We start from the raw sequence: 199,812 nt of genomic DNA on the forward strand, positions 1-199,812 counted from the left end.
GCGGGTAAAGCAAGCTCCGGCCGATGACCAGGCCGCGGACGGTGGGCAGCGCGAGCGCCTTCTGCCAGCCGGCCAGCGCGGCGTCCGGATCGTCGGGCACCTCGCCGCCGAGCAGGAGGGCGGGCAGCGTCGAGGCCGCCATGACCTCCTCCATCCGGTCCACGACCGGGACCTTCAGCCAGGTGCGCGCGCGATCTAGTGATGTAGTACTAGGCCGTGACGGCCGCGATCGCCACCACGAAGGTGAGGTCGAACAACAGTTCCAGCTGGCTCGCGGTGCGGTGCGGCTCATCGATCTCGCGCGCGGGCATCCGGGCCCGGATGCCCGCGACCTGGTAGCTGCTGGCGGCACAGTGCGGCCCCGTCATTCCATGACTCCGTCGCCCTGACGACCGGGCACCGCTTCTGTTTGTGACGCCGAACGCCCGATCCGGCCGGTCTCAGGAATCCGCAGCCGGAACTGTCACAGGCCGGTTCGGTGGCCGGTCGTAATTGGTGACCGGGAAGCGACCGTTACCCGGGTGAACAGGAGGCCTGTCATGAGGATCGTGGTAGTCGGTGGCACCGGGCTGATCGGGTCGAAGGTCGTGAGGAGGCTCGGCGAGCATGGCCTTGAGGGGGTGGTGGCCTCCCTGGACACCGGCGTCAACACCCTCACCGGCGAAGGGCTCGCCGATGCCGTGGCCAGGGCGGCAGTGGTGGACGAAGCGGAACTCGCCCAGCGCAAGCACCTCCGAGTTTCCCGGAATTCCTGATCACCATGAATCACTCAGCACGGCTGCGGCCTGCCGCAGATTCTGTCACGTCCGCGCGGATCACCGCCCTCGACGATCTGCGTGAGCACCTGCAGTGGGCGATCGAGCTGGAACACGCGACGTTGCCGCCGTACCTGTGCGCGCTGTACTCGCTTGACCCGGAACGCAACCCCGACGCCGTCGAGGCGGTGACCGGCGTGTTCATCGAAGAGATGCTCCACCTGACGCTGGCCGCGAACCTGCTCAACGCCGTCGGTGGACGTCCGCGGCTGGACACGCCGCGGATGCTGCCATCGCATCCCCGGCGGCTGCCGCACGCCGACGCTTCCCTCCACCTGTCGCTGCTGCCGTTCGGCGACGAGGCGCTCGAGATGTTCCTCCGACTCGAACGGCCCGCACCACCCGGTGCCCCTCCGGAGGGCGATGGCTACGAGACGATCGGTCAGTTCTACGACGCGATCGCGGACGGGCTGCGGCGTCTGTGCGACCAGTTCGGCGAGCGCGAGATCTTTCGAGGCGATCCGGCTCGCCAGATCCACACCGGGCACTTCCGGAACACCACCGGACAGATGATCGCGGTCACCGACCTGAGCTCGGCGCTGGCAGCCCTGGAGGAGATCGTCGAGGAGGGTGAGGGTACCTCCCGCGGCGTGGTCTGGGACGGCGACCGGAGCGTCCACCATCCCGATCGGGAACAGGTCGCCCACTACTACCGCTTTCAGGAGCTCAGAGCCGGCCGGCGCTACCGGCGCGGCGACACCCCGCAATCCGGGCCCACCGGCGAGGCGATCGGGGTGGATCCCGCCGGTGTCCTCCCGATGCGGCCCAACCCCCGCCTCGCCGATCACGCCGAGGGGGACGCGATCCGCGCGGCCCAGGAAAAGTTCAACCACACCTACTGCATCATCCTGCACCTGCTGGAACACGTGTTCAACGGCAGCCCGAAGCTGCTCCCGGTCGCCATCGCCACCATGTACCAGCTCAAGGCGAGGGCCCAAGCCCTGATGCGGATGCCCGACGGGGAGGGCGCGACGGCCGGCCCCACCTTCGAGTACGTGCCGCCTGAGCACCGCCGGTGGACCGCCGGCGATCGGCAGCGGATCATCGTACTTCCCGACGGCCCCTACGTCGTACACGGCGGCGTTCCACTCAATCGCAAACGCAAGATCGTCGACGCCGCGAACAACGCCGCGCTGACCTGGCAGACCGGCGACATCCTGGAGACCGAGGCCACCTACGCCCTGTGCCGCTGCGGCCGCTCGTCCCACAAACCGTTCTGCGACGGTACGCACGCCGTGGTCGGGTTCGACGGCACCGAGTCCGCCGACCTCCGGCCGTACAAGGAACTGCAGCACGTGCACGACGGGGTGGGCATCTCGGCGCAGCGGGTCGGCGAACTGTGCATCCACGCGGCCTTCTGCATCGGACGCACCAGACCGATCGCCGACATGCTCGCCGACACCGGCGACAGCGACGTGCGCTCCAACGTCATGGGCCGGATCGACCACTGCCCCTCCGGGTCGTACAGCTACGCCCTGGAGCGCGGCGGCGAATCGATCGAGCCCGACCTCCCGCAGGCCATCTCGATCCTCGAGGAAGAGGACGGCCTGGCCAGCGCACTGTGGGTCACCGGCGGCGTGCCCGTCGAGCGCGCGGACGGACGCCCGCTGGAGACCCGCAACCGGATGACGCTGTGCCGCTGTGGCCACTCGGCAGGCAAGCCCCTGTGCGACGGAACCCATCGAGAGATCGACTTCCGCGAGGAAGAGCCGGGCACTGCGACCGGCACAACCGATGACACGAACAGCACGGAACACGGAAGGACATCATGAGCTCGCACATCCTGGAGCTGGCGGCACAGCCCTCGACGACCTGGCCAGCCTTCCGCCGGCCTTCCTCATCGTCGGCGAGAACGACGTGCTGCGCGACGTGGGCGAAGCCTACGCCCGCCGCCTCATCGAGGCCGGAGTCCCGACCACCGGCGTCCGCTACAACAACACCCTCCACGACTTCATGATGCTCAACCCCGTCCGCGACGCCCACGCGGCACGAGCCGCCACCGCCCAGGCCATCGCGGTCCTCAAGACCGCGCTCCACACCGGAAAGGCACGCACATGAACACCGTCGAACAGCCCGTCGTCGTCCTGGTCCACGGCGCCTTCGCCGAATCGGCGAGCTGGAACCGCGTCATCCAGCGCCTGCACAGTCACGAGCTCACCGCCGTCGCCGTCGCCAACCCCCTACGCGACCTGGCAGGCGACGCCACCTACGTGCGCGACGTGATCAACGGTATTGGTCGGCCGGTCATCCTCGTCGGCCACTCCTACGCCGGCATGGTGATCAGCCAGGCGGCGGCCGGCAATCCGGCCGTCCGCTCCCTCGTCTACGCCGGCGCCTTCGCCCCCGAATCCGGCGAGAGCGCCCTGCTGCTGGCCGGCAAGTTCGAGGGCAGCACCTTGGCCAACGCGCTGATCGCCTATCCGGTCGCCTCCGGCGGCAACGAGTTCCGGATCGCCGACGACAAGTACCACCACCAGTTCTGCGCCGACCTGGACGCCGACGAGGCCGCCCTGATGGCGGCGACCCAGCGACCAGTGACCGAGCGGGCGCTGAGCGACGTGCTGACCGTGAGCGAGCCGGCCTGGCACGGCAAGCCGTCCTGGTTCGTCTTCGGTGAAAGCGATCGCAACATTCCGGCCGCGGCGCTGCGGTTCATGGCCGAACGCGCCTCCTCACGAGGAACCCGCGAAATCAGCGGCGCCTCCCACGCGATCGCCTCCTCCCAGCCCGACGCCATGACCGCCGCCATCCTCGACGCCGTCGCCCACGGCCAGGGCTGAACGAAGCCCAGCCCTCTGGACCCGGTGAGGCCCCCGGTGAGCCCTTCACCGGAGGCCTCACCGCGTCCAGCCCATAGATCCGCCGATCCTCAGTTCAACTCGAAACGCCCTAGACGAAAGGCCGGTGAACGGGATGGACGTCCCAAAGCAGCATGTAGTTCGACTACTCCAGGAAGTGGGAATGCCGGGCGTGGCCGACGAGGCCGACAAGGCGCTGCCCGACCCGGTCGAATACGACCGGGCGGAGAACTTTCTGGCCCAGTACGGCATTACCAAGGACCAGCTGATCAGCTGGCGGGGAGGCAGTCCCTAACGGTTGACGCCCACCATTGCCGGCTGGTGGCTTCGGTGGACCGGACGGTCAACCGTGCACAACGCACATCGAACGGAACCCTGCCCGGCGGATGGAGTGGCCATAGCGGCAAACGCGCCTCCCGTGCGGGCGAGAAGGCGCTCTGCGTCTGGCTGAGGCTCACCAGGATGAGGGCGACCGCGGAGAGGATCGCCGCAGTCTGATTCGGAGTCGAGCGCGTGATGCCGACTCATATGTATCGACCGGATTCAAACCCGTCCTGTGACACCTATCGCGCGGCGATATCCGAGTCCGTCCGTCACAGGAAAATATGCTCCGAAGGTGTCACACCTTTGCCCACCATCCGGTCGTCCCGTATGTAGGCCTTCACATAAGGCGAATGGAGGAACCATTGTGAGCGGGCAGTCCGACTCTCCACATGCTCTCCGGAAGTCCAATGCGCATGAACGGCAGAACGTTGAGAATTGGGCGGCGGCGCCGAGAATCGGGACAGATCTGGTCCGCCAGGTCCGTGACGCCATGGCCGATCTTCCGCGGATCCTCGTCGCGCCGCTGTTGCGGCACTGGCACCTGACCTGGGGGGCCACCCCGGAAGAGGCGGCCGCGGCGATGCCCGGCGACCACCTGCTCCCCCGGGCTCAGTACCGCGCCACTCGTGCGATCACCATCGACGCCACCCCAGACGAGGTGTGGCCCTGGCTGGTCCAGGTCGGGTACCGGCGGGCCGGCTGGTATGCCGGTGACCTTCTCGGCAACTTCGCCCGTCCCAGTGTTCGGCGGATCGTCCCCGAGCTGCAGGACCTTCGAGTCGGTCAATGGCTGCCCACGACCCCGAAGCCCACTGAACGGACGTCGTTCGTCGTCGACGGCTTCGACGAACCATCATGGCTGCTGTGGCGCATGCCGAACCGCAGCTGGGCTTGGCGCCTGATCCCGTTGGCCGACGGGCGCACCCGGTTGATCACCAGGATGAAGGCGGTCTACGAGTGGCCGCGACCGTGGGCCCTGGTGACGGCGGTGCTGATGGAGTGCGCCGACTTCGCGATGATGCGCCGAATGCTGCGCGGAATCCGGGACCGGGCCGACGGCCGTCCGGCAGCCCTGACCGTCGATTACAAGGAAGTAGACAATGGATCCCTTTGAGCAACGCGCGGCGAGACCTGTCCTGGTGAACGGTACCGGTGGGAAGGCGCCGCAGGCCAAGGTCGAACTCGCCGACGGCGTGCGATGCCACACCGCGCTGTTGCGGCTGGACGGCACCTTCGAACCTCCGCATCTGGTCGTCGATGGGGAGGTCGACCTCACCACGCTCGCAAACTTCACCGCCGCGCTGGCCCGCATGCTCGAACACAGTCCCGGTGACGTGTGGGTCGACGTGGAGAAGCTGAGCTTCATCGACGTCGGTGGACTCCGTGCCCTGGCCGCTGCCGCGACTCGGCTGGGAGTCCGGGACCGGCGGCTGGTGTTGCGGTCGGTCGCGCCCCATCTGGCCAAGCTGATGGACGTGGTGGGGTGGAGCCAGATTTCCGGCCTGGTCATGCTCGTTCGGGGGGACGGCCGCCCCGGGAGTGCCTACGGGCGCGGTCGACGCGAGGGTAACGACGAACGCCAGGCCAAGCTCGCATGACGGGCGTCCACGCGCCCGTGTCGCCGCCGTACCAGCGACCCGCCGACCAGGTGGCCGGCGAACTCGGGACCGATACCGAACGAGGGCTGTCCCATGAGGACGCCGCGGAACGGCTCGCGCGGGAGGGGCCGAATGTGCTGCCCGCCGCCCGCGGGCGTGGCCCGGTAGCCCGGTTCGTGCTTCAGTTCAACAGCCCCCTGATCTACGTCCTGCTGGCGTCCGCGGTCGTGACCGCCCTGCTCGGCGAGCACATGGACGCACCGGTGATTTCCACGGTAGTGATCGTGAACGCAATCGTCGGGTTCGCGCAGGAATCCCGGGCGGAGCGGGCACTCACGGCCCTGGCAGTACTCGCGCAGACGACCGCGGCGGTCGTCCGAGACGGCGTGCGGCGCCGGGTTCCGGCCGCCGGACTGGTCGTCGGAGACCTCGTCGAGCTGGAGGCCGGCGACAAGGTCCCCGCCGATCTGCGGCTGCTGACGACCAGTGAGCTCGTGGTGGACGAGTCGGCGCTGACCGGGGAATCGGCGCCGGTTTCCAAAGACCCGGCGCCGCTGCCGGGAGCGGCGTCCCTGGCCGACCACACCGCGATGGCCTTCTCCGGCACCTTGGTCATCGGCGGCCGGAGCGCGGGGGTCGTCGTGGCCGCCGTGGAGACGCTCGGCGGCACCACCGTCATCTGCACGGACAAGACCGGTACCCTCACCAAGAACCAGATGACGGTACCGCCGTCACCGCCGGCGGATACGACTACACCGTCACCGGCACCGGCTACTCCCCCACCGGGACCGTTGAGCGGGACGGCGCCGCGGTGAATCTCATCGAGCACCCGGCCCTGCGCGGGACGCTGCTGGCGGGCCTCGGCTGTAACGACGCGCGACTCCTCCACGACGACGGATGGCGCATTGTGGGCGACCCGACCGAGGGTGCCCTGCTGACCCCTGCTGACCAGCGCCGCCAAGGCGGGCCTTGACCGTGTTCCACCCGGACGGCCGTCGGCGAGCCGCAGAGCCGCCTGATGCGCGGTGTGCTGTGGCGCCCGCCTCGCTGAGACGAGGCGGGCGCCATTGACTTCATCCGGCAGGGTGGCCAACGCCAGGTGACAGCAGGTCCTGGTACTCGGGATGCTGAGCGATCCAGGCGGCGTAGAACGGGCACACCGCGCGCACGGTCAAGCCCTGTGCACGAGCCGCGTCCAATGAAGTCCGTGCCAGGGCCGTGGCGACACCGTGCCCCGCATAAGCAGGATTCACCTCCGTGTGCACGAAGGTGATCCGGGTGGGTTTACGGGAGTATCGGGCGAACCCGGCCAGGCCGGTGTTCACCCACGCCTCGTATCGGTTCTTCTTCGGGTTGTCGATGACTTCCACGTCGGCAGTGAGTGCCTTGTCGCTCATGCTCCAGCCTTTGGTTCGGGATTGGACGATGCAGTGATCACTGATGAGGTCATGGACGGCTCCTTAGGAGTTTCGAGTTCGGCGGCATCAGCGGAGGGCGCGCAGCGCCGCTTCCACCGTCCGGTGGAAGGTCGGATAGCTGTAGATCATGTGCTTCAGGCGATCGGTCGGAGCCTCGGTATGGACGGCGACGTTCAGCCCGTACAAGACTTCGCCTCCCGTGGGGCCGACCGAGGTCGCTCCTATCAGGACACCGCGGTCGGAGTCCTCGACGAGCTTGATGAATCCCTCGTTGCCCGGCCCGTGGATCAGGCCGCGTGCGGACGAGGCGATCTGCGCCGAGCCAGTGCGCACACGCACGCCCTGGTCGCGTGCCTGCCGTTCCGTGAGCCCCACGGCCCCGATCTCGGGGTCGGTGAAAGTGACGCGAGGCAGCGCCCGATAATCGGCATCAGGACCGGGACTTCCCAGGATGTCGCGGACGGCGATCTGCGCCTGGTACATCGAGATGTGGGTGAAATCGCCGTGGCCGGTGATGTCGCCGACCGCCCAGAGCCCTTCGCCGGCCCTCATCTGCCCGTCGGTGCGCAGTGTCGGCGCGGCCGGGTCGATTCCCACGGTGTCGACCGCCAGAGCGGCCAGGTCTGCGCGGCGGCCTGTCGCGACGAGAAGACGCTCGGCTCGGATCGGTTCCAGCCCCCCTTCCAGCAGGGCCTCGAAGGTCGCGCCGTCATGTTCGAAATCAACGGCCCGGGCGCCGGTGCGGACGGTGACGCCGTCCGCCCGCAGCGCCTTCGCTGCCAGCTCCCCGGCTTCCGGTTCCTCCTGAGTCAGCAGCCGGTCCTGGCCTTCCAGGACGGTGACGGTGCTTCCGAAGCGGGCGAAGACCTGGGCGAGTTCCACGCCGATCGCACCGCCGCCGAGCACGAGCATCGAGGCGGGAACCTCTTCGGCCGCGATGGCGTCCCGGTTGCTCCAGTACGGCGTCCCCTCCAAACCCGGGATCGGGGGGACGCGGGGAGAGGAGCCGGTGGCCAGGACGATGCCGCGCCTGGCCTGGAACGTGTGGTCGCCCACGGTCACTCGGCCTGGGCCTGCGAGCCTTCCCTTTTCACGAACCAGTCGCACGCCCTTGGCCACCAGGCGGTCGGCGGCAGCCTGGTCGTTCCAGCCGTCGGTGGCCTCGGCGCGGATGCGGGCGGCGACCCTGCTCCAGTCGGGAACCGTCTTTCCCTCGCCGGCCAGATCGGGGACGCGGGCGGCTTCGGCGAGCGCGTTTCCGGCGCGGATCATCATTTTGCTGGGGATGCATCCCCAGTTCGGGCACTCGCCTCCGACGAGTTCCGCCTCGATCCCGACAACGTCCAATCCGGCTTCGGCCAGCGCACCCGCGGCGAACTCACCGCCCGGCCCCAACCCCATCACCACCACGTCAACCTGATCATTCATGCTGTTCTCCCTTCTCTTTGGCGGTGCCATGCACCTTGGAGTTCGGTCACCGGGCCTCGATGCGGGTGCCTGCGGCTCCGGACAGGAGTGCGGGTGCGTCCGTGAGCGCGCCGATCACCGAGACGGCCCCGTGGCGGTGCTCGGCGAAGCGGCAGGCCGCCTCAGCTTTGGGACCCATGGATCCGAGCGGCAGCGGCAGGCGCCGTAGCAGGCCAGGAGCGATGTGGCGGATGGGCCGGGCGTGCGCGGTGCCGTGGTCACGCATGATCGCGGGGACGTCGGTGAGGAGCAGCAGCGTGTCGGCCTTGAGCCGTGTTGCGAGCAGCGCGGCGGCCAGGTCCTTGTCGACCACGGCTTCGATGCCCCGATGGTCACCGACGGTGGGGACACCGCCTCCGCCAGCGGCGATGACCAGGCACCCCTCATCGGTGAGGCGGGCGATGGTCGGGAGTTCGACGATGTCGCGCGGCTCTGGAGACGGGACGACACGGCGCCACGTAGTGCCGTCCTGACGCATGGTCCAACCGTGATCGGCGCGCATCCGTTCGGCTTCCGAGGCGCTGTAGGTGCGGCCGACGAATTTGGCCGGGGCGTCGAACGCGGGGTCATGGGGGTCGACCACGGTCTCGGTGAGGACGGCGACGATCTCGAGGCCCGGAAGGGCGCGGCGCAGCTCGCGGGCCAGCCAGTAGCCGATCATGCCTTGCGTCTCGGCGCCGAGCACGTCGAGCGGGTACGGAGCCGAGAGTGCCGGGTCGGCGGCGCTCTCGACGGCCAGCAGCCCGACCTGCGGGCCGTTGCCGTGCGTGATGATCAGCTCGTTGTCGGCCGCCAGCGCGGCCAGCCCGCCGACGGCCTTGCGCACGTGGGCGATCTGCACGGCTGCGTCGAGCGGCTCGCCGCGGCGCAGGAGCGCGTTGCCGCCGAGGGCGGCGACGATCCTCATCGCCGCCCCACCAGCCGCTCGGTGAGCAGCGCGTACAGCACCGCCTGCGTGGCGGGCAGCCGGTTGGCGGCCTGCCGGAAGGCCAGCGAACGTGCGCCGTCGATGACGTCGGCGGTGGCCTCCTGGCCGCGGTGCGCGGGCAGGCAGTGCATGAAGACGGCGTCGTGCCGGGCTTGGAGCATCAGCTGCTCGTTCACCTGGTAGGGCGCGAGCGCCTTGGTACGGCGTTCCCGCTGATCTTCGGGGTCGCCCATGGACAGCCAGACATCGGTGTAGACGACGCTCGCGTTCTTGACCGCTTCGACGGGATCATGAGTGAGCGTGACGGTCCCGCCACCGTGTTCGGCCTCGGCGGTCGCGAACGCGACGGCCTCGTCCGGCGGCGCGTAGCCGGGCGGAGTCGCGACGGCGACGTCCATCCCGGCGAGGGCCGCGGCCTCCATCAGGCTGCGGGCGACGTTGCCGCCGTCGCCGAGGTAGGCGATGCGGTGGCCGTGCAGGTGGCCGAAGTGCTCCTGGACGGTGAGCAGGTCGGCCACGGACTGCAGCGGGTGGTGGCCGTCGGTCAGCGCGTTGATCACCGGGACGGGTGCCGCGGCGGCCAGGTCGGCGACGTCGGCGTCGGCGAAGGTGCGGATCACGATCGCGGCGGCGTAGGAGCCCATCACCCGGGCGGTGTCGGCGATGGTCTCGCCGCGGCGGAGCTGGAGCTCGTCGGGCCCGAGGGCGACGGGCGTTCCGCCGAGCCGGACCACCGCCGCCGCGGTCGACAGCCGCGTCCGGGTGGACGGCTTGGCGAAGTACATCGCCACGATCCGATGGGTGAGCAGGTCGTGCGCCGACTCTGGAGCGTTCTGAACGTCGGTCGCCAGCCGCAGCAGGAGGGTCAAGTCGTCGCCGGTCAGGTCGGCGACGCGCAGCAGATCTTTCACGGTGTCACCTCGTTCGTGGGCAGCGCCTCATCGCGCTGGAGCGGGCAGCTCATGCAGCGTGGGCCACCGCGTCCGCGGCCCAGTTCGCCGCCGGGGATGGTGATGACCTCGATTCCGTTGCGGCGGAGCATGGTGTTGGTGGTGACGTTGCGCTCGTAGGCGACGACCAAGCCGGGCTCGAGGGCCAGCACGTTGTTGCCGTCGTCCCATTGCTCGCGTTCGGCGGCGCTGACGTCCTGCTCGGCGCTCAGGATGCGCACGCGGGGCAGACCGAGCGCGCGGGCGATCGTGGGGAACAGCGATTCGTTCTCGTCCACAACGACCTCGTCGCCGTGGCCCGGTGTGATGCTGTAGGAGCGCAGCGCCGGCAGTTCGGGGTAGACGGTGAAGGCGTCCCGGTCGACCATCGTCACGACGGTGTCCAGGTGCATGAAGGCGCGGCGCCGCGGCAGTTGGGCGGCGATCACCTCCCGGGCGGCCCCGGCGGTGAACAGTCGCCGGGCGAGCAGTTCGACCGCCTGCGGCGTGGTGCGCTCGCTCATCCCGATCAAGACCAGGCCGTCACCGAGGACGTGAACGTCGCCGCCTTCGAGGGTGGGCAGTGCGGAGTCGGTGCCGTGATACCAGACCGGGAAACCGCCGGTGAACATCGGGTGGTGCCGGTAGATGGCGTCAAGGTGGACCGCCTCGCGGCGTCGGGCGGCCTTGGCCATCGGGTGCAGCGTCACTCCGCCGTAGATCCACGCGGACGGGTCGCGGGTGAACAAGTGGTTGGGCAGGGGCGGCAGGACGAAGTCGCCGTCGTCCATGGCCGACAGCAGCAGGCTGTGCACGGCAAGCCCCAGTTCGGCCTTGGTGAGCCCGCCGATCAGATGGCGGGTCAGGGTCTGGGCGTCCATGTCGTCCAGCACGGCCCGCACCGGCCCGGCGAGTGTCGCTCCCAGCGTCGCCTCGGACGCGGTGTGGGCGAGGACCTGGGCACGGGCATCGTCGATCTTGAGGGTCTCGGCGAGCAGGTCGGCGAGGTAGTGCACCTGGACGTCGTGTTCACGGAGTGCGTCGGCGAACACGTCGTGCTCCTGGCGGGCGCGGGTGGCCCACAGCACCTCGTCGAAGAGCAGGTCGTCCTTGTTGGCCGGTGTCAGGCGGAGGAGTTCCAGGTCAGGACGGTGCAGCAGTACCTGCCGCAGCCGCCCGACCTCGGAAGTAACGGTGGACACGGCGATCGGTCCCTTCATGCTGCCTGGATGGGTGGTTCGGGCTTGTCGGGTTGGTCAGGTGTCGGGCCGTAGAGTTCCGCGTCGTCCACCGCGGCCTCGACTTCGGCCTCCACCACTTGGGACTGGGTGAGCTGGGCGCGGTATTTCAGCCAGGCGTAGACCGGCATCCCGGCGAAGATCAGCAGCGTGCCCTTGTAGACGACCTCGTAGCCGGCGCCGCCGATCGCCCAGACCGAGTACCCGAACGCCAGCACCGCGATCACCGCGTCCCGGGCGAGACGGCCGCCGGAGAACGCGGCGCGGTCGGTGGCCAGCAGCACCAGCTCGGCGACGGCGGCGTAGGCGTAGGGGATGACGGTGGTGAGGGTGGCCAGCAGGATGATGAAGGTGAACTGGTCGACCAGGCTGGCGTTGTAGTTCATCAGCATCAGCCCGGAGGCCAGGACGCTGGAGACGACCAGTCCGACGATCGGGGTGCCGCCGCGTCCGGTGCGGGCGAATCCGCGGGGGAACAACCCGTCGCGCGCGGCGGCGAACGGGACCTGGCCCTGCAGCAGGATCCAGCCGTTCAGGGCCCCGAATGCGCTGATCGCGGCTCCGGCGGCGACCAGGTCGGCGGCCCACCCGCCGAACGCGGCGTCGGCGGCGTCGGCGAACGGAGCGGTGGAGGCGGCCAGCGCGGCCGCCGGCACCAGGCCGAGGACCGCCACGGTGCCGAGGATGTAGATCAGCGCGGTGACCGCGGTCCCCGCGACGGTGGCGCGCGGAATGGTCTTCTCCGGGTCCTGGACGTCCTCGGCGGGGACAGTCGCCGATTCCAGGCCGATGAACGACCACAGGGTGAGCGCCGCAGCGGCGGTCACCGCGCCGAACGCGCTGTCGCCGCTGGCGTTGAAGTCGCCGAAGTTGCCGGACTTGACGAAGAACAGCCCGCCCACCGCGATCAGCAGCAGCGGCACCAGCTTGATCACCGTCGTGACGACCTGGACGGCGCCGCTCTCGCGGACGCCGTAGGCGTTGACTCCGGTCAGCAGCCAGATCGCCGCCAGCCCCACACCGGCGGCCAGGATCTTGTCGTCGCCGAGCGCCGGCCAGAAGTGGGCAAGGTAACCGACGAACGCGACCGCGATCGCCGCGTTGCCGGCCCACACCGCGATCCAGTAGCCCCAGGCCGTCTGGAACCCGACGAAGTCCCCGAACGCCCGCCGCGCGTAGGCGTACGGGCCACCGGTGCGCGGATAGGCCCGCGCCATGCGGGCGAACACCAAGGCCAGCAGAATCGCGCCGGCCGCGGTGAACCCCCAGGCGACCAGGCTGATCGGCCCGTACGCGGCGAGCGAGCTCGGTAGCAGGAAAACGCCCGACCCGATCATGTTCCCCACCACCAAGGCCGTGGCCATCCACAACCCCAGCTTCCGGCGGGCGGGTTTCGCGCTCATGAATACCTCCTTCAGTGCGGCGGAGCGCCGCGGTTCCAGCTGATCAACCGGCCGAGCGCGTTCCGGCCGTGGCCGGACGGCTTGCCCCCAGGTTTCTGCGGCCCCGGACGGCCTTGGCTGCGGCGTCGACCAGAAGGACGGCCGGGATGACGGTGAAGGCGACCAGCCAGCCGAACGGGGACGGAGGCCCGCCGCCGAGCAGGTCTGCCACCGGCGGAATCGCGAGGAAGACGGACATCAGCACGAGATCGGTCGCGACCGCCCACAGCAGCAAGGGAGGAAGGGCGCCGCCGCCGCGCGTCAAGGGATAGCGGCGCCGCTCGTGCTCGTCGGACAGATCCGCCCCGGCGCGTAGGGCAAGCATGTGCAGGGCCGCTTCCATCGGATCGCCGACCGCACGCCAATGGCCGTTCTGGCGCCGTGCCCGCCCGGTGGAGCAGCGGTAGGCGGTGACGGCGAGCCTCCGGACCGCCTCCACCGCGTCCGGCCCGCCGACGAGACGTGCGTCCGGGGAGTACCCCTCGCCCTCGACCAGCACCGTCCCGGACGGCGTCCAGACGTGAACGGCCGTGATCTCGTTGCACGTCAGCGTGCCGGTCTTGTCGGTGCAGATGAACGTGGTGGAGCCGAGGGTCTCCACCGCCTCCAGCCGCCTCACAAGAGCCTTGCGCCTTGCCATCCGCTGAGCGGCGCAGGCCAGTGAAAGCGTGACGGTCGGCAGCAGCACCTCCGGCACCAGCGCGACGGTGACGCCCACGGCCAGCAGGAACCCCTGGCCAGGCTCCAGTCCGAGCAGCACGGCGACGGTGAAGAACGCCGCGCCGACGGCGACCGCGAGGACCGCGACGGCCCGCACCACCCGGTGCAGCTGCGACGCCAGCGGGCTCGGGCGTCGCCGGGCGTCCCGGGTCAACGCTGCGATGCCCGCCAGCCGGGTACGCATTCCCGTCGCTGTGACCCCGGCCTCGGCCTCACCCTCGGTCACGAACGTCCCCGCGTGCACGTGTGCGCCCGCCTCGGGCCGCGCCGGGACGCTCTCGCCGGTAAGCATCGACTCATCGGCCGCCAGGGCATGCGCGAGCGGAGAAGGCGGCCGCTCTGCCGGGAGCGTGTTCGGCCCGTCCACCCGCAGCCTCGCGGCGGCCTCATCTGAGGTCAGTCCTCGCCGGGCGGGGGGCAGTGTCGTCTTCGTGATCATGGCCAGTGGCTCCTGTACATAACGTGCATCGCTTCGAGGGCGCGGCGTGATTTCGGTCAGCGACGTGATCAGGCGTGTGCCGGCTCAGGTCGGCGCTCGGCGAAAGGACCACACGTACGCCGGGACGAGCCACGCCACCGATTGATGTCGACCAGGGGGAGCCGCGCAGCCGTGCAGGTGCCCTTGCCATCGGAGGAGCTGACCACGTCCGCGGCGAAGAGGTCTTCCAGGGCCGCGACGTTCCCCTCTTGGGCCGCGCGGAAGGTCGACACGAGGATCCGGTGCTCGCCGGTGTCGATCGACCCGCACCGGTTGGTCTTCAGGTGCCTGCGGGCGCGGCTCACCAATTGGCGGACGTTGGCCGGGGTGAGCTGAATGATCTCGGCGATCTGCCCGTAGGGGTAGAGGAAGGCTTCACGGAGGACATAGGCGGCCAACTGGGCCGGGGTGAGCTTCTCGAGCAGCAGCAACAGGGCGAGTTCGAGCGCCTCGCCCCGTTCGGCTCCGTCGGCAGGATCAGCGCTGAGGTCGATGGGCTCGGGCACCCAGGGGCCGATGGAGGTCTCGCGGCGGATCCGGGCGGACTGCAGGGCGTTGATGGACAGTCGTGTCGTAATCAGGGTCAGGAACGCCGCCGGATTGTCGATGGTCGAGCGTTCGGTGTTCTGCCAGCGCATCCAGGCCTCCTGGACGATGTCCTCGGCTTCCACCGTGCTGAGGAGCATCCTGTGGGCGATGCCGAAAAGGCGCGGGCGCATTTCGACGAAGATTGCGGCGGCCTGCTCGAGGGGACTCGTCTGGTCTTGTCCTGCACGATGCATGTTCACTGACGCCTTCAACATTCCGTCTCCCATGGCCGGGCGTTTCATTGGACAAACCGGATCTACGCCCTCACGATCTCTACTCGGCCAAGAAAAGGCATGACACGAACACATGAGATCGGAAACGGCAGTTCTTTACACTTCTTCGCCAGTTCGTAGAATGATTCTGACGCGAGCTATTTCAGGCACACCAAAGTCGGTGCCGTTGAGAGAAATGGTTCCGATTTGCTCTTCCCGTGATGCTTTCGGCCTGGTGAGGCGCCTGATGGCGGCGTCGCGGTCGAACTTCAGGAGCAACCTCCCGGCGTCCTCCAAGGCTGAGGCGAGCGGCAGAGGACAGGGGATCCGGTGAAGGATCTCGACGGCCCGCTGCGCGGAGTGGAAGATCGCGGACCGTACTGGACGGCAGTGCCGGGGCGCGGCAAGTGCCGCCGCGCTGCCTCTGTTTCATCTCCTCGACGGCCATGGGCTCCTCCCATCGGCCTGCAGGCAGACGCCTTTCGCCGACAATGCACACTGTGGCCGGTCATGTACCGCAGTCGCATCAGGGACAGCCTGGCCAGGGTCCCTAGGCAGCAGTCGCTAGGCACTAGGGGGCACGGCCCGGGGCCACGGCCCAGGGCACGCGCCGGGGCACGCGCCGCTTCCCGAGGCTCCGAGTCAGAGGAGATCTTCGAGCTGATGACGCGAGGTGATGCCGAGTTTCGTGAAGACCTTACGCAGGTGGTACTCGACGGTGCGGGGGCTGACGAACAGGCGTGTAGCGATCTCCTTGTTGGTCAGGCCGGTGCGGGCCAGCTTGGCGATCTGCGCCTCCTGCGGGGTGAGCGGCCCGGCGGCCTCGACGGCGAGCTTCCGGGCGGTTTCCCCGGTGGCCTGGAGTTCGCGTGCGGCCCGGTCGGCGAACGCCGTCATACCGATCTCGGTGAACAGGTCGAAGGCAGTGCGGAGATTCTCGCGAGCCTGGGCGCGGCGGCGTTCGCGGCGCAGCCATTCGCCGTAGAGCAGGTGGGCACGGGCGAGGTCCGGGCGTATCCGGGTCCGGCCGAGGCGCGTGATCGACTCTTGGTAGAGGGGCTCGGCGACTTCCTCGTCCGCAAGCAGCGCGCGCGAGCGGGCCTCGACCCCGAGCGCCCAGTCGGTTCCGCTGACGGCGGCGACCTCGGATATCCGGTGCAGGGCACCGGCCGCCGCCTCGTTCTTCCCACTGCGGGTGGCCGCCTCGATGAACTCGACCGCGGCCCAGTTCGCCAAGCCCGGGTCCCGTTCATGCGAGGCACCCCGCCGGGCGGCGATCATCGCCTCGCGGTACCGGCCGAGGCCGTTGCCGAGCACCGCGGTCGCCAGCTCGGCCGCAGTGATCCCGATGCCTTCCCCGCGCCTGGTCACGTCCTTGGTGGTGGTCTCGATCAGCGCGGAGGCCTCGGCTTCACGGCCGCGCAGCGCGGCGAGCGTCATGGCGCCGTAGCCCGCGAGGCTGCTGCCCGTCACCTCGATGACCGCCTGTGCCTCGTCGATCAGTGCTCCCGCGGCGGCCAGGTCGCCGGTGTACAGGAGCAGGTGGGCACGCATGGTGAGGGCGAGCGGAAGCTCGCTGAGCGCGCCGACGCCGCGAGCCAGCTCGACGAAGCGGCCGGAGAGCGCCTCCCAGAGATCGTCGTCCCAGGTATGCACGGCGGCGATGCAGGCCGGCCACATCCAGCGCAGTTCCTCGTCCGCAGATGTGCCGTCAGGGAAGGCGGCCAAGGCCCGCCGCAGGATCGGCGCCGCCGCCATGTACCCTTCGTTGAACAGCGCCACGAAGCCGTCCAGCAGGAGGTCGGGCGCACGCGGGGGGTGCGGTAGCCGTGGCGCCGCACCCGCGGCCTTCGCCACCTCCAGCGTGCCGCCGCCGGGACGGGCCAGACGGCCGGTGAACACCGCGGCGGACATCGCATCCAGATAGGTCGCCCGGGAAAGACGAACGTCGACCGGCTCGAATCCTTGTGCGGCTTTGACGAGGATGGGCGGAGCATCACGGCCGCGGTCGGTGACGTACGCGAGACGGGCTCGCAGAAGATCGGCGTTTGCCTGCTGGAGCTCGCTGAGCGGTCCGGACTCGGCCGCCGCCAGTAGTTTCAGTGCGGAGTCGGGCGCGCCGGCCAGAAGCTTGACCCGGGCGGCGTCGAGTGCACGTTCGGCCTGGCGTCCGGCATCGGGGGTGAGCGCGGCCGCCCGTTCCAGAAAAGCCGCGGCGGCGGCCAGGCCACCGCGGGCCTGGGCGCGTCCGGCCGAGCGTTCGAGCTCGGCGGCGATGCCTTCGTCGGGGTGCGCGGCGCCGTGGGCGCGATGCCAGGCCCGCCGGTCCGAGTCGGTGACGGCGTCCGTCGCCTCCGCCAGTGCCCGGTGCGCCCGTCGGCGCTCCCTCGGAGCGGCCGAGTCGTACACCGCGGAGCGCACCAGCGGATGCCGGAAACGCACCCGGTCGCTGAAGTCGATCAGCTCGTCGGCCTCGTCGGCCGCCGTGACATCCACGCCCAGGACGTCGGCGGCGCGCCGCAGCAGGCTCGGATCGCCGAGGGGTTCGGCGGCGGCCAGCAGCAGCACCATGAGGCTGTCGGAGGGCAGGTCGTTGAGCCGACGCTGGAAGCCGTCCTCGAGGCGGTCCGGCAGCGACCACCGGGGTGCCGCCACGAATCCGCCCTCGGGCACGGTGCGGGGCAGTTCGAGCAGGGCGAGCGGGTTCCCCCGCGCCTCGAACAGGATCCGGTCGCGCACCTCCTCGTCCAGTGGCCCGGCGACCACCCGGCTGAGGAGCGTTCGTGCGTCGGTGTCCCGCAGCCCACCGACCTCCAGCACTGGCAGGCCCGACAGCACGTCGGTCTCGCCGGTATCGCGGACGGCGAAGACACAGGCCACGGATTCGGCCTTGAGGCGGCGGGCCACGAAGGTGAGGATCTGCGCCGAGGCGCTGTCGAGCCACTGCGCGTCGTCGATCACGCACACGAGCGGACGCTCGTCGGCGGCCTGAGCCAGGAGGTTGAGCACGGCGAGGCTGATGAGGAGCTGGTCGGGAGCGGGACCGGCGCGCATCCCGAATGCCGTGCCGAGCGCCTCATGCTGCGGTTCGGGCAGGGAATCCAGGAGGTCCAGCATCGGCACGCACAGCTGGTGGACGGCCGCGAAGGCCAGTTCCATCTCAGACCGGACCCCTGTGGCGGCCACGACCCGGCACCCGGAGGACTTCGCGACAAGGTGGTCCAGCAGCGCCGACTTGCCGGCTCCTGCCTCGCCGCGCAGCACCAGTACCTGGCTCTCACCGCCGCGGACGTCCGCGAGCAGCTGGTCGAGTGTCTCGCACTCAACGTCTCTGCCCACCAGCGAGCCCGGCCGCAAGGCTCCGGCCGCCGACCATCCAACCGCAGGCTCAGTCTCTTCAAGCATTTCAACCATGTCTTCCGCGCCCGCGCGTCGCCGGTGATACCAGGACGGCCGTCATTCAATGCAAGATCTCGTTGTCTAATGCAATATCTCATTAGAACGGCCCACTCAACGAGCCGGTCCGGAAGGCGTCGAGCCAGAGACCGAAGGCACGAGGGATTCATCGGTCTGGGCGGTCGGGAAGCATCGGACCGGCGCATGCGAGGGCGGCGCCACCACGCCTCCCGGCGGGCGGGACGCCGACGACCTGTGGGTGCGCACGACGTCGCCGCGGATGAACGGACGTTCGATCACGGGTCACTACGCGTGGAGCCCATGCCACCGCGTAGGCCTATGGGAACGGTCTCCTGCCGGGCGCCGGGTGCCGGGCCTCGCCGGAGACTGCCCGTGCGCTGCCGTGACCCTTTGGGTCAGGCGGCCTCATGGGCCAGTACGAGGCGGGCCAGGTCCAGCCGGGAGCTGATGTCCCATTTGGTGAAGATGTTCCGCATGTGATTGTTGACCGTGTGGGACGACAGGAACAGCTGCTCAGCGACCTGCCGGTTGGTGGCCCCCTGCGCCACCAGCCGGGCCACCTTGACCTCCGCCGCCGTCAGTCCCCACCGGCCTTCCTCCGCGTTGCCACGGGGCCGCACCCGGCGCACGCCGAGCAGGCGCAGCCGCCTCCGCACACGGGCCGCATCACGTGCGGCGCCCGCCTCCTCGTACACATCGAGTGCGGTGTTCAGGAGTCCCCGCGCAGCGGGATCGCCGTGCGCGCTGAGAGCGCTGAGAGCGCCGCCCGCGTCCTCGGTCGCTGATGCGTGGGCCAGCGGCCGCTCGCCGTCCTTGAGAAGTTCGGCGGCCTGCAACAGGAGATCGGGGTCGTCGTCGACGAGTCCGCGCGCCTGCGCGGCAACACCCCGCAGAAGAGTGAATCCGGGATCGAGGCTCGCGGCACGGTCTGCGGCGGCGGCTGCGAGGCCAGGCCGACTGGCGCCCAGAGCGAGGCGAGCGAGCAGGACGTAATCGGCAGGGTCGGGCGGAGCTCAAGGCGCCGGTCCCAGAGCGTCGGCGTCCTCCCAGGCGAGCTCGATCAGCTCGGTTACACGAGCGTCATCGCTTACATCATCTCTGTCAGTTGCGGACAAAGGGTTTTTCGAGGCCGTTGGCGGAATGGGCGAGGGGTTCGCCGCGGAGGTAGCGGCCCACTTCTTCGGCGATGATGCGGGCGGCGTTGGCGGCGGTCTGCTTGCTCGCGCCCGCCAGGTGCGGGGTGAGGGTGATGTTGGGGGTTGAGAGGAGACGCGAGTCCGGCGGGATCGGCTCCTCGGGGAAGACGTCGAAGGCGGCGCCGAAGAGGTGTCCCGTGTCGACGGCGTCGCAGACCGCGTCGTAGTCGAGAAGGGCGCCACGGGCGCAGTTCACGATGATGGCGCCTGGGGGCATCGCCGCGATCTGGGTGGCCCCGATCATGCCGGTGGTCTCGGGGGTTACGCGGGCGTGGAGCGTCACTATCTGCGCGCGGGCCAGGAGTTCTTCGAGGCTGACTGATTCGGCTAGGTCGCCCAGGTCGGTGTACGGGTCGTGGACGAGGACGTGCGCCCCTAGGGCGGTCAGCATGCGGGCCACGCGGCGGCCCACCGCGCCGCAGCCGACCAAGCCGACCGTGCTGCCGTCCAGTTCCGGTCCGACGGCCTCGTAGCGGTAGTAGTCGCTGCGCCACTGGCCGGTATGGAGGTCGGTGTGCGTCTGGGGGATGCGGCGGGCGGCGGCCATGATCATGCCCAGGGTGTGCTCGGCGGTGGCGCCGGCGTTGCGGCCGGGGGCGTTGCAGACCGCGACGCCGTGCTCGGCGGCGGCCTCCAGGTTGGCGTTGATCGGGCCGCCTCGGCTGACACCGAAGAGACGGAGGTCCGGGGACGCCTTCAGAATCCGGCGGGTGAGCGGGGCCATCTGAGTCACGCAGATCTCGGCGCCCTGGAGGGCCTCGATGAGCTGGTCCTCGGTGCCGGACGCCTCGTCCACCTCGGCGACCCTGCCGAACGGCTCCACCGGCCAGGGGAGCGTCAGCTCGGTGAAGGCCAGGTCGGCGGAGGGGGCCTCGGCGCGGATGGCCTTGATGAGCAGTTCGTTCAGGACGAAGTGGTCGCCGGCGGCCAGGACGCGGACGGTCATTGCGGCTCCAGGGCTTCGATCGGGGTGTTGAACGCGAGCAGGGCGACCTCGCCGTCTTCGACGCGGACCTCGGTGAGGGCGCAGTTGCGCACGGCCGGGAACAGCCGCCGGTAGTCCGGCAGGGGCAGCCCCAGGAGGGTGCAGAGGGCCAGGCGGATCGCCGTGGTGTGGGCGATCACGAGCACCCGGTCGCCGGGGTGCCGGCTGACGATGTCGTTCAGGCAAGCGGTGAAGCGCGTCGCGGCGGCGGCGGGGTCCTCTCCCCCGGGCAGGTGGTCGTTCACCGGATCGGCGTGGAACGCCTGGAGCGCGTCGGGGAACCGCTGGCTCATCTCCGCCCGCGTGAGGCCTTCCGCGCGTCCGAAGTTCAGCTCGCGGAGCCGCTGGTCGATCTGGAGCGGGAGCCCTGCGGCCTCGGCGCACGGGGCCGCGGTCAGCCGTGCCCGTGTCAGGTCCGACGACCAGATGGCGGCGACCTCGGCCGTCCTCGCCCAGTCGGCGAGCTGGCGTGCCTGGTCGAGACCGCGCGGGGTGAGCGGAACGTCCGTGACCCCCGCGTAGCGGTTCTCCGCATGCCACGTGGTCTCTCCGTGCCGCACCAGAACCAGTCGGGTCATCGGATACCTCCGAGGAAACCCCCGGCTTTGGCCGTGGGGAGGAATCGAACTTCTGCGGAGCAGGACAGGGAAAGCCGGATCGCCGTCAGGGCGATTCGGCGTCCACCAACCACAACCCGACACTCGCTCACATTGAATCTGATAGAACGTGAGGCGTGGCGCAGCAGGTCAAGCGGGCGTTCAAGTACCGCTTCTACCCCACCGGCGAGCAGGCGGCGGAGCTGTCGCGCACGTTCGGCTGTGTCCGCCTGGTGTACAACAAGGCGCTGGAGGAACGCACCCGCGCCTGGTACGACGAGCAGCGCCGGATCTCCTACGTGCAGTCGTCGGCAGCGCTGACGCAGTGGAAGAAGACCGAGGAGCTCGCCTTCTTGGCGGAGGTGTCCTGCGTGCCACTTCAACAGGCGCTGCGGCACCTTCAGGCGGCGTTCACCAGCTTCTTCGCCAAGCGGGCCAAGTACCCGCGGTACAAATCGCGCAAGAAGTCCCGGGTGTCGGCCGAGTACACCCGCAGCGCGTTCACCTGGCACGACGGGACCCTGACCTTGGCAAAGATGGCCGAGCCGCTGAACATTCGCTGGTCGCGTCCCCTTCCTGAGGGGACCGAGCCCACGACGGTGACGGTGTCGCGTGACAGCGCCGGGCGCTGGTTCGTCTCGATGCTCGTCGAGGACACCATCACCCCGGCCCCCGCCACCACGAACGCGGTCGGCGTGGACGCCGGGATCACGTCTCTGGTGACGCTGTCGACCGGGGAGAAGATCACCAACCCGAAGCATGAGCGCCGCGACCGGGAACGCCTCGCAAAGGCGCAGCGGGAGCTGGCCCGTAAGGAGAAGGGATCGAAGAACCGGGCCAAGGCGCGGGTGAAGGTGGCGCGCGTGCACGCGCGGATCGCTGACCGGCGCCGGGACTTCCTGCACAAACTGTCGACTCGGCTCGTCCGTGAGAACCAAACGGTCGTGATCGAGGACCTGTCGGTCCAGAACTTGGTGAAGAACCACTCGCTCGCGCGTGCCATCTCCGATGCGGCGTGGACGGATCTGCGGATGATGCTGGAGTACAAGTGCGCCTGGTACGGGCGCGAACTCGTGACGGTCGACCGCTGGTTCCCCAGCTCGAAGCTGTGCGGGGCCTGCGGCACGGTCGGCGAGAAACTGCCGCTGAACGTCCGCGAGTGGACGTGCGACTGCGGGACCGTGCATGACCGCGACGTCAACGCCGCGCGTAACATTCTGGCCGCCGGGCTGGCGGTGTCTGCCTGTGGAGGCGGTGTAAGACCTCAACGGGAGTCCTCCCGGACGGGGCAGTCGTCGATGAAGCAGGAAACCCAGCGGGCGACCGCTGGAATCCCCCGCCTTTAGGCGTGGGGAGGAAGTCAACGTGACGTCCTTTCCCGTGCGTGTGCGGCGGCGGCCGGCGGCAGCCAGCCGCGCCGTTCGAGCTCGGCGACGAGCCTGAGGTAGCCCTCGTCGAAGCGGGCGGTGTGGGTCGGGCGAGGATCGATGGTCTCCCGGAGGCGGACCATGGACGCGGCGGTTTCGGCGACCCGCCTCCCGGTCGACGCGGCGGCGGCCAGCACGGCCGCGCCCAGGGCGGGTTCGGCCTGCTCGGGCAGGAGCACCGGGCGCCCGAGGATGTCGGCCCGCAACCGGCACCAGTACGTGCTCTTCGTCGATCCCCCGGTCAACGTCAGGTCACCCCCGATCGGCGCGCCCAGCATGTCCAGGTAGTCGAAACAGAGCCGTTCGACGTAGCCGATGCCTTGGAGCACCGACGCGAAGCGGTCGCCCTCGTCCGCATCCTTGTCGAGGACGAAGCCGCGCGCCTCCGGTGCGACGAAAGGGAATCGTTCTCCGGAGGAGGCGAGCGGATACGTGAGCGTCCGTGCCGGTTCATGGCCCCGCGCCGCGCGGGTCAGCTCGTCAAGGTCGCGGTCCGGGAAGTCACGGCTGATGATCCCCGCTCCGGTGCTGGACGCGCCGCCGGGGAGCCATCCCCCGTCCGGTGCCTTGTGCGAGTAGACGACGCCGAGCGGATCCTGGATCAGTTCGGTGGTGACGCCCTTGAGCACCAGGGTCGTGCCGAGCACGGAGTTCCAGGAGCCGACGGTGAGCCGTCCGGTGCCGAGCTGGGCGGCGCAGCCGTCGGTGCATCCGGCGACGATGGGGATGCCGATGGGCAGGCCGGTCGCTTCGGCGGCTTCGGCGCAGACGTTGCCGAGGACGGAGCCGGAACGTTCCAAGGGCGGGAGCAGCCCGGCGGGCACCCCCAGCTTCTCGAACACCTCCTCCGGCCAGGTCTCCTTGATCAGATCGGCACCCGTCTTGAGCGCGTTGCTCAGGTCCGTGGCGACGGCATGCCCGGCGAGCCGCCAGTTGACGAAGTCGACCTGATGCGCAAGCCGCGCCTCCGGAGCGGCGCCGGGCAGTTCGTCCAGCAGCCACAGCAGCTTGGGCAGCGCCCATGCGGGCTGCATGCGCTGGTATCCGAGCCGCCGCCACACCTCTCCCCCGGCAGCGTCCACACGCTGCACCTGATCGGCGGCGCGGATGTCGTCGTACATCAAGGCAGAGGTAAGCGGACGGCAACCGGGATCGGTAAGAAGGATCGTCCCGGACGTGCCGTCTACGGCCACGGCGCGGACAGCCTCTCCGGGGATGTCGCGCAAGGCCGCACGGCACGCCTCGCCCACGGCCCGCCACCATTCCTCCGGGTCCTGTTCGTGGCGGGGGCCGTCCCGCAGGCTCGTGAGCCTCCGGCTGCCGGATCCGGCGACCTCGCCGGTGGCGGTCACGGCCAGGGCGCGAACGCTCTGGGTCCCGAGGTCCACCCCCACCCAGACGTCGTCGGCCCGGTGCTGTCGCCGGGTCACGGATTCCCCCCGTCGGATCGGTTCCGGTCCCGCATCGCCGCGAGGATCGGCCACGTGGCCGCCGCGGCCGTTCGGATGTCGAGAAAGTCCTGGTAGAGACGGCTGTACGCGGCGGCACGGGACGGGTCGGGCTCGTAGGCGTCACCGACACGGACATGCGCGTCGGCGGCCTCCCGCGCACTCGCCGCCTGCCCCGTGGCGAGCAGCCCGATGAGGAACGCGCCGCGCGCACCCGGCTCGGCGTCGGCCGTACGAACGACCGGGACGCCCGTGACGTCGGCCATCAGCTGGAGCCACACCGGACTGGCCGAGCCGCCGCCGCTCACCCGCAGCTCGGTCGGCCGGGTCCCGGCGGCGGTCAGGCAGTCGCGCACCACCAGGCTCAGCCCTTCGAGCACGGCACGGGCCATGTCCTCCCGTTCATGATCGACGGTGAGCCCGTGGAACGCACCGCGCGCCTGTGGGTCGAGGAACGGCGCCCGTTCACCGGCGGGCGACAGATACGGCAGGAACACCAGGCCGTTCGCACCGGCCGGAGCCCGCGCGGCCAGCTCTGAGAGACCGGCGGGGTCGTCCGCCAGCCCGAGCAGCCGGCACGCCCAGTCGATCACCTGACCCCCCGCGAGAGTCGGGAACGCCCTCAGATAGCGGCCCGGAAGGCCCATCGCCACCGTGAGGCCCGACGGCTCGCCGTCGAGGCGCGGTGCGTCGATGACCATCTCGGTGCACAGCGTGGTCCCCAGGATGACGCACGACTGGCCGACGTCCACCGCGCCCACGCCGATGGCGGTCGTGGCGATGTCGTACGGCGCCAGCACGACAGGGGTGCCGGGCGGCAAGCCCAGCTCCTCCGCCGCAGGTGCGGTCAGCCCGGCGACGCGATCGTCGTCGGCGAGCAGCTTCGGAAGCAGCGGCCGGGCCCACTCCATGCCGTACGTGCGGAACAGTTCGGCCGAGTAGTCGCGTGCCCGGATGTCCATGAACGGGACGGAGGCGTCCGAGCCGTCCACGGCCACCGACCCGGTGAGGCGGGAGAAGATCCAGCCCCCGCAGGTCAGCGACGCCGCCGACCGGTCGAGCCGCTCCGGGTCGTGCTCGCGCAGCCAGGTGAGGATCCCGCTCGGCAGGCCCGCGAACGCCAGCGACCCGTTCACGCGGAACGCCTCGCGCAGCACGCCCGACTCCACCCACCGTTCGACGATCGAGCCCGCCCGGCCGTCGTTCCAGAGGATCGCCGGGCCGGTCGGCTCGCCGTCCGCGTCGACCAGCCAGCTCCCGTCGCCCTGCGCGGTCAGCGCCACATATGTCACGTTCGGGGCTGTCACGCCGGTGCCGGTCACGTCCAGGACCTCGCGGATGCCGCGGACCACGGCCTGCCAGACCGACGGCATGTCCTGCTCGGCCCAGGCCGGCTCGGGGCTCCGGACCTCGGTGGGCTGCCGGACGACGGCGAGCTCCGCGCCCGCGTCGTCGTAGCCGACCACCTTGATCATCGTGGTGCCGGCGTCGACACAGATGACGGCCATCACGCCCGCCCGCTGGAGGCACGGGAACGGCGGGCGACGGAGTCCAGCGCCACGGCTAGCAGCAGCACGGCTCCGGTGACCATGAACCGGTACGAGGAATCCAGGTTGAGCAGCGTGAGGCCGCTGGAGATCGACTGGATGACGACGATGCCGAGCAGCGCCGCGAACGCGCTGCCCCGGCCGCCGAACAGGCTCGTTCCGCCGATGACCGCGGCCGCGATCGCGTTGAGGTTGACGTCGCCGCCCCCGCTGCTCTGGTTGGCCGCCGCCAGCCGCGCCGCAGCGAGCACGCCGCCGATCGCGGCGAGCGTGGTGCACAGCATGAAGGCCGACGCGTAGATCGCCTTGACGTTGATGCCCGCCCGCCGGGCCGCCTCGACGTTGCCGCCCACCGCGTACAGCGACTTGCCGTACTTCGTCCGGGAGAGGACGTAGTGCGTCACCAGCACGAGGCCGAGGAAGAGCACGAACATCCAGCCCACGCCGCGGTCCCGATTGAGATACCAGACCGCCGCGCCGAGACCGGCCAGCAGCACGGCGCTCCGCAGCAGCAGTGCCTGAGTCGACGTCGCCGGAAGCCCAGCGCCGCGGCGGGCCGAGGCGCGTGCGTACCCGCTGGCGAAGAGCGCGACCGCACCCGCCGCGACCAGGATGTACGAGAGCCACGGCGGCACGAACTGCAGCTGGGCGAACGTGACGAGACCCGAGTCGAACGGCAGGTTGATCGAGCCCTTGGCCCCCAGCATCCACAGCTGCACGCCGAGGAATCCGAGCAGGCCCGCCAGCGTGATGACGAAGCTCGGCACGCCCAAGCGGTTGAACACCTGCGCGTACAACCAGCCGATCAGGCACGCCAGCACCACCGCGCCCGCCACCGCCAGCCACGGCGACATGCCCTGGTCGACGAACAACACCGCGGTGACCGCCGCGCTCAGGCCGCTGATCGAGCCGACGGACAGATCGATCTGGCCGACCAGCAGCATGAACATCACGCCGAGCGCGATGATTCCGACCGGCACGCACTCGATCGCGAGGTTCACCAGGTTGGTGCTCGACAGGAAGATCGGGTTGAGGCTCTGCATCACCGTCCAGATCACGATCAACCCGGCGACCACCGGCGCCACGCCGAGGTCGCCGCCGCGGAAACGTTCGGCGAGCACCGTCAGCGTGCCCCGGAAGCCGCGTGGCCGGTCGGGGTCGAACTCGGCCGCGGCCGGCGGGGCCGCCGCCTCCACCGTGTCGATGTCACTCATCGTCCGTCCCCTCCTTCGTGACTCCGGCCGGCGCGCCCGCCGCCCCGCTGCGGCGCCGCGCCGAGCGCCGGGTGACCGCGTTGTCGGACGCGCCGGTGATGGCGGTGACCAGCTCCTCGGCGGTCACGGTCTCGGCGTCGAACACGCCGTTGTTGCGGCCGAGCCGGAGCACCACGACCCGGTCGGCCACGGCCGTCACGTCGGCCATGTTGTGACTGATCATGATGACGCCGTGGCCGCGTTCGCGGAGCCGGTCGATGAGGTTGAGCACCTCGGCCGTCTGGGCCACGCCGAGCGCGGCCGTGGGCTCGTCCAGGATGATGACCTTCGGGTCGCCCAGCAGCGACCGGGCGATCGCCACGGTCTGCCGCTGGCCGCCCGACAGCGCCGCGATCGGGGCACGGACCGAGGGGATCTTGGCCGAGAGCTGCTGGAGCAGCTCCCGCGACCGGACCTCCATCCGCACGTCGTCGAGGCGGTGCCCGCGCAGCTCGCGGCCGAGGAACAGGTTCTCGATCACGTTGAGGTTCTCGCAGAGCGCCAGGTCCTGGAAGACGGTGGCGATGCCGAGGTGCTGAGCGGCTGCCGGGCTGGGGATGCTCACCTCCTGGGACTCGAAGGTGATGGTCCCCGAGTCCGGGGCGTGCACGCCCGAGAGCACCTTGACCAGGGTGGACTTCCCGGCGCCGTTGTCGCCCACCAGGGCGACGACCTCACCGGCGGCCACGTCCAGGTCCACGTCGGTCAGCGCGGCGACCGCGCCGAACGACTTGGTGATCCCGCGCAGCGACAACAGCGGTGCCGTCATGGTGGCCGCGGGAGAAACGGAAGAAGCGGTCATCATTGAGCTCACTTGAGGCCGAGCTTGTCGCACGCGGCCTTGTAGTTCGCGGTGCACACGTCGGAGATCTTGAGCGCGCCGCCCGGGCCGAGCAGGACCTCGGCGATGTTGTCCTTGGTGACGACGGTCGGCGTGAAGAGCTCCGACGGGGTGTTGAAGAGCGTGGTGTTGCCCTTCGGCGTCTTGCCCTCGACGAACTGGTACGCGGCGTTGGCGGCCGCCTCGGCCACGATCTTGATCGGCTTGGAGATGGTGTTGTACTGGTCGCCGGCGATGATCCGCTGCGCGGCGGCGAGCTCGGCGTCGTTGCCGGTGACCGGCGGGACCTTCTGGCCGGCCGCCTTGAACGCGGCGATGCTGCCGCCGCCGGTGCCGTCGTTGGCGGCGACCACGCCCGCGATCTGGCCGCGGAACTTGCTGATCTGGCCGCTCACCCAGTCCTGGGCCTTGCTCGGCTCCCAGCCCGGCGTGTCGTACTCGGCGAGCAGCTTGAAGCCGCTGGGGTCGACCGAGCTGTGGACACCCTTCTTGATGAGCCCGGCGGCGGCGTCCGTCGGCGAGCCGTTGACCTGGAGGACGCCGCCCTGCGCCTTGGTCTTCTTGAGCTGGTCGACCAGCGACTGGGCGATCATCGAGCCGATCTTCTCGTTGTCGAACGAGATGTAGTAGTCGGCCTTCGCCGCCGGGATCGGCCGGTCGTAGGCGATGATCGGCACCTTGCGCGACTGCGCCATCCGCACGGTGGAGGCCGCCGCGGCGGAGTCGACCGGGTCGATGACGATCGCCTTCACGCCCTGCGCGAGCACCGAGTTGGCCTGTTGCTGCTGCTTGGCGGCGTCGGCGTTGGCGTTCTGGTAGAGCACCTCGCAGTCACCGCACAGCTGCTTGATCTTGGCCTTGAACAGCGGCGCGTCGTACAGCTCGTACCGGGTGGAGGCGATGTCCGGCATCAGGAAGGCGATCTTGGCGCCCTTGGCGCCGCCGGAGCCGCCAGAGCCGCCGGACGAGCAGGCCGCCACGGGGGCGAGCACGACCAGGGCGGCGGCGGTCGCGGCGAACGCTTTGAAGTGAGGCATCTTCACTGGTTCTCCTCGGGGTCCCGCCCGGGCAGACGGGCGGCGTCTGAGCTGCGGTGATGAACACAACACGATTCCCGGTAGAAGTGTCAATGATCCACGAGAACTTAACACCCAGAAGCGTGATAAGGCGTGATGGCGAGTTGATGGACCGTGCCAGCCTGGGCAGGAGCAGGCCGTGCACCATGGGCAGGATGTGTTATCTTCACATCTACTTCACACCAGCGTGATCGAGCCGAGCGAGGGGGCGCAGCCCGGTGACAGACGACGAATCCACCGCCAGGACGCCCAGCACGAACGATGGGATGGGCGCACGGGACCGCCGCGAAGGCATCCGGCGGCGCGTGGCGGACGAGGGGTTCGTCCAGGCCAAGGACCTGGCCGAGGCCTACGGCGTCAGCCTCATGACCATCCACCGTGATCTCGACGAGCTGCAGAGCCGCGGCTGGCTCCGCAAGGTCCGGGGCGGCGCCACCGCCGAACCCTCCGCCGTGCACCACGGCGACGTTCACCACCGCCTCCAGGCGATGTCGGACGCCAAGCAGCAGCTGGCCCGGGCCGCGGAGAGCCTCGTGGAGAAGGGCGCCTCAGTCATGATCGACGAGAGCACCACCGGGCTGGCGCTCGCCGGGCTGCTACCCGCCCGCGGCCCGCTCACGGTGATCACCAATTTCCTCACCGCGGTCAACCTCCTGGCGGGCGAGCCCGGCGTCGACCTGATCGCCTTGGGCGGCGCGTACTATCCCGCCTACGACGCCTTCCTCGGCCTCCGCACGAGCGAGGCCATCCGGTCACTGCACGCGGACATCCTGTTCATGTCCACGACCGCGATCACGAACGGCCACTGCTACCACCAGTCTCAGGAGACCGTCGCGGTCAAGCGCGCGCTGATGGAGTCGGCCGACCGCCGCGTGCTGCTCGTCGACCACAGCAAGTTCGCCAAGAACGGCCTCTACCAGCTCGCGCCCCTCACCGCGTTCGACCTGGTCATCGTGGACGCCGAGACGCCGAAGCCAACGGTGGAGGGATTGCGCGCCCGCGGCGTGCCCCTCCATGTCGCGGGAACGGACGGCACCCCACAATGGACGGCGTGATCTCTTCCCTCCTCCCGCAGAGCAGCACGGCCGACGAACGCGACCGGCAGGCCCGGGTCGCGGTGCTGCCCATCGGCAGTTTCGAGCAGCACGGCCCGTACCTCCCGCTGGCGACCGACACCGTGGTCGCCTGCACGATCGCCCGGGAGATCGCCGCGGCGTATCCCGTCCTCCGGCTCCCGCCCGTGACGATCTCGTGTTCGCACGAGCACGCGGCCTGGCCGGGGACCGTGAGCATCTCGGCGAGCACGCTGCACGCGGTGATCCGGGACATCGCGAGGTCGCTCCGCCGCTCAGGCGTGACCCGGCTCGTCCTGGTCAACGGCCATGGCGGCAACTACGTGCTCGGCAACATCGTCCAGGAGGCGCGCGGCGAGATGGCCCTCTTCCCGGGTATTCAGGACTGGGAGGAGGCGCGGGCGGCTGCCGGGGTCCAGACCTCCCTCGACAGTGACATGCACGCGGGAGAGATCGAGACCTCCATCCTCCTGCACGCCCATCCGGAGCTCGTCCGGCCCGGCTACGAGTCCGGCGACCACCTGGCGGACGACCGGAAACACCTGCTCACCCTCGGCATGGCCGCCTACACCGAATCGGGCGTGGTCGGGCGGCCGTCACTGGCCTCCGCCGACAAGGGCCGGGACCTTCTCGCGAGCCTGGTGGCGGCGTTCGGCGAATACCTCGAGCTCCTGGACCGGGACGCTGTCCTCGACCGGGACGTCGTCCCCAACCCGGACGCCGTCCCCGACCGCGACTCGGTCCCCGACCGGGACGCTGCCCTGGGCCGGGACGCTGCGGCGCCCGAGCAGTAGGACCGCGGCTCCCGGCAGGCTCGCGATGAGCGCTAGGACGCCGTAGACCACGGCGACCGTGAGGCCCTGCGTGGCGCCGAGCCCGGCGGCGCCGAACGCCACGGTCGAGGCGGCCTCGCGCGGTCCCCAGCCGCCCACGTTCACCGGCAGCGCCATCACGACCAGGGCCACGAGCGCCAGCGGCACGAGGTCGATGATCGGAGCGGTCACGCCCGCGAGCCGTCCCGCCACGACGAAGAGACCGACATACCCGGCCAGGGTGGCTGCCGAAAGGAGCAGCACGCCCGGCCAGATGCTCCGCGAGCCCACGGCCAGTGCGGCGAGCACGGCGAGCATGCCCAGCAGCCCTGCCCCGACGGTCCAGCCCGGCACCAGGCCGCCCGCCGACAACATGACGGCGAGGCCGACCACGATGAGCACGGCCTGGCCGGCGGCCCGTTCCACGAACACCGCCCGGGCGCTCCGGCGGACGTCGCCTTCGAGCTTGCCATGGCTCACCGCGCGGTGGACGTCGCCGAGCACGCCCGCCGGGAGCACCGCGTTCAGGAACAACGCCCGGTAGTAGTCCGCGACGGCCCTCGCCATCGGCAGCCGCAACCCGAGGCTCCGGGCCACCAGGTTCCACCGCGCGGCGCTGAGCACGGTGGTCAGCGCGCCGATGGCGAGCGCGGCCACCACCGACCGGGCGTCGATCACGCGGATCGCGTCGACGAAGGCGTCCGTGCTCTGCCACCACACGAGGACGCTCAGGATGACCACTCCGCACAAGGTCTGCTTCACATTGGCTCCACGAGCAAGTCGGTGTGGTGGACCGCGACGCGCAATTCGCCTTGCGCACAGGCGTCGAGGCGGCGGCGAAGGTAGTAGCCGGCCTGGGGTTTCAGGTCGGGCCGCTGCTCACAGGCGGCCCCGACCCAGCCGCGGAGCCACTCGGCGGTCAGCGCGGCCTGGTCGGGCTGTTCGAGCAGCCACGGGCTGGGATAGGAGCGCACCTTGGCGCCACGGAGCTCGAACGCCTCGGTGGCGGCGGCTGCGGCGGCCGGGCCGAGAAGCCCGGACCGCCGCTGATGGTCGTTGAACGCGGCCTCGATCACGCGGTCGAGGGGATCCGCGGGGGACAGCTCGACCATGCCGATGACCGAGAGCGTGAGCAGGGCCGGGCACCGGGCCGTCACGATCGCCTCGACCAGCGCGGTCATCCCGGCGGGCGTGAGCACGTCGAGCAGTGCGGAGGCGGTCACCAGCGACGTCCCCGCCAGATCGGCGGCACGGAGATCGGAAAGGTCGCCTTGCTGCGTCTCGACGGTCACGGCGCTGCCGTCGGCCGCCTTGTCCGGCATGGTCCGGCCCGCGTGCCGGAGCAGCTCTGGATCAAGGTCGTGCAGGATCCAGTGTTGCGGGCCGGGCAGCCGCCCGGCGAGCCAGCGCCCCATCGAACCCGTGCCGCAGCCGAGATCGCGGATGACCCACGGCGACTCGTTCACCGGCAGCTCGTCGAGCGGCTGGGGGGCACGGGCAGCGGCATCGGCGGGCTCGCGCAAGGCCAGCCACTCGGGGCTGAAGCCTGGAGCGAGCCGGTCCAGGACGGCGGCCATGCGGCGTGCGGTCTCCTCCCACCCCGCGAGGGTCCGCCGCCGTTCCTGCGCGGCGGCCCTGAGCCGCCGCCGCAATTCGCCGTCTCGCAGCCACTGCCGCACGGCGCCGGCGAGCGGCGTCACGTCGTCCGGTGGCACGAGGAGCCCAGGCGTCCCGCCGTCCGGAGCGTGCCCGAGCGCCTCCGGCACGCCGCCGACCTCCGTCGCCAGCACGGGGATGCCCCGCGCCAGCGCCTCGGTCACCACCATGCCGTACGTCTCGGCGCGGGACGGCAGGACCAGCAGGTCGGCGTCGGCGTACGCGGCGTCCAGCGACTCCCCGGAGCGCGGGCCCACCAGCTGTATCCGGCCAGTGAGATCGTTGTCCTCGATCGACCGCCGCAGGCCGTCGGCATGGCGAGGGTCGCGGCTCGACGGACCGGCGAACACGCAGCTCCACCGCAGGTGAGCGACCGCCGCAAGGGCTTCGACAAGCACGTCGTGTCCCTTACGCGGAGTCAGCGAGCCGACGCAGAGCAGCCGCGTCCCGTCCTCCGTGCCCGTGGCCGGGGCGGCCGGGTCGACGCCCGGCGGCACGACATGAACCCGTTCCGCCGGGAGCTGATGGTGGTCGACCAGGCGCCGCGCCGCCCAGAAGCTGGTGGCCACGACGGCGTCCACCGCGTGCAGGGTCTCGCGCTCCAGCACGTTCAGCTCGGCGGCCACCTCGGCTGGAAGCCCGGTCTCGTCGGTGAGCGGCAGGTGCACCAGGATCGCGAGCCGGAGCCGGTGTGCCTGCGGCACCACGATGTCCGGGACCCCACACGCGACGAGCCCGTCGAGGAGCACGACCGTACCGTCGGGCAGGGCCGACAGCACCCGCGTCAGCTCGGCCTTCGCCGCCTCGTCGGGCCGTGGCCACGCTCCCGGCACCGGGATCTCGCCCGCCGTGGCCAGGTGCTCGCACAGGCGACGGTCGTAGACGTTTCCGCCACTGGGGACGGACGTGTCGTCGACATCGCCCGGCAGGACGACGTAGGGAAGGTTCATAGGGTGCGCTCGTAACTCGCCCATGCGATGTGCGACTCGTGCAGCGTGACGGTGATCCCCGCCAGGCCGCGTGCCCCCTCGCCCAGGAGTCCCTCGTCCACTCGCTCCGCGAGACGGTCGGCGATGACCTTGGCCAGGAACTCGGTCGAGGTGTTGACCCCGGCGAACGCCGGCTCGTCGTCGAGATTGCGGTAGTTGAGGTCGCCGAGCAGAGCGCCCAGCTCCCGGGTGGCGAGCCCGATGTCGACGACGATGTTGTCCGCGTCGAGCTCGGCCCGCCGGAACGTCGCGTCCACGACGAAGGTCGCGCCGTGCAGCCGCTGCGCGGGCCCGAAGACCTCGCCGCGGAAACTGTGGGCGATCATTACGTGGTCGCGGACGGTGATGCTGAACAACAGGTGTTCCTCTCAGCTGTAAGCGATGCGGTGACACAGGGCGGGCAGCGCGCCGGAGGCCAGCCGGGAGAGCACGTCCGGCAGGTCCTCGAAGTCGCTTTCGCCGGTGATGAGCGCGTCGTACGCGGGGTCGGTGAGCAGGTCGAGCGCCAGCGCCCGGCGGTCGGCGTGGGTCCGCCGGGCGCGTCGCGCCGGGGAGACCGAACCCACCTGGCTGCTGCGGACGGAGAGACGGCGGGAGTGGAAGTCCTCCCCCAGCGGCACGGCCACCCGCTGGTCGCCGTACCAGCTGAGGTCGATGACCTCGCCTTCCCGGGCGAGCAGCTCCAGGGAACGGACGAGCCCGGCCTCGGTGGCGCTGGCGTGCAGCACCAGGTCGCATTCCCCCTCCGCCTGCTCGGGCGAGGTGAACGGGACGCCGAACTGCTTGGCGACGGCCTCGCGTTCCGGATCGATGTCCACCAGCTGGACCCGCGCGCCGGGAAGACCGGCGAGCAGCCTGGCGACGGCGCAGCCGACCATGCCGGCCCCGACGACGGCGATCCGGTCCCCCACCAGCGGCGCCGCGTCCCACAACGCGTTCACGGCGGTCTCCACGGTCCCGGTCAGCACCGCCCTTTCGGGTGGCACCGCGTCGGGAACGATCGTCACGGCGTTCGCGGGGACGACGAAGCGGGTCTGGTGCGGGTAGAGGCTGAACACGGTCCGGCCGAGGAGTCCGGGCGGTCCCTCCTCGACCACGCCGACGTTGAGATAGCCGTACTTGACGGGCGCGGGGAAGGCGCCGTCCTGGAAGGGGGCCCGCATCACCTCGTACTGGCTCTCGGGCACACGGCCCTGGAAGACCAGCGTCTCCGTGCCCCGGCTCACTCCCGAATACAGCGTCCGGACCAGAACCTCGTCCGGACCTGTCTCGGGGAGCCCGGTCGCCCGGATCTCGCCCTGCTCAGGAGACCGCAGCCAGAATGCGCGTGCGACGCGTTCCATCCTCACCCTCCGGAGTCAGGGACGCACGCCGCAGCCAGGCGACGTCGCGTCCGAACGACCACACGAGAGCCATCAGCGCCAGCCCGGCAAGGGCGCTCGCGGCCAACACGGGAAGCACTCCGGCACCTGCCACGACGAGCGCGACCCCCTGCAGCGCGGCGACGGCCTTGCGGGCGAGGCTCGGTGGCAGCTCCGCACGCAGCCACGGCATGATCCACGCGGCCACGACGAACACGTACCGCATGGCTCCGATCGCCAGCACCCAGGGCCCCGCGACGAACGCCACGTGGACGCTCAGCACCAGGATGAGGAAGGCGTCGACCTCCATGTCGAACCGCGCGCCGAGCGGGGAGACCGTTCCGGTCCGCCGGGCGACCTGCCCGTCGACCCCGTCCAGGACGAGCGCCACGGAGGCGAGCACCACGAGGATCGCGAGTGCCGCGCCCTCCACCGCGCCGTGGACGGCACCGTCCACGACGAGCGCGGTGACGCCGCCGACGAGAACCGCACGAGCGAAAGTGACGCGATCGGCCGGTCCCAGCCGGCGGCGTCCCGCTCGCCGCCGCGCGAGGGTGAGCAGGGTGGGCAGGCTCACGGCATAGGCGGTTCCGGCCAGCCACGCCGCCGGGCTCAGGCCGAAGCCCGCCCACAGGAACCCCAGGAGGGCCGGCTGCGCGCCGCTACCCGCGAGCTGCCAGGCATCATGCGGCCGCATAGGAACTCCCGAGGCTCGCCATGAGTTCGGCCTGCAGCCCGGGCGTCATGGCGATCGTTGCCGCCGACCCGGCCGTGTGGTCGGTGCCGTCGCGATCAAGGACGATCCCACCCGCCTCGCGGACGAGGAGCACGCCCGCCATCGTGTCCCAGGGCTGGTTCGACAGGATGACCGTCGCGTCGAGGCGGCCCTGCGCCACCCACGCCAGGTCGATCGCCGCCGTTCCGATCATCCGGATCCGCTGGGCACGCGCGCCCATGCTGCTCAGCAACGCGAGGCGGATCCGGTTCTTCGCCTCGGCCTCCGGGCTCCCGCCCAGCGCGAAGTCACCTATGGAGATCATGGCGTCGGGCAGGTCGGTGACGCCCGAGACGTGGATGCGTTGGTCTCCCGCATAGGCGCCCTGGCCCTCGGCCGCGCTGTAACCCACGTCCAGGAACGGCAGCTCGATCGCCGCGAGCACTCCCCGCAGCCCGTCGACGAGCGCGAGAGAGACCGCGCACAGCGGGATGCCTCGCGCGAGGTTCGCGGTCCCGTCCACCGGGTCCAAGGCCCACCACAACGAGCCTTCGGCGGCGCCGGAGTGGCCGTGTTCCTCGCCCAGGATCCCGATCTCCGGGGTCTCCCTCGTCAGGAACGCCCGGACCGCGTCTTCGACTGCCAGATCGACATCGGTCACCATGTCGCGGTCGCCCTTCGGCGTCACCGACAGCGGCGCGCGCGTCCGGACGATGTCGCGTCCCAGCGCCACGGCCGCGCGGGCGACGGGCAGCAGGTGCCCCTGGCCGTTCTGCTCAGCCACACGCACCTCCCACGTTGTCGCGGGCGATCTGCGGCAGGTCGTGCCCGAGCCGGTCGCGCTTGGCCGTGAGGTAGGCGATGTTGCCGGCGTGCGCGGGCGCCAGGATCGGGACGCGCGCCGCCACCGTGATCCCGTACGACTCGAGGGCGCTCACCTTTTCCGGGTTGTTGGACATCAGGCGCACCGAGGGGATGCCCAGGTAGTCCAGCACGCGGGCCGCCGGGCCGTAGTCGCGCACGTCCACGGGCAGCCCGAGCGTTGTCGCGGAGTCGATCGTGTCGAGTCCCTGCTCGTCCTGGAGGATGTGGGTGCGGACCTTCGCGACCAGGCCGATGCCGCGGCCCTCGTGCCCCCGCAGGTACACCAGGACGCCGGCGCCCTCGCTGACGATCGCGTCCAGCGCCGCGTTGAGCTGTTCCCCGCACTCGCAGCGCATCGCGCCGAAGATGTCTCCCGTCATGCACTCGGAATGCATCCGGACCAGGACGTCCTGGTGCTGGCTCGTCTCGCCGAAGACCAGGGCCATGTGCTCGTGCCGGTCGATCGGGTCCTGGAACGCGACTGCGCGGAACATGCCCCGGCGGGTGGTCAGGCCCGATTCGGCCACTTCTGTCAGCTTCATGTCTTGATCACGCATCGTCTCCCCTGTCAGTTCACCGAAGCACCGGCTCATCCCCTGTACGGACGTCACCCCGCCTGGAGGTTCACCTCCAGGCGGGACTACCGGGATCTCTTCTTCAGAACCTGATCAGGAGGGGTCAGCGGATCGGTCAGGACTCAGCCGCTCGGCCGGGGCTCAGGCGCCCTCCGCGCTCACCTCGGTCACCCGGCTACGCCGGATGCGGGGGCTGCTGATCGGGCGGGACACCACCGCCCTCGCCGCCGCCCTTGTCGCCCTTGTCGGTGCCGTGGGCATGCCCCTTGCCGCCCGTCTTCTTCGGATCGGCGGCCTCGGGAACGGCGTCCTCGGTCACCGCCGTCTGTTCCGACCGCCGCATCTCAGGCTGCTGGGGATCAGGCATGATCATCATCCCTTTTTCTGCTGGGTGGATTTCTCCTCGCCTACCCGGCCATCTGGCCCTTATGCAGGGCAAATGGTGTGCGAGAACACGTTTGACGGCCGTAATCGGGGTAGGGCGACTGCGGAATCAGCAGCGACCACGAGGGGATGTCATGGGCGGACCTCCCGGCCAGAGCCAGCCGTATCCAGGCGTGACCGGCGAGATGGAGCCGGAGCCGCACGACGAGATGCGCGGCTACGAAGGGCGCGGGCTCCTCGCGGGCAGGCGGGCGCTGATCACCGGCGGCGATTCGGGGATCGGCCGGGCGGTCGCGGCGGCGTTCGCCAAGGAGGGCGCCGACGTGGCGATCACCTACCTCGAAGAGGACGCCGACGCCCGGCACACGGCCGGCCTGGTCGAGGCCGAGGGGCGCCGGTGCCTCACGCTGGGCGGGGACATGGCCGACGAGGGGCACTGCCGGGACGCCGTCACGCGAACGGTCCAGGAGCTGGGCGGCGTCGATGTGCTCGTGCTCCACCACGGCACCCAGGAACCCGTCAAGGACGTGCGGGAGATCGACACCCGTGACCTCGACCGCACGTTCCGCGTCAACGTCTACAGCCTCTTCTGGACCGTGCAGGCCGCGCTGGACCACCTGCCCGACGGCGGGTCGATCGTCATCACCGGGTCGATCAACGGGCTGCGCGGCAACAAGAGCCTCATCGACTACTCGGCGAGCAAGGCCGCGGCCATGACGTTCGGCCAGTCGATGGCGCAGTCCCTGCTGGAACGCGGCATCCGGGTCAACTGCGTGTCGCCGGGCCCGGTCTGGACCCCGCTGATCCCGGCCACGTTCGACTCGGACCGGGTGGAGGGCTTCGGGGAGCAGGCACCCATGGGACGGCCTGCCCAGCCCGACGAGATCGCGCCGTCCTACGTCTTCTTCGCCAGCAACAGGTTGTCGTCGTACTACACCGGCCAGAACCTCGTCCCGGCCGGAGGCGAGATCCATCCTGGATAGCGGGCACCTCTTCACCCATTTGTGGGACGGCGTCGCTCAGTGTGACCGACACTGGCTGAGGAGGTCAGTCATGGCGGTCGACTACCGAGCCCCGAACATCAACGCCCGCAGGCTGGGGCGGCACTTCCGGCAGATCCGGGAGGCGCTCCGGCTCTCCTACGACGAGGCAGCCGAGGTGGTGGGCTGCGAGGTCACCTGGCTCATCCGCCTCGAGACCGGATTCGAGCAGGTCACTCCCGAGCAGGTGCGGCTGACGCTCGACCGGTACGAGGTACCCCAGCACCGGATCCGGACCGTGCTCCTCGACCTGGCGACCCGCCAGGCCGGCCCGCCCTGGCTCGCCGGGCACGCCGGGCGGATCAAGGCGCTGGTCCGCGACCTCCTCACGCTGGAGTCCGAGTCGCCGGTCATCCACACGTACGGCATCCTCGTCCTGCCTGAGCTGGTCCGGACCGAGGCGTACGCGCGGATGTGCCTCGAATACCAGGTCCCCGGCGTCGACGTGGACCGCGAGTGGGACCTGCTGGACAACCGGCAGCGGCACCGGCCCGGCGGACGGCAGCGGGTCCTCGACGTCATCGTGGACGAGACCGCGATCACGCGGCCGGCGCCGCGGCCGGTGGTCATGCGGGACCAGCTCGGCCACCTGATCGCGCTGTCCGAGGACGCCCGGGCGACCGTGCGCGTCATCCCGATGAGCGTGGGCGCCCACGCCGGGCTGGAGGGCGCGTTCGACGTGATGGAGTTCCCCCATCTCGATGACCGGGTGTCGATGGTCCATGGCGCGCTCGGCATCGACCTCGCCTACGGCGATCTCACCGGCACCTGGCGCCTCCTTGAGAAGGTCGCCCTGCCTCCCCCGGCGAGCCGCGCCATGATCCGCGAGGCCATGGAGGGACTGGAGGGACTCCCCGGCACCTCCGCCGACGCCTAGCCGGGCACGGGAGGATCATCCGCATCGCCCTGGCCCGGGCACGGTGGGAAGATCAACCGCTTATCCTCCGCACGCCCTCCGGAGGGGCGGTGCCGAGGACCTTCGCGATCGCCTGGGTACGGTCGGCGACCTCCAGCTTGAGGAAGATGGCGTGGAGGTGGTTCTTCACGGTCGGCTCGGAGATGCGGAGGGCCCGCGCTATGAGCCGGTTCGAGAGGCCCTGGACGAGCAGATCCACCACGTCCCTCTCGCGCACGGTGAGCTTGTCGACCGCTTCCGAGCGCGCCGCCACCGCGGCCTCGTCCTCGTGCTCGTGCTCGCATTTGCCGGCGCCCGGGCGCTGGAACGGCACGGTGACCTCCGGCCCGGCGTCGGGGCCGACGAGGCGCTCCAGCCTCTCGATGACGTTGTTGAGGCTCCGCACATGACCGGCGGCCTCCCGGATGAGCGCGCGGGCGGACATTCGAATGATCAGCATCTCGGCGGTTTCGCGATCTCCGCCATCCTCGTTCGTAAGTGGCAGGAGGTTTTCGCCCACGTTCCACTCCGTGATCATTATGGCGCATATTCTGGCACCCGGCCATCGGATGATGAGTGTATGTTCAAGATGGGCCGAAATTAACCTGCCGACATGCAAAGATATGGTCGATCGTACGGTCTTGTGCGCATTGGACCTGTCGTCTCGTTCGCCCGAGCAGCCCGTTTCCGGACCCTTCCGCGCAGGCCTCGCCTTTTCTGGTCCCTTCCGCCTAAGCCTTTCTTACCGTTCCGCCATGTCGGCCTCCGCCGATAGCCTCGGAAATGGCAATTCAGAAGGGAAGGCTCATGATCCCGCTCTCGCAGGTGGACTCGCGACGGTTCTCAGACGTCAATATGGCGGCCTCTCGCGCCGGGGTCTCCTGGGTGGTGTGAACGCGCCCTCCTCGGGCAGGCGAGGGGCCCACCTGCTCCGCTCGAGCGGGACCGGCCACGCAGGGGGCCGCCCGGATCCGGTCAGCTGAGAGATACCGGGATCTGGTGGTGGACTTGTGGCTGAATGTCGTATTGGTTCGGTGCATGGAGAAACGTGACGCTCACGGGCGCACAGGCTCCAGCCGCCGTGCGTTCCTTTCCGCCTCCGCCGTCACCGCCGCCTCGACTCCCCTCTTCGCGGACCACGCGTCCGCGGATGCCGGCCAGGCACCCGCTCCCGGGCCCGGCCGGCCCATCGCCCCCCAGCGGCCTGGCAAGGACCTGCGAGACCTGCTGCGGGAGATAGACCGGAACCGGATCACCGCCACCGTCAAGCGGCTGGTCGGCTTCGGCACCAGGCACACCTTGTCCAGCCAGGACGATCCCGCACGCGGCATCGGCGCGGCCACCGAATGGGTGTACGCGCGGATGCAGGAGTCCGCTGCGGCCTCAGGCGGCCGCATGACCGTGCAGAAACAGTCGTTCGTGCAGCCCGTCTCGCCGCGTATACCGGCGCCGACCACCATCACCAACGTCATCGCCACGCTCCGCGGTGACGCCTCGCCCGAGCGGGTGTACGTGATCACCGGGCATCTCGACTCCCGCGTCACGGACGTCATGAACGCCACCGGCGACGCGCCGGGCGCCGATGACGACGCGTCGGGGGTCGCCGTCGTGATGGAGCTCGCCCGCCTGTTCGCGACCCGCCGCACGCGGGGCACGCTGGTGTTCGCCGCGGTCTCCGGCGAGGAACAGGGTCTCTACGGCTCAGCCCACATGGCCGCCCGGATGAAGGAGTCCGGTGCGGACGTGCAGGGCATGTTCAGCAACGACATCGTCGGCGCGAGCCGGGCCTGGGACGGCACGCGGCCCGATCCCCACACCGTGCGGCTTTTCGTGGAGGGTGTGCCGACCACCGAGACGCCGGCCGAGGCGTCGGTCCGGCAGTCGATCGGCGGTGAGAACGACGGGCCGTCCCGCCAGCTCGCGCGCTTCGTGCAGAACGTCGCGCAGAACGAGCAGACCGGCATGAGAGTACGGGTGATCTGGCGTCGCGACCGTTACCTGCGCGGCAGCGACCACATTTCGTTCCTGAGGCAGAGCTACCCGGCGGCGAGGTTCACCGAGCCGAGGGAGAACTACAACCACGAGCACCAGGACGTCCGGATCGAGAACGGAGTCCAGTTCGGCGACCTCGTCCAGTTCGTCGACTTCGACTACATGGTGCGCGTCGCCAAGGTGAACGGCGCCGCCCTGTGGTCGCTGGCCCAGGGCCCCGGCACCCCCAAGAACGTGCAGATCGTCTCGGCGCTCCTGACCAACAGCACCACGCTCACCTGGGATCGCGGCACCGACCCCGGTCTCACCGGATACGAGGTCGTCTGGCGGGAGACCACGGCGGCGGACTGGACCCACCGCATCGACGTCGGCGACGCCACCACGGCCACCATCGATCTCGCCAAGGACAACGTCCAGTTCGGCCTGCGCGCCGTCGACCGCCAGGGGCTTCGCAGCCCCGTCGCCTTTCCGCGGCTCGCGAGCTGAGTCCGAGCAACCATGACACCTGAGGAACCATGACACCTCATGACCCTCATGACCCCGAGCCCGATGAGGTCTCCTGGGATCTCGGCCATCTGATCGCGGGCGCCGGCGACCCGGCGTCCGCGGTCGATGCCCTCCTCGGCGAGGCCCGGCGCCGCGCCGACGCGTTCGCCGCCCAGTACGCCGGCACGGTCGGTGAGCTGGACGGGCCGGGACTGGTCGGCGCCGCCACGGAGCTGGGCGAGATCAAGGAGCTCGTCGCGCGTGCCGGAACGTACGCGCACCTCTCGTTCTCGATCGACACGGCCGACCCCGCACGCGGCGCGCTGCTGCAACGGGTCGAGGAGAAGCGCACGGGGATCGAGACGGCGCTGGTGTTCTTCCAGCTCGAATGGGCGGCGCTGCCCGATGCGAAGGCCGAGGAACTGCTGGCGGCCGACGGTCTCGGCTTCGTCCGCCATCACCTCGTCACCGCACGGCGCCATCGCCCGCATCTGCTGAACGAGGCGGAGGAGAAGATCCTCGCTGAGAAGGCGGTGTCCGGGCGCAGCGCGTGGGTGCGGCTGTTCGATGAGCAGCGGGCGGCGATCCAGGTCGAGCTGGAGGAGGGGCCGGTCGCACTCGAAACCGCGTTCGCGGGCCTCTACTCCCCCGACCGTGACGTAAGGCGCGACACCGCCGGACGGGTGAGCGCCGCGCTCCAGCCCGGTCTGCGCACCCGCGCCTACGCGTTCAACATGCTGCTCGCCGACAAGGCGACCGACGACCGCCTGCGCTCCTACCCGCACTGGCTCGCCTCCCGCAACCTCGCGAACGAGGCGACAGACGAATCGGTGCGAGCGCTCATCGAGGCCGTGCGCGGCCGCTACGAGCTGCCACGCCGCTGGTACCGGCTCAAGGCGCGGCTGCTCGGCCTCGGCAGGCTCGCCGACTACGACCGCATGGCCGCGGTCACCCGGGACGAGGAGCGGGTGCCATGGCACGAGGCCCGCGAGCTCGTCAACGAGACCTACGCGGACTTCTCACCCGAGCTCGGCGCCATCGTCAGGCGTTTCCACGACGAACGCTGGATCGACGCACCCGTCCGGCCTGGCAAGCGCGGCGGCGCGTTCTGCTCGTACGGCTCGCCGCGCGTCCATCCCTACGTGCTCCTCAACTACACGCACCTCCGCCGCGACGTGCTCACTCTCGCGCACGAGCTCGGGCATGGGGTCCACGCGGCGTTGGGCGCGGAGCAGGGCATCTTTCACATGGCGACGCCGCTGACGCTGGCCGAGACCGCGTCGGTCTTCGGCGAGACGCTGGTCTTCGGGCGCCTGCTGGAACGCGCACCCACACCGGAGTCGCGGCTCGCGCTCCTGGCGGAGTCGGTCGAGGGCTCCATCCTGACCGTCTTCCGCCAGGTCGCGATGAACCGCTTCGAACACCTCGTGCACACGTACCGGCGCGAGGAGGGGGAGCTGTCGGTCGAGCGCTTCGGCGAGCTGTGGGCGGCGTCGCAGCAGGAGATGCTCGGCGACGCCGTCGAGGTCACCGAGGGCTACCGGACGTGGTGGTCGTACGTGCCCCACTTCATCGCCACGCCCGGGTACGTGTACGCCTACGCGTACGGGCAGCTGCTCGCGCTGGCGGTGTACGGGCGGTACGAGGCGGAGGGGGAGGCGTTCGCGCCCAGGTACCTCGACCTGCTCCGGGCGGGCGGGTCGCGCAGCCCTGAGGAGCTCGGCCGGATCGTCGGCATCGACCTCGCCGATCCCGGCTTCTGGGATCGCGGCCTCGACCTCGTGGAACGCAAGCTCGACGCCGCCGAGAAGGCGGCCCGCGAAGCCGGCCACGCCTGCTGAGCCGTACGAAGGGACCCCCCATGTCTCGGGCCTTGCTCAGCTCGGTCACCGCTGTCAGCGCGGTGACCGCTGTGACGGTTTCCCTGTCCCCCGTCGCCGCGATCGCGGAGGGACCGCGGGCCCGGCATGTGGTGCTCATCGACTGGGACGGGATCGATCCGTCGTACCTGCGCCGCGCTTCGATGCCCCACCTTGACGCACTGCGCAAGCGGGGCAGCCTGTCCTTCGCGACCGGCACCTACCGCGCGATCTCGAACCCCAACCGCGCCTCGCTCGCCACGGGTGCCTTTCCGTCGACCCACCACAACTCGGCCTATGTTTACGACCCCGTGAGCAATGTCATCACCGGTCAGAACCGCACGATCGACGCGGAGAACATCGCCGAGAGCCTCACCCGCCAGGGCCGCACGATCGCGTCGGCGGGCTGGTACATCGTCGAGAACAAGGGCGCCTACTACGGCGACCCGGCACGGCTTTACACCCAGGAGTCGTCGTGTGAGGGCAACTCCGAGAACGCCGCGCGGATCATCCGGCGGCAACCGGTGCGTTCCGGCAACACCCTGGTGACCGTCCCTGAGGTGCCCGCCTTCCTAGCCGTCTATTGCTCCGAGGCCGACACGCTCGGCCATGCCGAGGGCCCCCGGTCGCCACGGCTCCCGGCGCTGCTGGAGAGGTTCGACACCTACCTCGGCGGGATCGTCCAGGCGACCCGCGACGCCGGGACCTTCGGCGACACCGCGTTCGTGGTCACGTCTGACCACGGCATGACCGCGTTCAGCAAGACGATGCACGACCGGCTGCTGGCCAGGCTCGCGTCGGCGGGCTTCCGAGCCGAGATCGTCTTCCGGGGCCAGTCGCCCCGGCCGGAGACCGAGGTCATCCTCGCCGAGAACGAACGGGCCGCCGCCGTCCACCTGCGCGGCTCCGCGACCGGCCGGCGCGGCGAGCTCCGCCGCCTGTTCGCCCGTACGCGGCAGATCGCACGCGTCCACGACCGTGCGGACCTGCGACGGCTGCACGCGGCACCGAGCGAGGGCGACTTCGTCCTCGAAGCGCGCCGTCCGTGGTCCTTCGTGCCGCCCTCGGCCATGCCACCGGCCGGCACGGAGAAGGGCGCGCACGCCACGCTCGCTGAAATGCGGGTGCCGCTCGTCATCGCGGGCTCCGGTGTGCCCCTGCGGGCGCCCTTCGCCCCGCGCACGATCGACGTGATCCCCACGATCAGCGCGCTGCTGGGCGCCGAGCCACCCGCTCAAGCCGACGGCCGCGAGCTGTGGAGGCGGCCCATCCAGGGCACGAACCTGCCGACGTCGGCGCCATAGCGCGCGTAGGCGTCGCCATGGACGCGTGCCAGGTAGGGCTCCTCCACGACCCGGACCTGGAGTTCGATCGCGACGACCGTGAGGGCGAGGGCGACCAGGGCGATCAGGTTGGGCACCATGGCGGCCAGCCCGGCGCTGGTGGCGATCATGGCGGTGAAGATGGGGTTCCGGGCCAGGGTGAACGCGCCGGTCGTGACCAGCTCGGTTCGCTCGCGTTCGTCGACGCCGATCCGCCAGGACGCACCCATGGACCACTGGGCCGCCACCGTCGCGGCCACACCCGCGACGGCCACGACCAGTCCCCCGCCGCGCACCGCCGGGTGGTCGAGCACGCCGACGGCTGCCAGCCCGGCGAGTTCGGCGACCGGACCGGCGAAGCCGGTGAGCACGGCACCGGCGAACAACGCACGGACCCGCCACTGTGCCGTGCGCGGGTCCAGGCCTGTGCCGCGGAATCCCGCGTCGCCGGTGCGGCGCCGCTGCACCCAGCTCCGCAGGCCGAACGCCAGGAGCGCCCAGACCAGATAGATCACCAATGCGGACACGGCCACGACGACCTCCAAGGCGGGAATCGGGTTCGGCGGTTACGCTTGCCTCGCCACGATTGTGAGCAATTACTCGGCTTGTCCGCTACTCGCTTTCACGGAGGTCACGACCGTGCCGGACAAACGGCTGCGGCCCAGGAAGGAGCCGGGCCAGCAGCGCGCCGTCGAGACCCGGGAACGGCTGCTGGCGGCGGCTGCTCGCGTTTTCTCCGAGCACGGGTACGCCGCCGGCACCACCAACCGCATCGCCGAGGCGGCGGGACACTCGATCGGCTCGCTGTATCAGTACTTCCCGAACAAGGACGCCATGCTCGTCGAGCTGGCCACCGCGCACGCCCGCGACGGGATCGCGACCATCGAACGGCACCTGGCGGGCGGCCCGCTGCCGGACACGCTCGAGGACAAGATCCGGCTCTTCGTCCGCGCGGCCATCGACAACCACCGCGACGACCCCGCCCTTCACCGGGTGCTGTTCGAGCAGGCGCCCCGCCCGCCAGAGCTCCTGGAGTTCCTCCACGCGGCCGAGGAGAAGGCCGTCGCCGCGGCATGCGAGCTGCTCACCGCCGATCCGCGGGTGACCGTCGCCGATGTCCCGATGGCCGCGCGCCTGGTGGTGAGCGCCATCGAGTCGCTGGTCCACCGTTTCGTCGCCCACAGCCATCCGGGCGGCCGTCTCCAGGACGCCGAGCGGTTCGAGAACGAGCTGGTCGACATGCTCACGCGCTACCTGACGGGTCCGGCAGGTCCTCGGTGACACGCGGATCCTCGGTGACAGACAGGTCCTCGGTGACATAGCGGTGCAGGCGGGCGGCGCCCTCCAGCATGGCCGCCGACGTTCTGTCCAGTGCCGCGTGGCGTTCGGCGATGGCGGCGCGCAGCTCTGCCGTGCTGCCGGTGCGGCGCAGGCCGTCGAGGACGGCTCTGATCTGGGGCAGCGGATAGCGGCCCTGCCGGAGCATGTTGACCATGCGGGCGTCCCGAACGTCGGCGGCGCCGTAGCGGCGGTAGCCCGTGCCCGCCTCACGCTGGGGCATCAGCAATCCTGCGGACTCCCACACCCGCAGAGCCGACGTGCGCACGCCGAGGTATGCGGCTACCTCTCCGATGCGCATGGCGGAACTCGGCGGACCTGGCATCTCCGATGTCTGCCCTGCGACCGCTTCGAGTGCCTCGGCCGCGGCGTGCAGGGACAACCGCTGCTCATGGAGGCCGGCATGGCGGGCGTCGACGATCGTGAGGGCCGCCGGAAGGCCGTCCGCGTGCAGGGCCTGCATGATCGAACGGGCGGCGTCCCATCCGAATCCCTTCGCCATCACCCGGTAGGTGAGCATGGCCTCGCGGTGCCGGGTCTCGAATCTGCGGTAGCCGGCGGCCGTCCGCTCGGTCGGCGGCAGGATGCCCGCGTCGGCGTAGTTGCGGATCTGCTGGGTGGAGACGCCCACGATCCGCGCCAGGTCCACGGGGCGCAGCCGCACCTGTCCGCCCGCTTCCCTGGACCTCACACCGCTATTTGAGGGTTTGGCAGCCATCTGCCCATGCTATGTGGACGAGAATCGCTCAAACTCTCAAATGCGTTGTTCAATGACAAACTTGAAGGTATGAATGCAGGTGAAAACGGTACGCCCGCCATCGCGACCCGAGGCCTGCGGATGCGCTACGGAACCGTCGATGTGCTGCATGGAGTGGACCTCCATGTCGGTCAAGGCGAAGTGGTGGCGCTCCTGGGGCCGAATGGCGCGGGCAAAACGACAACGATCGAGATCCTGGAAGGTTTCCGGCGGCGTTCGTCCGGTGACGTGCGCGTGCTGGGCGTCGACCCGGACGACGGCGACGAGGCGTGGCGCGCACGCCTGGGCATCGTGCTGCAGTCGTGGCGCGACCACGGCAGGTGGCGGGTCCGCGAGCTCCTCGACCACCTCGGCCGCTACTACGCCCCGTACACCACGCCGCAACGCCCCCGCCCGTACGGTGCCGGCGAGCTGCTGGAACTCGTCGGGCTGTCCGACCGGGCGGACGCGGTCATCGCGACCCTCTCCGGCGGGCAGCGCCGCAGGCTCGACGTGGCCATCGGCCTCGCCGGCCGGCCGGACGTGCTGTTCCTCGACGAGCCGACCGTCGGCTTCGACCCGCAGGCCAGGCGCGAGTTCCATGAGCTGGTGCGGCGCCTGGCCGGTCTGGAGGCCACCTCGATCCTGCTCACCACCCACGACCTGGACGAGGCGGAACGGCTCGCCGACCGGATCCTGATCCTCGCGGGCGGGCTCATCGTGGCCGACGGCAGCGCGGCGGCGTTGACGGAACAGCTCTCGGGCAAGGCCGAGGTCCGCTACAGCAAGGGCGGCGAGCACCATGTCGACGTGGTCGAGGACGCGACAGGCCACGTGCGCGAGCTGTTCGCCAAGGACGGCGAGGACATCCGCGATCTGGAGATCCGAAGGAGCAACTTGGAGGACGTCTACATGACGCTGGTGCAGGAGTTCGAGTCCGGGCGGCGCACCGAGGCGCCGCGCGAGCTGACGGAGGTGGCCCGATGAGCCCGCACGCCGCCGCGCTCCGCGCGGGCCTGCAGCGCGGCCGGATCGAGTTCCGGCAGATCACGACCAGCCCGCAGGACCTCTGGTCGGTGATGTTCTTCCCCGTCATCGCGCTGGTCGTCATGTACGTGCTGCGGGACAACGCGGTGCCGGGCACCGGGTTCTCGCTCGGCACCCAGTCCACACCCGGCATCCTGGGGGCGAACGTCGTCTTCGCCGGGATGATGATGCTGGCCATCTCCCTGACCATGGACCGTGAGGACGGCACCCTCCTGCGAGCCAAGGCGACGCCGAACGGCATGGTCGGCTACCTCACCGGCAAGGTCCTCAGCCGTGCGGGGACGGCAGTCGTCGGGCTGCTCGTCCCTCTCGTCCCTGTCGCGTTCCTCTTCGACGGCCTGCGGCTGGGCGAGGCATCGTCATGGTTGACGCTCATCTGGGTTCTCGCACTCGGCCTCGTCGCGGTATTGCCGATCGGCGCGATCCTCGGCTCTCTCTTCGACACCGCGCAGGGGGCCGGCTTCGTGGGGTTGCCCATCATGGGTCTGATGAGCATCTCGGGCGTGTTCTATCCGGTCAGCTCGTTCCCCGAATGGCTGCAGTGGGTCGCCCAGGCGTTCCCGCTCTACTGGCTGGGCCTCGGCCTGCGCTCGGCGATGTTGCCGGACGCGATGGCCGCCGCCGAGATCGGCGACTCCTGGCGGCACCTGGAGACGGCGGCCATGCTGGGTGTGTGGGCGCTCGCCGGCCTCCTGCTGGCGCCGATCGTGCTCCGGCGCATGGCGCGGCGTGAGTCGGGTTCCGCTGTCGCCGCCCGCCGCCACAAGGCACAGCAACGGACGATGTAACGGACCGGACGGCCTGTCTCTTGTGCCAGGAGCCGCGAGGGCATCGCTTGTAGGACTGATCACCCGTGGGTAAGGCTCGAAGCGACCCCCCACAGGAGGCAGCGATGTCCTTCTCCGAATACCTCGCTGATCGCTGGCCGACGATCGCCCAGATGACCGCCGAACACGCCCAGGTCGTCCTGCTCGCGGTCGCCATCGCGGCCGCGATCGGGATCGGCCTCGGGATCGCGGTCGAGGGGCGGCCCCGGGCCAGCAGGCTGGCACTCGGGCTCACCGGCACGATGCTCACCGTTCCCTCGCTCGCGTTGTTCGGCCTCCTCATCCCGCTCTTCGGGCTGGGTCTGGCCCCGACCATCACCGCCCTGGTCCTCTACGCCGTCTTCCCGATTCTGCGCAACACCATCACCGGCCTCGAGTCGGTGCCGGGCGCCGTGGAGGAGGCGGCCCGCGGCATGGGCCTGGGCCGTGCCCGGGTCATGCTGCGGGTCCGCCTCCCTCTGGCGTGGCCGGTCGTGCTCACCGGCGTGCGCGTCTCCACGATCATGACCGTCGCCATCGCGGCCATCGCCGCCGCGGTCGCCGGGCCTGGCCTCGGCGAGCTCATCTTCGGCGGCCTGGCCCGCATCGGAGGGGCCAACGCGCTGAACGACACGCTCGCCGGCACGCTGGGCGTCGCCCTGCTGGCGCTGGCCCTGGACCTGCTGTTCGTCGTCCTGTTCCGGCTCACCACCTCCAGGGGCATCCGATGACCGAACCGAAGGAGATGATCCGGCTCGACGGGGTGAGCAAGCGTTACCCCGGGCAGGCCGCGCCCGCGGTCGCCGACCTGTCGCTCAGCGTCCGGGACGGCGAGATCGTCGTTCTGCTGGGCCCGTCGGGCTGCGGGAAGACGACCACGCTCCGCCTCATCAACCGCCTGATCGAACCGTCCGCAGGCCGGATCTTCCTCAACGGCGAGGACGTCACCCGGGTCGACCCCGACCAGCTGCGCCGCCGGATCGGGTACGTCATCCAGCAGGTCGGGCTGTTCCCCCACATGACGATCGCCGACAACATCGGGCTCGTTCCCCGGGCGCTCGGCTGGGACAAGAAACGGATCCGGTCCCGTGTCGACGAGCTGCTCGACCTGGTAGGGCTCGAACCCGGGACGTTCCGCCGCCGCCATCCCAAGGAGCTGTCGGGTGGGCAGCAGCAGCGCGTCGGGGTCGCCCGCGCGCTGGCCGCCGACCCGCCCGCGATGTTGATGGACGAGCCGTTCGGGGCCATCGACCCGATCACGCGGGAACGGCTGCAGGACGCGTTCCTGGAGTTGCAGGCCCAGATCGGCAAGACCATCGTGCTCGTGACGCACGACCTCACCGAGGCGCTCAAGCTCGGCGACCGCATCGCGATGCTGGGCCAGCAGGCGCAGCTCGTCCAGTACGACACCCCCGCCGCGATCCTTGGCGAGCCCGCCGACGAGTTCGTGGCCTCGTTCGTCGGATCGGGCGCCGCGATGCGCCGGTTGCGGCTCGTGCCGGTCGGCTCCATCGACCTCGAACCGGCGGCCGGCGACCCTGCTTCCGGCACAGCTCCCGGCACGGCGACGGTACGGGTGGACCAGAGCCTGTACGAGGCGCTGGACGTCATGCTCCGCGCCGGCGACGACGCCGCGATCGTCACAGGCCAGGACGGCACGCCCGTCGGCCGGCTCTCCTGGTCGACGATCGTGCAGGAGTCGCCTCACCCGGCGGGCCCGGCGGACGTGACCGGCGGCCGCCGATGACCGTCACGTCCATGCTCGACCAGCGCGACGAGGACCGGAGCGGCGGCCGTTCCGCGCTCGGCATGCTGGTGACGCCGCTCTTCCTGGTCGTGGCGTGCGCGGCGCTCGCGGTCTACCTGCAGAGCCAAGACCTCGACGACATCGAGCGCCGTGCCATCAACCAGGACATCATCGTCCAGCGGTTCATCGAGCACATCCAGCTGGTGGCGGTGTCCACCGTGCTGGTCCTCGCGCTGGCGATCCCGCTCGGCATCGTGCTGACCCGGCCACGGCTGCGCTGGCTGGCCACGCCGTTCTTGGCACTGGCCAACGTCGGGCAGGCCGTGCCGTCGGTGGGGGTGCTCGTGCTCCTCGCCGTGACGGTCGGCATAGGTTTCCGGCCCGCGGTGGTCGCGCTCGTCCTCGTGTCCGCGCTCCCGGTGCTCCGCAACACCATGGTCGGCCTCCAGGGCGTCGACCGGTCCCTCATCGACGCGGGACGGGGCATCGGGCTGACCAAGACCGCTGTGCTGTTCCGCGTCGAACTGCCGCTGGCCGTCCCGGTGATCCTCGCCAGCGTCCGCGTCGCGGTGATCTTGAACGTGGGCACCGCGACGCTGGCCGCGTTCACCAACGCGGGCGGCCTGGGCGACCTGATCAACACCGGGATCGCGCTGAACCGGACCCCGATCCTTCTCACCGGCAGTGTCCTGACCGCCGTGCTCGCCGTGGCCGCCGACTGGCTGGTCGGCATCGTCGAGCACTACCTGCGCCCTCGCGGCGTCTGACCGGCTCAAGCTGAGGAGAGACACCATGCGCCTGCTCCCGATCGCCGCCTGCTCCCTCGTTCTCGCCACCACGGGTTGTTTCAGCTCGTCGACCACCGACGCCAAGGAAGGCAGCCTCGCCAAGGGAAACTCGTTGAAGGGCGCCTCGTTCACCGTCGGGTCCAAGGAGTTCACAGAACAGCTCATCCTCTGCCAGATCACCGCCCTCGCGCTCCGCTCTGCCGGCGCGACCGTACGGGAGAAGTGCGGGCTCCAGGGCAGCAACACGACCCGGGCCGCCCTGACGTCGGGCAGCATCGATATGTACTGGGAGTACACAGGAACGGCCTGGATCAACTACCTCAAGAACACCAAGCCAATCGACGACCCTGCCAGGCAGTATCAGGAGGCCGCGCAGCAGGACCTGAGCAAGAACCGGGTCAAGTGGCTGGCCCCGGCGCCGGCCAACAACACCTACGCCATCGGGGTGAAGACCACCGTCGCGCAGGAGCTCGGCATCAAGAACCTTTCCGACTACGCACGCCTCGCGAAGAGCGACCCGGGGAAGGCCTCCATGTGCGTGGCCAGTGAGTTCGCGGGCCGCGACGACGGCTGGCCCGGCCTCCAGAAGTCGTACGGCTTCACCCTCCCGAAGAGCGCCCTCGCCACCCTGGCCGAGGGCGCCATCTACAACGCGATCGCCAAGCGTGATCCCTGCACTTTCGGCGAGGTCACGACCACAGACGGGCGCATCAAGGCGCTGAATCTCACGCCCATCACCGATGACAAGAAGTTCTTCCCGGTCTACAACCCCGCGCTGACCGTGCGGGAGTCGGTCCACCGCGACCACGCCGCGCTCGAGAAGATCATCAACCCGCTCGCGGCGGCCATCACCGACCCCATGCTCCAGGAGCTCAACGGCGAGGTCGACGTCAAGGGCAAGGAGGCCGCCAAGGTCGCCGAGACCTGGCTCCAGGCGAAGGGCTTCATCGGCAAGTGAAGAGCAGGCCTAAGCCCCGCCGTGGCCTCTCCCCCAAGGCCACGGCGAGGCCGGTCACCAAGTCACCCTGGAACGAGCCGTCACCCGGGTCGTCTGCGACCGCGTCAGCTGAAGATGCTGACGCCGCCGGGGCCGACCAGCAGCCCGACGACGATGAGGACGGCGCCCCACAGAATGTCCCTGCGGGCGACCAGCACGTAAATACCGGAAATCACCAGTACGACCGCGATGATCCACAACAAGGTAGCCATGACCGTCCCGTACCCCCACCCCTCCGAATAAACAAACCCCCGGCCTCAAAACGCCAGGTGAGGGCGCCGCTTTCAGCCGTTACGGCCGGGGGTGTGGCCGAACGTGCGGCGGAAGACGTCGATGAACGCGCTCGCCGAGGCCCAGCCGCAGCGGTGCGCGACGGTGGTGACCGGGATGTGGTCGGCCAGCAGGATCAGCGCGTGGTGCAGGCGCAGCTGGGTGCGCCATTGGGGGAACGTCATGTGCAGCTCGGCTCGGAAGAGCCGGGACAGGGTGCGCTCACTGGCACCGACCTGGGCACCGAGTTCCGACAGCGTCCGGCTGTCGGCGGGGTCGTCATTCAGCAGTGCGCACACGGCGGCGAGCCTCGTGTCGCTGGGGGTGGGCAGGTGCACGGGGTGCCGCGGGGAATGCCGGAGCTGGTCGAGCAGGACGGCCCGGAGCCGGGCGCGTTCGCCGGGATCCCCGGCATCGCCGGTGTACTCGATGATCAGCTCGCGGAGCAGCGGCCCGACCGCGAGCACGGCGGGGGCCTCCAATCCCAGCGGATTGGTGGTGATCGGAAGGCCCACCAGGTGCACGTCGGTCCGGCCGTACGCGCGGTGCGCGTGAACGGTGCCGGCGGGCACCCAGATCGCCTGGGTCGCCGGGGCGATCCAGCGGCCCCGGCCGGTGGTGACAGACAGCACACCCCGTGCTGCATACACGATCTGGTGCTCATCGTGGTGATGCGCGTCGATCCCGGCCCCTGGGTCGAGGCGGCGCAGCCCGGTGGGCGCGACGGGAGTGTGGCGGGGAATCGACATTACTCGGCAGTTTATCGGAAGCCAGCAGACCTCTTGGCGCCCGACGCTGAGGGCATGGGAGCGAACAAACGGCTGCTGCTGCCTGTCGGGCATGCGAGCGTCGACTTCTATCAGGGCATCGTGCCGGTGCTGGTCCCGTTCTTGGTCGCGGAACGGCACTACGGCTACCTCGGCGTGTCCGGGTTCGTGCTGGCCGCCTCGCTGCTGTCGTCGGTGGTCCAGCCGCTGTTCGGGGTGCTGACCGATCGGTGGGCGATGCCGTGGCTCGTTCCGGTCAGTACGCTGGCGGCCGGGCTGGGCGTGGCCTTGGTCGGGCTGACCGAGTCCTATCCGCTCGCGCTCGCCGCCATCGCGCTGACCGGCTTCGGGGTCGCCGCGTACCATCCGGAGGCCGCCCGGCTGGCCCGCGCGGTGACCGGCGGCGATCACGTGGGGATGAGCTGGTTCTCACTCGGCGGCAACGTCGGCTTCGCGCTCGCTCCGGTGCTCGCGACGCCGGTGCTGGCCGCCGGCGGGCTCGCCGCCGCGCCGTTCCTGCTCCTGCCGGCGGTGCTCGGCACGCTGATCACATTGCCGCTGCTCGGGCGGCGCACGGGCGGCACGACGAGGGCACGTGGCCGCGACGACTGGCCGGCCTTCCGCGTGCTGTCAGCGGTCGTCATACTGCGCTCGATCTCCTACATCGGGCTCAGCTCGTTCCTGGGGCTCTTCGTGCAGCAGCGGGTCCATCCCGGGGAGGCGGCGGGCGGCGCCGCGCTGTTCGTGCTGTTCGCCGGCGGTGCCTTGGGCACGGTGCTCGGCGGGCGCCTGGCCAGGCGGTGGGGACGGGTCCGCACGATGCGGCGTGCCTACGGCGTGGCTGTGCTTGCGATCGCCGGGGTCGCGCTCGTTCCGGGGCCGGCGTTGTACGGGTTCGTCGCCATCGCGGGAATCGCACTGTACGTGCCGTTCTCGCTGCACATCACGCTCGGGCAGGACTACCTGCCCAACCGGGTGGGCACGGCGAGCGGGGTGACCCTCGGCCTGGCGGTGAGCGTCGGCGGCGTCCTCGCTCCTGCTTTTGGCGCGCTGGCGGATGCGACGTCCCTGCGCACGATGCTGGCGGTGCTGACCGTGTTCCCGGTCCTGGCATTGATCTTCGCCTGCCGCCTCCGCGAGCCGGCTCGCCTTGAGGATCCCGTCGTCCAGGCAGAAGAGCTCCGGATCACCTGAGCACGGCACGGCCGCTGGCCGCCGCGGCCGGGGGCGTGCGTGCCGACAACGGGCCAGCGGTCGTGTCTCCAACCTCGCTGCGTGGCCAGGCCAACCCCTCCTCTCTGGGTTAGGGCGGGCGAAATGCCAGGTCACAGCGCGATTAATTTGAAAATAACTCCGCCAGTGGCCCGGTGGGAAGTGACTGTGTGATGACAGTTGTTCACCCCATTCGTCAGCGGCGCCTCGTGATTTTCTTTTGCCGCTTGTGCACTAACATACGTACATGCATGTAGGTCAAGGTGAAGCTCGCCCTCGCAGTACGCAGGCTGATCGTAGGGCGCGCTCGCGCGAGGCGTTGCTGGAGTCTGCCGCTCGGGGGCTGTCCCGCTTCGGCTACGGCAATCTCGTTCTCGAACAGGTGGCCAAGGACGCCGGGTACACGCGCGGCGCGCTCTATCACCAGTTCAAGGACAAGCAGGACCTGACCCTGGCCGCCATAGAGTGGGTCTACGCCACCTGGTGGCAGGAGGTCGGCCTGCACGTCGAGCGGGAGCCGGACCCGGTCGCCGCGCTGCTCACTCTGGCGCGCGGTCACGCCGTCTTCTGCCGGCGCGCCATCGCCCGCGTGGCGATCGCCCTGCGGCTCGAGTTCTCCGAACAGGACCATCCGGTCGGGCGGGAGATCGAGCAGGGCTACGAGGAGCTCACCGCGCGTTGCGTCGCCCTCATCGAAGCCGCCCGGAATGCGGGATCGATCCCTGACGGCCCACCTGCCAGAACGGTGGCGCTCGCCTTCGTCGGAGCGATCGAGGGAACGGTCATCGCGCTCGCGGGCCACGCTCCCCACGACGAGGCCCTCGTGGCCGCCGCCGTCGCAGGCGTGCTCGGCCTCGACCCCCGCGCCATGTGAAGGCGACCATGGCGGCCAGCCATGACCCGTCCCTCCCCCGCGAGATCATCGGTCTCGTGGCGGCCTGGCCGTCAGAGCCCGGGTGGCGGTGGCCAGGGCCTGTACGCCTTCGACGATCCGCGCCTCGTTCAGGTCGGAGTAACCCAGGATCAGGCCCTGGCGTCCCTCGCCCGCGATCCGGTACGGCGCCACGCCCGCGACCTTCACGCCCTCGCGGGCAGCCGCCGCGATGAGGTCGTCCTCCCGCAGGCCCTCGGGGAGCCACGCGACCAGGTGCAGCCCGGCGGCGACGCCGGTGGGCTCGAAGCCGGGCAGGTGCTCGCCCAGCGCGCCGAGCAGCGCGTCCCGGCGGCGCCGGTAGAGCGGGCGCATCCGCCGCAAATGCCGGTCGAACTCGCCGCGCAGCAGGAAGTCCGCGAGGGCGAGCTGTTCGATCGCGGGCGACCCGCGGTCGGCCAGGAGCTTCGCCTCGGCAACGGCCTCGGTGAGGTGCGGCGGCGGCACCAGCCACCCGAGGCGCAGCCCCGGCGCGAGCGTCTTGCTCACCGAGCCCGCATGAACGACCACGTCGGGCGCCAACCCCTGGATCGCGCCGACCGGCGCCCGGTCATAGCGGAATTCGGCGTCGTAGTCGTCCTCCAGGACCACCGCGCCCCGGTCCCGCGCCCACCGGACCACCGACGCGCGGGCCTCGGCGGGCAGCACCCCGCCGAGCGGCCATTGGTGGGACGGGGTCAGGACGACGAGACGCCGTCCTCGGAGACCGGCAGGCCCACGACTTCGAGCCCCCGCACCTCCGCGAGCGGGCGGATGTCATCGTCGGCTGAGGGATCCTCGACGGCGATCCGCCGCGCGCCGCGCCGAGCGAGGACGTCGACGATGAGGCCCACCGCCTGGCCGAACCCGCTGGTGATCACGACGTGCGACGCGGACGCCGAGGCTCCGCGAGCCCGGTTGAGATAGTCGGCCAGCGCCTCTCTCAACTCCGGCATGCCGTACCCGTCGAGGTAGTTGAGCTTGTCGTGCGGCGCGTGGGTCACCACCCTCTTGAGGGAGCGCAGCCATGCGGCACGGGGGAAGGCGGTCGCGTCCATGCGTCCGTACCCGAAGTCGATGCGCGGCGGGGCTGCGGGCGCCGGCGCGCGGTGCGGGGCGGCCTGCCCGGGGCCGGCGGCCACGCGGGTGTACGAGCCGGGCGTGCTGGTGAGGTACCCCTCGGCCACCAGCTGGTCGTAGGCCTCGACCACGACACCCCGCGAGACCCCCAGCTCAGCGGCGAGCCGCCGGGACGGCGGGACGGACGTGCCAAGCGGAAGCCGCCCCGCACGGATTCCCGCGCGCAGGGCGGCCTCGATCTGCCGATGGAGCGGGACCGGCATCGTCCGGTCGAGCTCCACGAGAAGCTCGTGCACCACCCCGGAGTTCACTGTCGTCCTGCCCACGGTCGCAGGCTAGTCCCCGCCCGCCCACGGCGCTCATCCCACCGGGGCCCATCCCATGGCGCTCATCCCACAGCGCTCATCCCACGACGAACGCCCCGACCGACACTCCGCAGAGAGCCAGCCCGGCGCCGTGCGTCAGGGTCGTCCGCTCCCGCAGCACCAGCGTCGCGAGGGCGACGGTGAACGCGGGGTAGAGCGAGGTGATGACGGCGGCGATCGCCATCGCTCCCTCGCGGGCGGCGAAGAAGTAGAGGATCGTCGCGGAGGCGCCGAGGATCCCGGGCCACACCGCCGTCCAGGAAGCCGCACGCCTCGGCACACCGCGACCGCTGCTGATCGCGATGACGCCGAGCACCACGGCGGCGGTCACCTGACCGGCGGCCACCGGCCAGAGTCCTGCGCCGTCGCCGGCCCGGTCGAGGCAGACGAACAGCACCGCGAAGCCGAGCCCGGCCAGCAACCCCTCGCCCACTCCCCCGGCACCCAGGCCGCGGCGCCCGGACTCCGACGACACGAGCCAGATCCCGGGGATGGCCAGCCCGACACCGAGCACGGCGGCGGTCGTGAGACGTTGCCCGAGCGCGATGTCCACCAGCACGGGAACGCCCGCCGCCCCGACGGCCGAGAGCGGCCCCGCTACGTTCATCCGTCCCAGCGACAGTCCCCGGTAGAGCGCGAGCGTCCCCACGGCTCCACCGACACCGGCGGCCAGGCCCCACACTGTCGCTGCGCCGCTGGGCGCGGCCGACCCGATGGCGAGGGCCGCAAGGACAGCTGTGGTCGCGGCGGCGGTCTGCCCGACCAGCCCGACGAACGCGTAATGAGCACGTCGCGACAGCAGTCCGCCGTAGAAATCGGAGGCGCCGTAGAGCACGGCGGCGGCCAGAGCGAGAACCAGCATCGTCTTCATCCTTTCTCGGTACTGGTAGCGATCCTCGCTCTGGATCGGACTTCACGGCAGAGCCGATTCCGCCTCGCGGTACAGGTCCGATTTGCGGCGGTGGCGGTCTACCGGCGGGGGTCGGCCGGCTCAGGGGTGAGGAAGTCCTGGAGCTCCCGATGACGGAACTGGTAGGTGGCGCCGCTGACGCGGAGCAGGCGCGCCTCGCAGGCCCAGTCCAGGAACGTCCACAGGCGGAGCGGGAGCAGGCCGCGGGAGGCGGCGACGACCAGGCCGATCATGGTGCGGGACCAGGCGATCGCGCCGAAGGCGAGCCCGAACGTGACGCCGCCGGTGAGAGCGCAGAGGACCGATACGAGGAAGTCCTGGTTCATGACGAACACCAGGAAGGCGGCGACGCCCCCGGTGAGGCCGAACGCCAGCCCGATCGTCGGGTTGCGGTGCAGGGCCTCGCGGGGGTGGGCCAGCTCCGCGTCCGTGCTCCAGCCGCCTGTGGCGATCTTGAAGGCGATGCCGAGCGCGAACGCCGCGCCGAAGGCGCCTGTGACGACGAGGGTGAACGCGACCGGACCGGCCCCGGCTAGCCGCAACGGCGGCAGCCCGGTGAGCGCGCCGCACAGCCCGAACCCCATGAGGCTGGCGGGCTCGGCCCGGATCGCCTCGATAACGGTCATGCGCTCGGCGCCGCGCCGTCCAGCGGCGGTCACCCCGATGACCGCGCCGAGGACGAATCCGCCGATGGAGCCCCCGATGAGGGCGAAGCCGAAGCCGAAGACCTTGCCGCCGGTGAGCCAGAGCCCGCCCAGGCCGCCGAGCGCCCCGGCCGGCGCACCCACCAGCCCGCCGAGCAGGCCACCGATCACCCGCTGGCGGCGGGGCACATTGGCCCGGCCACCGGCGGCGGAGGGCCACGGCGACAACGCCAGGCCGATCGCTATGGCCACCCAGCCCGCCATGAGCGCCAAGGTGAACCCCTCGGCGAGGCCGATCCCGGCGCTCGGGCCGTCGGGCGGGTCGACCGCCGAGCCCGTCCAGAACGCCAGCATGGCGACGATCGCGAAGGCCGCGCAGCACAGCCCGTGCAGCACCCGGACCCGGCGCCGGCCTCCGATCGGCCACAGCAGATGCGGGACGACGTCGATCGCCGTCAGGCCGGGCGGGGGCCGGTCGATCTCGATGGCGTGGACGGCCTGCCAGCGCAGGTGCGCGGCGAGATGGACCAGCCAGGTACGCACCTGTTCGGGACGGTACGGAGCGCGTGTCCCGCCCCCCTGGCTACGCCGGGCGCCGCGCGGGGTCAGGTCGGTCGCCGCCGGAACGTAGGCGTCGAGCAGCCGCCGGGTGATCCGTGCCGCCGCCTTGCCGGGATCGCAGTCCGGGTCGGCGTGCAGCAGTTCGGCCGGGTCGGCGCCGGACTCCACGGCGGTCACGGTCAGCAGCAGCCGCCACGGCGTGGACAGCGCGAGGTGCACGGCCGCCGGGCCGGACAACATCGCGACGATGCGGTCGCGGTGCTCGCCGCACGGATGGCCCTCGGGCCAGCGGGCATGCAGGTAGGCGCCGATCTGCTCGGCGGTCAGGGAGTGCAGGTGGATCCGGGCGGCGTCTTCGAGACCGGCCCGGACTTCGGCCAGCTCGGCGTAACGGTCGGCGCGGCAGGTCACGACCACCGCCCCCGCGTGCCGCCCGGAGAGGTCGCTGTACCGGTTGAGCTCGGCCAGCAATCCGATCGCGCGGCGTGGCAGGCCGCTGGAAGGCGCGGGGTCAAGCTCGTCCAACCCGTCCACCACTGGCAGTACCTGGCGATCGCGTACGAGCCGGTCCGCGTCCTCGGCCGAGAGCCCGTATTCCTGCGTCAGCTGCCCGGCCACCCAGGGCTCGAACGGGCTTCCCAGCGTCCAGCGGGCCGCATCGAGGCGTACCGGAACCATCGGGCGCCCGCCGGACGGCGCGCCGCCCGCCGTGAAGGTCTCCATCAGCTGCAGTACGAGCTCGATGGCGAGCACCGTCTTGCCCGCGCCCGACTCCCCCACGACGAGCAGGCGGCGTGGCCGCAGCCCGCTGAAGAACCGGCCGATCGAGCGCAGATCGTCGATCACCTCGCCGTCCTCCCCGGGGAGGAGCGGGTCGGCGTGCGGGCCGAAGGAGACCGGGGCGATGTTGTAGCCGCCGAGCAGCCCCTTGCGCGCCCTGTCCGCTTCCCCCGCCACGCGCCGCGCCAGGAGCTCGAGGGCCTGGTCGGCATGGGGGCGGTCGGAGGCCTCCACCTGAGCCATGATCCAGGTCTTGACCGCCTCCGGCACCGCCACGGCCGCCGGCGCTTCCGCGGTCTCCGCCGCCAGGGTCTCCGCTTCCGCGGTCTCCGGTGCCTCGGCGTGGTCCGCCGGAGCATCCGGAGGGGCCACCGGACGGGTCGACGGTTCGGCCAAGGCCGTCCTGGCGGCACGCCAGCGTTCTAGCTCGGCGGGTATGAGGTCGGCTGGGTAGTCGCTGTACTGCAGGCACGCGGTGACGAAGGCCTTGACGAAGTCCCACCGCGGCACCTTGCCCGTCTGGCGCAGCACGTGCGAGATGGTGCTCTTCGGCAGTGCGTCGATCGCGGTGCCGTCCGGGATCACTGTCTGGCCGCCGAGGGAGCGCAGCCTGCTCAGCGACGGCTCGCCCGCCCATTGCCTGAGGCCCACCAGCGCCTGGACGAAGTCGGCCGTCGTACGGGCCCCAGTGGGATCGGGAGGACGGGGGGTGCTCGTGGTCATCGGTGCTCAGTCTCCACCAGTGCCCATTCGAACGTCGCCCTCTCACGTCGCGGCCACCGGCCGCCGTCCCGGCACGTGCCCACCAGCGTCTGGACGTGGTGTGACTCCATCAGGAAGTTGCGCGCCTCGTCGGACTCGACCAGTTCCCTGCCGACCGCGATGGGGACGAACCCGTGCCGCGGGATATAGACCCAGCGGCCGCGGTCCCAGTCATAGGGGTCGAACCAGTGGTGCCGGACCGTGCCGGAAACCCGCACGTCAGGTCCGGTCCGGGTCAGGACGAACGACCCGCGCGAGCGCAGCTGGCTCATCCTGCTGACATAGAAGAGCTCCGTGCCGATGAACGCGTTGATCCGCGCGTCCCAGTGGTCCTTCACCCAGGTCGAGTCGCCGTCGGCCAGCTGCCGCGCCGCCCGCGTGAGCTGCCGTTCGAACCTGCGCTGGTTCTTGCGCTCGGCCTTCCTGATCACACGGAACGAGCGCAGCCACCGCCGTGACATCGCCCTGGAGGCGCCGGCGCCGTCCATGAAGTGGTCCAGGAAGTCCGCGGCCATCGGGTGGATCTCCCGGCTCTCGGCCACGATCGAGCGGAACAGCCCGGCCAGTTCCGGGACGGGGCGGCCCGTCCGGCGCCGGAAACCTCGAAGGAACATCCTTGCCTTGTCCGTCCACGTGGGGGTCGTTCTCCAAGCCGGCCTGTACGCTCAGTGACATATCTCGCGGAACGCCTCCTGAGGCACGTAGCGTTCCCACTCTTCGCGAGTGAAGGACCGGCCGGCGTTCGCGCATGCGGCGGCGGCCAGATCGGCCGGCAGCGCCACGTTCCAGAGCCGCACGGCCTCGGCGCTGGCCGCGGCCACGGTCCGTCCGTCCCGGCCGTAGGCGATCCCGCTCACGCCCCCGCGGACACGGCTGGTCAGCGGATGCCCTACCTGGCGATAGGTCAGCAGATCCCACAGCCGTATGGAGCCGTCCATGGCCCCCGTGGCCAGCGCCGCGCCGTCCGAGCTGAACGCGATCGTGGTGACGGCGCTGTCGAAGCCGGTCAGGGCGGCCCCGACCGGGCGGCCGCGCGCCAGGTCCCACAGCCGCACGGACTCGTCGTCGGCGGTGATCGCCAGCGTCACGCCGTTGGGGCTGAACGCCAGGGCGTCGACGAGGCCGTTGGACGTGACGCCGAGCGGGCCGCCGCGCGGCCGGCCTGTCGCGATGTCGAAGACGCGCACCTTACGGTCGAAGCCGGCGGTGGCCAGGGTGTTGCCGTCGGGGCTGACCGCCATCGCCGACAGAACCTCGGTGTGCCCGGGAACGCGGATCCGGGGCCGGGTCTCGCGGCGTGCCCCGACATCCCAGAACAGGATGGCGTCGTTCAGCTGGACGGCGAGGAGGTTTCCGTCCGGGCTGAACTCCACCAGGCCCATGCGCCGGCCGAGCGGCGCGACGGGGCCGGTCTGCCGCCCGCTCGCCGTGTCCCACGTCCGCACTCCGTCCGAGCCGACGGAGGCGACGGTGCGCCCGTCCTTGCTGAAGCCGATGCCGTGGATGCCCGCGCGCTTGACCACCGGACGTCCGCTCGCCGGGCGTCCGGTCGCCGGACGCTCGTTCGCGGTGTCCTCCGGGTCGCCGATCGGACGCCGGGTGGCCACGTCCCAGAGCCGGATCGCGGTCCCGGTGCCCTCGGGGCCGCTCGCCGCCAGCGTCTTCCCGTCGGGGCTCAGCGCCACCGTGGTCGATCCGCGCATGGCCCCGCCGATCTGCTGATAGGTCACCGGGTCTCCCAGCCGCACCACCCCGTCGGCGCCGGCGGCGGCGATGAACCTCCCGTCGGGGCTGAACGTCACCCGCCGGACGGGGAAGTGGCTCTCGTCCAGCGCCACCCCGACCTGCTGGTGGGTGGTCACGTCCCAGAAGCGGGTGGCGCCGTCGCTTCCTCCGGTGGCGAGCCTCGTGCCGTCCGGACCGTAGGCGACTGAGTGGAAGGCCGCCCCGCCCTGGGAGTTCTCCAGGGGGGTGCCGATCTGGCGGTGGGTGGCCATGTTCCACAACCGGACGGTGCGGTCCCCGCCCGCGGTCGCGAGGGTCGTTCCGTCCGGGCTCAGGGCCACGTCGTTGACCTCGCGGGTGTGCCCTTCGAACGGCTCACCGATCTGCTTGGAGGTCGCGGTGTCGTAGAGCCGCGCGGTCCTGTCCGCGCTCGCCGTGGCCAGGCGCTTCCCGTCGGGGGTGAAGACCACCGCGTGGACGGGGTTCACTGCGATCAGGCCTGGGGCTTCGCGGCCCATGGGAGCTCCGCTCCAGCGGCGCGCGGTCACGTCGTACAACCGGACCGTGCCCTTCAGGTTCGCGATCGCGAGAGTCCTCCCGTCCGGGGCGAACGCGAGCGCCGACACGACCCCGCCTCCGTCCAGCGGGGCGCCCGTCTCCCGGTGCGCGGCGACGTCCCAGAACCGGACCGTCCCGAGGCAGGCCGTGGCCAGCATCCGGCCCTGGAGCCCGAGGACCGCCTTGACGCCCGAGGTCGAACACTCCGTTTTGGGATGGGCGAACGGGGCGCCGATCTGACGGCGCGTCGCGGGATCCCAGAGCCGCGCGGTGCTGTCCTCGCTCCCCGTGGCCACGCGCTTGCCGTCGGGGCTGAACACGACGGTCCGGACGTCCGAGCCGTGCCCCTTCAGCGTTCCCCTGCCCGGGCGCGCCGCCGCGGCCAGCAGGCGGTGGCGGGCCTCGGAGGTGGGCGCGATGCGCCATGCCGCCACGGCCAGCAGCGACGCGGCGACCGGATCGTCGGCGACCTCGCTCTGGGCGGCGAGCTGGCGCGAGATCGCCAGGTCGCGCTGGCGGTCGGCGTCGTTCGCGGCGGCGAGGGCGGCGACGGCGGCGATGAGGGTGAGGACCGACGACACCGCGAGGACGGCCATGACGACGCGGCGGCGGCGACCGACGCGGCGGGCCTCCCGCGTGGACGCGGCGAGGAAGGCCTCCGCCGTCGGGCCCGGTGGCGGGAAGCTGGCCGGGTCGTTCTCCCAGCGCGGCCGGCTGTCGTCGACCGACAGCAGCCGGACCCCCCGGTAGAGGTACGCGGGGTCGCGGCCGTGCCCCGCCCACTCCCCGGCGTCGTCGATGAGCCCTTCGTAGACGGTCTGCGCGGTCAGATCGGGATCGATCCACTGCCGGAGCGCGGGCCAGGCGGTCAGGAGCGCGTCGTGCGCGATCTCGACGGTCTCCTCGTGCAGGGTGATCAGGCGCTGGCCGGCGAACGCGGACAGCAGCGCGCCGACCCGGTCCCGCCGTTCCGCCGCGGGTATGGACGGCGCGAAGGCGGCGGCGTGGAGCTCGGCGAGCGTGGCCGGGCGCCGCGCCGCCCGGCCGCCCGGAGTGATCACCGTCATGCGCCGGAAGAGCTTGAAGGCGATCTTGCGGTCCTCCGCCGGGAGCCGCTGGAGGACCTCGTCGGCCGTGCGGCGCACGGAGTCGCGGACCTGCCCTGCCTCCTCGTAGCTCCGGATGGTCAGACGGCCGTTCTCCCGCTTGTGCCAGGTGTTGCGCAGCGCCTGCGAGAGGAGGGGCAAGGCGCCCGGGTCGAATCTGTCGTCAGGTGACCTGTCCGCGCGCAGGTCGCCCAGGATGGTCTCCACCAGGCCGGGCTCGATCTCCAGGCCCACCGCCGCCGCGGGGCCTGTGATGGCCAGCCGGAGGTCCGCCTCCGTCATCGGCTCGACGATGATCTGGCCGTCCTGGATCGCCTCGGCGAACTGCGGGTACGCCGCGCACCTGTCCCAGTAGTCCGCGCGCAGGCCGACGACGACCGCCGCCCGCGCGGGCCCGTTGGCGAGGGCGTGCAGGATCCCGACGAACGACTGGCGCTCCTGTTCGCCGGTGACCAGGGTGAACAGTTCCTCGAACTGGTCGACCACGAGCACGAGACGGCCGTCCGGCGCGAGAGGGCCTGCCAGGGCCGCCCCCGGGTCTTCCCGGAGCCACTCCTCCACCTTGTCGACGGATCCGCCGTACGTCGCCGTCCATGCCTCGGCCAGCGCCCGCGCCGGATTCGAGGTCGGCGTGATGAGCAGGCACGGCCAGCGCTGCGATCCGTCGACCGGCAGCATCCCCTCCGCCAGTGCCGGGACCATTCCCGCGCGCAGGAGCGATGACTTGCCCACACCCGACGCACCCGAGACCAGCAGGATGGAGCCGCGTTCCCGGACACGCGGCCCGAGGCGGTCGAGGAGGCTGCGAGTCGCCCGCGCGCGCCCGAAGAACAGTGCGGTCTTGTCGGCCTCGAACGGCGCCAGCCCTTGGTACGGGCACTGTTCGACGCCATCGCCCGGCGGCGGTGCTACGGCGGCGTCCATGTCCCCCATGGCCCTTGTTGTGACTAACCGCGGCCATGGTAGAGCAAACGCTTTCATACGCGTACGGGAGGAGGATCGGTCCTCTCCCCCGTTCAAGAGCGTCCGATCCCGTCTACTTGCGTCCGAACGATTGCAGCCGCAGGTCAGCCCGCTTTGAGTGGAATCTCCTGGAAGCCGGAATTCGTCGTTCAAGGGGGCAGACGATGGGGGCCCATGTCGACCGGAGATTCTCGGTCTTGGGGAGTTTGCAGCTGAACATCGGCGGCTCCCCGCGGATGGTGACCGCCGGCAAGGAGCGGACGATAGCGGCGGCGCTCCTGCTCCATGCGAACGAGACCGTTCCCGTGGACAAGCTCATCGAGTATGTGTGGGAGGTACCTCCGCGTGCGGCGCGGGCGTCTCTCTACGCGATGGTGAAACGGCTCCGGATCTCACTCGGCGACTCCGACGTCATCCGCACGACGAGTTCGGGATACATGATCGAGGCCGCCCCCGGCGAACTGGACCTGCACGACTTCCACGCCCTGCGCAAAGAGGCCCGCCAGGCGCGTGAACGCGGCGAACCATCCGCCGAGCGGACGCGCCTCGGCAAAGCGCTGGCTCTCTGGCGCGGACCCGCGCTCGCCGACGTGCCCTCGCCGGCGCTGCACCACTCGCTGGTCCCCAGGCTGGAGGAACTGCGGCTGGAGACGATCCGCCGGAAGATCGACCTCGACCTGGACTCCGGGGGCCACGCGCAGGTCGTGGCGCAGCTCCGGGATCTGACCCGGAACCACCCGCTCCAGGAGGGCTTCTGGAGCGGGTTGATGCTGGCGCTGTACCGGGGCAACCGGCAGGCCGAGGCGCTGGCCGCCTTCGCGGACGTGCGGCGGCTGCTGGACGAGGAGCTCGGCATCGAACCCGGTGCCGAGCTGCGCGAGCTGCACACGAAGATCTTGCAGGCCGACCCCGCGCTCGATCCGCCGGGCGCCCCGGAGCCCGGCCGTCCGGCCGTCACCGTCCGGGCCTGGGACCGCATGTGCCAGCTGCCACCGGCGGCGGCCGACTTCGTCGCACGGGATCTCGACCGGAAACTGCTGGTCGACGACCTCGCCGACGCGCGCGGGCCGAGAGTGATGGTGGTGTGGGGGCCGGAGGGCGTGGGCAAGACCGAGCTGGCCGTCCGCGTCGCGCACGAGCTCCGCCCGTCCTTTCCCGACGGGCAGTGGTACGTGGCGCTGACCGGCGACGGCGCGTCTCCCAAGCCGGTCGCCGACGTGCTCGCCGACCTGCTGATCGGTATCGGCGTGCCCACGGACGCGCTGCCCCGGTCCACCGAGGCGCGCGCCGCGGTGCTCCGGGCCCGGATCTCCGACCGGCGTGTCCTGCTGGTCCTGGACGACGCCCGGGACGTCCCGCAGGTCAGGGCCCTGCTGCCCGGAACGTCGAGCGCCGCCGTGCTGGTCACCAGCCGGTCGGCGCTGGGTGAACTGCCGGGAGCGCGGCGGCACTCGGTGACCGCGCTCACGTCGGACGAGTCCCTGGCGATGTTGTGCGCGGTCCTCGGCGAGGACCGGGTCTGCACGGAGGTCGCCGCCGCCCGGGAGCTGGCGGACGCCTGCGCGGGCGTGCCGCAGGCGCTGCGCTCGGCGAGCGCGCGGCTGCTCGCCGACCCCGTGCTCTCGCTCGGAGATCTGGTCCGCGAACTGCGCCCGGCGCGCGGGCGTGAACGGGGGCGCGAGCGGGAGCGGGAGCTTCACGGCGTGTAGGGGCGGCGAGCCCGGCCCTCGCGGAGGGTCAGCGCCCACCAGGCCAGCCGGTCGAGCATGACCTTCGCGGCGCTGTCGGCGTCTTCGGGATCACAGGGGAAGAAGCCGTCGGCGTCGAAGTGGTCGAGGATCCGCGGGAAGCAGACCGAGTCACGGACGCCGACCGCGTGCAGCTCCGCCATCACCAGGCGCAGCTGTTCGACCGCCCGCAGGCCTCCGGAGACGCTCATTCCGTACGAGACGAAGCCGACCGGCTTGGCCCACCATTCGGTGGTGCAGGAGTCGATGGCCGTCTTGAGCACGCCGGGGAAGCTGCGGTTGTACTCGGGCACCACCATGACGCAGGCGTCGGCCGTGGCGATCCGGGCACGATAGGCGGCCACCCCGGGCGTGTCCCCGTCCAGTGACTGGGGCAGCACGGTCTCCTCCAGATCGATGACGTCGGCGACCATGTCGCCGCGCTGGTCCAGATGATCGGCGAACCACGCGACCACAGCCGGGGCCAGCCGTTCCCGGCGGGCGCTTCCCACGATCACTGCGAGGCGGATCGGCTCATGAGAGGCGTCCATGCCCCTCCCTTCGGGGTACTTCGCCGCCGCGACCACAAGGCCGGCGACGGCGGTGACGAAAAGGAACATCAGGCACCAGCAGCAGCCCCCACAACCGCCGCACTGTCAGCCGGCCAGCGTGCCGCCGGTGGCGTCCAGGAACGCGCCGGTGACCCACCTCGCCTCGTCGGACGCCAGGAACGCGACGACGTCGGCGACGTCGCCTGGTTCGCCGACCCGGTTGAACGCCGACAGCGCGGCCATCTGGGCCACGGCCTCCGGGATGTCGAACACCGGGTGGCCGTTGCGCGTGATGCCCGGCGCGACCGTGTTGACGGTGATGCCGCGCGGGCCGAGGTACTTGGCGTAGTGGAGCGCCAGCATCTCGATCGCGCCCTTGGTCATCGCGTAAGCGATCTCCTGGGGGTTGGCGAAACGGGTCAGCCCGGACGAGATGTTGATGACGCGGCCGCCGTCCGGCATGATCCGCAGCGCCCGCTGGATGATGAAGAACGGCGCCTTGGCGTTCACCGCGAACAGCTCGTCGAAGAGCTCGGGAGTGGTCTCCTCGGGCGGGACGCCGCCCATGACCCCGGCGTTGTTCACCAGGATGTCGAGACTCACCTCGCCCGCGCCGTACTTGTCGAGCCCGGCCTCCACACCGGCGAAGAGCACGTCGACGTCACCGGGCACACCCAAGGTGGCGCCGACGCTGAACGCGCGTCCGCCCGCCCCTTCGATGCAGGTCACGACATCTTCGGCCGCCACCGCGTCGCTGCCGTAGTGCACGGCCACCAGAGCGCCGTCCCGGGCCAGCCGCTCGGCCGTGGCGCGGCCGATGCCGCGGCTGGATCCCGTGACCAGCGCCGTCTTGCCGGTGAGATCACCCATGTCGGTCCTCCTCCTGCCGCGGCCTCATGCCGGCGGCTTCGGGTGCACGGGGAGCCGGTCGAGGGCGTGGAACGTGGCGGACACGCGCCTGGTGAGATCGGTGTCCGCCAAGGTCAGGTCGGGGAACCGGCCGAACAGCCGCCGCAGCGTCTCCTCGGCCTCCAAGCGGCCGAGCGCGCGGCCGACGCAGTAGTGCACTCCGGTGCCGAACGAGAGATGGCCGGGATCGGTGCGCAACATGTCGAAGCGTTCCGGGTCCTGATACCGGGCCGGATCCCGGTTGACCGCGGCCAGATCCACGACGACCTGGCTTCCCGCGGCCACGTGCTGCCCGGCCAGCACCTGGTCCCTGGTGGCGGTCCGGCTCAGGTAGCTGACCGGGTGGTGCAGCCGCAGGATTTCCTCTACCGCGGCCCCGTAGAGGTAGGGGTTCTCCTGCAGCCGCCGCCGTTCCGCCGGGTTCTCCAGCAGCGCCATGACGCCGTTGGCCATGAAGTGCGTGGGTGCCTCATGGCCGGCGATCACGAGCAGCACGACCATGGTGAGCACCTCCTCGACCAGCAGGCGATCACCGTCGATCTCCATCGTCAGGAGCGCGCTGAGCAGGTCCTCGCCGGGCGACTCGCGCCGTTCGCCGAGGATCGGCAGCAGGAACAGCGAGCAGTTCCGTGCCGCCTCGCTGGCGTCCAGAAGCTGCTGGTCGGTCGCCCACGGTTCCATGAAGGCGACGATCCGCCTGGCGAACCCCAGCACGACCGCCGCGCTGTCGACACCGATGTCGAGGATCTGGGAGATGATGCCACCGGTGATCGGATGGGCCAGGTCGGCGATGACGTCGAACTCGTCGAGCCCGTCCACGCCGTCCAGCGCGGCGTCGATGACGGCTCCGATCCGCGGCTGCATCGCGGCGACCCGCTTGGGGGTGAACCTGCGGGCGACGTCGCACCGGAGCCTGTCGTGCGTCGGCCCGTCCGTGAAGAGCGCCAGCATCGCGCTGACCAGGGGCGGGAGCTCGTCCATGTTGCCCAGCCGGGCGATGAGATTCAGGTTGCCGGTCCGGTCGCTGCTGAAGCCGGGGTCCTGCAGCACCTTCTTCGCGGCCTCATGGGAGGAGATGACGTAGACGTTGGTCTCCTCGTCGAAGTACACCGGCCTCGTGGCGTTCGGGAACGCGCGGATCCGGGCGTTGGACCGGTTGAGCTGGATTCCCTCGAAAGCAATGTCGCCGCTCACCTGAAGAGACCTTTCGTCCGGCCGGTCTATTTGAAGGATTCGGCGTGGTCGAGCGCCCAGTCACAGAACGGCCGGGGCGGACGGCCCGTGATGTCCCGGACCGTGGAACGCACACCGGGGCTTTCCATGAAGCACACGCCGAAGCTCTCGGCGACCTCCTCGGGCGAGGTCCGGATCTTCTCCATCAGATGGGGGTCCGCGGTCTCCTCGAACGACAACTCACGGCCCAGCGCCGCCCCGAGGGCCTGGACCTTGTCCCCGGCGGTGATCTCCGCCGGGCCCGTGAGCGCGTACGTCCGCCCGTCGTGGTTCTCGAGCAGCGCGCGGGCCGCGACGGCGGCGACGTCCTCCGGGGCTATGACCGGCGACGGAAGGCCTCGGCTCGGCTGACGGACGACGTCGCCCTCCCTGATGTCCCGGGCCCAGGCCAGCGTGTTGGACGCGTACTCCCACGGCCTCAGCACGGTCCCGCCGAACCCGCCCTCCCACATCGCTCGCTCGGTCTCCAGCGCGAGCCGGCCCACGAACGATCGCGGGCGGGTCTCGGCGAGCAGGGACGTCACGAGGACGACATAAGGCACGCCGGACCGGCCGGCCGCCTTGAGGACACGGGACGGATCACCGGCTTCGAGAAAAAGGAAGAGCTTGTCGACTCCGCGCAGAGCCCGGTCCAGGAATTCGGGCTCCCTCAAGTCACCTTGGACAATTTCGACGCCCTCCGGGAGAAGTGAATTCGCCCTGCGCGCGTTCCGTGTGGTCACCCGCGGTTCGCGCCCCAGCCGGCACAGCTCGCGAACCAGGGGTACGCCCATATTTCCGGTCGCCCCAGTCACCAAAATCGTCACAAATAAAACGCTAGGGACGGACTCTGGCGGCGACCTTGCGGGCACCTTGCGCCGTCGGTCAGGTGGGATCGGCCGGATGGGCGGCCACCGGGAGGGAAGCGGCCAGATGCCGCTCGCAACGCCTGGCCAGCTCCCGGTATGCGCGCCGCCCCATCAAGGCGATCAACTCGGGCCGGTAGGAGAGGTAGAGGGGCTCACCGGCGCCGTGCGCCGACCGTGCCTCCGTGCACCACCAGTGCAGGTCGTGCCCGCCGCTCCCCCACGCGCGCCTGTCGTACTCGGTGATGGTCACCATCAGCACACGTGTGCCGTCCGGCCGGTCCACCCAGTCGAAGGTGCGGCGGATCGGCAATTGCCAGCAGACGTCCGGCTTGAATTCCAGCGGCTCGCGGCCTTCGCGGAGGGCCAGCAAATGCAGAGCGCAGCCTTCGCCTCCCGGGAAACCAGGGCGGTTGAGGAAGACGCATGCCCCGTCGACGATCCTGGTCTGACGGCCGCCGTTCCGGGTGTTCTTGACCATGCCGTCGCGGGATCGATGGTGTTGCCAGGTCTCGGGCGTGAGCCGCGAAGCCTGCTCGAGTACCCGTTCCTCGTCCTCCTCGTCGGCGAAGTGGGCTCCCAGCGAGCAACATCCGTCGCTGGCCCGCCCGGACACGATGCCCTGGCAACCACGGCCGAACAAGCAGTTCCATCGTGAGGTCAGCCAGGTCAGGTCACAGCGGAAGACCTGCTCCCCGTCGGCCGGATCGGGAAACTCCACCCAGACACGGGCGAAGTCCAGCCCCACCTCATCGTTCGAAGTCGCCATGCCACCCGATCCCCCCTGACACCGAGTTCTTCCTGTTCAACCACCGCTCTATCGAAGACCCCCGCACTCTTCACCATGACACACGGCACCCGGGCCGGTCCGCACCGGATCCGGCCCCCTGGTTGAACACCACCACCCTCGCGATGAGGAATTCAACGGTGTCGCGATGGCGGCTGTGCGCGCTGTTAAATTAATAGAAACACTTAAAAAGCGCTGACGACGTCGGTCAATACGTTCTTCGCATACCCGGGCCCATTTACGGATTCCGCGCGCGCGTCTACCGTTCGGTTTCCCCCCGAATGGTGTCGCGTGGCGCGCCGGAATTGCGAGGAGCACTTATGCGCACGAAGACTCTACTGGCAAGCGCGCTTGCCGTCCCGATCTCGGTCGTGGCGTTCGCCGGGACGTCGCTCGCGCAGGAGAACCCCACCCCGCCGCCGACCCCGATGATCGTGGGCGGTGTGCCCGCGACCGAGACCTACTCGTGGATGGCCTCCCTGCAGAGCTCCAGCGGCAGCCACAGCTGCGGCGGCACGCTGGTGGGCCCGCGCCACGTCGTCACCGCCTCCCACTGTGGCACGCCGTACCAGGTGCGGATCGGCACCACCAACCGCACGTCGGGCGGCGAGGTCCGCAGGGTCTCGGGCCGCCAGGCGCTCGGCGCCGACGTCGCGTTGCTGACGCTGAGCACCGCCTCCACCCGGACGCCCGCGCCGATCGCGACCGGTGCGCCGGTCGGCTCGTCCACCCGGATCATCGGCTGGGGCCAGACCTGCTCGACCCGGGGCTGCGGCTCCGCGCCGGTCGGCCTGCGCCAGCTCGACACCAGCATCCTCGCCGACTCCCGCTGCAGCGGCATCAGCGGCGCCAGCGAGCTGTGCATCAACGGCGGCGGCGGCCGCGGGGCCTGCTATGGCGACTCCGGCGGTCCCGCTGTGATCGGCGGACCGGGCAGCTGGCAGCTCGTCGGCGCGACCAGCCGCGGCACGTCCGGCACCTGCGCGATCTCCCCCGCCATCTACGGTGACGTCACCTACTTCCGCGCGACCATCCAGCGCATCATCGGAGGCGGCCGATAGGTCCTTGCTTCGCGGCGCCCCGGCTTTGGTCCGAGCCGGGGCGCCGATCCGTTGACAGACATAACAACCAAGCGCATGCTTGCCACTGTGACGGCGATCACGTGATCGCCGTCACATGGTGCCGGGCGCGAGGCGCCGTCGATCCGACCGTCACCTCGCGCGAAGGGACCACCGTGCCTGCCCAGAACCCGCAGCCCGACCAGACCCCTCAGCCTGATCAGACCCCTCACCCCACCCGCCGTGCCGTGCTGCGCGGCGCGGCCGCCGGCGGGGCCGGGATCCTCTTCGGTTCGCACGTGCTCGGCAGTGTCGCGGCCCACGCCGACACCGCGGACGCGCCGGAGTACGACGTCGTGGTGGTCGGCGCAGGCGCCGCAGGCATGACCGCCGCGCTCACCGCGGCGAAGCGCGGGCTGAGCACGCTCGTGGTCGAGAAGGCGGCGAAGTTCGGCGGCTCGGCGGCCCGGTCCGGCGCGGGCATCTGGATCCCCAACAACCAGGTCATCCTGGCCGCGGGCGTACCGGACACCCCGGCCAAGGCCGCCGCCTATCTCGCGGCGGTCGTGGGGAACGAGGTGCCCGCCGACCGGCGGGCGGCGTTCCTCGGCAGCGGCCCGGCCATGATCTCGTTCGTCATGCGGAACAGCCCGCTGCGCTTCCGCTTCATGGAGGGCTACTCCGACTACTATCCCGAGCTGCCCGGCGGCATGCCGAACGGCCGGTCCATCGAGCCGGACATGTTCGACGGCAAGCTCCTCGGCGCGGAACTGGCCAACCTCAATCCGGCCTACATCCCGGTGCCCAACGGCCAGGTCGTCTACAGCGGCGACTACAAGTGGCTCAATCTCGCTCTGGTCAACGCCAAGGGCGCCGCGCTCGCACTGGAGACGTACACCCGCTGGTCACAGGCCGTCACCCAAGGCAAGAAGCCGCTCACCATGGGCCAGTCGCTGGCCGGGGCGCTCCGCGCCGGGCTGCTGCAGGCCGGCGTGCCCGTGTGGCTGAACAGCCCGCTCATCGACCTGCGCGTCGACGGCGGCCGCGTCACCGGCGTGCTCGTGACCCGCAACGGCACGCAGACCCTGGTCAAGGCCCGGTACGGCGTCGTGGTCGGCTCCGGCGGGTTCGAGCACAACGCGAGCATGCGCAGGCAGTACCAGCGGCAGCCCATCGGCACCGACTGGACCGTCGGCGCCGACTCCAACACGGGCGACGGCATCGAGGCGGGCCTGGAGGTCGGCGCCGCCGTCGCGCTGATGGACGACGCCTGGTGGGGACCGGCGATCCCGCTGCCGGGCGAGCCGTATTTCTGCCTCGCCGAACGCACCTTGCCCGGCAGCATCATCGTCAACCGGCAGGGCGCGCGTTTCGTCAACGAGGCCGCCCCCTACAGCGACGTCGTCCACGTCATGTACGACAAGAACCCCACTGCACCGTGCATCCCCTCCTGGATGGTCATCGACCAGAACTACCGCAACCGCTATCTCTTCAAGGACATCGCTCCGACCCTGGATTTCCCTCGCTCGTGGTACGACAGCGGTGCGGTCGTCAAGTCCTGGTCGATCTCGGGGTTGGCCACGGCGATGGGAGTGCCCGGCGCCGCCCTGCAGAGCACGATCAGCCGGTTCAACGGTTTCGCCCGCGCGGGCAAGGATCTCGACTTCAAGCGGGGCGACAGCGCCTACGACCACTACTACACCGACCCGATCATCAAGCCGAACTCCTGTCTCGCCCCGCTGTGGTTGCCGCCGTACTACGCGTTCAAAATCGTTCCCGGTGATCTGGGGACCAAGGGCGGCATGGTGACCGACGCCAGCGCCCGCGTGCTCACCACCGGACGCGCCGTCATCCCAGGTCTCTACGCGGCCGGCAACGCGAGCGCCGCCGTCATGGGCCACAGCTATGCCGGTGCCGGCTCGACCATCGGGCCCGCCATGACGTTCGCCTACATCGCGGCCAATCACATCGCCGACAACCGCTGAACTTGATCAGGGTCGAAGGTCCTCCCCTTGCAGGAGGCGAAGCAGCGGCGTCACTGAGCAGTATGACCGCGGGACGTGATTCTCCGACCTGAGCATGGGACGCCACAGGCCCGGGCGCCGCCGCCACCGGCGGGGCGCCCGGGCACCCTGATGACGATCTCCGGGGCATTCCCGATGGTGCACACACTCGGCCGGCGGTTTAGCTCGGCACATGGACCAATCACACCGCTCATTGATCGTCCTCGCCTCGGTGGGCGTTCTCACCACCGCCGCGACGGGCCTGGCTCTGGCAGGCTCCCCCGACACCGAGCGACCACACGCGAGGACGCAGGCCGCGTTGAACGCGATCGTCCGGCAAGGCACGCCCGGTGTGATCGCCGAGGTCAGGACCGGCGACCGCACCTGGAACGGGACCGCCGGGGTGGCCGCGATCGGCGGCCGTCCGCGTGCCTCCGGCGAGAAGTTCCGGATCGCCAGCATGACCAAGCCGTTCACCGCCACCGTGCTGCTGAAGCTGGAGGCCGACGGCGAGTTGTCGCTCGACGACAGCGTCGAGCGGTGGCTGCCCGGGGTGGTGCGCGGCACCGGCTACCACCCGGAAAAGATCACCATCAGGCGGCTGCTCAACCACACCAGCGGGATCTTCAACTACAACAACGATGAGGGCTTCCGTGCCAGGTACGCCGGGGACGAGTTCGACAAGAACCGGTACACCAGGGTCGCCCCGCGCGAGCTGGTGAACATCGCGCTCGCCCACCCGGCGGTGTTCCAGCCCGGCGACCCGGGGCGCTGGGAGTACTCCGACACCAACTACATCCTGGCCGGGATGGTGATCGAGAAGGTCACCGGCAACAGCTATGCGGACGAGGTCGAAGAGAAGATCATCAAGCCGCTCGAGCTGAGCGGCACCATCGTGCCCGGCACCTCCCCGAAGCTTCCCCCGCCGCATGCGGTCCACTACTCCACGCTGTTCGAGGACGGGCCGGACACGAAGATCCGTGATGTCACCGAGTTCAGCCCCACCGTGGCCTGGTCGGCGGGGGAGATCATCTCGACGACCGCGGACGTGAACAAATTCTTGTCCCTGTTGATGCGCGGCGACGTGCTGCCCCCGGCGCAGCAGCGGGCGATGTTCCGCACCGTCCGCGTCGAGGGAGCGGATGGGCACGGTGGCGCGAAGGACCTCTACGGCCTGGGCATCCGCAAGTTCAAGCTCGGGAACGGCTGCTGGATCTGGGGCCACGGCGGCATGATTCCCGGATCGGCGTCCCGCACGGCGGCGACCCGCGACGGCCACCACGTTCTCACCATGAACCGCAACGGCGACTGGGGCGAGCAGAAGCTGGAGGACGCCGTCCTCAAGGCCGAGTTCTGCCGGCCATAGCGCGGACGGCGGAGCTGGGAGAGCGTCCTGGACGGGCCGAGGGTGGGCCCGTCCAGGAGCCATGAGTCAGCGGGAGGAGCGTGTCGGGAAGCCCGGGCTGAAGGTTGTGAACGCGGGCTTCACGGTCTTCTTCTGGTCGGTCAGAAAGTCGATGGGGATCTGGTACGGCTCCGGGAAGGCGCTCGCCGCTCGGTTGAGGCGCTTGGGGCTGAGGTCGGGCCACTTACCCGTGTCGAGTCGTTCGATCAGGTTCCGCATCGTGACGACTTCCTCGGCGGCCGTGAACGCGCAGTGGCTGCCCCGGTCGACAAAGGTCTGACGCAGTTTGGCCGGGTCGCCGTGCCGCTTGACCTGGTTCGCGTACCAGCGCTGACCGTACGCAGGGGCGCCGCCGTCACCGGTGTTGTGGATGGTGAGAACGGGAGCGGGCGTGGTCCCCCGTGCGACCCCGTAGCGGAAGAGGTACGGGACCGCTCCTGGATCCGCGGCGATGCGAGGAGCGTCGGCGAGCCGCTTCAGGTCGTCCTTCACATTGAGGCGGGCTGCCCGGTACGCCTTGGCGACCAGGGCTTTCTGCCCTGAACGCGCCAACTGACGCCCGTAGTCGACCCCGACGTTCCAGGACGGGTTACCTCCCGCGCGGCGTTCGATGTCCGCGCGCCCGATGGGTCCGTTGCCCAAGGTGTAGGCACCCTGCACCCACGTGGCCTGCTGCCGGATCCGCTCCGCGAGCTTGGTCGGTTTCGGGTCGTAGGTGGAGTACCAGGCCGGAATGTTGCCGAACGACCCCACCAGCGCCAGCCGAGCGCGTCCTTCACGCGTCTTGAGCGCCTCATCGATCGCGTCCGACAAAGCCTGCGCGCTGGCCTGCGGGTTCTTCGGGTGGACGAGGTCGATGTCCTTCCCTGGCGCCAGCAGTGTCTTGACGGCGAAGTTGAGGTCCAGCGCCGTGTTCATATAGCCGCTGAAGTCGAAGGCCGCGCAGATGTCCACCACGCCCGCGAACCGCCCGGGGTTCCGCTCGGCCAGCAACGTCGCGACCGTGCCGCCCATCGACTGCCCGGTCGCGACGGTCCGCCGTGGTTTGGCGACGTTCTTGCCGAACCAGTCCAGCAACGCGATCTGGTCCGTCAACGCCGGCTCGACCGTATAGCCGTACTTGCCCTTGTACTCCGAGGCCGCCAGCGCGTATCCGTGATCGAGCAGCCACTCCGCGGTCTGCGGGTGGTTGCTCAGCGCGATGCCACCGCCCGGTACGGGGAAGCCCTCCGGGTAGTAGCCATGGCTGTAGAGCACCAGCGTGCGGTTCCAGCCCTCCGGCACCACGACCTTGTACTTCGCGCCGTCGATCTGCCCTTCGTAGGTCCGCCTTTCATCTGCGTCCGCAGCCGCGACGCCCACGGCCTGCCCGCCGAGCATGAGTCCGGCTGCCAACACCCCGACCCGCCGTCTCCACTTGCCCATCTGTTCCGTCCTCCTCGGTAGGTGCGAATCCGTGCACCGATATGGACCGGGACGACCCTCGGAACTCATCGCTCAGGCTGGGCGGGCCTCCTGCGCCTGGGGCTCGAACCGGCCGTACCGGTCCGACTCGTAGGCCGACCCCTGAGAGGCGCCGTTTCCGTTGGCCTGGCCCGGCACCACGTTGCTGGAGAGATTGCTGGCGAGATAGGAGCGCAACTCGTCGACGGTGCTGTAGGCCGGAGAATCCGTGGTGCCGTTGTAGGCGGCGGAGTCCGTGGCGCCGCTGTAGGCGTTTGGGTCGGTGACACCGTTGTAGGCGTTCGCGTTCGCTGCGCCGTTGTAAGCGTTCGGGTTCGTTGCGCCGCTGAAGGCGCTTGTGTCCGTGACACCGTTGAAGCCGTTGGTGTCCGTGACACCGTTGAACGATCCGAACTCCGTGCTGTTGACCAGGTCTGGGATGGCTCCCGCCAGCGTGGCCGGCGAGGCTGTGCCGTAGAGGTAGGAACCCAGCCCGACGAGCAGCCGCTGCACGTCGTTCTGCGGGCGGACGACCAGCCGCAGGAACTGGCTGGTGGAACCCAGCTTGTTGCCGCACTCGCGGACGAACACGCCATGCTGCTCGATGAGATAGTCGCGCAGCCCGACGCCGTCCCTTCCGTCCGGCAGCTTGACCATGATGAAGTTGCCCTGCGATGGGAAGACCCTCAGGCCGGGCAACGAGGCGAGTTGCTGAGACATCACCAGCCTGTCGCGGGCGAGCAACCGCAGGCTCTCGGCGTACTCCTCACGGTGCTCGCGCAGCAGGAAGACCACGACTTCGGCGAACGAGTTGAGGTTCCACTTGGGCAGGGCCGCCCGGATGACCTTCGCCAGCGCCGGGTTCGCCACCAGGTAGCCGAACCTGATGCCGTGCAGGCCGAAGTTCTTGCCCAGGCTCTTGAGCACGATCACGTTGGGCCTGATCCGGGCCTCGTCGGCGACGCTCGTGTACGCCTCGGCGTTCACGAAGTCCAGGAACGACTCGTCCACGACGACCAGGTCCAGGTCGATCAGGTGGTCGAGCATCCTGACCACCTCATGCCTGGGGACGTACCCGCCGTCGGGGTTGTTGGGGTTGCAGATGACGGCCACGCGTGACCCGCGCTGCCGGACGAACTGCACGAAGTGGTCCACCTCGAACTCGAAGTTGCGCATCTCGTGGAGCTGGAACATGTCGACCCGCTTGCCGGTCTCCATCGGCTGGTCGGTCCAGCGCCCGAAGGTCGGGATCGGCGTGGCCAGGCTCTCCTTCACCAGCAGGTGGTCGATCCAGGTGATCAGCTCCGTCGAGCCGTTCCCCATCACCACCGTCTGCGGGTTGAGGCCGAGCGTGGCGCACAGCTCGGCCGTGATGGTGTCCGCGTCGCTCGGGTAGTACTTGAGGATCTGCTCCAGGGTGCCCGCCAGCTGGCCGAACATTTCAGGTGTCGGAAAGTACGGGTTGCAGGGGATGCAGAAATCCACAAGGTCCAGCTGCCCCGACGAGGCCCGCTTGAGAGCGAAGAAGGACGGGCTGTGCGTGTTCTTTCGCAGCAAGCCGGGATCGATGGAGTCCGACGACACGGAAAACACTCCTCGTGGACAGGGGACGGCGCCGCCATCATCGTCGTCCGTTTGGGCGTGACATCTCCGATACATACGCGCCACGGCGGGCCATGGTTCGAATCGGTGGCGCCCAGGCGTCGTGGTGGACGTGATTTGCGTGTTCCTTAATGGGGGAACGGCGGCTCTCTACCGAGTCCCCCATACCGTGATGGCATGGCGGACCCTGTGACTCGCAACCAGGTCATCGATGTGGCGACCCGGCTGTTCGCTGAGCTCAGCTACGACGGAACCCCCTTCCAGCTCATAGCCGACGCCGTGGGGGTGAGCAGCGCCCAGCTCACTGAGATGACCGGCGGCAAGCGGGAGCTCTACCTGTCGGTGATGCAGCGATTCTTCGAGGCAGAGCAGGCCATGCTGCAGGAGTACATGGCGACCGCCGAACCCGGGCCCGCAGCCGTGCACCGGCTCGCCGACGCGTACCTGGACTTCTACCTGGACAATCCCAACATCAGCGCATTGTGGATGCATCGCTGGGTCTCCGATGCCGCCGACATAGCCGACTTCGAAGACCGCTTCTCGCGTCCCCTGATGGAACAGGCCGCCAACGAGATAAGGAACGTGGTGCCGCCGGACGTGGACACCTACTACCTTCTGGGGACTTTGGTGTGGTGCGTGCACGGCTTCATGGGCTCCGGCCTTCTGGCCCCCAAGAGCGGGATGATCCCCGCCGATGACCCGGCCGCCGCGCGCTCGTTCCGTGCCTACCTCCATCTCCTCATGGACCGGCTGCTGATGGAGCCGGGCAACGGCTAGCACAAATTCCCATTTCTCGCCGAACCTCCGGCTCGCGCAGTGCGTACTTCCTGACCTGGGATCCATGAAGTCGGCCAGGTAGGACGACTACCTCTGCGGAGAAAGCGGGTCTTGTGCGAGCCGGATTGCAGCTCAATGAGCGGTATCGGCTGGTGGAGCGTCTCGATGACGGCGGCGGCGCCAGAGAGGTGTGGCGGGCCTGGGACGACCTGCTGGACCGGATCATCATCGTCAAGGCACTGGGGTCGATCACCCCGGGTCAGCACCAGGCGTTCCAGCAGCAGATGAGCAAGACCGCCGGTCTCACCCACGCGGGCATCGCCACGGTCTACGACTTCGACTGCACGCGTGACGCCGACGGCCGCCCCGTCCCTTATGTCGTGACGGAGTTCCTGGAAGGTGAGGACCTCGAGGCGCGGCTCAGACGGGCCCCTCTCGCACTGGCCGAAGCGTTGGAGGTGTGTGCGCGAATCGCCAGCACGCTGGCCGCGGCGCATGTGAACGGCGTGAACCACGGTGACCTGAGATCGAGCAAGGCGATCCTCGCTCCCGGTGGCGTCAAGCTGGTGGATTTCGGCACGGAGGATTTCGGCACGGTGGACTTCGGCACGTCCTCCGACTCGGAAACTGCCCCGCTGTCCACAGCGAAGGACGCCGACGGACCGAAAGCCGACGTCTACGCCTTCGGCGCCATCCTCAATGAGTGCCTGGACGCGTTTCCGGCGGCGAACGTTCCTGAAGAAGTGGCACGGCTCTCCACTCGCTGCCGGGCGTCCGACCCTGCGACCAGGCCATCGGCCGACGAGGCAGCGGAGGTCCTCGTCCGCTCCAAAGCAGCCTCGTTCGACACCCTCACGCTCGACACCACGGGAATCATCGCAGCACCGGTCCGCGAGCCCGTCCGAACGCGACCGGCGCACACGGGTCTCAGCAAACGCGAATGGTCTCTCGCGCGCCTCGGCATTCTCGCCATCGCCGCGATGGTGGCCGTCATCGCTTTCGCGGCCAATCGGCCGCCGGCCACGGCGGCACTTCCCGACGAACGAGCCGCGACCACGCCCACACCGGTGTACTCTGCGCCAATGGTGCCCGACCCCCAGCCCTCGGCCACCCTTCCTTCACCTGAAGAATCGGCCATCACCATTCGCCCTGAAACAACCGGCAGCACGCGGGCGCTGGACGTGCTGGGGCGGCTGAAACCGATGGTGGACCGGGAGTTCACTCTGGGCAAGATCCGTTCTGATGTCGCGGTCGACCTCGGCAATGTCATCACCAACCTGCGGAACGAACTCCTCCAGGGACGGCAGGTCGACCTGGGTGATCGGCTGACCCAGTTGCAGGAGAAGATCGCCACCCGGTTGCGCGAGCAGGGTCTCGCCCCGGACACCGCCGACCGCCTGACCCGGGTCCTGTCGACCGTGCGGACGTGAACGCGCCCACGGTGCCGGGGGAACAGCCGGCAGACACGCGGACACCGCAACGCCAGCGGCGATTGAGCCTGCCCTGGATCGCGTTCGCGGTGCTGGTGGTGGCGTCGCTGGCCGCGACGACGCTGCAGATCGCCATCAGCGCCGCGCTCACCGACGACGGCGACCTCCTGAGCCGGCCCATACCGAGACCACCCGCCACAACCGGCGCGTCAAACCCGCAACCGGCACCATCATCCTCGCCGTCACCTCCGGTGGCCAACTCCGCCTCCCCGGATCCAAGCACCGTCAGTCCCGACAGGCCCACCAGCCCTCGTCCCACGGTGTCCCGCCCGAGCATCCCGGTGACCCCGCTGCCGGTCCGGTTCAGGGAGATGCTCGGCAAGTTCCGGTTCTCCGTCGATCAGGGCGTGGCCGCTCGCCAGATTCGCGATGACGTCGGCCTCGACCTCAACAATCTGATCAGAGGAGCCTTCGAGGACTCCGGGTCCGGCGATCCTGATCTGCTGCGCCAGCATCTCGCCAAGCTGCGGGAGAAGGTCGGCACCCGGAAGAGGGAAGGCGCCATCACTCCGCACCGCGCGGCGGAGCTCCAGCTGATCCTCGGCCAGGCGGGGCTCTGACGGCGGTTTCTTCGGAATGCCGGCCGCTGAAAATAGGGGCGGTGGGACGTCAGCCTGCCGAGTCGCGGCTGAAGCCGTACTCGCGTTCGACCCTGGTGACACGGATGTCGTACGAGGCGTAGTAACGCTCGCGCCCGGCACGCATCGCGACCTGGTGTTCAGGGTGCAGGCGCCATCCCTTGAGGGAGTCCAGGTCGGACCAGTAGATGACCACTCGTTCCTCGTTCGCCTCGCCAGGCAGGGATTGGCGCCCCAGGTAGCCGGGCTGCTCTTGGGACAACTTCACCATCTGGTCGTTCAGCTCGTCGTAACCGTCCAGGTCGTCGGAGAGAGTCGAGGTGATATAGACGGCGATGTACGGAGGCTCAGGAAGCGCCACAGATACTCCTGTAAGGTTCGTTACGGGGTGATGGTACTGATAAACCGCAGGCAGTGACAGGAGCAAAGGCGTGCCACCAGAAAGCGCCAGAAGCAGAATCCGGGTCCGGATGAGCGCGCGCCCGATCGACGAGCCGCACCGCGCCGCAAGCCAGCTTGAACTGCTGTTCGACTTGACCTTCGTGGTCGCGGTCGCGGCCGTCACCGCCCAGTTCGCCCACGACATCGCCGGTGGCCACGCCATGGACGGGCTGGCCCCCTTCTTCCAGGTCTTCTTCGCGATCTGGTGGGCGTGGATGAACTTCACCTGGTTCGCGTCGGCCTACGACACCGATGACATCGCCTACCGGCTGCTGACCATGGTGCAGATGGCGGGCGTGCTCGTTCTGGCCGCCGGTGTGCCCGCCGCGAACGATGCCGACTACCGGGCCGTCACCCTGGGATACCTCCTCATGAGGATCGGGCTGATCGCGCAGTGGGTCCGCGCCGGCATCGAGGATCCGGCGGGGCGCCGTACCGCGATGCGTTATGCCGCCGGCCTCGCCACCCTGCAGGTGGGCTGGCTGCTTCGCCTCCTGCTCGCCGAGACCGGTGCCCTGCCGTCGCCGGCCCAGGTGCCCGCCTTCGTCGCCCTGGCGCTCCTGGAGCTGGCGGTGCCTCGGTGGGCGGAACGGACCAGGCCCACCACCTGGCACCCGCACCACATCGCCGAGCGGTACGGGCTGTTCACGATCATCCTGCTCGGCGAGAGTGTCCTCGCCGTGTCCAGGGGCGTCGAAGGAGCACTCGAGACGGCCAAGGTCAGCGGCCCCTTCCTCATCGTCGCCGGCTCCGGCCTCGTCCTGCTGTTCGCCCTGTGGTGGCTCTACTTCCTGGCACCGGCAGGCGAAGGTCTCAGTAACCGCCGCCACCGCTCCTACCTGTGGGGATACGGCCACTACGGCATCTTCGCGGCCTTGGCGGCCGTCGGGGCCGGCATCGAGGTCGCGGTCGAGCGGACCGGGCACGATCTCACGGCCTCACCCCTCGCGGTCAGCTACGCCGTCGCGATCCCGCTCGCCGCGTTCATCACCTTGCTCTGGCTGGTCCACGCGCCCATCGTGCCCGAACCCGTCGTCCATCCCGTCGCGGCTCTGGGCTGCGCCACCATCGCCCTGCTCCTGCCGCTCGCGGCGCCGCTGATCGGAGTGACCGCCGTGGTCGCCCTTCTCGCCGCCGTCTGCGTCCTGCTGATCGCCATCATGATCGCGTCTGAACGGCAAAGGTCCGAAGAAATTACGCTGGAGCTGTCACAGGGCTGAGGGCCGCCCTGTCGTAACTGGCGACGGACGGCTGCGGCGGTGGAGCGCTGTGACAGGGCGGAGGTTCTGCTATGACCGCATCGGCGATGGTTGCCGAGTTCGATGATGTCGCCGGCTGGACCGCCGACGCCGTCGAACAACTCGGGGAACGGCACGCGATCCCGGCCGCCTGCCGTGGCAGTGCGAGCCCGGCCGCACTGGCCTGGCTGGCCGAGGCGTGCGAGCTGAGAGAGGGAACCTGGCTGCTGGACGTGGGCGCCGGAGCCGGCGGCCCGGCGGCCTGGGCGGCCGAACGGTTCGGGGTCCGGCCGATCCTGCTCGAACCGATGCCCGCCGCCTGCCGGGCCGCCGCCCGGCTCTTCAAACTGCCGGTCATCATGGCGGACGGACGACGGCTCCCGCTTCGGCCGGGATCTGTCGACGCCGCCTGGTGCCTGGGGGTGCTGTGCACCGTCCAGGACAAAGCCACTCTGCTCAAGGAGATCCACCGGGTGCTGACGCCCGGTGGTTCACTGGGGCTCCTGGTGACCGTCGCCCGATGCGCGCTGATCCTTCCATCTCCGGACGGCAACCACTTCCCCACCCAGCACGAACTCGCCGAACTGCTCGACGACACCGGTTTCGAGCTGCTCGAACAGATCGACGAGCCCGGTGACGCGCCGCTGTCCTGGTCGCGACGTGCCGACCAGGTCGCCGCGATCGTCGCCACCCGGCACCGGACCGACCCTGCCTTCGCGCTGGCAGCCGGCCAGGGCGAGCGCTTCGCCCGACTGTTCGCCTCCGGGCAGATCTCGATGCAGCTGATCCACGCGGTCACCCGCCCGGCCTGTCCGACATCCACCCGACCAGCCCATGGAGGAACGATGAGCACCCCGACCGGCGACAACGAATTCCTGCACGAGCTCGAGACCGAGGTCGAGGCGGAACTGAACCTGGCCGAGGCGAGCCACCCCGAGGAGACCACCGGCTTGCCGCCCTCCCAATGGCTGTTCGATCCCATGGATGTCGAACGCGAGGAAATCGGCCTCCGCGACCTTCTCGGCGCAGCCGAGGCGCTGGAAGGAAAACCCCGCCCCGACGAGAGCGTCTAGGAGACCTACGCACTGGTCGAAGGTGTGATCGGTGCGCTTATTCGACGGTCAGGGCTTGGGACTGGCCGGTCTGTGACGCGCGTTCGATGGTTTCCAATAGCCGGTGGTAGTGCAGGGCGGTGGCGAAGCTGGGATTCGCGTCGCGGCCCTGGTCTATCGCCTGACCGATTTCGCGGTACAGCGCCGCGACGTTGACGGTTGGCCCGTCGGGCACGCCTGCGGGAACGATGCGGTAGCGGGCAGGGACGTCCAGGCTTGTCGTGACGCCGTCGACGGACCGCAGCCTGATGTTCCATTCGGTCCAGTGCGGATACACGCCGGCCCGGACCGGCGTGATGGTCAGCGTTCCCTCGGTGCCGGCGATCCTCAGGAGGAATTCGTCAGGACCCGCGGTGCTGCTGCCTCCGTGGACGGTCAGTGAGGCCACGGCGCCGTCGCCCAGGCGTCCCGTCAACGCGATCTGCCCGGGCGCCTGGTTGGCGATGCGTTCGCCGGTCTCGGCGACGGCGACCTTCTTGTGGAGGTTGGCCACCACCGCCGAGACCTGCGCCAACCCGCCGACGAGATGCTCGAACGTCGCAAGCGCGTGTCCCACCATGATGGTCAGCACGCCTGCGCCCGCCGCCGGGTCGGTGCCCCAGGCGAGCGCCTCGGGGATCCGGGCGCCGCCCCAGGGATCACCCGGGGTGATGAACGCGGCCGACTCGACGCGGCCGATGCGGCCCTCGGCGATGAGATCCCTGACGAAGAGGGCCGAGGGCGAGTGGTACCCCTGCAGGCCGATGGCGTGGACGACTCCGGCGGCGGCCGCGGCCTCGGCGAGTTCGGCCGTCTCGGCCGCGTCGACGCCCAGCGGCCATTCGGAGTAGACGTGCTTGCCCGCGGCGAGAGCCGCTCGGATCGCTTCCGCGTGTCCCGCCGACTTGACGGACACGACGACGAGGTCGACGCCGGGGTGACCGGCCAGATCCGCCGCGCTCGTGAAGGCATGCGCGGCTCCGAACCTGGCCGCGGCCTCCCGCGCGGTCTCGGGCTTGGACGTGGCCACCGCGGTGACGGCGAACTCCTCCAGGTGGGCCAGAGCGGGCAGATGGGTGGCCGCCGCCCAGCTCCCGTTCGGGCTTGCCCCCACGATTCCGACCCTGATCCGCTGCCGCCGACCGCTCATGATCACCCTCTCGCTAGTTTCCTATCGCTCGGTAGGAAACTAGAGAGCGCAGCATGCCCCTGTCAATCATGTAACCTACTGTTAGGTAGGAAACTAGGAGGGACGCTCATGCCGGGAGGTCGTCCGCGGGTCCACGATCTCGACGCCGCACTGGAGCGGGCGCTGGAGGTGTTCTGGCACCAGGGGTATGAAGGCACCACGCTCTCGGATCTGACCGAGGCGATCGGCATGAGCCGGCCCAGTCTGTACGAGGCGTTCGGCAACAAGGAGGAGCTGTTCGGCAAGGTGCTGGACCGCTATTTCGAAGGCCCGGGCCGGTACGCCTCCGAGGCTCTCGAACTTCCCTCGATGCGGGACGTGGTGGAACGCTTGATCTATGGCGCCGTCGAGCTGACCTCGGGCCAAGGTGGCTGCCTGACCGTGCGCACCGTTCAGGCGTGCGGAGACGAGGCCGAGCCGGTGCGCAGGGACGCCATAGCGCGCAGGAAGGCGGGCGAACTCGCGCTGCGGCGACGCATCGAGCTCGCACAGTCCTCCGGTGACCTGCCTGCCGATCGCGATCCCGGCGATCTCGCCCGGTTCGTCATGGTGCTCACCGACGGCATCGCGGTCCAGGCCGCCGCCGGTGGGAGCCACACCGAGCTCCGCCGATCCGCTGACCTGGCACTAGAGCTGTGGACGCACCTCTAGAGGCGCGACATGCTCCTCAGGAATCTCCAGGCTCCGCGTCAGCCTCCCCGATACGGGAGCGGACAGCCTTGGCCGCCCACCAGCCCGCCGCGCTCAGGACCACCAGCCCTACCGGCGCGATCCACACCACCGGCGAACCGGGCTCACGCAACGCCCCGCCGAGCCCGGTGTAGACGAGCGTTCCCGGCACGATCCCCAGCGCCGTGCCCGCCATATAGGGCGCGAACCGCACGCCTGCCACCCCGGCCGCGTAGTTGACCACGCCGAACGGAAACAGCGACACCATGCGCAACACCAGGACCGACTCGAAGCCACGGCGTGACAGATACGAGTCCAGACGGGCAAGCCGCCCCGACCCGGTGTACCGGGCTACCGCCGGGCGTCCCAGGAGCCTGGCCAGGCCGAACGCGAGCGCCGCACCCGCGGTGGCCCCGGCCAGCACCGCCGCCGAGCCCAGAGTGACACCGAAGAGAGCCCCCGCGGACGCGTTCAGCACCGAGCCGGGGATCAGCGCGATCACCGCCAGCGAGTAACACAGCGCGAAGACCAGCGGGCCCCAGAACCCGAGAGAATCGACCCATTCACTGATCGTCTCCCAGAACGAGCCGCCGCCCACCGCCACCAGCACCCCGAGGCCCGCCAGCACCGCGACGAAGGCGAGCAACCGCACAGCGGCCCCTCGATAGGACCTCGGAGCCTCGCCGGTCTCCCCCTCCTCAGGACGCTCGCCTTCCCGAGACGTGGTCGCAACGGAACCGCGGTCAGTGCGGCGACTCATAGGTGCTCCTGCGGGGCGGTTCGGTGGCGCGCTCGGCGACGCGCCGTCCTGACGACGGCAAGCGGAATGCTGATCATCGCGCACCGGACGCCGGAGCGACACAGCACACTCCGGCACACGGCCGCTGCCTCATGAAACGAATACCGGCACCGTAAAAGTTCATCCGGCGCCTACAGCGTGGAGCCCCCGTCCTTGAGGGCGGGGAGGAAACGCGGCATGGTGATCGTCCTTTCTGGTCCGGTGCGTCGATGACGACGGATGTGCGACGCTGAGTGATTTTGTCGGTGCGTACCGCTACGGTCAGGGGTGTGAAGATCGTGGTGCAGATGAAGCTGCTGCCGACGCCCGAGCAGGCGGCGGCCCTGGCGGCGACCCTGCACGCCTGTAATGCGGCGGCCAACCACGCGTCGGCGGTGGCGTACAACCGGTTTGGGTTGAAGGCCAGGCAGGTGCCGTTGCACCGTGCCGTCTACACCGAGCTCAGGTCGCAGGGGCTGGGGGCGCAGGCCGTCGTCCGGGTGATCAAGAAGGTCGTGGACGCCTACACGACCCTGCGCGGCCAGATCAAGGCCGGGCGGCTGGGCACGGAGGATTCGCCGCGCCGCCTCAAGGCCGAGGGCAAGCCGATCACCTTCCGCCCTGATGCGGCGCACCCTTTTGATGACCGGAATCTGTCGTGGCAGTACGACGCCCGTGCGGTGTCGCTGTGGACGGTGCACGGCCGTCTGAAGGGTGTGGCCTACACCGGGTCGCCCGCGCAGCTGAAGACGCTTGCCGGGCACCGGCAGGGCGAGTCGGATCTGCTGTTCCGTGACGGGAAGTGGTTCCTGGTCGCGACCTGCGATGTGCCCGAAGCGCCGCTGAACGCTGATCCGCGTGACTGGATCGGCGTGGACCGGGGTGTCGCCAACCTGGCCACCACCTCCGACGGGGTCAATCATCAGGGCCGGGGCCTGGCGAAGTATCGGCGTCGGATGGCGCGGGTGCGGGCCGAGTTGCAGGCCAAGGGCACCAAGTCCGCCAAACGCAAACTGAAGAAACGTGCGCGCCGCGAAGCCCGGCACGCCACCCACATCAACCACGCCATCGCCAAGGCGGTGGTGGCCGATGCCGAACGCACCGGACGCGGGATCGCCCTGGAAGACCTGGGCGGCATCCGTGACCGGACAAGGGTTGCACGGCACCAGCGGGCCACCATCTCGTCCTGGCCGTTCCACCAGCTCGAGACCTTTATCGGCTACAAGGCCATGCGGGCCGGGGTGCCGGTGGTGAGCGTGGACGCGCGCTACACCTCCCAGACCTGCCCGCGCTGCGGGCACGTCTCCAAAAAGAACCGTTCCACCCGGGACGACTTCTCCTGTCGTCGGTGCGGGCTCGCTGGCCCCGCCGACCACATCGCCGCCGTGAACGTCCAAAGACGCGCACGCACGGCGTGGGCATTCGTCAACATGCCCCATGCGGCCATGTCACCGTCCTCCCAGTCAGGGACTGTCACGAGCTGCAAACCTTGCCCCTCAAGGCCGGGTCGTTGACCCTTGCCGCTACGTCCGCTGAGTTTCAGCACCCCGCGGTCAGTGGGCAGCGGCCGCCCGTTGGTGATCGTCGTCAACGTTCCCGCCGGGGCCTGGCCACGTGTTGTCAGGTCCGGCGGGCGGCTTTACCCGGCGGCGGAAGCGGGCTCCCGCCGAGGCGGTTACGTCCGGTCCGCCCCGCTTGAGATGGCCTTGATGCGGCCGGTGTCGGTGAAGCCGACCATCAGGGTGTGCCCTTGCGGCGACTCGCCCCCCATGCGGTCTGCCGACATCTGCAGGCTGAAGCCGTAGTTCGCCAGGAAGCCGCGCACGACCAGCCGGGGGTCCGAGGGGAAGACCTCCGCCGCCGTCATGAGCAGCCGCGCGGCGGCGATGTGGTCGTACTCGTCGGCGGGAAGCTGCGGGTCGTCCAGGTGGAAGTACGCCGATCCCTTCCCTTCGTTGATGCTGCAGGAATGCAGGCCATTGCCGCCGAGCAGCGCGCCGGCCGCGATGGCCATCGTGGTGGCCGCCTGTTGGGGCTGCGGGAACCCGGACAGGTCCAGACGGCCGACCACCAGTTCCGGGATGTCGTTCCGCTCACCGTACTCACGCAGTTCGCGCAACCGGGCCAGCGCGGGCACGTCCTGACCGAGGGCAGGGTTGGCCCACGACCACAGCCAGCTCTTGTCCAGATGGGAAAAGCTGCCCAGATTGGTCATGCCGGCGTACGTCCGGTCGCCCAGGGTGATCGTCGCCTCTTCCAGGTTGAACCGTACGTCGCCCTCGCCCAAGGCTTCGTAAAGGACGTCCTGGCGGTGGATCGACGCGGCGCACGTCCAGGCCCCGAACCTTTCGAACTGCGGGCTATAGGCGGTCAGCCCCCGGGTCACCTCGTCCCAGAACCTGCCCTTCTCCGGCTCCCCACGCCGCGTGTGATAGATGGCGATGTTCTCGCCGGCCTTGGCATGCCCGAATTCGGCCACCGCCTGACGCCAGAACGTGACGGCCGTGTCCTCGTCGCCGTCCTCCAGATGGACGGAGGCGAGGCTGAAAGCGGCCTGGGGATATTTGAGCTCGGCAGCGCGCTGCCAGGCCTCGACCTGGCCCGCCTTGTCGCCCAGGTCGCTACGTACGTACCCGAGGTTGTACGCGGCGGCGGCGTTGCCCTTCTCGGCGGCGCGGCCGTACCACTCGGCCGCCGCGGCCAGGTCACCCTTGCCGTCGTCGTCGTAGATGCGGCCCAGATTGAACGCCGCCTTGTCGTCGGCGCCCGCCTCCCATGCGCGACGGTAGAACGTCAGGGCCTCTTCCTTCCGGCCCTGCTTTTCCAGGGCCGCCCCTGCACCCAGCATTCCGCCGTCGTGGCCGCCCTCAGCCGCCTGCCGGTGCCAGCGTTCGGCCTCCGCGTGGTCGTTCCGCGTCTCGGCGAGGTAGCCGAGTTGGAAGGCCGCGTCGGGGACACCCGCTTCGGCCGCGACACGCCACCAGTGCTCGGCGCCTTCGACGTCGTTCTTCCGGGCCGCCGCCCGCCCCCGCTCGTGAGCCTCGATCGCTTCCAGCGGAAAAGGAGCGTCACCCATGAAAAACCTTCCCAGAGAAATCACGAAACGTTCTTACTGACGCGATCCCCCATCTTGGCGGTTCCCGTGACCTACCTCATGCTCGGACCGGCCAGGTCAGGGGAGATCGATCTCCAGGGAGAGGAGGCGGGAGCTCAGGCTCTTGCCATGGGTGTCGAGGGCCAGCGAGGTGGTGACGCCGCCGTCGAGCGATCGGCGGCAGACGAACTGAAGGGCGCACACGTTCGGCAGTTCGTAGCGGATCACCTCGCCGCGGATGTGGGTGCTCAGATGGCGGCGGACCGCCTCGGAGGTCAGCTCCCTGACAAGGTCCAGGTAGTGCTCATCGCGGTAGGGGAAGACCGACAGGGTCGATGTGTCGCCCTTGTCGCCCGTACGAGCGTGGGCGATGTCATGCAGTTTCGCGCGCATGAGCAGTCTCCAGGATCTCGGTTCGGGGCGTGATGGCGTCGCGGGGCAGCATGGTCGAGACGATGCCGATGACGTCGGTGACGTTCGTGCGGACTCCGCCGCCGCCCGCAGGCCCATTGGTGTAGAGCGCCTCGACCTCGAAGCAGACGTCGTCGGCACGTTCGGGCGAGGACGTCAGGGCGGCGACCCGCAGGCGGCACTCCTCGGTTCCGGTCACGTCGGTGCGCAGGCGCAGGCCGGTGGCGGCGAGCCGGGCGGTCACGATCTCACCCGCGAGCTCGGCGCGGCGCCGGGCGTTCGGTCCTGCGTAGGAGATCTCGGCCTCGGCGCGATGACCGGCGTGGTAGCCGACGCTGACCTTGAGCGTGCCGGGGCGGGGGCGGCCCGCGGCGCCGCGTACGAGGACGGTGCCGGGGCGGGCCTCGTCGACGGTGACGCCGCGCAGGTCGAGAACGACGTCCGGGGTCACGTAGGCGGTCGGGTCGGTGACCTCGTACAGCAGTTGCTCGCGCACGGTGGCGCGGGAGACGATCCCGCCGGTGCCGGGTGGCTTGCCGATGGTCGCCGTGCCGTCGGCATCGATGTCGGCGTACGGAAAGCCAAGGTCGGCCAGGTCGGGGACGTCCTTGTGCCCGGGGTCGGCGAAGTAGCCGCCGGTGATCTGGCCGGCGCATTCCAGCAGGTGGCCGACGAGGGTGCCGGCGGCCATGCGCGGCCAGTCGTCCGGGTCCCAGCCCAGCCCGTACGCGAGCGGTGCCAGGAACAGCGAGGGGTCGGCGACCCGGCCGGTGAGGACGACATCGGCGCCGGCCGCGAGGGCGGGGAGCAGGGCGTCGGCGCCGAGGTAGGCGTTGGCGGAGATGACCGGGCCGTGCTCGGCGAGCGGCCGGCCGTCCTCCAGGGCCGGGGCCTGCAGATCGATCCGGTCGAGAACGTCGTCCCCGGTGACCACGGCCACTCGCAGATCGTTCAGCCCGAGCTCGTCGGCGAGCGCCCTGGCCGCGACACCGGCGGCACGCGGGTTGGCCGCGCCCATGTTGCTGACGATCGGCACACCCTGGCGTGCCGCCGCGGGCAGCAGTGCGCTGAGCCGCGCCCGCAGGCGCGGGTCGTAGCCGTGCCCGGGATCCTGCAGGCGCCGCCGCTGGCCGAGGGCGATGGTCCGTTCGGCCAGGCATTCCAGGACCAGGACGTCGAGGTCACCGCGTTCGAGCAGGTCGACGGCGGGCGGGATGCGATCGCCGGCGAAGCCGGCGCCACAGCCGATCCGCATGGCCGTCCGGCCGTTGAGCGTTGCCGTCCGGCCTTTGTGCGTTGCCGTCCGGCCGTTGTGCGTTGCCGCGCGGCCGTCGTGCGTTGACATGGAACCCCCGAGATGTGTCGGTCAGATCGAGATGGCGCCGGTGAGCAGGGCGACCACGGTCATGACCAGCGTGGTGCCGAACGCCCAGCCGAAGATGAACCGCTGGTGGGCGCCGAGATCGACCTTCGCCATCCCGAGGAGGATGAACGTGGAGGCGGTGAGCGGGCTGAGCGGGAACCCGGTGGTCATCTGCCCGAGCACGGCCGCCCGGGCGATCTCGGCCGGATCCCCGCCCAGCCCGGCGCTGGTCTCGGCGACCACGGGCATGACGCCGTAGTAGTAGGCGTCCGGCGTGAACACCAGGCTGAGCGGCATGCTCGTCACGGCCGTCGCCACCGGCAGGATGCCGCCGGTCCCGTCGGGAACGATCGACACGATCGCCTCGGCCATCTCGGTGACCATCTTGGTGCCGCTGAGGATGCCGGTGAAGACTCCGGCGGCGAAGATCATCGTGGTGACGAGCACGACGTTCGCCCCGTGCCGCTCCAGGAGCTCCTGCTGCTGGGTCCAGCTCGGCCGGTTGATCACGAGGGCCACCGCGAACGCCACGGCGAACAGCACCTCGAGCGGCATCAGCTCCATGACCAGCGCCACGATCAGCACGACGGTCAGCACCAGGTTGATCCAGAACCGCACGTCGAGGGGCGCCCGGAGCTCGTCGGCGCGGGGGGTGCCCGGCCCCGAGGCGGGCACCCCGGTCTCGGCATCGGGCAGCTCGACGCCCTCCTCCAGCAGCCTGGCCCGTTCGCGGCGCCCGATGAAGTAGGCGGCCAGCAGCACCCAGGCGATCCCGGCGATCATGGCGGGCAGCACGGGGTGGAAGATGTCGGAGCTGTCCATCTTGAGCGCGGCCATGGCGCGGGCTGTGGGACCGCCCCAGGGCACCATGTTCATCACCCCGGCGCCCATGCACACCACGCCGGTGAGGACCAGTGGCCGCATGCCCAGCCGCTGGTAGATCGGCAGCAGCGCGGACACGGTGATGAGGAACGTGGAGGCGCCGTCGCCGTCCAGGGCGACCACCAGCGTCAGCACCGCGGTGCCGACGGTGATCTTCATCGGGTCGCCCTTGGCATAGCGCAGGACACCCCGGATCACCGGATCGAACAGCCCGGTCTCGAGCATCAGGCTGAAGTACAGCACCGCGAAGGTGATCATGACGGCCACCGGCGCGACCTTCACCACGCCTTTGGCGATCATGTCGCCGAGCTCGCCGGCGAAGCCGCCTGCCAGCGCGGTCCCGATCGGTACCAGCACGAGCGCCAGCAGGACCGAGACCCGCCGCGTGAGTGTCAGGGCCAGAAACAGCCCGACGGTGACAAAGCCCAGCGTGGCGACCATGAGCCCACCTCCTCGGTTAAGGGTTGCCAGCGAGTGTGAGGTGAGCCACTCTTGTGTGTCCAACATCAATTCCACATAGTTTGATGTAGATAACGCATGTATCTGGGGAACGCATGGATCTGACCATCCAGCAATTGCGCGTCGTGCTGTCGGTCGCCCGCGAGGGTAGTTTCACCGCGGCAGGCGAACAGATGCGGCTCGCCCAGTCCTCGCTCAGCCGTACGGTCGCCGAAGTGGAACGCAGGGTCGGCATCACGCTGTTCGAACGCACCACCCGCCGGGTGCTGCTGACCCCCGCCGGCCGGGAGTTCGCGGACGTCGCCGAACGGGTCGTGGCCGAGTTCGACCGCGGCATCAACCACTTCAGCGGCTTCCTGGCCGGCACCCGCGGGCTGGTCCGGATCGCGACACTGCCCTCGCTGGCCGCCACGCTCCTGCCGACGATCGTGTCCCGGTTCCGCCAGGACCATCCGGACGTACGGATCCACATCGAGGACGGCCTGCTCGGCCAGGTCCTTGATCGAGTGCGTACGGGGCAAGTGGACCTGGCGGTGACCGTGCTCACCGGCCCACCCGAGACGCTGGGTTTCCGCCAGATCGCCGTCGACCACTTCTACTGCGTGTTCCCCCAAGGTCACCGCTTCGCCAAAGCCGACGACGGGCAGGAGCGGGGGCCGATCGCCCTGGAGCGGGAGCCGATCGCCGTGGAACGGGAGCCGATCGCCTGGGCGGAGCTGGCCGACGAGGCGTTCATCGCGTTCGACCAGGCCAGCAGCGTGCGGGTCTTCGCCGACCGTGCGCTGCGCGAGGCGAGGGTGCGGCTCGGCCCCATCACCGAGGCTCGCAACATCGCTGCCGTCGCCGGGCTGGCCGCGGCGGGTCTCGGGGTGTCGGCCGTCCCAGGGCTTGTGCTCCCGCTCATCGAATTCGCCCGACTCGACCGGCGCCGGCTGGCGCATCCCGCGCTCACCCGCCCTATCGGCGTCATGTTCGACCCGCTGCGGCCGCAGGCCCCGGTGGTCAGGCACTTCATGGAATTGCTGGAGGCGGGTCCGGAGACGAGGTCGCCCCTTCCAGAAGGCGCGAACTGGAAGACCGGCTGACAGCCACGCCCACAACCAGCAGGTATGACAGGAGCGCATCAATCCATTTGTCATTGATGTTGGCCCCCTCCGGTCGGCCGAATCTATGGTCCGTGCGGACCCGGATGCCGGGTGCCCCGCGATCAGCGAGGAGGCCGACAGGATGCGAGCGCGCCCCCCGACCTGCACTGGAACGGCGTATACGGGTCGACGCCTGAGACAAGGCGTCCTGGCGGTCGCCGTGACGGCCGCGCTCACGGCGGTGGCCGCCGGACCGGCTCCAGCCGCCGCGGCCTCTCCCCCGCCGGCGACCGCGGCCTCTCCTCCGCCCGCCGGGGTCCCCACCGATCCGTTCTTCACCTACGACCGGCCCGCTCAGTACGGCGTCAGCCGCACGGACGTGCGCGTTCCGGTGCGCGACGGCAGTTTCATCGCGTGCGACCTCTACCGTCCAGGAGGCCCGCAGGGGGCCGCCCCGGGACGTCATCCCGGCCTCATCCTCGACTACACCGCCTACGCCGACCAGGCCGAGTCGTTCGGCGTACAAGCGGCGTACTTCGCCCAGCGCGGCTACAACGGCCTGGTGTGCACCACCCGTGGTTCGGGCGAGTCACCCGGCCGCGTCGATCCGTTCGGCCCGCAGGAGCAGCGCGACAACTACGACGTCATCGAGTGGCTCGCCGCCCAGCCGTGGTCCACCGGCAGCGTCGGCCAGATGGGCGTCAGCTACGGCGGCCACTCGTCCCTGCTGGTCGCGGTCAACCAGCCGCCGCACCTCAAGGCCATCATTCCGGTCAACGGCCTGCATGACTGGTACGAGAACACCATCTACCGAGGCGGCATCTACTCGCCCAGGATCCGCCCGTGGCAGCAGTCCGTGGCCCCGGACACGTTGACCACCTATGCCGATCATCCGCTCTACGACCGCTTCTGGCAGGACCGCAGCGTCAAGTCGCGCCGGCACCGGCTCACCGTCCCCACCTTGGAGATCAACGGCTGGTACGACCGCTACCGCGACGGCATGGTCAAGAACTATCTGGCCGCCAAGGACAACGTCTGGCTGGTGTCGGGCCCCTGGAAGCACGGCTACCCCGCGAAGCAGTACGCCGATATCGGTCCCGGCGCCTATCTCGCCTGGTGGGATCGGTGGCTGCGGCACGACACCACCGCTCCCCTCCCCCGGGCGAAGATCACCTCGTACGAGACCCCCGGCCCTGGGGCAGGTACGGGATGGCGGCAGTATCCCGACTGGCCGCCGCCCGGTGCCCGGGCCCTGCGCTTGGCCTTTACTCGAAACGGAGGTCTCGACAGGGCTCCCGGACGTCCCGGCGCGGCCACTTTCACCGTCAACACCGAGCAGACCCCAGCCGCCCCCGACGAGCGGCTCGTCTTCCAGACCGACCCACTGCGGCACGACCTGGTGCTCGCCGGCGACATCGAGACCACCGTCAAGGCGTCGTTCACCGCCCGGGACGGCAACATCGCGGTCATCGTGTCCGACATCGCCCCTGACGGCACCGCGACCAGGGTGACCGAAGGCTGGCTCAAGGCGAGCCACCGTCACGGGCACCGCCGGGCGGTCCCGGTCACCCCGGGCCTGACCACCGGCCTGCGGGTCCACGTGTGGCCCACCCACTACCGGCTGAAGAACGGACACCGTCTTCGCATCACCGTCTCCAGCGACGACCACCCGGAGATCGACTCCGACGCACCGGCCGGCCAGGTCGGCCTCAAGGTCGGCGCCCGCGGCTCGTACGCGGAACTGACCGTCCTACCCAGCGCCTGACCGCCATCCGCAGCTGTCGCGATGTATGGAAGGACATGAGTTGACCAGGCTCAGCAGACTTGCGGCGGTCATCGCCCTGCTTTCAACGGCGTTTCTCGCGCATGCACCCTCAGCGGCGGCCCGGCCCGATGCCGCCCGGAATTGCGAGCGCCTGGCCGCCGCATCATTGCCCAACGCGACCATCACCATCGCCGAACAGGTGCCCGCGGGACGATTTACGGCTCCGGACGGCCGGGTCCTGCCGTCCGTGCCCGCGTTCTGCCGGGTCCACGGTGTGGCCCGGCCGGTGCCCGGCTCCCGGATCGGCTTCGAAGTATGGATGCCGCTGCGGGGATGGAACCAGCGGGTGGTGATGTTCGGCAACGGCGGCTACAGCTCGGCCATCGACTTCCCGTCCCTGGGCGGACCGCTGCTGTCGGCCGGTTACGCAACGGTCGGGACCGACACGGGTCACACCGGCGATGACCCGGACGTCTTCGTTCAAGGCGCCGCCAACCCGGAGATCATCGTGGACTGGGGGCACCGCGCCGTCCATGAAACGATCGTCAACGCCAAGCTGATCGTCCGGGCTTACACCGGCTCCAGGCCGCGCTACGCCTATTTCGTCGGCTGCTCGACCGGCGGCCACCAGGGGCTCATGGAAGCGCAGCGCTACCCCGGCGACTTCGACGGCATCGTGGCTGGAGCCCCCGGCAGCAACCGCGTCGCTCTCAACGCCGGCTTCCTCTGGCAGTTCCTCCAGAACCACACACCCGGCAACAACGCGGATCCGATCATTCCGCCGGCCAAGCTGCCACTCCTGACGAACGCGGCCGTCAGGCAGTGCCGGGGCAAGGACGGCGGCGAAGCGACCGATGGCTTCCTCACCGACCCGCACCGTTGCTCGTTCGATCCGGCGGTGCTCCAGTGCCGGGACGGCGACACTCCCGCTTGCCTGACGAAGCAGCAGGTCCGGGCGGTGCGGCAGATGTACGGCGGCGCCCGCGATCCGCGTACCGGCAAGCAGGTCTACCCGGGATGGCCGGTCGGCAGCGAGGCCCCTGTGGTGGACGCGTCCGGGAACGTGCGGCAAGGATGGAGCCGGTACTGGGGGACCACCGAGCCTGCCCGGGCGAACTTCTGGCGCTACTGGGTGTTCAACGATCCCGATTGGAACTGGTGGAAATTCGACTTCCACCGAGACGTCCGCATCGCACGGCAGAAGCTCGGGTCGATCATCGACGCCACCGACCCGGACCTGACGCCGTTCAGACGCCACGGCGGCAAGCTCATCATGTACGCGGGCTGGGCCGATCCGGTCGTTTCCGCCTACGACACCATCGACTACTACCGCCAGGTCGTTCGAACCACCTCACCCACACGCAGGTACAGCCGCGAAGCTCTCAGGCAAACCCGGGAGTTCGCCCGGCTGTTCATGGCGCCCGGCATGACCCACTGCGGCTCCGGTCCGGGCCCGAACGTCTTCGACGCGCTGACTCCTCTCACGCGCTGGGTCGAGCGGGGCGCCGCACCGACCGAGATCGTCGCGACGAAGTACGTGAACGACAATCCGGCGGACGGCGTGGCGATGACCCGCTCCTTGCGCCCCTACTCCTGCTGACGTGTGCACCGCCGACCAGATCACGACGTCTCGGATTCCGTGACGGCCTGCGATTCGCCGGTGACGATCTCTAGACTCTCGGGCGTCTCTTGTTGATCACCACGACCGGACGGAGAGGGCATGGCGGTGCGGCGGCTCGGGGCGCCCGAAGATCTGGAGACGCCGCGTCCCCTCCCGGCGCGTTCACCCGTTCCGCAGCGGATCACTGCGGTCGCGGTCACCGCGGACCTGAGCCGGACGGCGGTCGCGACGGCCGCCCCGTGGTTCCGGGAGCTCACTGAGGTGCTGGTGCTGGCGGACGGGGTCGTGGCCCGCCTGGCCGTGCCCGATCGCAGGGAAGTCCGCGATCTCCTGTTCGATCCCGGCGGATCGGCGCTGACCGCCATGGTCAGCGGCAACTCGATCTGCCGCTGGCCGCTTGACGGCTCCGGTGAGCGGTGGCGGCTGGGCATGGCCGGGAGCGGCGGATCGCTCGACCTTCCCCTTGCCCAGGTCTCGGTCGGCGGTCCGTCGTTCGCCACGTCCAACGCGTTCACCCGTAACGTCGTCGTCTGGGACGCGCAGACCCGGAGCGTCCGCCACGACATCGGGAAGGTCTTCAAGGACCTCGACTACGACGACCGGGTGGAGGGCGAGGGAACCGTCGCCCTGAGCGCCGATGGATCACGCCTGGCCTTCTGCCGGCCTCGGCGCACGTTCTGGAAGGAGGACGAGGGAATCGTCGTCCAGAAGGTCGGCAGCGGATCGTACGCCGAGCACCGTACCGGCATCCAGTGGGCGAACGGTCTGGCGTTCAGCCCGGACGGTGCCGCCCTCGCCGTCGTGGGCGCCCGGCCGGACCAGACGGTCGCCACGGTCATCGACCTGAACGACCCGGTCGGCGACCCGGAACCCGTGGTCCTGCCGACCGGTGAACGCGTCGGCCGGATCAACCTGCGGCCCATATGGTGCGGTGCCGAACCGCGCGTCCCGATCGTGGATCCGGACCGCGTCACCGTCTGGAACATCGCCACCGCGTCCGCCGTCCTCTCGGTCGACGTTCCCGGTCCGCGGATCGCCGCCACGCTCACTCCCGATGGCCGCACGCTCGTGATCGCTTCTCCCGACGACGGCGTGCACGCCCACCCTCTTCCATGACCTCCGCACCGAGTAGGACCCGCCGTGACGAGCTCCCTTCACGACCTGCTGAACGCCCGCCCGGCAAAGGAGGTCTGGCATGAGGTGTGCCTGCGTCTTGCCGATTTGGACGAGGAGCAGCTGGCCGCGATCGCGCCCCGGGTACTGGCCTGGCCCGCGCAGCAGCGCCCCATGCCGGACGACTGGTGGGCCCAGTGGACGGCGGGCGACGTCCGCCCGCATCACTCCCTCGCCGGCGTGCGCCATCTCGGCAACCTTCACGTTGACGAGGACGAGGACGAGGGTTTCGACGAGGCGTCCTTCAGCTACGGGGCAACCGCGGTGGCGGCGCCTTCCGACCTGTCCTGGGTGGCTTTGGGCGCCGCAGCCGAGTGGCATCACAACGGCGGCGACATCATCCGCTGGAGCACCGTTGAGAGAGGCCGGGTGACCTGGTTCCTCAACGGAGGCGACTATCACGACGAGCCCCACGACATGCAGGTCAGCCCGGACGGACGAATCGTGGTGACGTCCGTCGAGGGCCGCCTGCACGCGTGGTCCGCCGAGACCGGGGACGAACTGTGGACCCTGCCGGAGCGCTCCGGATCTGAGGACGAAGACGAGGACGAGGACGATTACGAGGACGACGAGAGCGTCGGCCTGGACGACATCGTCCGGATCGGCTTCAGCGGTGACGGCAGGCGAGTGGCCATCGGTACCTGCGGGTCGGGCCGGATCACCGTCCTGGAGGCGGAGACGGGCCGGGTGGTGCTCAGCGTCCCGGCAGAGCAGGAGTCGTTCGGCCCCGTCGCCCTGGACGCGAGAGGCCAGCTGCTGGCGCACACGGCGCCCAACGGCCGCGTGGTGGTCCGCGAGGTCGACAGCGGCGGCGTGCAAGCCGATGTCCCGACCAAGCTGAGCATTGTGAACGCCATCGTCATGGCCCCTGACGGGACCTCAGCATTCGCCGTGGGCGCCACGGCCGACGACGCCGGACCGGCCGTCCAGTTGCTGACCCTCGGCTCCTCCCCCGCCGCCGGTGAGCTGATCCGGCCAGCGGAGCTTCCGGTCGAGATCGACACGAACTCGGTCGTCGCCACCTCCGGGACACGCGCCGTGTGGACCGACCGCGGCCCGTACGCCTTCGTGACGGCGGACAAGGGCTCGGCGCTCTTCGACTCCGCCGCGCGGACGCTGTGGGCGGACCCGAACCGCCAGGTCGTCTCGTTCACCGCCGACGGGCGGGCGATGGTGACCGTCGGCGAGACCATCGAGGCGTGGTTCCTCACCGGCCTGGTCATCCCCGACGACGACCGACCGGAATAAGTGGGAGCGCTTCACCGCCGCGGTACCCTCCCCGGCCCCGCGGCGCGGTGGTCAGTGCTGCCGCCAGGACTGCTGGGAGCGCATGATCTGTTCGAGCGCGGCCTTGAAGACCTGGTAGGTCTCGTCTCCCAGATCTCTGCGGTGACGCCGTTCGATGTCGGCGAGGATGGCGCGGGCGGTGCTGATCTCGTCCAGCCCCGCCTCGGTGGGGACGACGAGTTTGGCGCGCCGGTCGCTGGGGTCGGGTTCCCGGCGCACATATCCGAGTTCGACCAGCTCGTCGACGATGACTCCGACGATCTGCTTGTGCTGGCCCGAGCGCTGGGAGAGTTCGGTGGCGCGGACGCCGGACGCGGGCAGGTATGCCAGCACGGTGCCGTGCCGCGGCCGCACCGAGGGATGTCCCCGCTCGGCCAGCTTGGCGAACAGCTCTTCCTGCAGCGAGCGGCCCAGGCTGCCGATCAGCATCCCCAAGTCCGGCTCCCCAGTGTTGGACACGTTCATCTTCTCCCGGGATTTTTAGCCAAGGTTCTTGATTGTCACGAATCTTGACTATATCGTAGATCTCGTTGACCCGCCCCACCGGGGCCCTCTCAAGGAGAATCGTTATGAGCACCGCCGGCTTCGACTACACCATCACCCGCACCCTGAACGCCCCGGCCGACAAGGTCTGGCAGGCCTGGACCATCGCCGACAGCTACAGCACGTGGGCCAGTGCCGAAGAGGTCGTGCTGGACGTCCGCCCCGGCGGCGCCTGGAGCTCGGTCATGGTGATCCCCGACGGCACCCGCATCCCGCTGTCGGGCAGCTACGTCGAGGTCGTGGACAACAAGCGCCTCGTCATGGGCATGAACGTGCCCGGCCGCGACGAGCCCGTCCTCATGAACCTCGACCTCGCCGCCAACGGCGACACCACCCAGATCACTCTCTCCCAGACCTTCGACACCGCCGAAGACCGGGACCAGTCCGAGCAGGGCAGCAACTTCCTCCTCGACAGCCTGACGGCCTACCTTGCCGCTTGACCGAGCCATCCCCCGGTGGGTGTTGAGAGTCCGCTCTCAACACCCACCCACGTTTCCACTCAGCTACCTTCAGGCATGATTAGCGAATGACGCTACGCGCCGACCTGGCTGCCTTGCTCGCAGACGCCGAAATCCTTGACGTGGATATCGAAGAGGCCGTCCAGGACGAACATGTACGTTCGCACGCGTATCAAAAAATAATTGCCGTGGCCACCGCTTCACAACGCCGTGACAAGGACCGCGCAATCGTGGCCACGATCGTGCGAGACCCCGTTGAACTGGTATCCAAAACAGCGGTTGTCCAGCTCGTGGACACCATCGCCATGAGGGCGGCCGATCCGACCGAGTTCCAACAGTGGGCAGCTGGAATCACCCCAGAAATAGAACTGCTCAGGGCGGAAGGAAACCGCAGTTTCGTGCACCGCCGCATCAACGACTGGACGATCTACTTGACCATCAAGTCCGGCCGAGAACCGCTTGACGACGGATTGACAGACGCCACAGACTGGATGCAGCGCCTCATCGCCACCAAATCAACCTCCCTGCCGATACTCACCCAGCTTGCCGAGAACGGCAGGACACGAAAGATACGGAACATCGCAAGAAACCGGGCCAGGAGCCGCGCTATCTCCTCTTGACGACGTTCCAGACGAACGCAGAGATCGCGTCCTTCAGGTGGTGACGAGGTCGGCCAGGTGAGCGAGCATGCGTTCTGGGTCGGGGACGCGCCCGGTGAAGAGGCGGAAGGCGTGGGCGGCTTGGAAGACGACCATGCCACCGCCGTTCAGCGTTCGGCATCCCAGGTCTGCTGCGTGGGCGAGAAGTTCGGTCTGCATGGGGCGGTAGATGATGTCCGCCACCCAGAGGCCTGGGTGCAGGAGCTCGACGGGGACGGGCGTACCCGGGTGCGCGACCATGCCTGTCGGGGTGGCGTTCACCAGTCCGTCGGCCCCGCTGAGGAGTTCCTTCAGGTCCGCGGGGTCGCCTGCGTGAGCGCGGGCGTGGCTGAATCGTCGTTGTAGCTCCGCTGCGAGGGCGTGGGCGCGGGGCGGGTGGACGTCGATCAGGGTGATCTGGTCGGCTCCCAGCGTGAGGAGGGCCTGCGCGACGGCGGCTCCGGCGCCGCCCGCGCCGAGCTGGACGATCCGCTGCGTTCCGGCTTCCGGCAGTCCCCGGGTGAACGACTCGGCGAAGCCTGTCCAGTCGGTGTTGTGGCCGATGGCCCGGTCGCCGTCGAACGTCACCGTGTTGACCGCGCCGAGCCGCGCGGCGTCGGGCGACAGCTCGTCCAAGTGGGGGATCACGGTCTGCTTGCACGGATGGGTGATGTTGAGGCCGGTGTAGCCGAGCCGCCGGGCGGCGCGGACGAGGTCGCCGGCGGCCTCGGCGCCCAGGCCCAGCTCGGCGATGTCGATGGTGCGGTAGAGGTAGCGCAGGCCGTGGTGGTCCGCCTCACGGTGGTGCAGGACGGGGCTGAGCGACGTGGTGATCGTCGAACCGATCAGCCCGATCAGGTGCTCCATCGATCTCCTGTCAGGGTCAGGCCACGGTGGCGACGTGGTCGCCGAGCGGGCACGGGAAACGGCGGAGGACCTCGGGATCATGGCCCGGCACGATCGGGCCGTCGGCGAGTTCCTTGATCCGGTCGAACGCGCCGTACATGCCGGTCATGCTGTGCAGGATGGCGAACGGGCGGTCCTCCTCGACGTTCTCGTAGAAGTGGCTCGCGTCGGAGGCCAGCACGACGTGGCCGCTGGCGGTACGCACCCGGACGATCTGCATTCCGGCCGTGTGACCGCCGACCAAATGCACGCTCAGCCCGGGCACGACGTCGGCGTCTCCGTCCACGAGTGACAGCCTGTCGCGGGCCTTGAGCAGGTGATCCAGATCGCGGTCGCTGACCAGCCAGCGTTCCCGTTCAATGCGCTTGGCCCAGGGGCCGGTCCAGTAGTCGAGCTCGGCCTGCTGCACGACGTACCGCGCCTCCTTGAAGGCGTCGGCCGTTCCGGTGTGGTCGTAGTGCAGGTGGGTCAGCACCACGTGGTCGACCGAGCCTGCGGCGAAGCCCATCTGCTCCAGCATCGCCACTGGGGAGGCCACGTAGTCCAGGCCAGGGAGTCCCTCGGCACGGTCCGAGGAGATCCCAGTGTCGATCACGACGGTGTGCTGGTCGGAGACCGCGAGCCAGACGTAGTACGCGGTGGGGTGCGGCTCGTCCCAGCGTTCGTCGCAGCCGTGGAAGTGCTGGCCGCGCCGGGCGTCTCGATGTCCGTAGCAGATCGCGTAGACGCGGAACACGTCTGTCATGGCCTGCCCGGGACGCTCTCGCGCGGCGCCGCCGCCCGGACCGGCTCGTCGGCGGGCTTGGCGCCCAGCCGTTCGGTCGGCACGTCGTAGGTCTCGCGCGCGGTCGCCACGGCGACCACGTTCACCAGGCACAGGACGGCGGTGACGACCGCGACGCCGAACCACGCGCCCTTGCCCGGGCCGGCGATGGCACCGGCGAAGGTGGGGGCGAAGCCGGCGATGGCGAACCCGATCTGGGTGCCGATGGCCATGCCCGACAGGCGTACGCGGGCACTGAACATCTCGCCGTAGAAGGCCGGCCACACGCCGCTGGTGGCGCTGTGCACGATGCCGAACATCACGATGCCGAAGAAGAAGATCAGACCCCACGCGCCGATGGAGATCGACCACAGGTAGCCGAACATCAGCGCGGCGCAGCCCAGCGAGCCCGCGATGAACACCGGCTTGCGGCCGATCCGGTCCGACAGGTTGCCCCAGAAGGGGATCGCAAGCAGCGCCGCCGCGTTGGCGAGCACACCGACCCAGAGCATCGGGGTCTTGCTCAGCTCGATGGTGTTGACCGCGTACGAGAGGGCGTAGACGGTGAAGATCGTGCTCACCGAGGCGATCACGGCGGCGACCATGACGCGCAGCACATCGGCCCAGTGGTCGCGGAACAACACGGCGAGGGGGAGGCCGGCGACCGCGCCGCGTTCGGCCTCCTCCTCGAACACCGGGGTCTCGGCCAGCTTGCTGCGGATGACGAACGCGGCGATCATGACCACCGCGCTGAGCCAGAACGGGATGCGCCAGCCCCAGGCCAGGAGCTGGTCCTCGGGCATCACCGCGATGGGCAGGAAGATCGCGGTGGCGAGGATCTGGCCGGCCTGGGTGCCGTTGAGGGTGAAGCTCGTGTAGTAGGCACGGCGGTGTGAGGGGGCGTGCTCCAGCGTCATGGAATTGGCGCCCGCCTGCTCGCCGCCCGCCGACAGGCCCTGGAGCAGCCTGAGGACCACCAGGAGCACCGGCGCGGCCACGCCCACCTGCGCGTATGTTGGCAGGCAGCCGACAAGGAACGTCGCGACTCCCATGAGCATGACGGTGAAGACGAGCACCTTCTTGCGGCCGAATCGGTCGCCGACGTGACCGAGGACGAGCGCCCCGACCGGACGGGCCAGGTAGCCGACGCCGAACGTGGCCAGGGCCAGCAGGGTGCCGGCGGCGGGTTCGGAGTCAGGGAAGAACACCTTGCCGAAGACCAGGGCCGCCGCGGTCCCGTAGATGAAGAAGTCGTAGTACTCCAGGGCGCTGCCGATCCAGGCGGCTAGAGCCGCCTTGCGCGGCTGGCCCTCTCTAACCGGCGGCGGGACGTCGGGGTGGTCGCTCATGCGGGGTCTCCTCGGACGCGGGGGCGGGGAGCGAGGGCCGCAGGCCGGAAGGGCCGTACGTACTAGATAGTTCATTAATCCGGACATCCATATCGTCACGGTGGCGCGCGTCACATGTCAAGGCCTCAGACGTTGGCGAGATTCGCCGATGGACGTCGCGACGAGCTGAAATAGGCTAACGAACCAGTTCGTCCATTCATGCGCCGATCACCGGGAGGCATGGCACACCATGCGCAGGTCCATCGCGACGGTGTCGCTCAGCGGCACGCTGGCCGACAAGCTGACCGCCATCGGCGCGGCCGGATTCGACGGGGTCGAGATCTTCGAGAACGATCTGATCGCCGCCGATCTGAGCCCCGAGGACGTGCGCCACCGCGCCGCCGATCTCGGGCTGGCGATCGAGCTCTACCAGCCCTTCCGGGACTTCGAGGCGGTCCCGCCCAGCGCTTTGGCGCGGTCGCTGCACCGCGCCGAGCACAAGTTCGCTGTCATGGAACGGCTCGGCGCGACCTGCCTGCTGGTCTGTTCGAGCGTCTCCCCCGCCGCCGTGGACGACGACGCCCTGGCCGCCGAGCACCTGCGCCTGCTGGCCGAACGCGCCGCCGAGCACGGCATCCGGATCGCGTACGAGGCCCTGGCCTGGGGCCGGCATGTGCACGACTACCTGCACTCGTGGCGGATCGTGCGCGCCGCCGACCATCCCAACCTGGGCCTGTGCCTGGACAGTTTCCACATCCTGGCCCGGGACGTCGATCCCTACGCGATCGAGACGATCCCCGGCGAGAAGATCTTCTTCCTGCAGCTGGCCGACGCCCCGTCCTTGCCGATGGACGTCCTGTACTGGAGCAGGCATTACCGCTGTTTCCCCGGGCAGGGCGACCTGGATGTGGCGGGCCTGGTCTCCCACGTACTGCGCACGGGGTACGACGGGCCGCTGTCACTGGAGGTGTTCAACGACATCTTCCGGCAGGCCGCGTCCATGCGCACCGCCCAGGACGCCATGCGCTCTCTCATCGCGCTGGAGGAACAGGTCTCCACGACGATCGGCGACTCCCCCAAGCCGGTGCGGCTCACCGTGCCACCGCCCGCCGTGATCCCGAGCGGGTTCGCGTTCGCCGAGCTCGCCGCCCCGGCCATCGGCACCGCCGGTGGGCCGCTCGCCGGGATCCTCGACGCGCTCGGGTTCGTCCGTACGGGTGTGCACGCGCACAAGCCGGTCGAGCTGTGGGAGCAGGGCGAGGCCCGGATCCTGCTGAACGCGGGCAGCCCCGAGGGACGGGAAGGGCCCGCCCTCACCGCGATCGGGCTGGAGTCCCCCGACCCTGCGGCGGCGGTCAAGCGCGCCGAGTCGCTTCTTTCCCCGGTCCTGCCGCGGCTGCGCGACCCTCATGACGCCCAGCTGGACGCCGTGGCGGCCCCGGACGGCACCGAGGTGTTCTTTTGCCGGACCGCGCAACCCGACCACTCCAGCTGGCTGGACGACTTCAGCCTGGACCGCCGCGACACCACCGCCACGGGCGCTGCGGGCGAGATCACCCATATCGATCATGTTGCGCTGACGCAGCCGTGGCACCACTTCGACGAGGCGTCGCTGTTCTACCGGAGCGTCCTCGGCCTGTCCCCGCACCAAAGCCTGGAACTGCCCGACCCGTACGGACTGCTGCGCAGCCGCGCGGTGTCGACACCGGACGACCGGGTCCGGATGGCCCTCAACGTCGCCTACGTCGGCGCCTCCGACGGGAGGCCGGACGTGGCCTGGCAGCACATCGCCCTGGCGAGCGACGACATCGTCGCCACGGCCCGCCGCCTGCACACGGCGGGCACCGCGCCGCTGGCCATCCCGGACAACTACTACGACGACCTTGAGGCGCGCCACGATCTGGGCGCCCGCCGGCACACGCTGCTGCGTGAACTGCGGCTGCTGTACGACCGGGACGAGCACGGCGAGTTCCTGCACTTCTACACCGTCACCACCGGCCGGGTCTTCTTCGAGGTCGTCCAGCGGCTCGGCGGCTACCGGGGCTACGGCGCGGCCAACGCGCCGGTCCGGCTGGCCGTCCAGCACGCCCGGCTGCACCACCGGTCGGACTAGGACGTGTCTCGGCGCCGCGGCGTCATAGGATGAGCCTGCTTTCCGTAGTCATGCCATGGAGTCACATGCCGTCGCAGCCCGCAACGCCCGCCGCCGGAGAGCGGCAGCGTGACGCCGACCGCACCCGGGCGGAGATCCTGGCGATCGCCCAGCGTGAGTTCGCGCGGCACGGCTACGCCGGTGCCCGGGTCGACGACATAGCCGCGCTCATGCGCACGACCAAGCGGATGATCTACTACTACTTCGGCGGCAAGGAGAACCTCTACGTCGCCGTGCTGGAGAAGGCCTACAAGGAGGTCAGGTCGCTGGAGTCGACCATCGACGTCCAGCATCTGGCTCCGGTCGAGGCGATCCGCACGCTGGCCGAGCTGACCTTCGACCACCACGAGGCCCATCCGGACTTCATCAAGCTCGTCAGCATCGAGAACATCCACCAGGCCGAGCACCTGCGCAAGTCAGAGGCGCTGGTCAACCTGGGCGCCCCGGTGGTGGAGCTGATCTCGCAGATCCTCCAGGCGGGACGGGCGAGCGGCGACTTCGTGGCCGGCGCCGACGCGATCGACGTGCACATGATGATCAGTTCGTTCTGCTTCTTCCGCATCGCCAACCAGCACACGTTCGGCGCGCTCTTCGGACGCGACATGACCGCGCCCGAGCACCGGGAGCGGCACCGGCGGATGATCGGCGAGATGGTCGTCGCCTACCTCACCGGAGCCGGACCCGGGGTCTGACCGGCCCAGGCTTCCCTCTGCCGGCAGAGGTGAGGGGTCACTGGACGACGATCTTTCCGGTGCTCTGCGGGAAGACGGGGTCGTTGAAGAAGTACTCGCCGCGCCGAGTGAACGTGTGGCTGAAGGTCTCCCCCGGCTTGAGGCGGCCGGTGTTGAACTCGTGCTCGAAGAACGACGCGGCGCCGTGGCTGTGCTCGTTGCCGACAGGGTTGGCGAAAGTGACCGTCGTGCCGAGAGGCACCGTCATGTGCTGCGGCGCCATCGCGTTCTGGGCCACGACGTTCTCCGTCGCGCCGGGCCGTCCGGCTGCTGCGTCCCAAACGCGGCCGAGCGTGACGGTGTTCTGCGCGGCCGCCCCGGTCACAGCGGCGGATCGGATCTGGTTGCGCTTGGACGGCGGTGTCGGGGTGGCCGCAGGGGCGACCGTGCCGCCGAGCTTGAACGCCCACAGGTGGTCGCCGCGCGGGATGTCGGGGTAGGGAAGGCCGTTGCCCCCGGCGAGCACCGCGATGTACTGCTCGCCGTCGATTTCGTAACTGACCGGGCTGGTGTGCACGCCCGCGCCGCACTGCCACTGCCACAGCTCACGGCCGTCGCTGTCGTCCATCGCTACTAGCACGCCGTCGGGGCGTCCCTGGAACATCACCCGTCCGGCGGTGCTCAGGATGCCGTTGCCGTGAGCCAGCGACCAGTCGCCCTCCCGGCGCCACACCGGCTTGTTGGTGCGCGGGTCGACCGCGACGATGCCGCCGGAGAAGTACTCCCCCAGCGGACGGGCGGTGTTGACGCGGCCGCCGTTGGTGTTGGAGTACGAGGAGTTGATGAGGCCGTATCCCACGTAGAGGAATCCGGTGTACGGGCTGAAGGAGATGTGCGACCAGTCCGCACCGCCGCCGGCCCCGGGGTAGAGGATCGTGGCGTCGTCCCAGAACGGCGTGTAGATCTTGCCGGTCGGGTAGTACGGCACGGGCCGCGTGGTGTCGTGCTGGCTCGGCGCCTGGCGGACGAACGGCGCGCCTCCGGGGAAGGGCTGCGTGGGCCAGGTCTTCTGGCGGGCATCCTGCGGAACGGGACGCTCGGTCATCCCGTGTACGGGCTTACCGGTGGCGCGATCGAGGATGTAGTACATGCCGGTCTTGCTGCCGTAGACGACGACCTTGCGCCTGCGGTGCCCGATCTGCAGGTCGACCAGCACCGGCGCCATCACGTTGTCGAAGTCCCAGATGTCGTGGTGGACCGACTGGAAGTGCCAGCGGCGTGCGCCGGTCTTGGCATCGATGGCCACGAGGCAGTTGGAGAACAGGTTGGCACCGCCGCGAGTTGAGCCGTTGGTCCGCGGATAGGGGTTGCCGAACGTCCAGTAGACCAGGCCCAGGTCGGAGTCGACGGCGGGGTGCATCCAGCAGACCGCGCCGCCGGTCTTCCAGCTCTCGCCCTCCCAGGTGTCGTTGCCGTACTCACCCGGTCCGGGCGCTCCCCAGAACGTCCAGGCGACCTCGCCTGTGCGGGCGTTGAGAGCGTAGCCGCGGCCACGGGCTCCGGCGGTGCTGCCCTCGGTGCCGACGTAGATCATGCCGTCGAAATAGACGATCGCCCCGGCCAGGCCGCCGCGATTGCCGCCGCACTGGCCGCTCTGCGGATCGCAGCCGGGGTCGCCCTCCCCGGCGACCAGCAGTTCGCGCCGCCAGACGACGGCACCGGTCTCCCGGTCGAGGGCGTAGACGATGTTCTCGCCGGAGGTGGTGTAGACGAGGCCGCCACCAAGGCCGACGCCGCGCATGTTGGTCCGCTCGGAGCCGACGTTGGTCTTCCACTTGATCGCGCCGGTCCGGCCGTCCACGGCGAAGACGTTCTGCTGCTGGGTCTGGACGTAGAGCACGCCGTCCTCGACGACGATGGTGCTCTGCTGGGTGGCGGTCGTGCTGCCGCCCTCCAGGTTCAGGTGCCAGGCGCCGCCAAGACGGCGCACGTTGCGACGGGTGATCCTGCGCAGCGCGCTGTGGTTCTGGTTGCCGAGGTTGCCGCCGACCTTGGGGAAGTCGCGCCCGGCCGGGCGCAGGCCCGGGGACTGCGGCGGGACGGGTCCGGCGAGCGAGGTGGCGCCCTCGGCGTGAGCCGGGTCGCGGAACGTGGTGAAGGCCGCGGTGCCGCCGACGGCCGCGGCGCCGGTGAGGAAGCTCCGTCGTCTCATGCTGCTCTCCCAACGTCCACAGGGTGGTCCACTAGACGGTTTTATTGATCCGTTTAGCGGACGACACCGTAAGCCGCCCTTGGCTCACCTGGCAAGGGTGTGTCACGAGAAATTCCCTCCCTTCCTCCTGCGTTCAGCTTGCGAGTCTTGCCGTTGCCCGATCAGCGTGAGATGGTCAGCAAACCTCTTAGCGGTGCCACTAGACCACTAGATGGACCTCAAGAAATCGCGAGGAAGGAACCCGCTCCATGAGGAGACACTCCCCCCACGTGCTCACCGCGGTGCTCACCTCGGTCGCGACCGCCGCCGTCATCACCGCGGCCACCCTCGTGAGCGGGCTGCCGGCCACGGCGGGCGGCGGAGCCGCGCCCCGGGACCGCGGAGCCGCGCAGCTCGGCGATCCCGACTACGGCGTCTGCCGAGGCACCGACCCGCGCTGCTACCACGACTGGGGCAACTTCGACCCGGCCGAGGGCTACAAGATCCTCGTCTACAGCCGTACCGCCGGCCCGCGCCACGCCAACCTCGGCCCGGCGCTCGCGGCGGGCCTCAACCCGCCGCTCGCCGAGGCGAACGTCGCGCAGAGCGCCCTGGTGAAGATGGGCAAGGACCACGGCTTCGGCGTGGACTGGACCGAGGACGTCACACAGCTGTCCTCGGCGTCGCGGCTGTTCAACTACAACGCCGTGGTCTTCATGAGCACGACGCGCGACACCCTGGACGACTCCGCGCAGACCGCCCTGCGGCAGTACGTCCGGGGCGGCGGCGGGTTCGTGGGCATCCACAACGCGTTCGGCACCGAGTACAACTGGCCCTGGTACGAAGGCCTCCTCGGCGGCACCAACTTCTACGACCATGGTCCGGCGCAGCCGGGCACCGTCCAGACCACGAGCCGTAAGGACGCCTCAACGGCCGGGTTGCCAGCGCGGTGGTCGTTCAGCGACGAGTGGTACAACCTGGTCCCCTTCCCTTCGCGAGTGCGCGTGCTGGCGACGGTGGACGAACGTTCGCTCACCAGGGGTGTGCGTGGCGGCTCCGGGCATCCGGGCCATGGCTCCGGCCACCCGGTGGCCTGGTGCCAGTACTACGACGGCGGCCGCGCCTGGCTGACCACACTCGGGCACGACGCCAAGGCGTTCACCGACGACGGGAGCACCTTCGCCGGGGCCCGCCAGTTCCAGAGCCTGGTGCTCGGGGGCATCGAGTCCGCCATGGGCCACAAGCCCTTCTGCCGCTGATAACGCAGAGCACATCGGCGGTGCCCGCACCCGACGGCGGCCGGGAGATCCCCGGCCACCGTCTGCCGCCTTGCGCGGTGCCGCTTTCACAGCCCCAGGTAGATTCGCCGCACGCGAACGTCCTCGCGTAGCTCGCGGGAGGTGCCGGTCATGGCGACCTCACCGTTCTCCATCACCACGCAGTCGCTGGTCGCCTCGAAGGTGAGCTTGGCGTTCTGCTCGACCAGCAGCATGCTGAGGCCCTCCTCGCGCAGCCGGAGCAGGACCGCCAGGATGTCCTCGACAAGCTTGGGTGACAGGCCCATGGACGGCTCGTCCAGCAGGATCAGCCGCGGTCTGGCCATGAGCGCGCGCCCGACGGCCAGCATCTGCTGCTGCCCGCCTGACAACGCCCCGGCCAGCCGTGAACGCATCTCCCCCAGCACGGGGAACAGCTCGTACACCTCGTCCAGGGTCTGCCTGGTCTGCGGGTCACGCCACGGGCGGGCGTACGCGCCGAGCATGAGGTTCTTCTCCACCGGTAGCCCTGGGAAGACGTGCCGCCCTTCCGGGACGTAGCCGATGCCGTGCCGGACGATGTCGCGCGCCTTGACCTTCGTCAGGTCGGTGTCTCCGAAGCGGACCGATCCGCCGCTGCGGGGCACCAGGCCCATCAGTGCCTTCAGCGTCGAGGTCTTGCCGGCGCCGTTGGCTCCGATGATGCCCACGGACTGGCCCGGCTCCACGGTGAAGCCGATGGACCTCACGGCGCAGACTCCGCCGTAGTGCACGGAGAGGTCCTCCACCGTGAGGGTGGCGGACTCGGTGCGCTTCTTGTGCTCGGGTGCTGAGGTCGTCATGAGCTCACCTCACTGGGGTCGGGCAGCGGCATGTCGGCCATGGCCGAGTCGCCGAGGTAGGCCTCGATCACGGCATGGTCGGCGGCGACCTCGTCCGGGGTGCCCTCGGAGATCACCTTGCCGCCGGCCAGCACGGTCACCCGTTCGCACAACGACATGACGAGGCCCATGTTGTGCTCGATGAGCACGACCGTGACACCGCTGTCGCGGATGGACCGGACTATCTCGGCGAGCTGGCGGACCTCCTCGCCGTTGAGCCCGGCGGCGGGCTCGTCGAGCAGCAGCAGCCGCGGGCTCCCGGCCATGGCGCGGGCGATCTCGATGCGGCGCTGGATGCCGTACGGCAGCGAGCCGGGCGCGGCCTGCGCGAACTCGGTCAGGCCGAACCGCGCGAGCAGGTCGTCGGCCTGCCGGTTGAGCCGCCGTTCCTGCCGCCAGATGCCGACCGGCCACATCACGTACCGCCAGATGGCGTAGGTCCGGGTGCGGTCGAGTGCGACGAGGATGTTGTCCTTGACCGTGAGGTCGCCGAACAACCGCAGGTTCTGGAACGTGCGGGCCACACCGAGTGCCGACAGCCGGTAGGGACGGACGCCGGTGACTCCGCGTCCGTTCAGCCGCACGCCCCCGCGCGTGGCCCGGTAGAAGCCGCTGACCACGTTGAACAGCGTGGTCTTGCCTGATCCGTTGGGCCCGACGATGCCGCGGATCTCGCCGGGCCGTACCGTCAGCGAGACCTCGTCGAGAGCCTTCAGACCGCGGAAATGCTTGCTGACCTGATCGATCTCGAGCATCGGAACGGCGTCGCCGGCCTTCTCGTTTGCATCGCCGAGCCCGGTCGGCGCGTACGGCTGGAACGGCTGGAGTGAGGCGCGGTCAACCGTACGGCCCCGGCGCCGGTCGACGGCCGCCTTGACCCGGACCGGGACGCCTGCCAGGCCGGTCGGCGCGAACACCACCATGAGCACCACGACCAGGCCGAAGCCGAGCTGGGCGTACGTCGGATAGTCGACCAGTTGCTCGCGGATCAGGGTGAGGCCGACGGCGCCGATCACGCAGCCCACGAGACTCTGCCGCCCGCCGATGACGACCATCGCCAGCAGCAGGAACATGTTGGCGATGTTGAACGTCTCGGGCGCGATGTACCGGATGAGCCCGACGTACAGCACGCCCGCGACACCACCGAAGACGCTCGACAACATGAACGCGGTCATCCGCAGCAGCGGGATCTCCGCGCCGACCGCCCCTGCGGCGAGCGGGTCGTCGCGCATGGCCATCAGCCGGCGGCCCAGCCCGGTGCGCACCACGAAGAGCGCGAAGACCAGCGCGAGCGCGAACACGATCACTTCGAGGTAGTAGTAGAGGTACTCGCTGGACAGGTCGATGCCGAACATCGGCGGGACCGGGATCGCCGAGATGCCCTCGGCGCCGCCCGCGACCTCGGCGTTGGTGGTCCAGTTGATGAACCCCAGCGCGAGGCCGAGCGTGACGATGCCGAGGTAGTGCGACTGCATCCGCAGCGCCGGGATGCCCACCAGCAGCCCGACCAGCGCCGAGGCCACCATGGCCAGCGCCGCCGCAGGCCAGAAGCCCCAGCCGCTGTGCGTGGTGAGAATCGCCGTGGCGTACGCGCTGACGCCGAAGAACGCGACCTGGGCAAGGTTGATCTGACCCGCGATGCCCATCGCCAGGCCCATCCCGATCGCCAGCAGCGCGAAGACGAGAGCGATGTTGACGACGTGGATGGCGTAGCCGCCGAGCTGGTACGGCAGAATCCAGGCCACCGCGATCAGGGCGGCCAGGCCACCGAGCCGCGGCGTGTTGCGGTGGCGAAGCACGTCGTTCAGCCGGAGCAGGTCGTTCATGCGCGGCTCACCGTCATCTCGCCGAACAGGCCGGTCGGCCGGATCATGATGATCACGGTGAAGAGCAGGAAGACCATCAGCTCGGAGTAGCCCTGGAAGTGGCCGGCGGCGAACGAGTCGAGCACGCCGATGGCCAGGCCGCCGACGATGGCGCCGGGGATGTTGCCGCAGCCGCCGAGCATGGCCGCGGCGAACCCCTTGATCCCGATCGTTCCGCCCATGGTCGGGTTGACGTACAACAGCGGCCCGACCAGGCCGCCCGCCAGCGCGGCGAGCCCTGCCCCGATGGCGAAGGCGATGGCGTTGCTGCGGCCGACGTGGATGCCGACCGCGGTGGCGGCCTCGTGGTCCATCGCGACCGCCTGCATGGCCGCTCCGCGCTTGGTGCGCGAGAGGAAACCGACGAGCAGCACCACCGCCACCGCGGCGATGAGAAGGACGACCAGGTCGTAGGTGCGGATCCGCACGCCCAGCACGTCCAGCGGCGCCGCCGTCACCGGGGAGGCGACGGCACGGCCGGTCGCTCCCCAGATCAGGATGGCGACCGCCTGCAGGACCATGCCGAAGCCGATCGTGCCGATCAGCATCAGCGTGAAATCCTTGTTCTCGAGCGGGCGGAGCACCCGTTCGATGAACAACCCGATGATGCCGGTGATGACGATGGACAGGGCCATCGCGACCGCGAACGGCAGCTTTGTGGACATGTAGAAGGTGGAGGCGGCGTAGGCGCCGATCATCAGCACGTCGGCATGGGCGAAGTTGACGAGCCCCATGGTCCGGTAGACCAGGGAGAAGCCCATGGCGACCAGGGCGTAGATGGCGCCGAGGCTGAGCCCGCCGACAAGCGTCTGGAAGAAGGCCTGCATGGTTCTCTTTCCGGTCAGCCGTCGGCCTTGACGAGCTTGCCGTCCTTGACGATCCCGATGCTGGTGGCCTTGATGCCGACACCGGTCTCGTCGTAGACGAAGTCGCCCATGAGGCCCTTGTGCCGCACCGCTCGAATGGCCTCGGCCAGCTTCGAGCCGCTGGCGACGTTGCTGTTCTTCAGTGCGGTCAGCAGGATCTGCGCGCCGTCGTAGGCCTTGGCGCCGTGCAGCTCGGCCTCCTCCTTGAAGGCGGCCTTGTAGGCGGTGGCGAACTTCTTGGTCGCGTCGCTGACGTCGTTGCTGAGGTACGGCGAGCTGACGATGGTGCCCTCGGCGTTCTTCGCTCCGGCGGTGTCGATGAAGACCGGGGTGCCCTGCGGGGCCGCACCGGCGAACGGGACGGTGATGCCGAGGTCACGGGCCTGCTTGACGATGAGTCCCGACTCGACCTCCTCGGCGCCGAGGAAGACGGCTGCGGGCTGCTTCCCTCGGATCTTGGTCAGCTGGGCGCTGAAGTCCTTCTGGTCGACGGTGACGACCTCGTCGGCGACCGGCTTGACACCGCGGGCCTCCAGCGCCTTGAGGAAGGCGTCGTGCTCGCCCTTGCCGTACGCGCCGTTGTTGGTGATCATCGCGATCTTCGTCAGCTTCTTGGTGTCGACCATGTACTTGGCGAGGGTCTCGTCGTAGGTCGTGCTGGTGGGCCCGTTGAGGAACAGGAACGGGCTCTTGAGCGCGACCATGCCCGGCGACTGTCCGGAGGCGATGTTGGGGATCTCCGCCTGGCGCAGGATCGGCGCCATCGCGATGGTCACGGCGCTCTCGGCGGTGCCCAGCATCGCGATGTAGTTCTGGCTGTCGATCTTGCGGGCGATGTTGGTGCCGACGGTCGGGTCGCCCTGGTCGTCGAACACGTCGAGCTGGATCTTGCGGCCGTTGATGCCGCCGGCGGCGTTCCACTCGTCGACGGCGAGCTTGACGCCCTTGTGCTCCCACTTGCCGAGGGAGCTGAGCTGCCCGCTCTGGGCGTCGACCAGGGCGATCTTGATGGGGCCGGAGCCGCCTGAGCCGGCGTCCTCGGACTCGCCGGGTGCGCCGCACGCGGCGGCGGTCAGGGTCAGGGCCAGCGCGGACACGGCCAGGCCGGAGGCGCGAAGCACGCGGGGGAATCTCAGCATGGAGGGTCACCTCGTCAGGAGGGGGTCGGGCGGCATCGGGACCGGGGTGTCGGAACGGAGTGCCGGACCGACACCCCGGTCCGATGCCGCCCGGTCCCGAATGGGTCTAGGTGGTGGGCAGTTCGCCGTGCGGGCCGTAGATGAAGACCAGCCACATCGGCTCGCGGCCGGTGTTGACGTGCTGGTGCTTGACGCCCTTGGGGATGAACATGAAGGTGTGCGGCCCGAACGGGGTGCGGTGACCGTCCTCCGCCACCACCTCCCCCGATCCGCGCACGATGTAGTTGATCTCTTCGGAGTCGGGGTGGTCGTGCAGCGAGCTGGCCTCGCCGGGCTCGAAGATCGTGAGACCGCCGACGAGGAACTCGCTGTCGTGCAGGTGGCGATCGACGACCTTGAAGACCTTGCGGCGGTGACCGCTGTCGTCGAGGCCCAGCCAGGTGGGGTCGGCCTGGGTGAACGGGTCGATCACGCGGATCATGACGTCCCCTCCTCGGGGAAGACACCCTGGTAGATGTCGGTGATGTTCCAGTGCCCGGGTGTCGGCACCGGCTCGTTGACCATCGGCACGTCCAGCACGGCCGGACGCCGGCGGTCGACCGCCGACCGGAGCGCGGAGGCGAACGCTTCCGGGGCGGGGATCTCGTAGCCGTCGGCTCCGCACGCGTCGGCGTACGCGGCGAAGTTCGGGCTGTAGGGGCGGCCCTGCGGGTCGTGGAACTCGCAGCCGTAGCTTTCGCCGAAGCTGGCGGCCTGCAGGTCGGCGATGGTGCCGTGGGCACGGTTGTTCATGACGACGAAGATGACCGGCAGGCCCTGCTCGACGGCCATGGGAACGGCCGGGAGCTGCGCGCTCATCCCGCCGTCCCCGACGAGGGCGACCACGACGCGGTCGGGCTGCGCGATCTGCACCCCGACCGCCGCGGCCGGACCGAAGCCCATCGTGGAGGCGCCGCCAGGGGTGATGAAGCGCCCGCCGTCGGGAAGCCGGTAGCACTGGGCGACACCGTTCTTGTTCCAGCCCACGTCGGTGACCAGCACCGCGTCACCCGGAAGCTGGTCGCTCAGGTCGGCGAGGATGCGCTCGGGGCGCAGCGGGAAGGCGTCGCTACGGCCGCGTTCGCGGCTGCCGTCGAACACCTCGGCACGGGCTGCGCGGATCCGCTCGCGCAACGCCGGGCGGGCGACGGGATCAGGATGCGCTTCGCGCACTGCGGCGGCAATGGCCTGCACGGCGCGTGTCACGTCGGCGACCGCGCCGATCTCGACGGGATAGTTGCGGCCGATCTCGACGGGGTCGATGTCGATCTGGATCAGCCGTCCGCCCGAGTCGCCGCCGAGGTTCCAGGTGTAGGCGGGGTCCCAGGAGCTGGCATCGGTCTCAGCGAAGCGGGTCGCCAGGGCGAGCACGACGTCGGCGGAACGGGCGTAGTCGTTGGTCGTCTCCATGCCCCAGAAGCCGGGCATGCCCAGCAGCAGCGGATGGCCGTCGGAGACCATGCCCTTGCCCATCAGCGAGTGCACGATGGGAATGTCGAGGTGCTCGGCGAGTTCCAGAAGGGCGGTGCGTCCCGCGTCGCCTCGCAGTCCCCCGCCGATATAGAGGAGAGGACGTTCGGCGGCGGCGAGCAGATCGGCGACGCGACGGGCGGTGTCGGCGGGCAGATCCGGCTCGGCTGCGGTGACGGGAAGCGGGTATTCGATGTCCGCGACCGGGCGGGAGAACAGATCCATCGGGACGTTCAGCAGCACCGCGCCGGGCCGGCCGGACGTCGCGGTCCAGAACGCACGCTCGGTGAAGCGGCCCAGGTCATCGGGACGCCGCACGTGCCAGGCCCGCTTGACGAACGGCCGGTAGATGGCGGTCTGGTCCGCGTCGGCGTGGAGGTTGACCTCCTGGTGCGGGTGGCGCCCGTAGTAATAGGACGGCACGTCCCCCGAGATCGCGATCAGCGGAACGGAGTCGAGGGCGGCGGTGGCCACGCCGGTGACGGCGTTCATCATGCCGGGGCCGACGTGGACGAGCAGGACGCCTGGTTTGCCGGATGCGCGGGCGTAGCCGTCGGCGGCGTGCGCGGCGGCCTGCTCGTGGCGGGCGATGACGAACGTGATCGGACTGCGGCCGAGCGCGTCCAGCAGAGCGATGTTGGTGTGCCCGCAGGTGCCGAACACGTACTGCACGCCATAGCGTTCGAGCTGCCGGACGAGCGCCTCGGCGGCCGTGACCATCGCCGTTCCGGCACCGGCCGCGGCGTCGTTGCGGGTGGGGATGTCCACGCTCATGACAACGGTTCCTCGATTCGGGGCAGGGTGATCCAGGTCTTGCCGGCGATGTCGGGAGCCTTCGCGAACGCGACGGACGCCTGCGCCAGGTCGAAGCGTTCGCGCAGGACACGGCCGGGCCTCAGGTCGTGGCCGGCGAGCGTCGCCAAGGTGTGGCGGAAGCCGCCCGGGTGGTCGTAGATGAGGCAGCCGCGCACCGTGAGCCGCCGCTGCACGAGGGTGAAGGTGGAGACGCGGGCGGGCCGGGTGCTCTGCCCGACCACGACGAGGCGGCCGCCGTCGCCCGCGCGTTCCAGCGCCTGCTCGAACGCCTCGGGTACGCCGGAGGTCTCGATGACCGCCGGGTACCGCCGGTCGGGGGCGGCGCCGGCGTCCGCGCCTCCCAGTTGCAGGGCGAACGCGCGCCGGCCCGGCTGCGGTTCGATGACGAACGGGACGCCTCCGGCGTGCAGGACAGCAAGGACGACCAGGAGTCCCTGCGAGCCGGCGCCGACGATCAGGCACGGATCGCCGGGCCGCAGGCCGGTCATGCGCACCGCGTTGAGCGCGACGGTGAACGGCTCGACGCACACCGCGTCGGCATCGTCCAAGCCGTCGGGCACCGGCCAGGTGAAGCGGGCGGGCACCGCGACCCGCTCGGCCAGCAGTCCCGGTTCGGAGATGCCCGCGGCTCGGCGCCGCCGGCATCCCGAGGTGTCACCGGAGCGGCACGCGCCGCAGGCCAGGCACGGGTAGTTGGGTTCGACGACGACGCGCTGGCCGACGCGGCGGTCGACGACGTCCGGGCCCACGACCTGGATGACGCCGAACGCCTCGTGCCCGAGCACCCAGGGCAGCGCGGGGACGGCGCGGCGGCCGGAGACGACCGCGAGGTCCGAGCCGCAGACCCCGACGCCGCGTACCGCGACGATGACCTCGTCCGGCCCGCACACCGGCTCAGGCCAGTGGTCGACCACCGTGACCGTCTCGGGCGACACCAGGGTGGCCGCCATCATGGGCGTCCACCCCACAGGGACATGCCCCGCAACATGAGCGTCTTGACGGTGGTGTAGTCCTCGATCATGCAGCGTGGCGACTCACGGCCGAAGCCGGAGTCCTTCACGCCGCCGAACGGGACGTGGTCCAGGCGGTAGTTGGAGGAGCCGTTGACGACGAGGCCGCCGACCTGCAAGTCGCGCCAAGCCGCGATGATCTGGCCGATGTCGCGGGTGAAGAGGCCCGCCTGCAACCCGTAACGGCTCTGGTTGCAGCGGGCGACGACCTCGCCCATGTCGTCGAACGGAAGGACCGCCACCAGGGCACCGAAGACCTCCTCGGTGACGACCGAGGCACCGGCGGGCGGGTCGGCGACGATCGTGGGACGGGCGGTGGCACCGTCGCGTTCACCCCCGAGCAGGACGCGCCCGCCTCCGTCGGCCGCCTCGGCGCTCCAGCGCACGACACGTTCGGCGGCGTCCTCGTCGACCATCGAGCCGACATCGGTGCCGGGGTCGAGCGGGTCGCCGACGGTGAGCGCGGCGACCTCGCCGGTGAAGTGCTCCAGGAACTCCTCGAACCGCGGCCGCTGCACGTACACCCGTTGCACCGAGATGCAGCTCTGCCCGGAGTTGGTGTAGCCCGTCCGGGCGCAGACCCGCGCGGCTTCGGCGATGTCGGCGTCGCCGCAGACGATCGTGGCAGCGTTGCCGCCCAGTTCCAGGACCAGCCGCTTGGCTCCGGCGGCCTTGGCCACGGCGTCGCCGGTCGCGGCACTGCCGGTGAAGCTGATGACGCCGACCTCGTCGCCGGCGCACAGCTCGGCGCCGACCCGCCCGTCGCCGTGCAGCAACTGGACTGCCTCGGCCGGCATCCCGGACTCCAGCAGCAGCGCGACGATCGCTGTCGAGATGGCGGGTGCCTGCGGCGGCGCCTTGACGATCGTGGTGTTGCCCGCGGCGAACGAGGCGCCGAGCTTGTGGGCGAGCAGGTTGGCCGGCGCGTTGAACGGGGTGATGGCGAGCGCCACGCCGACCGGGGCGCGGTAGGTGAAGGCGGTCGTGCCGGCGCCGCGCGCCCAGCCCGCGACCGGCAGGTTATCCCCGCCGATCTGGCGGCCCTCGGCGGCGCAGACCGCGAAGGTGTCGGCCACCCGGTCGATCTCACCGAGGCCGTCCTTGAGGGGCTTGCCGAGCTCCAGCGCCAGGAGCCGGGCCAGGTCGTGGCGGTTCTCGGTGGCGGCGGCGGAGGCCCGTTCGAGGATCTCCGCCCGGAAGGCGGGCGCGAGGGCCGCCACGGCCGGGGCGGAGATGCGGGCGTAGGCGAGGACGGCCGCGACGTCGCCGTGACCCGGGACCGGTGCCTGACTGACGACACGTCGCAGATATGGACCAATCCGTTCACTCTGCGGACCGCCGGAGAACCACTCACCACCCCTGAGAGCGGCCGCCTGGACGACCTCGGCCTTGGATCCGGACGCGAGTATCGCTTCCAGCATCGGACTCCTCCCAGACCACATAGCGGTTCTTATGATCCGCTGTACGGACTTCGGGTCAACGTAAGGGCGAGAACAGGGTCCTGACAAGAGCAAATTCAGGAAAGTCGTCGGGATCAGGGGCGGAAGGTCGGTCACTAACGTTCGAACCAGTGAGTTAGTTATAGGTGACGCAGCTCACAAGGGGAAGACCAGTGCCCCAATCGTGACGAAACCATCCAGGGGACCATCTGACGGTCTTACTAGACCACTGAGTGGACTAGGTGTAACGTACGGACCGTCCTTCACCCAGCGGAGCAGGAGACCGACACCCGTGAGTCCAGCGAACAAGCCCGCAGACGAGCCGGCGGCCGACGGCCAGGGCGTGCGCAGCGTGCAGCGGGCTTTGGACATCCTGTCGCTGCTGAGCGAGGAGCGCCCGGTGGTGACGATCCGCGAGATCGCCGCCGAGACCGGATTGGCCAAGACCACCGTCATCCGGCTCGTCCAGACGCTGGAGAACCTGGGGCTGCTCTGGGCCGGGACCAACGGCTACCTGCCCGGACCGGGCCTGTGGCGCTGGGCCCACCTGGCGCGCAGCAGCTGGGAACTGCCGCCCGAGACCCGCCAGGCGATGCGCGACCTGGGCGCGCGCCGCCGCGAGACCGTCAACCTCTACATGCTGCGCGACATCTACCGGGTCTGCGTGGCCCAGCAGGAGAGCCCGCAGCCGCTGCGCCACGTCGTGCACATCGGCGACGAACTGCCGCTGTGGGCCGGCGCGGCGTCCAAGGTGCTCCTGCGCGACGCGCCCGACAGCCTCCTCTCCAGGATCGCCATCAGCTCGCCGTACGGCGAGGGACATGTCAAGCGACTGCGGGAGTGGATCGACGAGGCACACCATCAGGGCTGGGCGGAGAGCCACGGCGAACGCGAGGACGGGCTTTCGGCCGTCGCCGTCCCCCTGCTCGGCCGCTCGGGCACGGTCGTCGCGGCGCTGTCGCTCAGCGGGCCCACCGTCCGCTTCACCGACGACAAGGTCGAGTTGTTCGCCAAAGATCTGCGGCAGGTCTCCCGGGAAATCTCCGAGCGCGGGTTCGACCACCCCCTCATCCCCACCCACTGACCGGCGCTGCCCGTTCCCCTTGGGGGGCTGCCGTTCCCTTCGGAACACATGCCGCCGCTCCCGACCCGCGACGGAAGGAACACGCCCATGCCGACGCGCCCTCTCGATGGCGTCCGGGTCCTCGACCTGACCAACGTGCTCGCCGGTCCCTATTGCAGCTACCAGCTGATGCTCCTCGGCGCCGAGGTCATCAAGATCGAGGTGCCTGGCCAGGGCGATCTGGCCCGGAGGCTGGGCCCCGATCCGGAGCTCAACCATGCCGGGCTCGGCGCCTCGTTCCTCGCCCAGAACGCGGGCAAGAAGTCCGTCGAGATCGACCTCAAGGACGCCGCAGGCCGCACCGCCTTCGAGGACATGGTCCGCGACGCCGACGTGCTGCTGGAGAACTTCCGTGCCGGCGTGCTCGACCGGCTGGAGTTCGGCTGGCCCCGCCTCCGCTCACTCAACCCGCGCCTGATCTACTGCGCGATCTCCGGCTTCGGCCAGGACGGTCCCATGAGTCAGGCCCCCGCGTACGACCAGATCATCCAGGGCCTGTCGGGGATGATGAGCGTCACGGGCACCGCGGAGACCGCGCCCCTCCGGGTCGGCTTCCCCGTCTGCGACACGATCGGCGGCCTCACCGCCGCACTCCACGTCTGCGCCGCGCTGACAGCACGCGGCCGGACCGGCGAGGGCGTCTTCCTCGATGTGTCGATGCTGGAGTCGGCGATCTCCGCCATGGGCTGGGCCGTCTCCAACTACCTGGTGAGCGGCGTCGCCCCCGAACCCATGGGAACGCAGAACGCCACCGCCGCCCCTTCCGGCACCTTCGAGGCCGCCGACGGCCCGCTCAACATCGCCGCCAACCGGCAACAGCAGTTCGAGACGCTGTGCGGCATCGTCGGACGGCCCGACCTCCGCACCGATCCCCGCTTCATCGACCGCGAACAGCGCAAGCTCCACCGCGGCGAACTCAACGACGAGCTGAACGCCGCCCTGCGCCTGCGTCCGGCGAGCGAATGGGAGGAGGTCCTCAGCCGCGCCGGAGTCCCCGCGGCCCGCGTGGTCACCGTCCCCCAGGCCGTCGAGCTCGACCAGCTCCACCATCGCCGCTTCTTCACCGACCTGCCCTTCCCGGACGGCTCCGGCCGGACACTGCGCGTCGCGGGCAGCGGAGTCCTCCACAACGGGGAACCGCTCACCCCCACGGCACCGCCGCCCTTGCTCGGCCAGCAGAACGACCTCCGCGCCTTCGCCACCGAGCGCTCATGAACGAGATCGACCCGACCGGCCAGGTCGCCGCCTGGTGGGCGACCGCCGTCTCCCGCATGGAACCCGGCGTCATCGAACTGCGCGGCCGTCCCGTCCAGGACCTCATCGGCACGACCAGCCTCACCTCCATGATCTGGCTGATGCTCCGCGGCGAGCCCCCCTCGCCCGCCCAGTCCGCCCTCCTGGAGGCCGCGCTGGTCGCCGCCGTCGACCACGGCCCGCAAGCCCCCTCCATCGCCATCGCCCGCATGGCCGCGACCTGCGGCATCGGTCTCAACGGCGCCGTCGCCAGTGCCGTCAACACCCTCGGCGACCACCACGGCGGAGCCGGGGAGCAGTGCGTCGAACTCCTGGACCAGATCCTCGAACGCGAGGCGGCCGGCCTCGACCTCGATTCGGCCACGGAGCAGGTGGTCTCGGAATGGCCCCGCTACCTGCCCGGCTTCGGCCACCGCTTCCACCCCCGCGATCCGAGACGCGACCCGCTCCTGACTCTGGTCGCCCAAGCCGCCCGCGATGGCGTGGTGCCCGGGGACCACCTGCGCGCCGGGCTCGCCGTCGAAGAACACCTCGCAACAGGACGCGCCAAGCCGATCCCCATGAACATCGACGGCTGCACCGCCATCATCTATGCCGAGCTCGGCTTCCCGGCCCCCCTCGCCCGCGGCCTGTTCGTCCTCAGCCGCAGCATCGGCATCCTGGCCCACGCCTGGGAAGAGACCACCCAGGGACGCCGCAACAAGGGACCCATCCCCCGCTCAATCCTCCCCGCCACCGTTGCTGATCCTGTGGTTGGGTGTCAGCAATCCGGGCGTTTCGGCCCGGATGGTCCGTGACGTCACCAGAGTGTGAGGGCTCTGGGCTGTCGACGGTCTCTCGCTTCTGGCCCCTTGCGGGGTGTTGCGCCACCTGCCCGCCCCGTCCCGGCCGCAAGGCCGGGACGGGTGGTGCGGGTCTTCTGGTCGGCTCCACGAGGTTTCGACGCTTGCGCGTCCCGGTCTCCGGCCACTCCGGTACCGGTCATACGCTCGACCGCTTTGCCGCCGGTTGTGACGGCAGCGAGGGCGGCCAGGTTGCGTGCGGCGTTGGCGTCCCGGTCAGTAACCAGGCCGCAATGCTCGCATTCGAACACCCGGATGTGCAGCGGCAGCTTGGCTTTCACCGCGCTGCACTCCGAGCAGGTCTTGGACGAGGGAAACCACCGGTCGGCGACGTGCAGGATGCCACCACCCCAGCCGGCCTTGTAACCGAGTTGGCGGCGGATCTCTGCGAACCCCGCGTCAGCGATCCGCCTGGAGACGCGCCGGTTGCGCAGCATCCCGGCGACGTTCAGGTCCTCCACCACCACATGCCCGTACTCGGCTGCTAGGGCGGTGGTGACCTTGTGGATGCCGTCCTGGCGGAGGTTAGCGACGCGATGGTGGATCCGGTTGCGTGCTTGGTTGGCCTTCTCCCACCGTTTGGACGGCTCCCGTCCCGTCCGCCGGTCGGGGCCCTGCCTGCGTGACACCGTGCGGCAGGCGCGCCGCAACCGGTGCAGGGCGGCGTCCAGGTGCCGGGGGTTGTCGATGAAACGGATCTGGCCGGTGGAGTCGGCGACCACGGCCAGGTGCTTGATGCCCAGGTCGACGCCGACCGCCACGTCCGGGCGCGCCGGGACACCGGTGGCGCGTTCGATCTCGACCTGGAAGGCCACCAACCAGCGGCCCCGCTCGTGGCCGACCGTGGCCGACAGGATCCGGGCGGTGCCGGCGGCGATCCGGCGCTCCAGCTTGCGGGTCGACTCGTGGGTGCGGATCGTCCCCAGCCGGGGCAACGTCACATGCCGCCGGTCGGGCTCAACGCGGATGGTGCCGGTGGTGAACCGGCACGACAGGCGTGCCCTGCGCTTGGACTTGCGGCGCGGCTTGCCCACCCTCGGGCCCTTGCGCCTGCCCGACTTGGATGCCGAGTAGTTGTCGAACGCGGCCGCTGCGGTCGCCAGCCCGGTGTTGTAGGCCTCCTTGGAGTTCTGATCCCACCAGTACGCGAAACGCGGGTCGGTGTGCTTGATCCGGTTGAACTCCTTACGCAGCGCCGGCAACGACCACGGCCGCCACTGCGTCAGCTCAGCCTCACCGATGCCGTACGACGCCTCGGCGCTGCGCTGTGACCACGACGCCCGCACCCACGACACCGCCCAGTTGAACGCCATCCGCGCCGCACCACAATGCGACCTGAGCGCGGCCTCCTGCCCGGCGTTGGGATCCAGGCAGAACTTGTACGCCTGCACCACGCAGCCGGGCCGCGGCTCGAACTTCCTCACACCACGAGAAGCTACCGAGCGTCACCGACAAAACTCATTCCGTACCAACATGGAGTGATCGACACCACAACGTGACCGGCGACAAAAGACCAAAGGTGCCCACAAATGACCAGAGAATCTGCGCTCCGCGCCCGGCAGCTAATTGGTGGAAGATCGTTTGTCGCGCCGTGACAGACTCAGGCTGGCTCAGGAAGGGTCAGGCCGACTCGAGAAGGCTGCAGCCGTTCGCGGACAGGAAGCCGTTCCACACGAACGCTGTCCGGCAGCGGTGACTGCCCGCGGCCGAACCGCTCAGAACCCTGATGACAACATCGCTGTAACCTGCGCCATCGCAGCTGTTGGCGGAGATCTGATAGCCGTCGGCGGCAGGTGTACGGTCGCCGAAAAAGCAGTCGTAGGAGCCTGCTGCGTGGGCGGCGGGTGTGGACAGCAACGGTCCTGCGAGCGCGCCCGCAGCAACGGCGACGGCGAGTCGTCTATTGAGATGCATAGTGCAGCCCTAACAGCCTCGGGATTGGCCGACAAGGCCCTAATGACCCGGAGCACTCGGACCGGTCATCTCGGCGAGGCGGCCGGCGAGGAAGGCACTTTCGGCGTCATTGTCGGCCAGGGCGATGGCCTGCTCGTACGCTGCGGCGGCGTCGGTTTTCCGGCCCAATCGGCGCAACAAGTCGGCCTTGATCGCCGGTAGGTAGCGGTAGCTCGCGAGCCGCTGATCTCGTTCGAGGGCCTCGATCTCGGCCAGCCCGGCCGCCGGGCCGCTGACCATCGCGACCGCCACGGCCCGGTTGAGCGCGACCACCGGCGACGGCCAGGCTTTGAGGAGCTCGTCGTAGAGCACCAGGATCTGGTTCCAGTCCGTGTCGTCCCAGGTCGGCGCGGTGGCGTGCAGAGCCGCGATGGCGGCTTGCAGGGCGAAGCGGCCAGGATCGGGGCCTCGGAGTGCTCCCATGATCAGGTCGTGTGCCTCGGCGATGGCCTGCCGGTCCCAGGCTGAACGGTCTTGTTCCTCCAAGAGCAGCAGGCGGCCGTCCGGCGCGGTACGGGTGGCCCGGCGGGAGTGGGTGGCCAGCAGGAGCGCCAGCAACCCCCGGACCTCGCGTTCGTCCGGCAGCAGGTCGCGCAGCATGCGTGCCAGATCGAGCGCCTGCTCGGCAAGGTCGTTCCTGGTCAGGTCGGCTCCGGCAGGTGCGGTGTGGCCGGTGGTGAAGAGCAGGTGGATCGCGTTGAGCGCCGCGTTGAGCCGGTCGGGCAACTCGTACGGGGAGGGCATGCGGAACGGGATGCCCGCTATTGCGATCTTCTTCTTCGCCCTGGTGATCCGGGCCGCCATGGTCGGCTCGGAGACCAGGAACGCCTTGGCGATGTGCTGAGTCGTCACGCCGCAGACCAGCCGCAGCGTCAGCGCGACCTGAGCCTCGATGGCCAGCGCCGGGTGGCAGCACAGGAAGACCAATCGCAGCCGGTCGTCCGGAACCACTGGCCCGGCGGCCACCCGCTCCACCAGCAGATGCAGCTTCGACCGCAACGTTGTGGCCCTGCGCAGGGCGTCCAGTGCGTTGTGCCGGGCCGCGGTGGTCAGCCAGGCGCCCGGTCTGGCCGGTATGCCCTGGCGCGTCCAGGAGTCGAGCGCCTCGGCGTACGCGTCCTGGACACATTCCTCCGCCAGATCGAGGTCGCGCGTGACGCGCACCGTCGCGGCGAGCACTGAGGCCCATTCGCGACGGTGCGCGTCGGCGACGACCTGCCGGACCGAGGTCATTTCGTCAGCAGAGTCATTCCGTCGGCAGAGGTCACTCCGCCAGCAGCGGGCGTACCTCGACCGCGCCGTCCATGATCGGTAGCAGTTTGCCGATGGCGACCGCCTGTTCCAGGCCCGTGGTCTCCACCACGAAGAACCCGGCGATCACCTCCTTGCTCTCGATGAACGGGCCGTCGGTGACCAGGCCGTCCTTGTGGATCGTCCGCGTGGTCGCGCTGGGCTGCAGCGCCTGCTCGTGGACGACCCGCGCGCCCATGGCGGCGATCTGGTCTCCGACGCGCAGGTTGGCCTCCATGACGTCGGGCGGGATGTCGGCCACACCCCCGGGTGTTTCCTTCTCGTAGATCAAAATCGCGTACTGCGGCATGGCTTCGCCTGTCTGATCGTTTCCCGGCCTACCAGTTCCCGGTCTCCGGCCCCATCTCACCGTATTGGAGCTTGCCCGCCCGCTCATATCTGCAGACGATGACACCGGTGCTCGTCGTCGTGGTGCCGACCAGTTTGAGGGCGGCCGGGGCGGTGCCCTCCGCGAAGAGCCGCTTCCCGGAGCCGACCAGCACCGGGAACACCACCAGGTGGAATTCGTCGACGAGATCGTGCGCCATGAGCGTCTGGATCAGATCACCGCTGCCGTGGACCTGGATCTCGCCGCCCTCGCTCTGCTTGAGCCTGCCGACCGCTTCGGGGACGTCGCCGGTGAGCAGCGTCGAGTTCTGCCACGAAACGCTGTCCAGGGTCCGCGACGCGACGTACTTGCGCATGCCGTTCATCTTCGCGCCGATCGGATCGTCGGCCTCGGCCAGCGGCCAGGTGGAGGAGAAGATCTCGTAGGTCCTGCGCCCGAGCAGGAGCGCGTCCGCCCTGCTCGTCAGGTCGTGCATCAGCTGGATGAGCGCCTCGTCGAAGTACGGGACGCCCCAGCCGCTGTGCTCGAACGGGTTGCCCCACTGGTCCTCGGGTCCGCCCGGCGCCTGCAGGACGCCGTCCAGTGACACGAACATGGTCACCATCAGATTCCGCATGTTGTCTCCTTCGCTCGCAGGTATTGTCGGGCGCCGCTGAGGGCGCCCTCATCACCTACGGCGAACGAGCCCGTCCAGAATCGACAAACAATTCGCCTAAATGCAGGGCCGCCTGGAGACTGACGAAGGTCGGCAACGTTCGGGAGGTTCAATGGGGCAGCCGTACACCGGGACACCGCCGGGCTTCGGGCCGCCGGCTCCGCAGCGCAGGGCCGGACTGATCATCGGCCTGGCCGCAGTGGCGTTCGCCGTCCTTGTCGCCATGGTCGTCATCGTCACGATCATCGTGCTCGGCGACGATGACGAGGGAGGCGGCACCGGTGCCGTACAACTGCAGAAGCCGCTGCGCCTTCAGCTCGTCGCCAAATCCTCCCCTCCCCCGTGCCAGCCTGGAACGCAGGTCGACACCCAGGGCACCTGCTATCAGCTGGCCCCGACGATGATGGACGTCATCCGGGTGAAGGACATGCGTGCCGCACCGCCCGAACCGCAGCAGGGAGCCACCTCGTGGACCGTGAAGATCACGCTCACGGCGACGGACGCCCCCAAGTTCGCCGATCTCAGCCGGCAGGCCTATCAGGACTTCCAGCAGAAGGGCTCCACGGCGGGCCAGATCGCGATGATGGTGGACGGCCGGATCCAGTCCGCGCCGGCGGTCAACAACGGGCCGATCACCGGCGGCGAGCTCGTGATCACCGGGCCGTCCACCACGTTCAGCAAGCAGTACACGCAGGACCTGGTGCGGCGGCTGACAGGCAAGTCCGACTGAGCACGCAGCCGCCCCGCACCGGGCGCCTCAGCGCTTCAAGCCGTGCTCGATGGCCTGGATGATCCGGGGACGCAACTCGGCGGCGCTGATGATCGCGTCCACCGAGCCGACCTCGACCGCACGCTGGATGCTGTGCACGCGGTCGAACTCGGTGGCGACCTCGCCGAGCTTCTCCGCCCGGACCGACGACTGGACCTCGGCCAGCTGGGCGTTCAGGGTGGCTCGTTCGGCGCCGCTCGTGCCGGAGATCTTGGCCTGCAGCTCGGTGACCCGCGGGTCGGTCCTGGTGCGGTTGTTCACCTCACCGGAGAACACCACGGCCGCGGCCGGGGCACCGCCGAGCACCGAGGCGAACGAGCCCTCCAGCGCCAGCACGGTCATGTTCGGGTTCAGCGCCTTGGAGAACACCACGAACGCGCCGCCGTGGTAGCGGGAGATCACGCAGAACACGATCGGGCCGTCGAAGTTGACGATCGCCCGGCCGATCTCCGCGCCGTACTCAAGCTGGAGCTTGCGCATCGACTCCGGTGAGCCGTCGAACCCCGACAGGTTCGCCAGCACGACCAGTGGCCGGTTGCCGGACGCCGCGTTGATCGCCCGCGCGGTCTTCTTCGATGACTGCGGGAACAGCGTGCCCGCGGTGTAGGTGTCCGGGCCGTCGGTGGGCGGGAATCCGCGCCGGGGCACCGAGCGTGACTCGATGCCGATCAGGCAGACCGGCCAGCCGCCGATGTGCACGTCCTGCACCGCGGACGTCTCCGCGTCGGCCATCCCCGCCCAGCGCTCCAGCACCGGGTGGTCCTGGTCGGACAGGGCGCGCATCACCGTGCGGATGTCGAACGGCTTCTTGCGGTCCGGGTTGTGCTCCGCGGAGAAGATCTGGCCGACGGTGGTGAAGTCGCTGCCGACGATCGCGTGCGGGAAGCCGGAGACGTCGCGGTCGACCGGGTCGGCGGTGCTCGCCTTCCGCGGCGCGGTCTCGCCGGGCACGACGTAGGTGTGGTCGTAGTGCGCCATCAGCACGTCGCGGGCGGCCGGCAGGTTCTGCGCCCAGTACTGTGCCTGGCCGTTCGGCCCCATGACGCGGTCGTAGCCGCCGATGCCGTAGTTGTCCTCGGCCGACACACCGCCGGAGAAGTCGAGCGACTGCTTGCCGGTGAGCACCATCGCCGAGTCCGGCGTCATCACCAGGATGCCCTTGGTGTGCATGAGCATCGTCGCCTCGGCGTTCCAGTACGGCTGGGCGCCGACGTTGATCCCCGCGACCACGATGTTGATCTCGCCGCCGTCCTGGGTGAACGTGACGATCCGCTTGAGCGCGGCCGCGACCCAGTCCATGTTCTCGGTGCCGGAGTTCATCGAGATCCGGGCGCCCGCCGACAGGGCGAACCATTCGAGGGGGACGCGCATCCGTTCGGCGAGGTCGAGCGCGGCGATCACCCGTGCGCACTCCGGCTCGGACAACGCGCCCAGCGCCTTGGTCGGGTCGCCGAGCAGCACCACGCGGGTGACGCCTTCGGGATGCCGCTCGGTCGGCGTCGTGACGACACCCGCCACGATCGCCGCGGAGTTCTTCCCCTTCGGCCGGTCGACCGGCACGAGCACGCCGCGGTCGTCGAGGTCGTGCTCGACGAAGCCGCCGTCGGGCCCGGCGAGCAGGCCGGTCAGCTCGTACGGGTAGACGTTCCCGCGCCGGGCCGCGCGCAGCACCTTCTGGCGGTAGTCGTCGAGCGGCCGCACCGGCTCGGTCGACGGGCCGGCGACGTGCAGGCGCGGGCCGTGGCCGGGCGCCTGGGTGATCCGCACGGCGATCTCGGTCAGCGCCCCGGCGGGGGTGCGCCGGCGGGCCACGAACTGGACCTCCTCCAGCCCGGCGCCGGCGATGGTCGGCAGCAGCCGCTGGACCAGCGCCTTGAGCTCGTCGACGGTGAGGTCGGTCGGCGGCCAGACGTACAACAGGATCCGGTTGGTGTCGAACCGCTTGTTCTGCGGCCGCTGCGCCTGGATGGTGCGGATGGCGTCCAGGCACGCGGTGAACACGTCCTCCGCCACGGGCAGCGCGAGCAACCTGCCGTCGGCGTCACGCAGCGGCGTCAGGTCGCGGACCTGGCCCAGCGCGACGAGCCGCTCGTCGGCGGGGTTGCTCTTCGCAACGGCCTTGAACAGGTAGATCTCCTCGTCCGCGGACGGCAGCCGCGTGAGGTCGAACTCGCGCAGCCGCTGCAACTGCAGGCGCAGGGCGATCTGCGGGTGCAGGCCGCGGATCAGCCTGTCCTCGACGAAGCCGGGGCCGTCGCCGTCGGGCCGGAAGGTGAAGTGGTGGTGCATCACGGCGCCGCTGGCGGCGGTGACGGTGGTGGTGATCCGGCGGATGCCCGCGGGCTGCGGATGCTCGGCGAGGAGCTCTCCGAGCCGCACCGCGATCGCGTCGGCGTCCGGCTGGTCCTCCCAGGCGACGTAAAGGTCGGCGACCAGCCCGCGCTCGGGGACGTCGGCGGCGAACGTGCCGATGGCGCCGATGGCGGCAGGCAGGGCGGCGATGTCGACGGCGGTGGTGACGACGCGTGCCACGCCGCTCGATCCGGTGTGCTCTGCGGTGACGAACTGACAGCCCGAGATCTCCCGCGCGGTGACCTCGGACAGCCAGCGGTTGCCGTAATAGCGGCGGGTCAGCACTTCCAGCAGCGGCGCGTGGTCGCGTCCAAGTCGGCCGATCCGCTGGCCGATGAGCCGGACCAGCGGCTCAGAGCTGGCCACCATGGCCTGGATCCGCTCGGCGCGATCCGGGGCTCCGGGGTTGCGGTCCAGGTGGCGCAGCTCGTCGCGCACCGCGGAATAGACCTTGGCGCGGTTGCGGCGCATCAGCGGCTGGGTGAACCAGCGGAACACCACACCGCGGGCGAGGTCGGACACCGCGGGGAACCGCACCTGCGTGGCCTCGACCAGGTGCTCAAGGGTGAGCCCGGCGCGCTCGCCGAGCGACTCGAGCGGCGGCGGGCCGGCCAGCCACTGGCGCAGCAACTCCGACACGACCGCGACGCCGGTGCTCATGTGCTGCTGGGCCAGGAAGATCCGGAAGACCGCGTTCTCCAGCTCCGGCGTGCGGTCGAGGTCGGCGACGCCGTAATGGCCGAGGACCTCGGTGAGTTTGGCCTGGAAGCCTTCGGTGACTCCGGCGCGTTCGACGTCAAGGCTCTGCAGGTAGCTGTGGAAGAACTCGCGCGGGCTGTGCACCGGGCTGGCCGGCTCGACGTCGAGCTCGCCGCCCGGCTTGTTGTGGCTCAGCTCGGACAGGTCGGCGAACACGGTGAGCAGGTCCAGCTCGCCCTCGATCGGGCCCCCGCCCAGCTCGGCGCGGGCGATCAGGTAGTCCAGCAACACCCGCTTCTCATCCTGCGGGTCGCCGTCGAAGCCGAGCAGCAGGCTGCGCAGGTCCTGCAGGCCGCGTTCGACACGTTCGGCCGCGGACACGGCCACCGGCTCCGCGGGCAGGTCGACCTCGACGGTCTCGGCGGCCGACTCGGCCTCGCCGGCGTCCTCGTCGGCGAGAGGCTCAAGCCGCATCAGAGGGGCACCGGTCTCGACCTGGCTGCCCACCGACACCGGGCACTCGCGGACGCGGGCGCGGAACGGCGCGCGCAGCACCGTCTCCATCTTCATGCTCTCCAGCACCAGGATCGGAGCGCCCGACTCGACCTCGTCACCGGCCGACAACGGCGTCGCGACCACCAGCGCGGGCGCGGGTGAACGGACGACACCGCCCTCGTCGCGGCTGATCCGGTGCGTGACGCCGTCGACCTCGACCATGTGGATCGGCCCGTGCGTGGCCGATACCAGCCGGAACCTGCGTCCGTTGACCACGATCTGGCCGCTGTGGGCGTCGAACCGTTCCACCTCGACGTCCGCCGGGTGCATGTCACCGCCGCCGGAGACGCCGACGCGGAACCGGCTGGGCCCCACCCGGGCCACGCTCACGCGGTAGCCGACGCCGCGGAGCTTGAGGTCCAGCGGACGGCCCGGGTCGTGCTGGACCTGCGGGCGCCCGCCGTGCGCGGTGGACAGCAGCCGCTGCCGGCTGACCGCCTCCTCGTCCTGGTACGCCTCGATCGCGGCCGCGGCCAGGGCGATCGCGGAGTGCCGGTGCGCGACCAGGCGGCCCTCGGCGCGCACGCGGTCGATCCAGCCGGTGTCGGCGCTCGCGTCGATCACCTCGGGCTGGTCGAGCAGGTCGAGCACGAAGCTCTTGTTGGTGGCGCCGCCCTCGATGATGACCGTGGTCTGGGCCATCGCGCGGCGCAGCCGGCCCAGGGCCTGCTCGCGGTCACGGCCATAGGCGATGACCTTCGCGATCATCGAGTCGAAGTCGGCCGGGATGGTGTCGCCCTCGCTGACGCCGGTGTCGACGCGGATGCCAGGTCCGGCGGGCAGCACCAGTCGTGTGATGCGGCCCGGGGCCGGCGCGAAGTCGCGGTCGGGATCCTCGGCGTTGAGCCTGGCCTCGATGGCGTGCCCGGCCTCTTGCGGCTGGGGCCCTTCGAGTTTCCCGCCGTTCGCCACATGCAGTTGCAGCCGGACCAGGTCGGTGCCGGTGGTGATCTCGGTGATGGGGTGCTCGACCTGCAGCCGAGTGTTGACTTCGAGGAACGCGAAGAGCTTCTGGCCGGGATGGTAGAGAAACTCAACGGTGCAGGCGCCGCGATAGCCGACGGCCACGGCGAGCCGCTCGGCCGAGGCCTTCAGCTCGGCGGTCTGGTCCTCCCCCAGGACCGGCGAGGCGGACTCCTCGATGATCTTCTGGTTGCGCCGCTGCACCGAGCAGTCCCGGACGCCCAGCGCCCACGCGGTGCCCTGCCCGTCGGCGATGACCTGGACCTCGACGTGCCGGGCGCCGGTGACCAGGCGCTCCAGGAAGACCACGCCGGAGCCGAACGCGCGCAGCGCCTCCTGGCTCGTGCGCTCGTAGGCGTCGGTCAGGTCCTCCTTCGAGGCGACCATGCGGATGCCGCGCCCGCCGCCGCCCGCGGTCGCCTTGAGCATCAGCGGGTAGCCGATCTCGTCGCCGGCGCGCAGCGCGTCCTCGAGAGTGGCGACCTCACCCCGGCTCCACGGCGCGACCGGGACGCCGACCTCCTCGGCGATCAGCTTCGCGCCGATCTTGTCACCGAGCTTGCGCATCGCGTCCGCGCTCGGCCCCACGAAGGTGATGCCGATCTTCTCGCACAGCTCGGCGAACGCCGGGTCCTCGGCGACGAAGCCCCAGCCGACCCATGCGGCGTCGGCCCCGGTCTCCGTCAGCGCCCGCTCGAGCACGGCGTGGTCAAGGTAGGGGCGGGCCGAGGCGGGGCCCAGCGAATAGGCGACGTCCGCCTCACGGACGAAGGTCGCGTTGCGGTCGGCGTCAGTGTAGAGAGCGACCGTCTCGATCCGCGTCCCGGTCTCCGCCGAAAGATCCCGGACGGCGTGGATGAGCCGCATCGCGGCCTCTCCACGGTTGACGATGGCGACACGACTGAACACCGGTTGAGCCTCCCGACTACCCACGCGCATAAGGCGACGTCCGTCCCTGGAGCGCCGCCCAGCACCTTGATCTACACCTTGCTCGGTTACCGCCGGGTATACCAATGTCCCGCGTCTCGCAGAGTTCGGCTCCTGCGTTGTGGGGACCCTACAAAAGGCGCTTCAGCCACACTCTGCGCGAGGAGCACTCGCTCTTCGTATCTCTCTGTTCTTCGCGGTTCCTTTTCCGGCTTCACCGGTCTCTTCAACGGGAGGGATCTCCTCCCTCCCGTTTGCGGACCAGAGGAAAAGGACCCGAATCAATGAAGATGAGTCTCTACCTGCCCACGGGCCTGGGGCACGAGTTCGCTGGAGTCGCCGACCCGGTCGAGGCGTTCGAGACGATCGTCGAGCTGGCCCGGGTGGCGGACGAAAGCGGATACGAGGCCGTGTGGGCGCCCGACCATTTCGTGACCCTGCCGCCGGCGCCGTCTCCGATCTTCGAGGTCTGGACGACGCTGGCCGCCCTGGCGCGCGAGACCCGCCGGATTCGGATCGGCCAGATGGTCACCGGGGTCAGCTACCGGAATCCCGCCCTCCAGGCGAAGATGGCCTCCACCCTCGACGTGCTGTCGCAGGGGCGGTTCACGTTCGGCATCGGCGCCGGGTGGTACGAGGCCGAGTACGTCGCGTACGGCTATGAATTCCCCGGCGTGCCTGAGCGGCTGGGCCGGCTGCGTGAGGCGGCGCAGATCATCCGGTCGATGTGGACCCAGCCGGAGACGACGTTCGAGGGCAAGTACTACCAGGTCCGGGGCGCCATCAACGAGCCGAAGGGCGTGCAGGCCCCGCACGTTCCGATGATGATCGCCGGCAGCGGGGAGAAGGTCACGCTGAAGACGGTGGCGGAGTTCGGTGACGCCTGCAACATCCAGACCTCACCGGAGGAGTTCAAGCGCAAGGACGCCATCCTGCGCAGTCACTGCGAGGCCGTCGGCCGGCCCCACGAGGAGATCACCCGTACGTCCACGGCGTACTGCATCATCGGTGACTCCGACGAGGAGGCCCGAGCCGAGGTGCCGCCGTGGGCGCCGCAGGTGTTCCCCGGGGACGTGGGGTCGTACGGCCTGATCGGCACCGTCGACACCATCCGCAAGCGGCTGGCGGCGTACGAGGACGCGGGGGTCCAGGAGCTGCTGGTCAGCTTCCACGACGGCCTCGATCCCAACACGGTGCGCCGGTTCGCCTCCGAGTTCCTCTACCCGGCGGCCGGCGGCGGCCACGAGTTCCGCCGGTGACCGGCGTGCGCACGTTGAAGCTGGGCTACAAGGCCTCCAGCGAGCAGTTCGGCCCCGAGGAACTCGTCGGGTACGGCGTGATGGCGGAACGGCACGGATTCGACTCCGTCTTCTTGTCGGATCATCTCCAGCCTTGGCGGCACGACGGCGGGCACGCACCGGCGGTGCTTCCGATGCTGGGCGCTCTGGGCGCGCGCACCGAGCGGATCGTCATCGGGACGTCCGTGCTCACGCCGACGTTCCGTTATCACCCGGCTGTCATCGCCCAGGCCTTCGCCACGCTCGGCAGCCTGTTCCCTGGACGCGTCGTTCTGGGCCTCGGAAGCGGGGAGGCGATGAACGAGGCGCCCCTGGGCATCGTCTGGCCGAACGGGAAGGAACGGTTCGCCCGCCTGCGCGAGGCCGTGGAGCTGATCCGCGCTCTGTGGCGGGACGAGCGCGTGACCTTCGAGGGTGAGCACTACCGGACGGTGAACGCGACGATCTACGACCGGCCGGAGAAGGAGGTACCGATCTGGATCGCCGCGTCCGGGCCGGCGGCGACCCGCTACGCCGGGCGCACCGGGGACGGCTGGATCACCACGTCCGGCAAGGACCCGGCGCTCTACACCGGCACCCTGCTGCCCGCGGTCGCCGCCGGCGCGGAGAACGCGGGCCGGTCGACGCGGGACCTGGAGAAGATGATCGAGGTGAAGGTGTCCTTCGACCCCAATCGGGCCAGGGCGCTGCAGGCCACCCGGTTCTGGGGAGCGCTCGGGCTCGACGCCGAGCAGAAGGCGGGGATCGAGGACCCGGTCGAGATGCAGCGGCTCGCCGACCGGCTGCCGCTGGAGGACGCCGCCCGGCGGTTCATCGTCTCCACGGACCCGGACGAGCACGTCGAACGGATCAGGTCGTACGTGGATCTCGGCTTCGACCACTTGGTCTTTCACTCGCCGGGGCCCGACCAGGCCCAGTTCTTCGAGCTGTACGGGCGGGAGATCCTGCCCAGGCTGCGGGAGGACTTCCAGGACGCCTGAGGCGGCGATGATCCCGGAGAGGCGGCGGTCCAGGAGACTCGTGTGCGGCGGAGCGATGCTTTTCGCCCTTCCCAGGGGTCTCTACACGTGAGAACCGCAACGACTGGGGCAGGGGCGCGCATGGGCAGAGACGAGGAGTTCGCCGGTCTGGTGGAGCCGTTCCGCCGTGAGCTTCTGGCGCACTGTTATCGCATGATGGGGACCCTGGACGAGGCCGAGGACCTCGTCCAGGAGACCTTCCTGCGGGCCTGGCGGGGCTATGCCTCGTTCGAGGGACGCTCCTCGCTGCGCGTCTGGCTCTACAAGATCGCCACCAATGCGTGCCTGAACGCGCGGGAGCGGCGCAGCCGGCGACCGCTGCCCTCCGGGCTCGGCCCGCCCAGCGAGGAACCCGACCTCCCGCCGAAGGCGGCCGATGGCGAGATCGTGTGGCTGCAGCCGATCCCGGACGCGATGGTCACCTCCGGCCCAGGCGACCCGGCCGCCATCGTCACCGCGAGGGAACGGCTCCGGCTCACGCTCATCGCCAGCCTGCAGCACCTGACACCGCGGCAGCGAGCGGTCTACATCCTCCGGGAGGTGCTGGACTTCTCGGCCGCCGAGGTGGCCGGGATGCTGGGCATCACCGTGGTGGCGGGCAAGAGCCTCCTCCAGCGTGCCCGCTCCGGTATGGAGCAGGTGTCCACCGTGCTGGACGACGCCAAGGAGCCGACCGAGCCGACGGCCCGCGCTTTGCTTGAGAGGTACATGGCCGCCTTTGAGAACTCCGACCTGGACGCCCTGGAGCGCGCGCTTCGCAAGGACGCGGCGTTGGAGATGGTCGGCTCCACGACCTGGTTTTCCGGCGTGGAGACCTGCCTGCGCTACATCGGGCACGTCATGGAGGCCCCTGGCACCTGGCGGATGCTCCCCACGGCGGCGAACGGGCAGCCTGCCGCAGCCGTGTACAAGCGCGGGGAGGACGGCGGCTATCACGCCCTCGGCGTCGCCGTTCTCGCCGTGGCGTCCGATGGCATCACCGGCATCGTCCTGTTCAGCGAGCCTGCTCTACTCCCCCGGTTCGGGATGCCACCCAGCCTGGACGCGGCATGAGTCAGGCCGTCGATTCAGTGGCCGGTGTGGTCCGTCTCATGCCGCCGAGCCGAGAGGCAGATCCTCCATGCGGCCACCCGCCGCCACGACGGTGTGGTCGGGGCCGATTAGGAAGACGGCCGGGGACCAGGAGTTCCGGAACGCCCCTGCCACCGGTCCGTCGTGGTCCTCGACGACCACCCTGGCGACCGGTGTCAGCGCGGCGACCAGTTCTTCGTCGCCGTCCCCTCCGATGACCGCGAGGACGTTGTCGCGCCCCATCTTCTCGGCGCGTTCGGCGAAGTGCGGCAGCAACGCGTGGCAGGGCTCACAGCCCGCGGAGAAGAAACCGACCAGACCGGTGAGGCTCGCGGCGGAGACCTGCTCGCCGGCGGTGGTCGTGGCGGTGAACGCGGCGGGGCGTGATCCCGGTTTGAGCGCGACCGGGAGGCTCGGGCTGAGGCTGCGCCCTTCTCCCTGCTCGCGCAGTCGGCGGATGACGGCGAGTGTAAGCGTCAGGTTGAGGACGCAGAGGACACCGACGAGGACGACGGCGGCGGTCAAGTAGGCCATCAGCAGCTCCCTGCGGGCGAAAAGGGGACGGACGGCGGCCTCGGATCACCGCCGCCCGTCATGGGTCCGTCAGTGTGGTGACGATCATGGAAACCGGCCGGGTTTCGGCACAAGAGTCAAGATCGACTTAATAGCAAAATGATCAAGAAGTCCAGGTCGGCGACTCACGGCCAGACCGCAGACCACCGCCCCGCGAACCGAAATGATCTTGACAGCCGCCACAACCGGTAGGTTGGACGATCTTGTCAGGTGAAGAAGGTCTTGGCTTGTCCGGCCACGAGATCGGGGCGTTCGTCGGCGATGAAGTGGCCGCACTCGGGGACCAGCACGATGTCGAGGTCGTCCGCGTACGGCTCGTAGCCACCGAGCACCTTGTGGCTGAGGTAGGCGTCGCGAGTGCCGAACACCAAGCGTGTGGGCACGGTGAGCCGTCGCCGCTTGTAACGGCCGCGCACGACCGGGACGAACTCGTGAAGGGTGAACGTCCGGTACAGCCTCACACCCGCGCGGGCGCGGGCGGGTTCTGCGAAGGACCCAGTGAAAGAGTCAAGTGTCGCGCGGTCCCAGACAGTGTGGTCGTGAACGCCCAAGCGCAAGAGCAGGCGGGTGAAGCGGCCGGTGCGCAGGCCCAGATAACCAAGGCCGGGGGCCATGATGACCTGCTGGTACCAGAAGCGCCACAGATGCGGCAGGGCGATGAGAAACCGCGGCCAGGGATGCACGACGTTCAGTGCCAGGAAGCGCTCGAACCGCTCAGGCGCCGACAGGCACAGCATGAAACCGATCCAGCCGCCCCAGTCGTGCCCGATCAGCTTGACCCGTCCCAGGCCGAGCTCGTCCATGACCGCGAGCACGTCGCCGGCCATCTCCTCCTTGGCGTAGCCGCGTTCCGGGGCGTCCGACCAGCCATGACCGCGCAGATCGATGGCGATGACCCGGTGATCGGCGGCGAGCACCGGGATGAGGTGGCGCCACTCGTACCAGTGCTGCGGGAAACCGTGAAGCAGGACGACCACATCGCCTCCCGCGCCCGCCTCAGCGACATGGAACGTCATGCCGCGGGCGCCGACCCGGCGGTGGCTGACACCTTCGACCTCGGGCATGGGACGTTCCATGGCTCAGCCTTTCGCGCGCGAGACGGCTCATCGTGCCGCCGGCGGTGATCGCCTGGAATCGAGATCCACTGTAACGGCCAAGACGTCGGGGCTCTCGCCGTGTGCACCTGCCAGACGTGACGGCAGCCACCAGGTGGTCCTGCCATTCGTCTCCCACTGCCCTGATGCCGCGACTTTCCGGTTGATCGACTCATCGGATGAATGCTGCGTATTGACGGGCCATCTCCTCGCGTTTAGCGTCACGGTCGATGAATACATAGGATGTATTTCGCGTCGGGAGTGAGAGTCCCATGCCATCAGGACATTGGCGCCGCCGGCTCGCCGCGTTCGTCTCCACGCTCGTCCTCGCCGTGACCGCGCTCGGCGTGGTCTCCCCTCCGACCGCGCACGCCGAGCTCTACCACCCGCGCCAGCACTGGCTGCGCGCCTCCCTCGGCGGCCTGTTCCTGCACTGGGGGATGCGCACCGCGCCCGGCTACACCGACTGCGCCGCGTGGGAGAAGGCCGTCACCGACGGAGGGTGGACCGCCGACTACTGGGTGAACGAGGCCCGCAAGCTCAACGTGCAGTATCTGGTGCTGGCCTCGTTCCACAGCCGTCTCGGGTACGCCCGTGCCTGGCCGTCGAAGGTACCCGGCACGTGCAGCACCAAGCGCGACTTCCTCGGTGAGCTCATCGCGGCCGCCAAGGCCAAGGGCCTCAAGACCATCCTCTACATGACCGACGACCCCAAGTGGTACTGGGAGGGCCTGCCCGAAGGGCAGAGCTGGATGGACTCGGCGGCGTACTCGGCCTACAAGGGCAAGCCGGTCGACCTGCACACCCGGCCGGGCTTCGGGGAGTTCAGCTACGACAACTTCATCGAGGTGATGGGGGCCTACCCGGACCTGGCGGGCTTCTGGATCGACAACGACAACGAGTACTGGGAGGAGCACGGCCTCTACGAGCGCATCCGTGCCGAGCGCCCGTCCTGGACGTTGAGCAACAACAACGAGGACACGCCGATCATGGACATGGTCAGCCATGAGCAGAAGGTCGGCATGACCCCGCCGTACGACTATCCGCAGGCGGTGCTGACCCCCATGCCGCGGCTCACGGAGGGCGAGTGGAAGCTGCCCACCCGCGGCGCCTGGTGGTACGACGGCACCGACGCGGAGGTGGACTACCCGGTCACCATGGGCCGGATCTTCACCAACGCGGGCTCCTCGGTGAAGTCGCTGATGGCCGAGACCGCCATGGTCAACGGCCGGTTCCCGAGCAGGCAGGAGGCGTTCAACGACTTCGTCGCCGGCTACCTGCCGAAGGTGATGCACACGATCCGCGGCACCGAGGGCGGCGGGTACATGTACGGCGGCCTTCAGCCCGGCTTCTGGAACGACGGCGCGCACGGCGTCACCACGATCAGCAAGAGGAACCGCGACCTGCACTACGTCCACGTGCTGACCCGGCCGTCCACCGACCATGTCACCGTCCGCGACAACGGCTACAAGGTGCTGCGGGTCACCGACGCCCGCACCGGCCGCCGCATGGCGTTCACCCAGTCTGGCGGCTCGTTCACCATCCGGGGCGTCACCGCGTGGGACGCCTACGACACCGTCTTCCGCGTCGACACGTTCGGCCGCCACGGCCGTTACCCGAACGGCTGGGTCACCCCGTCGGCCTCCGCCTCGCTCACCGGTTTCCCGGCCGCCAACCTCACCGACGGCGACTACCTGACCTGGTGGGACAACGGACGGACGCTGCCGGTCTCGATCACGCTCAAGCTCAAGGCGCCGCTGCCGGTGAAGTACCTCGCGGTCAACCAGCGCGAGTGGTCCCCCACCTACAACCGCAACACCTTCGGCCGTCCCGAGGACTCCGCTCGCATCAAGGACTACCGGATCTACGCGAGTAAGGACGGGGTCAACTGGGGCGAGCCGGTCAAGAGCGGCACGCTCGAGAGCGCCCGCGGCGTCCGCTTCATCGATCTCGACATCCGCGGGGCCCGCTACGTGAAGCTGGAGGTGCTCGACACGTGGGCCAAGCCCGACGCGCCGAACTTCTACCAGAGGCTCGGCATCGACGAGCTGTGGCTGGGCACCCACTACGTCCGATGAGTCCGGGTCAGTTTGTCTTCGGTGTTTTCCGGAGGAGTTCAGAGGAGTTTGTCGAGGGTGATGGGGAGGTCGCGGACGCGCCTGCCGGTGGCGTTGCGGACCGCGTTCGCGACCGCCCCCGCCGCCCCGACGATGCCGAACTCCCCGATCCCGCGGGCGCCGAGCGGACTCAAGGCGGTATCGGGGTGGTCGAGGAAGCGCACGCCGATGTGCGGGATGTCGGCGTTCACCGGGACCAGGTAGTCGGCGAGGTTGGCGTTGGCGAACCGCCCGGTGGCCGGCTCGATCCTGGTGTCCTCCAGCAGTGCGTGGCCGATGCCCATGACGACCCCACCGATGATCTGGCTGCGGGCGGTGTCCGGGCTGACGATCCGGCCCGCGTCGGCCACGGTCAGCCAGCGGGAGATCCGGGGTTCGCCGGTCCACCGGTTGACCCGGACCTCGCAGAAATGCACGCCGAACGACCTGAACCCGCGGGTGCGGTCCTGGTTGCGCGGCGAGGTCGCGGTGGCCTCCACGCCGGGCACGTCGAGACGGCTGAGCAGGTCTCCGAAGGGCATGGTGAGGCTGCCGGCGACGAGCCGTCCGTTCTCGAATCGGGCCTCCTTCCCGTGGAACGGCGACCGCTCGTCCGTCACCGCCACCCGGACCATCTCGGTCTTGGCGGCGTCGGCGGCGAGCTGCACGGCCGGGCCGTTGGTCGAGGTGGACCCCGAACCACCGGCGTTGGCCGCGACCGGTGACGCCGAGTCGCCCAGCTCGGCCCGGACGCGGCGTACCGGGATTCCAAGGCTCCCGGCGGCGAGGAGCGCCCACACCGTGGACTGGCCGGTGCCCAGGTCGGCTCCCGTACCCGAGACGGTGGCGGTGCCGTCGGCCGCCAGCCGCACCTTGACCGACGCCTGGCCACGGGAAGCGCCGTAGGTCGCCGTCGCGACGCCCAGGCCGACCCGCCAGTCGCCGTCGAGCACCGCCCCGGGCCGCGGGTCGCGCCGCGACCAGCCGAACTCTTCGGCGCCGAGCCGGTAACACTCGTCCAGATGCTTGCTCGACCAGGGCAGCTTGCTGCTGGGCACGACCGGCGAGTCGTTCCTGCGGCGCAGTTCGAGCGGATCAATGCCCAGCTTCTCGGCCAGTTCGTCCATGGCGCTCTCCAAGGCGAACGAGCCGTTGGCCTCCCCGGGCGCGCGCATGATCGTGGTGACCGGCACGTCGAGGGTCACGACCTTGCGGCCGGTGTGGAGGTTGGCCGAGCCGTAGAGCGACATCGTCAGGTTGGCCACGGACTCGAAGAAGTTGTTCGAGGCGGACTTGCTGGAGATGCCGTCGTGCTTCACCGCTGTCAGCACACCGTCCTCGGTCGCCCCGAGCGACACGGTCTGGGAGGACTCCGGCCGGTGCCCGACCACGGTGAACGTCTGCTCGCGGGTGAGGATCGTCTTCACCGGACGTCCCAGGGCACGCGCGGCGGCCGCCGTCAGCGGCGTGTGCGCCCACATCCCCCACTTGTTGCCGAAGCCTCCGCCGACGTGCGGGTTGATGACGTGGATCTTCGCGGCGTCGATGCCGAGGGTCTCTGAGAGACGGGCGACAGCGAGCATCGCCCCCTGGGTGGCTGTGTGGACGGTGAGGTGATCGCCGTTCCAGGACGCCGTCGTCGGATGCGGCTCCATGGCGGCATGGCTGTTGCATGGCGCGGTGTAGGTCGCGGTTATCCGTACCTCGCTCGCGGCCAGGGCCTCGTCGATGGAGCCGACCCCGGGCGCGAGCACGTCCGTGGTCGGCGAACCGGAGGGCGGCGGCGTCGCGCCCGGGATCCCGTCCTCGAACGAGGCCCGCACCGGCTCGGTGGCGTACTGCGTCTGGATCAGCGCGGCCGCGTCCCGCGCCTGTTCGAACGTCTCCGCGACCACCAAGCCGATCGCCTGGCCGTAGTAGCGGACGCCGGTGTCCTGCAACGGCGGGGTGAGCTCTGCGTTCTCCTCCTTGGCGTAGCGGAAGAGCTTGAGCGGATTGAACGGGGTGTAGACCGCCAGGACGCCGGGTGCTCTCTCGGCCGCGCCGGTGTCCATGGCGGTGATCGTGCCGCGCCCGATGGTGCTGGTGAGCAGGTAACCGTAGGCGAGACGCTCCACATGGTGGTCTCCGGCGTACGCCGCGGCGCCGGTCGCCTTAAGCTGCCCGTCCACTCTCATGACCGGCTCACCTCCGTTCTCATGACCGGCTCACCTCCATCAGGGCACGGACGACAGTGCGCCGTACGAGCGTCACCTTGAACGCGTTGTCCGCAAGCGGCCTGGCCCCCTCTGCTGCGGCCTCGGCCGCGGCGGCGAACGCCTGCTCGGTCGCGGGGCCGCCGCGCAACGCGGCCTCCACGCCGGGCAGCCGCCAGGGCACCGTGGCGACGCCGCCGACGGCCACCCGCGCGTCCCGGACCCGCCCTCCGCGCAGGTCGAGCGCGACGGCGGCGGAGGCGAGTGCGAACTCGTACGACCGCCGGTCCCTGACCTTGACGTAGGTGGAGCGCCGCGCCCAGCCCAAGCGCGGGATGACGACCTCGGCGATGAGCTCACCGGGCTTCAGGTCGTTCTCGATGTGCGGTGTGGTGCCAGGCGGGCGGTAGAAGTCGGCGAGCCGCACCGTTCGCCGTCCGGCCCGGCTCGCCAGCCGGATCGAGGCGTCCAGCGCGACCAGCGCCACCGCGAGATCACTTGGGTGGGTCGCGACGCAGCCGGAACTGGTGCCGAGGATCGCGTGCGCGCGGTTCTGGCCGGTCTGGGCGGGACACCCGCTGCCGGGCTCACGCCGGTTGCACGGCGTGGTCACGTCGCGGAAGTAGCCGCAGCGGGTCCGTTGCAGCAGGTTGCCGCCGATGGTGGCCATGTTGCGCAGCTGGGGCGAGGCGCTCTGCAGCAGCGCCCGCGACACGACCGGCGGTACGGCACGGTGCTGGGCGACGTCGGTCATCCGTTCCAGCGCGCCGATGCGCAGCCCGTCGTGGCCACCGCGGATGCCGCGCAACGGCAGGTCGTTGATGTCGATGACGTGCCGCGGCGTCAGCACGTCCAGCTTCAGCAGGTCGACCAGCGTGGTGCCGCCCGCCAGGAAAGCCGACCCGGGCCCGGCCAGCCGAAGCGCCTCGTCGGTACGGGCGGGGGCGGTGAAGTCGAACGCGTGCATCAGCGGGCCACCTTCTTGATGGCGTCAACGATGTTGGGGTACGCGCCGCAGCGGCAGATGTTGCCCGACATCGCCTCCCGGATGCCCTCGTCGGTCCGGGGACGGCCCTCACGCAGGAGGGCGGCGGCCGACATGACCTGGCCGGGTGTGCAGAAGCCGCACTGGAGGCCGTCGCAGTCGATGAACGCGCGCTGCACCGGATGCAGCCGATCGCCGTCGGACATCCCCTCGATGGTGGTGACCGTCCGGTCATGTGCGGCGGCGGCGAGCGTGAGGCACGCGAGGACGCGGCGGCCGTCCACGTGGACGGTGCAGGCCCCGCACTGGCCACGGTCGCAGCCCTTCTTGGTGCCGGTGAGCCGGAGCCGTTCGCGGAGCAGGTCGAGCAGGGTCACGCGCGGGTCGACGGTCAGCCTTGTTGTCTTCCCGTTCAGCCGGAGCACGACCGTGACCTCGCCAGGGGCCCGCGCCGCGCCCGCCGCGTGGGAGTCGGCGGGCGCGGCGGGGACGACCGGGGTGGCCGGAACGAGCATCGAGCCAGCCGAAGCGGCCGTGCGGCCGAAGAATCCGCGCCGCGACAGCGTCATGGTGGCCTCCTGCTGTCAGGGGTTGTTTGCGTGAGTGAGGGTTTCCCAGGCCAGGAAGTAGTTGGCACCTGCTGGTCGTTTGCTCTCGGTGTAGCGCTGGGTGGTCGGCATCTCAGCCCCGGCTCGGTTCCGGTAGTGGTTGAAGACGACCTCGGTGGTCGGCCCGAGACCGAGCTTGACCGAACCGCCGCACAGCCAGGACGGCACGGCCGTGCCCGTCTCGTACTTGGTGTGGAAGTAGAAGCCGTCGGTCAGGCGCTTCTGCACCTCGCCGTAGAGGTTCAGGCCCTGGTGATGGGCGGTCTCGGCGACGTGCGCGGCGGCTTCGAGACCCCACCCGGTGTGGCCGAAGTCGCGGCAGGTCTCCTGGGCGAGCCCGTCGGCGAACGTCGGCTGCCCCTGCCAGTAGGAGATGAGCGCGGAGCCGGTCTTCGGGCAGTTCGGCGGCGCCTTCGGCATCGCGCCGTCCGAGGTCTGGTAGACGTACGCCGGGACGCGGCCGCGCCAGATCCCGACCGCCTTGTCGAACGAGGTCCTGTCGTCGAGGAACACCGCGATCCCGGTCGCGGCGTCCATCATGATGAGCTCCCAGTTGCCGTTCGTGCAGCCGCGGCCGTTGACCACCTCGGGCAGGTAGACGGTCCGGAGCATGGTGGCGAAACGGCCTGCCTGCGCCCAGCCGCCGGTGTAGGTGTGCTTGATGAGCTCGCCGGCGCGGGCGAACGAGGCACCCGCCCAGCCCGTCTGCAACGGCGCGTTGTGCCCGGTGTGGTCGGTCAGCACCGCGGACCAGGCGTCCATGATCTGGATGGCCTTCTGCGCGTACCGGTCGTCGCGGGTGACGTACCAGATCAGCGCATGGGTGTACGCGGCAATGCCGTCCCCCCGTTCGTCCGTGCATCCGCGGTTGGGATTGGACGAGGGGCCGCATTCGACGACGGCCCTCGGCTTCGGCGTCCACGAGAGCGCCGCGTACGAGCTCGCGCGCATGGCGTCATAGGCGGCTTTCTGCGGCTGCGTCCCGGCCAGCGCGCGCTGGCGCATGACGTCGAGCTGGCCCCGGCTGACCAGGACCCCGGGGTGGGCGAAGGGGGCGGCGGCAGAAGGGGCGGCCTGCGCCCCGGGTGAGGACGGCGCGGCGGAGGCGGTCGTGGTCGGCTGCGCTGTGGCGAGGAGGAATACGGCGAGGGGGGCAGCGGCGGTCGCGGCGATTACACGTTTCATCGTTGAACCTTCACAGTGAGCGGCAGGTCGCGGGAGGAGGTGCCCGCCGAGACGGTGTACGTGCCGGACGGGACGACCCAGGCGTGCGCGCCCGCATCCCAATGGGCGAAGGAGCGCTCGTCGAGCATCGCGGTCACGCGGCGGCGTTCGCCGGGGGCCAGCGAGATCTTGGCGAATCCTGCCAGCCGCCGTGGCGGGGCCGCCGCGTCATGTCCGTCGGCGCCGCCGACATATACCTGGACGACCTGGCTGCCGCGCCGGTGGCCGGTGTTGGCGACGTCCACGCTCACCCGGTCACCGCGCACGTTGAGCCGTGAGAGGCGGAACGTGGTGTAGGAGAGGCCGTGGCCGAACGGGAACAGCGGCTCGATGCTCTTGGCGTCGAAGTGCCGGTAGCCGACCCGCAGGCCCTCGGAGAAGAGGGCGACTCCGTTCACGCCCGGATACTGCGCGGGTGTGTTCGCCGGGGTGTCGGCCAGGCTCTTCGGGAAGGTGATCGGCAGCCGTCCGGACGGGTCACGTTCGCCCAGGAGCACCGACGCGGCGGCGTTGCCGTGTTCCTGGCCGGGGTACCAGGCCTGGACGATGGCGGCGACCTTGCCGGCCCACGGCATGAGCACCGGGCCTCCGGTGTTGAGGACGACGACCGTGCGGGGGTTCGCGCGGGCGACGGCCTCGATGAGCTGGTCCTGGTGTCCGGGGAGGCCGAGACCCGGGCGGTCGCGGCCCTCGGTGTCCTTATTGGCGGCGAAGACGACCGCGGTGTCGGCGGTGCGCGCGATCCGTGCCGCCTCGGCGATCTGCGGGTCGGCCAGGCCCGGCGGCGGCGTCCACGCCACCGAGATCATGGCCTGCCCGGCGGGCTTGGTCCAGTCGACCTGGAACGTGTGCCGCTGCCCGGCGGTGAGGCGCACGGTCACCGACTTGGTGGCGCTGGGGAACGAGCCCGCGTTCTCGATCAGCTTGACGCCGTCGAGGTAGAGGGAGGCGGCCCGGTAGTTGGTGAGGTGGAGGGTGTAGTCACCGTCGGCCGGAGCGCTCAGCGTTCCGGTCCAGCGGATCGACCAGCCGTCGGGCGGGAAGCCCGGCACGTGCGGCGGCCCGCCCGAGGGGTCGATCGCGATCCACGGATCGACGCGGGTGAGCGCGGGTTCGCCCGTCCAGGTCGGATTCTTGTAGTAGCGGGCGGTCAGGCCTGGCCTGCCGTCCTCCGACTTCAGTGCGTACGTGGGGATCGCGGGCTGCGGGCCCAGTTCCACCGGCGGCATGCCCTGCGCGTGCGTGACCCGCACTCCCCTGCGCTTGACCGCGTCGAGCGCGTTCACCTGGTAGGTCGGGGCGACGCCGACGCTGCCCCCGCCGCCGATCATGGCGGTGCGCGAGGACGGGCCGATCAGCGCGACCGAACGGCCCTTGCGCAGCGGCAGGACCCGGTCGTCGTTCTTGAGCAGGACGGTCGCGTCCTCGGCGACCCGGCGCGCGACCGCGCCGTCCCGTTCGACGTCGATGGGGCGGGTGCGCTGCGGCCGGTCGAAGATCCCGAAACGGAACATGGTGGTGAGGATCCGGCGCGCGTGATCGTCGAGGTTGGCCGCGCTCACCTGGCCGGCCTCCACCGCGGCCTTCAGCTTCGCGCCGTAGTACTTGCCGACGGGCAGCTCGAAGTCCAGCCCGCCCTCGGCGCAGCGCACGGTGTCGTAGCACGAGTTGAAGTCGGAGACCACGAGGCCGTCGAAGCCCCACTCGTTCTTGAGCACGCCCTGCAGGAGGTCTTTGTGCTCGCAGGCGTGCGCGCCGTTCACCAGGTTCTTGGCGCACATGACCGCGCCCGCCCGGCCCTGCTTGACCGACATCTCGTAGGGCCGCAGGTAGATCTGCCGGAGCGTGCGTTCGTCGATCCTCTCGTCGATCGTGTTGCGGTCGGTCTCCTGTGTGTTGGCGACATAGTGCTTGGGCTCGGCGATGACGCCCTGTGCCTGGATGCCCTTGACGGCGTCGGTCACGATGCGGCCGGAAAGGTAGGGGTCCTCGCCGTACGCCTCGAACGTGCGGCCGTTCAGCGGAACGCGGGCGATGTCGACGTCCGGCCCCTCCATCAGGTTGCGGCCGGTGTCGCGGGTCTCCCGCCCGAGCACCTCCCCGTACGCCCGCGCCATGGCGCCGTCGAAGGTCGCGGCGAGACCGAGCGGTGCGGGCAGGGCCGTCGTCTGGGGCTGCACCGGGCCGCCCGACCCGACTCCGGCGGGGCCGTTGTTGAGCCGCAGCGCCGGGATGCAGAGCCGGTCGATGGGCAGCGTCTCGCGCGCGTACCGGTCGTCGTACAGCGACGCGGTCATCGACGCCTTCTCGTCGAGGGTCATGCGTGGGAGCAGATGCGCGGCCCGCTGCGCGGCGGGGAGCCGCCGGTCCATCCAGGGCTCGCCGGGACAACCGGGCGCTGAGGCGCTCGCAGTGGTGGCGCGGTCCCCGGCGGCCTGGGCGGGTGCCGTGGCGGCCGAGGTCAGAAGCAGGACGGTGCCGATCGCAAGCAGTACGGGGTGCCTGGCCATACCTCAGGAAAGCGCTTCCTCACCACCTTGTCCAGAGATTCATCCGATCAATATGCAGTAGAAAGCCTCCCCACAGCCCCAGCAGACCAATTTCCAGCAGATACGTCCGATGAAAGTTCAACCGTGCAGCAAACGCATCGAGCGACCGTGATCTTTTATTGCGCCGTGGCCGCCAGATCTGCCGGTGACCTCGACGTGACGACCAGGTGTCCTTCAAGCGCGCCCCATTGCTTCACGACCCCGTCTACGTCACAGTTCCATCGGGCGGCCATCGGCGTCGCGCGACGTGGGGAGGACCAGATGACCAGTGTGTTGTTGAAGTTCGTCAAGGCCGTGCTGGCCATCAGCACCGCGCTCATCCCCGCGTCCGTTTCGACGGTCGCAGTGGTGGCTGCCATCGGAACGACCGTCGCAGTGACCGCCGGGTGCGCCCCGTCGGACGACGATGACGGCGGAGACGACGACGACGGAGACGACGACTGACCCGTCAGCTGAACCATCCAGCCCACCAAGGCGACCACCGCCGCGTCAGCGGCGGTGGTCGCCTTGCGCCGCGCTCCCACGGGGTATCTTGCGCCGCCACCCTGGGAGATGGTCTATAGAACCGAGATCAGTGTCATGCGAATCTGCCGTCGGCGAAGGTGGGGCAGTAGGTGTCAATGCGCAGGGAGCACGGCAGATCACGTGTGGCCGCCTTGCTGGGCGTGGCGGTCGTGCTAATCGGAACGCTGAGCGCGTCCGTGTACGGCGGTGTTCCCGACCGGATCTTCCAGGCCGAGGCCGCGACGGCGACCGTGAAGATCCATCACTACAACCTCTGCCAGGGCAATTTCTTCTGCGGCCCGCCAGGCGGCACGCATGCCGGTGCGAAGTACCGGGAGGGGGCGCTGAATCAGCTGCGCTGGTTCGCCGCCACGGATCGGCCCTGGTTCATCTCGGTCAACGAGCTCTGCATGGCCGACTACTACAAGCTGCGCCGTGATCTGAAGTCCGACGGCGTGTTCCAGCTGGCCTCTTCCCGCCATCCCCTGTGCGGACCGTACGGCAGCGCCGTGTTCACGCCGGGCGGCGTCATTGAGAAGGTCAAGCGCATCGAGCTGCCCAACCCCGGTTTGGAGTGCGACAAGGACGAGTGCCGATGGGCGCTGTGCCTGTGGGCGAAGACGAACGCCGGCCCCATGACCGTCTGCACCGGTCACCTGGAGACCGATGCGGTGGTGGCGCCAAAGCAGGCGAGCATCTATTACAAGGAGGCTCGCGCCTTCAACGCCGCAGGCGGACCCGGACGCAGACTGGTCCTCACGGGCGACTTCAACATCGGCCCCGACCAACTCCCGCCGGAATACCGCAACCTGGTCGACCTGGTGCAGATGGACACGGACGCCAACGGAGATCCGATCGGTACCTATCCGACCTGGACGGGTGATGGCGTCCGCTCCAAGGCCACCAAGCACATCGACTACATCTTCGTCGAAAGGGGCGTTGGAACGCCGCGCCCGTCCTTCCCCTATTGCCGCACCCCCGAGCACGTCACAGCCAGCGACCACTGCTACACCAAAGGCGGCTGGGAGTTCTAAGGAGAAAGCTGAGCGGCGCCCGCCGGATCCGAGGGGACCGGGTTCTGAGCATGCTCCGGGTCGGCGGGCAGACTCTCAGGCCAGATCAGCGTCGTGTGCGAGCAGGGCCAGCTGGATCCGGTTGTTCAGCTCCAGCTTGGCCAAGGCGGACGACACATGCAGCTTGACGGCTCCCACGGACATGAACAGGCGCTCGGCGATCTCGGCGTTCGAGAGGCCCTCGGCGACAGCCGCGGCCACTTCGCGCTCCCGTTCGGAGAGTGGCTCCAGGCGACGGCGAGCCCGCCCCGCTCGCTCGTCGGCTGCCGTGCGATCCCCCACGACGACGCGGTTGATGAGTGTCCGGGCCACACCCGGTGACAGCACGGGCTCTCCTTCGGCCGAACGGCGTACGGCGTCGACTATCTCCTCTGGGCGGGCGTGCTTGAGCAGGAATCCGGCCGCGCCGGCCCGCAGTGCCTCCACCACCGTGGCGTCGCCGTTGAAGGTGGTCAGCACGATGACCTTGGGTTTGGCGCCCGCCTGCCCGGTGAGGGCACGGGTGGCGGCGATGCCGTCCAGGTGGGGCATCCGCACGTCCATCAGCACGACGTCCGGCCTGAGCCGGGCGACGGCGTCGAGCACACCAGCGCCATCACCGACCTCGCCCACGACCTCCAGCCCGGGGGCGCCGCCCAGCATCAGCCTCAGTCCGGTGCGGGCGAGCGGGTCGTCGTCGACGAGCAGGACCCGGATCGGGGTGGGGAGCGCGGCGGCCATGCCGGCCACGGTATCCAGGCGGAGAGCCGGAAGGCACCGTCGCATGGTCCGTGCTCAAGGGTGCCACCGTGGACGGCCACTCGTTCGGCCAGGCCGGCCAGACCGGCCTGCGCGCCGGGGATGATGCCGGGCTGAGGTTCGGCCGGCATCGGGTTCGTGACCGTGACCTCAAGACCGGCCCCTGGCGCTCCGCCGACATGCACGCTCACCGGAGCATGCGGAGCGTGTTTGCGGGCGTTCGTCAGTCCCTCTTGGACGATCCGGTAGGCGGCGTGCTGCGTCTGCAGGCGGGGAGCATCCTGGTCTTGGAATGTGTCACTGAGCTCGAACACGACCTGCTGTCCGGCCGCTTGGGCTTCTTCCACCAGGTCAACGATCTCGGCCACGCGTCCTGTGTCGGAGAAGCGCAGCACCGTCAGCACCTCGCCGAGCTCATCGAGGGCCAAGCAGGCGTTGTCGTGAATGACCTCCACCGCCTGCTTCACCTCGGCGGCCTTCAACGGTGGCCCCTCGCCGGTCTCGGCCTGCGTCGTGCGGTAGTTCAGTGCGCCGGCGTGCATCGTCAGCAGTGAGATCCGGTGGGCCAGTACGTCGTGCATCTCCCGTGCGATCCGCTCGCGCTCGGCGCGCCGGGCTTCGGCGATCCGAGCCGCATGCTCGAGCCTCTGTCGTTCGACCTCCCGGCGCGCCTTGAGGGTCAGCTCGCGTCTGGCGCGTGCCGCCAGACCCCAGCCGAGCGGTGCGATGAACATCGCAACCAGCCACGCGGCGTTCTGCACCCCGCTCTCTCCGGCTGGTGGCAAGAGGAAGCCCAGGGGGACGATCAGCAGCAGGTGAAACCCCGTGGCGAGCGCCGCCAGAGGCCAGTCCCGGTGCACGGCCACCGTGAGCACCGCAACAATCGCGGCGCCGATCGCGCTGGGTGCCACCACGAGCAAGGGAGCCAGTTGCAGAGCGAGTGCAAGCGGGAAACGCCGTCGCCACCACAGCGCCAGGCACGCGACGGCACCAAGCCATGGATTCGCCGCGTACAGCCAGCCAGGCAGCTCCTCCAGCAGGCTGTACGGCGCCCTGTCCATGGCGTCGGCCCACAGCAGGGCCGCGCCACAGAACAAGGTGAGATCCACCAGCCAGTCCCGTATGGTCCGGCGGAACGGCCTGTGACCGTCGAGCGACGCCAGCTGGCCGGGCAGCATCCAGTACGGCGGCGCGGAAAGCCCACCTGCACCGGTCATCGTAGACATGCGCCGAGCTTAGAAAGCCATGGCGCACGGAGCCTCTGGCCGATCGGCCAAACTTTGCCGCCGACCGGCCATGATCGGTGGCCTGGAGGCCAGGGGCGGTGGCCGGCCGGCCGATGTCTCGCGCCTGGGGTCCTTGATGCGCTTGATCTCATGAGCGAGATTCAACGATCGACATCCGCGCGCCTTGTGGGCCGTCCTGTCATCGCAGCCGGAGTGGTGCTGATCCTGCTGCTGGACGGACGTACGGCAGATTCGGCGGCACGCGGGCAGGCAATCACGGTCCAAGGCGAGTCACCGGCCCGGACCAATATCCCGGTGGCGGCGGACCCGAGGGCTTCGGGCGGCGCGTATCTGAAACTGTCCACCGCCCGTACGCCGACACGGGAAGGGTGGTACGCGACGTACAAGGTGAACGCGCCGGCCGCGGGGGCGTATCGCATGGAGGTCGTGTCGACCTCCCCGGTGGACCAGGAGCCGGAGACGTGGGGCTCCTATTTCAACCTGTCAGTCAACGGGGCCCGGTTCTCGCAGGCCGTCCGGTCGCAGCCGGAATGGGTCGGCTCCCATCGCGCCTGGGGCCACTTGTACCGGTTCCGGCTGGACGACGTGGAACTACGGCGCGGCGCCAACACGATCACGTTCATGGTCGACGAGCCGGTCGCAGTGTCGACCTCCGTGCTGCACCGCCTCCTGCTCGACACCTTCACCCTGACACCGACGGACGTCGCGCTGGCGGGCGTACATCTGGCCTCTCCCGGACGATCCCTCTCCAGCGCCCCGCACGATCCCGATCCCGCTGACAACCTGGGCATCTATCGCGAGGGCGAGCGGGCGGACCTTCACTTCCGCCTCAATGCCCGCTCCCCCGCCGCCCGGCCGCTCAGGTACGAGATCAGCGACTACTTCGGCGCCGAGGTCGGCTCTGGAACCGCGATGGTGCCCGCCGGCGCGGCGACGGCGACGGTACCGCTGCCAAGTCTGCCGCCCGGAAACTTCCGGGTCACCACGTCGCTGGACGGCACGTCCGGCACTCCGGTGACCGGCTACTTCGCGCACCTGCCTCGGCAGCGACCGGTCACCGGTGCGGCCAATCGATTCGGGGTGAACGTGTGGGCTTCCGCGGCCGTGCCGTCGTCGCGGCTCGACGCCCTGTTGACGGCGATGCGGGCGATGGGAGCCGAATACGTGCGCGACGGCGGTTCCTGGTCGGCTTCCGTACCCCGCCGTGGCCGGTACGCGACGACCCCGTACGACCGTCTAACCCGAACGGTCCACACCCACGGCCTCAAGTCGCTGGAGACCATCACCGAACCACCCGGCTGGGCCACGACACCCAGCTCCTTGCCGCTGCCCGCCGACCTGAGGGACGCGTACGCGTTCGCCCGGCATCTGGCTGGCAAGGCGGGCGCCACCAGATCCGACGCCGTGCATCTGTCCAATGAACCGGAGGCGGACGAGACGGCCAGCACCGGCGACCAGCAGGCCGCCTACCTCAAGGCGGCCTCGCTGGGCCTCTCCGACCAGCCCGGTCGCCGGCCTCTCACAGTGCTCCCGAGCATCTACGAGTCGGGCCACTTCCAGGACCTGATGCTGCAGAACCAGGTCGCCGGCTACGCCGACCACTGGGCGCTGCATGCCTATCCCAACGGTTACCCGGACCCGGTCAACCCGCGATTCCCGATCGAGGACGTCAACAAGCATCATCAGCTGCGACGGCTGTACGGCGCCCGGACGCCGCTCTGGACGTCCGAGGCGGGAGCGTACATCCGTTCGTCCCCCGACGGCCTCAGCCCTGCGAGCCAGGTCACCCAGGCGCGCTACCTGGTCCGGTCGGCCGTGGAGGATCTTGCCTCCGGAACCGCGAAGACCTTCTGGTTCTCGGGCTCGCCCATCGGGTCCCTCGAAGGAGAGCCGATCAGGTCCCTCAAAGAAGAGGAGGAGGAGAGCGTCTATTGGGGGCTGCTCAGCCCCAGGTTCCAACCCTGGCCGTCCTACAGCGCGCACGCCGCCATGGCCTCGATCCTGGGTGAGGCGAACTTCATCAAACGGCTAGAAGGATTGCCGCGCAACGTGACCGGCCACGTATTCGCCGCCCATGGCAAAACCGTCACCGTGCTGTGGGCGAACAAACCCACGCAGGTAAACGTGCCTACGCCCGGCCGGAAGGTCGATGTCTACGACATCATGGGCGCGCGCAAGACCACGACCACCCCCACCCAAGGCGGCACCCTCCAGGTGACAGCCTCGTCCGACCCTGTCTATCTGTCCTCCGACGCTCCGGCCAGGACACGCACCCACCCCACGGCCAAGGAGCCCCGCCGCGCCAAGCCCTCCACGGCCGAACACATTGTTCTCAGCCAGCAATTCGCCGCGCGCAACGCCGCCCCCAACAAGAACACCGGCGAAAACCGGCCTCCCTTCGGCTACCGGCTGGACCCCAGCACACCAATGAAACTCGACATCTACAACTTCAACAGCACCCCGCAGACCGTGACCCTCTCCGGCCGTGCCTACGGCGGCTGGACCGTACAACCGGTCAAGCGCACATTGCGTATCCCCGCCAAGGCTCGGGTGAGCGCGCCCGTCACCATCTCGTCCAGCGACACGGTCAAACGAGGCACGGACTATCCGCTGGTCTTCGAAGCCACCCTCAACGGCCGCAAGGTCCCGCCGTCGGTCTCCCGCATCCACCTCCCCGCGCCGGGCAGGCCGAACCCGCAGATATCGCTGGCACCATCGATCACCAAGCTCACACCGGCCAACGGAGCCACCGTCACGGGTCCCAAGGTGAACGTGACCGCCGACATCGCCGACGCCCTCTCCGGTATCGACCCGGCCCTGCTCACCCTGGAGGTGGACGGCCGCCCAGTGCCCACCCGCTTCGACCCGGCCACCGGACGGTTGACGGCCTCCCCGCACCTGGCCCCGGGCCGCCACGAGATCTGGATCCGCGCGTTCAACAAGGCGCACGCTCCCGCAGCGGCATCGATCACCCTGACCGTGCGCCGCTGAACGATCAGATATCGTTTGGAGGCAAATGGATTGCGGGTGAGCGGAACGGAAGGGTCGTATGCGTGCGCTGGTCATCGAGCACGACGCCGTGTCCCCGATCGGACCGGTCGGGGACAGGCTGGTCCATCACGGGTGCGATGTCACGGAACTGGTCGTCGTGCCGGCCGAGCGGCATCAGGCTCCCGGCGTGGAGGTCGACTTCCCCGATCCGGACGGCTGGGATCTGATCGTGGCGATGGGTGCGCCGTGGTCGGTCGACGACGAGGCGGCGATCGGCGCCTGGATCACCGGGGAACTGGCTCTGCTGCGCAAGGCGCATGCCATCGGAGTGCCGGTCCTGGGCATCTGCTTCGGAGGCCAGGCCCTGGCGGTGGCTCTGGGCGGCAGGGTCGAGCGCGCGCCGCGTCCCGAGATCGGGTGGGTGGACGTCGAGACCGATGAACCCACGCTCGTCGGGCCGGGGCCGTGGTTCCAGTACCACTTCGACCGCTGGGTCATGCCTCCGGGCGCCATCGAGGTCGCTCGCAACGAGGTCGGCCCGCAGGCCTTCCGGATCGGGCGCAGCCTCGGCGTCCAGTTCCACCCCGAGATCACCGTGCGCGAGCTGGAACTCTGGTTGTCGTACGACGGCGACAGGGACATGCGGCGGCTGGGACTCGACCCGGACGTGGTGCTCGACCGTACGCGGGCGATGGCGCCAGCCGCCGAACGCCGCGCGCACGATCTGATGGACGCATTCCTACGCCACGCCGAGCTCGTGTGAACGGGCGTCCGCGCGGGCGGACGCCCGTACGAGAGCGTTGAAGAGGGCCTGCTGGGCCGGGTCGTTCGCAGCCGTGTCCTCCGGGTGCCACTGGACGCCGAGGAACCAGCCGGTCGCATCGGGGAGTTCCGCGGCCTCGATCGTTCCGTCGGCTGCTCGCGCGGTGACGGCCAGGTCATCGGCGAGCTTCTCGATGTCCTGGTGGTGGTAGCAGGACGAGGTCAGCTCGTACGCGCCAGCCGTCTTGGCCAGCAACGAGCCGGGCTTGGCGGCGACTCGGTGGACGACATGGCGGTGGCCGTTCTCCATGTGCTGCCGCAACGTTCCGCCAAGGACGACGTTCACGATCTGAAGGCCCCGGCAGATCGCCAGCATCGGCAGTCCGGCGACGAGGGCGTGCCCGGCGACGGCCAGGTCGAAGGCGTCCTGCTCCTCGTCCACGTCGTACAGGGCCTCGTGCTCGCCTGCGGCGCCGTAGTGGCGGGGGTGCAGGTCGCCGCCTCCCGGCAGCAGCACTCCGTCGCAGCGAGCCAGACGTTCGGCGACCCGCTCGGGGTCGGCCGGGTGCATGATGAACGGTTCGCCGCCGCCCCGCCAGACCGCCTCGACCAGTGTGCGCGCGGCGACCTCGGCGGCGTACCGCAGCGCCGAGGCGCCGGCGGAGAAGCGAGCCGGGAGCGCGATCAGCGGGCGGACGCTCACAGCGCGATCCAGGTGGTCTTGAGGTCGAGGTACTTGTCGAGGGCGTGCAGCGACTTGTCCCGGCCGTGGCCCGACTGCTTGACACCGCCGAACGGGACGCTCATGTCGCCTTCCTCGTAGCAGTTGACCCAGACCGTGCCGGCCCGGAGCGCGCGTGAGACCGTGTGGGCGGTCGACAGGTCGGAGGTCCAGACGGCGGCGGCCAGGCCGTAGTCGGTGTCATTGGCAAGCCGTACGGCCTCGTCGAGGTCGTCGAACTCCAGCACTGACAACACGGGCCCGAAGATCTCCTCCCTGGCGATCCGCATCCCGGGCTCCACCTGGTCGAAGACGGTCGGGCGCATGTAGTACCCGGCCCCTTCGACCGGGGAGCCTCCGGTGCGCAACCGGGCACCTTCGGCGTTGCCGGATTGCACGTACGACAGGACGCGGTCGCGCTGGCCGGCCGAGACCAGCGGGCCCATCATGGTGGCCGGGTCGAGCGGGTCGCCGACCGTGAGCTTCTCGGCGCGGGCGACGATCCGGTCCAGCACCCGGCCGGCCACGGAACGGTGGACGAGCAGCCGGGACGGGGCCGTGCACATCTCGCCGGCGTTGAAGAAGATGCCCCAGGCGGCGGTGTCGGCGGCGGCGTCGAGGTCGGGCGCGTCCGGCAGGATGATGTTGGGCGACTTGCCGCCCAGCTCCAGCCAGACCCGCTTGAGGTTGGAGGCGGCGGCGTAGCGCAGGAAATGGCGGCCGACCTCGGTGGAGCCGGTGAAGGTCAGCGCGTCGACACCCGGATGCTCACCGAGTGCCCGCCCGGCGATCTCGCCGCGGCCGTTGACGACGTTGAGCACCCCGTCCGGCAGTCCGGCCTCGGCGGCCAGCGCGGCCAGATGCAACGCCGACAACGGGGACTCCTCGGCGGGCTTCAGGACGACCGTGCACCCGGCGGCCAGCGCCGGGGCGAGCTTCCAGGCCGCCATCGTGAGGGGGAAGTTCCACGGGACGACCGCGGCGACCACCCCGACCGGCTCGCGGGTGACCAGGGCCAGCGAGCCGGCGTCCGTCCGGGGTGACTCGTCGACGAGCTTGTCGGCGACCTCGGCGTACCAGCGCAGGCAGCCGATGACCGCGCGCAGTTCGATGCCGTCCGCCTCGGAGATCGGCTTGCCCATCTCCAGCGAGATCAGCAGGGCGAGCGTCTCGCGGTCACGCTCGACGAGGTCCGCCAGGCGGAGGAGGGCGGACTTGCGTTCGGCGGGGGCGAGCCGGGGCCACGGCCCTTCGTCGAAGGCCTGCCGCGCCGCTGCCACCGCCCGGTCGACGTCCGCGGTTCCGGCGGCGGCCACGTCGGCGATCGTACGGCCGTCCCGGGGAGAGACGACCGGCGACGTGGCGCCGTCACGGCTCGGCACGAAGGCACCGCCGATGTGGTGGCCGGTGTGCGGTGTGAGCCGGGCGGCCCGCTCGCGCCGGCCCTCGTCCAGGATGTCGGTCACGGCCTCTCCATCCGGTAGAGTTCATTTGAGCCCAAACAATACCGGACGAGGGCCCGTCGGGACTGTTGACCCGGACCGTCCAGCCCTCCTAGTTTATTTGGGACCAAACAAACCGGAGGTGCCGCTATGGCAGAGGTCGCGGGCGTCACCGTCGACACCGGCCACTGGATCGGCGGTGAACGGGTCGGCTCGGCCGCCGAGTTCACCGATGTCTCCCCCATCGACGAGCAGCCGATCGCCGAGATCGCACGCGGCGGGGCAGCGGAGGTGGAGGCCGCCGTGACCGCAGCCACCAGGGCATTCCCCGCCTGGGCGCGCACGAGCCGGGAGGAACGGGCGCGGCTGCTGCACGCAATCGCCGACGGTGTCGACAAGCGCGTCGAGGAGCTCGCGCAGGTCGAGACGGCCGACAACGGAGCGCTGATCCGATCCCACAGGCGCGGAGTGATACCGCGCGTGGCGCACAACTTCCGTTTCTTCGCCGACTGGCTGCTGCGGCTGGGGCATGACGACTTCGAGACCCGCGGCCACCGTAACCACGTCAGCTGGGATCCCGCCGGGGTCTGCGCGCTGATCACCCCGTGGAACGCGCCGCTCATGCTCGCCACCTGGAAGGTCGCCCCCGCGCTGGCCGCCGGGGACACCGTGGTGCTCAAGCCCGCCGAATGGTCCCCGCTGACCGCCTCGCTGCTGGCCGGCATCGCAGCCGAGGCCGGGTTGCCCGACGGTGTGCTCAACGTTGTTCAGGGGCTCGGTACGGAGGCCGGCGCGGCCCTGGTCGCGCATCCGGACGTGCGGCGGATCAGCTTCACCGGCTCGGTGCCGACGGCGCGCAACATCGCCGCTGCCGCGGCGCCGAACCTGACCCCGCTGTCGCTGGAACTCGGCGGCAAGTCCCCGCTGCTGGTGTTCGCGGACGCCGACCTGGACCTCGCCGTCGACCTGGCCGTGGAGCAGTACGACAACGCCGGGCAGGTCTGCCTGGCCGCGACGCGGCTGCTGGTGGAGGCGTCGATCGCCGGCGAGTTCACCGAGCACTTCCTCGCCCGGACAGAACGCCTCGTTCAGGGCGATCCCCGCGACCTGAGCACCGACATCGGACCGCAGATCCACCGCAAGCACTTCGAACGCGTCGATGGACTCGTGCGACGTGCCAAGGCGGACGGGGCCCGGGCGCTGATCGGCGGCGGGCCCAACACCGACCTCGGCGGCCTGTACTACCGGCCCACGCTCTTCACCGGAGCCCCCGAAGGCAGCGAGATCCTCAGCGAGGAGGTCTTCGGTCCCGTCCTGACCCTGCAGACCTTCGACACCGAGGAGCAGGCCGTCGCGATGGCCAACGGCACCCGGTTCGGTCTCGCCGCCACCCTCGCCACCGGGGACCCCGAGCGCGCCGCCCGCGTCACCGAGCAGCTGGTCGCCGGAACGGTCTGGGTCAACTGCTTCTTCGTACGCGACCTGCGGGCGCCGTTCGGCGGGTCCCGGCAGTCCGGCGTCGGCCGCGAGGGTGGCGACTGGAGCTTCGACTTCTACTGCGACGTGAAGAACACGGTGGTGGCCCCATGGGAGAAGTAGTCGGCGCCGGGCTCCTGGCCCACGTTCCCACGATCGTCTTGCCCGAGGTCACCCGCCGGGAGCTCAATCGCGGCGAGGACTCCACCTTGGTCGACGGCCTGCAGCGGCTGAGGGCCGACGTGTTCGACCGGGTGGACGACTACGACACCGTCGTCGTCCTCGACTCGCACTGGGCCACCACGGTCGAGTTCGTGACCACCGCCCATGACCGGCGCGCCGGGCTGTACACCTCCGAGGAACTGCCGCGGGGCATGTGCCGGATGCCCTACGACTTCCCGGGCGACCCCGAGCTGGCCCGTGCCGTCGCGCGCTACGCCGACAGGCACGGGACGTGGATCACGCCGATCGACGACCCCTACCTGCCGATCTACTACGCCACCGTCAACCTGTGGACCTTCCTCGGTGTGCGCGACAACCCGTACCTCGATCTGGACGGCAAGCGCTGGATGTCGATCGGCGTGTGCCAGACCGCCGACACCGAGGACTTCCTGCGCCTCGGCAGGGCGCTGGGGGATGCGATCGCGGCCACCGACCGGCGGGTCCTCCTCATCGCCTCTGGTGCGCTGTCGCACACCTTCTGGCCGCTGCGCCAGATCCGCGACCACGAGGCGGCCGATCCGTCGCACATCTTCACCCCCGAGGCCCGGGCCGCTGACGAGGAACGCATCGCCTGGCTGACGCGCGGCGACCACGCCCGCGTCCTGGAAACGATGCCGGAGTTCCTGCGCTTCAAGCCGGAGGCCCGGTTCGGCCACTACCTGATGATGATCGGCGCTCTGGGTGAGGGCGCCTGCACCGCTCCCGGCCGCCTGTACAGCAAGTACGAGAACTCCGTCGGAACCGGCCAGGTGCATGTCTGGTTCGACCGGCCCGAGCACGGATGGACCGCCTGATGCCCGAGTACCGCAGGATCCTGCTGGACGGAGCAGACGTCCAGGTCGTCCGCGAGGGTGACGATCTGGTCGCCGCCGATGGCCGCCGGGTGCGAGCCGAGGAGGCCGTGCACCTGCCGCCGTGCAGGCCGACCAAGGTGGTCGCGGTGCATCTCAACCACCGCAGCCGCGTGGAGGAGTTCCAGGCACGGCTGCCCGCCGCGCCGACGTTCTTCCACAAGCCGATCTCCGCTCTGAACGCCCACGGCGGCGCGGTCGTCCGTCCGGAACGGTGCAAGTACCTCAACTACGAGGGCGAGATCGCGATCGTCATCGGCCGGACCTGCCGCAACGTCTCCCCCAAGGAAGCCGGCGCGTACATCGCCGGATACACGGTGGCGAACGACTACGGCCTGCACGACTTCCGCGACACCGACGCCGGGTCGATGTTGCGGGTCAAGGGCTCGGACACGCTGTGCCCGCTGGGCCCCGGCCTGGTCACCGACTGGGACTTCCGCGGCAAGTACCTGCGCACCTACGTCAACGGCGAACTTGTCCAGGACGGCGGCACCGACGAGATGGAGTGGGACATGCACTACCTCGTCGCCGACATCGCCCGCACCATCACCCTCTACCCGGGGGACGTGCTGCTGTCGGGCACTCCGGCCAACTCGCGTCCCGTGCAGCCGGGAGACGTGGTCGAGGTCGAAGCCGAGGGCCTGGGCCGGCTGCGCAACCACATCGTGGCCGGTCCCGTCCCGGTCCGCGACGACTGCGGTGCGCAGCCCACCGAGTCCGAAGAGGTCATCTCCACCGCCTTCGGCGGTGACTGGGAGTTCCGCGGCATCCGTTCCCCGAGGAGGTAGAGACGTGAAGGTCATCGTCGACATGGACAAATGCCAGGACCACGGGCAGTGTGTGTTCTCCGCGCCTGAGGTCTTCAGCCTCGACGAGGCGGGCCGGCTGGAATTCGACAGCGCACCCGATGACGCCTTGCGCGAGGCTGTTGAGGAAGCAGTTGACGTCTGCCCCCTCCAAGCCATCGCCGTCGAGGACTAGCGGTGCGCCGGATCGTTGTGGTCGGTGCGTCCCTCGGCGGCCTCCGGGCGGCCGAGCAGTTGCGGGCCGCCGGCCATACCGGTGAGCTGGTGGTCGTGGGCGACGAGCCGCACCCGCCCTACAACCGGCCGCCTCTGTCCAAGGAGGTCCTCGCCGCCGAGGTGTCCCTCGACCGGGTGGCGTTCCGGATGCGGGCGAGCGTCGCCGATACCGACTGGCGCCTCGGGACGGCCGCCACCGAAGCCGATCTCACCGCGCGCGTCGTACGCCTGGCTGACGGGACGGAGATGTCCTACGACGGCCTGGTGATCGCCACAGGACTGCGGCCCCGGCGGTTGGACGCCCCGGGGTCGGGTCCGTCGCGGCACGTCGTCAGGACGCTGGACGACGCGGCCGCTCTGCGCGCGTGCCTTGAGCCCGGGGTACGGGTGGCCGTGGTCGGCGCGGGCTTCATCGGATGCGAGGTCGCCGCGACCGCCCGCACCCTCGGCGCGGACGTCACCATGGTGGCGCCGGAGAACGAGCCCATGCTCCGGCCACTCGGCGCGGAGTTCGGAGCCGAGCTGCGCCGACGCCACCAGCAGCAGCGCGGCGTGCGGTTTTTGCTCGGCCGTACGGTCGCCTGCTTCACCGGGAACGGACTGGAGCTGTCTGACGGAACGATGGTCCACGCCGACGTGGTCGTCGAAGCGGTCGGGTCGGTGCCCTGCGTCGAGTGGCTGGAGGGCAACGGGCTCGACCTGTCGGACGGCGTGCTGTGTGACGGCGCACTGCGGGTCGAGGGGCGTCCTGATGTGGTCGCCGTCGGCGACGTCGCGCGGTTTCCCAACCTGCGGTACGACGACGTCCCTCGGCGGGTGGAGCACTGGAGCATGCCCACCGACACCGCCAAACATGCGGCACGGTCCCTGCTCGGTGAGAACGGCCGGCCGTTCATGCCGCTTCCCTCGTTCTGGAGCGACCAGTACGACATGCGGCTGCAGTCGTTCGGTGCACCGGCCCTCGGCGGCGGTGACATCCGCTTCCTGGAAGGAGACCTCAGCGAAGAAGCGGTGCTGGGCTACCACCGCGATGGAAGGCTGGTCGGCGTGGTCATGCTCGGCCGTGGCGGCTCCATGTCTCGCTACAGGAAGCTGCTCTTGGACGAAACCCGGGTTCCTGCGAGCTGACTGCGGCCGTCCGTCAGTCTCGCGCGCGACGTCCGGAGCGCCGGGGTGGCAAGGGGGCGCCGGCCCGCAGCAAGTCCCGGCGCTGCTCCCCCTGGCTTTCCAGGTGCTCGACGATCGTGGCGAGAGCCTGTGCCAGCGCCTTGTTCTGGCCTTGGTCCAAGCGCTCGACGACGAACGCCTCTTCGGCGTTGAACTCCGGGAACAGCCGCTCCATCAGCTCCTCGCCCTTGCCGGTGAGCCTGAGGACCACCCTGCGGCCGTCGCTCTCGTGAGGGCCTCGTTCCATCAGCCCGCGGCCCTCCAGCGTCTTGACCACGCCGGTGAGGGTGCCCTTGGAGATACCGGCCTCCTCGGCGGCATGCCGCGTCTCGATCTCGTCCCAGATCCACACCACCCACAGCACGACGAACGCCGTCCAGGTGAGGTCCGCCGAGCGCAACACCGAACTCTCGAAGTGCTGCCGGATCGCGGCGGCCGCCCGGTAGATGTTGGAGACGGCCATCATCGCGTCCTCGCGCAGGACGACGTCCCCCAGCCGGCGCTGGATGGCCTGCTCGGTCTCGCGCAGTGTGTGGTGGCCGGTCACTGATGTCCTCTCGATGACCCCGGCGCGGGGTACGGATCCCGGCCCGACGGATACGGCTACGTCGAATCTACCCGTGTCGCAGCCCCGTCCCGGTCCCACAGCCGCCTGCCGCCGTTCCAGACGACCCCGACCTGGCGGAAGTAGGCACCGATCACTTCGGTCACCTCAAGGTGTGCCAGTTCCTCGGCCGGCGACTCGAAGAGCTTCAGCTCGGCGTCGCCCGCCCAGGCAGGCCCGGCCTCGAAGCCTGCCGCGCCCGACTCGATCAGTTCGTGGAGCGCCGGGGGTCCGTCCGGCTCGATCGACGGCAGGAAGCGGTGGTGAGCCATCGGGTGGCCGTTGACGAACCCGTTGGTCTCGGACGGTTCTCGCAAGGTGACCACAGCCTCAGCCAACCTGCGGTCTGCTGCGGCCAGGGTCGCGCCGAATTTTCCACCCGCACCGATGCGCGGGGCCGCCTGGCCGTAGGGGTGGGGACGGGTCTGGTGGATCGAGCCGAGCTTCTTCGGGTAGCCCTGATGAAGCCCCCGGGCGATGGCGAAGTCCTTGTCGACCCAGATGTAGACGCAGCGGCTGTACGTACGCCCCTCGAACGAGCAGCGCACCACGACGAAACACTCCTTGTACTGGGCGCGCACCGGGTCGAGGAGTTCTTCCGCGGAATCCGAGCAGGATTGCCAGTCCGCCCAGATGATCGCGACCGCACCGGGATCCTCGGACGCGGGTTCGAGGGGGCCGGGAAGCAGCTCCGCGACACGCGCCGGGTCGGTCCGGAACTCCACGGTCAGCAGATCACCGGAGTAATGCCAGGGCGGACTGGGGATCAGCGACGAGCGTCCCGTCGCGGTCTTGGGGTACAGGAACCCATGCACCGGTGCCACCGTGCCTCCTCCGCCATTATTGTTTGGATCCGTACGATATGCGGGAGCCGGTGGTCTTGTCACCTGGCAGGCGAATGTTCTGCCCGATCCCGGCGACCTCTTGCCAGGCCACGGCGGCGCACATATTGTTTGATCCCAAACGAGCTACCCGCCCTCCTGAGGGGAGCCCCCGTGCCCGGACAGCACCCGGTGAACGTTCATGAACAACACTCCGTGGACGTTCATGACGTGGTGGAACGGCTGACGGCCGACGGCATCGACGTGGTCCGGGTCTCGTTTCCCGACCTGATCGGCGTCGACCGCGGCCGCGACGTGCTCGTCGACCGGCTGCCCTCGGTGATGGAACACGGCCTGGCCTTCTGCCGCGCGGTCTACCACACCAGCCCCCAGGGCGACGTCGTGGACGTGGCCGGCGGCCTCGACGCGGGCCTGCCGGACATCTGCGTCCGGCCCGATCTGTCCACGCTGGCCGCGATCCCGTGGGAGCGGGGCGTGGCGCAGTGTCTCGGCGAGGCCTACGAACCGGGCGGCACCGAACCGTGCGCCGAGGGGCCGCGCGAGGTCCTCCGGCACGCCATCGGCCGGCTCTCCGAACTCGGCCTCTCCCCCGTCGCCGGGCCAGAGCTGGAGTACTACCTCTGCGAACCCGACCCCGGCACCCCGAACGGCTGGCGCCGCTACGGCGAGGGTCCCGGCAACGTCTACACCGTCGGCCGCAAGAGCGACCCCGACGGTCACCTGCTGCGCGCCCTGCGGCATCTGCGCGACCTGGGGCTCGGCGTGACCATGGGCAACCACGAGTTCTCCTCCGGCCAGTTCGAGATCAACCTCGACCACTCCGGCGCGCTCGACGCCGCAGACCGGGCCTTCCGGCTGAAGTCGGCCGTCAAGGAGATCGCCCGCATCGAGGGGCGGCTGGCGACGTTCATGGCCAAACCGTTCAACGACGACGGCGGCTCGGGCTTCCACGTCCACCTGTCGTGCGTGGACGAGACCGGCCGCAACGCCTTCGACGGACCGGACGCCGGTCGCGGCGGGCTGTCGGAGACCGCGCACCAGGCGATCGCCGGTGTCATCGCGCACGCCCCCGCGCTCGCCGCGATCTTCAATCCGTCGATCAACTCGTACAAGCGGTTCGGCCCCGACACCCTGGCGCCCTGGCTGATCGACTGGGGGCTGGACAACCGCAGCGCCATGATCCGCATCCCGCCGGAGCGCGGCGGCGCCACCCGGCTGGAAGTGCGGCTCGGTGACGCCGGCGCCAACCCCTACCTCGGCATCGCGGCCCTGCTGGCCGCCGTGTACCTGGGCATCCGGGGCAAGCTCACTGCGCCGCCGCCGCTGGAAGGCTACGGCTACGACACCACCAAGGCCGCACGGCTCCCCGGCGACCTGGCGGCCGCACTCGACGCCCTGGCCGACGACAAGGAACTGGCCGGTGTGCTCGGCGAACGGTTCGTCCGCTCCTACCTGGCCTACAAGCGGGACGAGATCGCCCGATTCCAGCGGCACGTCACCGACTGGGAGTTCCGCGAGTACGCCCACCACCTCTAAGGAGACAGCCTTGACAGCCGACACCCTCCCGGTGGACCTCGCCGACATCGACAACTTCCTGGACGACCGGACGCCGTGGCGGATGTTCGACGAACTTCGCCGCAACGAGCCAATCCATTGGAACCCCGAGACCGACGGCGGCAGCGGCTTCTGGTCGCTCACCCGGCACGCCGACATCGTGGCCGCGGACCGGGACGCGGCGACCTTCACCTCCACACGTTTCGTCAACCTGGAGGAGGTGGACGAGCGTCAGGCGGGGATCCGCCGTTCCATGTTGGAGACCGACGGCCCCCGGCATCTGGCGCTGCGGCGCCTGCTGCATCGTGAGTTCACTCCGAGGGCGGTCGCGGGCTACGCCACGTTCCTGCGCGGACTGACGGCTCGCACGCTGGACGCCGCGCTGGCCAAGGGCACCTTCGACTTCGTCAAGGAGGTCGCGGCCGACTTCCCGATCAACGTGCTGGCCCGGATGCTCGACGTCCCGGACGACGACACGATGCAGCTCATCGATTGGGGCAACCGGATCATCGCCAACACCGATCCCGAGTACGCCGACGTTCTGCTGCACAGCGAGGAAAGCGAGCTGTACCGCGACCTCCCGTTCCGCAGCCCCGCGTCTCTTGAGGTGTTCGAGTACGGCCGTGAGCTGGCCGCACGGCGGCGCGGCGGGAACGGCACCGACCTGATCAGCAGGCTGGTCAACCAGGTCCCCCGCGACGGCGAGCCGCTGTCCGACCGCGACTTCGACAACTACTTCCTGCTGCTGGTGGTGGCCGGCAACGAGACCACCCGGCACGCCATCACGCACTCCATGCGGGCGCTCATCGACCACCCCGCCGAGGCCGCCCGGCTGCGCGAAGACCTCGACCTCATGCCCACGGCGGTCGAGGAGTTCCTGCGCTGGGCCTCGCCCGTCTACCACTTCCGCCGTACCGCCACCCGCGACGTGGAGATGCGCGGCAAGCAGATCCGGGAGGGCGACAAGGTCGTGTTGTGGTTCGCCTCCGGCAACCGCGACGACGAGGTCTTCACCGACCCTGACCGCTTCGACGTCACCCGCACCCCGAACGACCACATCACCTTCGGCAAGGGCAGCCCCCATTTCTGCCTGGGCAACGCCCTCGCCCGCCTGGAGATGCGGATCATGTTCGAGGAGCTGCTGCCGAGGCTGGCCGGCATCCGTCCGGCCGGGGAGATCAGGCGGGTCCGTTCCAACTTCGTGAACGGCATCAAGGAGATGCCGGTCACCGTCGCCCTCGCCTAAACCTCAGCCCAACCGGCGCCCTGCTCAGGGCCTGAGCAGATCAGGGCCTGAGCAGGGCGTCGGTGCGTTTGATGACCTCCCGGCAGAACGCGCCGACGCCGTCCGGGTCGTCGATGAACTGTGACGGCTTGATGCAGAACGTGGCGAATCCCTGGGCGAGCTGTTCCGGGATGCTTTCCAGCGCGGGCGGGAGTGGAGCGCAGGACCAGGCGTCCGGGAAGGTGGGGCGGGTTCCGCCGATCATTTCCAGGTCTGTCATGTCGCGGCCCGCGCCGGCGAAGGCAGTCCGTAGACGGCTGAGTTCCTCGGGAGTCGGCCTGCCCAGCGGATGGAACCCGTGGCCGTACTGCACCAGGCGGTTCAGCAGCTTGTCGTGCAGCCGACGGCCTCCGAACCACATCCGGGGGCCGTCGGGCCGATGGGCGCGCGGCTCGAAATACACGTCTTCAAAGCTGTAATGCCGCCCCTCGTACGAGACCGGGGAGCCCTGCCAGAGCCGGCTCCAGATCTCCAGATGCTCGTCCAGCAGGGCCCCCCGGTGCTCGAAGGGCACGCCCAGGGCGTCGTACTCGTCCCTGCTCCAGCTCACCGTGGGCTGCACCACCAGGCGTCCCTCGGAGATCAGATCGAGCGTGCCGAGGTCACGGGCGAGCGCAAGCGGATGCCGTAGCGGGGCGATCACCGCGGCCGCGGCGAGCCGCAGCCGGGAGGTGACCGAGGCGATCGACGCGAGGAGCATGAGCGACGACGGCCATGGCGTGCGGGGATCCTGGTTTCCCGGCAGTGCGTACTCGCGCGGGTTGCTCATGACGCCGCCGGCACCGGCGTCCGGGCCGAGGACGATGTGCTCGCTGACCATGGCGGCGTCGAACCCGGCGTCCTCGGCCTCCCGTGCCCAGCGGACCAGGGTCGGAAGATCGCGGCCACTGGTCATGGTCCAGTTCTCGCTGAGCACGAGCACGAAGCGCGGAGCCTTCATTTCACATCTCCTCGACAGCCGTCAGGACACCAAATCGGCCATTGCTTCCGAGTCCTCCTTGTTGCGCCGCAGGACCCCTACCGCCATCCCGACGGCGAGGACGAGGAACGGCAGCGCCACGAGGAACCACCCCAGCGCCGACAGGCCCCAGGACTCCTTCGCGGGATCGACGCCCTTGGCCGCGGTCCCGGCCATCAAGCCGAAGCGGGACATGAGCAGGTACATCCCGAGGGCAAGGCCGACGATGGCGACAGCGGGCGCGACCACGGTGGTCCACACGCGCTCCCCTCCGCCCTCCCGGCGGAAGTACGCGATGACGGCGACCGAGACGAGGATCTCCACCAGCACGATCGCCAGTACGGCCACGGCGCTGAACCAGGTGAACAGGTGCACCACCGGATCACGGCCGGTGACCCGGAACACCACGATGACGATCAGCGACGTCGCCGCGACTGCGGCGGTGCCGAGCACGGGCGCGCCGCGCCCGTTGATCCGGCCGAGGGCCGCCGGCAGCACCCCCGCGCGCGCCATCGAGAAGACGTAGCGGGCCGCGCTGTTCTGGAACGCGAGCAACCCCGCGAAGAGACTGGAGAGCACCAGCCAGCTCATCAGAGTCGCCAGCCAGCCACCGACGTACTCCTTGGCGACGGTGAAGAGAACCGCCGCGGGGTCGGCGAGCGGAGTCCCCTCCACGGTCGAGATCTCGGCGACGCGGTCGACGACCGCACCGCTGCCGAGGCCGCTGACCACCGCCCACGAGGTGAACGCGAACAGCAGCGCGATCAGGGAGACGGCGATGTACGTCGCACGCGGGACGCTGCGCTTGGGGTCCCTGGTCTCCTCGCCGTAGATGGCGGTCGCCTCGAATCCGATGTAGGAGGCGAAGGCGAAGGCCAGTGCGATGCCCGCCGAGCCGGCGAAACCGCCGGCGAAGATGTTGCCGGGCGAGAACGACGCGCCTAGCGACAGGCCGTCCGGCCCTCCGCCATGGAGAAGGACGGCCACGGCGACGACCGCCAGCGACACCACTTCGAGCACCATGAGCAGGCCGAGCACCTTGGCCCCGATGTCCACGCTCAGCGCGGACAGCCCCAGCACCAGCGCCCAGGCGATCAAGGCCCATACCCACCAGGCCAGATCGATGCCGAGCTCGGTGTCCATCTGCCGTGCCATGACGGCCCCGAAGAACCCGAAGACCGCGAGCTGGATCACCACGTAGGCGAACAGGGAGACGAAGGCCGACCCCACGCCCGGGACGACGCCGAGCCCCCTGCCGACGTAGGCGAAGAACGCCCCGGTGTTCGTCACCCGATGGCTCATCGCGGAATACCCGACGCTGAAGACCAGCAAGACAAGGCCCACGGCCAGATACGCGCCGGGCGCGCCCGCCCCGTTGCCGAGAACGATGGCGATGGGGACGGCGCCGGTCATGCCGACCAAGGGGGCGGCCGCGGCGACGACGAAGAAGACGATGCCCGCGACCCCGAGCCTGTTCCTGGCGAGCCGGCTCGCGCCTCCATCTGACAGGTCTGCGTGCCGCAGACCCGTTCCGCCTTGTTCGGTCATACCTTCACAGCCTCTCGTTCGGCCGCGCACGGCGCTTGCGTGACGCAGATCATATGGGCCCAAACGATTTTTGGGAAGGTTTGGCCCCGGCTTCGGACTCGGACGGTTTCTCAGGCCCGCTGGCAGCAGCAGGCACCGCGCTGCAGGCACGCGGCTCCACGGGCGTTGCGCCACTTGACGGCGGCAGGCGCCATCGCACCGGCCGTGGCAGGGCCGGGCTTGCCGTCGTAGACCACCTGGCCGCCGAGGATCGTTGCGGCGATGGGCATGCCGACCAGCGTGTCGGGATCCGCGCCCACCACGTCCCCATCGACGATGCACACGTCACCGGTCATGCCCGGCTCCAGGGTGCCCTTCCAGCGCTCGGCGCGGTCCTGCCATGCACTCGTCCTGGTGTAGGTCACCAGCGCCTCCCTGACGGTGATGCGTTCCGCCTCGCCGGCGACGCCGCCGTACAGGCCTTTGCGGAGCACCGCCGACTGCACGCCCTGCAGCCAGCTCGGGGAGGTCACCGGGGCGTCCGAGGCACTGGTCACCCGTACACCCAGGTCGAGAGCGGTGCGGTAGGGCCACTGGTAGTCCGTGCGCTCGGGGCCGAGGTTGGCGTCGAGCGTCCGGCCCAGCACATACTTGATCGTCGCGTTCATGTTGACGCCGATGTCGTGGCGCGCCATGGTGCGCAGCGTGCGGGGCGGCGTCAAGTCGCCGTGGATCACGTAGTGGCGCGGATCGCGGTGCCGCCGGTTGCCGCGCATGGCGGCCAGATAGCCCGCGACCACGGCGTCGATCCCGGCGTCCCCGGTGGCGTGCGTCCCCACCTGCATCCCGGCGTCGTGAACGAGGGCGATCATGGCGTGCATGTTCGCGACCGCCTCTTCGATCGTGTCGCCCTCGATGACCGGCTTCCCGTTGGTGCCGTCCACGTAGGGCTCGTGGAGCCAGGCGGTCTGCGCCGCCGTCGGCACTCCGTCGATGATGAGCTTGACCCCGGCGACCCGCAGGATCCGCGGGTCGACGCCGCGCGGCGGCTTGTAGGCAGCGAGCGTGTTGCGTACCTGGTCCGGGGACCTGCCGCCGGTGATCAGGGCGGTGATGCGCAGCGGGAGTGTGCTGGCGCGGGCCTTGCGCTCGTACAGCGCCAGCTGCGTCAGGGGGATCCCCGGATCGGTGATGCTGGTGATGCCCTGGGCGTGCAGCATCATGATCGCCTTGTCGACGGCGCTCTCCAGCTCCGCCTCGGTGAACGGCGGCACGACCGGGTTGACCAGGTCCTGCGCGCTCTCGCGCAACACCCCGGTGGGCTCCCCGGCGGCGTCCTTCTCGATCACCCCTCCCGGGGGTGCCGGGGTGTCGCGGGTGATGCCCGCCAGCTGCAGGACCTTGGAGTTCACGGCCATCATGTGCCCGGAGAAATCCCGGAGGACGACCGGATGGTCTCCCGAGACGGGATCGAGGTCCGTCCTGCGCGGCGGGTGAGGCAGCCGGTTCTCGTTCCATCCCTGCCCGCGAATCCAGGAGTCGGGGGCCGTGGCCGCCGCCACGGCTGCGGCCACCGCGTCGGTCAGCTCCTTGATCGTGGCGACGTCCACCTCGATGGTGGAGGGCGGGAAGTCGAGGCCGTAGCCCCCCAGGTGCACGTGGGAATCGTTGATCCCGGGGAGCACGGTGCCGCCTCCGGCGTTGATCGATTCCGTGCCCCGGCCAGCCAGGCGGCGTATGTCCCGCTCCCGCCCGACCGCCATCACCACGCCATCGCGGATGGCGACCGCCTCGGCGCGGCGCATGTGCCGGTCCATGACCTGCACACGCCCGTTGTAGACGATCAGGTCCGCGGGACCGCGGCCATCGGCGGATGCGGGTCCCGCGGCCAACACCGGGGCGCCCGCCGCACCGGCCGCCATCCCGGCCGCCTGACCCAGAAACCGGCGGCGGTTGATTCCAGCGTTCATCGTGAGTTCCCTTCGGCGGTGGGAAACAGGCCTGAGGATCTGGGGGGCCGTACCGCTCACGGCAGCATCGCGCCGGCCGTTCTGGGCAGCGTCGTGGCCGCTGTGGCGGTCGGACAGGAAGTGTCGGAACGTCGCTGATGTGGGTGAACCGGCCGGCGTGCCCTAAAGAATGTTCGGGATCAAACGACCTGTCAAGAGGTCTGCGTCGGCGAACACGACATGCCGACGTTGAGGTAGGACGCGGTCAGGAGCGGCCAGGTCAGCGTGGCCATCTCTGCCGGCGTACGCGGGCAGCCCCGCTGGAGCCAGTCGGCGGCCACGCCGATGAGCGCGCCGGCGGTGAACGCGGCGGGCACATCATGCGAGGTGTCGGCCGCCCGCTGCGCGGAGGCGTCGCCGGTCACGGCCCGGCGCACGCCGAGATGAATGGCCACGGTGATGCGACGGCGCACGTGGTCGATGACGCGCGCGCTCCCCTGTGGCCCCAGCAGGCTGCGGTAAAGACCGGCGTGCTCGGCGAGGCTGACGAAGAAGGCCCGCAGCGAACGGGTGGGGTCCCGGTCCGGCGAATCGGGCCCGAAGGTGGGCAGGGAGCCGATCAAGTCGTCGATCATCAGCGTGCAGGCGGCCTCGGCCAGCTCATGGACGTCTCGGTAGTGGTCATAGAAGGTGGAGCGGCTCACTCCTGCCCTTTCGGCCACGTCGGCGACGCTGACCTGGGACAACTCCTGCTCCTCGACGAGCTGGATCAGCGCGCCCTGCAGGGCCGCCTGGCTTCGGCGCACACGCCGGTCGCTCGCAGGGGTGTCTTTGGTCGCGTCCACGCTTTCAGCCTACCCGCGCCCTACACATGTAGGTTTTCCGACAAGTGTCGGATAGCGTGACCTGACCGACGGCGCTGTACAGGGCCACAACGGATGAGGACCAAGATGAACGCGCGGGATCTGCGAGGCAGGACAGTGGTGATCACCGGTGCCAGCGCCGGGATCGGTGCCGCGGCGGCGCGCCGCTTCGGCGAACTGGGCGCCACCGTGGCGGTAGTGGGCCGATCGCAAGAGAAAACCAAAGCAATCGCAGCACAGGTCGGAGGCCAACCGCACCTGGTGGACTTCGGATCGCTTGACGACGTACGCAAGCTCGCCGCTGACCTGCTCGCCACCTACGAGCAGATCGACGTCCTGGCCAACAATGCCGGCGCGATCTTCACCAGCCGCCAGACCAGCACCGACGGCCACGAGCTGACTTTCCAGGTCAATCACCTGGCGCCGTTCCTGTTGACCAACCTGCTCCTGGACCGGCTGGCCGCCTCTCCAGAGCCGGTTCAAGTGATCAACACCGGGAGCGCCCAGTACCGCAAGGCGCGCCTCGACCTGGATGACCTGGACGGCACCCGCCGTTACCGCGGCATGCAGGCGTACGGGACGTCCAAGCTCGCCACCATCCTGTTCACCCGGGAACTCGCTCAACGCCTGAAGGACACGACCGTCACCACCTCGGCCTTCCACCCCGGAGCTGTCGCCACCGACGTCACCCGTGACAACGCGCTGCAACGCGCGTTCATGAAGTCCCGGTTGGGCAGGGCGGTGCTTTCCACCCCCGAGCAGGGGGCCGAGCCGCTACTTCACCTGGCCACCCTCCCCGATCCGCAGACGGCGAATGGCGCCTACTTCCATCGGCTCACCCGCGAGGATCCCAAGAACGAACAAGCCCGCGACCCGAACCTTGCACGCGAACTGTGGGAGCGATCGGCACAACTGACAGGCCTACACAACTGACAGGCCTAAAGGTGCGTTGAAGGCCGTCTACGCCTTTTTTTAGGGCCGTACTTCGACCAGCTCGATCTCCATCAGGTTGGCAAGGGCCCGCAGGTCGGCGATCCGGTGGCCGGTGCCGAGCGCCCAGTGATGGGAGATGCCGGTGGCGCTCCAGGCGTCGGTCCAGTCGCCGGGATCGCAGCCGAAGTCGACGCGGGAAGTGGTGTTGCCGATCTTGAGGTGCGGCCCGTCGACGACCTCGCCCTCGGATGCGACGAGTCCGTAGCGGCCGTCGCGGCGCTGGATGATGCCGAACGCGGTGACCGGCCCGTGCTTGACGTCGAACTCCACCGACACGCCGTAGCCGCGCTTGCCGTGGTAGACGCCCAAGCCGCGAAGGAGGGGGCGGCGGGCGGAGATCGCCAGGTGTGCCGGTCCGTCGTGGCCCATCTCGACGTGGCCACGGTGGAAGTCGAGTGCCTGGAGTTCGGTGAACGAGCCTCCGGCACCGAGACGGTCGGCGATGAGCATGGCCAGCGAGGTGCGCAGCTCGTACTCCCCCGCCGCCGGGATGCCGCGCGCGGTGAGCAGCGAGGCGCCGAGGATCATCCCGGCGCCCAGCCGCTCGTGCGTCTCGCCGTCCAGCCCGCGGTGGTAGTAGGCGAGGCTGTCCAGCTCGAAGTCCTCGACCAGGCGGTCGAGCCCGGCCGAGACCTTGGCCGCCCAGGTGAGGTCCTCGTCCTTCACCGAGCCGGCCAGCTCGAAGATCTCCGCCGCCTGGTCCTTCTTGGCGTTGACCTCGGCGCCGGTGACCTTCTCCACCCGGACCCGCAGGTCGTCGAACTCCAGGACCTCGACGTGGCCGCCGAAGTTCGCGCTGACCAGGGTCAGGTCGGTGGAGACGTCCAGCATCCCCGGGTAGAGATGCCCCATCAGGCCGTGCCGGCCGTGGCGCAGCGCGGCCCGCACCCCGGCGGCGCGGACCCAGCGGCCGATCTTCGTCCAGGCCCGCTCGTCCTCCAGGTAACCGCTGACCGAGCGGAACGGGACGCCGCACCGCTGGAACGCGTTCGCCATCTCCGGCAGCGGGCAGGCGCCGCAGTAGGCGAGCCACTGCCCGGTGTCGAAGGACTCGTGGTCCATCGACTCGGTCGGCTGGAGGTTGATCAGCAGCACCGGCGCGCCGCTGCGCTGGGCGATCGGAACCAGCATGGTCGCGGTCATGTAGGTGGTGAGGAAGCCGACGATGAGGTCGCAGCCCGCCGCGCGCAGTTTCTCCGCGGCCGCCGCTCCCTCCTGTGCGTCGGAGATGAAGCCCACGTCGACCACGTCGGCGCCGAGCCCGCGCATGCGTTCCGACACCCGTTCGGCGGACGCGCGGAGCTGCGGCAGCAGGTCGGGGAACTGCGGCCAGTACGCGCCCAGGCCGCCGGCGACGAGGCCGACCTTGACACGCGGCGCAGTGACGCGGTCGAGCGGAAGTCCGGTCATGGTGTCCTCCTCGGATGGGGGTGAGCGCGCAGGCGGCTGAGCATCAAGAGCGCGTGCTAGGCCTCCTGCACGCCGGGTCTGCGGTCCTCGACCACGTAGCTGGCGCGGGTGGAGACCGGCGCGCCCGGCCTCTGCACGTACGGGAGCACCCGGAAGTCGGTGCGCCATCGCTGCCGGTCGACGTTGACCCGGAGGTAGCCGCGCTGGGCGTTGTAGAACTTCATGTGCGCGTTGGCCGACAGGAACGTGCGGCCGAGGGGGTCGACGTCCATCCCGTCGCCGCCGCTGGTGATCGACGTGCCGACGAACTCCGACCCGACGACCGGCGAGTCCGGGTCCTCGAAGTCGCGCTTCAGGTCGACGGCGTAGTTCTGGTGCCGGTCGCCACTGATCACCACGAGGTTGCGCACGCCGGTGTCGTGCGCGGCCGCAAGGAGCCGGTTGCGCTCGCCTGCGTACCCGTCCCACGGGTCCACCCAGACGTCCTTGCCCGGCCCCGGGTCCCAGTCTGTCTCCGCCATCGGCATCTGGTTTCCCAGGATCTGCCAGCGGGCGCGCGAGGTGCGGAAGCCGTCCTGGAGCCAGCGCTGCTGCTGGTCTCCCAGGACGGTGCGGGCGGCGTCGAAGCGCTCGTCGCAGTCCTTCGTCCGGCCTGTGCCGTTGCCGTACGAGCAGGCCTGGATGTCCCGGTGGCTCCGGGTGTCCAGCATCGTGAAGTCGGCGAGACGGCCGTAGGAGATCCTGCGGTGCAGCCGGATGTCGGGCCCGGACGGCAGCTGCGACCGGCGCAGCGGCAGGTTCTCGTAGAAGGCCTGGAACGCCGCTGCCTTGCGCCGCGCGAACTCGGCCGGATCGGGGTTCGGGTGGCGGCCCATGATGACCGTGTCGTCGGCCCAGTCGTTGACCACTTCGTGGTCGTCGAGTGTGTGGATCCACGGAAAGGCGGCGTGCGCCTTCTGCAGCGGTGCCTCGGCTTTGTAGAGGGAGTATTGCAGCCGGTAGCGCGCCAGGTCGAAGGTCTCGGTGGTGAACTGCGGGCCGGGTACAGGCACACCTCGCCTGTTGTTGGCCGGGATCTCGTACTCGTAGATGTAGTCGCCGAGGTGCACGATCAGGTCGAGGTCCTCCTCGGCCATGTGGTCGTACGCGGTGTAGAAGCCGTCCTGCCAAGCCTGGCACGACGCGACCGCGAAGCTCAGTTGCCTCGGTTGCGAGCTCCGTGGGGGCATCGTGCGAGTCCGGCCCACAGGGGAGATCTCACCGGCCGCACGGAACCGGTAGTAGTACTCGTGGCCCGGCCGTAGTCCGGCGATCTCGGGGTGGACCGAGTGGCCGAGCTCCGGCGCCGCCACCGCCGAACCCCGCCTGACGACGTGGCGGAACCGCTCGTCACTCGCGACCTCGTACTGGACCCGGATGCGGCGGTCAGGCATCCCGCCCCGGCCGTCCGGAGCGAACGGCTCGGGCGCCAGCCTCGTCCACAACACGAAGCCGTCGGGCGACGGATCACCCGAAGCGACGCCCAGCGTGAACAGCCCCGCCTTCCGCAACGTGTAAGCGTGGGCGGCCGATGCGCCCACGGCGCCGGTGCCGAGCATGACCGCCGCGGCACCGGCCCCGCCGGCCCCGATGAACCGTCGCCGCGACACCTTGTCGTCGTTCGAAGATTTTTGAACGCTTCCCGGGCCCACGCACCATCTCCGATCACGGGCAAATCTGTGAACGTAACTTCTAAAATGTGAAGTTGAGAGTAAGGGTGGCCCAGAACGGCGTCAAGATCTTCGTAGATAGGTCCCGGTTTTATCAACAGGTAGTGTTAACTTTCAGCATGACCAAGGAGTTGAGCGGCCGTCGCGGGCCCGAGGTGCGCCGCCAGGCCATCACCGACCACGTTCTCTCGGTGGGCTCGGTCACCGCGGGAGACCTGGCCGAGCGGTTCGGCGTGAGCATCATGACGATCCACCGGGACCTGGACGAGCTCGAACGGCAGGGCATCGTCCGCAAGTACCGGGGCGGGGTCACCGCTCAGCCGTCCGGCGTGTTCGAGAGCAACGTCGCCTACCGCATGAAGTCGATGCAGCCCGCCAAGGACGCCATCGCCGAGAAGGCCGTCCGGCTGGTGGAGCCCGGCATGGCGGTGATGCTCGACGACTCCACCACCACCCTGGCGCTGGCCCGCAGGCTCGGTGACGTCACCCCGCTGACCGTGATCACCAACTTCCTGGAGACCACCACCCTCCTGGCCCGCGAACCCGGGATCAGGCTGATGGCACTGGGCGGGGAGTACGACTCGCTGCACGATTCCTTCCTGGGCGTCTCCTGCGTGGACGCCATCGCGGCACTCCAGGTCGACCTGTGCTTCGTGTCGACCTCGGCCGTCTCCGGCGGGTTCGCCTACCACCAGGAGCAGCACATCGTGTCGGTCAAGCGGGCCATGCTCGAGGCCGCCGCGCGCAACGTGCTGCTGGTGGACCACTCCAAGCTCGGCCGGGTCGCGCTGCACAGGGTGGCGCCGCTGTCGGTGTTCGACCGGGTCATCGTCGATGACGGCGCGAGCGCCGAGGCGCTGCGCGAACTGGACGAGCACAAGGTCACCTACGAGGTGGCCACGACCTGAGCGAAGGTCCGGAGTCGACACGGGCACAACTTCGTAACGTTCACTCTGTTTCTTATCGCATGTGAACTACCATGCAGCCTGCCGTCCCGGGATTGTCCACGCCAGGGGGTCAGATACGCCGCCTGACTGCCCTTAACATAGCTCTGACCTGTGTAAATATGTCCAGTTAACATCAGGCTCGATCAGGTCGCGCACACCTTGGGCACTGCAGTGAGGGCCGTCGAAACGTGGCGCATCTGACGTCTTGACACCCAACTAGGGCATCCCTACGCTCCAACTCACACTTTTGAGTGTTAATTCACAGCAGGTGATGCAGGGATCGGAGCGGCTCATGACCGGCCACCCCACGATCGGGCTGGCGCCTTACGCCCTGCGGTGTGAGCAGCTGGCCGAGCCGCTGGGCGTGGACGAGCGAGCGCCGCTGCTCTCGTGGCGGCTCGCCTCCGGCCGCCGAGGCGACGCACCCACCCTCTACCGGGTCCGGGTGCGGACCGAGGCCGGCGCGCAGGTCTGGGACACCGGCGAGGTGAACGACCCGGCGGCGGTGTCCGTCCGCTACTCGGGCGCCCCTCTGGCCCCTCGCACGCGCTACCGCTGGGAGGTCGTCGTCACTGCTGAGGACGGCACGACCGGTCAGGCCGGCTCATGGTTCGAGACCGGGCAGCTCTCCTCCTCGGCCTGGCGGGCGTGCTGGGTCACCCACGACACCAGCGATCTGGACGTGGTGGACGCACCGGAAGAGGGCGAAGTCGCTCTCACCGACCATGGCCTCCAGCCCGCCGTCCGGCTGCGGCGCACGTTCGAGGTCCCCGCGTCACCCGTCCGCGCCCGCCTCTATGTCACCGCGCGCGGGCTCTATGAGATGCGGCTGAACGGCCACCGCGTTGGCGATGCCGAGCTCGCCCCAGGCTGGACCGATTACCGCGACCGCATCGACTACCAGAGCTACGACGTGACCGCACTCATCGGCGGGGGCGAGAACGTGCTGGCCGCCACGCTCGCCGACGGCTGGTGGAGTGGTTTCGTCGGCTTCGACCCGCGCCGTTCCGGTGCTCACTATGGAGCGTTCCCGGAGTTGCTGGCGGAACTGCATCTCGATCACGCGAACGGTGATCGGGAGGTCATCGCCACGGACGGGTCGTGGCGTACCCGCCGCTCCCCCATCCGGTACGCCGACCTGCTGATGGGCGAGTGCCATGACCTGCGCCGCGACACGCCCGGCTGGGATCGTCCCGGATTCGGTCCCGCGGACGGAGGGGGCACGGACGAAGGGGCCGGGGGCGCGGACGGCTGGGTGCCTGCCATGGTCACCGGCACCGACCACGACCTGCTCACTGCCTCCGTGGCCCCACCGGTCCGCGCCATGCAGGAACTGCCCGCCCGTACCGTCACCCGCATAGGCGCCGACCGTCATCTGGTCGATTTCGGCCAGAACTTCGCAGGCCGGGTACGCCTCGCCGCCCGCGGTCTCACTCCGGGCACCCGTGTGGTCGTCCGGCACGGCGAGGCCCTGGACGACGACGGCGCGCTCTACACGGGCAACCTGCGCACCGCCGACGCGACCGACGTGCTCATCGCCGGAGACGACGCCGAGACCGTCTTCGAACCGCGCTTCACCTACCACGGCTTCCGCTACGCGGAGGTCACCGGCCTGCCCGCGCTGGACGCCGCCGACATCACCGGTGTCGTCCTCCACAACAACACACCTTGGACCGGCGACTTCACCTGTTCCGACCCTGACGTCGAGCGCCTGTACCAGGCCATCTGCTGGGGGCAGCGGTCCAACTTCGTCAGCGTCCCCACCGACTGCCCACAGCGCGACGAGCGACTGGGTTGGCTCGCCGACGCACAGGTGTTCCTTCCCACCGCCTGCCTGAACGCCGATGTCGCAGCGTTCTTCGAGGGCTGGCTGCGCGAGGTGCGCGGCGCCCAGTCCCCCGGCGGCTGCTTCACCAACGTGGCACCGAGGCTCGCCGGCGTCGCCGACGAGGGCGCGCCCGGCTGGGGTGACGCCGGCGTCCTGGTGCCCTGGCACCTCTACCGGGTGTACGGGGACGAACGGATCCTGGAGTGCAATCTCGACGCCATGACCGCCTGGGTCGACCACGTCCACGGGCACAACCCCGATCTGGTGTGGCGGCACCGCGTCGGCCCGCACTTCGCCGACTGGCTCGCCCCTGCGCCCACCCCGCGCGAGGTCGTCGCCACCGCCTACTTCGCCCGCAGCACCGACCTCACGGCCCGGGCCGCCGAGATCCTCGGCCGGACGGAGACGGCGCGGCACTACGGGGCACTCGGCAGGCACATCGTTAAAACGTTCGCCGAGCACTTCGTCACACCTGAGGGCCTGGTCGCTGGCGACACCCAGACCGGATATCTCCTGGCCCTCGCGTTCGACCTGCTGCCGGGCCACCTGGTACCGCGAGCCGCGGAGCGCCTGGCCGAGCTCGTCGAGGCGGCGGGCCCCGGCGTCACCACCGGGTTTCTCGGTGTGGGCCTGGTCGCGCCGGTGCTGGACGCCTCCGGCCGGCCCGACCTGGCGCACGCGTTGCTGCGCAGAACCGATCCGCCGTCCTGGCTCTACCCGCTGCGCCACGGCGCGACCACGATCTGGGAGCGCTGGGACGGCTACACCGCTGAGCGCGGTTTCCAGGCGGCGGCGATGAACTCGTTCAACCACTACGCGCTGGGCTCGATCGGCGAATGGCTCTACCAGGGCGTCGCCGGACTCGCCCAGACACCCGGTTCCGCCGGCTACCGCGAGCTGCTGATCCGCCCCAGACCCGGCGACCTGGCCTGGGCGCGCGCCTCGTACGAGTCGGTGCGCGGCACGGTCCGGACGTCCTGGGCCCGGGCGGACGGTGAGCTCCGGCTGCAGGTGAGCGTGCCGCCGGGCGCGACCGCGATCGTGCACGTCCCGACCGGCGACCCCGGCGGCGTGCGCGAGAGCGGGGTCGCGGTGGCCGACGCGACCGGGGCCCAGGTTATCGGCACCGAAGCCGGCGCGCTCCTGTGCCGGGTGGCCTCGGGGGACTACCGCTTCACCGCGGCCGACCCGCGGCGCGCCGCCCCGTAGTGGCGGCACCCGCAGCCAAACAGATCATCGCGGCGCAAGGCCGCGGTTTCGAGGAGGATTCATGACAGCGTCGTCGTACGGATCGGCAGCCCTCAGCCGCCGCGGATTCTTCGGGCTGACCGGCGGCGTCGCCGCCATGGGCGCGCTCGCAGCCTGCGGCGGGACGTCCGGCGGAAGCAGCGGCGGGGGCGGGGGCGGCGGAACGCTGCGCCTGGTGGCCGTCGCCGACCAGCAGAAGCCACTCGACCTGCTGCTCAAGGAGTACACCAAGAACAAGTTCAACGCCTCGTACGCCCCCACCGACCAGGTACAGACCTCGGTGCGCACCCAGCTCGGCGCGGGCAACGCCCCCGACGTGCACGTGGTGTTCCCCGGTGACGGCTCGGCGATGAGCATGGCGCAGATCGCCCAGGCCGGGTTGCTGGCCGATCTGAGCGACCAGGCCTGGACGAAGCGCATCCCGCCCGGCCTGCAGCCCGCGTTCCAGAAGGACGGCAAGACCTTCCTCTACTCGGCCGGCTCCAGCGTCATCGGCGCCATCTACAACAAGAAGGTCTTCCAGGAGGCCGGTGTCGAGCCGCCCACCACCTGGAGCGGGTTCCTGGACGTCTGCGAGAAGATCAAGAAGAAGGGCAAGGTGCCGATCGCGCTCGGCGCCCAGACCCAGTGGGTCACGCAGCTGATCACCTACGCCCTCGTGCCCTCGACCGTCTACGCCAAGAACCCCAAGTTCGACGAGCAGATGCGGGCGGGCTCGGCCAGCTTCGCGAACTCGGGCTGGAAGGACGCGTTCGACATGTACCTGGAGCTGCAGAAGCGCGGGTACTTCAACGACAACCCCAACGGCACCACCCTCGAACAGCAGACCTCCATGGTCGCCACCGGAAAGGCCGCGATGGCGATCCAGGTGTCGGCGGTGCTGCCCGACTTCCGCAAGGCCGCCACCAACGCCGACGACCTGGACATGTTCCCGGTGCCCGGGGCCGACGACGCGAACCAGGTCTGGATCCCCGCGGGCGTGGTCGTCGGCCTCGGGGTCAGCGCGCGCGGCAAGAACGTCGACGAGGCCAAGGCGTTCCTCGAGTTCCTCGGCGAGCAGAAGAACATGAACCGCTGGGCAGAGGCCGTCGCCTGCGTACCGCTCAGCCGCGACTCCGCCTCCAAGATCGACCCCGTGCTGAAGTCGTTCCTGCCGTTCATCGACGGCAACAAGGCCGTGCCGTTCATGGACCAGGGCTGGCCGAACGCCGAGATCCAGCCGGCCCACTTCGCCGTGGTGCAGGAGCTTCTGGGCGGGCGGACGACGGTGGCCAAGGCGCTGGCCAAGCTGGACGAGACCTACCGGAAGAAGTGACCGTGACCTCCACCCTCCGTCCCGCCCCGGCGAAACGGGCCGGCCCGCCGGGCGCCGCGGCCCGCCGCCGGCGGCGAGGCGCCCGGCGAGGCGCGCGCTTCCTGTCGCCGCCGTGGTGGTTCGCCGCGCCCGCCTTGGCCATCTACGCACTGGTGGTGCTGTATCCGAGCCTCAGCGGCATCGTGTACGCCTTCACCGACTGGAACGGCCTGGGCGAGCGCAACTTCAACGGCCTGGCCAACTTCAGCAAGCTGTTCGATGACGACGCGGCACGCGGCTCCCTGGTCAACACGCTGCTGCTGACCGTGGCGATCGTCGTCGTGCAGAACGGCGTCGGTTTGCTGCTGGCCCTCGGCGTTCACGCCAGGATCAAGTCGCGGACCGTGCTGAGGGTCGTGTTCTTCGCCCCGGCCGTCGTCAGCCCGGTGATGGTGGCCTTCCTGTGGAAGTACATCTACAACCCCTCGCCGGACGCCGGGCTCAACGGCATCCTCGGCGCGGTGGGCCTGGGCGGGCTGCGGCAGGACTGGCTGGGCAACCCCGACCTGGCGATCTGGTCGATCGCGGGCATGGTGATCTGGCAGTTCGCCGGCTACTCGATGGTGATCTTTCTGGCCGGGCTGGAGGGGGTGCCCGCCGAGCTGCACGAGGCCGCGATGATCGACGGCGCGAGCCGGTGGCAGCGCTTCCGGCACGTGACCTGGCCGCTCCTGGCGCCCGCGGTCACGATCAACCTGATGTTGTCGACCATCGGCGGCCTCAAGCTGTTCGACCAGATCTACGCCGCGACCAACGGCGGGCCTGGGCACGCCAGCGAGACGTTGTCCACGGTGCTCTACAAGCAGGCGTTCGTGTTCGGCAATTACGGCTACAGCACCGCGATCGCACTCGTCCTGGCGCTGTTCGTGGCCGCGGTGTCCATGGTCCAGATCCACTACCTACGTGGGCGGGAGGTCGCATGAACGTCAGATACGGGCTGCGCACGCTGGGGCTGGAGCTGGTGATGATCGCCGTCGCGGTCGCCTTCCTGTTCCCGGTGTACGCGCTGGTCACGATGGCGTTCAAGGACCAGCGGGCGGTCGCCGAGTCGCCGCTGGGGCCGCCGACCAGCCCGACGCTCGACAACTTCTCCAATGCCTGGACGCGGGCCGAGCTCGGCCCGGCGCTGTTCAACAGCACGATGATCACGGTCGGGAGCCTGGTGGCGCTGATCGCGATCGGCTCGTTCGCCGCGTACTTCCTGTCGCGCCGCGCCTCGCGGCTGGGCTACGGGCTGTACGTGCTGTTCCTGCTGGGCATCGTGCTGCCGTTCCAGCTCGGGATGATCCCGCTGTTCAAGCTGGTGGACGGGGCGGGGCTGCTCGGCACCATGCAGGGAATGATCATCTTCTATACCGGCATCCAGCTGCCCTTCACGATCTTCCTCTACACCGGGTTCATCAGGGCGCTGCCCGCCGACTACGCCAACGCGGCGCTGATCGACGGCGCCGGGCACTTCCAGGCGTTCACCCGGGTGGTGTTCCCGCTGCTGCGGCCGATCACCGGTACCGTGCTCATCCTCAACGCGGTGTTCATCTGGAACGACTTCTTCACGCCCCTGCTCTACCTGGGCGGGTCGACCCGAGAGACGGTCCCGGTGCGGATCTTCGCCTTCGTCGGCCAGTACGTCTCCGACAACGGGCTGGTGTTCGCCGGGCTGGTGCTCGCCGCGCTGCCGATCCTCGCCGTGTTCCTGGTGTTGCAGCGGTATGTGATCAAGGGCTTCGCGAGCGGGTTGAAGGGATGATCCCCGGCCGGCTGCGGAGGGTGCTGGACATGCCGCCCCGCGCGTACTCCCCCGCGCCCATCTGGTGGTGGAGCGGCGAGCGGCTCGACCGGCGGCGGCTGCGCGACCAGCTCGAACGTTTCGCGGCGGGCGGCGTCTACAACCTGGTGATCCTCAATCTCGCGCCGTCCGGACCCATGTTCGGTGCGGACGCGGACGAGCCCGCGTTCTTCTCCGACGAGTGGTGGGAACTGCTCGACGGGGTGTGCGAGGACGCCGCCCGGCTTGGGGTGTCGCTGTGGTTCTACGACCAGCTCGGTTTCTCCGGGGCCGACCTCCAGGCGCGGCTGGTGCGCGACGTCGCCGCGTTCGCCGGGCAATGGCTGGAGCCGGACGGGCGTACCACTGCACGCGGCTTCGACTACCTGTCGGCGCGGGCGTGCGCGGCGCTGCTGGACCGCGTCCACGGGGAGTTCGAACGGCGGCTCGGGCACCGGCTCGGCAATGTGATCGTCGGCTCGTTCCAGGATGAGCTGCCCACGCTGCCGACCTGGACGGAGGGCTTCGCGGAGGAGTTCGCCGCGCGCCGCGGCTATGACCTTACGCCTCACCTGCCATATCTGTGGAAGGGCGGCGACTGGAAAAGTGATGACAGGGCGTACCGCGTTCGGCGCGACTATCAGCTCACCCGGGCGGAACTGGCGGAGGAGGCCTTCTTCCGGCCGTTGGCCGACTGGCACACCCGGCACGGGCTGCTGCACGGTTGCGACCAGCAGGATCCGGCACGCGCAGGGCATCCGGCGGATGGTGTGCGGCTGTACGCGGACTACGCCCGCACCCATCGCTGGTTCGGCGCGCCCGGCTCGGACCATCACGGTGACGCGCGCATCCACTCGTCCCTGGCCCATCTTTACGGCAGGGACCGCGTATGGATTGAGGCGTTCCACTCCAGCGGCTGGGGCGGCACGCTGGAGGAGACGTTCGACTGGCTGCTCCCGTGGTTGCGTGCCGGGGCCACCCTCTACAACCCGCACGCGGTCTACTACACGACCAAGGCCGGCTGGTGGGAGTGGGCACCGCCCGCCACCGACTGGCGGCAGCCCTATTGGGCGCACCACCGGGTCTTCGCTGAGGCGGTCACGCGGCTGTGTGCGGCTTTGTCGTTGGGGCGTCACGTCTGCGAAGTGGCCGTGCTGTTCCCGACCGCGACCGCCCAGGCCGGCACCCGGCTCGACGGCGTGGACCCATCCGCTGCGCTGGCACAGGAGACCTACCGTGCGCTGGTGGGCGACATGGCCTGGTTCCAGATGGTCCCCGGCACCCTCGACCGGCTCCGCGTCGACGCCGACGTCATCGATGACGACTCCGTCCACCGGGCCACGGTTGAGGCGGGACGGCTGAACGTCGCGGACGAGTCGTACGGCACAGTTCTGCTGCCCGCCTGCACCGTTCTCGAAGCGGAGACCGCCCGGCGGCTGGTCTCGCTGGCCGAGCAGGGCGGCCGCGTCATCGCCGTCGGGCCGCCGCCCCGGCACGGCGTCGGCGCCCCGGACGCGGACGAAGTGGTGGCGAGGCTGGCGGCGCTGCTGGAGACCGTTCCGGACACAGGCTCGCTCGGGCCTCTGCTGGAGGGCACCCGGCGTGTCGAGGCACCGGTCCCCGCGTTGGTCCGCGAAATCGACGGCGCGACGGTGGTGTTCCTGACGGCGGCCGAATCCATGGCCAGCCGCGTGTCGGTGGGGCGCCCGGACGAACGCGGAGCGGACCTCGGCTGGCTGGACGTGACCTACGACTTCGATCCCGGCCGCTACCACCGCGACATGCGAGTCCGGGTCCACGGCGTCGCAGGCCCGGCGTTCCTGGTGAGTCCCTTCGGCGGCCCGCCCCGGCCGCTGCATGCCTCCGAACGAGAGGGATCCGTCGAGGTGGTGGTTCCGTTCGACGATGGCCCCGCCGCGCTCCTCGTCTTCCCGGGCGGCACATCGCCAGCGGAGGAGGAGGTGGCGGTGGAGCCGGCCGAGCGGCCGCGCCCCATGAACGAGATGGACCTGGGCCCGACCTGGGACATGGAGCCGGTGCCGACGCTCGACAACGCCTGGGGCGATTTCGGGCGCCCGGCGGGTGACATGGCGTCCCTCGAACGCTGGCGGCTCTCCCATCAGGTGGACGGCGGAGACTGGACGCCGGTCCACGCGACCTTCGGGCCGCACGGGCTCTGGTCCGGACCCGCGACAGAGGGATGGCGCCCGGTCGTCTACTCCGACACTCGCGGCATCCGCAAGGACCCCGTCCACCGGTCCGTGCTGGGGCCGAAGGGGCACGTCCCCGAGGAGTTCCTCGACTTCGGCGATGTCGAAGCCGGGCAACGGGTGGCCCTGCGCACGCGCGTGAACGCTCCCGGCGACGGTGGTCTCGTCATGATCGGTTGCGCCGCCGCCAAGACCCTCCTGATCGGCGGGACGGCGGTCCCGCTCGACGACCACGGCTATCTGGCGGTGACCAAGGAGCCCCTCTCCCGGGGGGAGCACGCCCTCGAACTGCGCCTGGTGCCCGACGAGGACGTACGGCTGCGCGGTCACCTGTCCATCGTCACCGAGCCCGCCCGCTGCCTCCGGCCCGAGTGGATCACCATCGACGGTCCGTCGCGTCCAGGCGCACAGGTGTCCTTCAGCGCCGAACTCCCTCGCGCGGATGGTCCCTCCCTCCTCCAGGTGACGTCCGCGTCCCCGTGCCGGATCCTGGTCGACCGCGTCGAGATCGGCCGTCAGGGCGGCTTCGACCCGTACGCCGAGCACGAGGCTCCCCGCGTCGGCCGCTACGAGGTATCCGGCACCCGGCTCACTCTCGTCCTCACCGAGACCGAGGGCCCACCGGCGGTCCTGGTGGACGGCCCGGTCGTCTCGGGCTCCGGATGGCACGCCACCCGCGACGGAGCCCCGGTGCCCGTCGAGACCAGGCGCGCGCAGTCCGGTGAGCCCGCCTCCTTCCACCTGCGGCGCCGGCCGCACCCGCTGCCCGGCGCTCATTGGCTGGAGGACGACGACGCGGACGGCACGGTCATGCCCGCCTCGTTCGCCGTCCCCGGCGCCCGGCCCCGGGTCGAACGGCTGCGCTTCGAGGTGCCGCCCGGCGCGACCCGGATGCGGTTCACGGCGCGCGGCGAGGTGACCGGCATTCTCCTGGACGACGTCCCGATCACGATCGCCCGCCACGAGGGCACCGTCGACGTCGAACTCCCCGGAAACCCCAGAGCGGCCGGGACCGCGGAGTTGCGCCTGCTGACCCGGCCGGAACACCGGGAAGGCGCGGCTCTAGCCGGCCCGGTCACGTTCACCATCGGCCCCGGCACGATCGAGTTGGGCGACTGGGAGGACGTGGGGCTCGCCGGATACAGCGGCGGGGTCCGCTACCGGCAGGCCCTTACCCTGCCGTCGGCCCCGGGAAAGGCCGAACTCGACCTCGGCCGCGTTCGCGGCACCGCCGAGGTGACGGTGAACGGAAGCCCGGCAGGCATCCGGATCTGCGCCCCGTACACCTTCGACCTCGGCACGTCCCTGCACACCGGCCGCAACGAGATCGAGATCGTCGTCTACGGCACCCTGGCCCCCTACCTCGACGAGACCAGCCCCACCCACTTCGTCTTCCCCGGCCAGCGCACGTCCGGACTCCTGGGCCCGGTGATCCTCCGGAGCGCCCGTTGACGGGTCAATTTTTGCGCGCCACGCCGGCGACCAGCCATCCGGAGGGCTTGGGGAAGGGACGGTTGGGGCGCCAGTCCGGGGCGTCGACCATGCCTGGCTCGACGAGGTCCAGGCCGTCGAAGAAGGAGCGGATCCGCTCACGCGAGCGCATGACCATCGGCTCGCGCGCGCTCTGGAACATCGCGGTGAACTGGGCGACATGCTCGGGGTCCTGCCCCTCGCCCGTCAGATGGGACATCACCAGATAACTCCCGGGGACAACGGCGTCCCGGTATCGGGCCACGACCCCGGCCGGGTCGTCTTCGTCCGCCATCAGGTGCAGCAGGCCGACCAGGAGCACTCCCAGCGGACGCTCAAGGTCGATGAATGAGGTCTCCCGGATGCGGCCCAGGATCTCCCCCGGCTGCCGCGCGTCCGCGCTGATCACCGTCGCCGTCGACGAGCTCGACAGCAGCGCCCGATAGTGGTTGACCACGACCTGGTCGTGGTCGACGTACAGGACCCGGGCCGCCGGATCGGCGTCGTGGGCGAGGTCGTGGACGTTCGTGCGAGTGGGCAGCCCGCAGCCGATGTCGACGAACTGCCGGATCCCCTCGTCCAGCAGGAACCGCACGGCACGCCGCAGGAAACGCCGGTTCTCCACGGCCGGACGGCGCTCGACGTCGTCCCCCCAGGGGCCCTCCGGCAGCCCCTCGGCCACACCGCGATCGGGCCCGTAGTGGTCCTTGCCCCCGATGATGTAGTCGTAGATCCGGGCATCGGCAGGAGTCGACGGATCGAACTTCTCGTCAGACGAACTCATCCGGCATATCCCCCGTCGCGCAGCAAATCTGCCCAAGTTTCACATATGCGCACCCCTCATGATGGAAAGCCAGTTCAGGTGGGGATGGCGTTTGGGCGGGCTAAGGAGGCTTGGGGCGGGCCGATGGGTTCGGAAGAGTCGTTCATCTCTGCCTACCGAGGGGATAAGCGATGCACGACGCAGCACGTCAGTGGGACGAGCCGATCGCGATCGTGTCGATGGCCTGCCGGCTTCCGGGAGACGTCGCCGATCCGGAACAGCTGTGGGCGCTGCTCGCGGAGGGCCGGGACGCGGTCGGGCCGTTCCCGGAGGACCGCTGGGACGTCGACTCGATCTACGACCCGGACCCTCGGGTGGCCGGGAAGACCTGCTCACGCGAGGGTGGATTCCTAGCCGGCATCGACGCCTTCGATCCGCACTTCTTCGGGATCACGGCGCGCGAGGCGGCGGCGATGGACCCGCAGCAGCGGGTACTGCTGGAGACGGCATGGGAGGCGCTGGAACGAGCCGGGACCGTGCCGGCGCGGCTCACGGGAAGCTCAACCGGCGTCTATCTGGGCATGCTCGGCAGCGACTATCTCTCCGGGATCAGCCTCGACCAGTTCAACGGGTATGTCGGGACGGGGTCCGCGTTGAGCGTGGCCTCCGGGCGGGTCTCGTTCGTGCTGGGCCTGGCCGGACCCTCGATGACGCTGGACACCGCGTGTTCGTCCTCGCTGCTGGCGCTGCACCTGGCCGTCACGGCGCTGCGGACGGGCGAGTGCGACCAGGCGCTGGTCGGCGGCGTGACGGTGATGACCATGCCCTACGCGTTCGTGGAGTTCAGCCGCATGCGGGCCCTCTCACCGACGGGCAGGTGCAGGTCGTTCGCCGACAAGGCCGATGGCAGTGCCTTCTCCGAAGGCGTCGTCGTGGTGATGGTGAAGCGGCTGTCGGACGCGCAGCGGGACGGCGACGACGTGCTGGCCGTACTGCGAGGGACGGCGGTCAACCACGACGGGCGCAGCAGGGCGTTGCTGGCGCCGAACGGAGTGTCCCAGGAGAAGGTGATCCGGCGTGCCCTGGAGCTGTCCGGCCTCAAGCCGGCGGACATCGACTATGTGGAGGCGCACGCCACCGGGACGATGGTGGGCGACCCGGCCGAGGCGAGGGCGCTGGCGCGGGTGTTCGGGGACGACCGCCCAGTGGACCGGCCGCTGTACGTGGGCGCGATCAAGTCGAACATCGGGCACACGCAGGCGGCCAGCGGCCTGGCGGCACTGGTCAAGGTCCTGTTGTCGCTGAAGTACGAACGGCTGCCGCGCACGCTGCACGCTGAACAGCCCACACGCCGGGTGAAGTGGGAGAACAGCGGGCTGCACCTGCTTCAGGAGCCGTTGCCGTGGCGTCGCGGAGAACGGCCGCGGCGGGCGGGGGTGAGCGCGTTCGGGATCGGCGGCACGAATGTGCACGTCATCGTGGAGGAAGCGCCGCCCACCGAGCGCGCGAAGACCGAGGACGCGGCGGGGGCCACGCGGCTGTTCGTCGTGTCGGCACGTGATGAGGCAGGGCTGAGGCGCCAGGCGGCCCGGCTGGCCGCCCATGTGGCACGGAACGGGACGACGCCGCTGGCCGACGTCGCGTACACCCTCGCCCACTGCCGGAGCCATTTCGAGCGCCGGGCGGTCGTGCTGGCGTGCGATCGCGACACGCTCCTAGGCGGTCTGAACGCCTTGGCGCAAGGCCGGACGGACGCCGCTCTGGTGCCGTCACGAAAGCCTCTCAAGGGAAAGGTGGCCTTCGGCTCGGAGGAGATCGGGGCGAAATGGCGGTCCCTCGGGGTCACACCGGACGTGGTTGCCGGCAGGGATGACGTGAACGTGCGCGGCCTGCTCGACGATGGTTTCCGTTACTTCGTGGGGATCGACACGGCCCCGGCGAATCAGCTCGGAGTCGAGATCGCGGCCGTGGACTCCGCAGACCCGCTACGCGGGCTGGCACACCTGATCAGTGCGGGCCTCTCCCCCGACTGGTCCAAGGCGGTACCGGACGGAGCCCGCACCGATCTGCCGACCTACGCGTTCGAACGTGGCCGCTACTGGATGTCCCCGACGCCCATGGTCCCAGCAGCCGGCGCAAGCTGACCGGAAGAGACGCTTAGCGGAGCAAACAAGTCCCCCGGCCGGTTTCCGGCCGGGGGACTCTGTTGAGGGAGGGATGAGGGAGAACAGTCAGGCGCCGGCTCCGGCCAGCTCATAGCGGTGGACGATCGAGGCACGGAATTCCTCCGCGTACAGTTCCTCGAGCGCCGGCGACACAGCCGGGTGCGGCGACAGGAACGAGGGGACGAGCCGTTCACGATGGGCCGGCCATGCGGCGTCCAGAACGTAGCGGCGGGTGGACGCGGGAAGCGTGCGGCCGGTCGTCCCTTCCGGGTCGGTGATCCAGCGCTCCGCCTCGTTCACCGCGTTCAGGGCGGCGGCCGTGCCGCCACTGCCCGTCGCCTCAAGCCAGCTCAGCGACCGTGTCTCGAACTCGGCCAGCCGGAGTTCGGGTGAGCGTTCCGCCATCACCAGGATCGGCAGGACCGCGCGTGCCGTCAGCGTCTCGCAGGCGAGCATGCGAAGGACGGGACCCGGCGCCGCCCCTTCCACGGCGAAGGGAGGCGTCCACCTCCGCCGATGGGCGAGCGCACCGCAGAGGGGGCACGACACCGGACGCACGCGGACAGCCGGTCCCTGCGCGCCGAACTCCACCCGGGGAGCGTTGAGCAGCGCGGCCGCCGCCTCCCGCCGAGCCATCTCGATCACCAGGGTCTTCGGGTCAAGATCAGAACGCATCGGCGAATTTCCGTTCTCCCATGCCGTGCCGCACGGCCGCCAGAGCGAGCCGCACGCAGTCGTCCCGCAGCGCCCGGTGGTCCTGCCGGGACAACCCTTGGTCGATCCAGGACTCGACGGCCGCCGGCGCAAGAGGCCCCCAGTCGTCCGCTGAGGGCGCTGAGGGCGCCGAACTCGCCACGTCCAAGCCGAGCAGGTAGCACGCCGCCCATACCTCGGTCATCGTGGACAGCGCCCGGCCGGGCACCCGGGACAGATGTGTCGCGCCGGCGTCGAGTACCTCCTCGGGGTCCACTCCTGCCAGCGCGCAAGCGTCATACCAGTACCAGCCGCATTCGTGTTCCACCGGATCGCCGTACATCAGCCGGATCGTGCACACCGAGTCCTGCAGGGCGACGGTGTACGGCCCGGGCGCCATCTCCAGATCGGCCGACGGATGGTCCACCGGCCAGCGCCGGTCCGGTGTGAAGACGGTGGCGCGCAGCCCGTCGTGATGGCCTTCCACGAGCGACTCCGCGTGCCCGTGGTCCATCAGATGCGGCACGGTCGCCACGACCGGGATGCCTCGCTCCCTGCAGAAGATGACGACCATCTCGTCGTCGTCCTGCACCTCGTCCGGTATGCCGGCCAGGTAGTCGGCAAGGGCACGCGCGTGCTCCACCGGCAGGACGAACGCCTGCGTCGGCGTCCACTCGAACGGGGAGAGCGGCGCGTAGGCGGCCCCGGCGACGGCCGCACGCCGCACCAGGTAGGAGTTGTGCGGCGTGTGCCAGAGACAGAACGACGACACGCCGTACGAAGGCCTCCGGGAGACCGCCTCGTACAGTTGCCCGGCGAATCCCGGAACGAGCCGCACATCGTCCTGCAGCACCAGGTGGTGCGTCGCCCCGCTTCCGATCGCCGCCCACGCGCGCTTGGCGGTCCGCAGCGGGCTCGGCCTGCCGTCCGGTTCGGGATCGGGGACGACCTCGGGCTCCAGCGGGGCGCACGCGCGCAGCAGCGGGGGGATCCGGTGCGCGCGCCGCGGGTGGTGCATGATGGCCGCGCTGATCCTGATCATTGAGGGCCCCGGCTCTCCCAGCGGTCCTTGGCCGCCGCGAGGATGCGGTTCAGCGTCTCCACGTCGTGGGCGGCGTCCTCTGCCGGGCTGAGGCAGGCCTGCCCGTCGACCAGCACGCTGAAGAAGTGATCGAGTTCCGCCTTGAACGGGCTGACGTACGAGCCGGGAGTCGAGTTCTCCACCAGCGTCCCGTGTTCGAAGCGGTTCGTGGTGAGCTTCGCCGGGACGTTCTTGAGGTAGATCGAGGGGTACTCCAGCACGTGCGTCGCGTTGCCCGTCACGGCGCGGAACTCCTCCACGTACCCGCCGGCGATGGTGTCCAGCGTCACGACCCCCATGCTGACGTGCAGGTTCCCGCCGTCCTGCCAGATCGCCTCGACCCCGCGGCGGTCCAGAACGTCGGTGACCATGGTGAGCTCCGGCCGCTGCACGCCGGTCAGCACCCGCAGGCAGTAGACCTCGTGGATCGCCAAGTTGAACAGGACCTCCTCACGGAGGTACTCCCAGGATCCGCCCCACTCCGGAGCGGCGGACGGCGGCGTCCAGTCGGCCGGCCGGACGACGTCGAGATGGGAGCGGTAGTGGTAGTCCATGGGCAGGCTGGCCTCGGCGCGCAGGTACACCGGTCCCGGCTCCTTGCGGATCTGCTCCCGCAACGCGTCGAACGCCGTGTCGAACAGGCGGCTGTAGCCGACCATGACGGTCCGCCCCGCCGCCTTGGCCTTCCGCGCGATCGCGTGGGCGTCCTCCGCCGAGTAGCACAGCGGCTTCTCGACGAAGACGTCCATGCCCGCGTCCAGGGCGTCGTTCACGATGCCGGCGTGGTCGCCGGAGCTGAGCACCACCAGCACGTCCGCGGGCGCGGTCCGCAACATCTCGCGGTGGTCGGTGAAGGTCGCGGCGATGCCGAACCGGTCCGCCACCCCCTTCAGTACCTGCGGGTCGCGCTCGCAGATCGCGCGTACGGTGCACACGTCGGACCGTTCGAGCAGGTGCGGCAGATGCATGATCTGCGCGATCTCCCCGCACCCGACGACGTCGACCGTGAGACGGCTTCGCATGGCCTTCCCTTCCGTGGGAGTCAGAGTCAGAGTCCGTGGGCGGCGGAGATCTTCAGCAGCGCATGACGGATGTCGTTGAAATCCGAGTAGTCACCGAGCAGCAGGAAGTGCGGAATCGTGATGACCTGCCTGCGGGCGGCGAGCGATTCGGGCAGCTCGAAGGTCTTCGGGTCGATCCGGTTCAGCAACTTCGGGTCGTACTTCTGCGGCGACCCCAGCGGGTTGTAGAGCGCGCAGTCGTTCAGCGGGTCGTGCAACGGCTCGCAGGTGACACCGAGCTCATGGCTCAGTTCGTGCTGCATGGCCTCGACCTCGGCCGGGTCGGCGGAAGCGTCGACCCGGAAGCAGTAGCGGTAGTACGTTCGCTTGGTGCAGCCGGGGGGCAGGGCGATCGGGGAGAACCCGTCGATCTCGGTGAGGGCGTCGTCGAGCAGGCCGGCCGTCCTGCGCCGTTGCTCGTTCTCCGCGTCCATCTGCTGGAGACGGCCGAGCAGCAGCGCGGCTTGGACCTCCGACAGGCACAGGTTCCGTCCCTGGACGTCACCCCGGTCCACCAGGTTGGGCTCCCCCACAGCCGGGTTCACCGAGTAGACGCGGCCGTCGGCACGGTACTGCTCCATCAGCCCGGCCAGCCCGGCGTCGGCGGTGATCGACGCCCCGCCTTCGCCGCAGGTGAGCACCTTCGACTCCTGCATGCTGAAGGTGCCGATCGCGCCGTACGTGCCGACCGGCTTGCCGCGGTACTCGGCGCCGTGCGCCTGGGCGCAGTCCTCGACCAGCGCGAGCCCGTGCCGCCGCGCCAGATCCATGAACGCGTCGAGGTCGGCGGTGTTGCACGCGTAGTGGACGAGCAGGATGGCCTCGGTCCGCGCCGTCAGCGCCGCTGCCGCGGCGGCGGGGGACATGCAGAGCGTGTCCGGATCGATGTCCACCAGGACCGGGACCAGGCCGGCGCCCGCCACGGCTGAGGCGCACGCGACCCAGGTCAGGCCGGGGACCAGCACTTCCGCCCCGCGGCTCAGCCCGAGCGCCTCGAAGGCGATCGTCAGGGCGCTGGTGCCGCTGGTCGTGGGGATGCAGTGGTCCACGTCGTGGTAGGCCGCGAACGCACGGGCGAACCGCCGCTCGTAGAGCTCCTCGCCGTTGTGCATCTCGCTGATCGCCCAGCGCCCGCTCCGGAGGGCGTCAAGGGCGATGCGCTCGGTCTCGGCGTCGAGCCTCGGCCACGCCGGCCACGGGGTCGCGCGTGCCGGCGTGCCGCCGTACGCGGCGAGCTCCTTCGCATTCGTCGCGCCATGGAGCGCTTCACTCATGGCTCATCACCTGCCCTTCCTGAGGGGGAATGCCATCGTGGTCGGCTGCGGAGCGACCGCGATATCCCCCGTTGGTCGCTCGGGCGGGCGATCGAATGGGCTCTCCAAAGGCGCCAGACATCCCAGAGAGGCCTCCCTAGCGTTAACCCGGGCCGAAATCACGATGTCGACACGGGCCTGGGTGCAGGGCGATGGGACGGGGTGCAGGGCGATGGGAACTGACCGCGAACCGAGGACTTCAGACGGGCGCGGGCCGCTCCTGCTCGTCTTCCTCACGACGTTGGTGATCTGCTCGATCGGAGTCTCGACGCCGGCCCTCTGGCGGGACGAGGCGGCCACCGTGTCGGCCACACAGCGCACGGTGCCGGAACTGTGGCGGCTTCTCGGCCACATCGACGCCGTCCACGGCGCTTATTACCTGCTCGTTCATCCGCTCGTCGCCCTTTTCGGCAGCGGGGAGACCGTGCTGCGTCTGCCTTCGGTGCTGGCAGCGGCCTGCACCGCGGCCGGTGTGGCATGGCTGGGCGGGCGGCTGGACGGGTGGCGGACCGGAATGCTGGCCGGACTCGCATACGCGCTGAGCCCGATGGTCAGCCGCTACGCCCAGGAGGCTCGCTCCTACGCGATCGTCTCGGCGCTAGCGGTGCTCAGCACCTGCCTTCTGGTGAAGACCACCGAGAAGGCCTCGGCACAGCGCTTCGCGGCGTACGGAGCATGCCTCGCGCTGCTTGGCACCTTCAACATCTTCGGCCTGCTGATCGTCCCCGCCCATGGCCTGCTGGTGTGGGGGCGGCACCGCGAGGCCGTACGCGGCTGGGCGGTCACCGTGGCCGCGGTGGCCGTTGTGCTCTCGCCCCTCATCTGGCTCACCTCGCGGCAGCGCGACCAGGTCAGCTGGCTGCCCAAGCCCTCCCCCGGCGAGATCTGGGTTCTCCTCTCGGGGCTGACCGGGTCCGCGCTGCTCCTCGGGCCCGTCCTGCTGACAGCCGGATACGGGCTCTGGCGCGCCGGTGACCTCCGCACCTTCGTGCTGGCCTGGGCCCTGATCCCCCCGGTGCTGCTCCTGACGGTCAGCCTCGTCACGCCGCTCTACACGTTCCGGTACGTCCTGGTCTGTCTGCCGGCGGTGTCGCTCGCCCTCGGCGCCGGCCTCGCACGTCTCTCTCCTCGATGGCGGCCGGTCGCGGGTGTGATCTCCCTCGTCCTGGCGGTGCCCGGCCACGTGCAGCTACGGCAGCAGGACTCGCGCATCGACGACCTGCGAGCGATGGCCTCGGTTCTGCGGGCGCATGCCCGGCCGGGAGACGGACTGCTCTTCGACTGCGCTGCGGACCGACGGGTGCTGTCCCCGTACCGCTCGGTCTACCGGCGGCTGATCGACATCACGCTGATCAAGTCGGCGGCCGACGCGGGCAACATGGAGGGCACGTCGGCCGCGGGCGCCGAGGCCGCCACACGGCTTCGCCAGGTCGACCGGATCTGGGTGCTGAGCTTGTCGGACGGCTCGGCCTGCCACAGCGACCGCGCCGACCTGATTCAGGCGGCCGGCGGCTTCAGTGAGCGCGGCGCCGGCCGCTGGCGCTTCCGCGGCGGCGCGCTGCTGCTCGTTTCCCGTTAGGGCGCCGTTAGGGCGCCGTTAGGGCGTGTCTCAAAGTCGGCGCCCATCCGGGCTGCCCGATCTCTTCGCGGCCGGAACGGTGGTAGCCGAGGGTGCGCCTGAACGTGGCTGGGCACGGGCGGCGCGCCGACCTAGCGTGATCGTGCCCCGGCACCACGGACGCCACACCCAGGAGGACACGATGGATCCCATGCAGGCCGCCCTCGGCCAGTACCTGCTGTCGCACTGTGAGAGCCCCGACGACGTGCTCAAGGAACTAGCGGCCGAGACCGAGGCGACGGCCCCCGACCTGCACATCACCCACTACGAGGGTGCGCTGCTGTCCATGATCACCCGTATCACCGGCGCTCGCCTCGTCGTCGGGGTGGGGGTCTTCACCGGCTACTCCTCGTTGTGCATCGCCCGCGCGATGCCCGCCGACGGGCGGCTGCTCGCCCTCGAGATCAACGCCGACTGGGCCGCCATCGCCGAGCGGTACTGGAAGCGGGCCGGGGTCGACCACAAGATCGACCTGCGCGTGGCGCCGGCGGCCGAGACGCTGCCCACCCTCCCTGACGAGGCGGACATCGACTTCGCGTTCATCGACGCCGACAAGGTCAACCACCTGTTCTACTACGAGGAGCTGCTGCGCCGGCTGCGGCCGGGGGGCCTGATCCTCCTCGCCGACTCGCTGCGCGGCGGGCGCGTGCTCAAGGAGGACTGCCACGCCGAGGACGTCGTGGCCGTACGGGAGCTGAACGAGGCGGTCCACAACGACGGCCGGGTCGACTCGCTGATCTTCCCCTCCGGCGACGGCGCCACCATGGTCCGTAAGCGCTGAGCCGCACCGCCCCGGGCATCCGGGCGGCCGCCTGGGCATGGTCGTTCGTGCGTCGATCGGGAGCTTATGACGGCGGGGCCGGAGCGGTGACGATGGTCGCCGAGCCGAGCCCTGGAGGGAACCTGTGACCCAGACGACCGTGCCCATGCCCCCCTACGAGGAGATCCGGAGGATCAACGTCACGCTCCGGCGCCCCGGTGTGGCGCCGGGATACCTGTTCATGTCGCCGCAGTCCATCCTGGAGCCGGCCGTCCCGCACGGCCCCCAGATCGCCGACGACCAGGGCCGGGTGGTGTGGTTCCTTCCGGTCCCCGAGGGCCAGTACGCAACCAACGTCCGGGTGCAGGAGTACCAGGGGAACCCGGTTCTCACGTGGTGGCAGGGCGAGGCGACGCGGACGGGCGCCGGCACCGGCACGTGCTATATCGCCGACACGGCCTACCGCGTCATCGCCGCGTTCCGCATGGGCGGCGACATGCCGGTCGACCTGCACGAGCTGCTGCTGACCGACCGCGGGACCGCGCTGGTGGTCGGCTACCACCCCAAGCCCTGCGACCTCACCCCCGTCGGCGGCCGCGAGGATGGGGTGATCCTCGACAGTGTGGTCGAGGAGATCGATGTCGCCACCGGCGAGGTCCTGCTGCACTGGAGCGGTGCCGAGCACATCCCGCTGAACGAGAGCGACGTGCCGGTCCAGCTCGCCGGAGACGGCCCGTGGGATCACCTGCACGTGAACGGCATCGGTGTCGACGACGACGAGAACCTGGTGGTCACGGCGCGCGGCTCGCAGGCCTTCTACAAGCTCGACCGGCACACCGGCGAGGTGCTCTGGAAGCTCGGCAGCGGTGCCAGCACGTTCGTGCTGGGTGTGGGCGCGCGACTGAACTGGCCGCACGACGCCCAGCCGGTGGGCGGCGGCGTCCACCGTGTCTTCGACAACGGCGCGAACATCGGCATGGAGGGCTACGAGTCGCGCGTGGTGTGGTTGCACGCCGACACCGAGAGCGGCGTCGCGACGCACGTCAAGCAGATCACCCACCCCGAACATCTGTCCTCGTCGGTCGAGGGCAACGCCGAGGAGCTGCCGAACGGCAACACGCTCGTCGGATGGGGACGCGCGGGCCGGATCTCGGAGTTCTCACCCGACGGCGAGCTGCTCTTCGACGCCACCACGCCGGAGGGACCGGGCTGGACCACCTACCGGGTGTTCCGGCAGGAGTGGCACGGACGGCCCGCCACACCACCGGAGGCGGTCGTCGAAGGCGACCTTGTGCGCGCCGTTTGGAACGGTGCCACCGGGGTCGTCCGCTGGCGGCTGCTCGCGGGCTCCGCCGAGGAGTCGCTCCGGGAGGCGGAGATGGTGGACTGGGACGGCTTCGACACCGCCACCAAGCTGACCGAGGCGCTGCGAGGCGGCCTGGTCAAGGTGGAGGCCCTCGACGCGGACGGCCGGACAATCGGCGCGTCGCCGGCCGTGCCGGTGGGCCGCTGACCGGAGCGGCGGAACATCGGGCGGCCGAATGGGCGGTCGTTTCTGGGTCACGATAGGTATCGGCGGCCGCCCTGAGGCGTTCTACGATCCGGAATTATGAAAAGGTGGGGCAACCAGGATTTCTTTTTCGGTGACGGGCCTGAAACGGGCCTTCTCGACTTCCCCCGTTATGGAGTCGAACTCGCTCTAGCTCGAGTCCGCCGCCGCAATCCGCCCATTCCGCCGTGGTTGCGAAGGTACGCGAACACGTGGCAGACATTCGAGCACACACGTCCGTACACGAGTGAGGCGCCTTCGCAGGAGCCGCTCGTGTACGGGCTGTGCCAGGCCTGGAACGAAGAGGACGTCATCTACGCGACCGTGCGGAACATGTTCCTCCAAGGAGCCGACCGGGTCTTCGTCATCGACGATGACTCGGGCGACGAGACGGTCCCCGAGGCCGTGGCCGCCGGAGCGACCGTCATCCGCGACGCCAGCGACGGGACGTTCGACGAGGTGCGCCGGACCGAGCGGCTCGTGCGGGTGATCGAGGAGCATACGGAGGAGGCGGGAAGGCCTGTCTGGTGGATCGTCGTCGATGCCGACGAATTCCCCCGGGGGCCGGAGCGGATGAGCATTCGCGATCTGGCTCTGACCTTGCCGCCTTGGGTGGACACGGTCGGGAGCCGCGTCCTCGAGCACTACCCGAGCCGTCTTTCCGCACCCAAGCCCCGGCACCATCCGCTCGACGAATTGCCGAATGCGCACTGGAACACCATTCGTTTCTGTCCCGCCGGGCACTGGAAGCACCAGATGCTTCTCGTTCGCGGACCTGGGCAACTCCGGTTCACCTTCGGACGGCACACCATCGCCGCACCGGCGGCACGGAAACCCGTCATCGAAAGCGAAGCGTCGCTGCTGATGCATCACTTCCCGTTGCGGGACATGGAACGGACCGAAGAGAAATTCCGGTTGGCGAACTCGGCCTCTGGACGCTATGGGGCGAGCTCTGACACCTTCGTGAAGGAACGGACCGAGGGGCGCCTGCAGATCCTCAGGCTCGCCTACGAGGAGCGGTACGACCTGCTGCCGAACACCTTTCCCGGAGAGCCCCGGAGGGGCGCGTCGGTGTGCGACTGGCGCGAGCTGGTGCCGCCGGCCGAGCGAGAGATCCGGCACCCGGCCGGCGTCCCGCTCTGACCAATCATGTGCCGGTGATCATTCCGGCGGCGACGGTGTTGTTGGTGGCTTCGTCGATGAGGATGAAGCCGCCGGTGAGGCGGTTGCGGCTGTAGTCGTCGACGAACAGCGGCTGGGTGACGCGCAGGCTGATACGGCCGATCTCGTTCAGGCCCAGCGCGGTGGCGGTCTCGTCGCGGTGCAGGGTGTTGACATCCAGCCGGTAGTGCAGGTCCTTGACCAGCGCGCGGGCGGTGCGGGTGGTGTGCTTGATCACCAGCTTGGTCCGCG

The 199,812-nt window shown here is 69.8% G+C and carries 170 protein-coding genes and 3 pseudogenes; 78 read left to right on the top strand and 95 right to left on the bottom strand.

Going from position 1 to position 199,812, the window contains the following annotated elements:
* Nucleotides 1-190, bottom strand: a pseudogene (locus ACH34W_RS41750) (aldolase); the annotation flags it as partial.
* Nucleotides 191-209: 19 nt separating this feature from the next.
* Nucleotides 210-368, bottom strand: a complete 159-nt coding sequence (locus ACH34W_RS41755; RefSeq protein WP_395966743.1) for a hypothetical protein — start codon at nt 366-368, stop codon at nt 210-212.
* A gap of 171 nt (nt 369-539) precedes the next feature.
* On the opposite strand from ACH34W_RS41755, the gene ACH34W_RS41760 reads away from it, so the two are divergent.
* From ACH34W_RS41760 to ACH34W_RS41800, 9 genes are all read left to right on the top strand, one after another.
* The gene (locus ACH34W_RS41760; RefSeq protein ID WP_395966744.1) at nt 540-755 is read left to right on the top strand and encodes an NAD-dependent epimerase/dehydratase family protein; all 216 of its coding nucleotides are present in this window, start codon (nt 540-542) and stop codon (nt 753-755) included.
* Between the two features lie 5 nt (nt 756-760).
* Entirely contained in the window at nt 761-2,587 is a 1,827-nt protein-coding gene (locus tag ACH34W_RS41765) for a ferritin-like domain-containing protein (protein WP_395966745.1), read from the top strand.
* Complete coding sequence (locus tag ACH34W_RS41770; RefSeq protein WP_395966746.1) at nt 2,550-2,873, top strand: alpha/beta hydrolase fold domain-containing protein; 324 nt, start codon at nt 2,550-2,552, stop codon at nt 2,871-2,873. Before ACH34W_RS41765 ends, ACH34W_RS41770 begins: the two co-directional genes overlap by 38 nt.
* Nucleotides 2,870-3,595 carry an alpha/beta fold hydrolase gene (locus ACH34W_RS41775; protein WP_395966747.1) on the top strand — a complete coding sequence of 242 codons (726 nt, stop codon included), beginning with the start codon at nt 2,870-2,872 and terminating at the stop codon, nt 3,593-3,595. The genes ACH34W_RS41770 and ACH34W_RS41775 overlap by 4 nt, the downstream gene beginning before the upstream one ends.
* Before the next feature lie 133 nt (nt 3,596-3,728).
* Nucleotides 3,729-3,908, top strand: a complete 180-nt coding sequence (locus ACH34W_RS41780) for a hypothetical protein (protein WP_395966748.1) — start codon at nt 3,729-3,731, stop codon at nt 3,906-3,908.
* A 519-nt stretch (nt 3,909-4,427) separates the two neighbouring features.
* Nucleotides 4,428-5,051 carry a hypothetical protein gene (locus ACH34W_RS41785; RefSeq protein WP_395966749.1) on the top strand — a complete coding sequence of 208 codons (624 nt, stop codon included), beginning with the start codon at nt 4,428-4,430 and terminating at the stop codon, nt 5,049-5,051.
* Nucleotides 5,038-5,535, top strand: a complete 498-nt coding sequence (locus tag ACH34W_RS41790; RefSeq protein ID WP_395966750.1) for an STAS domain-containing protein — start codon at nt 5,038-5,040, stop codon at nt 5,533-5,535. Before ACH34W_RS41785 ends, ACH34W_RS41790 begins: the two co-directional genes overlap by 14 nt.
* On the top strand, nt 5,532-6,350 hold the full coding sequence (locus tag ACH34W_RS41795; RefSeq protein ID WP_395966751.1) for an HAD-IC family P-type ATPase: 819 nt from the start codon (nt 5,532-5,534) through the stop codon (nt 6,348-6,350). Before ACH34W_RS41790 ends, ACH34W_RS41795 begins: the two co-directional genes overlap by 4 nt.
* On the top strand, nt 6,347-6,508 hold the full coding sequence (locus ACH34W_RS41800) for a hypothetical protein (RefSeq protein ID WP_395966752.1): 162 nt from the start codon (nt 6,347-6,349) through the stop codon (nt 6,506-6,508). Before ACH34W_RS41795 ends, ACH34W_RS41800 begins: the two co-directional genes overlap by 4 nt.
* A gap of 100 nt (nt 6,509-6,608) precedes the next feature.
* Here ACH34W_RS41800 and ACH34W_RS41805 read toward each other — a convergent pair whose 3' ends face one another.
* From ACH34W_RS41805 to ACH34W_RS41860, 12 genes are all read right to left on the bottom strand, one after another.
* Nucleotides 6,609-6,932, bottom strand: a complete 324-nt coding sequence (locus ACH34W_RS41805; RefSeq protein WP_395966753.1) for a GNAT family N-acetyltransferase — start codon at nt 6,930-6,932, stop codon at nt 6,609-6,611.
* Between the two features lie 87 nt (nt 6,933-7,019).
* Complete coding sequence (locus tag ACH34W_RS41810; protein WP_395966754.1) at nt 7,020-8,381, bottom strand: dihydrolipoyl dehydrogenase family protein; 1,362 nt, start codon at nt 8,379-8,381, stop codon at nt 7,020-7,022.
* 46 nt (nt 8,382-8,427) lie between these two features.
* Nucleotides 8,428-9,327 (bottom strand): carbamate kinase, encoded by a 900-nt coding sequence (locus ACH34W_RS41815; RefSeq protein WP_395966756.1) that lies wholly within the window; start codon nt 9,325-9,327, stop codon nt 8,428-8,430.
* Entirely contained in the window at nt 9,324-10,259 is a 936-nt protein-coding gene (gene argF, locus ACH34W_RS41820; protein ID WP_395966757.1) for an ornithine carbamoyltransferase, read from the bottom strand. Before argF ends, ACH34W_RS41815 begins: the two co-directional genes overlap by 4 nt.
* Entirely contained in the window at nt 10,256-11,497 is a 1,242-nt protein-coding gene (locus ACH34W_RS41825; RefSeq protein ID WP_395966758.1) for an arginine deiminase, read from the bottom strand. Before ACH34W_RS41825 ends, argF begins: the two co-directional genes overlap by 4 nt.
* Nucleotides 11,494-12,918, bottom strand: a complete 1,425-nt coding sequence (locus ACH34W_RS41830; RefSeq protein ID WP_395966759.1) for an amino acid permease — start codon at nt 12,916-12,918, stop codon at nt 11,494-11,496. The genes ACH34W_RS41825 and ACH34W_RS41830 overlap by 4 nt, the downstream gene beginning before the upstream one ends.
* Nucleotides 12,919-12,961: 43 nt before the next feature.
* Entirely contained in the window at nt 12,962-14,116 is a 1,155-nt protein-coding gene (locus ACH34W_RS41835; protein WP_395966760.1) for an HAD-IC family P-type ATPase, read from the bottom strand.
* A gap of 68 nt (nt 14,117-14,184) precedes the next feature.
* Nucleotides 14,185-14,937 carry a sigma-70 family RNA polymerase sigma factor gene (locus tag ACH34W_RS41840; protein ID WP_395966761.1) on the bottom strand — a complete coding sequence of 251 codons (753 nt, stop codon included), beginning with the start codon at nt 14,935-14,937 and terminating at the stop codon, nt 14,185-14,187.
* A gap of 660 nt (nt 14,938-15,597) precedes the next feature.
* Complete coding sequence (locus ACH34W_RS41845) at nt 15,598-18,294, bottom strand: ATP-binding protein (RefSeq protein WP_395966762.1); 2,697 nt, start codon at nt 18,292-18,294, stop codon at nt 15,598-15,600.
* Between the two features lie 473 nt (nt 18,295-18,767).
* The gene (locus tag ACH34W_RS41850; protein WP_395966763.1) at nt 18,768-19,208 is read right to left on the bottom strand and encodes a LuxR C-terminal-related transcriptional regulator; all 441 of its coding nucleotides are present in this window, start codon (nt 19,206-19,208) and stop codon (nt 18,768-18,770) included.
* Nucleotides 19,209-19,473: 265 nt separating this feature from the next.
* Nucleotides 19,474-20,514, bottom strand: coding sequence for a 2-hydroxyacid dehydrogenase (locus ACH34W_RS41855; RefSeq protein WP_395966764.1), 1,041 nt, complete (start codon nt 20,512-20,514; stop codon nt 19,474-19,476).
* A complete protein-coding gene (locus ACH34W_RS41860; protein WP_395966765.1) occupies nt 20,511-21,131 on the bottom strand; it encodes a histidine phosphatase family protein in 621 nt (206 codons plus the stop codon). Before ACH34W_RS41860 ends, ACH34W_RS41855 begins: the two co-directional genes overlap by 4 nt.
* Before the next feature lie 155 nt (nt 21,132-21,286).
* Here ACH34W_RS41860 and ACH34W_RS41865 point away from each other — a divergent pair, with 155 nt between their 5' ends.
* Nucleotides 21,287-22,495: an RNA-guided endonuclease InsQ/TnpB family protein gene (locus ACH34W_RS41865; protein ID WP_395966766.1), complete on the top strand. Its 1,209-nt coding sequence runs from the start codon at nt 21,287-21,289 to the stop codon at nt 22,493-22,495.
* Nucleotides 22,496-22,509: 14 nt separating this feature from the next.
* Here ACH34W_RS41865 and ACH34W_RS41870 read toward each other — a convergent pair whose 3' ends face one another.
* Genes ACH34W_RS41870 through ACH34W_RS41890 form a run of 5 tightly spaced genes read right to left on the bottom strand, consistent with a single transcriptional unit; the run spans nt 22,510 to nt 28,702 of the window.
* Nucleotides 22,510-24,006 carry an FGGY-family carbohydrate kinase gene (locus ACH34W_RS41870; protein WP_395966767.1) on the bottom strand — a complete coding sequence of 499 codons (1,497 nt, stop codon included), beginning with the start codon at nt 24,004-24,006 and terminating at the stop codon, nt 22,510-22,512.
* Complete coding sequence (locus ACH34W_RS41875; protein WP_395966768.1) at nt 24,003-25,532, bottom strand: FGGY family carbohydrate kinase; 1,530 nt, start codon at nt 25,530-25,532, stop codon at nt 24,003-24,005. The genes ACH34W_RS41870 and ACH34W_RS41875 overlap by 4 nt, the downstream gene beginning before the upstream one ends.
* Complete coding sequence (locus ACH34W_RS41880; protein WP_395966769.1) at nt 25,532-26,785, bottom strand: sugar ABC transporter permease; 1,254 nt, start codon at nt 26,783-26,785, stop codon at nt 25,532-25,534. The genes ACH34W_RS41875 and ACH34W_RS41880 overlap by 1 nt, the downstream gene beginning before the upstream one ends.
* Nucleotides 26,778-27,593 (bottom strand): ATP-binding cassette domain-containing protein, encoded by an 816-nt coding sequence (locus ACH34W_RS41885; RefSeq protein ID WP_395966770.1) that lies wholly within the window; start codon nt 27,591-27,593, stop codon nt 26,778-26,780. Before ACH34W_RS41885 ends, ACH34W_RS41880 begins: the two co-directional genes overlap by 8 nt.
* A gap of 41 nt (nt 27,594-27,634) precedes the next feature.
* Nucleotides 27,635-28,702: a substrate-binding domain-containing protein gene (locus tag ACH34W_RS41890; protein ID WP_395966771.1), complete on the bottom strand. Its 1,068-nt coding sequence runs from the start codon at nt 28,700-28,702 to the stop codon at nt 27,635-27,637.
* 257 nt (nt 28,703-28,959) lie between these two features.
* Between ACH34W_RS41890 and ACH34W_RS41895 the strand changes: the two genes are divergently transcribed.
* Both ACH34W_RS41895 and ACH34W_RS41900 read left to right on the top strand, forming a co-directional pair.
* Nucleotides 28,960-29,796, top strand: coding sequence for a DeoR/GlpR family DNA-binding transcription regulator (locus tag ACH34W_RS41895; RefSeq protein WP_395966772.1), 837 nt, complete (start codon nt 28,960-28,962; stop codon nt 29,794-29,796).
* Nucleotides 29,784-30,608 carry a creatininase family protein gene (locus ACH34W_RS41900; RefSeq protein WP_395966773.1) on the top strand — a complete coding sequence of 275 codons (825 nt, stop codon included), beginning with the start codon at nt 29,784-29,786 and terminating at the stop codon, nt 30,606-30,608. The genes ACH34W_RS41895 and ACH34W_RS41900 overlap by 13 nt, the downstream gene beginning before the upstream one ends.
* Before the next feature lie 369 nt (nt 30,609-30,977).
* Here ACH34W_RS41900 and ACH34W_RS41905 read toward each other — a convergent pair.
* The 8 genes and pseudogenes from ACH34W_RS41905 to ACH34W_RS41940 all read right to left on the bottom strand — a co-directional run.
* A pseudogene (locus ACH34W_RS41905) lies at nt 30,978-31,388 on the bottom strand (lysylphosphatidylglycerol synthase domain-containing protein); the annotation flags it as partial.
* A complete protein-coding gene (locus ACH34W_RS41910) occupies nt 31,385-33,232 on the bottom strand; it encodes a glycosyltransferase (RefSeq protein WP_395966774.1) in 1,848 nt (615 codons plus the stop codon). The pseudogene ACH34W_RS41905 and the gene ACH34W_RS41910, both read right to left, overlap by 4 nt.
* The gene (locus tag ACH34W_RS41915; RefSeq protein WP_395966775.1) at nt 33,229-33,627 is read right to left on the bottom strand and encodes a 6-pyruvoyl trahydropterin synthase family protein; all 399 of its coding nucleotides are present in this window, start codon (nt 33,625-33,627) and stop codon (nt 33,229-33,231) included. Before ACH34W_RS41915 ends, ACH34W_RS41910 begins: the two co-directional genes overlap by 4 nt.
* 12 nt (nt 33,628-33,639) lie before the next feature.
* Nucleotides 33,640-34,614, bottom strand: coding sequence for a zinc-binding alcohol dehydrogenase (locus ACH34W_RS41920; protein ID WP_395966776.1), 975 nt, complete (start codon nt 34,612-34,614; stop codon nt 33,640-33,642).
* Nucleotides 34,574-35,329: a CDP-alcohol phosphatidyltransferase family protein gene (locus ACH34W_RS41925; RefSeq protein WP_395966777.1), complete on the bottom strand. Its 756-nt coding sequence runs from the start codon at nt 35,327-35,329 to the stop codon at nt 34,574-34,576. The genes ACH34W_RS41920 and ACH34W_RS41925 overlap by 41 nt, the downstream gene beginning before the upstream one ends.
* Nucleotides 35,316-36,131 carry an inositol monophosphatase family protein gene (locus ACH34W_RS41930; protein WP_395966778.1) on the bottom strand — a complete coding sequence of 272 codons (816 nt, stop codon included), beginning with the start codon at nt 36,129-36,131 and terminating at the stop codon, nt 35,316-35,318. The genes ACH34W_RS41925 and ACH34W_RS41930 overlap by 14 nt, the downstream gene beginning before the upstream one ends.
* A complete protein-coding gene (ribA, locus tag ACH34W_RS41935; protein WP_395966779.1) occupies nt 36,124-36,753 on the bottom strand; it encodes a GTP cyclohydrolase II in 630 nt (209 codons plus the stop codon). Before ribA ends, ACH34W_RS41930 begins: the two co-directional genes overlap by 8 nt.
* A gap of 208 nt (nt 36,754-36,961) precedes the next feature.
* Complete coding sequence (locus ACH34W_RS41940) at nt 36,962-37,153, bottom strand: hypothetical protein (protein ID WP_395966780.1); 192 nt, start codon at nt 37,151-37,153, stop codon at nt 36,962-36,964.
* 151 nt (nt 37,154-37,304) lie between these two features.
* On the opposite strand from ACH34W_RS41940, the gene ACH34W_RS41945 reads away from it, so the two are divergent.
* Nucleotides 37,305-38,153, top strand: a complete 849-nt coding sequence (locus ACH34W_RS41945) for an SDR family oxidoreductase (protein ID WP_395966781.1) — start codon at nt 37,305-37,307, stop codon at nt 38,151-38,153.
* A gap of 70 nt (nt 38,154-38,223) precedes the next feature.
* Nucleotides 38,224-39,087 carry a helix-turn-helix domain-containing protein gene (locus ACH34W_RS41950; RefSeq protein WP_395966782.1) on the top strand — a complete coding sequence of 288 codons (864 nt, stop codon included), beginning with the start codon at nt 38,224-38,226 and terminating at the stop codon, nt 39,085-39,087.
* Nucleotides 39,088-39,139: 52 nt separating this feature from the next.
* Here the strand turns inward: ACH34W_RS41950 and ACH34W_RS41955 are convergent, their stop codons facing one another.
* Nucleotides 39,140-39,565: a LuxR C-terminal-related transcriptional regulator gene (locus tag ACH34W_RS41955; protein WP_395966783.1), complete on the bottom strand. Its 426-nt coding sequence runs from the start codon at nt 39,563-39,565 to the stop codon at nt 39,140-39,142.
* A 578-nt stretch (nt 39,566-40,143) separates the two neighbouring features.
* Here ACH34W_RS41955 and ACH34W_RS41960 point away from each other — a divergent pair.
* From ACH34W_RS41960 to ACH34W_RS41970, 3 genes are read left to right on the top strand one after another with little or no spacing between them, the layout of a single operon-like run.
* On the top strand, nt 40,144-41,583 hold the full coding sequence (locus tag ACH34W_RS41960) for a M28 family metallopeptidase (RefSeq protein WP_395966784.1): 1,440 nt from the start codon (nt 40,144-40,146) through the stop codon (nt 41,581-41,583).
* Nucleotides 41,584-41,612: 29 nt separating this feature from the next.
* Complete coding sequence (locus ACH34W_RS41965; RefSeq protein ID WP_395966785.1) at nt 41,613-43,424, top strand: M3 family oligoendopeptidase; 1,812 nt, start codon at nt 41,613-41,615, stop codon at nt 43,422-43,424.
* A 20-nt stretch (nt 43,425-43,444) separates the two neighbouring features.
* On the top strand, nt 43,445-44,746 hold the full coding sequence (locus ACH34W_RS41970; protein WP_395966786.1) for an alkaline phosphatase family protein: 1,302 nt from the start codon (nt 43,445-43,447) through the stop codon (nt 44,744-44,746).
* Here the strand turns inward: ACH34W_RS41970 and ACH34W_RS41975 are convergent.
* On the bottom strand, nt 44,677-45,297 hold the full coding sequence (locus ACH34W_RS41975) for a methyltransferase family protein (RefSeq protein WP_395966787.1): 621 nt from the start codon (nt 45,295-45,297) through the stop codon (nt 44,677-44,679). The genes ACH34W_RS41970 and ACH34W_RS41975 overlap by 70 nt on opposite strands.
* A gap of 106 nt (nt 45,298-45,403) precedes the next feature.
* Between ACH34W_RS41975 and ACH34W_RS41980 the strand changes: the two genes are divergently transcribed.
* Nucleotides 45,404-46,045 carry a TetR/AcrR family transcriptional regulator gene (locus tag ACH34W_RS41980; RefSeq protein WP_395966788.1) on the top strand — a complete coding sequence of 214 codons (642 nt, stop codon included), beginning with the start codon at nt 45,404-45,406 and terminating at the stop codon, nt 46,043-46,045.
* On the opposite strand, the gene ACH34W_RS41985 is transcribed toward ACH34W_RS41980, so the two are convergent.
* Nucleotides 46,008-46,793 carry a MerR family transcriptional regulator gene (locus ACH34W_RS41985; RefSeq protein WP_395966789.1) on the bottom strand — a complete coding sequence of 262 codons (786 nt, stop codon included), beginning with the start codon at nt 46,791-46,793 and terminating at the stop codon, nt 46,008-46,010. The two genes, ACH34W_RS41980 and ACH34W_RS41985, sit on opposite strands and share 38 nt — an antisense overlap.
* Before the next feature lie 96 nt (nt 46,794-46,889).
* Here ACH34W_RS41985 and ACH34W_RS41990 point away from each other — a divergent pair, with 96 nt between their 5' ends.
* The 6 genes from ACH34W_RS41990 (at nt 46,890) to ACH34W_RS42015 (ending at nt 52,184) form a co-directional block, all read left to right on the top strand.
* On the top strand, nt 46,890-47,825 hold the full coding sequence (locus ACH34W_RS41990) for an ABC transporter ATP-binding protein (protein WP_395966790.1): 936 nt from the start codon (nt 46,890-46,892) through the stop codon (nt 47,823-47,825).
* Nucleotides 47,822-48,673 (top strand): ABC transporter permease, encoded by an 852-nt coding sequence (locus ACH34W_RS41995; protein ID WP_395966791.1) that lies wholly within the window; start codon nt 47,822-47,824, stop codon nt 48,671-48,673. Before ACH34W_RS41990 ends, ACH34W_RS41995 begins: the two co-directional genes overlap by 4 nt.
* Before the next feature lie 104 nt (nt 48,674-48,777).
* Entirely contained in the window at nt 48,778-49,422 is a 645-nt protein-coding gene (locus tag ACH34W_RS42000) for an ABC transporter permease (RefSeq protein WP_395966792.1), read from the top strand.
* Complete coding sequence (locus ACH34W_RS42005) at nt 49,419-50,438, top strand: ABC transporter ATP-binding protein (protein WP_395966793.1); 1,020 nt, start codon at nt 49,419-49,421, stop codon at nt 50,436-50,438. Before ACH34W_RS42000 ends, ACH34W_RS42005 begins: the two co-directional genes overlap by 4 nt.
* Nucleotides 50,435-51,205 (top strand): ABC transporter permease, encoded by a 771-nt coding sequence (locus ACH34W_RS42010; RefSeq protein ID WP_395966794.1) that lies wholly within the window; start codon nt 50,435-50,437, stop codon nt 51,203-51,205. The genes ACH34W_RS42005 and ACH34W_RS42010 overlap by 4 nt, the downstream gene beginning before the upstream one ends.
* A 25-nt stretch (nt 51,206-51,230) precedes the next feature.
* Nucleotides 51,231-52,184: a glycine betaine ABC transporter substrate-binding protein gene (locus ACH34W_RS42015; protein ID WP_395966795.1), complete on the top strand. Its 954-nt coding sequence runs from the start codon at nt 51,231-51,233 to the stop codon at nt 52,182-52,184.
* Between the two features lie 104 nt (nt 52,185-52,288).
* On the opposite strand, the gene ACH34W_RS42020 is transcribed toward ACH34W_RS42015, so the two are convergent.
* Nucleotides 52,289-52,435, bottom strand: coding sequence for a GPGG-motif small membrane protein (locus tag ACH34W_RS42020; protein ID WP_395966796.1), 147 nt, complete (start codon nt 52,433-52,435; stop codon nt 52,289-52,291).
* 72 nt (nt 52,436-52,507) lie between these two features.
* Nucleotides 52,508-53,242, bottom strand: coding sequence for an AraC family transcriptional regulator (locus ACH34W_RS42025; protein ID WP_395966797.1), 735 nt, complete (start codon nt 53,240-53,242; stop codon nt 52,508-52,510).
* A gap of 54 nt (nt 53,243-53,296) precedes the next feature.
* On the opposite strand from ACH34W_RS42025, the gene ACH34W_RS42030 reads away from it, so the two are divergent.
* Both ACH34W_RS42030 and ACH34W_RS42035 read left to right on the top strand, forming a co-directional pair.
* Nucleotides 53,297-54,454, top strand: a complete 1,158-nt coding sequence (locus ACH34W_RS42030) for an MFS transporter (RefSeq protein WP_395966798.1) — start codon at nt 53,297-53,299, stop codon at nt 54,452-54,454.
* Nucleotides 54,455-54,791: 337 nt separating this feature from the next.
* Nucleotides 54,792-55,346: a TetR/AcrR family transcriptional regulator gene (locus tag ACH34W_RS42035; RefSeq protein ID WP_395966799.1), complete on the top strand. Its 555-nt coding sequence runs from the start codon at nt 54,792-54,794 to the stop codon at nt 55,344-55,346.
* Between the two features lie 45 nt (nt 55,347-55,391).
* Here the strand turns inward: ACH34W_RS42035 and ACH34W_RS42040 are convergent, their stop codons facing one another.
* The 6 genes from ACH34W_RS42040 to ACH34W_RS42065 all read right to left on the bottom strand — a co-directional run bounded on the left by ACH34W_RS42040 (nt 55,392) and on the right by ACH34W_RS42065 (nt 64,806).
* The gene (locus ACH34W_RS42040) at nt 55,392-56,051 is read right to left on the bottom strand and encodes a PLP-dependent aminotransferase family protein (protein WP_395966800.1); all 660 of its coding nucleotides are present in this window, start codon (nt 56,049-56,051) and stop codon (nt 55,392-55,394) included.
* Nucleotides 56,052-56,080: 29 nt separating this feature from the next.
* Nucleotides 56,081-56,788 carry a PLP-dependent aminotransferase family protein gene (locus ACH34W_RS42045; RefSeq protein ID WP_395966801.1) on the bottom strand — a complete coding sequence of 236 codons (708 nt, stop codon included), beginning with the start codon at nt 56,786-56,788 and terminating at the stop codon, nt 56,081-56,083.
* A 76-nt stretch (nt 56,789-56,864) separates the two neighbouring features.
* A complete protein-coding gene (locus tag ACH34W_RS42050) occupies nt 56,865-57,689 on the bottom strand; it encodes an EamA family transporter (protein WP_395966802.1) in 825 nt (274 codons plus the stop codon).
* A 107-nt stretch (nt 57,690-57,796) separates the two neighbouring features.
* Nucleotides 57,797-60,445 (bottom strand): NACHT domain-containing protein, encoded by a 2,649-nt coding sequence (locus ACH34W_RS42055; protein WP_395966803.1) that lies wholly within the window; start codon nt 60,443-60,445, stop codon nt 57,797-57,799.
* On the bottom strand, nt 60,442-61,098 hold the full coding sequence (locus ACH34W_RS42060; protein ID WP_395966804.1) for a hypothetical protein: 657 nt from the start codon (nt 61,096-61,098) through the stop codon (nt 60,442-60,444). Before ACH34W_RS42060 ends, ACH34W_RS42055 begins: the two co-directional genes overlap by 4 nt.
* Before the next feature lie 51 nt (nt 61,099-61,149).
* Entirely contained in the window at nt 61,150-64,806 is a 3,657-nt protein-coding gene (locus tag ACH34W_RS42065) for an NACHT and WD repeat domain-containing protein (RefSeq protein WP_395966805.1), read from the bottom strand.
* 227 nt (nt 64,807-65,033) lie between these two features.
* Between ACH34W_RS42065 and ACH34W_RS42070 the strand changes: the two genes are divergently transcribed.
* The gene (locus tag ACH34W_RS42070; protein WP_395966806.1) at nt 65,034-66,545 is read left to right on the top strand and encodes a BTAD domain-containing putative transcriptional regulator; all 1,512 of its coding nucleotides are present in this window, start codon (nt 65,034-65,036) and stop codon (nt 66,543-66,545) included.
* On the opposite strand, the gene ACH34W_RS42075 is transcribed toward ACH34W_RS42070, so the two are convergent.
* The 5 genes from ACH34W_RS42075 to ACH34W_RS42095 are packed head-to-tail and all read right to left on the bottom strand — an operon-like array spanning nt 66,533 to nt 70,870.
* Nucleotides 66,533-67,183 carry an NADPH-dependent FMN reductase gene (locus ACH34W_RS42075; RefSeq protein WP_395966807.1) on the bottom strand — a complete coding sequence of 217 codons (651 nt, stop codon included), beginning with the start codon at nt 67,181-67,183 and terminating at the stop codon, nt 66,533-66,535. The two genes, ACH34W_RS42070 and ACH34W_RS42075, sit on opposite strands and share 13 nt — an antisense overlap.
* Before the next feature lie 36 nt (nt 67,184-67,219).
* Nucleotides 67,220-67,984: an SDR family oxidoreductase gene (locus tag ACH34W_RS42080; protein ID WP_395966808.1), complete on the bottom strand. Its 765-nt coding sequence runs from the start codon at nt 67,982-67,984 to the stop codon at nt 67,220-67,222.
* Between the two features lie 24 nt (nt 67,985-68,008).
* Nucleotides 68,009-69,217 carry a cytochrome P450 gene (locus ACH34W_RS42085; protein WP_395966809.1) on the bottom strand — a complete coding sequence of 403 codons (1,209 nt, stop codon included), beginning with the start codon at nt 69,215-69,217 and terminating at the stop codon, nt 68,009-68,011.
* Between the two features lie 26 nt (nt 69,218-69,243).
* Nucleotides 69,244-70,107 (bottom strand): SDR family oxidoreductase, encoded by an 864-nt coding sequence (locus ACH34W_RS42090; protein WP_395966810.1) that lies wholly within the window; start codon nt 70,105-70,107, stop codon nt 69,244-69,246.
* Between the two features lie 13 nt (nt 70,108-70,120).
* Nucleotides 70,121-70,870 carry a hypothetical protein gene (locus ACH34W_RS42095; RefSeq protein WP_395966811.1) on the bottom strand — a complete coding sequence of 250 codons (750 nt, stop codon included), beginning with the start codon at nt 70,868-70,870 and terminating at the stop codon, nt 70,121-70,123.
* A 338-nt stretch (nt 70,871-71,208) separates the two neighbouring features.
* Between ACH34W_RS42095 and ACH34W_RS42100 the strand changes: the two genes are divergently transcribed.
* The 3 genes from ACH34W_RS42100 (at nt 71,209) to ACH34W_RS42110 (ending at nt 75,315) form a co-directional block, all read left to right on the top strand.
* Nucleotides 71,209-71,949, top strand: coding sequence for a S1 family peptidase (locus tag ACH34W_RS42100; protein ID WP_395966812.1), 741 nt, complete (start codon nt 71,209-71,211; stop codon nt 71,947-71,949).
* A 101-nt stretch (nt 71,950-72,050) separates the two neighbouring features.
* A complete protein-coding gene (gene kstD / locus ACH34W_RS42105) occupies nt 72,051-73,931 on the top strand; it encodes a 3-oxosteroid 1-dehydrogenase (RefSeq protein ID WP_395966813.1) in 1,881 nt (626 codons plus the stop codon).
* 211 nt (nt 73,932-74,142) lie between these two features.
* A complete protein-coding gene (locus ACH34W_RS42110; protein ID WP_395966814.1) occupies nt 74,143-75,315 on the top strand; it encodes a serine hydrolase domain-containing protein in 1,173 nt (390 codons plus the stop codon).
* 66 nt (nt 75,316-75,381) lie between these two features.
* Here the strand turns inward: ACH34W_RS42110 and ACH34W_RS42115 are convergent, their stop codons facing one another.
* The gene (locus ACH34W_RS42115) at nt 75,382-76,779 is read right to left on the bottom strand and encodes an alpha/beta hydrolase family protein (protein WP_395966815.1); all 1,398 of its coding nucleotides are present in this window, start codon (nt 76,777-76,779) and stop codon (nt 75,382-75,384) included.
* A 72-nt stretch (nt 76,780-76,851) separates the two neighbouring features.
* On the bottom strand, nt 76,852-78,381 hold the full coding sequence (locus ACH34W_RS42120) for a pyridoxal phosphate-dependent aminotransferase (protein ID WP_395966816.1): 1,530 nt from the start codon (nt 78,379-78,381) through the stop codon (nt 76,852-76,854).
* Nucleotides 78,382-78,576: 195 nt separating this feature from the next.
* Here ACH34W_RS42120 and ACH34W_RS42125 point away from each other — a divergent pair, with 195 nt between their 5' ends.
* From ACH34W_RS42125 to ACH34W_RS42135, 3 genes are all read left to right on the top strand, one after another.
* Nucleotides 78,577-79,176: a TetR/AcrR family transcriptional regulator gene (locus tag ACH34W_RS42125; protein ID WP_395966817.1), complete on the top strand. Its 600-nt coding sequence runs from the start codon at nt 78,577-78,579 to the stop codon at nt 79,174-79,176.
* A 152-nt stretch (nt 79,177-79,328) separates the two neighbouring features.
* On the top strand, nt 79,329-80,606 hold the full coding sequence (locus tag ACH34W_RS42130) for a protein kinase (protein WP_395966818.1): 1,278 nt from the start codon (nt 79,329-79,331) through the stop codon (nt 80,604-80,606).
* Nucleotides 80,603-81,226, top strand: coding sequence for a hypothetical protein (locus ACH34W_RS42135; protein WP_395966819.1), 624 nt, complete (start codon nt 80,603-80,605; stop codon nt 81,224-81,226). Before ACH34W_RS42130 ends, ACH34W_RS42135 begins: the two co-directional genes overlap by 4 nt.
* Before the next feature lie 49 nt (nt 81,227-81,275).
* On the opposite strand, the gene ACH34W_RS42140 is transcribed toward ACH34W_RS42135, so the two are convergent.
* Complete coding sequence (locus ACH34W_RS42140; protein WP_395966820.1) at nt 81,276-81,605, bottom strand: antibiotic biosynthesis monooxygenase family protein; 330 nt, start codon at nt 81,603-81,605, stop codon at nt 81,276-81,278.
* 109 nt (nt 81,606-81,714) lie between these two features.
* On the opposite strand from ACH34W_RS42140, the gene ACH34W_RS42145 reads away from it, so the two are divergent.
* Entirely contained in the window at nt 81,715-82,905 is a 1,191-nt protein-coding gene (locus ACH34W_RS42145) for a low temperature requirement protein A (RefSeq protein WP_395966821.1), read from the top strand.
* Between the two features lie 71 nt (nt 82,906-82,976).
* Nucleotides 82,977-83,996 carry a class I SAM-dependent methyltransferase gene (locus ACH34W_RS42150; RefSeq protein ID WP_395966822.1) on the top strand — a complete coding sequence of 340 codons (1,020 nt, stop codon included), beginning with the start codon at nt 82,977-82,979 and terminating at the stop codon, nt 83,994-83,996.
* 37 nt (nt 83,997-84,033) lie between these two features.
* Here ACH34W_RS42150 and ACH34W_RS42155 read toward each other — a convergent pair whose 3' ends face one another.
* Nucleotides 84,034-85,164, bottom strand: coding sequence for a Gfo/Idh/MocA family protein (locus ACH34W_RS42155; protein ID WP_395966823.1), 1,131 nt, complete (start codon nt 85,162-85,164; stop codon nt 84,034-84,036).
* A 108-nt stretch (nt 85,165-85,272) separates the two neighbouring features.
* Here ACH34W_RS42155 and ACH34W_RS42160 point away from each other — a divergent pair, with 108 nt between their 5' ends.
* A complete protein-coding gene (locus ACH34W_RS42160; protein WP_395966824.1) occupies nt 85,273-85,854 on the top strand; it encodes a TetR/AcrR family transcriptional regulator in 582 nt (193 codons plus the stop codon).
* A gap of 16 nt (nt 85,855-85,870) precedes the next feature.
* On the opposite strand, the gene ACH34W_RS42165 is transcribed toward ACH34W_RS42160, so the two are convergent.
* Nucleotides 85,871-86,632: a TVP38/TMEM64 family protein gene (locus tag ACH34W_RS42165; RefSeq protein ID WP_395966825.1), complete on the bottom strand. Its 762-nt coding sequence runs from the start codon at nt 86,630-86,632 to the stop codon at nt 85,871-85,873.
* Between the two features lie 308 nt (nt 86,633-86,940).
* Between ACH34W_RS42165 and ACH34W_RS42170 the strand changes: the two genes are divergently transcribed.
* Nucleotides 86,941-88,164 carry an RNA-guided endonuclease InsQ/TnpB family protein gene (locus ACH34W_RS42170; protein WP_395966826.1) on the top strand — a complete coding sequence of 408 codons (1,224 nt, stop codon included), beginning with the start codon at nt 86,941-86,943 and terminating at the stop codon, nt 88,162-88,164.
* A gap of 161 nt (nt 88,165-88,325) precedes the next feature.
* Here ACH34W_RS42170 and ACH34W_RS42175 read toward each other — a convergent pair whose 3' ends face one another.
* The 4 genes from ACH34W_RS42175 to ACH34W_RS42190 all read right to left on the bottom strand — a co-directional run bounded on the left by ACH34W_RS42175 (nt 88,326) and on the right by ACH34W_RS42190 (nt 92,841).
* Nucleotides 88,326-89,726, bottom strand: a complete 1,401-nt coding sequence (locus tag ACH34W_RS42175; RefSeq protein WP_395966827.1) for a tetratricopeptide repeat protein — start codon at nt 89,724-89,726, stop codon at nt 88,326-88,328.
* Nucleotides 89,727-89,822: 96 nt separating this feature from the next.
* A complete protein-coding gene (locus ACH34W_RS42180; protein WP_395966828.1) occupies nt 89,823-90,137 on the bottom strand; it encodes a hypothetical protein in 315 nt (104 codons plus the stop codon).
* Nucleotides 90,118-91,500 carry an acyclic terpene utilization AtuA family protein gene (locus ACH34W_RS42185; RefSeq protein ID WP_395966829.1) on the bottom strand — a complete coding sequence of 461 codons (1,383 nt, stop codon included), beginning with the start codon at nt 91,498-91,500 and terminating at the stop codon, nt 90,118-90,120. The genes ACH34W_RS42180 and ACH34W_RS42185 overlap by 20 nt, the downstream gene beginning before the upstream one ends.
* Before the next feature lie 21 nt (nt 91,501-91,521).
* Complete coding sequence (locus ACH34W_RS42190; protein ID WP_395966830.1) at nt 91,522-92,841, bottom strand: CitMHS family transporter; 1,320 nt, start codon at nt 92,839-92,841, stop codon at nt 91,522-91,524.
* Nucleotides 92,842-92,954: 113 nt separating this feature from the next.
* On the opposite strand from ACH34W_RS42190, the gene ACH34W_RS42195 reads away from it, so the two are divergent.
* The 5 genes from ACH34W_RS42195 (at nt 92,955) to ACH34W_RS42215 (ending at nt 99,751) form a co-directional block, all read left to right on the top strand.
* The gene (locus ACH34W_RS42195) at nt 92,955-93,944 is read left to right on the top strand and encodes a LysR family transcriptional regulator (RefSeq protein WP_395966831.1); all 990 of its coding nucleotides are present in this window, start codon (nt 92,955-92,957) and stop codon (nt 93,942-93,944) included.
* A 142-nt stretch (nt 93,945-94,086) separates the two neighbouring features.
* A complete protein-coding gene (locus ACH34W_RS42200; protein WP_395966832.1) occupies nt 94,087-95,709 on the top strand; it encodes a CocE/NonD family hydrolase in 1,623 nt (540 codons plus the stop codon).
* 40 nt (nt 95,710-95,749) lie between these two features.
* On the top strand, nt 95,750-97,309 hold the full coding sequence (locus tag ACH34W_RS42205) for a tannase/feruloyl esterase family alpha/beta hydrolase (protein ID WP_395966833.1): 1,560 nt from the start codon (nt 95,750-95,752) through the stop codon (nt 97,307-97,309).
* Between the two features lie 120 nt (nt 97,310-97,429).
* On the top strand, nt 97,430-98,446 hold the full coding sequence (locus ACH34W_RS42210) for a WD40 repeat domain-containing protein (RefSeq protein ID WP_395966834.1): 1,017 nt from the start codon (nt 97,430-97,432) through the stop codon (nt 98,444-98,446).
* Between the two features lie 24 nt (nt 98,447-98,470).
* Nucleotides 98,471-99,751 (top strand): WD40 repeat domain-containing protein, encoded by a 1,281-nt coding sequence (locus ACH34W_RS42215; RefSeq protein WP_395966835.1) that lies wholly within the window; start codon nt 98,471-98,473, stop codon nt 99,749-99,751.
* A gap of 51 nt (nt 99,752-99,802) precedes the next feature.
* Here the strand turns inward: ACH34W_RS42215 and ACH34W_RS42220 are convergent, their stop codons facing one another.
* Nucleotides 99,803-100,249 carry a MarR family winged helix-turn-helix transcriptional regulator gene (locus ACH34W_RS42220; RefSeq protein WP_395966836.1) on the bottom strand — a complete coding sequence of 149 codons (447 nt, stop codon included), beginning with the start codon at nt 100,247-100,249 and terminating at the stop codon, nt 99,803-99,805.
* 110 nt (nt 100,250-100,359) lie between these two features.
* Here ACH34W_RS42220 and ACH34W_RS42225 point away from each other — a divergent pair, with 110 nt between their 5' ends.
* Nucleotides 100,360-100,773 (top strand): SRPBCC domain-containing protein, encoded by a 414-nt coding sequence (locus ACH34W_RS42225; RefSeq protein ID WP_395966837.1) that lies wholly within the window; start codon nt 100,360-100,362, stop codon nt 100,771-100,773.
* Nucleotides 100,774-100,859: 86 nt separating this feature from the next.
* Nucleotides 100,860-101,411, top strand: a complete 552-nt coding sequence (locus tag ACH34W_RS42230) for a hypothetical protein (RefSeq protein WP_395966838.1) — start codon at nt 100,860-100,862, stop codon at nt 101,409-101,411.
* A gap of 33 nt (nt 101,412-101,444) precedes the next feature.
* Here ACH34W_RS42230 and ACH34W_RS42235 read toward each other — a convergent pair whose 3' ends face one another.
* From ACH34W_RS42235 to ACH34W_RS42245, 3 genes are read right to left on the bottom strand one after another with little or no spacing between them, the layout of a single operon-like run.
* Nucleotides 101,445-102,296 (bottom strand): shikimate dehydrogenase, encoded by an 852-nt coding sequence (locus tag ACH34W_RS42235; RefSeq protein WP_395966839.1) that lies wholly within the window; start codon nt 102,294-102,296, stop codon nt 101,445-101,447.
* Between the two features lie 16 nt (nt 102,297-102,312).
* The gene (locus tag ACH34W_RS42240) at nt 102,313-103,080 is read right to left on the bottom strand and encodes an N-acyl homoserine lactonase family protein (protein WP_395966840.1); all 768 of its coding nucleotides are present in this window, start codon (nt 103,078-103,080) and stop codon (nt 102,313-102,315) included.
* Nucleotides 103,077-104,447, bottom strand: coding sequence for an MFS transporter (locus ACH34W_RS42245; RefSeq protein WP_395966841.1), 1,371 nt, complete (start codon nt 104,445-104,447; stop codon nt 103,077-103,079). Before ACH34W_RS42245 ends, ACH34W_RS42240 begins: the two co-directional genes overlap by 4 nt.
* 229 nt (nt 104,448-104,676) lie before the next feature.
* On the opposite strand from ACH34W_RS42245, the gene ACH34W_RS42250 reads away from it, so the two are divergent.
* Both ACH34W_RS42250 and ACH34W_RS42255 read left to right on the top strand, forming a co-directional pair.
* Nucleotides 104,677-106,539 (top strand): bifunctional sugar phosphate isomerase/epimerase/4-hydroxyphenylpyruvate dioxygenase family protein, encoded by a 1,863-nt coding sequence (locus ACH34W_RS42250; protein ID WP_395966842.1) that lies wholly within the window; start codon nt 104,677-104,679, stop codon nt 106,537-106,539.
* A gap of 65 nt (nt 106,540-106,604) precedes the next feature.
* Nucleotides 106,605-107,270, top strand: a complete 666-nt coding sequence (locus tag ACH34W_RS42255; RefSeq protein WP_395966843.1) for a TetR/AcrR family transcriptional regulator — start codon at nt 106,605-106,607, stop codon at nt 107,268-107,270.
* 37 nt (nt 107,271-107,307) lie between these two features.
* Here the strand turns inward: ACH34W_RS42255 and ACH34W_RS42260 are convergent, their stop codons facing one another.
* Nucleotides 107,308-109,461, bottom strand: a complete 2,154-nt coding sequence (locus ACH34W_RS42260) for a PQQ-binding-like beta-propeller repeat protein (RefSeq protein ID WP_395966844.1) — start codon at nt 109,459-109,461, stop codon at nt 107,308-107,310.
* Nucleotides 109,462-109,709: 248 nt separating this feature from the next.
* On the opposite strand from ACH34W_RS42260, the gene ACH34W_RS42265 reads away from it, so the two are divergent.
* The gene (locus ACH34W_RS42265; protein WP_395966845.1) at nt 109,710-110,699 is read left to right on the top strand and encodes a ThuA domain-containing protein; all 990 of its coding nucleotides are present in this window, start codon (nt 109,710-109,712) and stop codon (nt 110,697-110,699) included.
* 86 nt (nt 110,700-110,785) lie between these two features.
* On the opposite strand, the gene ACH34W_RS42270 is transcribed toward ACH34W_RS42265, so the two are convergent.
* The 8 genes from ACH34W_RS42270 to ACH34W_RS42305 form a co-directional block, all read right to left on the bottom strand.
* Nucleotides 110,786-111,538, bottom strand: coding sequence for an ABC transporter ATP-binding protein (locus ACH34W_RS42270; RefSeq protein ID WP_395966846.1), 753 nt, complete (start codon nt 111,536-111,538; stop codon nt 110,786-110,788).
* Entirely contained in the window at nt 111,535-113,403 is a 1,869-nt protein-coding gene (locus tag ACH34W_RS42275) for an ATP-binding cassette domain-containing protein (RefSeq protein ID WP_395966847.1), read from the bottom strand. Before ACH34W_RS42275 ends, ACH34W_RS42270 begins: the two co-directional genes overlap by 4 nt.
* Nucleotides 113,400-114,269, bottom strand: a complete 870-nt coding sequence (locus ACH34W_RS42280; RefSeq protein WP_395966848.1) for a branched-chain amino acid ABC transporter permease — start codon at nt 114,267-114,269, stop codon at nt 113,400-113,402. The genes ACH34W_RS42275 and ACH34W_RS42280 overlap by 4 nt, the downstream gene beginning before the upstream one ends.
* Nucleotides 114,270-114,283: 14 nt before the next feature.
* Nucleotides 114,284-115,447, bottom strand: a complete 1,164-nt coding sequence (locus tag ACH34W_RS42285; protein ID WP_395966849.1) for an ABC transporter substrate-binding protein — start codon at nt 115,445-115,447, stop codon at nt 114,284-114,286.
* Nucleotides 115,448-115,553: 106 nt separating this feature from the next.
* Nucleotides 115,554-115,928: a cupin domain-containing protein gene (locus ACH34W_RS42290; RefSeq protein WP_395966850.1), complete on the bottom strand. Its 375-nt coding sequence runs from the start codon at nt 115,926-115,928 to the stop codon at nt 115,554-115,556.
* A complete protein-coding gene (locus tag ACH34W_RS42295) occupies nt 115,925-117,730 on the bottom strand; it encodes a thiamine pyrophosphate-binding protein (RefSeq protein ID WP_395966851.1) in 1,806 nt (601 codons plus the stop codon). Before ACH34W_RS42295 ends, ACH34W_RS42290 begins: the two co-directional genes overlap by 4 nt.
* A complete protein-coding gene (locus tag ACH34W_RS42300) occupies nt 117,727-118,725 on the bottom strand; it encodes a zinc-binding dehydrogenase (protein WP_395966852.1) in 999 nt (332 codons plus the stop codon). The genes ACH34W_RS42295 and ACH34W_RS42300 overlap by 4 nt, the downstream gene beginning before the upstream one ends.
* Entirely contained in the window at nt 118,722-120,203 is a 1,482-nt protein-coding gene (locus ACH34W_RS42305; RefSeq protein ID WP_395966853.1) for an aldehyde dehydrogenase family protein, read from the bottom strand. Before ACH34W_RS42305 ends, ACH34W_RS42300 begins: the two co-directional genes overlap by 4 nt.
* A 310-nt stretch (nt 120,204-120,513) precedes the next feature.
* Between ACH34W_RS42305 and ACH34W_RS42310 the strand changes: the two genes are divergently transcribed.
* The 3 genes from ACH34W_RS42310 (at nt 120,514) to ACH34W_RS42320 (ending at nt 123,395) form a co-directional block, all read left to right on the top strand.
* Nucleotides 120,514-121,305 carry an IclR family transcriptional regulator gene (locus ACH34W_RS42310; RefSeq protein ID WP_395966854.1) on the top strand — a complete coding sequence of 264 codons (792 nt, stop codon included), beginning with the start codon at nt 120,514-120,516 and terminating at the stop codon, nt 121,303-121,305.
* An 87-nt stretch (nt 121,306-121,392) separates the two neighbouring features.
* Complete coding sequence (locus tag ACH34W_RS42315) at nt 121,393-122,559, top strand: CaiB/BaiF CoA transferase family protein (RefSeq protein WP_395966855.1); 1,167 nt, start codon at nt 121,393-121,395, stop codon at nt 122,557-122,559.
* Nucleotides 122,556-123,395, top strand: a complete 840-nt coding sequence (locus ACH34W_RS42320; RefSeq protein ID WP_395966856.1) for a citryl-CoA lyase — start codon at nt 122,556-122,558, stop codon at nt 123,393-123,395. The genes ACH34W_RS42315 and ACH34W_RS42320 overlap by 4 nt, the downstream gene beginning before the upstream one ends.
* 2 nt (nt 123,396-123,397) lie before the next feature.
* Here ACH34W_RS42320 and tnpB read toward each other — a convergent pair whose 3' ends face one another.
* From tnpB to ACH34W_RS42340, 4 genes are all read right to left on the bottom strand, one after another.
* Nucleotides 123,398-124,864, bottom strand: coding sequence for an IS607 family element RNA-guided endonuclease TnpB (tnpB, locus tag ACH34W_RS42325; protein WP_395966857.1), 1,467 nt, complete (start codon nt 124,862-124,864; stop codon nt 123,398-123,400).
* A gap of 529 nt (nt 124,865-125,393) precedes the next feature.
* Complete coding sequence (locus ACH34W_RS42330) at nt 125,394-126,626, bottom strand: RNA polymerase sigma factor (RefSeq protein WP_395966858.1); 1,233 nt, start codon at nt 126,624-126,626, stop codon at nt 125,394-125,396.
* A 31-nt stretch (nt 126,627-126,657) separates the two neighbouring features.
* Nucleotides 126,658-126,993 (bottom strand): YciI family protein, encoded by a 336-nt coding sequence (locus ACH34W_RS42335; RefSeq protein ID WP_395966859.1) that lies wholly within the window; start codon nt 126,991-126,993, stop codon nt 126,658-126,660.
* 28 nt (nt 126,994-127,021) lie between these two features.
* Nucleotides 127,022-127,648 carry a dihydrofolate reductase family protein gene (locus ACH34W_RS42340; RefSeq protein ID WP_395966860.1) on the bottom strand — a complete coding sequence of 209 codons (627 nt, stop codon included), beginning with the start codon at nt 127,646-127,648 and terminating at the stop codon, nt 127,022-127,024.
* A gap of 151 nt (nt 127,649-127,799) precedes the next feature.
* Here ACH34W_RS42340 and ACH34W_RS42345 point away from each other — a divergent pair, with 151 nt between their 5' ends.
* Nucleotides 127,800-128,417: a SecDF P1 head subdomain-containing protein gene (locus ACH34W_RS42345; protein WP_395966861.1), complete on the top strand. Its 618-nt coding sequence runs from the start codon at nt 127,800-127,802 to the stop codon at nt 128,415-128,417.
* 27 nt (nt 128,418-128,444) lie between these two features.
* On the opposite strand, the gene ACH34W_RS42350 is transcribed toward ACH34W_RS42345, so the two are convergent.
* Nucleotides 128,445-133,934: a biotin carboxylase N-terminal domain-containing protein gene (locus ACH34W_RS42350; protein ID WP_395966862.1), complete on the bottom strand. Its 5,490-nt coding sequence runs from the start codon at nt 133,932-133,934 to the stop codon at nt 128,445-128,447.
* 302 nt (nt 133,935-134,236) lie between these two features.
* Here ACH34W_RS42350 and ACH34W_RS42355 point away from each other — a divergent pair, with 302 nt between their 5' ends.
* From ACH34W_RS42355 to ACH34W_RS42365, 3 genes are all read left to right on the top strand, one after another.
* On the top strand, nt 134,237-135,211 hold the full coding sequence (locus tag ACH34W_RS42355) for an LLM class F420-dependent oxidoreductase (protein WP_395966863.1): 975 nt from the start codon (nt 134,237-134,239) through the stop codon (nt 135,209-135,211).
* A 5-nt stretch (nt 135,212-135,216) separates the two neighbouring features.
* Nucleotides 135,217-136,230 carry a glucose-6-phosphate dehydrogenase (coenzyme-F420) gene (gene fgd, locus ACH34W_RS42360; RefSeq protein WP_395966864.1) on the top strand — a complete coding sequence of 338 codons (1,014 nt, stop codon included), beginning with the start codon at nt 135,217-135,219 and terminating at the stop codon, nt 136,228-136,230.
* Between the two features lie 87 nt (nt 136,231-136,317).
* Nucleotides 136,318-137,322, top strand: coding sequence for a sigma-70 family RNA polymerase sigma factor (locus ACH34W_RS42365; RefSeq protein ID WP_395966865.1), 1,005 nt, complete (start codon nt 136,318-136,320; stop codon nt 137,320-137,322).
* Between the two features lie 36 nt (nt 137,323-137,358).
* On the opposite strand, the gene ACH34W_RS42370 is transcribed toward ACH34W_RS42365, so the two are convergent.
* On the bottom strand, nt 137,359-137,874 hold the full coding sequence (locus ACH34W_RS42370) for a TlpA disulfide reductase family protein (protein ID WP_395966866.1): 516 nt from the start codon (nt 137,872-137,874) through the stop codon (nt 137,359-137,361).
* A gap of 245 nt (nt 137,875-138,119) precedes the next feature.
* On the bottom strand, nt 138,120-138,977 hold the full coding sequence (locus tag ACH34W_RS42375) for an alpha/beta fold hydrolase (RefSeq protein ID WP_395966867.1): 858 nt from the start codon (nt 138,975-138,977) through the stop codon (nt 138,120-138,122).
* Nucleotides 138,978-139,279: 302 nt separating this feature from the next.
* On the opposite strand from ACH34W_RS42375, the gene ACH34W_RS42380 reads away from it, so the two are divergent.
* Nucleotides 139,280-141,085: a discoidin domain-containing protein gene (locus ACH34W_RS42380; protein WP_395966868.1), complete on the top strand. Its 1,806-nt coding sequence runs from the start codon at nt 139,280-139,282 to the stop codon at nt 141,083-141,085.
* Nucleotides 141,086-141,123: 38 nt separating this feature from the next.
* On the opposite strand, the gene ACH34W_RS42385 is transcribed toward ACH34W_RS42380, so the two are convergent.
* The 5 genes from ACH34W_RS42385 to ACH34W_RS42405 are packed head-to-tail and all read right to left on the bottom strand — an operon-like array spanning nt 141,124 to nt 148,625.
* A complete protein-coding gene (locus ACH34W_RS42385; protein WP_395966869.1) occupies nt 141,124-143,274 on the bottom strand; it encodes a xanthine dehydrogenase family protein molybdopterin-binding subunit in 2,151 nt (716 codons plus the stop codon).
* Nucleotides 143,275-143,299: 25 nt separating this feature from the next.
* Nucleotides 143,300-144,265 (bottom strand): FAD binding domain-containing protein, encoded by a 966-nt coding sequence (locus ACH34W_RS42390; protein WP_395966870.1) that lies wholly within the window; start codon nt 144,263-144,265, stop codon nt 143,300-143,302.
* Nucleotides 144,265-144,852, bottom strand: coding sequence for a (2Fe-2S)-binding protein (locus ACH34W_RS42395; protein ID WP_395966871.1), 588 nt, complete (start codon nt 144,850-144,852; stop codon nt 144,265-144,267). Before ACH34W_RS42395 ends, ACH34W_RS42390 begins: the two co-directional genes overlap by 1 nt.
* 15 nt (nt 144,853-144,867) lie before the next feature.
* A complete protein-coding gene (locus ACH34W_RS42400) occupies nt 144,868-146,076 on the bottom strand; it encodes an alginate lyase family protein (protein ID WP_395966872.1) in 1,209 nt (402 codons plus the stop codon).
* Nucleotides 146,073-148,625: a beta-glucosidase H gene (locus ACH34W_RS42405; protein WP_395966873.1), complete on the bottom strand. Its 2,553-nt coding sequence runs from the start codon at nt 148,623-148,625 to the stop codon at nt 146,073-146,075. Before ACH34W_RS42405 ends, ACH34W_RS42400 begins: the two co-directional genes overlap by 4 nt.
* 300 nt (nt 148,626-148,925) lie before the next feature.
* On the opposite strand from ACH34W_RS42405, the gene ACH34W_RS42410 reads away from it, so the two are divergent.
* Together ACH34W_RS42410 and ACH34W_RS42415 are read left to right on the top strand one after the other, a co-directional pair.
* Nucleotides 148,926-149,108, top strand: a complete 183-nt coding sequence (locus ACH34W_RS42410) for a hypothetical protein (protein ID WP_395966874.1) — start codon at nt 148,926-148,928, stop codon at nt 149,106-149,108.
* A gap of 176 nt (nt 149,109-149,284) precedes the next feature.
* Complete coding sequence (locus ACH34W_RS42415) at nt 149,285-150,202, top strand: endonuclease/exonuclease/phosphatase family protein (protein ID WP_395966913.1); 918 nt, start codon at nt 149,285-149,287, stop codon at nt 150,200-150,202.
* Between the two features lie 75 nt (nt 150,203-150,277).
* Here ACH34W_RS42415 and ACH34W_RS42420 read toward each other — a convergent pair whose 3' ends face one another.
* Both ACH34W_RS42420 and ACH34W_RS42425 read right to left on the bottom strand, forming a co-directional pair.
* Nucleotides 150,278-150,961 carry a response regulator gene (locus ACH34W_RS42420; RefSeq protein ID WP_395966875.1) on the bottom strand — a complete coding sequence of 228 codons (684 nt, stop codon included), beginning with the start codon at nt 150,959-150,961 and terminating at the stop codon, nt 150,278-150,280.
* Complete coding sequence (locus tag ACH34W_RS42425; RefSeq protein ID WP_395966876.1) at nt 150,889-152,205, bottom strand: sensor histidine kinase; 1,317 nt, start codon at nt 152,203-152,205, stop codon at nt 150,889-150,891. The genes ACH34W_RS42420 and ACH34W_RS42425 overlap by 73 nt, the downstream gene beginning before the upstream one ends.
* A 150-nt stretch (nt 152,206-152,355) precedes the next feature.
* Between ACH34W_RS42425 and ACH34W_RS42430 the strand changes: the two genes are divergently transcribed.
* Both ACH34W_RS42430 and ACH34W_RS42435 read left to right on the top strand, forming a co-directional pair.
* On the top strand, nt 152,356-155,217 hold the full coding sequence (locus ACH34W_RS42430; RefSeq protein WP_395966877.1) for a hypothetical protein: 2,862 nt from the start codon (nt 152,356-152,358) through the stop codon (nt 155,215-155,217).
* Between the two features lie 58 nt (nt 155,218-155,275).
* A complete protein-coding gene (locus ACH34W_RS42435; RefSeq protein ID WP_395966878.1) occupies nt 155,276-155,980 on the top strand; it encodes a type 1 glutamine amidotransferase in 705 nt (234 codons plus the stop codon).
* On the opposite strand, the gene ACH34W_RS42440 is transcribed toward ACH34W_RS42435, so the two are convergent.
* Both ACH34W_RS42440 and ACH34W_RS42445 read right to left on the bottom strand, forming a co-directional pair.
* Nucleotides 155,957-156,682: a gamma-glutamyl-gamma-aminobutyrate hydrolase family protein gene (locus ACH34W_RS42440; RefSeq protein WP_395966879.1), complete on the bottom strand. Its 726-nt coding sequence runs from the start codon at nt 156,680-156,682 to the stop codon at nt 155,957-155,959. The genes ACH34W_RS42435 and ACH34W_RS42440 overlap by 24 nt on opposite strands.
* Entirely contained in the window at nt 156,679-158,166 is a 1,488-nt protein-coding gene (locus tag ACH34W_RS42445) for an aldehyde dehydrogenase family protein (protein WP_395966880.1), read from the bottom strand. The genes ACH34W_RS42440 and ACH34W_RS42445 overlap by 4 nt, the downstream gene beginning before the upstream one ends.
* Before the next feature lie 126 nt (nt 158,167-158,292).
* Between ACH34W_RS42445 and ACH34W_RS42450 the strand changes: the two genes are divergently transcribed.
* Genes ACH34W_RS42450 through ACH34W_RS42470 form a run of 5 tightly spaced genes read left to right on the top strand, consistent with a single transcriptional unit; the run spans nt 158,293 to nt 162,841 of the window.
* Nucleotides 158,293-159,741 (top strand): aldehyde dehydrogenase, encoded by a 1,449-nt coding sequence (locus ACH34W_RS42450; protein WP_395966881.1) that lies wholly within the window; start codon nt 158,293-158,295, stop codon nt 159,739-159,741.
* On the top strand, nt 159,729-160,634 hold the full coding sequence (locus ACH34W_RS42455; RefSeq protein ID WP_395966882.1) for a 3,4-dihydroxyphenylacetate 2,3-dioxygenase: 906 nt from the start codon (nt 159,729-159,731) through the stop codon (nt 160,632-160,634). Before ACH34W_RS42450 ends, ACH34W_RS42455 begins: the two co-directional genes overlap by 13 nt.
* A complete protein-coding gene (locus ACH34W_RS42460; protein WP_395966883.1) occupies nt 160,634-161,479 on the top strand; it encodes a fumarylacetoacetate hydrolase family protein in 846 nt (281 codons plus the stop codon). The genes ACH34W_RS42455 and ACH34W_RS42460 overlap by 1 nt, the downstream gene beginning before the upstream one ends.
* A gap of 4 nt (nt 161,480-161,483) precedes the next feature.
* Nucleotides 161,484-161,672: a ferredoxin gene (locus ACH34W_RS42465; RefSeq protein WP_395966884.1), complete on the top strand. Its 189-nt coding sequence runs from the start codon at nt 161,484-161,486 to the stop codon at nt 161,670-161,672.
* Nucleotides 161,673-161,674: 2 nt separating this feature from the next.
* Nucleotides 161,675-162,841 carry an NAD(P)/FAD-dependent oxidoreductase gene (locus tag ACH34W_RS42470; RefSeq protein ID WP_395966885.1) on the top strand — a complete coding sequence of 389 codons (1,167 nt, stop codon included), beginning with the start codon at nt 161,675-161,677 and terminating at the stop codon, nt 162,839-162,841.
* Nucleotides 162,842-162,854: 13 nt separating this feature from the next.
* Here ACH34W_RS42470 and ACH34W_RS42475 read toward each other — a convergent pair whose 3' ends face one another.
* Nucleotides 162,855-163,427 carry a MarR family winged helix-turn-helix transcriptional regulator gene (locus ACH34W_RS42475; protein WP_395966886.1) on the bottom strand — a complete coding sequence of 191 codons (573 nt, stop codon included), beginning with the start codon at nt 163,425-163,427 and terminating at the stop codon, nt 162,855-162,857.
* Nucleotides 163,428-163,483: 56 nt separating this feature from the next.
* Nucleotides 163,484-164,308 (bottom strand): acetoacetate decarboxylase family protein, encoded by an 825-nt coding sequence (locus ACH34W_RS42480; protein ID WP_395966887.1) that lies wholly within the window; start codon nt 164,306-164,308, stop codon nt 163,484-163,486.
* Nucleotides 164,309-164,479: 171 nt separating this feature from the next.
* On the opposite strand from ACH34W_RS42480, the gene ACH34W_RS42485 reads away from it, so the two are divergent.
* A complete protein-coding gene (locus ACH34W_RS42485; protein WP_395966888.1) occupies nt 164,480-165,862 on the top strand; it encodes a glutamine synthetase family protein in 1,383 nt (460 codons plus the stop codon).
* Between the two features lie 10 nt (nt 165,863-165,872).
* Nucleotides 165,873-167,126: a cytochrome P450 gene (locus ACH34W_RS42490; RefSeq protein WP_395966889.1), complete on the top strand. Its 1,254-nt coding sequence runs from the start codon at nt 165,873-165,875 to the stop codon at nt 167,124-167,126.
* 40 nt (nt 167,127-167,166) lie between these two features.
* Here ACH34W_RS42490 and ACH34W_RS42495 read toward each other — a convergent pair whose 3' ends face one another.
* The 4 genes from ACH34W_RS42495 to ACH34W_RS42510 form a co-directional block, all read right to left on the bottom strand.
* Complete coding sequence (locus tag ACH34W_RS42495) at nt 167,167-168,105, bottom strand: LLM class flavin-dependent oxidoreductase (protein WP_395966890.1); 939 nt, start codon at nt 168,103-168,105, stop codon at nt 167,167-167,169.
* 21 nt (nt 168,106-168,126) lie between these two features.
* Nucleotides 168,127-169,671, bottom strand: a complete 1,545-nt coding sequence (locus tag ACH34W_RS42500; protein WP_395966891.1) for an APC family permease — start codon at nt 169,669-169,671, stop codon at nt 168,127-168,129.
* A gap of 110 nt (nt 169,672-169,781) precedes the next feature.
* Nucleotides 169,782-171,620 carry an amidohydrolase gene (locus tag ACH34W_RS42505; protein WP_395966892.1) on the bottom strand — a complete coding sequence of 613 codons (1,839 nt, stop codon included), beginning with the start codon at nt 171,618-171,620 and terminating at the stop codon, nt 169,782-169,784.
* Between the two features lie 191 nt (nt 171,621-171,811).
* The gene (locus ACH34W_RS42510) at nt 171,812-172,444 is read right to left on the bottom strand and encodes a TetR/AcrR family transcriptional regulator (RefSeq protein WP_395966893.1); all 633 of its coding nucleotides are present in this window, start codon (nt 172,442-172,444) and stop codon (nt 171,812-171,814) included.
* A gap of 105 nt (nt 172,445-172,549) precedes the next feature.
* On the opposite strand from ACH34W_RS42510, the gene ACH34W_RS42515 reads away from it, so the two are divergent.
* The gene (locus tag ACH34W_RS42515) at nt 172,550-173,395 is read left to right on the top strand and encodes an SDR family NAD(P)-dependent oxidoreductase (RefSeq protein WP_395966894.1); all 846 of its coding nucleotides are present in this window, start codon (nt 172,550-172,552) and stop codon (nt 173,393-173,395) included.
* Nucleotides 173,396-173,434: 39 nt separating this feature from the next.
* On the opposite strand, the gene ACH34W_RS42520 is transcribed toward ACH34W_RS42515, so the two are convergent.
* Nucleotides 173,435-174,865 (bottom strand): arabinose isomerase, encoded by a 1,431-nt coding sequence (locus tag ACH34W_RS42520; protein ID WP_395966895.1) that lies wholly within the window; start codon nt 174,863-174,865, stop codon nt 173,435-173,437.
* Between the two features lie 56 nt (nt 174,866-174,921).
* Complete coding sequence (locus ACH34W_RS42525; protein ID WP_395966896.1) at nt 174,922-176,514, bottom strand: alkaline phosphatase D family protein; 1,593 nt, start codon at nt 176,512-176,514, stop codon at nt 174,922-174,924.
* A gap of 179 nt (nt 176,515-176,693) precedes the next feature.
* Here ACH34W_RS42525 and ACH34W_RS42530 point away from each other — a divergent pair, with 179 nt between their 5' ends.
* The 6 genes from ACH34W_RS42530 to ACH34W_RS42555 all read left to right on the top strand — a co-directional run bounded on the left by ACH34W_RS42530 (nt 176,694) and on the right by ACH34W_RS42555 (nt 187,378).
* Entirely contained in the window at nt 176,694-177,482 is a 789-nt protein-coding gene (locus ACH34W_RS42530) for a DeoR/GlpR family DNA-binding transcription regulator (protein ID WP_395966897.1), read from the top strand.
* Between the two features lie 331 nt (nt 177,483-177,813).
* Nucleotides 177,814-180,558: a family 78 glycoside hydrolase catalytic domain gene (locus ACH34W_RS42535; RefSeq protein ID WP_395966898.1), complete on the top strand. Its 2,745-nt coding sequence runs from the start codon at nt 177,814-177,816 to the stop codon at nt 180,556-180,558.
* Nucleotides 180,559-180,619: 61 nt separating this feature from the next.
* Complete coding sequence (locus tag ACH34W_RS42540; RefSeq protein WP_395966899.1) at nt 180,620-181,912, top strand: ABC transporter substrate-binding protein; 1,293 nt, start codon at nt 180,620-180,622, stop codon at nt 181,910-181,912.
* Between the two features lie 2 nt (nt 181,913-181,914).
* Nucleotides 181,915-182,874 (top strand): carbohydrate ABC transporter permease, encoded by a 960-nt coding sequence (locus ACH34W_RS42545; protein WP_395966900.1) that lies wholly within the window; start codon nt 181,915-181,917, stop codon nt 182,872-182,874.
* Complete coding sequence (locus ACH34W_RS42550) at nt 182,871-183,698, top strand: carbohydrate ABC transporter permease (protein WP_395966901.1); 828 nt, start codon at nt 182,871-182,873, stop codon at nt 183,696-183,698. The genes ACH34W_RS42545 and ACH34W_RS42550 overlap by 4 nt, the downstream gene beginning before the upstream one ends.
* Before the next feature lie 29 nt (nt 183,699-183,727).
* Nucleotides 183,728-187,378 carry a glycosyl hydrolase gene (locus ACH34W_RS42555; protein ID WP_395966902.1) on the top strand — a complete coding sequence of 1,217 codons (3,651 nt, stop codon included), beginning with the start codon at nt 183,728-183,730 and terminating at the stop codon, nt 187,376-187,378.
* Nucleotides 187,379-187,382: 4 nt separating this feature from the next.
* On the opposite strand, the gene ACH34W_RS42560 is transcribed toward ACH34W_RS42555, so the two are convergent.
* Nucleotides 187,383-188,180 (bottom strand): SAM-dependent methyltransferase, encoded by a 798-nt coding sequence (locus tag ACH34W_RS42560; RefSeq protein WP_395966903.1) that lies wholly within the window; start codon nt 188,178-188,180, stop codon nt 187,383-187,385.
* 170 nt (nt 188,181-188,350) lie between these two features.
* On the opposite strand from ACH34W_RS42560, the gene ACH34W_RS42565 reads away from it, so the two are divergent.
* Nucleotides 188,351-190,303, top strand: a complete 1,953-nt coding sequence (locus ACH34W_RS42565) for a type I polyketide synthase (RefSeq protein WP_395966904.1) — start codon at nt 188,351-188,353, stop codon at nt 190,301-190,303.
* A gap of 87 nt (nt 190,304-190,390) precedes the next feature.
* Here ACH34W_RS42565 and ACH34W_RS42570 read toward each other — a convergent pair whose 3' ends face one another.
* Genes ACH34W_RS42570 through ACH34W_RS42585 form a run of 4 tightly spaced genes read right to left on the bottom strand, consistent with a single transcriptional unit; the run spans nt 190,391 to nt 194,433 of the window.
* Nucleotides 190,391-190,999 (bottom strand): hypothetical protein, encoded by a 609-nt coding sequence (locus ACH34W_RS42570; protein ID WP_395966905.1) that lies wholly within the window; start codon nt 190,997-190,999, stop codon nt 190,391-190,393.
* Entirely contained in the window at nt 190,989-192,059 is a 1,071-nt protein-coding gene (locus tag ACH34W_RS42575) for a hypothetical protein (RefSeq protein WP_395966906.1), read from the bottom strand. The genes ACH34W_RS42570 and ACH34W_RS42575 overlap by 11 nt, the downstream gene beginning before the upstream one ends.
* A complete protein-coding gene (locus tag ACH34W_RS42580) occupies nt 192,056-193,120 on the bottom strand; it encodes a Gfo/Idh/MocA family protein (protein ID WP_395966907.1) in 1,065 nt (354 codons plus the stop codon). The genes ACH34W_RS42575 and ACH34W_RS42580 overlap by 4 nt, the downstream gene beginning before the upstream one ends.
* 26 nt (nt 193,121-193,146) lie before the next feature.
* The gene (locus ACH34W_RS42585; protein WP_395966908.1) at nt 193,147-194,433 is read right to left on the bottom strand and encodes a DegT/DnrJ/EryC1/StrS family aminotransferase; all 1,287 of its coding nucleotides are present in this window, start codon (nt 194,431-194,433) and stop codon (nt 193,147-193,149) included.
* 211 nt (nt 194,434-194,644) lie between these two features.
* Between ACH34W_RS42585 and ACH34W_RS42590 the strand changes: the two genes are divergently transcribed.
* From ACH34W_RS42590 to ACH34W_RS42605, 4 genes are all read left to right on the top strand, one after another.
* Entirely contained in the window at nt 194,645-196,051 is a 1,407-nt protein-coding gene (locus ACH34W_RS42590; RefSeq protein WP_395966909.1) for a glycosyltransferase family 39 protein, read from the top strand.
* Nucleotides 196,052-196,232: 181 nt separating this feature from the next.
* Complete coding sequence (locus ACH34W_RS42595) at nt 196,233-196,871, top strand: O-methyltransferase (protein WP_395966910.1); 639 nt, start codon at nt 196,233-196,235, stop codon at nt 196,869-196,871.
* A gap of 124 nt (nt 196,872-196,995) precedes the next feature.
* On the top strand, nt 196,996-198,363 hold the full coding sequence (locus ACH34W_RS42600; RefSeq protein ID WP_395966911.1) for an arylsulfotransferase family protein: 1,368 nt from the start codon (nt 196,996-196,998) through the stop codon (nt 198,361-198,363).
* A gap of 309 nt (nt 198,364-198,672) precedes the next feature.
* Nucleotides 198,673-199,542, top strand: a complete 870-nt coding sequence (locus tag ACH34W_RS42605) for a glycosyltransferase family 2 protein (protein WP_395966912.1) — start codon at nt 198,673-198,675, stop codon at nt 199,540-199,542.
* A 4-nt stretch (nt 199,543-199,546) separates the two neighbouring features.
* Here ACH34W_RS42605 and ACH34W_RS42610 read toward each other — a convergent pair.
* Nucleotides 199,547-199,812: pseudogene (locus ACH34W_RS42610) on the bottom strand (sulfate adenylyltransferase); the annotation flags it as partial.

This window comes from Actinomadura sp. 6N118, from assembly GCF_044326415.1.
Taxonomy (GTDB): Bacteria; Actinomycetota; Actinomycetes; order Streptosporangiales; family Streptosporangiaceae; genus Spirillospora.

What these genes read in the sequence shown, in the direction of transcription:
- ACH34W_RS41755 (WP_395966743.1), bottom strand. Translation starts at nt 368, where the DNA reads ATGACGGGGCCGCACTGTGCCGCCAGCAGCTACCAGGTCGCGGGCATC.
- ACH34W_RS41760 (WP_395966744.1), top strand. Translation starts at nt 540, where the DNA reads ATGAGGATCGTGGTAGTCGGTGGCACCGGGCTGATCGGGTCGAAGGTC.
- ACH34W_RS41765 (WP_395966745.1), top strand. Translation starts at nt 761, where the DNA reads ATGAATCACTCAGCACGGCTGCGGCCTGCCGCAGATTCTGTCACGTCC.
- ACH34W_RS41770 (WP_395966746.1), top strand. Translation starts at nt 2,550, where the DNA reads ATGACACGAACAGCACGGAACACGGAAGGACATCATGAGCTCGCACAT.
- ACH34W_RS41775 (WP_395966747.1), top strand. Translation starts at nt 2,870, where the DNA reads ATGAACACCGTCGAACAGCCCGTCGTCGTCCTGGTCCACGGCGCCTTC.
- ACH34W_RS41780 (WP_395966748.1), top strand. Translation starts at nt 3,729, where the DNA reads ATGGACGTCCCAAAGCAGCATGTAGTTCGACTACTCCAGGAAGTGGGA.
- ACH34W_RS41785 (WP_395966749.1), top strand. Translation starts at nt 4,428, where the DNA reads ATGGCCGATCTTCCGCGGATCCTCGTCGCGCCGCTGTTGCGGCACTGG.
- ACH34W_RS41790 (WP_395966750.1), top strand. Translation starts at nt 5,038, where the DNA reads ATGGATCCCTTTGAGCAACGCGCGGCGAGACCTGTCCTGGTGAACGGT.
- ACH34W_RS41795 (WP_395966751.1), top strand. Translation starts at nt 5,532, where the DNA reads ATGACGGGCGTCCACGCGCCCGTGTCGCCGCCGTACCAGCGACCCGCC.
- ACH34W_RS41805 (WP_395966753.1), bottom strand. Translation starts at nt 6,932, where the DNA reads ATGAGCGACAAGGCACTCACTGCCGACGTGGAAGTCATCGACAACCCG.
- ACH34W_RS41810 (WP_395966754.1), bottom strand. Translation starts at nt 8,381, where the DNA reads ATGAATGATCAGGTTGACGTGGTGGTGATGGGGTTGGGGCCGGGCGGT.
- ACH34W_RS41815 (WP_395966756.1), bottom strand. Translation starts at nt 9,327, where the DNA reads ATGAGGATCGTCGCCGCCCTCGGCGGCAACGCGCTCCTGCGCCGCGGC.
- ACH34W_RS41825 (WP_395966758.1), bottom strand. Translation starts at nt 11,497, where the DNA reads ATGAAGGGACCGATCGCCGTGTCCACCGTTACTTCCGAGGTCGGGCGG.
- ACH34W_RS41830 (WP_395966759.1), bottom strand. Translation starts at nt 12,918, where the DNA reads ATGAGCGCGAAACCCGCCCGCCGGAAGCTGGGGTTGTGGATGGCCACG.
- ACH34W_RS41835 (WP_395966760.1), bottom strand. Translation starts at nt 14,116, where the DNA reads ATGATCACGAAGACGACACTGCCCCCCGCCCGGCGAGGACTGACCTCA.
- ACH34W_RS41840 (WP_395966761.1), bottom strand. Translation starts at nt 14,937, where the DNA reads ATGCATCGTGCAGGACAAGACCAGACGAGTCCCCTCGAGCAGGCCGCC.
- ACH34W_RS41855 (WP_395966764.1), bottom strand. Translation starts at nt 20,514, where the DNA reads ATGACCGTCCGCGTCCTGGCCGCCGGCGACCACTTCGTCCTGAACGAA.
- ACH34W_RS41860 (WP_395966765.1), bottom strand. Translation starts at nt 21,131, where the DNA reads ATGACCCGACTGGTTCTGGTGCGGCACGGAGAGACCACGTGGCATGCG.
- ACH34W_RS41875 (WP_395966768.1), bottom strand. Translation starts at nt 25,532, where the DNA reads ATGGCCGTCATCTGTGTCGACGCCGGCACCACGATGATCAAGGTGGTC.
- ACH34W_RS41880 (WP_395966769.1), bottom strand. Translation starts at nt 26,785, where the DNA reads ATGAGTGACATCGACACGGTGGAGGCGGCGGCCCCGCCGGCCGCGGCC.
- ACH34W_RS41885 (WP_395966770.1), bottom strand. Translation starts at nt 27,593, where the DNA reads ATGACGGCACCGCTGTTGTCGCTGCGCGGGATCACCAAGTCGTTCGGC.
- ACH34W_RS41890 (WP_395966771.1), bottom strand. Translation starts at nt 28,702, where the DNA reads ATGCCTCACTTCAAAGCGTTCGCCGCGACCGCCGCCGCCCTGGTCGTG.
- ACH34W_RS41900 (WP_395966773.1), top strand. Translation starts at nt 29,784, where the DNA reads ATGGACGGCGTGATCTCTTCCCTCCTCCCGCAGAGCAGCACGGCCGAC.
- ACH34W_RS41910 (WP_395966774.1), bottom strand. Translation starts at nt 33,232, where the DNA reads ATGAACCTTCCCTACGTCGTCCTGCCGGGCGATGTCGACGACACGTCC.
- ACH34W_RS41920 (WP_395966776.1), bottom strand. Translation starts at nt 34,614, where the DNA reads ATGGAACGCGTCGCACGCGCATTCTGGCTGCGGTCTCCTGAGCAGGGC.
- ACH34W_RS41925 (WP_395966777.1), bottom strand. Translation starts at nt 35,329, where the DNA reads ATGCGGCCGCATGATGCCTGGCAGCTCGCGGGTAGCGGCGCGCAGCCG.
- ribA (WP_395966779.1), bottom strand. Translation starts at nt 36,753, where the DNA reads ATGAAGCTGACAGAAGTGGCCGAATCGGGCCTGACCACCCGCCGGGGC.
- ACH34W_RS41940 (WP_395966780.1), bottom strand. Translation starts at nt 37,153, where the DNA reads ATGCCTGATCCCCAGCAGCCTGAGATGCGGCGGTCGGAACAGACGGCG.
- ACH34W_RS41945 (WP_395966781.1), top strand. Translation starts at nt 37,305, where the DNA reads ATGGGCGGACCTCCCGGCCAGAGCCAGCCGTATCCAGGCGTGACCGGC.
- ACH34W_RS41950 (WP_395966782.1), top strand. Translation starts at nt 38,224, where the DNA reads ATGGCGGTCGACTACCGAGCCCCGAACATCAACGCCCGCAGGCTGGGG.
- ACH34W_RS41955 (WP_395966783.1), bottom strand. Translation starts at nt 39,565, where the DNA reads ATGCTGATCATTCGAATGTCCGCCCGCGCGCTCATCCGGGAGGCCGCC.
- ACH34W_RS41960 (WP_395966784.1), top strand. Translation starts at nt 40,144, where the DNA reads ATGGAGAAACGTGACGCTCACGGGCGCACAGGCTCCAGCCGCCGTGCG.
- ACH34W_RS41965 (WP_395966785.1), top strand. Translation starts at nt 41,613, where the DNA reads ATGACACCTCATGACCCTCATGACCCCGAGCCCGATGAGGTCTCCTGG.
- ACH34W_RS41970 (WP_395966786.1), top strand. Translation starts at nt 43,445, where the DNA reads ATGTCTCGGGCCTTGCTCAGCTCGGTCACCGCTGTCAGCGCGGTGACC.
- ACH34W_RS41990 (WP_395966790.1), top strand. Translation starts at nt 46,890, where the DNA reads ATGAATGCAGGTGAAAACGGTACGCCCGCCATCGCGACCCGAGGCCTG.
- ACH34W_RS41995 (WP_395966791.1), top strand. Translation starts at nt 47,822, where the DNA reads ATGAGCCCGCACGCCGCCGCGCTCCGCGCGGGCCTGCAGCGCGGCCGG.
- ACH34W_RS42000 (WP_395966792.1), top strand. Translation starts at nt 48,778, where the DNA reads ATGTCCTTCTCCGAATACCTCGCTGATCGCTGGCCGACGATCGCCCAG.
- ACH34W_RS42005 (WP_395966793.1), top strand. Translation starts at nt 49,419, where the DNA reads ATGACCGAACCGAAGGAGATGATCCGGCTCGACGGGGTGAGCAAGCGT.
- ACH34W_RS42010 (WP_395966794.1), top strand. Translation starts at nt 50,435, where the DNA reads ATGACCGTCACGTCCATGCTCGACCAGCGCGACGAGGACCGGAGCGGC.
- ACH34W_RS42015 (WP_395966795.1), top strand. Translation starts at nt 51,231, where the DNA reads ATGCGCCTGCTCCCGATCGCCGCCTGCTCCCTCGTTCTCGCCACCACG.
- ACH34W_RS42020 (WP_395966796.1), bottom strand. Translation starts at nt 52,435, where the DNA reads ATGGCTACCTTGTTGTGGATCATCGCGGTCGTACTGGTGATTTCCGGT.
- ACH34W_RS42025 (WP_395966797.1), bottom strand. Translation starts at nt 53,242, where the DNA reads ATGTCGATTCCCCGCCACACTCCCGTCGCGCCCACCGGGCTGCGCCGC.
- ACH34W_RS42030 (WP_395966798.1), top strand. Translation starts at nt 53,297, where the DNA reads ATGGGAGCGAACAAACGGCTGCTGCTGCCTGTCGGGCATGCGAGCGTC.
- ACH34W_RS42050 (WP_395966802.1), bottom strand. Translation starts at nt 57,689, where the DNA reads ATGCTGGTTCTCGCTCTGGCCGCCGCCGTGCTCTACGGCGCCTCCGAT.
- ACH34W_RS42055 (WP_395966803.1), bottom strand. Translation starts at nt 60,445, where the DNA reads ATGACCACGAGCACCCCCCGTCCTCCCGATCCCACTGGGGCCCGTACG.
- ACH34W_RS42060 (WP_395966804.1), bottom strand. Translation starts at nt 61,098, where the DNA reads ATGTTCCTTCGAGGTTTCCGGCGCCGGACGGGCCGCCCCGTCCCGGAA.
- ACH34W_RS42065 (WP_395966805.1), bottom strand. Translation starts at nt 64,806, where the DNA reads ATGGGGGACATGGACGCCGCCGTAGCACCGCCGCCGGGCGATGGCGTC.
- ACH34W_RS42075 (WP_395966807.1), bottom strand. Translation starts at nt 67,183, where the DNA reads ATGTTCCTTTTCGTCACCGCCGTCGCCGGCCTTGTGGTCGCGGCGGCG.
- ACH34W_RS42080 (WP_395966808.1), bottom strand. Translation starts at nt 67,984, where the DNA reads ATGGGTGATCTCACCGGCAAGACGGCGCTGGTCACGGGATCCAGCCGC.
- ACH34W_RS42095 (WP_395966811.1), bottom strand. Translation starts at nt 70,870, where the DNA reads ATGGCGACTTCGAACGATGAGGTGGGGCTGGACTTCGCCCGTGTCTGG.
- ACH34W_RS42100 (WP_395966812.1), top strand. Translation starts at nt 71,209, where the DNA reads ATGCGCACGAAGACTCTACTGGCAAGCGCGCTTGCCGTCCCGATCTCG.
- ACH34W_RS42110 (WP_395966814.1), top strand. Translation starts at nt 74,143, where the DNA reads ATGGACCAATCACACCGCTCATTGATCGTCCTCGCCTCGGTGGGCGTT.
- ACH34W_RS42115 (WP_395966815.1), bottom strand. Translation starts at nt 76,779, where the DNA reads ATGGGCAAGTGGAGACGGCGGGTCGGGGTGTTGGCAGCCGGACTCATG.
- ACH34W_RS42125 (WP_395966817.1), top strand. Translation starts at nt 78,577, where the DNA reads ATGGCGGACCCTGTGACTCGCAACCAGGTCATCGATGTGGCGACCCGG.
- ACH34W_RS42145 (WP_395966821.1), top strand. Translation starts at nt 81,715, where the DNA reads ATGAGCGCGCGCCCGATCGACGAGCCGCACCGCGCCGCAAGCCAGCTT.
- ACH34W_RS42150 (WP_395966822.1), top strand. Translation starts at nt 82,977, where the DNA reads ATGACCGCATCGGCGATGGTTGCCGAGTTCGATGATGTCGCCGGCTGG.
- ACH34W_RS42155 (WP_395966823.1), bottom strand. Translation starts at nt 85,164, where the DNA reads ATGAGCGGTCGGCGGCAGCGGATCAGGGTCGGAATCGTGGGGGCAAGC.
- ACH34W_RS42160 (WP_395966824.1), top strand. Translation starts at nt 85,273, where the DNA reads ATGCCGGGAGGTCGTCCGCGGGTCCACGATCTCGACGCCGCACTGGAG.
- ACH34W_RS42165 (WP_395966825.1), bottom strand. Translation starts at nt 86,632, where the DNA reads ATGAGTCGCCGCACTGACCGCGGTTCCGTTGCGACCACGTCTCGGGAA.
- ACH34W_RS42175 (WP_395966827.1), bottom strand. Translation starts at nt 89,726, where the DNA reads ATGGGTGACGCTCCTTTTCCGCTGGAAGCGATCGAGGCTCACGAGCGG.
- ACH34W_RS42180 (WP_395966828.1), bottom strand. Translation starts at nt 90,137, where the DNA reads ATGCGCGCGAAACTGCATGACATCGCCCACGCTCGTACGGGCGACAAG.
- ACH34W_RS42185 (WP_395966829.1), bottom strand. Translation starts at nt 91,500, where the DNA reads ATGTCAACGCACGACGGCCGCGCGGCAACGCACAACGGCCGGACGGCA.
- ACH34W_RS42190 (WP_395966830.1), bottom strand. Translation starts at nt 92,841, where the DNA reads ATGGTCGCCACGCTGGGCTTTGTCACCGTCGGGCTGTTTCTGGCCCTG.
- ACH34W_RS42195 (WP_395966831.1), top strand. Translation starts at nt 92,955, where the DNA reads ATGGATCTGACCATCCAGCAATTGCGCGTCGTGCTGTCGGTCGCCCGC.
- ACH34W_RS42200 (WP_395966832.1), top strand. Translation starts at nt 94,087, where the DNA reads ATGCGAGCGCGCCCCCCGACCTGCACTGGAACGGCGTATACGGGTCGA.
- ACH34W_RS42210 (WP_395966834.1), top strand. Translation starts at nt 97,430, where the DNA reads ATGGCGGTGCGGCGGCTCGGGGCGCCCGAAGATCTGGAGACGCCGCGT.
- ACH34W_RS42225 (WP_395966837.1), top strand. Translation starts at nt 100,360, where the DNA reads ATGAGCACCGCCGGCTTCGACTACACCATCACCCGCACCCTGAACGCC.
- ACH34W_RS42230 (WP_395966838.1), top strand. Translation starts at nt 100,860, where the DNA reads ATGACGCTACGCGCCGACCTGGCTGCCTTGCTCGCAGACGCCGAAATC.
- ACH34W_RS42235 (WP_395966839.1), bottom strand. Translation starts at nt 102,296, where the DNA reads ATGGAGCACCTGATCGGGCTGATCGGTTCGACGATCACCACGTCGCTC.
- ACH34W_RS42240 (WP_395966840.1), bottom strand. Translation starts at nt 103,080, where the DNA reads ATGACAGACGTGTTCCGCGTCTACGCGATCTGCTACGGACATCGAGAC.
- ACH34W_RS42245 (WP_395966841.1), bottom strand. Translation starts at nt 104,447, where the DNA reads ATGAGCGACCACCCCGACGTCCCGCCGCCGGTTAGAGAGGGCCAGCCG.
- ACH34W_RS42250 (WP_395966842.1), top strand. Translation starts at nt 104,677, where the DNA reads ATGCGCAGGTCCATCGCGACGGTGTCGCTCAGCGGCACGCTGGCCGAC.
- ACH34W_RS42255 (WP_395966843.1), top strand. Translation starts at nt 106,605, where the DNA reads ATGCCGTCGCAGCCCGCAACGCCCGCCGCCGGAGAGCGGCAGCGTGAC.
- ACH34W_RS42260 (WP_395966844.1), bottom strand. Translation starts at nt 109,461, where the DNA reads ATGAGACGACGGAGCTTCCTCACCGGCGCCGCGGCCGTCGGCGGCACC.
- ACH34W_RS42265 (WP_395966845.1), top strand. Translation starts at nt 109,710, where the DNA reads ATGAGGAGACACTCCCCCCACGTGCTCACCGCGGTGCTCACCTCGGTC.
- ACH34W_RS42270 (WP_395966846.1), bottom strand. Translation starts at nt 111,538, where the DNA reads ATGACGACCTCAGCACCCGAGCACAAGAAGCGCACCGAGTCCGCCACC.
- ACH34W_RS42275 (WP_395966847.1), bottom strand. Translation starts at nt 113,403, where the DNA reads ATGAACGACCTGCTCCGGCTGAACGACGTGCTTCGCCACCGCAACACG.
- ACH34W_RS42280 (WP_395966848.1), bottom strand. Translation starts at nt 114,269, where the DNA reads ATGCAGGCCTTCTTCCAGACGCTTGTCGGCGGGCTCAGCCTCGGCGCC.
- ACH34W_RS42285 (WP_395966849.1), bottom strand. Translation starts at nt 115,447, where the DNA reads ATGCTGAGATTCCCCCGCGTGCTTCGCGCCTCCGGCCTGGCCGTGTCC.
- ACH34W_RS42290 (WP_395966850.1), bottom strand. Translation starts at nt 115,928, where the DNA reads ATGATCCGCGTGATCGACCCGTTCACCCAGGCCGACCCCACCTGGCTG.
- ACH34W_RS42295 (WP_395966851.1), bottom strand. Translation starts at nt 117,730, where the DNA reads ATGAGCGTGGACATCCCCACCCGCAACGACGCCGCGGCCGGTGCCGGA.
- ACH34W_RS42300 (WP_395966852.1), bottom strand. Translation starts at nt 118,725, where the DNA reads ATGATGGCGGCCACCCTGGTGTCGCCCGAGACGGTCACGGTGGTCGAC.
- ACH34W_RS42305 (WP_395966853.1), bottom strand. Translation starts at nt 120,203, where the DNA reads ATGCTGGAAGCGATACTCGCGTCCGGATCCAAGGCCGAGGTCGTCCAG.
- ACH34W_RS42315 (WP_395966855.1), top strand. Translation starts at nt 121,393, where the DNA reads ATGCCGACGCGCCCTCTCGATGGCGTCCGGGTCCTCGACCTGACCAAC.
- ACH34W_RS42320 (WP_395966856.1), top strand. Translation starts at nt 122,556, where the DNA reads ATGAACGAGATCGACCCGACCGGCCAGGTCGCCGCCTGGTGGGCGACC.
- ACH34W_RS42330 (WP_395966858.1), bottom strand. Translation starts at nt 126,626, where the DNA reads ATGACCTCGGTCCGGCAGGTCGTCGCCGACGCGCACCGTCGCGAATGG.
- ACH34W_RS42335 (WP_395966859.1), bottom strand. Translation starts at nt 126,993, where the DNA reads ATGCCGCAGTACGCGATTTTGATCTACGAGAAGGAAACACCCGGGGGT.
- ACH34W_RS42340 (WP_395966860.1), bottom strand. Translation starts at nt 127,648, where the DNA reads ATGCGGAATCTGATGGTGACCATGTTCGTGTCACTGGACGGCGTCCTG.
- ACH34W_RS42345 (WP_395966861.1), top strand. Translation starts at nt 127,800, where the DNA reads ATGGGGCAGCCGTACACCGGGACACCGCCGGGCTTCGGGCCGCCGGCT.
- ACH34W_RS42355 (WP_395966863.1), top strand. Translation starts at nt 134,237, where the DNA reads ATGAAGATGAGTCTCTACCTGCCCACGGGCCTGGGGCACGAGTTCGCT.
- ACH34W_RS42370 (WP_395966866.1), bottom strand. Translation starts at nt 137,874, where the DNA reads ATGGCCTACTTGACCGCCGCCGTCGTCCTCGTCGGTGTCCTCTGCGTC.
- ACH34W_RS42375 (WP_395966867.1), bottom strand. Translation starts at nt 138,977, where the DNA reads ATGCCCGAGGTCGAAGGTGTCAGCCACCGCCGGGTCGGCGCCCGCGGC.
- ACH34W_RS42380 (WP_395966868.1), top strand. Translation starts at nt 139,280, where the DNA reads ATGCCATCAGGACATTGGCGCCGCCGGCTCGCCGCGTTCGTCTCCACG.
- ACH34W_RS42390 (WP_395966870.1), bottom strand. Translation starts at nt 144,265, where the DNA reads ATGCACGCGTTCGACTTCACCGCCCCCGCCCGTACCGACGAGGCGCTT.
- ACH34W_RS42395 (WP_395966871.1), bottom strand. Translation starts at nt 144,852, where the DNA reads ATGACGCTGTCGCGGCGCGGATTCTTCGGCCGCACGGCCGCTTCGGCT.
- ACH34W_RS42400 (WP_395966872.1), bottom strand. Translation starts at nt 146,076, where the DNA reads ATGAAACGTGTAATCGCCGCGACCGCCGCTGCCCCCCTCGCCGTATTC.
- ACH34W_RS42405 (WP_395966873.1), bottom strand. Translation starts at nt 148,625, where the DNA reads ATGGCCAGGCACCCCGTACTGCTTGCGATCGGCACCGTCCTGCTTCTG.
- ACH34W_RS42410 (WP_395966874.1), top strand. Translation starts at nt 148,926, where the DNA reads ATGACCAGTGTGTTGTTGAAGTTCGTCAAGGCCGTGCTGGCCATCAGC.
- ACH34W_RS42415 (WP_395966913.1), top strand. Translation starts at nt 149,285, where the DNA reads ATGCGCAGGGAGCACGGCAGATCACGTGTGGCCGCCTTGCTGGGCGTG.
- ACH34W_RS42420 (WP_395966875.1), bottom strand. Translation starts at nt 150,961, where the DNA reads ATGGCCGCCGCGCTCCCCACCCCGATCCGGGTCCTGCTCGTCGACGAC.
- ACH34W_RS42425 (WP_395966876.1), bottom strand. Translation starts at nt 152,205, where the DNA reads ATGTCTACGATGACCGGTGCAGGTGGGCTTTCCGCGCCGCCGTACTGG.
- ACH34W_RS42430 (WP_395966877.1), top strand. Translation starts at nt 152,356, where the DNA reads ATGAGCGAGATTCAACGATCGACATCCGCGCGCCTTGTGGGCCGTCCT.
- ACH34W_RS42435 (WP_395966878.1), top strand. Translation starts at nt 155,276, where the DNA reads ATGCGTGCGCTGGTCATCGAGCACGACGCCGTGTCCCCGATCGGACCG.
- ACH34W_RS42450 (WP_395966881.1), top strand. Translation starts at nt 158,293, where the DNA reads ATGGCAGAGGTCGCGGGCGTCACCGTCGACACCGGCCACTGGATCGGC.
- ACH34W_RS42455 (WP_395966882.1), top strand. Translation starts at nt 159,729, where the DNA reads ATGGGAGAAGTAGTCGGCGCCGGGCTCCTGGCCCACGTTCCCACGATC.
- ACH34W_RS42460 (WP_395966883.1), top strand. Translation starts at nt 160,634, where the DNA reads ATGCCCGAGTACCGCAGGATCCTGCTGGACGGAGCAGACGTCCAGGTC.
- ACH34W_RS42495 (WP_395966890.1), bottom strand. Translation starts at nt 168,105, where the DNA reads ATGAAGGCTCCGCGCTTCGTGCTCGTGCTCAGCGAGAACTGGACCATG.
- ACH34W_RS42500 (WP_395966891.1), bottom strand. Translation starts at nt 169,671, where the DNA reads ATGACCGAACAAGGCGGAACGGGTCTGCGGCACGCAGACCTGTCAGAT.
- ACH34W_RS42505 (WP_395966892.1), bottom strand. Translation starts at nt 171,620, where the DNA reads ATGAACGCTGGAATCAACCGCCGCCGGTTTCTGGGTCAGGCGGCCGGG.
- ACH34W_RS42515 (WP_395966894.1), top strand. Translation starts at nt 172,550, where the DNA reads ATGAACGCGCGGGATCTGCGAGGCAGGACAGTGGTGATCACCGGTGCC.
- ACH34W_RS42520 (WP_395966895.1), bottom strand. Translation starts at nt 174,865, where the DNA reads ATGACCGGACTTCCGCTCGACCGCGTCACTGCGCCGCGTGTCAAGGTC.
- ACH34W_RS42530 (WP_395966897.1), top strand. Translation starts at nt 176,694, where the DNA reads ATGACCAAGGAGTTGAGCGGCCGTCGCGGGCCCGAGGTGCGCCGCCAG.
- ACH34W_RS42535 (WP_395966898.1), top strand. Translation starts at nt 177,814, where the DNA reads ATGACCGGCCACCCCACGATCGGGCTGGCGCCTTACGCCCTGCGGTGT.
- ACH34W_RS42540 (WP_395966899.1), top strand. Translation starts at nt 180,620, where the DNA reads ATGACAGCGTCGTCGTACGGATCGGCAGCCCTCAGCCGCCGCGGATTC.
- ACH34W_RS42550 (WP_395966901.1), top strand. Translation starts at nt 182,871, where the DNA reads ATGAACGTCAGATACGGGCTGCGCACGCTGGGGCTGGAGCTGGTGATG.
- ACH34W_RS42555 (WP_395966902.1), top strand. Translation starts at nt 183,728, where the DNA reads ATGCCGCCCCGCGCGTACTCCCCCGCGCCCATCTGGTGGTGGAGCGGC.
- ACH34W_RS42560 (WP_395966903.1), bottom strand. Translation starts at nt 188,180, where the DNA reads ATGAGTTCGTCTGACGAGAAGTTCGATCCGTCGACTCCTGCCGATGCC.
- ACH34W_RS42565 (WP_395966904.1), top strand. Translation starts at nt 188,351, where the DNA reads ATGCACGACGCAGCACGTCAGTGGGACGAGCCGATCGCGATCGTGTCG.
- ACH34W_RS42570 (WP_395966905.1), bottom strand. Translation starts at nt 190,999, where the DNA reads ATGCGTTCTGATCTTGACCCGAAGACCCTGGTGATCGAGATGGCTCGG.
- ACH34W_RS42575 (WP_395966906.1), bottom strand. Translation starts at nt 192,059, where the DNA reads ATGATCAGGATCAGCGCGGCCATCATGCACCACCCGCGGCGCGCGCAC.
- ACH34W_RS42580 (WP_395966907.1), bottom strand. Translation starts at nt 193,120, where the DNA reads ATGCGAAGCCGTCTCACGGTCGACGTCGTCGGGTGCGGGGAGATCGCG.
- ACH34W_RS42585 (WP_395966908.1), bottom strand. Translation starts at nt 194,433, where the DNA reads ATGAGTGAAGCGCTCCATGGCGCGACGAATGCGAAGGAGCTCGCCGCG.
- ACH34W_RS42590 (WP_395966909.1), top strand. Translation starts at nt 194,645, where the DNA reads ATGGGAACTGACCGCGAACCGAGGACTTCAGACGGGCGCGGGCCGCTC.
- ACH34W_RS42595 (WP_395966910.1), top strand. Translation starts at nt 196,233, where the DNA reads ATGGATCCCATGCAGGCCGCCCTCGGCCAGTACCTGCTGTCGCACTGT.